Annotated in this window: 236 protein-coding genes, 2 pseudogenes and 1 riboswitch (1 of these 239 only partly in view); of the genes and pseudogenes, 23 read left to right on the top strand and 215 right to left on the bottom strand. The window is 44.4% G+C overall.

Translation table 11 applies throughout. The features are described from left to right. From yfmF to BEP19_RS08870, 64 genes are all read right to left on the bottom strand, one after another. Positions 1 to 221, bottom strand: partial view of an EF-P 5-aminopentanol modification-associated protein YfmF gene (yfmF, locus tag BEP19_RS09180; RefSeq protein ID WP_245983442.1) — the start only. 1,063 nt of this gene lie to the left of the window's left edge; 221 of the gene's 1,284 nt are visible here — the first part of the coding sequence; its start codon is at positions 219 to 221; the stop codon falls past the left edge of the window. Positions 222 to 332: 111 nt separating this feature from the next. Further along, positions 333 to 500 (bottom strand): hypothetical protein, encoded by a 168-nt coding sequence (locus tag BEP19_RS17635; protein WP_170145317.1) that lies wholly within the window; start codon positions 498 to 500, stop codon positions 333 to 335. A 63-nt stretch (positions 501 to 563) separates the two neighbouring features. Further along, entirely contained in the window at positions 564 to 2,957 is a 2,394-nt protein-coding gene (locus BEP19_RS09175) for a DNA translocase FtsK (protein WP_245983440.1), read from the bottom strand. 111 nt (positions 2,958 to 3,068) lie between these two features. Further along, entirely contained in the window at positions 3,069 to 3,290 is a 222-nt protein-coding gene (locus BEP19_RS09170; protein ID WP_120189571.1) for a YlzJ-like family protein, read from the bottom strand. Positions 3,291 to 3,319: 29 nt separating this feature from the next. Further along, positions 3,320 to 4,117: a ClpP family protease gene (locus BEP19_RS09165; protein WP_120189569.1), complete on the bottom strand. Its 798-nt coding sequence runs from the start codon at positions 4,115 to 4,117 to the stop codon at positions 3,320 to 3,322. A gap of 120 nt (positions 4,118 to 4,237) precedes the next feature. Then, positions 4,238 to 5,902 carry a ribonuclease J gene (locus BEP19_RS09160; RefSeq protein WP_120189567.1) on the bottom strand — a complete coding sequence of 555 codons (1,665 nt, stop codon included), beginning with the start codon at positions 5,900 to 5,902 and terminating at the stop codon, positions 4,238 to 4,240. 209 nt (positions 5,903 to 6,111) lie between these two features. Beyond that, the gene (dapA, locus tag BEP19_RS09155; RefSeq protein WP_120189565.1) at positions 6,112 to 6,978 is read right to left on the bottom strand and encodes a 4-hydroxy-tetrahydrodipicolinate synthase; all 867 of its coding nucleotides are present in this window, start codon (positions 6,976 to 6,978) and stop codon (positions 6,112 to 6,114) included. A gap of 21 nt (positions 6,979 to 6,999) precedes the next feature. Then, positions 7,000 to 8,223, bottom strand: a complete 1,224-nt coding sequence (gene dapG / locus BEP19_RS09150; RefSeq protein WP_120189563.1) for an aspartate kinase — start codon at positions 8,221 to 8,223, stop codon at positions 7,000 to 7,002. 62 nt (positions 8,224 to 8,285) lie between these two features. Next, positions 8,286 to 9,323, bottom strand: coding sequence for an aspartate-semialdehyde dehydrogenase (locus BEP19_RS09145; protein WP_120189561.1), 1,038 nt, complete (start codon positions 9,321 to 9,323; stop codon positions 8,286 to 8,288). A gap of 27 nt (positions 9,324 to 9,350) precedes the next feature. After that, positions 9,351 to 9,950 carry a dipicolinate synthase subunit B gene (locus tag BEP19_RS09140; RefSeq protein WP_120189559.1) on the bottom strand — a complete coding sequence of 200 codons (600 nt, stop codon included), beginning with the start codon at positions 9,948 to 9,950 and terminating at the stop codon, positions 9,351 to 9,353. Next, the gene (gene dpaA / locus BEP19_RS09135) at positions 9,947 to 10,846 is read right to left on the bottom strand and encodes a dipicolinic acid synthetase subunit A (RefSeq protein ID WP_120189558.1); all 900 of its coding nucleotides are present in this window, start codon (positions 10,844 to 10,846) and stop codon (positions 9,947 to 9,949) included. The genes BEP19_RS09140 and dpaA overlap by 4 nt, the downstream gene beginning before the upstream one ends. Positions 10,847 to 11,000: 154 nt before the next feature. Continuing rightward, positions 11,001 to 11,255 (bottom strand): YlmC/YmxH family sporulation protein, encoded by a 255-nt coding sequence (locus BEP19_RS09130; protein ID WP_120189556.1) that lies wholly within the window; start codon positions 11,253 to 11,255, stop codon positions 11,001 to 11,003. 183 nt (positions 11,256 to 11,438) lie between these two features. Beyond that, the gene (gene dut / locus BEP19_RS09125) at positions 11,439 to 11,891 is read right to left on the bottom strand and encodes a dUTP diphosphatase (RefSeq protein ID WP_120189555.1); all 453 of its coding nucleotides are present in this window, start codon (positions 11,889 to 11,891) and stop codon (positions 11,439 to 11,441) included. A 22-nt stretch (positions 11,892 to 11,913) separates the two neighbouring features. Continuing rightward, entirely contained in the window at positions 11,914 to 13,176 is a 1,263-nt protein-coding gene (locus BEP19_RS09120) for a M16 family metallopeptidase (RefSeq protein WP_120189553.1), read from the bottom strand. An 84-nt stretch (positions 13,177 to 13,260) separates the two neighbouring features. Beyond that, on the bottom strand, positions 13,261 to 14,232 hold the full coding sequence (locus BEP19_RS09115) for a polysaccharide deacetylase family protein (RefSeq protein WP_120189551.1): 972 nt from the start codon (positions 14,230 to 14,232) through the stop codon (positions 13,261 to 13,263). A gap of 209 nt (positions 14,233 to 14,441) precedes the next feature. Continuing rightward, positions 14,442 to 16,571 (bottom strand): polyribonucleotide nucleotidyltransferase, encoded by a 2,130-nt coding sequence (pnp, locus tag BEP19_RS09110; RefSeq protein WP_120189550.1) that lies wholly within the window; start codon positions 16,569 to 16,571, stop codon positions 14,442 to 14,444. 185 nt (positions 16,572 to 16,756) lie between these two features. Next, the gene (gene rpsO / locus BEP19_RS09105; protein ID WP_120189548.1) at positions 16,757 to 17,026 is read right to left on the bottom strand and encodes a 30S ribosomal protein S15; all 270 of its coding nucleotides are present in this window, start codon (positions 17,024 to 17,026) and stop codon (positions 16,757 to 16,759) included. A 73-nt stretch (positions 17,027 to 17,099) separates the two neighbouring features. After that, positions 17,100 to 17,297, bottom strand: coding sequence for a hypothetical protein (locus BEP19_RS09100; protein ID WP_245983439.1), 198 nt, complete (start codon positions 17,295 to 17,297; stop codon positions 17,100 to 17,102). Positions 17,298 to 17,324: 27 nt separating this feature from the next. Further along, the gene (locus BEP19_RS09095; RefSeq protein WP_120189544.1) at positions 17,325 to 17,555 is read right to left on the bottom strand and encodes a hypothetical protein; all 231 of its coding nucleotides are present in this window, start codon (positions 17,553 to 17,555) and stop codon (positions 17,325 to 17,327) included. A 188-nt stretch (positions 17,556 to 17,743) separates the two neighbouring features. Further along, the gene (locus BEP19_RS09090) at positions 17,744 to 18,676 is read right to left on the bottom strand and encodes a bifunctional riboflavin kinase/FAD synthetase (protein ID WP_120189543.1); all 933 of its coding nucleotides are present in this window, start codon (positions 18,674 to 18,676) and stop codon (positions 17,744 to 17,746) included. Between the two features lie 38 nt (positions 18,677 to 18,714). Continuing rightward, positions 18,715 to 19,629 (bottom strand): tRNA pseudouridine(55) synthase TruB, encoded by a 915-nt coding sequence (gene truB, locus BEP19_RS09085; RefSeq protein ID WP_120189542.1) that lies wholly within the window; start codon positions 19,627 to 19,629, stop codon positions 18,715 to 18,717. Continuing rightward, entirely contained in the window at positions 19,626 to 20,615 is a 990-nt protein-coding gene (locus BEP19_RS09080; protein ID WP_120189540.1) for a DHH family phosphoesterase, read from the bottom strand. Before BEP19_RS09080 ends, truB begins: the two co-directional genes overlap by 4 nt. After that, complete coding sequence (rbfA, locus tag BEP19_RS09075; protein WP_120189538.1) at positions 20,602 to 20,961, bottom strand: 30S ribosome-binding factor RbfA; 360 nt, start codon at positions 20,959 to 20,961, stop codon at positions 20,602 to 20,604. Before rbfA ends, BEP19_RS09080 begins: the two co-directional genes overlap by 14 nt. A 99-nt stretch (positions 20,962 to 21,060) precedes the next feature. Further along, positions 21,061 to 23,298, bottom strand: a complete 2,238-nt coding sequence (gene infB, locus BEP19_RS09070; RefSeq protein ID WP_120189536.1) for a translation initiation factor IF-2 — start codon at positions 23,296 to 23,298, stop codon at positions 21,061 to 21,063. Continuing rightward, positions 23,295 to 23,612 (bottom strand): L7Ae/L30e/S12e/Gadd45 family ribosomal protein, encoded by a 318-nt coding sequence (locus tag BEP19_RS09065; protein WP_120189535.1) that lies wholly within the window; start codon positions 23,610 to 23,612, stop codon positions 23,295 to 23,297. Before BEP19_RS09065 ends, infB begins: the two co-directional genes overlap by 4 nt. Then, positions 23,605 to 23,883, bottom strand: a complete 279-nt coding sequence (gene rnpM, locus BEP19_RS09060) for an RNase P modulator RnpM (RefSeq protein ID WP_120189534.1) — start codon at positions 23,881 to 23,883, stop codon at positions 23,605 to 23,607. Before rnpM ends, BEP19_RS09065 begins: the two co-directional genes overlap by 8 nt. 12 nt (positions 23,884 to 23,895) lie before the next feature. After that, on the bottom strand, positions 23,896 to 25,014 hold the full coding sequence (gene nusA, locus BEP19_RS09055) for a transcription termination factor NusA (protein WP_120189533.1): 1,119 nt from the start codon (positions 25,012 to 25,014) through the stop codon (positions 23,896 to 23,898). A 168-nt stretch (positions 25,015 to 25,182) separates the two neighbouring features. After that, on the bottom strand, positions 25,183 to 25,641 hold the full coding sequence (rimP, locus tag BEP19_RS09050; protein ID WP_120189532.1) for a ribosome maturation factor RimP: 459 nt from the start codon (positions 25,639 to 25,641) through the stop codon (positions 25,183 to 25,185). A 342-nt stretch (positions 25,642 to 25,983) separates the two neighbouring features. Beyond that, the gene (locus BEP19_RS09045; RefSeq protein ID WP_120189531.1) at positions 25,984 to 30,291 is read right to left on the bottom strand and encodes a PolC-type DNA polymerase III; all 4,308 of its coding nucleotides are present in this window, start codon (positions 30,289 to 30,291) and stop codon (positions 25,984 to 25,986) included. Positions 30,292 to 30,374: 83 nt separating this feature from the next. After that, entirely contained in the window at positions 30,375 to 32,087 is a 1,713-nt protein-coding gene (locus tag BEP19_RS09040; protein ID WP_147393781.1) for a proline--tRNA ligase, read from the bottom strand. 155 nt (positions 32,088 to 32,242) lie between these two features. Then, entirely contained in the window at positions 32,243 to 33,478 is a 1,236-nt protein-coding gene (gene rseP / locus BEP19_RS09035; protein ID WP_120189529.1) for an RIP metalloprotease RseP, read from the bottom strand. Positions 33,479 to 33,511: 33 nt separating this feature from the next. Next, positions 33,512 to 34,651, bottom strand: coding sequence for a 1-deoxy-D-xylulose-5-phosphate reductoisomerase (locus tag BEP19_RS09030; protein ID WP_120189528.1), 1,140 nt, complete (start codon positions 34,649 to 34,651; stop codon positions 33,512 to 33,514). Positions 34,652 to 34,739: 88 nt separating this feature from the next. Further along, a complete protein-coding gene (locus BEP19_RS09025) occupies positions 34,740 to 35,513 on the bottom strand; it encodes a phosphatidate cytidylyltransferase (protein WP_120189527.1) in 774 nt (257 codons plus the stop codon). Between the two features lie 16 nt (positions 35,514 to 35,529). After that, positions 35,530 to 36,291 (bottom strand): undecaprenyl pyrophosphate synthase, encoded by a 762-nt coding sequence (locus BEP19_RS09020; RefSeq protein WP_120189977.1) that lies wholly within the window; start codon positions 36,289 to 36,291, stop codon positions 35,530 to 35,532. Between the two features lie 65 nt (positions 36,292 to 36,356). Then, positions 36,357 to 36,914 (bottom strand): ribosome recycling factor, encoded by a 558-nt coding sequence (gene frr, locus BEP19_RS09015; RefSeq protein WP_120189526.1) that lies wholly within the window; start codon positions 36,912 to 36,914, stop codon positions 36,357 to 36,359. Between the two features lie 5 nt (positions 36,915 to 36,919). After that, complete coding sequence (pyrH, locus tag BEP19_RS09010) at positions 36,920 to 37,639, bottom strand: UMP kinase (protein ID WP_120189525.1); 720 nt, start codon at positions 37,637 to 37,639, stop codon at positions 36,920 to 36,922. A gap of 132 nt (positions 37,640 to 37,771) precedes the next feature. Then, positions 37,772 to 38,656 (bottom strand): translation elongation factor Ts, encoded by an 885-nt coding sequence (gene tsf, locus BEP19_RS09005; protein ID WP_120189524.1) that lies wholly within the window; start codon positions 38,654 to 38,656, stop codon positions 37,772 to 37,774. 131 nt (positions 38,657 to 38,787) lie between these two features. Further along, positions 38,788 to 39,486 carry a 30S ribosomal protein S2 gene (gene rpsB / locus BEP19_RS09000; protein ID WP_120189523.1) on the bottom strand — a complete coding sequence of 233 codons (699 nt, stop codon included), beginning with the start codon at positions 39,484 to 39,486 and terminating at the stop codon, positions 38,788 to 38,790. 164 nt (positions 39,487 to 39,650) lie between these two features. Continuing rightward, positions 39,651 to 40,133: a chemotaxis protein CheD gene (locus tag BEP19_RS08995; RefSeq protein ID WP_120189522.1), complete on the bottom strand. Its 483-nt coding sequence runs from the start codon at positions 40,131 to 40,133 to the stop codon at positions 39,651 to 39,653. After that, a complete protein-coding gene (locus BEP19_RS08990) occupies positions 40,120 to 40,749 on the bottom strand; it encodes a chemotaxis protein CheC (RefSeq protein ID WP_120189521.1) in 630 nt (209 codons plus the stop codon). The genes BEP19_RS08995 and BEP19_RS08990 overlap by 14 nt, the downstream gene beginning before the upstream one ends. Then, on the bottom strand, positions 40,746 to 41,234 hold the full coding sequence (locus BEP19_RS08985) for a chemotaxis protein CheW (RefSeq protein WP_120189976.1): 489 nt from the start codon (positions 41,232 to 41,234) through the stop codon (positions 40,746 to 40,748). The genes BEP19_RS08990 and BEP19_RS08985 overlap by 4 nt, the downstream gene beginning before the upstream one ends. Before the next feature lie 32 nt (positions 41,235 to 41,266). Continuing rightward, entirely contained in the window at positions 41,267 to 43,330 is a 2,064-nt protein-coding gene (locus BEP19_RS08980) for a chemotaxis protein CheA (RefSeq protein WP_120189520.1), read from the bottom strand. 31 nt (positions 43,331 to 43,361) lie between these two features. Next, positions 43,362 to 44,450: a protein-glutamate methylesterase/protein-glutamine glutaminase gene (locus tag BEP19_RS08975; protein WP_120189519.1), complete on the bottom strand. Its 1,089-nt coding sequence runs from the start codon at positions 44,448 to 44,450 to the stop codon at positions 43,362 to 43,364. Positions 44,451 to 44,474: 24 nt separating this feature from the next. Continuing rightward, entirely contained in the window at positions 44,475 to 44,837 is a 363-nt protein-coding gene (locus BEP19_RS08970) for a response regulator (RefSeq protein WP_120189518.1), read from the bottom strand. 246 nt (positions 44,838 to 45,083) lie between these two features. Then, positions 45,084 to 45,467, bottom strand: a complete 384-nt coding sequence (fliS, locus tag BEP19_RS08965) for a flagellar export chaperone FliS (protein ID WP_120189517.1) — start codon at positions 45,465 to 45,467, stop codon at positions 45,084 to 45,086. Between the two features lie 17 nt (positions 45,468 to 45,484). Then, entirely contained in the window at positions 45,485 to 45,832 is a 348-nt protein-coding gene (gene fliT / locus BEP19_RS08960) for a flagellar protein FliT (RefSeq protein WP_120189516.1), read from the bottom strand. Positions 45,833 to 45,849: 17 nt separating this feature from the next. Continuing rightward, on the bottom strand, positions 45,850 to 47,463 hold the full coding sequence (locus BEP19_RS08955; protein WP_120189515.1) for a flagellar hook-associated protein 2: 1,614 nt from the start codon (positions 47,461 to 47,463) through the stop codon (positions 45,850 to 45,852). Positions 47,464 to 47,481: 18 nt separating this feature from the next. Continuing rightward, positions 47,482 to 47,832: a flagellar protein FlaG gene (locus BEP19_RS08950; protein ID WP_120189514.1), complete on the bottom strand. Its 351-nt coding sequence runs from the start codon at positions 47,830 to 47,832 to the stop codon at positions 47,482 to 47,484. A 152-nt stretch (positions 47,833 to 47,984) separates the two neighbouring features. Further along, entirely contained in the window at positions 47,985 to 49,118 is a 1,134-nt protein-coding gene (gene fliY / locus BEP19_RS08945) for a flagellar motor switch phosphatase FliY (RefSeq protein WP_120189513.1), read from the bottom strand. Continuing rightward, positions 49,111 to 50,103: a flagellar motor switch protein FliM gene (gene fliM / locus BEP19_RS08940; protein ID WP_120189512.1), complete on the bottom strand. Its 993-nt coding sequence runs from the start codon at positions 50,101 to 50,103 to the stop codon at positions 49,111 to 49,113. Before fliM ends, fliY begins: the two co-directional genes overlap by 8 nt. 24 nt (positions 50,104 to 50,127) lie before the next feature. Next, positions 50,128 to 50,553 carry a flagellar basal body-associated FliL family protein gene (locus BEP19_RS08935; protein WP_120189511.1) on the bottom strand — a complete coding sequence of 142 codons (426 nt, stop codon included), beginning with the start codon at positions 50,551 to 50,553 and terminating at the stop codon, positions 50,128 to 50,130. A 49-nt stretch (positions 50,554 to 50,602) separates the two neighbouring features. Beyond that, entirely contained in the window at positions 50,603 to 51,448 is an 846-nt protein-coding gene (locus BEP19_RS08930; RefSeq protein WP_120189510.1) for a flagellar hook-basal body complex protein, read from the bottom strand. An 18-nt stretch (positions 51,449 to 51,466) separates the two neighbouring features. Further along, positions 51,467 to 51,880 (bottom strand): flagellar hook assembly protein FlgD, encoded by a 414-nt coding sequence (flgD, locus tag BEP19_RS08925; RefSeq protein ID WP_245983438.1) that lies wholly within the window; start codon positions 51,878 to 51,880, stop codon positions 51,467 to 51,469. 16 nt (positions 51,881 to 51,896) lie between these two features. Continuing rightward, complete coding sequence (locus BEP19_RS08920) at positions 51,897 to 53,231, bottom strand: flagellar hook-length control protein FliK (RefSeq protein ID WP_120189509.1); 1,335 nt, start codon at positions 53,229 to 53,231, stop codon at positions 51,897 to 51,899. A 45-nt stretch (positions 53,232 to 53,276) separates the two neighbouring features. Next, a complete protein-coding gene (gene flgL / locus BEP19_RS08915; protein WP_120189508.1) occupies positions 53,277 to 54,158 on the bottom strand; it encodes a flagellar hook-associated protein FlgL in 882 nt (293 codons plus the stop codon). Between the two features lie 27 nt (positions 54,159 to 54,185). Further along, positions 54,186 to 55,547, bottom strand: a complete 1,362-nt coding sequence (gene flgK, locus BEP19_RS08910; protein ID WP_245983437.1) for a flagellar hook-associated protein FlgK — start codon at positions 55,545 to 55,547, stop codon at positions 54,186 to 54,188. Between the two features lie 29 nt (positions 55,548 to 55,576). Continuing rightward, positions 55,577 to 56,104: a flagellar protein FlgN gene (locus BEP19_RS08905; protein ID WP_120189506.1), complete on the bottom strand. Its 528-nt coding sequence runs from the start codon at positions 56,102 to 56,104 to the stop codon at positions 55,577 to 55,579. Continuing rightward, complete coding sequence (gene flgM / locus BEP19_RS08900; RefSeq protein ID WP_170145316.1) at positions 56,101 to 56,382, bottom strand: flagellar biosynthesis anti-sigma factor FlgM; 282 nt, start codon at positions 56,380 to 56,382, stop codon at positions 56,101 to 56,103. Before flgM ends, BEP19_RS08905 begins: the two co-directional genes overlap by 4 nt. A 94-nt stretch (positions 56,383 to 56,476) precedes the next feature. Beyond that, positions 56,477 to 56,902, bottom strand: a complete 426-nt coding sequence (locus BEP19_RS08895; protein ID WP_120189504.1) for a TIGR03826 family flagellar region protein — start codon at positions 56,900 to 56,902, stop codon at positions 56,477 to 56,479. A gap of 20 nt (positions 56,903 to 56,922) precedes the next feature. Beyond that, positions 56,923 to 57,498: a DUF6470 family protein gene (locus tag BEP19_RS08890; protein ID WP_147393780.1), complete on the bottom strand. Its 576-nt coding sequence runs from the start codon at positions 57,496 to 57,498 to the stop codon at positions 56,923 to 56,925. A gap of 26 nt (positions 57,499 to 57,524) precedes the next feature. After that, the gene (locus BEP19_RS08885; protein ID WP_120189502.1) at positions 57,525 to 58,619 is read right to left on the bottom strand and encodes an HD-GYP domain-containing protein; all 1,095 of its coding nucleotides are present in this window, start codon (positions 58,617 to 58,619) and stop codon (positions 57,525 to 57,527) included. 88 nt (positions 58,620 to 58,707) lie between these two features. Further along, complete coding sequence (locus BEP19_RS08880; RefSeq protein ID WP_120189501.1) at positions 58,708 to 58,917, bottom strand: hypothetical protein; 210 nt, start codon at positions 58,915 to 58,917, stop codon at positions 58,708 to 58,710. 31 nt (positions 58,918 to 58,948) lie between these two features. Continuing rightward, positions 58,949 to 59,581 carry a lytic transglycosylase domain-containing protein gene (locus BEP19_RS18155; RefSeq protein WP_281269287.1) on the bottom strand — a complete coding sequence of 211 codons (633 nt, stop codon included), beginning with the start codon at positions 59,579 to 59,581 and terminating at the stop codon, positions 58,949 to 58,951. Between the two features lie 136 nt (positions 59,582 to 59,717). Further along, positions 59,718 to 60,419 (bottom strand): flagellar brake protein, encoded by a 702-nt coding sequence (locus tag BEP19_RS08870; protein ID WP_120189500.1) that lies wholly within the window; start codon positions 60,417 to 60,419, stop codon positions 59,718 to 59,720. Positions 60,420 to 60,752: 333 nt separating this feature from the next. Here BEP19_RS08870 and BEP19_RS08865 point away from each other — a divergent pair, with 333 nt between their 5' ends. From BEP19_RS08865 to BEP19_RS08855, 3 genes are all read left to right on the top strand, one after another. Beyond that, the gene (locus BEP19_RS08865; protein WP_120189499.1) at positions 60,753 to 61,535 is read left to right on the top strand and encodes an arylamine N-acetyltransferase family protein; all 783 of its coding nucleotides are present in this window, start codon (positions 60,753 to 60,755) and stop codon (positions 61,533 to 61,535) included. Positions 61,536 to 61,735: 200 nt separating this feature from the next. After that, entirely contained in the window at positions 61,736 to 63,832 is a 2,097-nt protein-coding gene (locus BEP19_RS08860; protein WP_120189498.1) for a methyl-accepting chemotaxis protein, read from the top strand. Between the two features lie 22 nt (positions 63,833 to 63,854). Further along, the gene (locus BEP19_RS08855; RefSeq protein ID WP_120189497.1) at positions 63,855 to 64,763 is read left to right on the top strand and encodes a chemotaxis protein; all 909 of its coding nucleotides are present in this window, start codon (positions 63,855 to 63,857) and stop codon (positions 64,761 to 64,763) included. 72 nt (positions 64,764 to 64,835) lie between these two features. On the opposite strand, the gene BEP19_RS08850 is transcribed toward BEP19_RS08855, so the two are convergent. Both BEP19_RS08850 and BEP19_RS08845 read right to left on the bottom strand, forming a co-directional pair. Next, positions 64,836 to 66,533: a methyl-accepting chemotaxis protein gene (locus tag BEP19_RS08850; RefSeq protein ID WP_120189496.1), complete on the bottom strand. Its 1,698-nt coding sequence runs from the start codon at positions 66,531 to 66,533 to the stop codon at positions 64,836 to 64,838. Positions 66,534 to 66,700: 167 nt separating this feature from the next. Then, positions 66,701 to 68,269: an S-layer homology domain-containing protein gene (locus tag BEP19_RS08845; RefSeq protein ID WP_120189495.1), complete on the bottom strand. Its 1,569-nt coding sequence runs from the start codon at positions 68,267 to 68,269 to the stop codon at positions 66,701 to 66,703. Positions 68,270 to 68,419: 150 nt separating this feature from the next. On the opposite strand from BEP19_RS08845, the gene BEP19_RS08840 reads away from it, so the two are divergent. After that, positions 68,420 to 69,670 carry a copper amine oxidase N-terminal domain-containing protein gene (locus BEP19_RS08840; protein ID WP_120189494.1) on the top strand — a complete coding sequence of 417 codons (1,251 nt, stop codon included), beginning with the start codon at positions 68,420 to 68,422 and terminating at the stop codon, positions 69,668 to 69,670. A gap of 98 nt (positions 69,671 to 69,768) precedes the next feature. Here the strand turns inward: BEP19_RS08840 and BEP19_RS08835 are convergent, their stop codons facing one another. The 3 genes from BEP19_RS08835 to BEP19_RS08825 form a co-directional block, all read right to left on the bottom strand. Then, on the bottom strand, positions 69,769 to 69,969 hold the full coding sequence (locus BEP19_RS08835) for a cold-shock protein (protein WP_120189493.1): 201 nt from the start codon (positions 69,967 to 69,969) through the stop codon (positions 69,769 to 69,771). A 577-nt stretch (positions 69,970 to 70,546) separates the two neighbouring features. Continuing rightward, entirely contained in the window at positions 70,547 to 70,786 is a 240-nt protein-coding gene (locus tag BEP19_RS08830) for a hypothetical protein (protein ID WP_120189492.1), read from the bottom strand. Between the two features lie 224 nt (positions 70,787 to 71,010). Beyond that, on the bottom strand, positions 71,011 to 71,547 hold the full coding sequence (locus BEP19_RS08825; RefSeq protein WP_120189491.1) for a hypothetical protein: 537 nt from the start codon (positions 71,545 to 71,547) through the stop codon (positions 71,011 to 71,013). A gap of 513 nt (positions 71,548 to 72,060) precedes the next feature. Here BEP19_RS08825 and BEP19_RS08820 point away from each other — a divergent pair. After that, on the top strand, positions 72,061 to 72,420 hold the full coding sequence (locus tag BEP19_RS08820) for a hypothetical protein (RefSeq protein WP_120189490.1): 360 nt from the start codon (positions 72,061 to 72,063) through the stop codon (positions 72,418 to 72,420). Continuing rightward, positions 72,420 to 73,100: pseudogene (locus BEP19_RS17835) on the top strand (hypothetical protein); the annotation flags it as partial. The gene BEP19_RS08820 and the pseudogene BEP19_RS17835, both read left to right, overlap by 1 nt. Positions 73,101 to 73,502: 402 nt before the next feature. Here the strand turns inward: BEP19_RS17835 and BEP19_RS08810 are convergent. From BEP19_RS08810 to BEP19_RS08760, 11 genes are all read right to left on the bottom strand, one after another. After that, entirely contained in the window at positions 73,503 to 73,784 is a 282-nt protein-coding gene (locus BEP19_RS08810) for a hypothetical protein (RefSeq protein WP_120189489.1), read from the bottom strand. Positions 73,785 to 74,209: 425 nt separating this feature from the next. Then, positions 74,210 to 74,287 (bottom strand): hypothetical protein, encoded by a 78-nt coding sequence (locus BEP19_RS08805; protein WP_281269294.1) that lies wholly within the window; start codon positions 74,285 to 74,287, stop codon positions 74,210 to 74,212. 369 nt (positions 74,288 to 74,656) lie between these two features. Then, on the bottom strand, positions 74,657 to 75,703 hold the full coding sequence (locus tag BEP19_RS08800) for a flagellin N-terminal helical domain-containing protein (RefSeq protein WP_120189487.1): 1,047 nt from the start codon (positions 75,701 to 75,703) through the stop codon (positions 74,657 to 74,659). Between the two features lie 139 nt (positions 75,704 to 75,842). Then, the gene (gene csrA / locus BEP19_RS08795) at positions 75,843 to 76,088 is read right to left on the bottom strand and encodes a carbon storage regulator CsrA (RefSeq protein WP_120189486.1); all 246 of its coding nucleotides are present in this window, start codon (positions 76,086 to 76,088) and stop codon (positions 75,843 to 75,845) included. A gap of 15 nt (positions 76,089 to 76,103) precedes the next feature. After that, positions 76,104 to 76,538 (bottom strand): flagellar assembly protein FliW, encoded by a 435-nt coding sequence (fliW, locus tag BEP19_RS08790; protein WP_120189485.1) that lies wholly within the window; start codon positions 76,536 to 76,538, stop codon positions 76,104 to 76,106. 31 nt (positions 76,539 to 76,569) lie between these two features. Then, a complete protein-coding gene (locus tag BEP19_RS08785) occupies positions 76,570 to 77,403 on the bottom strand; it encodes a flagellar hook-basal body protein (protein ID WP_120189484.1) in 834 nt (277 codons plus the stop codon). 10 nt (positions 77,404 to 77,413) lie between these two features. Then, entirely contained in the window at positions 77,414 to 78,214 is an 801-nt protein-coding gene (locus BEP19_RS08780; RefSeq protein ID WP_120189483.1) for a flagellar hook-basal body protein, read from the bottom strand. 21 nt (positions 78,215 to 78,235) lie between these two features. Then, entirely contained in the window at positions 78,236 to 78,700 is a 465-nt protein-coding gene (locus tag BEP19_RS08775) for a hypothetical protein (protein ID WP_120189482.1), read from the bottom strand. Beyond that, positions 78,697 to 79,155, bottom strand: coding sequence for a DUF6115 domain-containing protein (locus BEP19_RS08770; RefSeq protein ID WP_120189481.1), 459 nt, complete (start codon positions 79,153 to 79,155; stop codon positions 78,697 to 78,699). Before BEP19_RS08770 ends, BEP19_RS08775 begins: the two co-directional genes overlap by 4 nt. Positions 79,156 to 79,200: 45 nt before the next feature. Continuing rightward, positions 79,201 to 79,629 (bottom strand): flagellar basal body-associated FliL family protein, encoded by a 429-nt coding sequence (locus tag BEP19_RS08765; protein ID WP_120189480.1) that lies wholly within the window; start codon positions 79,627 to 79,629, stop codon positions 79,201 to 79,203. A 39-nt stretch (positions 79,630 to 79,668) separates the two neighbouring features. After that, positions 79,669 to 80,115: a YaaR family protein gene (locus tag BEP19_RS08760; protein ID WP_120189479.1), complete on the bottom strand. Its 447-nt coding sequence runs from the start codon at positions 80,113 to 80,115 to the stop codon at positions 79,669 to 79,671. A 380-nt stretch (positions 80,116 to 80,495) separates the two neighbouring features. Between BEP19_RS08760 and motA the strand changes: the two genes are divergently transcribed. Next, positions 80,496 to 81,308 carry a flagellar motor stator protein MotA gene (motA, locus tag BEP19_RS08755; RefSeq protein ID WP_120189478.1) on the top strand — a complete coding sequence of 271 codons (813 nt, stop codon included), beginning with the start codon at positions 80,496 to 80,498 and terminating at the stop codon, positions 81,306 to 81,308. Continuing rightward, complete coding sequence (locus BEP19_RS08750; RefSeq protein WP_120189477.1) at positions 81,286 to 82,017, top strand: OmpA family protein; 732 nt, start codon at positions 81,286 to 81,288, stop codon at positions 82,015 to 82,017. Before motA ends, BEP19_RS08750 begins: the two co-directional genes overlap by 23 nt. A gap of 69 nt (positions 82,018 to 82,086) precedes the next feature. Here the strand turns inward: BEP19_RS08750 and BEP19_RS08745 are convergent, their stop codons facing one another. From BEP19_RS08745 to sucC, 28 genes are all read right to left on the bottom strand, one after another. Beyond that, a complete protein-coding gene (locus BEP19_RS08745) occupies positions 82,087 to 82,866 on the bottom strand; it encodes a sigma-70 family RNA polymerase sigma factor (RefSeq protein WP_120189476.1) in 780 nt (259 codons plus the stop codon). 21 nt (positions 82,867 to 82,887) lie between these two features. Next, entirely contained in the window at positions 82,888 to 83,766 is an 879-nt protein-coding gene (locus tag BEP19_RS08740) for a MinD/ParA family protein (RefSeq protein WP_120189475.1), read from the bottom strand. Further along, positions 83,738 to 84,910, bottom strand: coding sequence for a flagellar biosynthesis GTPase FlhF (gene flhF, locus BEP19_RS08735; RefSeq protein WP_120189474.1), 1,173 nt, complete (start codon positions 84,908 to 84,910; stop codon positions 83,738 to 83,740). Before flhF ends, BEP19_RS08740 begins: the two co-directional genes overlap by 29 nt. Next, on the bottom strand, positions 84,907 to 86,940 hold the full coding sequence (gene flhA, locus BEP19_RS08730) for a flagellar biosynthesis protein FlhA (protein ID WP_120189473.1): 2,034 nt from the start codon (positions 86,938 to 86,940) through the stop codon (positions 84,907 to 84,909). Before flhA ends, flhF begins: the two co-directional genes overlap by 4 nt. Positions 86,941 to 86,967: 27 nt before the next feature. After that, positions 86,968 to 88,056, bottom strand: coding sequence for a flagellar biosynthesis protein FlhB (flhB, locus tag BEP19_RS08725; protein WP_120189472.1), 1,089 nt, complete (start codon positions 88,054 to 88,056; stop codon positions 86,968 to 86,970). Between the two features lie 7 nt (positions 88,057 to 88,063). Next, positions 88,064 to 88,837 (bottom strand): flagellar biosynthetic protein FliR, encoded by a 774-nt coding sequence (gene fliR, locus BEP19_RS08720; RefSeq protein ID WP_120189471.1) that lies wholly within the window; start codon positions 88,835 to 88,837, stop codon positions 88,064 to 88,066. A 5-nt stretch (positions 88,838 to 88,842) separates the two neighbouring features. Beyond that, on the bottom strand, positions 88,843 to 89,112 hold the full coding sequence (fliQ, locus tag BEP19_RS08715) for a flagellar biosynthesis protein FliQ (RefSeq protein WP_120189470.1): 270 nt from the start codon (positions 89,110 to 89,112) through the stop codon (positions 88,843 to 88,845). 16 nt (positions 89,113 to 89,128) lie between these two features. Further along, entirely contained in the window at positions 89,129 to 89,866 is a 738-nt protein-coding gene (gene fliP, locus BEP19_RS08710) for a flagellar type III secretion system pore protein FliP (protein ID WP_245983436.1), read from the bottom strand. Beyond that, entirely contained in the window at positions 89,863 to 90,507 is a 645-nt protein-coding gene (locus BEP19_RS08705) for a flagellar biosynthetic protein FliO (protein ID WP_120189469.1), read from the bottom strand. The genes fliP and BEP19_RS08705 overlap by 4 nt, the downstream gene beginning before the upstream one ends. A gap of 16 nt (positions 90,508 to 90,523) precedes the next feature. Further along, positions 90,524 to 90,859: a flagellar motor switch protein FliN gene (gene fliN / locus BEP19_RS08700; RefSeq protein WP_120189468.1), complete on the bottom strand. Its 336-nt coding sequence runs from the start codon at positions 90,857 to 90,859 to the stop codon at positions 90,524 to 90,526. A 19-nt stretch (positions 90,860 to 90,878) separates the two neighbouring features. Beyond that, positions 90,879 to 91,070 carry a flagellar FlbD family protein gene (locus tag BEP19_RS08695; protein WP_120189467.1) on the bottom strand — a complete coding sequence of 64 codons (192 nt, stop codon included), beginning with the start codon at positions 91,068 to 91,070 and terminating at the stop codon, positions 90,879 to 90,881. Between the two features lie 9 nt (positions 91,071 to 91,079). Then, a complete protein-coding gene (locus BEP19_RS08690) occupies positions 91,080 to 91,655 on the bottom strand; it encodes a MotE family protein (protein ID WP_120189466.1) in 576 nt (191 codons plus the stop codon). Between the two features lie 19 nt (positions 91,656 to 91,674). After that, a complete protein-coding gene (gene fliJ / locus BEP19_RS08685; RefSeq protein ID WP_120189465.1) occupies positions 91,675 to 92,121 on the bottom strand; it encodes a flagellar export protein FliJ in 447 nt (148 codons plus the stop codon). Then, entirely contained in the window at positions 92,118 to 93,443 is a 1,326-nt protein-coding gene (fliI, locus tag BEP19_RS08680; RefSeq protein ID WP_120189464.1) for a flagellar protein export ATPase FliI, read from the bottom strand. The genes fliJ and fliI overlap by 4 nt, the downstream gene beginning before the upstream one ends. After that, positions 93,436 to 94,254, bottom strand: a complete 819-nt coding sequence (fliH, locus tag BEP19_RS08675) for a flagellar assembly protein FliH (protein ID WP_170145315.1) — start codon at positions 94,252 to 94,254, stop codon at positions 93,436 to 93,438. The genes fliI and fliH overlap by 8 nt, the downstream gene beginning before the upstream one ends. Beyond that, positions 94,247 to 95,245 (bottom strand): flagellar motor switch protein FliG, encoded by a 999-nt coding sequence (gene fliG / locus BEP19_RS08670; protein ID WP_120189462.1) that lies wholly within the window; start codon positions 95,243 to 95,245, stop codon positions 94,247 to 94,249. Before fliG ends, fliH begins: the two co-directional genes overlap by 8 nt. A 4-nt stretch (positions 95,246 to 95,249) precedes the next feature. Further along, positions 95,250 to 96,860, bottom strand: coding sequence for a flagellar basal-body MS-ring/collar protein FliF (gene fliF, locus BEP19_RS08665; protein ID WP_120189461.1), 1,611 nt, complete (start codon positions 96,858 to 96,860; stop codon positions 95,250 to 95,252). Between the two features lie 169 nt (positions 96,861 to 97,029). Then, complete coding sequence (gene fliE / locus BEP19_RS08660) at positions 97,030 to 97,332, bottom strand: flagellar hook-basal body complex protein FliE (RefSeq protein ID WP_120189460.1); 303 nt, start codon at positions 97,330 to 97,332, stop codon at positions 97,030 to 97,032. 14 nt (positions 97,333 to 97,346) lie between these two features. Then, on the bottom strand, positions 97,347 to 97,805 hold the full coding sequence (gene flgC / locus BEP19_RS08655) for a flagellar basal body rod protein FlgC (protein WP_120189459.1): 459 nt from the start codon (positions 97,803 to 97,805) through the stop codon (positions 97,347 to 97,349). A gap of 3 nt (positions 97,806 to 97,808) precedes the next feature. Then, positions 97,809 to 98,210: a flagellar basal body rod protein FlgB gene (gene flgB / locus BEP19_RS08650; RefSeq protein WP_170145314.1), complete on the bottom strand. Its 402-nt coding sequence runs from the start codon at positions 98,208 to 98,210 to the stop codon at positions 97,809 to 97,811. Between the two features lie 103 nt (positions 98,211 to 98,313). Continuing rightward, positions 98,314 to 98,396: riboswitch (cyclic di-GMP riboswitch) on the bottom strand. Between the two features lie 248 nt (positions 98,397 to 98,644). Continuing rightward, a complete protein-coding gene (gene codY / locus BEP19_RS08645) occupies positions 98,645 to 99,424 on the bottom strand; it encodes a GTP-sensing pleiotropic transcriptional regulator CodY (protein ID WP_120189457.1) in 780 nt (259 codons plus the stop codon). A 38-nt stretch (positions 99,425 to 99,462) separates the two neighbouring features. After that, on the bottom strand, positions 99,463 to 100,866 hold the full coding sequence (hslU, locus tag BEP19_RS08640; RefSeq protein WP_120189456.1) for an ATP-dependent protease ATPase subunit HslU: 1,404 nt from the start codon (positions 100,864 to 100,866) through the stop codon (positions 99,463 to 99,465). 14 nt (positions 100,867 to 100,880) lie between these two features. Next, a complete protein-coding gene (gene hslV / locus BEP19_RS08635) occupies positions 100,881 to 101,423 on the bottom strand; it encodes an ATP-dependent protease subunit HslV (RefSeq protein WP_211329341.1) in 543 nt (180 codons plus the stop codon). A gap of 219 nt (positions 101,424 to 101,642) precedes the next feature. Further along, on the bottom strand, positions 101,643 to 102,950 hold the full coding sequence (gene trmFO, locus BEP19_RS08630; protein ID WP_120189454.1) for an FADH(2)-oxidizing methylenetetrahydrofolate--tRNA-(uracil(54)-C(5))-methyltransferase TrmFO: 1,308 nt from the start codon (positions 102,948 to 102,950) through the stop codon (positions 101,643 to 101,645). Positions 102,951 to 103,086: 136 nt separating this feature from the next. Next, entirely contained in the window at positions 103,087 to 105,168 is a 2,082-nt protein-coding gene (topA, locus tag BEP19_RS08625; protein ID WP_120189453.1) for a type I DNA topoisomerase, read from the bottom strand. A 157-nt stretch (positions 105,169 to 105,325) separates the two neighbouring features. Next, positions 105,326 to 106,420 (bottom strand): DNA-processing protein DprA, encoded by a 1,095-nt coding sequence (dprA, locus tag BEP19_RS08620; protein WP_120189452.1) that lies wholly within the window; start codon positions 106,418 to 106,420, stop codon positions 105,326 to 105,328. A gap of 70 nt (positions 106,421 to 106,490) precedes the next feature. Beyond that, positions 106,491 to 107,396 carry a succinate--CoA ligase subunit alpha gene (sucD, locus tag BEP19_RS08615; protein ID WP_120189451.1) on the bottom strand — a complete coding sequence of 302 codons (906 nt, stop codon included), beginning with the start codon at positions 107,394 to 107,396 and terminating at the stop codon, positions 106,491 to 106,493. A 17-nt stretch (positions 107,397 to 107,413) separates the two neighbouring features. Beyond that, complete coding sequence (gene sucC / locus BEP19_RS08610; protein WP_120189450.1) at positions 107,414 to 108,574, bottom strand: ADP-forming succinate--CoA ligase subunit beta; 1,161 nt, start codon at positions 108,572 to 108,574, stop codon at positions 107,414 to 107,416. 133 nt (positions 108,575 to 108,707) lie between these two features. Between sucC and BEP19_RS08605 the strand changes: the two genes are divergently transcribed. Both BEP19_RS08605 and sda read left to right on the top strand, forming a co-directional pair. Beyond that, entirely contained in the window at positions 108,708 to 110,219 is a 1,512-nt protein-coding gene (locus BEP19_RS08605; protein ID WP_211329330.1) for a YifB family Mg chelatase-like AAA ATPase, read from the top strand. Positions 110,220 to 110,400: 181 nt separating this feature from the next. Further along, the gene (gene sda, locus BEP19_RS08600; protein ID WP_120189448.1) at positions 110,401 to 110,538 is read left to right on the top strand and encodes a sporulation histidine kinase inhibitor Sda; all 138 of its coding nucleotides are present in this window, start codon (positions 110,401 to 110,403) and stop codon (positions 110,536 to 110,538) included. 198 nt (positions 110,539 to 110,736) lie between these two features. Here the strand turns inward: sda and BEP19_RS08595 are convergent, their stop codons facing one another. From BEP19_RS08595 to BEP19_RS08475, 25 genes are all read right to left on the bottom strand, one after another. Then, positions 110,737 to 111,099, bottom strand: a complete 363-nt coding sequence (locus BEP19_RS08595) for a YraN family protein (RefSeq protein ID WP_211329329.1) — start codon at positions 111,097 to 111,099, stop codon at positions 110,737 to 110,739. Next, positions 111,099 to 111,875, bottom strand: a complete 777-nt coding sequence (locus BEP19_RS08590; protein WP_120189447.1) for a ribonuclease HII — start codon at positions 111,873 to 111,875, stop codon at positions 111,099 to 111,101. The genes BEP19_RS08595 and BEP19_RS08590 overlap by 1 nt, the downstream gene beginning before the upstream one ends. Positions 111,876 to 112,002: 127 nt before the next feature. Beyond that, a complete protein-coding gene (gene ylqF / locus BEP19_RS08585) occupies positions 112,003 to 112,893 on the bottom strand; it encodes a ribosome biogenesis GTPase YlqF (protein WP_120189446.1) in 891 nt (296 codons plus the stop codon). 28 nt (positions 112,894 to 112,921) lie between these two features. Beyond that, positions 112,922 to 113,506 carry a signal peptidase I gene (lepB, locus tag BEP19_RS08580; protein ID WP_245983433.1) on the bottom strand — a complete coding sequence of 195 codons (585 nt, stop codon included), beginning with the start codon at positions 113,504 to 113,506 and terminating at the stop codon, positions 112,922 to 112,924. A 106-nt stretch (positions 113,507 to 113,612) separates the two neighbouring features. Next, complete coding sequence (rplS, locus tag BEP19_RS08575; RefSeq protein WP_120189445.1) at positions 113,613 to 113,960, bottom strand: 50S ribosomal protein L19; 348 nt, start codon at positions 113,958 to 113,960, stop codon at positions 113,613 to 113,615. A gap of 174 nt (positions 113,961 to 114,134) precedes the next feature. Further along, complete coding sequence (trmD, locus tag BEP19_RS08570; protein ID WP_120189444.1) at positions 114,135 to 114,881, bottom strand: tRNA (guanosine(37)-N1)-methyltransferase TrmD; 747 nt, start codon at positions 114,879 to 114,881, stop codon at positions 114,135 to 114,137. Beyond that, positions 114,878 to 115,399, bottom strand: coding sequence for a ribosome maturation factor RimM (rimM, locus tag BEP19_RS08565; protein ID WP_120189443.1), 522 nt, complete (start codon positions 115,397 to 115,399; stop codon positions 114,878 to 114,880). Before rimM ends, trmD begins: the two co-directional genes overlap by 4 nt. Positions 115,400 to 115,411: 12 nt before the next feature. Next, positions 115,412 to 115,813: a YlqD family protein gene (locus BEP19_RS08560; protein ID WP_120189442.1), complete on the bottom strand. Its 402-nt coding sequence runs from the start codon at positions 115,811 to 115,813 to the stop codon at positions 115,412 to 115,414. Between the two features lie 111 nt (positions 115,814 to 115,924). Continuing rightward, complete coding sequence (locus BEP19_RS08555) at positions 115,925 to 116,152, bottom strand: KH domain-containing protein (protein WP_120189441.1); 228 nt, start codon at positions 116,150 to 116,152, stop codon at positions 115,925 to 115,927. Between the two features lie 54 nt (positions 116,153 to 116,206). Next, a complete protein-coding gene (rpsP, locus tag BEP19_RS08550; RefSeq protein WP_120189440.1) occupies positions 116,207 to 116,482 on the bottom strand; it encodes a 30S ribosomal protein S16 in 276 nt (91 codons plus the stop codon). 105 nt (positions 116,483 to 116,587) lie between these two features. Further along, entirely contained in the window at positions 116,588 to 117,949 is a 1,362-nt protein-coding gene (ffh, locus tag BEP19_RS08545; RefSeq protein WP_120189439.1) for a signal recognition particle protein, read from the bottom strand. A 14-nt stretch (positions 117,950 to 117,963) separates the two neighbouring features. After that, positions 117,964 to 118,302 carry a YlxM family DNA-binding protein gene (ylxM, locus tag BEP19_RS08540; protein ID WP_170145313.1) on the bottom strand — a complete coding sequence of 113 codons (339 nt, stop codon included), beginning with the start codon at positions 118,300 to 118,302 and terminating at the stop codon, positions 117,964 to 117,966. 106 nt (positions 118,303 to 118,408) lie between these two features. After that, positions 118,409 to 119,419, bottom strand: a complete 1,011-nt coding sequence (ftsY, locus tag BEP19_RS08535) for a signal recognition particle-docking protein FtsY (RefSeq protein ID WP_120189437.1) — start codon at positions 119,417 to 119,419, stop codon at positions 118,409 to 118,411. Between the two features lie 36 nt (positions 119,420 to 119,455). Continuing rightward, positions 119,456 to 123,019 carry a chromosome segregation protein SMC gene (smc, locus tag BEP19_RS08530; protein ID WP_120189436.1) on the bottom strand — a complete coding sequence of 1,188 codons (3,564 nt, stop codon included), beginning with the start codon at positions 123,017 to 123,019 and terminating at the stop codon, positions 119,456 to 119,458. A gap of 92 nt (positions 123,020 to 123,111) precedes the next feature. Further along, complete coding sequence (locus BEP19_RS08525) at positions 123,112 to 124,170, bottom strand: elongator complex protein 3 (RefSeq protein ID WP_120189435.1); 1,059 nt, start codon at positions 124,168 to 124,170, stop codon at positions 123,112 to 123,114. 37 nt (positions 124,171 to 124,207) lie between these two features. Then, complete coding sequence (rnc, locus tag BEP19_RS08520) at positions 124,208 to 124,903, bottom strand: ribonuclease III (RefSeq protein ID WP_120189434.1); 696 nt, start codon at positions 124,901 to 124,903, stop codon at positions 124,208 to 124,210. Positions 124,904 to 124,923: 20 nt separating this feature from the next. Next, positions 124,924 to 126,165, bottom strand: coding sequence for a beta-ketoacyl-ACP synthase II (gene fabF / locus BEP19_RS08515; protein ID WP_120189433.1), 1,242 nt, complete (start codon positions 126,163 to 126,165; stop codon positions 124,924 to 124,926). A gap of 153 nt (positions 126,166 to 126,318) precedes the next feature. After that, positions 126,319 to 126,555 carry an acyl carrier protein gene (gene acpP, locus BEP19_RS08510; RefSeq protein ID WP_120189432.1) on the bottom strand — a complete coding sequence of 79 codons (237 nt, stop codon included), beginning with the start codon at positions 126,553 to 126,555 and terminating at the stop codon, positions 126,319 to 126,321. Between the two features lie 69 nt (positions 126,556 to 126,624). Next, a complete protein-coding gene (gene fabG, locus BEP19_RS08505) occupies positions 126,625 to 127,368 on the bottom strand; it encodes a 3-oxoacyl-[acyl-carrier-protein] reductase (RefSeq protein ID WP_120189431.1) in 744 nt (247 codons plus the stop codon). Between the two features lie 12 nt (positions 127,369 to 127,380). Continuing rightward, positions 127,381 to 128,310: an ACP S-malonyltransferase gene (gene fabD / locus BEP19_RS08500; protein WP_120189430.1), complete on the bottom strand. Its 930-nt coding sequence runs from the start codon at positions 128,308 to 128,310 to the stop codon at positions 127,381 to 127,383. 29 nt (positions 128,311 to 128,339) lie between these two features. Further along, positions 128,340 to 129,347: a beta-ketoacyl-ACP synthase III gene (locus BEP19_RS08495; RefSeq protein ID WP_120189429.1), complete on the bottom strand. Its 1,008-nt coding sequence runs from the start codon at positions 129,345 to 129,347 to the stop codon at positions 128,340 to 128,342. After that, positions 129,295 to 130,353 carry a phosphate acyltransferase PlsX gene (gene plsX, locus BEP19_RS08490; protein WP_120189428.1) on the bottom strand — a complete coding sequence of 353 codons (1,059 nt, stop codon included), beginning with the start codon at positions 130,351 to 130,353 and terminating at the stop codon, positions 129,295 to 129,297. The genes BEP19_RS08495 and plsX overlap by 53 nt, the downstream gene beginning before the upstream one ends. Positions 130,354 to 130,364: 11 nt before the next feature. After that, the gene (gene fapR / locus BEP19_RS08485) at positions 130,365 to 130,943 is read right to left on the bottom strand and encodes a transcription factor FapR (RefSeq protein ID WP_120189970.1); all 579 of its coding nucleotides are present in this window, start codon (positions 130,941 to 130,943) and stop codon (positions 130,365 to 130,367) included. A 243-nt stretch (positions 130,944 to 131,186) separates the two neighbouring features. Continuing rightward, on the bottom strand, positions 131,187 to 131,363 hold the full coding sequence (gene rpmF / locus BEP19_RS08480) for a 50S ribosomal protein L32 (RefSeq protein WP_120189427.1): 177 nt from the start codon (positions 131,361 to 131,363) through the stop codon (positions 131,187 to 131,189). A 151-nt stretch (positions 131,364 to 131,514) separates the two neighbouring features. Then, complete coding sequence (locus BEP19_RS08475) at positions 131,515 to 132,033, bottom strand: YceD family protein (RefSeq protein ID WP_170145312.1); 519 nt, start codon at positions 132,031 to 132,033, stop codon at positions 131,515 to 131,517. Positions 132,034 to 132,148: 115 nt separating this feature from the next. Between BEP19_RS08475 and BEP19_RS08470 the strand changes: the two genes are divergently transcribed. Continuing rightward, entirely contained in the window at positions 132,149 to 133,351 is a 1,203-nt protein-coding gene (locus tag BEP19_RS08470) for a nucleotidyltransferase (RefSeq protein WP_120189425.1), read from the top strand. A 20-nt stretch (positions 133,352 to 133,371) separates the two neighbouring features. On the opposite strand, the gene BEP19_RS08465 is transcribed toward BEP19_RS08470, so the two are convergent. Next, positions 133,372 to 134,406, bottom strand: coding sequence for a SepM family pheromone-processing serine protease (locus tag BEP19_RS08465; RefSeq protein ID WP_120189424.1), 1,035 nt, complete (start codon positions 134,404 to 134,406; stop codon positions 133,372 to 133,374). Next, positions 134,396 to 135,184, bottom strand: a complete 789-nt coding sequence (locus BEP19_RS08460) for a patatin-like phospholipase family protein (protein WP_120189423.1) — start codon at positions 135,182 to 135,184, stop codon at positions 134,396 to 134,398. Before BEP19_RS08460 ends, BEP19_RS08465 begins: the two co-directional genes overlap by 11 nt. Positions 135,185 to 135,354: 170 nt before the next feature. On the opposite strand from BEP19_RS08460, the gene ylbJ reads away from it, so the two are divergent. Continuing rightward, on the top strand, positions 135,355 to 136,584 hold the full coding sequence (gene ylbJ, locus BEP19_RS08455) for a sporulation integral membrane protein YlbJ (RefSeq protein ID WP_120189422.1): 1,230 nt from the start codon (positions 135,355 to 135,357) through the stop codon (positions 136,582 to 136,584). A 69-nt stretch (positions 136,585 to 136,653) separates the two neighbouring features. Here the strand turns inward: ylbJ and coaD are convergent, their stop codons facing one another. From coaD to BEP19_RS08415, 8 genes are all read right to left on the bottom strand, one after another. Continuing rightward, positions 136,654 to 137,154: a pantetheine-phosphate adenylyltransferase gene (gene coaD, locus BEP19_RS08450; protein ID WP_120189421.1), complete on the bottom strand. Its 501-nt coding sequence runs from the start codon at positions 137,152 to 137,154 to the stop codon at positions 136,654 to 136,656. A gap of 26 nt (positions 137,155 to 137,180) precedes the next feature. Continuing rightward, positions 137,181 to 137,735, bottom strand: a complete 555-nt coding sequence (gene rsmD, locus BEP19_RS08445) for a 16S rRNA (guanine(966)-N(2))-methyltransferase RsmD (protein ID WP_120189420.1) — start codon at positions 137,733 to 137,735, stop codon at positions 137,181 to 137,183. Between the two features lie 352 nt (positions 137,736 to 138,087). Further along, entirely contained in the window at positions 138,088 to 140,151 is a 2,064-nt protein-coding gene (gene recG, locus BEP19_RS08440; protein WP_120189419.1) for an ATP-dependent DNA helicase RecG, read from the bottom strand. Continuing rightward, a complete protein-coding gene (gene sdaAA, locus BEP19_RS08435; RefSeq protein WP_120189418.1) occupies positions 140,151 to 141,035 on the bottom strand; it encodes an L-serine ammonia-lyase, iron-sulfur-dependent, subunit alpha in 885 nt (294 codons plus the stop codon). The genes recG and sdaAA overlap by 1 nt, the downstream gene beginning before the upstream one ends. A 26-nt stretch (positions 141,036 to 141,061) precedes the next feature. Further along, a complete protein-coding gene (sdaAB, locus tag BEP19_RS08430) occupies positions 141,062 to 141,727 on the bottom strand; it encodes an L-serine ammonia-lyase, iron-sulfur-dependent subunit beta (RefSeq protein WP_120189417.1) in 666 nt (221 codons plus the stop codon). A 79-nt stretch (positions 141,728 to 141,806) separates the two neighbouring features. Then, complete coding sequence (locus BEP19_RS08425; protein ID WP_120189416.1) at positions 141,807 to 142,664, bottom strand: DegV family protein; 858 nt, start codon at positions 142,662 to 142,664, stop codon at positions 141,807 to 141,809. Between the two features lie 14 nt (positions 142,665 to 142,678). After that, entirely contained in the window at positions 142,679 to 144,382 is a 1,704-nt protein-coding gene (locus BEP19_RS08420; RefSeq protein ID WP_425452743.1) for a DAK2 domain-containing protein, read from the bottom strand. Positions 144,383 to 144,399: 17 nt separating this feature from the next. Next, complete coding sequence (locus BEP19_RS08415; protein ID WP_120189415.1) at positions 144,400 to 144,762, bottom strand: Asp23/Gls24 family envelope stress response protein; 363 nt, start codon at positions 144,760 to 144,762, stop codon at positions 144,400 to 144,402. Positions 144,763 to 145,033: 271 nt separating this feature from the next. Here BEP19_RS08415 and rpmB point away from each other — a divergent pair, with 271 nt between their 5' ends. Further along, the gene (rpmB, locus tag BEP19_RS08410; RefSeq protein ID WP_120189414.1) at positions 145,034 to 145,222 is read left to right on the top strand and encodes a 50S ribosomal protein L28; all 189 of its coding nucleotides are present in this window, start codon (positions 145,034 to 145,036) and stop codon (positions 145,220 to 145,222) included. Between the two features lie 156 nt (positions 145,223 to 145,378). Here rpmB and spoVM read toward each other — a convergent pair whose 3' ends face one another. After that, on the bottom strand, positions 145,379 to 145,459 hold the full coding sequence (spoVM, locus tag BEP19_RS08405) for a stage V sporulation protein SpoVM (protein WP_120189413.1): 81 nt from the start codon (positions 145,457 to 145,459) through the stop codon (positions 145,379 to 145,381). A 275-nt stretch (positions 145,460 to 145,734) separates the two neighbouring features. Here spoVM and BEP19_RS08400 point away from each other — a divergent pair, with 275 nt between their 5' ends. Next, on the top strand, positions 145,735 to 146,157 hold the full coding sequence (locus BEP19_RS08400) for a hypothetical protein (RefSeq protein ID WP_120189412.1): 423 nt from the start codon (positions 145,735 to 145,737) through the stop codon (positions 146,155 to 146,157). Between the two features lie 172 nt (positions 146,158 to 146,329). Here the strand turns inward: BEP19_RS08400 and rpe are convergent, their stop codons facing one another. The 16 genes and pseudogenes from rpe to BEP19_RS08320 all read right to left on the bottom strand — a co-directional run bounded on the left by rpe (position 146,330) and on the right by BEP19_RS08320 (position 164,400). After that, positions 146,330 to 146,989 carry a ribulose-phosphate 3-epimerase gene (rpe, locus tag BEP19_RS08395; RefSeq protein ID WP_120189411.1) on the bottom strand — a complete coding sequence of 220 codons (660 nt, stop codon included), beginning with the start codon at positions 146,987 to 146,989 and terminating at the stop codon, positions 146,330 to 146,332. A 3-nt stretch (positions 146,990 to 146,992) separates the two neighbouring features. Then, positions 146,993 to 147,865: a ribosome small subunit-dependent GTPase A gene (rsgA, locus tag BEP19_RS08390; RefSeq protein ID WP_120189410.1), complete on the bottom strand. Its 873-nt coding sequence runs from the start codon at positions 147,863 to 147,865 to the stop codon at positions 146,993 to 146,995. Positions 147,866 to 148,025: 160 nt separating this feature from the next. Beyond that, positions 148,026 to 148,835, bottom strand: a pseudogene (locus tag BEP19_RS08385) (RNA-guided endonuclease InsQ/TnpB family protein); the annotation flags it as partial. A 99-nt stretch (positions 148,836 to 148,934) separates the two neighbouring features. After that, positions 148,935 to 150,878: a Stk1 family PASTA domain-containing Ser/Thr kinase gene (gene pknB, locus BEP19_RS08380; RefSeq protein WP_120189409.1), complete on the bottom strand. Its 1,944-nt coding sequence runs from the start codon at positions 150,876 to 150,878 to the stop codon at positions 148,935 to 148,937. Beyond that, the gene (locus BEP19_RS08375) at positions 150,875 to 151,645 is read right to left on the bottom strand and encodes a Stp1/IreP family PP2C-type Ser/Thr phosphatase (RefSeq protein WP_120189408.1); all 771 of its coding nucleotides are present in this window, start codon (positions 151,643 to 151,645) and stop codon (positions 150,875 to 150,877) included. The genes pknB and BEP19_RS08375 overlap by 4 nt, the downstream gene beginning before the upstream one ends. Positions 151,646 to 151,660: 15 nt before the next feature. Further along, the gene (gene rlmN, locus BEP19_RS08370) at positions 151,661 to 152,755 is read right to left on the bottom strand and encodes a dual-specificity RNA methyltransferase RlmN (protein WP_120189407.1); all 1,095 of its coding nucleotides are present in this window, start codon (positions 152,753 to 152,755) and stop codon (positions 151,661 to 151,663) included. A gap of 100 nt (positions 152,756 to 152,855) precedes the next feature. Then, on the bottom strand, positions 152,856 to 154,229 hold the full coding sequence (gene rsmB / locus BEP19_RS08365; RefSeq protein WP_120189406.1) for a 16S rRNA (cytosine(967)-C(5))-methyltransferase RsmB: 1,374 nt from the start codon (positions 154,227 to 154,229) through the stop codon (positions 152,856 to 152,858). Positions 154,230 to 154,246: 17 nt separating this feature from the next. Further along, positions 154,247 to 155,188 (bottom strand): methionyl-tRNA formyltransferase, encoded by a 942-nt coding sequence (gene fmt, locus BEP19_RS08360; RefSeq protein ID WP_120189405.1) that lies wholly within the window; start codon positions 155,186 to 155,188, stop codon positions 154,247 to 154,249. Positions 155,189 to 155,349: 161 nt separating this feature from the next. After that, on the bottom strand, positions 155,350 to 155,820 hold the full coding sequence (def, locus tag BEP19_RS08355) for a peptide deformylase (protein ID WP_120189404.1): 471 nt from the start codon (positions 155,818 to 155,820) through the stop codon (positions 155,350 to 155,352). A 40-nt stretch (positions 155,821 to 155,860) separates the two neighbouring features. After that, complete coding sequence (gene priA / locus BEP19_RS08350; protein WP_120189403.1) at positions 155,861 to 158,290, bottom strand: primosomal protein N'; 2,430 nt, start codon at positions 158,288 to 158,290, stop codon at positions 155,861 to 155,863. Then, a complete protein-coding gene (coaBC, locus tag BEP19_RS08345; protein ID WP_120189402.1) occupies positions 158,275 to 159,495 on the bottom strand; it encodes a bifunctional phosphopantothenoylcysteine decarboxylase/phosphopantothenate--cysteine ligase CoaBC in 1,221 nt (406 codons plus the stop codon). Before coaBC ends, priA begins: the two co-directional genes overlap by 16 nt. A 74-nt stretch (positions 159,496 to 159,569) precedes the next feature. Then, complete coding sequence (rpoZ, locus tag BEP19_RS08340) at positions 159,570 to 159,788, bottom strand: DNA-directed RNA polymerase subunit omega (RefSeq protein WP_425452742.1); 219 nt, start codon at positions 159,786 to 159,788, stop codon at positions 159,570 to 159,572. After that, entirely contained in the window at positions 159,788 to 160,417 is a 630-nt protein-coding gene (gmk, locus tag BEP19_RS08335; RefSeq protein WP_120189400.1) for a guanylate kinase, read from the bottom strand. The genes rpoZ and gmk overlap by 1 nt, the downstream gene beginning before the upstream one ends. After that, positions 160,410 to 160,670 carry an extracellular matrix/biofilm regulator RemA gene (remA, locus tag BEP19_RS08330; protein WP_120189399.1) on the bottom strand — a complete coding sequence of 87 codons (261 nt, stop codon included), beginning with the start codon at positions 160,668 to 160,670 and terminating at the stop codon, positions 160,410 to 160,412. Before remA ends, gmk begins: the two co-directional genes overlap by 8 nt. Positions 160,671 to 160,681: 11 nt before the next feature. Next, positions 160,682 to 161,566 (bottom strand): YicC/YloC family endoribonuclease, encoded by an 885-nt coding sequence (locus BEP19_RS08325; RefSeq protein ID WP_120189398.1) that lies wholly within the window; start codon positions 161,564 to 161,566, stop codon positions 160,682 to 160,684. A gap of 98 nt (positions 161,567 to 161,664) precedes the next feature. Next, a complete protein-coding gene (locus tag BEP19_RS08320; RefSeq protein ID WP_120189397.1) occupies positions 161,665 to 164,400 on the bottom strand; it encodes a calcium-translocating P-type ATPase, SERCA-type in 2,736 nt (911 codons plus the stop codon). Positions 164,401 to 164,541: 141 nt separating this feature from the next. Here BEP19_RS08320 and BEP19_RS08315 point away from each other — a divergent pair, with 141 nt between their 5' ends. The 5 genes from BEP19_RS08315 to BEP19_RS08295 all read left to right on the top strand — a co-directional run bounded on the left by BEP19_RS08315 (position 164,542) and on the right by BEP19_RS08295 (position 169,499). Further along, the gene (locus tag BEP19_RS08315) at positions 164,542 to 166,257 is read left to right on the top strand and encodes an Rqc2 family fibronectin-binding protein (protein ID WP_120189396.1); all 1,716 of its coding nucleotides are present in this window, start codon (positions 164,542 to 164,544) and stop codon (positions 166,255 to 166,257) included. Positions 166,258 to 166,281: 24 nt separating this feature from the next. Next, on the top strand, positions 166,282 to 166,752 hold the full coding sequence (locus tag BEP19_RS08310; protein WP_120189395.1) for a hypothetical protein: 471 nt from the start codon (positions 166,282 to 166,284) through the stop codon (positions 166,750 to 166,752). A 174-nt stretch (positions 166,753 to 166,926) separates the two neighbouring features. Then, a complete protein-coding gene (locus BEP19_RS08305; RefSeq protein ID WP_120189394.1) occupies positions 166,927 to 167,712 on the top strand; it encodes an ABC transporter ATP-binding protein in 786 nt (261 codons plus the stop codon). Continuing rightward, positions 167,696 to 168,457 (top strand): ABC transporter permease, encoded by a 762-nt coding sequence (locus tag BEP19_RS08300; protein ID WP_120189393.1) that lies wholly within the window; start codon positions 167,696 to 167,698, stop codon positions 168,455 to 168,457. Before BEP19_RS08305 ends, BEP19_RS08300 begins: the two co-directional genes overlap by 17 nt. Positions 168,458 to 168,476: 19 nt before the next feature. Then, positions 168,477 to 169,499 carry an aliphatic sulfonate ABC transporter substrate-binding protein gene (locus BEP19_RS08295; protein WP_120189392.1) on the top strand — a complete coding sequence of 341 codons (1,023 nt, stop codon included), beginning with the start codon at positions 168,477 to 168,479 and terminating at the stop codon, positions 169,497 to 169,499. A gap of 216 nt (positions 169,500 to 169,715) precedes the next feature. On the opposite strand, the gene BEP19_RS08290 is transcribed toward BEP19_RS08295, so the two are convergent. The 3 genes from BEP19_RS08290 to BEP19_RS08280 are packed head-to-tail and all read right to left on the bottom strand — an operon-like array spanning position 169,716 to position 172,405. Beyond that, positions 169,716 to 170,696: an ABC transporter permease gene (locus BEP19_RS08290; RefSeq protein WP_120189391.1), complete on the bottom strand. Its 981-nt coding sequence runs from the start codon at positions 170,694 to 170,696 to the stop codon at positions 169,716 to 169,718. Beyond that, positions 170,689 to 171,603, bottom strand: coding sequence for an ABC transporter ATP-binding protein (locus BEP19_RS08285; RefSeq protein WP_120189390.1), 915 nt, complete (start codon positions 171,601 to 171,603; stop codon positions 170,689 to 170,691). Before BEP19_RS08285 ends, BEP19_RS08290 begins: the two co-directional genes overlap by 8 nt. Then, on the bottom strand, positions 171,596 to 172,405 hold the full coding sequence (locus tag BEP19_RS08280) for an SGNH/GDSL hydrolase family protein (protein ID WP_120189389.1): 810 nt from the start codon (positions 172,403 to 172,405) through the stop codon (positions 171,596 to 171,598). The genes BEP19_RS08285 and BEP19_RS08280 overlap by 8 nt, the downstream gene beginning before the upstream one ends. 92 nt (positions 172,406 to 172,497) lie before the next feature. Here BEP19_RS08280 and BEP19_RS08275 point away from each other — a divergent pair, with 92 nt between their 5' ends. Then, a complete protein-coding gene (locus BEP19_RS08275) occupies positions 172,498 to 173,151 on the top strand; it encodes a TVP38/TMEM64 family protein (protein ID WP_120189388.1) in 654 nt (217 codons plus the stop codon). A 69-nt stretch (positions 173,152 to 173,220) separates the two neighbouring features. Here BEP19_RS08275 and BEP19_RS17625 read toward each other — a convergent pair whose 3' ends face one another. The 50 genes from BEP19_RS17625 to BEP19_RS08030 form a co-directional block, all read right to left on the bottom strand. Further along, the gene (locus tag BEP19_RS17625; protein ID WP_170145311.1) at positions 173,221 to 173,367 is read right to left on the bottom strand and encodes a hypothetical protein; all 147 of its coding nucleotides are present in this window, start codon (positions 173,365 to 173,367) and stop codon (positions 173,221 to 173,223) included. A 173-nt stretch (positions 173,368 to 173,540) separates the two neighbouring features. After that, positions 173,541 to 174,194 carry an orotate phosphoribosyltransferase gene (gene pyrE / locus BEP19_RS08270; protein WP_120189387.1) on the bottom strand — a complete coding sequence of 218 codons (654 nt, stop codon included), beginning with the start codon at positions 174,192 to 174,194 and terminating at the stop codon, positions 173,541 to 173,543. 3 nt (positions 174,195 to 174,197) lie between these two features. Further along, positions 174,198 to 174,908 (bottom strand): orotidine-5'-phosphate decarboxylase, encoded by a 711-nt coding sequence (gene pyrF, locus BEP19_RS08265; RefSeq protein WP_425452741.1) that lies wholly within the window; start codon positions 174,906 to 174,908, stop codon positions 174,198 to 174,200. Continuing rightward, positions 174,905 to 175,810, bottom strand: a complete 906-nt coding sequence (locus BEP19_RS08260; RefSeq protein ID WP_281269293.1) for a dihydroorotate dehydrogenase — start codon at positions 175,808 to 175,810, stop codon at positions 174,905 to 174,907. The genes pyrF and BEP19_RS08260 overlap by 4 nt, the downstream gene beginning before the upstream one ends. 11 nt (positions 175,811 to 175,821) lie before the next feature. Further along, complete coding sequence (locus BEP19_RS08255) at positions 175,822 to 176,616, bottom strand: dihydroorotate dehydrogenase electron transfer subunit (protein ID WP_120189384.1); 795 nt, start codon at positions 176,614 to 176,616, stop codon at positions 175,822 to 175,824. Continuing rightward, positions 176,609 to 179,827 (bottom strand): carbamoyl-phosphate synthase large subunit, encoded by a 3,219-nt coding sequence (gene carB, locus BEP19_RS08250; protein ID WP_120189383.1) that lies wholly within the window; start codon positions 179,825 to 179,827, stop codon positions 176,609 to 176,611. The genes BEP19_RS08255 and carB overlap by 8 nt, the downstream gene beginning before the upstream one ends. Then, a complete protein-coding gene (locus BEP19_RS08245; RefSeq protein WP_120189382.1) occupies positions 179,811 to 180,911 on the bottom strand; it encodes a carbamoyl phosphate synthase small subunit in 1,101 nt (366 codons plus the stop codon). The genes carB and BEP19_RS08245 overlap by 17 nt, the downstream gene beginning before the upstream one ends. 293 nt (positions 180,912 to 181,204) lie before the next feature. Then, on the bottom strand, positions 181,205 to 182,128 hold the full coding sequence (locus BEP19_RS08240; protein WP_120189381.1) for an RluA family pseudouridine synthase: 924 nt from the start codon (positions 182,126 to 182,128) through the stop codon (positions 181,205 to 181,207). Between the two features lie 3 nt (positions 182,129 to 182,131). Beyond that, positions 182,132 to 182,587 (bottom strand): signal peptidase II, encoded by a 456-nt coding sequence (gene lspA / locus BEP19_RS08235; RefSeq protein WP_120189380.1) that lies wholly within the window; start codon positions 182,585 to 182,587, stop codon positions 182,132 to 182,134. 112 nt (positions 182,588 to 182,699) lie between these two features. Beyond that, positions 182,700 to 184,679, bottom strand: coding sequence for a glycoside hydrolase family 15 protein (locus BEP19_RS08230; RefSeq protein ID WP_120189379.1), 1,980 nt, complete (start codon positions 184,677 to 184,679; stop codon positions 182,700 to 182,702). 257 nt (positions 184,680 to 184,936) lie between these two features. Beyond that, positions 184,937 to 187,708 carry an isoleucine--tRNA ligase gene (ileS, locus tag BEP19_RS08225; protein WP_120189378.1) on the bottom strand — a complete coding sequence of 924 codons (2,772 nt, stop codon included), beginning with the start codon at positions 187,706 to 187,708 and terminating at the stop codon, positions 184,937 to 184,939. Positions 187,709 to 187,864: 156 nt separating this feature from the next. Beyond that, positions 187,865 to 188,371, bottom strand: a complete 507-nt coding sequence (locus BEP19_RS08220) for a DivIVA domain-containing protein (RefSeq protein WP_120189377.1) — start codon at positions 188,369 to 188,371, stop codon at positions 187,865 to 187,867. A gap of 66 nt (positions 188,372 to 188,437) precedes the next feature. Further along, positions 188,438 to 189,217 carry a YlmH family RNA-binding protein gene (locus BEP19_RS08215; protein ID WP_120189376.1) on the bottom strand — a complete coding sequence of 260 codons (780 nt, stop codon included), beginning with the start codon at positions 189,215 to 189,217 and terminating at the stop codon, positions 188,438 to 188,440. Between the two features lie 12 nt (positions 189,218 to 189,229). Continuing rightward, positions 189,230 to 189,496, bottom strand: a complete 267-nt coding sequence (locus tag BEP19_RS08210; protein ID WP_120189375.1) for a YggT family protein — start codon at positions 189,494 to 189,496, stop codon at positions 189,230 to 189,232. A 75-nt stretch (positions 189,497 to 189,571) separates the two neighbouring features. Continuing rightward, positions 189,572 to 190,015 carry a cell division protein SepF gene (locus BEP19_RS08205; RefSeq protein ID WP_120189374.1) on the bottom strand — a complete coding sequence of 148 codons (444 nt, stop codon included), beginning with the start codon at positions 190,013 to 190,015 and terminating at the stop codon, positions 189,572 to 189,574. 16 nt (positions 190,016 to 190,031) lie between these two features. Next, a complete protein-coding gene (locus tag BEP19_RS08200) occupies positions 190,032 to 190,718 on the bottom strand; it encodes a YggS family pyridoxal phosphate-dependent enzyme (protein WP_120189373.1) in 687 nt (228 codons plus the stop codon). A 24-nt stretch (positions 190,719 to 190,742) separates the two neighbouring features. After that, positions 190,743 to 191,558 carry a peptidoglycan editing factor PgeF gene (pgeF, locus tag BEP19_RS08195; RefSeq protein WP_120189372.1) on the bottom strand — a complete coding sequence of 272 codons (816 nt, stop codon included), beginning with the start codon at positions 191,556 to 191,558 and terminating at the stop codon, positions 190,743 to 190,745. Positions 191,559 to 191,697: 139 nt separating this feature from the next. Beyond that, positions 191,698 to 191,982 (bottom strand): YlmC/YmxH family sporulation protein, encoded by a 285-nt coding sequence (locus BEP19_RS08190; RefSeq protein ID WP_120189371.1) that lies wholly within the window; start codon positions 191,980 to 191,982, stop codon positions 191,698 to 191,700. A gap of 137 nt (positions 191,983 to 192,119) precedes the next feature. Beyond that, positions 192,120 to 192,896, bottom strand: coding sequence for an RNA polymerase sporulation sigma factor SigG (gene sigG / locus BEP19_RS08185; protein WP_120189370.1), 777 nt, complete (start codon positions 192,894 to 192,896; stop codon positions 192,120 to 192,122). A 145-nt stretch (positions 192,897 to 193,041) separates the two neighbouring features. Then, entirely contained in the window at positions 193,042 to 193,764 is a 723-nt protein-coding gene (gene sigE / locus BEP19_RS08180) for an RNA polymerase sporulation sigma factor SigE (RefSeq protein WP_120189369.1), read from the bottom strand. A gap of 16 nt (positions 193,765 to 193,780) precedes the next feature. Next, complete coding sequence (gene spoIIGA / locus BEP19_RS08175) at positions 193,781 to 194,743, bottom strand: sigma-E processing peptidase SpoIIGA (RefSeq protein WP_245983494.1); 963 nt, start codon at positions 194,741 to 194,743, stop codon at positions 193,781 to 193,783. Positions 194,744 to 195,009: 266 nt separating this feature from the next. Then, positions 195,010 to 196,170, bottom strand: coding sequence for a cell division protein FtsZ (gene ftsZ / locus BEP19_RS08170; protein WP_120189367.1), 1,161 nt, complete (start codon positions 196,168 to 196,170; stop codon positions 195,010 to 195,012). A gap of 61 nt (positions 196,171 to 196,231) precedes the next feature. Then, a complete protein-coding gene (ftsA, locus tag BEP19_RS08165; protein ID WP_120189366.1) occupies positions 196,232 to 197,500 on the bottom strand; it encodes a cell division protein FtsA in 1,269 nt (422 codons plus the stop codon). 318 nt (positions 197,501 to 197,818) lie between these two features. Next, positions 197,819 to 198,175, bottom strand: a complete 357-nt coding sequence (locus BEP19_RS08160) for a small basic family protein (protein WP_120189365.1) — start codon at positions 198,173 to 198,175, stop codon at positions 197,819 to 197,821. Between the two features lie 3 nt (positions 198,176 to 198,178). After that, positions 198,179 to 198,892, bottom strand: a complete 714-nt coding sequence (locus tag BEP19_RS08155; RefSeq protein ID WP_120189364.1) for a DUF881 domain-containing protein — start codon at positions 198,890 to 198,892, stop codon at positions 198,179 to 198,181. Continuing rightward, positions 198,893 to 199,636, bottom strand: a complete 744-nt coding sequence (locus BEP19_RS08150) for a DUF881 domain-containing protein (RefSeq protein ID WP_120189363.1) — start codon at positions 199,634 to 199,636, stop codon at positions 198,893 to 198,895. Beyond that, positions 199,633 to 200,403 carry a cell division protein FtsQ/DivIB gene (locus tag BEP19_RS08145; protein WP_120189362.1) on the bottom strand — a complete coding sequence of 257 codons (771 nt, stop codon included), beginning with the start codon at positions 200,401 to 200,403 and terminating at the stop codon, positions 199,633 to 199,635. Before BEP19_RS08145 ends, BEP19_RS08150 begins: the two co-directional genes overlap by 4 nt. Before the next feature lie 108 nt (positions 200,404 to 200,511). Beyond that, on the bottom strand, positions 200,512 to 201,774 hold the full coding sequence (murA, locus tag BEP19_RS08140; RefSeq protein ID WP_120189361.1) for a UDP-N-acetylglucosamine 1-carboxyvinyltransferase: 1,263 nt from the start codon (positions 201,772 to 201,774) through the stop codon (positions 200,512 to 200,514). Between the two features lie 17 nt (positions 201,775 to 201,791). Continuing rightward, positions 201,792 to 202,697 carry a UDP-N-acetylmuramate dehydrogenase gene (gene murB / locus BEP19_RS08135; RefSeq protein ID WP_120189360.1) on the bottom strand — a complete coding sequence of 302 codons (906 nt, stop codon included), beginning with the start codon at positions 202,695 to 202,697 and terminating at the stop codon, positions 201,792 to 201,794. A 93-nt stretch (positions 202,698 to 202,790) separates the two neighbouring features. After that, positions 202,791 to 203,891 carry an undecaprenyldiphospho-muramoylpentapeptide beta-N-acetylglucosaminyltransferase gene (murG, locus tag BEP19_RS08130; RefSeq protein WP_120189359.1) on the bottom strand — a complete coding sequence of 367 codons (1,101 nt, stop codon included), beginning with the start codon at positions 203,889 to 203,891 and terminating at the stop codon, positions 202,791 to 202,793. A gap of 37 nt (positions 203,892 to 203,928) precedes the next feature. Beyond that, entirely contained in the window at positions 203,929 to 205,017 is a 1,089-nt protein-coding gene (gene spoVE / locus BEP19_RS08125; RefSeq protein WP_120189358.1) for a stage V sporulation protein E, read from the bottom strand. Positions 205,018 to 205,108: 91 nt separating this feature from the next. Then, a complete protein-coding gene (gene murD / locus BEP19_RS08120; RefSeq protein WP_120189357.1) occupies positions 205,109 to 206,500 on the bottom strand; it encodes a UDP-N-acetylmuramoyl-L-alanine--D-glutamate ligase in 1,392 nt (463 codons plus the stop codon). Beyond that, positions 206,500 to 207,462, bottom strand: a complete 963-nt coding sequence (gene mraY / locus BEP19_RS08115; RefSeq protein WP_120189356.1) for a phospho-N-acetylmuramoyl-pentapeptide-transferase — start codon at positions 207,460 to 207,462, stop codon at positions 206,500 to 206,502. The genes murD and mraY overlap by 1 nt, the downstream gene beginning before the upstream one ends. A gap of 104 nt (positions 207,463 to 207,566) precedes the next feature. Next, positions 207,567 to 209,048 carry a UDP-N-acetylmuramoyl-L-alanyl-D-glutamate--2,6-diaminopimelate ligase gene (locus BEP19_RS08110; protein WP_120189355.1) on the bottom strand — a complete coding sequence of 494 codons (1,482 nt, stop codon included), beginning with the start codon at positions 209,046 to 209,048 and terminating at the stop codon, positions 207,567 to 207,569. A 174-nt stretch (positions 209,049 to 209,222) separates the two neighbouring features. Continuing rightward, positions 209,223 to 211,154 (bottom strand): stage V sporulation protein D, encoded by a 1,932-nt coding sequence (locus tag BEP19_RS08105; RefSeq protein WP_120189354.1) that lies wholly within the window; start codon positions 211,152 to 211,154, stop codon positions 209,223 to 209,225. Positions 211,155 to 211,260: 106 nt separating this feature from the next. Next, positions 211,261 to 213,510 (bottom strand): PASTA domain-containing penicillin-binding protein, encoded by a 2,250-nt coding sequence (locus BEP19_RS08100; RefSeq protein ID WP_120189353.1) that lies wholly within the window; start codon positions 213,508 to 213,510, stop codon positions 211,261 to 211,263. A gap of 25 nt (positions 213,511 to 213,535) precedes the next feature. Next, entirely contained in the window at positions 213,536 to 213,910 is a 375-nt protein-coding gene (ftsL, locus tag BEP19_RS08095; RefSeq protein ID WP_170145310.1) for a cell division protein FtsL, read from the bottom strand. Positions 213,911 to 213,937: 27 nt separating this feature from the next. Continuing rightward, the gene (rsmH, locus tag BEP19_RS08090; RefSeq protein ID WP_120189351.1) at positions 213,938 to 214,870 is read right to left on the bottom strand and encodes a 16S rRNA (cytosine(1402)-N(4))-methyltransferase RsmH; all 933 of its coding nucleotides are present in this window, start codon (positions 214,868 to 214,870) and stop codon (positions 213,938 to 213,940) included. A gap of 21 nt (positions 214,871 to 214,891) precedes the next feature. Continuing rightward, positions 214,892 to 215,320 (bottom strand): division/cell wall cluster transcriptional repressor MraZ, encoded by a 429-nt coding sequence (mraZ, locus tag BEP19_RS08085; protein WP_120189350.1) that lies wholly within the window; start codon positions 215,318 to 215,320, stop codon positions 214,892 to 214,894. Between the two features lie 114 nt (positions 215,321 to 215,434). Beyond that, the gene (locus BEP19_RS08080) at positions 215,435 to 216,694 is read right to left on the bottom strand and encodes an adenosylhomocysteinase (RefSeq protein ID WP_120189349.1); all 1,260 of its coding nucleotides are present in this window, start codon (positions 216,692 to 216,694) and stop codon (positions 215,435 to 215,437) included. 23 nt (positions 216,695 to 216,717) lie between these two features. Beyond that, positions 216,718 to 218,340 carry a bacillithiol biosynthesis cysteine-adding enzyme BshC gene (gene bshC, locus BEP19_RS08075; RefSeq protein ID WP_120189348.1) on the bottom strand — a complete coding sequence of 541 codons (1,623 nt, stop codon included), beginning with the start codon at positions 218,338 to 218,340 and terminating at the stop codon, positions 216,718 to 216,720. Between the two features lie 155 nt (positions 218,341 to 218,495). Continuing rightward, positions 218,496 to 219,056, bottom strand: a complete 561-nt coding sequence (locus BEP19_RS08070) for a helix-turn-helix domain-containing protein (protein WP_120189347.1) — start codon at positions 219,054 to 219,056, stop codon at positions 218,496 to 218,498. 137 nt (positions 219,057 to 219,193) lie between these two features. Further along, on the bottom strand, positions 219,194 to 219,595 hold the full coding sequence (locus BEP19_RS08065) for a DUF3397 domain-containing protein (protein WP_170145309.1): 402 nt from the start codon (positions 219,593 to 219,595) through the stop codon (positions 219,194 to 219,196). Between the two features lie 27 nt (positions 219,596 to 219,622). Beyond that, positions 219,623 to 220,549: a ketopantoate reductase family protein gene (locus BEP19_RS08060; protein WP_120189345.1), complete on the bottom strand. Its 927-nt coding sequence runs from the start codon at positions 220,547 to 220,549 to the stop codon at positions 219,623 to 219,625. Between the two features lie 60 nt (positions 220,550 to 220,609). After that, entirely contained in the window at positions 220,610 to 222,160 is a 1,551-nt protein-coding gene (locus BEP19_RS08055; protein ID WP_120189344.1) for an acyl-CoA carboxylase subunit beta, read from the bottom strand. A 24-nt stretch (positions 222,161 to 222,184) separates the two neighbouring features. Continuing rightward, positions 222,185 to 222,958, bottom strand: a complete 774-nt coding sequence (locus tag BEP19_RS08050) for an enoyl-CoA hydratase-related protein (RefSeq protein WP_120189343.1) — start codon at positions 222,956 to 222,958, stop codon at positions 222,185 to 222,187. Between the two features lie 3 nt (positions 222,959 to 222,961). Beyond that, entirely contained in the window at positions 222,962 to 223,858 is an 897-nt protein-coding gene (locus tag BEP19_RS08045; RefSeq protein ID WP_120189342.1) for a hydroxymethylglutaryl-CoA lyase, read from the bottom strand. Between the two features lie 27 nt (positions 223,859 to 223,885). Further along, entirely contained in the window at positions 223,886 to 224,098 is a 213-nt protein-coding gene (locus tag BEP19_RS08040; RefSeq protein WP_120189341.1) for an acetyl-CoA carboxylase biotin carboxyl carrier protein subunit, read from the bottom strand. A 15-nt stretch (positions 224,099 to 224,113) separates the two neighbouring features. Further along, complete coding sequence (locus tag BEP19_RS08035) at positions 224,114 to 225,454, bottom strand: acetyl-CoA carboxylase biotin carboxylase subunit (protein ID WP_120189968.1); 1,341 nt, start codon at positions 225,452 to 225,454, stop codon at positions 224,114 to 224,116. A 134-nt stretch (positions 225,455 to 225,588) separates the two neighbouring features. Continuing rightward, a complete protein-coding gene (locus BEP19_RS08030) occupies positions 225,589 to 226,263 on the bottom strand; it encodes an RsfA family transcriptional regulator (protein ID WP_120189340.1) in 675 nt (224 codons plus the stop codon). Positions 226,264 to 226,557: 294 nt separating this feature from the next. Between BEP19_RS08030 and BEP19_RS08025 the strand changes: the two genes are divergently transcribed. Then, entirely contained in the window at positions 226,558 to 227,394 is an 837-nt protein-coding gene (locus BEP19_RS08025; protein WP_120189967.1) for a 5'-3' exonuclease, read from the top strand. A 77-nt stretch (positions 227,395 to 227,471) separates the two neighbouring features. Here BEP19_RS08025 and BEP19_RS08020 read toward each other — a convergent pair whose 3' ends face one another. Then, a complete protein-coding gene (locus tag BEP19_RS08020; protein ID WP_120189339.1) occupies positions 227,472 to 227,828 on the bottom strand; it encodes a Spx/MgsR family RNA polymerase-binding regulatory protein in 357 nt (118 codons plus the stop codon). Positions 227,829 to 228,124: 296 nt separating this feature from the next. Between BEP19_RS08020 and BEP19_RS08015 the strand changes: the two genes are divergently transcribed. Then, positions 228,125 to 228,826, top strand: a complete 702-nt coding sequence (locus tag BEP19_RS08015; protein ID WP_120189338.1) for a helix-turn-helix transcriptional regulator — start codon at positions 228,125 to 228,127, stop codon at positions 228,824 to 228,826. Positions 228,827 to 228,954: 128 nt separating this feature from the next. After that, complete coding sequence (locus BEP19_RS08010) at positions 228,955 to 229,224, top strand: DUF2626 domain-containing protein (protein ID WP_120189336.1); 270 nt, start codon at positions 228,955 to 228,957, stop codon at positions 229,222 to 229,224. An 80-nt stretch (positions 229,225 to 229,304) separates the two neighbouring features. On the opposite strand, the gene BEP19_RS08005 is transcribed toward BEP19_RS08010, so the two are convergent. Continuing rightward, complete coding sequence (locus BEP19_RS08005; protein WP_120189335.1) at positions 229,305 to 230,453, bottom strand: class I SAM-dependent methyltransferase; 1,149 nt, start codon at positions 230,451 to 230,453, stop codon at positions 229,305 to 229,307. Between the last annotated feature and the right edge of the window lie 233 nt (positions 230,454 to 230,686).

Below are 230,686 nucleotides of genomic sequence, written 5' to 3'. Positions count from 1 at the left end.
CCAAATAATTCATCCATGTATTGACGAAGTTGCTGCGCCGTTGGATACTTAACGCAACCCCGCTTTAACACGAACGGCAGCAGCGCTGTCTGAGTTACTGTTTCTTCCTTTAAATCCTGTTCAATATGTACGACCATTGTCGTTGTTTTAAATTTATCAGTCGGTAAAATATGGACGTTCATTTGATTTACCGTCACGGTTTGAAACACGGGTTCACTCAATGAGTTTCCACTCCTTCTTAAAGTAAAGGTATATTATTTCCATTATACGCTGATCCTTGCATAGTTTAACCTATTTTATAGCGATTACGCCAAAAAAAGTCTTGTCTTCATTTAGACAAGACTTTGTTCATATAAATCCGACCGCATCAACAGTTCGATCCTACCCTCTGTCATTTCATCGAACCTGCCGCAATTCGGGTGCATGCATAACATTCCTTTCAGGTTAGGATCAACAAATCCGACCCCGCCGCTATTTCCACAATAAGGACATGTCCACATCCTAAATCATCCTTTCCATGTTTGTACACAGTTAGTTTCTGACATAGGATTCTTTTCTATCCGTTAAGAAATATTTGTTTCTGTGTTTTGTATTAAAACTTCCCGCGGTTTACTGCCTTCAAATGGACCGACGATCTGATTTTCCTCCATCATATCGATCAAACGCGCGGCTCGCGTATAACCAATTCGAAAGCGTCTTTGCAAAAATGAGGCCGATGCTGTTTGAGCATCAATCACAAGTTTCACTGCATCTTCATATAAGTCGTCTTGAGGAATCGTCTCTTTTTGCATTGATGGTTCCGTCGGGATCATCTCTTCGTGGTAGCGGGCCGTTTGCTGTTCTTTCACAAAATCAACAACCGCCTCCACTTCTTGGTCAGACACAAAGGCGCCTTGAACCCGCACTGGCTTTGACGCGCCAACAGGAAGATAAAGCATGTCTCCTCTGCCTAGCAGTTTCTCCGCTCCACCCATATCGAGAATCGTTCTTGAATCTGTTACTGAAGAAACCCCGAAAGCGATTCTTGACGGAATGTTTGCTTTGATTACCCCAGTGATCACGTCAACGGATGGTCGCTGGGTGGCAATGATTAAATGAATTCCCGCAGCTCTAGCCATCTGGGCCAGGCGACAAATCGCATCTTCCACATCACTTGGGGCAACCATCATCAAGTCAGCCAACTCGTCAATAATGACGACAATGTGAGGTAGTGGATGGCCAGCTCCAGCTTGAACAACCATCTGATTATACAAATCAATGTTTCTCGTTCCGCTTTTTGCGAATAATTCATATCGCTTCTCCATCTCCACGACGACTTTCTTCAAAGCCATCGAGGCCCGACGCGGGTCGGTTACGACAGGGGAGAGTAAATGTGGAATTCCATTATACATATTCAATTCGACCATCTTCGGGTCGATCATCATTAACTTCACCTGATGCGGCTCTGCTTTAAAAATAATACTTGTAATAATCCCATTGATACAGACGCTTTTTCCACTGCCTGTCGCCCCTGCAACGAGTAAATGAGGCATTTTAGTTAAATCAGCGACAATCGGCTCCCCCGATATATCCCGTCCTAAAGCAACATGCAGTTTACCATCCGATTCTTGATAATTTGAACTTTCCAATACTTCGCGGAGTGTAACAATTGAAACTTCCCCATTTGGCACCTCGATCCCAATCGCTGATTTCCCTGGAATTGGCGCCTCCATCCGGATATCCTTCGCCGCTAAAGCAAGGGCGATATCATCTGACAGATTTACAATTCTGCTCACTTTCACGCCAACCGCAGGCTGCACTTCATAGCGTGTCACGGTGGGTCCCCGATGGATTTGCATGACGCGGGCCTGCACGCCGAAACTATTTAATGTCTGTTCCAATTTGCGGGCGTTTGATTGCATGTCCCGATATTCTTTCCCTTGTTGTTTCGTTTGACGCGGTTTCGTTAATAGCTGCAGCGTTGGCAATTCATAATTTTCAACAGGTTCCTCGGCTATAACTCCATTTTCATTGTTGCTGATTAACTCGACATCTTGAAGGCCTAAATCCTCATTCTTGTCCACAGGCGCTAATCGCTTTGACGGAGCAGGCGTTTTATCATTTATCTCCACCTGAAAATCCATTTCCTCTTGTTGATATGCTGTTTCCGCAAAATCATGAATAACAGGCCCGCTCTCTTCAACAGGAGGCGTGACAGTCTGTACTTCTTCTTTTTCGAAAACCTGAAGATCAACAGCCTGATAATCCGCGGTATCTGAGGCAGGCAGCGGAGCAGTCGTCTGTTCCCTTGCTTGATTCTTTTCGATGATTAACTGCCAAATTTCTTGCATTTTTTCGACGAATGCATTCTTTAGCGCCACTAAAGCTTGTTTTACCTTCGAAAATAGATTAACGTATGAAATCTGCAACAAAAGCATCAGACCGATTAAAAATGTAAAAATAGCAATGATAAATGTGCCTGTTCTTGCAAATAAGTAATAGCTTACGGCGAGACCAATGGCTCCGATCATGCCTCCGCCAATATCTGTTGTAGACGCTTGTCCTCTCTCAAGTTGCAACTTCTCTTGTAAAATTGCATCCCAAGAAATTCGAACGATATGTTGATCTGTAAATTTTCCTTGCGCTGTTAATTGATCAAATAAAAACAGATGATCTAATAACAATATGGAAAAAAACATAATGAACAGCCCAATCCATCTAGGCGCAAATAAGGCCGGCCATTGTCTTTTTATCATCATATAGAGGGCGTAAAACATTCCGATTAATGGAATTGTAAAATCCCATGTACCTGTAAAAAAACGGAATATCCACGAAAAAGTCTCTCCAAACCATCCATATCGAGATAGTGTAATTAGAAAGACAGCTAATAGGACAAGTCCATACAATTCAAAGACGATTGAACTCTTTAATTTATGCCCTGACGACTGTTTTCTTCTTCTCTTCTTTTTCGATGCCACTGACTTCTTCACCTCTCTATATAACACCGAAGGCAGCCTAATAGGCTGCCTCTTATTTACTATATTATACCACATGTCCCGTTGCCTTCATAGGAAGATTTAGGGATGCCCCTAGTTCGGTCGAAAATAGATCGTTTGTCCAGGTGAAAACTTCGGATTTAGGTAGTCCTGTGGATTTGGACTTAACAGACGAACGATCTTCGCTTCCGCTGATTGCGGATAATGTTCGACCACCATTTGCACACCGTCCACTTCTGTTTCGGTATATTGATAATCCACATTATCCATGTTCTTCATGATTGCTTCCATCGGCATCACAGAATAAATAATCATGCAAACGCTCCTTTAAAACGGAATCCCGCTTATTGCAGCATTCCATTTTCTTTATTTTCTTGAATCATTTCATTTAGTTTCTTCATCGCTTGAGCGATGCCTCCGACTTCATCAATCAATCCGGCTTCGACTGCCTTGCTTCCAACAATGTTTGTGCCCACATCCCGAGTCAATTCGCCTACTTTAAGCATCATTTGCCTAAATTCTTCTTCTTGAATTTTAGAATGTTCCACGACGAATTTAACGACCCGATCTTGCATCTTTTCCAAATATTCAAATGATTCAACGACGTTAATAACTAATCCAGTTAAGCGAACAGGATGAACGATCATCGTCGCTGAGGGAGCGATAAACGAATAGTCCGTAGAAACCGCGATCGGAACACCGATACTGTGTCCACCGCCAAGCACGAGTGATACTTTTGGCTTCGATAACGAAGAAATCATCTCTGCAATCGCTAATCCCGCTTCTACATCACCGCCAACTGTATTGAGCACGATTAACAACCCTTCAATTTTCGGGTTTTGTTCAATTGCCACTAATTGTGGAATTAAATGCTCATATTTAGTCGTTTTGTTTTGCGGCGGAAGCTGCAAATGACCTTCTATTTGTCCGATAATCGTCAAACATTGAATATTACTATCCGGACTTTGGGCCACACTCGTTTGCCCTAGTTGCTGGATCGTGTCCAAAACGCCTGGCTTTTTCCCTTCCTCGGCAGCGGGTAGTTCCGGTTGCGGTTCCTCTGATGCTTTAGGGGAATGATTTAACAATGGATTTCTCTGATCTGTATATTGCTTATTAAATTGACTCCAATCAAAAGTCATCTGATTCCCTCCAACTTAACGAATACTTTCCTTTGATTAGTATGTTCGTATTTTTGTTTATCATGTATGATAGGAATCCACGCAGCAAAAAGAGGTGTCCATTTGGACACCTCTCATTTTTTAAGCCTCCATAATTATAGGAAGGATCATCGGTCTGCGTCTTGTTTGATCATAGAGGAATCTACTAAGCGCATCTCGTACATTTGATTTCAAAGAAGACCATTCCTTCACTTGATCAGCATGACACTGAGCTAAAGTCTGGGAAACAAGTTGGTTCGCTTCATCCAACAATTCCTCGGATTCACGAACATAAACAAAACCTCGCGAGATGATGTTAGGTCCAGATAGGATCTTCCCTGTTCTTCTGCATAAAGTCACAACAATCACTAAAATGCCATCTTCGGAGAGCAACTTCCGATCACGCAACACAATATTGCCGACATCACCGACCCCCAAACCGTCGATCAACACTTGTCCGGCATGCACAGCGCCGCCCTGTCTCGCGTCTTGATCAACGATCTCAACCGTATCCCCATTATTAAGCAAGAAGATATTTCCTGGTAACACTCCGACTTGTTCAGCAATGCGGGCGTGGGCGCGCATCATCCTAAATTCGCCATGGACGGGAATAAAATATTTTGGTTTCATTAAATTTAACATTAACTTTAACTCTTCTTGTGAACCATGCCCCGAAACATGGATGTCTGGTCCATAGATAACGTCGGCGCCGATACGGAACAATTGATCAATCACCCGTCCGACATGCCGCTCGTTGCCTGGGATCGGCGTCGATGCAATCACGACCGTATCCCCTGGCATAACATCCGCTTTCCGATGCGCCGATCTTGCCATCCGATTAAGGGCGGACATCGGTTCCCCTTGACTTCCTGTCGCTAAAATAACGATCTGATCAACCGGGAGCCTTTGGATTTCCTCCGGTTCAAGTAGAATATCATTTTCGAATTGCAGGTAGCCAAGCTCATGAGCGATTTTCGTTACGTTTTTCATACTTTTACCAACGATCGCTACCTTTCTGCCAAAACGAGCCGCCGCATCGAACACTTGCTGAATCCGATGAATATTAGAAGCGAACGTTGCAAAAATAATTCTGCCCGTGGCATGACTAAACACCCGCCCAATCGCTTGTCCAACCTCCCACTCCGAACCGGTAAAGCCTGGTTTATCCGCGTTTGTGCTGTCGGATAGTAGCGCAAGCACACCTTCATCTCCCAACCGACTCATCGCCGCAAAATCCGAACTATTTCGATCAACAGGCGTTTGGTCAAACTTAAAGTCTCCTGTATAAACAACTTTCCCCTCAGGTGTATCGATGCACACCCCCAAGGAATCAGGAATACTGTGCGTTGTTCGGAAGAAACTGGCCTTCAAATATTGAAAGCTCACTTTTGAATGAGAGTCCACCACATGTAGTGTCGTGTTTCTTAAAATACCCGCTTCCCGTAACTTTCCTTTTATCAAACCGACCGTGAGTTTACTGGCATACACAGGAACATTTATATTTTTAAGAAAGTAGGATAGCCCGCCAATATGGTCTTCGTGACCATGGGTGATTAGCACCCCTTTCACCTTCTCCTTATGCTCCATTAAATAACTAATATCGGGGATCACTAAATCAATGCCGAGCATTCCCGCATCAGGAAATTTAAGTCCCGCGTCAATCACGAGAATTTCATTGTCATATTGAACCACGTACATGTTCTTGCCTATTTCGCCAACGCCGCCCAATGCGAATATAGACAAAACTTTGTTGTCATGTTTTAACAACTTGATACCTCCTTTCCTTCTTGACTCCTTATTTAGTTGTCAGTAGTTCCAACTTAACCGAACGAGTCACTTAGAATTAATTATACATGAATGGACTTTTAATGAAAAGCAGATTTGTTAGTGGTGACGAATCCAACACAGATCAGCCTGCTCGTCATGTTTAAGACACAAAAAACAGCAGCGTCATCGATGCGCGCTGCTGTTTTTCCTTAGGTAAATAATGAATCGATAAATTTGGCTTCTTCTTCTGTCACGGACACGAGTGGAAGTCGCACAGATCCAACGGAAACACCCTGTTTTTCTAATGCATATTTTACTGGAACTGGATTCGCTGTAATAAATAGTCCTTCAAAGACTGGCATATATTTACGATGCAATGTCGCCGCTTTTTCAACTTGACCGGCAACATACGCTTCGATCATTTCTTTTAATTGATTACCAACAACGTGGCTTGAAACACTCACAACACCGTAACCGCCGACGCTAAGTGTAGGCAACGCCAATTTATCGTCTCCCGAATACACTTTAAATCCTGCGGGTGACTTCTCAACCAGTTCAGAAACTGCGGATAAATCACCGCTCGCTTCTTTCACAGAGGTAATATTATCAACTTCCGCTAAACGCAAAATCGTCTCAACCTCAATATTAATAGCCGACCTGCCAGGAATATTGTAAATCATCACAGGCAGCGCGGTCGATTTCGCAATCGTTTTAAAGTGCTGATAAAGTCCCTCTTGCGAAGGTTTATTATAGTAAGGCGCGACAAGCATCAACCCGTCTACTCCCGCCGCCTCGGCTTGTTGAGATAATTCGATGGAAGCCTTCGTATTGTTGCTGCCAGTGCCCGCGATGACTTTTGCCCTGCCAGCGGCGCGCTCTGCGACTCGCTTAAAAAGCGCTACCTTTTCCGCTCCGCTTAGCGTCGGAGACTCTCCCGTTGTCCCCGCGACAACAATCGTATCCGTACCTGTTTCTATTAGATGGTCCACAAGTTTATCTACTTGATCATAATCAATTTCTAATTCATCGTTAAATGGTGTAACCATAGCTGTTAATAATCGTCCAAAATCAACCAACTATTAGCCCCTCCTTCATCTCTAGTTTGATACCTTGTGCAGATTGAATTTATGATGCAAAGCTCGAAGAGCTCGATTCGTGTCATCATTTTTCACAAGTACCCATATCGTTGTGTGAGAATCAGCGCACTGCAAAATTTGAATATCTTTCTCATTCAGCGCTTCCGTAATCTGAGCCATCACACCAGGCACTCCCGCCATACCTGCCCCAATTAACGAAACTTTGGCGCAGCGCGGGATCACTTTCGGCTCATAACCCATCTCTCTTAAAATATGGACGGCCTTTTCAGTGTACGCGTCTCTAACCGTGTAAGCAACGCCAATCGGATTTACATTGATGAAATCTACACTAATTTCATGTTCAGCCATCGCTTTAAACACGCTCAACTGTAAGTCGTACTGTCCCTCTTTGGCATACACTTTGATTTGCGTAATGTTTGAGATATGGGCAATGCCCGTAATCAAACGCTCGGCTACTCCTTTGCCCCGTTCTAATTCAGATCGATGGGTGACAAGGGTGCCCAACCCATTCGTAAACGTCGAACGAATCCGAATCGGAATATTCCCCTGCATCGCCAGCTCTACAGCCCGAGGATGAATCACCTTGGCGCCTTGATAAGCCATATTCGCTATTTCAGTATATGTTACCATCTCAAGCTGTTGGGCTTCTTCAACAATCTGCGGATCGGCTGTCATGACTCCGCTAACATCTGTAAAAATATCTACTCTTTCTGCTTGCAAAGCGACACCCAGCGCCGTTGCGGTCGTGTCGCTTCCGCCTCGCCCGAGTGTCGTGATTTCCCACTCCAGCGTTCTACCTTGGAAGCCAGTTACAACGACGACCTTATAATCTTGCAATGCTTGCCGCAAACGGTCTGGCTCTACTTTTTGAATTTGGGCATTGCCAAACTCGCGATTGGTTATAATCCCAGCTTGCCCTCCCGTAAACACCGTTGTTGGTATCTGCTTCTGGTTGAGCATACTTGCCAAAGTCGTCGCTGAGATCACCTCGCCGCAGTGAAGCAATAAATCTAGATCCTTCGCTTCTAAAGCTGATCCGTGCTCATTCATCCATGTCAGCAACGTATCTGTTGCGTAAGGCTGTCCTTGTCTGCCCATGGCTGATACGACCACACAAACAGCATACCCTTCTTCAATAGCCGAACGGATTTGACCAATGGCTTCCTCTCTTCCTTCCAATGAAGAAAGAGAGGAACCGCCAAATTTTTGCACAAGAGTTTTCATTATTCTTCATACTCCCTTGCCAGATTCATTGTAGGGAACATGCTTAGATTCGATCGTTTATTTTATTTTTCGGCGACTAAATTTTCAGCGATTTGCACAGCGTTCCAAGCAGCGCCTTTAATTAGGTTATCACATACAACCCACATGTGCAGGCCATTCGAATAAGATAGATCCTTTCTAATTCGACCGACAAATACCTCTTTCTTACCTGCCGCGTCCGTCGCTAATGGGTAGGCTTGCTCCGCTGGCTGATCCACTACAGTAATCCCTTCAAAATTCGTTAACAACTCTTTCACATCTTCTACTTCAAATGGCTTTTTCGTTTCGATGTATACAGATTCAGAGTGTCCAAAAAGAACCGGTACTCTGACGCAGGTCGCCGCGACTTTGATCTGATCATCACCGAATATTTTCTTTGTTTCATTGATCATTTTCATTTCTTCCGCTGTGAAGCCGTTGTCTTCAAACACGTCAATTTGCGGAATCGCATTGAATGCCATTGGATGTTTTTTAGGCAATGAACCGACCGGTAAGATCTCGCCCTTCACTTCTTTTCCAGCTAATGCCGCCTCGGTTTGATTTTTCAAATCATCGATTGCTCGGCTGCCTGCCCCAGATACAGCTTGATAGGTAGAAACAACGATTCGGTCCAGTCCATATTCATCCAGCAACGGCTTTAAAGCCACAACCATTTGAATTGTGGAACAATTCGGATTAGCGATGATCCCTTTGTGTTCTTTCGCGTGATCCATGTTCACTTCTGGCACAACCAGCGGCACCTCTGGATCCATCCGATAAGCGCTTGTATTGTCGATCACAACAGCCCCGCGTTTTACGGCTTCATTCGCTAACGCTTTACTGACGCTGCCGCCCGCGCTGAAGAGGGCGATATCAACTCCTTCAAAACTTTCTGGAGTCGCCTCTTCAATCGTGACGGTTTCCCCTTTAAACGTGAGCGTGGCCCCTGCGGATCTTGCTGAGGAGAGACATTTTAATTTTCCAATCGGAAAATTACGTTCTTCAAGTAAACCCAAAATTTGAGTTCCTACTGCGCCTGTTGCTCCCACTAATGCTACATTATAAGTCTTTGAATTCGACATGATCTTCTCTCCTTTATAGACTCTTTTCTAATTCATATATTTGAATTTTTCTACGACGACAGGTTGCAGCTGTTTCCCTTCTAGCGCCATCTCACAAGTTTCCTTGATCAATTCCATACGCGCAACTAATGATTTCGGCTTTTTCTCGGGCGAATCCTGCCCAAATGGAACAAAGTAAATATCTTTTGAAGCCATTAGCTTTGCAATATTTGCAAGGTTCAGCCCCAATCCATCATTTGTGGAAATCGCAACAACGACTGGACGGTGTGTCCGCATCGTTGCTTTCGCCGCCATTAAGACAGGGCTATCAGTCAACGCATTAGCAAGTTTGCTCGTTGAACCTCCCGTCATCGGCGCAATCACCATAATATCTAACGGATTTTTTGGCCCTAGGGGCTCTGCGTCCACAATCGTAGAAATTATTTGATGACCTGTAATATCTCGAAGTTGTTGTAACCAGTCTTTCGCATTTCCGAAATACGTATCGGTCGTAGCGACTGTATGGCTAATAATCGGAATCACTTCCGCCCCCGCATCAACCAATGTTTGAACCTGCGGCATGATTTCTTCTAATGTGCAATGTGATCCCGTGACACCAAATCCAATTCTTTTTCCTGTTAATTTCATGATGTTCCCTCCCGATTTGCCAAATGCTTAGTGACCAGCCTACACAATGTGTTTGCTATGATCTGGCCTGCTGTTTTAGGCGCAACTATTCCAGGCAAACCAGGCGCTAGCAAGGCTTTAATCCCTCTTTTTTCGGCATATCGAAAGTCTGTTCCTCCAGGTTTGGAAGCAAGATCAATAATTAGCGTATCATGCGGCATGCGGGCGATAACTTGCTCGGTAAGCATCATTTTCGGAATCGTATTGTAAACAATATCAGCGTCAACGACTTGGTCCGCTAGACCCCCCAGCTCAAAAGGAGTTAATCCCATTTCGAAAATTCTAGCTAAATCTTTAGGGTTTCTAGCGCCTACCTTCACTCGAGCTCCTAATGCATGGAGAGCTCGAGCCATAGACATTCCGACGCGGCCAAGGCCGAGCACGATGCTAGTAGATCCATGAATCGTAATGTCCGTATTCTGAATGGCCATCATCAAGGCCCCTTCAACGGTAGGTATCGAATTATAAATGGCGACGTCATCTCGATCAAGGATTTCAGTTAATCTTAATTGATTGGCCGCGCATTGCTCTTTTAAAAAGGGTTTCGCGATTCCGGTATAAATTGAAACGTTCGGATTCATCGCCTCAAAATGATCGGCAGTTAAAGTGATGGAATTTGAACAGAAAATACTTTCCACATTTCCTTTTTCGTCTGTTCCGACGATCGGTAAAATGAGCGTATCTGTATCCCTAAGCACGTCGAGAGATAACTCTTTTTTAACTGCGCCAGTGAAATTGCTTTCCAGATTATCAAACCCTATCAACGTGACCGATGCATCCAATTCAATAAACTTTTTAATCACTTCGAGTTGGCGAGCATCTCCTCCGATGAAGGTAGCCTGAATTCCTGTAAACATGTAGCAGTTAACCCCTTTCAACAGTTTACTACAGGGAAGCGCTCTTTGAAAGTAGCAAACTCATGGTTTATATTGAAATTGGTTTGCTGGAATTCGTTGCGTTCTACCCCCATCCTATGTAGAGGCCTATGAATCCGTTACAGCGTTTCAAACACTAAGAACCCGCCCGACCTCTTTCCTTTAATTCTACAATGATCATATCTGGTCCAACTTTTTTTATCGAGCGCCAAGGAATCACAACATCATTTCTTCGACGACGGAAACCCAAAATTGATCCGCCTGGTAAAATGATGGACTCAATTTGCCCTGTTTCGGGGTCGATCACAAGATCTGAATGCCCCAGAGCTCCCATTCGTTCCCCATTATCTAAATCGATGACTTCTTTCCCGCTAAACTTGCTAAATCGCATTCCGATCCGTCCTTTCTAGCATTGTGAGCGCAAACCCTCGCACTGGAAGATATGCTTGTAAGATGAAAAAAAGTACCTTCTATACAGAAAGTACCTTTAGACAGAGGGCTGACGCCGCAACAAAACCGTGTAGACTTCAAGGAGCTTACAGCTTCGGCTTAGATCCTCCCAATTGATGATAAATTAAACCCCAGTGTGTCCAAACCCGCCGGCGCCGCGCTCAGTAGGCGGCAGCGCATCGCTCTCATTTAAGGTAACGATGGGCAACCACTGGATTACCATTTGAGCGATCCGATCACCGCGTTCAATGACAAACGGATTCTCTCCATGATTGATTAAGATTACGCCAACTTCCCCGCGGTAATCAGCGTCAATCGTGCCTGGAGCATTGAGGCAAGTTACCCCTTGCTTCAATGCCAATCCGCTGCGTGGTCGGATTTGGGCTTCCATACTCGACGGCAGCGCAAGGGCAAAGCCGGTTGGGATTAACACCCGTTCACCCGGCATTAACTGAACCGCTTTCCGAACAGCCGCATACAGATCAAAACCCGCAGCGGTCTCCGACATTTTTTTTGGAAGTGAGATGTCCTCGTTTCCAGGCAACTTCATAATCTGAATATTCACTTGCTGTTGCAAAACATGTCACCTATCTTTCTAACTAACTTAACAGATCCTTTTGATTAAAGGTTGCTGGCAGTTGCTCAAACGGACTTACCAAGGCGATTGACATCTTATTGTCCAACACTTTAAAGATTGTGCTTCGGACATGTTCTAAGCTGACCTGATCAACCCGCTCCAAAATTTCATCGAGCGTAAGATGTTTGCCAAGCAACAATTCGTTTTTACCCAATCGGCTCATTCGACTATTGGTACTCTCCAAACTTAACATTAAACTTCCTTTTAATTGTTCTTTGCCTTTTTTCAATTCGTCCGCGCTCATCCCATCCCGCTTCAATTGCTGTAACGTGGAGGTAATTACCTTGTACATTTCCTCCAACTGGTGAGGCGCCGTACCCGCATAGACGGTAAACATCCCATTGTCTTTAAACGATGAATGATAGGAAAATACAGAATAGGCGAGTCCTCGTTGTTCGCGCACTTCTTGAAACAGGCGTGAACTCATGCTTCCTCCTAAAATGTTGTTCGTCAAAATAAGCGAATAAATATCTTCATTCCCAATTTCTAACCCAGGGAAAGCAAGGCATAGATGCGCTTGTTCCGTTTCCTTCTGTCTAATGCGGACCGTCGAATCAAAATCGCGCGCATCTAGCGCTCCACTCGACGGCTTTAGTTCCCTTGAAAAGGTTGAAAAGTAACTTTGGATCGAATCTAACAATTGATCGCTTACATTTCCAGCGGCGGTAATGACCAAGTTTGAGGGTGTATAACGTTGCTCTACATAGTCAATAAGCGTATCCCGCGTAAACGTGTTCAACACATCTTCCGTCCCAAGAATGCTATACCCAAGCGGATTATTTTGAAAACTCGCCTTTGCAATCAAATCATGAACAAGATCATCTGGCGTATCATCATACATCTTTATTTCTTCAATCACGACTTTTCGTTCTTTCGTAATTTCTTCCTCATCAAAAGTTGAATGGAAAAACATATCCGCTAATATATCGAGCGCCAGCGGAGCGTGTTCGTCCAAGATACGAGCATAATAACATGTATATTCTTTAGAGGTGAACGCATTCACATGTCCCCCGATATGATCGAACGATTCGGCTATCTCTTTCGCAGATCGCGATTTCGTTCCCTTGAAAAGCATGTGTTCAGTAAAATGTGATATTCCATTGTTTCCTGCTTCTTCATGGCGGGAACCTGTACCTACCCATATCCCTAAAGCAACAGATCGAACTGTTGGGATCTTCTCAACAATGACGCGAACCCCATTATCAAGGGTGTATTTTTCGATCACGAGTGAAAGCCTCCTTAAAAAACCTATACGATTAAAAAGCATCTAATTTTTGACAATATATCTACTATATCAGAATGTTGAACCCTACTCAATAGTGTAAATTCGTTTTGAAGAGAGCAGTTCACTCACCGTTCCGACTTTTAATTTTTTTGCTTTGGCCGCCTCAATCATCTTCGGTAAAGCAATCGCGGATTCCTTCGTGGGATGCATCAGGATTAAGCTGCCGTTAGCCAACTGCGGGTTAATTCGATCAAGAATGACACTTGGGGCGGGTTTGCGCCAGTCGATTGTATCGAGCGTCCACAAGATCGTGTACATTCCCTCTTGCGCGGCCATCTGCACCGTTCGATCATCAAACGATCCTGAGGGGGGCGCGAACAATGTCGGTTTCACACCAAGTTCTTTTTGCAATACTTCATTTGTTTTCGTAATTTCCAGGCGAATTCTGTTTAATGAAATATCGGCCATTTTCGGATGCGAATAGGCATGGCTGCCGATTTCATGGCCCGCCTCTTTGATTTTCCTCGCCTCGTCCGGATATTTGTTTACCCATGACCCATCCAAGAAAAAGGTTGACTTCACTTTATAGCGGTCCAACGTTTCCAAAATGGAAGGCAGATGCTCATTACCCCATGCGACATTAATCATAAAACTGATAATCGGTTTCTCCGCATTTCCGCGATAAATGGGCGATGGTTTTAAATCAGATAAGACGACAGTTGGTTTTACTTCTTCAAAAACAACGGCCTCATCATCCCATTTACCCCGTTTACCTAGATTCTCGATCGATGCCTCTATATCTAATTTTAGTCCGTCATACCCAGGAATGGCCTTCCAAACGGGATCAATGCGGGCGTCAATTGGCTTAAGATCATGTTTGCTTTTCAACTCCTCCAACTTTTCAATCCACTCCGCTTGCTGGATCGGAGCGACAACGGGTTGTCCTTTCACACTCGCGATATATTGATCAATCGTAGGGGAATTAAATAAATATAAAAATAGCAAAAGAAATAGGCCGCCCATTAAAACTTGGGACTGCGCTCTTCTCTTGTTCATCCCAACCGCCTCCAATGCCCATTTTTTCCATTGGTACAAGGTATGACAGTCTTGTTTCAAGTATGTATAAGAATGCGGCTCAACTAAAAAAACCTCCATGAACATTTTTCATCGAGGTTTTTACAAGCAAAAAAAGCTTCTAATCTCGAAGCTTTTTCAATTCCTATGTTGTTTTTAGAGAGGTTTCGGACAAGTCCGAAAGGAAAACTTTACTTCGAAACTTTCGTTTCCGTTCGTTTTCCTTCCGCGTCCTCTTTGCTTTCACGCTCTTCTTTTAATAATGCCTTACGCGATAAATTCACGCGACCTTGGTTATCTATTTCAACAACCTTAACCATGATCTGATCGCCAACCTCAACGATGTCTTCTACTTTATTAACACGCTCTTCCGCTAGTTGAGAAATGTGAACGAGCCCTTCCTTGCCGCTAAACACTTCGACAAAGGCGCCAAACTTTTCGACTCTCTTGACGGTGCCTAAGTAGACTTGTCCAACAGCTACTTCGCGCACAAGATCCTCAATGATTTGTGTTGCTTTATTGTTCATTGTTTCATCTACTGATGCGATAAAAATTCTGCCATCCTGTTCAATATCAATTTTAACGCCCGTTTCTTCAATGATCTTGTTGATGATCTTTCCGCCTGGGCCAATTACATCGCGAATTTTATCGGGATCGATTTTCATCGTTGTAATTTTAGGCGCGAACGGGGATAACTGTTCCCTTGGGGCTGTGATCGCTTCTTGCATCTTGTCTAAAATGTGCATACGGCCTTCTTTTGCTTGTTGCAACGCTTGTTCCAAAATAGCGCGATCGATTCCTTCAATTTTGATATCCATCTGTAAGGCTGTAATCCCTTGACGCGTACCCGCAACTTTAAAGTCCATATCGCCAAGGTGATCTTCCAGACCAAGGATATCAGATAAGATCGCAACGTTCCCGCCTTCTTTAACAAGTCCCATTGCTATCCCAGCGACAGGCGCTTTAATCGGAACACCAGCATCCATCATCGCCAAGACGCTAGCGCAGATACTTGCTTGCGAACTTGAACCATTTGACTCTAGGACTTCAGAGACAAGGCGAATCGTATATGGGAATTCTTCTTCCGAAGGGATAACGGGTTCTAACGCTCTTTCACCTAGCGCCCCATGTCCAATCTCACGTCTTCCAGGCGCCCGCAAAGGTCTTGCTTCACCGACACTAAATGGCGGGAAGTTATAATGGTGCATAAAACGCTTCGTCTCTTCGATACCAAGACCATCTAGGATCTGCACATCGCCTAACGCTCCAAGCGTACAAATGCTCATCGCTTGTGTTTGACCCCGTGTAAACAATCCAGATCCATGCGTTCTCGGCAACAAGTTAACCTCAGAGCAAATCGAACGAATCTCTTCTATTGAACGACCATCTGGGCGAACCTTCTCCTCCGTAATCAGACGACGAACCTCTTCCTTCACAATCGTCTGGATCACTTCTGAAATGGCCTTTTCTTGTTCTGGGAACTGTTCCGCAAAATGCTCCTTTGCTTCCTCATCAATCGCATCGATCGCCTCTTGACGGGCATGCTTCTCTTCAATCTTAATGGCTTCAATTAGACGATCTTTTGCAAACGTATGAACGGCCTGATCAATCTCCTCATCCACACCGTGTAAAACAACATTCATTTTCGGTTTACCAATCTTCGCCTGGATGTCTTCAACAAAGCTAACAATCGAACGAATGTGATCATGACCGAACATAATTGCCTCCAACATGACCTCCTCAGAGACTTCTTCAGCCCCCGCTTCCACCATGTTGATTGCTTCTTTCGTTCCAGCTACGACAAGATGAATATCACTTTGCGTAAGCTGTTCAATCGTCGGATTCAGCACGAATTCGCCGTCAATCCGTCCAACAATCACTCCACCGATCGGCCCGCTAAACGGAACATCAGAAATAGATAACGCCGCGGACGTTCCAATCATTGCCGCAATCTCGGAGGAACAATCTTGATCAACTGACATTACAACATTCACAACTTGCACTTCATTACGGAAACCTTCTGGGAAAAGCGGGCGAATCGGGCGATCGATCAAACGACTTGCTAAAATTGCTTTTTCGCTGGGTCTGCCCTCTCTCTTAATGAACCCCCCTGGAATTTTCCCGACAGCATACAGACGTTCTTCATAGTTAACCGTTAATGGGAAAAAGTCTAAATGGGATGGATCGTTTGATGCGGTCACAGTCGACAACACAACCGTATCACCATAACGCACTAATACCGACGCATTCGCTTGTTTGGCCACTTTTCCATATTCGATGGTCAATTTACGACCACCTAACTCGTATTCAAAAATCTCCATGATAGTGCCTCCCTTCATTTCTATTATCATATAAGCACTTCTTCATTAAGCTAGTATTTCCTGCTAACCCAAAAATTAAAGAGGAAATCGTTCATTTCACTTTATTAGCTAAAAAACTGGCTGATTAGCCATTTTCCTCCAGTCACTGCAACAACAGAAAAAGCGGGGATTTCCCCGCTTTTGTTCTATCGACGCAAACCAAGCTTATTGATTAAATCACGGTAACGAGTCACATCGGAATTTCTTAAGTAGTTCAACAAATTACGGCGTTGTCCTACCATTTTAAGAAGCCCGCGGCGAGAATGGTGATCCTTCTTATGCTCGCGCAAGTGCTCATTCAGATAGTTAATCTTTTCCGTGAGGATAGCAACTTGTACTTCAGGAGAACCTGTATCGGACTCGTGAGTACGAAATTCTTCAATCAACTGTAACTTTCGTTCTTGTGTCAATGCCATCCTTCTTCACCTCCTTTAAATAATCCCCATAGCCTAGATCCATCGTCGGTGCGCTCGATCATCCAAGCTAAGGTTACTTGCCAATCACGGTAATGACCAGACGTCCTTTCGCAATGTCCTTAACCACCATATCATATGTCCTGCCAGCGTGAGACGAAAACCCGCGAAATCGGGTAGCGACTGGAATCGTTCCTGGAATGGATTTAGCTTGGCGGATGATGTCTTGTACCGAAATACGTTGTTGTCGCTGTTCGCGCAGTCTTTGTTTCACATGCGATGTTATGATCACATGCATGGACTACGGAGATAATAACTCTTCCCCAGCTTCAGGTTGAACCTGTTCTAAGTATATCGAAAACAAACTATCCTGAAATGCAATGCGGGTTGCATCTCTTAATCCATTCCTCCGATAGATTCTAGACATTTCTTTATGGAGTTTCTTAAATTCATTGCTACAACAAATCGTAGCTACGTGTTGGCATAACAGACTAAGACGCCGATCATAATCATCGGCCTTCGGTAATTCCAAACCGATCGCTCCCTTTCAGGTTGATGTTCAAATGAACTCTCATTCAACAAGGTTGCTAACTATGAAATTACCACGAATAGTGTAACATAATAACATGAGCAAGTAAATGTTTGCTACTGAGATTTTCAATAACATTCCTATGAGGTTCACAGGAATGTTATGACACCCTGTAAAAAGTTGTTTCCCTCTCAACATTCCGTTCGTTTTTGCTTTGCATAGGCTACATCGAGCTGAATCTGGGCGACCAATTGGTCCACACCCGCAAATTTTTGCTCCTCCCGAATAAAAAAGAGAAAATCAACTTTAATCTCCCGTTCATAGAGATCTCCGTTGAAGTCGAACAGATGAGCTTCAAGACTTTTTTCTATTTTTTCATGCTCGAAAGTCGGTTTAATTCCAATATTCATGACGCCAAAATAGTTCTGATCGTCAACAGAAACATTGACGCCATAAACGCCCGTTTTTGGAATGAGATAAGGATCATCAAGCTGCAGATTGGCGGTTGGAAAACCAATTTGCCTGCCTCTCTTTTCCCCGTGGATGACTCGGCCTTGAACACGATAAGGACGCCCTAAAAAATCATTTGCTTCCTCCACGCGTCCACCATACAGATATTCTCGGATCATCGTGCTGCTTACTTTTTCCCCTAACAGCGCGATCGGAGAAATGACATCTACTTCATACCGTCCTTCGCTCAATTCTTTCAACGTGTACGCCGTCCCTTTGCCCTTATAACCAAACGTATAATCGAATCCGACAACAAGCTGACGGGCTTGAAGCGGAATTAAAAATTCATTCACGAATTCTTCAGGATAAATAGAGGAGAAAGGGATATCAAAATGAACAACATAGGCTCGCTGTACGCCAAGCTGTTTAAACAAAGCTAGCTTCGCTTCCAGCGGTGTTAAATAGCGCGTGTATCCGCTCTGTCCTAATATTTCTCGCGGATGGGGATGAAACGTCATAACCGCGGACATGACTTCCTTTTGCTTGGCTTTGTCAATTGCCATTTGAATGACACGACGGTGCCCTTGGTGCACACCATCAAAATAGCCAATCGCCATCACATTCGGTTCGAATTGTCCCTCTTTCAGCGGATATTGTAAATGTTCAATGATCATATCAATCCCCCCTGACTGCTCTTCTTTGTTTCTAATTTTTAGTCATGAAATACTTTTTCCGCTTTCCCCCACACTTGATCCCTCTCATAAAAACTACGATATAAGCCGAGGAACTGTTGATTCGGTCCATATATGCGAACCAGTTGCCCCGCCTCAACAGCTAAATCTAATTTTATCTGTTGCCCATTTAACACACGCTCAGCTTGCTCCTTCTCAACGGACCAGGCCGGAAAGCGCATTAAAGCAAGATCGAGCGGCTTCAATAGTTCATGAAAACGTTTTTGCGCAATAGCTTCCTCTACCTGTTCAAACGTATAACAGTCTTGCAACTTAAATGGCTCGCTCGCCGTTCTCTGCAATACATTCATATGAGCAGGGTACCCTAACTTTTTTCCGATATCAACAAATAACGTTCTTATGTAGGTTCCTTTTGAACACTTCACCCGCATCGTCACCTCAGGATAAGGCGGCTGCAAGGACATCGATAATGATTCTAGTTCGTAAATTTCCACTTCCCGCGGCGGTCGTTCCACCTCTTTGCCCTCACGAGCCAGCTTATGCAAACGAACACCGTCAATTTTTACGGCGGAATACATTGGGGGCACTTGTTGAATTACCCCAACAAAAGACGCTAACGCTTCATGGATCTGTTCTCCCGTAATAGCGGTATCGAGCGGCTGATCAACGATAATTTCGCCGTCAGCGTCTTCCGTGTCCGTTGCTTGTCCAAACACGACTGTCCCCACGTACTCTTTTGGCAGCTCCTGCAAATACTCGACAATCCTTGTCGCTTGACCGATACAGAGCGGCAACACCCCTGTTACAGAGGGATCGAGTGTGCCCGTATGTCCAATTCGTTTTATCTTCAACAACCTTCTTAATTTCCCCACACAGTCATGGGAGGTAAATCCAGGCGGCTTGAGTAACGGGATAATGCCTCTAATTTGACTCATTTTTCCCCCCACAGATTTTCAATCTTCTGTAAAGCGAGACGTTGGACCTCCTCTAGACTTCCCTGCGCGGTACAACCAGCTGCTCTGGCATGTCCTCCTCCGCCTAGTTGTTTGGCGATTAACGACACATCGACATCTTGTCTGGAACGGAAGCTAATTTTTACCGTTTGTTGATCCATTTGCTTGAATAGAACGCCGACCTCTACTCCTTCAATATTTCGGGCATAATTAACGATTTGTTCCATGTCCTCATCAACCGCCTGACTCTGTTCTCGCGCCTGCAGTGAGATGGACAAAAAAGCAATTTGGTCCTGTCGGTGCAATGACAAAGTTGGCAAGACGAGTTGTAGTAAGTCCAAATGGGAACGACGAATTGTTTCTAAACAACGATCGGCAATCGCTCCTGGGTCTACCCCAATCCGCAACAATTCAGCGACCTTCTCCATCACGTCTGCCGTCGTATTCGCATATCGAAACCCGCCTGTATCCGTTAAAATCCCCATGTAAAGAAACGAAGCTAATTCAACGCTCATTGGAAATTGATTATGCGCGGATAAATCAAGCAAAATTTCAGCTGTTGCGCAAGCAAGCGGACGTACAACATTAACCGCGCCAAAATGATCATTTGTCGCATGGTGATCAATGTTCAAAATTTGAACATCATCCGCAAAATATTGCTCCACAGCGCCAACGCGAGCTAAATCCCCGCAATCTAACGTAATGACATATTTATATTTCTGTTGCAACGGAGATTCACTTACGTTTTGAACCGTCAAGCTACTTGGCGTCGCCGCAAAAAATTTAGCGGGAGTTGCTCCTTCATTCGCTAGCGTAAATTGCTTACCTAATAATCGAAGCAAATACCCCATTGCCAAAATGGATCCCGTCGCGTCACCATCCGGATTAACATGATTGACAACAAGAAAATGGTCGTTTTCATTTAGAAAACGACTCGCTGCCGCTAATTGATCGCTATATTCCATCATCCGAGTCCTTTTTGATATCTTTTAACAACGTTTCAATTTTATTTCCATACTCAATCGACTCGTCCATTCGAAACAGCAAGTCAGGTGTATGGCGCAACTGAATACGTTTGCCTAGCTCAGATCGAATAAATCCTTTTGCTTTTTGTAAGGCCTGAACAGATTCTTCTTTTTGTTCGTCGCTGCCCATCACACTAATATACACTTTCGCTTCTTGCAAATCACCCGTTACGTCAACGGCGGTCACCGTCACAAAACCAACGCGCGGGTCCTTTAGTTCAAGCTGAATGATTTGGCTTAACTCTTTTTTCATCTGTTCGCCGATTCGACTATTGCGTACTCTACTCAATTTTCTCACCTCTAAACAGTCTTGATCTGCCGCAAACGCGACAGATCAATTTATTGACTTAGTATCTATTAAAATGGTCAGCATTACTCAAAAAACACGCTAGACTTTAATTTCTTCCATAACAAAGGCTTCAATGACATCGCCTTCCCTGATATCGTTGTACCTTTCAATCGTAATCCCGCACTCATACCCTTGCGCAACTTCTCGCGCATCATCCTTAAAGCGCTTCAGCGTATCCAACTTACCTTCAAAAATAACGATGCTATCACGGATCACACGCACACCCGCATCTCGCGAAATTTTCCCTTCGGTTACATAGCAACCTGCAATATTACCAATTCTGGACACTTTAAATACTTGTCTAATCTCTGCTTGACCAATAATTTTCTCTTCATATTCGGGATCGAGCATTCCTTTCATCGCCGCTTCGATTTCTTCCATCGCTTTATAAATAACACGATGCAGTCGAATATCAACCTTCTCTTGTTCCGCAACAAGTCTCGCATTTGCCTCAGGGCGCACGTTAAAACCAATGATGATTGCGTTCGATGCATTAGCCAAGATGACATCCGATTCTGTAATTGCGCCAACGCCAGCGTGAATCGTTTGTACGCGAACACCCTGCACTTCAATCTTTTCGAGTGAATCACGCAACGCTTCAACGGAACCTTGCACGTCAGCTTTTACAATGACGCCGACCTCTTTCACTTCGCCTTCTTGGATTTGACTGAATAGATCATCCAACGTAACGCGAGCGGACGCTCTTAATTCGCTTTCCCGCTTAACAGACGCTCGTTTTTCACCGATTGATCTTGCTTTCTTCTCGTCTTCAAACACCATGAATTGATCTCCGGCTTGCGGAACATCGTTCAGTCCTGTAATTTCAATTGGAGTTGAAGGCGGCGCTTCTTTAATTCGACGACCTTGGTCATTAACCATCGCCCGCACGCGTCCATAAGCGCTGCCGACAACGATTGGATCGCCAACTTTCAATGTGCCGTGTTGAACTAAGATTGTCGCCACAGAACCGCGACCACGGTCTAGCTCCGCTTCAATTACGGTACCGCGCGCTCGTTTGTTTGGATTCGCCTTATACTCTTGAACTTCCGACACAAGCAGAATCATTTCTAACAGGTCATCTAATCCTTCTTTTTGTAAAGCCGAAAGTTTAACAAAGATCGTGTCTCCGCCCCATTCCTCGGAAACAAGACCGTGCTCTGTTAATTCTTGCATCACACGTTCTGGATTCGCTGTCGGTTTATCCATCTTGTTCACAGCAACGATAATCGGCACACCCGCTGCTTTAGCGTGACTAATCGCCTCCACAGTCTGAGGCATGACTCCATCATCAGCCGCTACAACAAGCACTGTAATATCTGTTACTTCGGCTCCGCGCGCCCGCATTGTCGTAAAGGCGGCGTGACCTGGTGTGTCCAAAAACGTAATTCTTTTACCGTTTACTTCAACTTGATACGCTCCAATGTGTTGCGTAATCCCGCCGGCTTCCGATGTAACAACATTCGCTTCTCGGATTGTATCCAATAATGTTGTTTTTCCATGGTCAACGTGTCCCATAATCGTCACAACAGGCGGACGTTCTTGTAGATCCGCGGGATCATCGACTTCCTCGATCGTTTCAAATTCCAGCTCATTTATTAAAATGATTTCTTCTGTTTCAACACCGTAATCTGTCGCAAGCAACATGATTGTTTCGCTGTCTAATTCTTGATTAATCGTGGACGGCACCCCTAACAGAAGTAACTTCTTAATGATTTCTGATGCGTCACGACCTAATTTTTTGCCTAGTTCGCCAACCGTCATTCCTTCACTAAACGTAATCTTTTCCGGTAATGGCTTTAGCATTCTCGGTTGTTGTTGTGTTTGAGGCCTTCTGCCTTTTTGTCTATTCGCATTGCGGTTGTCTGAACGTCTTTGATTGCCGCCTCTGCCTCTCGTGTTCGATTTCCCGCGTCCTTGATTGCTTCCGCCGCCGCTTGGCGATTGACTTTTTTGCTGATTCGTTCCCTTTTTCTCCACCAAATTACCACTCTTTTCTGTCTCGCCTTGTCTAGGCTTGTTGTTACTGCCTTGCTGCTTGTTCTGTTGACCTTGAGGACTTTGCTTTTGCTGCGTTGCCTCCGATTTTTGATCCAACTGACCATCCACCTTCTGGGTTCGACCCTGCTTTAGATGCTGCTCAACCTGATTGATTTGATCGCGGTCTAAAGCGCTCATATGATTCGAAACCTGAATATTAAGCTGCTTTAAAATGGTGATCAGTTCTTTACTCGCTAAATTTGTTTGTTTCGCTAATTCGTACACTCTCATTTTACTCATATGTTTCCCCCTTCTTCGTTATCCATATGCTTCATCAGTTCACGGGCAAATCCATCATTTTTAACACCGACAACTACTCTTTGTTCTTTTCCAATACAATGCCCTAAGCGATACCTGTCTGCATAGAAACGTAAAGGGATGCTGTAGCTTCTACACTTGTCTTGAAATTTCTTCCTTGTATTCTCAGATGCATCCGCCGCCAAGATTACCAGGTATACTTGCTTACTCGTGATAGCTTTAACGACTATTTGTTCGCCAGTGATGAGCCCACCAGCTTTTGTGGCTAGACCTAAAAATTGTTCAACTTTATTCAGGGTCCTTCAACTCGATCCATTCCAATTCTAAGCGTTCATAGACTTCTTCAGGAATCGCAGTATTCAACGCTCGATCTAATGCCTTACGACTTTTTGCTAGGGAAAAGCAGTCCTTGTTCCCGCAAAGATAAGCGCCCCTGCCAGCCGCTTTCCCAGTTGGATCCATCGACACTTCCCCTTGCGGACTGCGAGCGACACGAATCAATTGTTGCTTAGGGATCATTTCCTGGCAGGCTACGCATTTACGCAGCGGTATTTTTCTTCGTTTCAAATGATTCCCCCCTTACTCAGTGACCTGTTCATCCTCAGCGCGCGTGTCTTTTGACTCTAGTATATCATAGGCTGACTCAGGGATTTCATATCCTTCTTTAACTGCCTGAGACTCGCTTTTAATATCGATTTTCCAACTCGTAAGTTTCGCCGCCAATCGGGCGTTTTGACCGCGTTTTCCAATTGCTAAAGACAGCTGATAATCAGGCACAACCACGCTTGTTACCTTCTGATCCTCCTCGACTTCAACCGCGAGCACTTTGGATGGGCTCAATGCGTTGGCAACAAACTCTTTCGGGTCTTCCGACCAGCGCACGATGTCTATCTTTTCCCCATTCAATTCGCCCACAATCGTCTGTACGCGGACACCTTTAGGGCCTACACAGGCTCCTACGGGGTCTACATTTGGATCAATCGAATGAACAGCAATTTTAGAACGATCACCCGCTTCGCGAGCGACCGATTTAAGCTCAACAACGCCATCAAAAATTTCAGGCACTTCCAGTTCAAACAATCGCTTTAACAACCCCGGATGCGTGCGCGACACAAAAATTTGAGGGCCTTTTGTCGTCTTTTCGACTTTTGTAATATACGCTTTAATCCGATCACCCTGTTTAAAATCATCGTCTGGCATCTTTTCATTGATCGGCATAATCGCTTCAACTTTCCCTAGATCGATGTAGTAATTCCGGGCATCTTGACGTTGTACAATTCCTGTAATAATATCATCTTCGCGATCGATGAATTCACTAAAAATAATGCCTCGCTCCGCTTCGCGGATCCGTTGCGTCACGACCTGTTTCGCTGTCTGGGCGGCAATCCTACCGAAATCGCGCGGTGTTACCTCTATTTCAACAATATCTTCCAACTGATAATTCGGATCAATTTCTTGGGCTGCCTCCAACGAGATTTCAAGTCGAGCATCTTCGACTTCTTCGACAACCGTTTTTCTTGCGTAAACACGAACTGCGCCTGTCATGCGATTAACATCGACCCGCACATTTTGCGCTGAATTAAAATTTCGTTTATACCCCGAAATTAAAGCCGCTTCAATCGCCTCAATTAGGATTTCCTTATCAATCCCTTTTTCTTTCTGTATGTCATTTAAGGCTTCTATAAAATCTGGATTCACCTATATACCTCCGTCCTATATTTCTGGTGAACTACGTCGAGTTAACTTTCTTTCACCAGAGATCCGTTGTCCTCGAAGGGGACGTCCTATATTTCCGACGCGCTACATCAAGTAAGCTTACTTTCGTCGGAGTTCCGTTGTCCTTGAAGACGAGCCCCTGCGGACATTTTAAAAAACAACCGCGATCCTCGCTTTGGCCACTTTGTCGTAAGGGATTTGATAGGTCTTCTTCCCTTCCAAAACCGATAACGCCGTCCCGTCAAATTCCGTTAATGTGCCTTCAAAGATCTTCATATTTTCAATCGGCTCATATGTGCTCAGATTCACGCGTTTACCGACAGCCCAATGGATATCCTTTTCATTTTTTAACGGACGCTCAATGCCAGGCGACGACACTTCGAGGAAATAAGCTTGTTGAATCGGATCAACCTCGTCTAACCGTTTGCTTAATTTCTCACTGACAATCCCGCAATCATCGATATCCACTCCGCCCTCTTTATCGATAAAAACGCGCAAGAACCAGTTGCTTCCTTCTTTTTGAAACTCAATATCAATTAAATCTAAATTCATCTCTTCTAAAATCGGTTCGGCTAACTCCCCGACTCTGGATGTAACCCTTTTACTCAAATCAATAAGCCCTCCTTTAATCATTGAGCTTGGTCCTAGCTAATGATTTCATCTATATGTAGCCCGACATCCAAATGTTGGCCTGATTAATTGGCATTTAAGGCGAAAGGAAAGTCAGTTCTCCTCCTTGCGCTTGAGAACGTCAACTTTCCTTTACAGTAGAAATTTTCATAGCTGTGTAATCATTTCAGTAACAACGAAAGAGTGGGTTGCCCCACTCTTGATCACTCGTGTATCTATCAGTATTTCCAAAAAAATTATACCATAATCCAACCTTACTAGCAATAACAGGCTTAACAGCCCATTTAGAACGAATTACAACACATAAAATGAAACTTGCGTCTAAAACAAGGATAGCTGGTTCGTCGCGGGTAATCCTTCTAAGCAACCTTGTTCCTCAAGAAACTCCAAAACTGTTTTGGAGACTTTTGAACGCTGCTGTAAATCCTCTATCGAAAGGAATTCTCCCGCTTCCCGCGATTTCGCAATATTGATCGCCGCATTCGTTCCAACCCCTGGCAAAGAATTAAACGGCGGCAGTAATCCGTCGCCATCGACGAGAAATTGGGTCGCGTCTGAACGATAAAGATCAATGTTCTTGAAATGAAAGCCGCGTTCGCACATTTCTAAAGCCAATTCTAACACCGTTTGCGTGTTTCGTTCCTTCGGAGAAGCATCGTGTCCTTTCCTTTCAACCTCTTCAATTTTACTGCGTATCGCCGCGCTGCCTCGAATCATGGTCGGAATATCAAAATCAGCCGCCCGAACCGTAAAATAAGCGGCATAATATTCGATCGGATGATGCACTTTAAAGTAAGCAATGCGAACCGCCATCAGTACATAGGCTGTCGCGTGCGCCTTCGGGAACATATATTTAATTTGTTTACATGACCAAATATACCAATCCGGCACATTATTTTGTTTCATCGCTTCTTCCATTTCAGGCGTCAACCCTCGTCCACGACGCACACTCTCCATAATTCTAAAGGCCATACTTGGCTCCACTTCACGGTACATTAAATAAACCATAATATCGTCACGACAACCGATTACATCTTTAAGCGTACATGTCCCGTTTTGAATTAATTCTTGGGCGTTGTTCAGCCAAACGTCTGTTCCATGGGATAGTCCCGAAATCTGAACCAATTCCGCAAATGTCGACGGACCCGTTGCCTCTAACATTTGCCGCACAAACCGAGTTCCAAATTCAGGGATTCCCAATGAACCGATTTTAGATTTGATTTGTTCCGGAGTAACCCCTAGCGGTTCGGTTCCGCTAAAGATTCCCATCACTTTCGAATCATCGATCGGAATATCGAGCGGATCAATGCCTGTCAAATCTTGCAACATCCGAATCATCGTCGGATCATCGTGACCGAGAATATCCAATTTCAATAAATTTTCGTCAATCGAATGGAAATCAAAATGAGTTGTTTTCCATTCCGACTCGCGGTCATCCGCCGGGTATTGAATCGGCGAGAAATCATATATGTCCATATCGTTCGGAACAACGATGATTCCGCCTGGATGCTGACCTGTTGTCCGTTTGACGCCTGTGCAACCAGACGCTAATCGTAGAATTTCCGTATTTTTTAGTTGAAGTTCTTTTTCCTCTTCAAATTTTTTCACAAAGCCATATGCTGTTTTATCAGCAACCGTACCAATTGTGCCCGCGCGATACACATATTTCTCGCCAAATAACTCACGGGTATAATTATGAGCAATCGATTGATAATCACCGGAAAAATTGAGATCAATATCCGGCACCTTATCTCCATCAAAACCGAGGAACGTTTCAAACGGGATATCATGTCCATCCTTCATATAGGGTGTTGCGCATGCGACACAATCTTTGTCCGCTAAATCGTATCCCGAAGCGACGGATCCGTCAGAAATAAATTCAGAATATTGACAGTTTGGACAAACGTAATGCGGCGGCAGCGGATTCACCTCGGTAATTTCCATCATTGTCGCCACAAATGAGGAACCAACCGAACCCCTGGAACCAACAAGATATCCGTCATCAAGCGATTTCTTCACAAGTTTATGAGAAATCAGGTAAATAACCGCAAAACCATGCCCAATAATACTGCCTAATTCTCGCTTCAATCGTTTTTCAACAAGATCCGGCAAATCTTCGCCATAAATTTTACGGGCCTGCTCATAACTCATTCTCTCTACATCTTCATTGGCCCCTTCAATCACAGGCGTATATAACTTATCAGGAACCGGATGCACTTCTTCGATCCACTCGTTGACCTGATGCGGTCCTTGCACAACGACTTGATGGGCTAACTCCTCCCCTAAATAAGAGAACTCATCTAAAAACTCATTGGTCGTTGGGAAATAAGCGTCCGGCAACTTATCGGCGTTTAACATGCTGGCTCCGCCCATCCCTTTGACCAATATTTGGCGATAGATCTTTTCATGTGGCTCTAAGTAATGGACGTTACCCGTAGCGACAACAGGCTTGTTCAGCTTTTGACCGAGTTGCGTAATCTTCCTATTTATTTCTTGCAACGCTTGTTCGTCTTTGACAAACTCTCTTTCTATTAAATGACGATTATAGTAAGTAGGTTGAATCTCTAAATAATCGTAAAATTTAGCGACTTCCTCCGCTTCATCCAACGGTTTTTGCATCACGGTTTCAAACAACTCGCCTCGCTCGCACGCGGAACCGATCACCAATCCCTCGCGGTGTTTGACCAATTCGCTGCGCGGAATACGAGGCACCCGGTGGAAGTATTCAGTATGCGCCTTTGAGATTAAAATATAAAGATTACGTAATCCTACTTGATTTTTGACAAGCAAGATCGCATGCAATGGACGCTGACGCTTCCATTCTTCACTTGGTCTGCAATCATTCAATTCGATTAAATTATGAACGTTACGCTCCTCTAACCCTTGGATCAGTTTCCAGAGCACATTTGCTGTCGCTTCCGCATCATAAACCGCGCGGTGATGACTAACCAATTCGACATCGAGATGCCTACATAACGTATTCAAACGGTGATTACGTAATTCTGGGAGAATGAAGCGCGACAATTCCAACGTGTCAACAACCGGATTTGTTAGTTCCGCTTCATTCATTTTTCGCAACCCCGCATTTAAAAAGCCCATATCGAAACGAGCATTGTGAGCAACGAGCACAGAATCCCCAATAAACTCCTTGAATTCACGCAAGACTTGATCGACTTCCGGGGCGTCAACGAGCATATCATCCGTAATCCCTGTTAATTCAATGATCGTATTCGTTAACGGTTCATGGGGATTTGCAAATCGTTCAAAGCGGTCGATCACTTCCCCGTCTTTGACCTTAACAGCCGCTAATTCGATGATCGTATTATAGACGGCGGAAAGCCCAGTTGTTTCCACGTCAAACACTACATAGGTAGCATCTTTGAGCGGCAGGTCGATTGGAGAATAAGCAAGTGGCACCCCGTCGTTCACGAGATTTATTTCTACTCCAAAAATAATTTTAATTCCCGCCTGCTTTCCCGCGCGATAAGCCTCTGGATAACTTTGCGCGACGGCGTGATCTGTGATCGCAACCGCTTTGTGTCCCCAATCAGCCGCTTGCTGCACTAATTTTTTGACAGGAGTGATTGCGTCCATACTACTCATTGGCGTATGTAAATGCAACTCAATCCGTTTTTGTTCCGCTGTATCTTCCCGTTGTTTTGGTCTAATCAAGTTTACGTCGTTTGCTTCAAGCGCCAACTCACGGATATACTGATCATATTGGATCCGCCCGCGGACCTTGACCCACATCCCCTCTTTGACTGCTTGCATCATCGACAAGTCTTCTTTATCTCTTGAGAATATTTTAACGGTGATCGAATCCGTATAATCTGTCATTTTAAATGTGAGCAAAGATCGTCCACTTCTTAACTCTCGGATTTCGGAAATGAAAACTTGGCCTTGCACTGTCATTCTTCGTTCTTCCTCGGTGATCTGCTGAATCGGAACAGGTTCATCTTGAATTCTTTGTCCGATTAAAAATTCCTGATTTGACTCTGACAATACAGGCGACTGGGCTTTTTGTTTCTCTTGTTCTAACATCGCATCCAGCATATCCATCGCCCGCGTCCGATCTTCTTCCATTGTTTCTTCAAAGAAAGACTGGTATTGTTCTTCCGATTCTTCTACCTTGATTTCAATCGCCAAGCTAATGCCTATTAATTTTTCTACTATATGCGAAATCTCACGATCAATTTCTTTCTTTTTCATCATTTTTCCCGCAATTTCATTGTTAACGGTAATGATGATACGATCCCCTTCAATAATCGGTACAGCGGCCCTCAGCGTACTAGCCAATGAGTTTAGGCTTTCAGCCAATTCGTCAACGATAAACTCCCAATACTCTTCGAAAAAATGGGTTAAATCAGGTTGTTCTATATAAGAGACACAACAATCGACAACTGCGATGTGGGAAAAAGTCATTTGTAGCTTTTGCAGAAAAGCCCGATAAACCGGACAAGGAAGCAAACTTTCTAGACAAAAATGAAAAGTCCATTGCTTGTTTTGCCTGCTTAACTCTAAGCGGTCGATAATCCCATCAGCAAAATAGCGCGTTTGATATTCTTCCGGTATTTCTGCTTGCTTTAAAAGAAGTTGAAACCTCTCCCTTTGTTCCAACCGTTGCTGCATCCTCCTACCACCCCTGCTTTATCTTTTAACGTAAAATGAGTCCCGATATAGAAACGGAACTCATCAACGATGGTTCAATATTATTATAGCGAAGGTAACGTTTCTTTGATATAAGAAACAACTTCATCTTGCGCAATTTCGACAACTTCACCGGACTTGCGAAGTTTACATTCAACGATTCCGTCTTTCGCCTTTCCACCAACGGTAATCCGCAACGGAATGCCTATCAGATCGGCATCGTTAAATTTCACGCCCGCTCGTTCCGAACGATCATCCAGCAACGTCTCGAATCCAGCGGCTAAACATTGCTCATAAAGTGATTCCGCAACTTGTTCTTGATCCGCATTTTTCACATTCACAGCGATAATATGAACGTGGAACGGCGCAATCGCAACAGGCCAAATAATGCCATGCTCGTCATGATTTTGTTCTACAGCGGCAGCTACCGTCCGAGAAATTCCAATGCCATAACAGCCCATGATCATTGGCTTAGCTTTCCCTTGCTCATCTAAAAAGGTCGCTTTCATCTGCTCACTGTACGTGGTCCCTAGCTTGAACACATGTCCGACTTCAATGCCGCGCGCGAAATGAATCGTCCCGCCGCATTGCGGACACGGATCTCCTTCTTCTATATCACGCAAATCGGCATATTGTTCCACTTCAAAATCTTTACCTGGTGTTACATTTTTAAAGTGATAGTCGATCTCGTTTGCCCCGACAATTCCATTCACAATATGTTGGACCGCTACGTCAGCGACAACCTTTACATTCCGCCCTTGCGAGACTTGCGGTCCAACAAAACCAGTCGGAACGCCAAGCGTCTCTTCAACATCTTGTTCTGAAGCGAGTTCAACTACGTTGGCATCTAACATGTTTTTCAGCTTAATATCATTCAATTCATGATCACCGCGAACAAGGGTGAGCACAAATTGATCATCCGCTTTAAATAATAACGATTTAATCGTTTGCGTCGCGGGAACGTCTAAAAACTCTGCCAACTGATCGATCGTTCGAATCGCTGGGGTATGAATTTTCTCAGCCTTGGCTACTTCTTCTGTTGCGGGAGCTTGTCCACGATACACAACTTCCGCTTTCTCTATGTTGGCTGCGTAGTTACAACTTTCGCAATAAGCAATCGTATCTTCTCCGATTTCCGATAAAGCCATAAACTCATGCGATCCTTTTCCGCCGATTGCGCCAGCATCCGCTTCTACCGCTCGAAAATCCAAACCGCATCGCGTAAAAATACGTTGATACGCATTATACATAGCTTCATAACTGCGGTCCAATCCCTCTTGATCTAAGTCAAACGAATAAGCGTCCTTCATAATGAATTCACGGGCGCGAATGACACCGAATCGCGGACGTACTTCATCCCGATACTTCGTTTGAATCTGATACAAATTCATTGGCAACCTTTTATATGAACGGATACCGTCTCTGGCAAGGCTGGTTACGACTTCTTCATGTGTTGGACCTAGCACAAATTCCCGATCATGCCGATCTCTCAATCTCATTAACTCTGGTCCGTACGCTTCCCATCTGCCTGTCTCCCTCCACAGTTCGGAGGGTTGAATCGCAGGCATGGAGATTTCCTGTCCCCCTGCCGCATCCATTTCCTCACGCGTAATTTGTTTCACCTTACGCAATACGCGATGACCTAACGGGAGATAGGAATAAACGCCAGAAACCAACTGTCGAATAAACCCAGCCCTGGCCATTAATTGATGACTTGCAATTTCCGCTTCCGATGGCACTTCTCTTAACGTCGGAAGAAACAAGCTTGATTGACGCACAAAAAATCCTCCTTCAATCCATTCACTTAACATGGTTGTTATTTTTTAAGTATACAATGTTTATGTAACCGCATAAAGTCCCTGGTAAAAGCAACGAGGCGCCAGGGACTTTATGCAAATCAAAGACGCGCATTGAATCGCGTCAATTATTTTGTTTAAAAGAAAAATCTTTGAATGTCGTTCCAGGTGATGACTAAAATTAATAACATTAAAAAGGCAAAGCCAAGGAAGTGAACCATTCCTTCTTTTTGCGGATCGATCGGACGACCGCGCAATCCTTCTAACAATAGAAAAACCAATCTGCCTCCATCTAGCGCAGGTAGTGGCAGCAGGTTCACAATTCCTAAGTTAATACTGAGCAAGGCAGCCCATTGCAACAAGAATCCAACCCCTTGTTCCGCGGCTTCATACGTAAACTTGGAGATTCCGACCGGTCCAGAAAGCTCATCTAACGACACTTTACCCGTGAACAGCATACCAAGCCCTTTAAATAACATTGTAGAAAACTCCCACGTCGTGTCTCCAGCAAATTTCACAGATTTTGTTGGATCCTTACTAATCGGTTGGTAAACTCCTATCTTCCCGACATTCTCCATGTTATCTGTCGTTAAGGTAAGCGTTGCTTGTTCATGTTCACGTTCAATGATTAGCTCAAGCTCTTGATCTGGCGCTTGACTGACAATCGCCACGATCTCTTCCCACGAATGCATTTCTTTCCCATCAATGCTCAAAATACGATCACCTTGGGCAAGTCCAGCCGCCTGAGCAGGCCCATCTTCACTTAACTTTCCTAAGATCGGTTCGTTCGTTGGTGTCCCATAGGAAAGGCCCATAATTAACAGCAACACAAACGCTAAAATAAAGTTGGCCGCTGGACCGGCGAAAATCGCCGCTGCTCGTTGGCCAAGCGTTTTACTGCCAAATTGTCGATTCCAAGGGGCAATTTGAAATTCTTGTCCTTGATTAATTAAGTAAGCGGCTGGGTCAATCTTCCAGGTCTTATATTCGCCAGCCAAGTTTCCTTCTAAAATGAGTTCTTGCTCCAAATCAATCTTTTCAACCGTTACCACTTCAGCCTGTGGGTAAGACTGTAATTGATCAACGATGATTTTGCTGACTTTATCGCCTTCCACTATAATCCCGACTTCTTGTCCAGGGTTGATTTTTACAACTTCCGGATCTTCACCCGCCATTCTGACGAACCCGCCGATCGGTAACAAGCGAAGGGTGTAGGTGGTTTCACCCTTTTTTATCGAAAATAATTTAGGGCCCATCCCGATTGCGAATTCGCGGCATAAAATTCCTGCGCGTTTCGCTAATAATAAGTGTCCAAGCTCATGGAAGAAAACAAGGACGCCAAAAACAATAATAATCGCGATAACTTTGAACATAATAAACCACCTTTCCAATTGGAGATCAAAACATTAGACGCCGCTTGCTTCGTTTCGAGCCCATTGATCCACAGTTAAAATTTCTTCTAAAGACGGTTGCGCGCTTTTCACGTGTTTGGCTAGCACCGCTTCAATTCGACTTTCTATATCCAGAAAGGGAATTTCTCCATTTAAAAATCGCTCGACCATAATTTCATTCGCGGCATTCAAAACAGTCGGCATCGTTCCTCCTGCTCGCCCGCATTCGTAAGCAAGTTTCAACGCGGGATAGCGTTCGAAATCAACGGGTTCAAACTGCAACGAAAGTAGCTTGGAAAAATCTAATGGCGGCGTTTGTAACGTAACCCGCTTTGGAAAAGTTAATGCATATTGAATCGGAACGCGCATATCAGGCGTGCCTAATTGAGCGATCAGCGCGGAATCATGATATTCCACTAAAGAATGAATAATGCTTTCACGATGCAGCGCGCAATCAATTTGTTCGAACGTAAGCCCAAATAACCAATGCGCCTCGATCACTTCGAGTCCTTTGTTCATCATTGTAGCGGAATCAATCGTAATTTTCTCGCCCATTTTCCAATTGGGATGATTTAACGCTTGCTCAACCGTCACCTGCTTTAGATCATCTCTGGATAGGTCTCGGAAAGAACCGCCGGACGCAGTTAGGATGACACGCTTGACAGATGTTACATCTTCACCTTGTAAACATTGAAAAATAGCTGAATGTTCACTATCTACAGGAATAATCGTTACATTGTGCTCCTTGGCCTTGTCCATGACAATATGACCCGCTGTCACCAGCGTTTCTTTGTTCGCTAAACCAATTGTTTTACCCGCTTCAATGGCTTGTAGTGTCGGAAATAGACCTGCGCTGCCAACAATTGCTGAGAGTACAAAGTTACATTCAGGGTGTATAGCCACTTCACAAGCCCCTTCTTGGCCGTATAGCACTGTCACGTCCGATGGGCAGTTGAGCTTTATCCGATCCGCTAACTCCTTCGTTGCTACGGAAACAATCAGCGGCTTGTGCTCCCGAATCTGCTCTAATAACTCTTCCCAATTATTACTCGCCGCTAAACCTACAACACGAAATAAATCTGGATGTTCCCGAACAACGTCAAGCGTCTGTTTCCCGATAGATCCAGTTGATCCGAGGATCGAAATATGCTTCAACTTTTGTAAACTCCCTTCTATCTATAGCATCCCAGCGTTTGCAATCGACAAAACAATACCTAACAATTACATCGTAGGCTTTGATTTATTAGATTAACGTGAAAAGATAGAGCACCGGGAAAACAAAGATTAGACTATCGAAACGGTCCAAGATCCCCCCATGCCCCGGTAAGATTCTTCCAGAATCTTTTACATCCAATGCCCGTTTCACAGCCGATTCAACCAAATCTCCCAACTGTCCGCTTATCGCCACAGTTAACGCAATTAAGATGGCATGGAAAAAAGTTGCTCCGCCAACGAACAAATTGACCACCGCCACAAAAACAATCGCAAAAACAATACCGCCTAACGAACCTTCAATCGTTTTATTCGGACTAATCGCTGGCCAAAGCTTATGTTTTCCAATTGCTTTACCAACAAAATATGCGGCAGAATCGGTTGTCCAAACGGCAATTAAGATCGTTAATGTAATAGCGAATCCTTCCGTTAGCAACCTGGTCTCCATCATTAAATGAAAAGATGTTCCTAAATAAAGGGAGCCCAACAAGATGTAAGCCACTTCATGAATGGAGCTCTTGTTTTTTGTCATGACGGGAACGAGTAGAAGGAGCAGCACCTCCAACAGGACCGCTTCGATTGTCGGTCCACCGTAGAAACGGGTTGGTAAAAAATAATAGATCGTAAATATAAAACCTATGATAGAAGATATGTCCCAAATATGTATGCTATTCATACGTAACCATTCATAAAAGCCTAAAAAAACGATGAAAAAAAGGAGGACTCCGTAAGCCGTTCCTCCAAGATAAAGGAGGGAAAGGAATCCAATTCCCCCTATCGCCCCCGTTATAATTCTTTTTGTCAATGCGCTTCACTCACCCTTAGAGAGCACCGTAACGGCGGTTTCGGTGTTGATATTCGGATATTGCTTTATAAAATTCCTCTTTGGAGAAATCAGGCCATAACACCTCACAGAAAAACATTTCGGCATAGGCTAACTGCCATAACATGAAGTTGCTTAACCGCAACTCGCCGCTTGTTCGGATCAACAAATCAGGATCAGGCATACCAGCTGTATACAGAAAACGGTTTAGAGCTTGTGCTGTGATGTCCTCAGGATTCAAATTCCCTGATTGCGCTTCACTGGCAATTTGTTGAATTGCATGCAATAATTCATCGCGACTACCGTAATTTAGCGCAAAATTTAAAATAAGCCCTGTATTTTCCTTTGTTCTTTCTTGCGCCTGATAAACAGCGTCTAATGTGTCATTCGGCAATTGCTCTTGTTTTCCCAACATTCGCACCTGCACGTTTTGTTCAATCAATTCTTCCAATTCAGTTAACAGGTATTCTTGCGGAAGACGCATTAAAAATTCCACTTCATCCTTGGGTCTTTTCCAATTTTCCGTTGAGAAAGCGTACAACGTTAAATATTTGACTCCGAGATCACTCGCGGCTCTTGTGATTTCCCGCACGGTTCGCATGCCCGCCCGATGTCCAGCGACCCGCGGCAGGCCTCGTTTTCTTGCCCAACGTCCATTCCCATCCATAATAATCGCAATATGGCTCGGAATCTTATCAAGATCAAGCGGAAACGACTCGCTTTCTTGACCTTGGATCCATTTGCTAAACCTGTTTAACATAAGTTTTCCCCCAAAAAAAGGCAATATACATATGCCCCCAAACGGGGGCATATTGCGCTTCTAAGCTATACTTCCATAATCTCTTTTTCTTTATCTTGGACAATTTGATCCACCTGGGAAATAAACGAATCGGTCGTCTTTTGTACTTGTTCTTGCGTGCGTTTCAGATCATCTTCAGAGAGTTCTCCGTCTCTTTCCAGCTTTTTAAAGGAATCGTTAACGTCGCGACGCACATTTCGCACCGCAACCTTCGCTTCTTCGCCTTCTTTTTTCACCAATCTTACTAAATCCGTTCTTCTCTCCTCTGTTAACGCTGGGATGCTCAAACGAATGATATTTCCATCGTTGGAAGGCGTCAAACCAAGATCGGATTTTTGAATCGCCCTTTCGATCTCGCTCAACTGGGTTTTATCCCATGGTTGGATCGTAATCATACGTGGCTCAGGAACGGACACATTCGCCATTTGCGTCACAGGTGTAGGTGTCCCATAATAGTCGACTTGCACTTTATCCAATAGAGCTGGAGTTGCTCTGCCGGCGCGTAAGGAAGCTAAGTCTCTTCTTAACGTATCGATTGATTTACTCATACGATCTTCTGCGTCTTTTATTATATTTTGCGGCATATCCATTACCCCTTTACTATCGTACCTATTTTTTCACCCATAATTGCCCTCTTAATATTGCCTTCTTCCATTATCGAGAATACAACGAGTGGAATATGATTGTCCATACATAAAGACGATGCGGTTGAATCCATTACGCCTAATCCTTGGTTCAGAACATCCAAAAAGGACAGATTATCGTATTTTATAGCATCTGGGTTTATAGAAGGATCTGAATTATAGACGCCATCAACTTTGTTTTTTGCCATCAAAATGACTTCCGCCTCGATTTCAGCGGCTCGTAACGCGGCAGTTGTATCCGTGGAGAAATATGGATTGCCCGTGCCCGCGGCAAAGATGACGACGCGGTCTTTCTCCAAGTGGCGAATCGCTTTCCTGCGGATATACGGTTCAGCTACTTGTCGCATTTCAATGGAGGTTTGAACACGAGTCGGCACACCCGTTTTTTCCAACCCATCTTGTAAAGCCATACTATTCATTACAGTTGCTAGCATCCCCATGTAGTCAGCTGTTGCTCGATCAATCCCTTTGGCGCTGCCGGCAATGCCCCGCCATATATTTCCGCCGCCTACAACGATTGCAACCTGTACCCCTAATTTTACAATTTCCTTGATCTGTTCCGCAATAGAAGAAATAACGGATGCTTCAATTCCATACCCCATATCTCCTGCTAAAGCTTCGCCGCTTAATTTTAAAACAACCCTTTTATAGGCCGGTTGAGGCATTCTTCACCCTCCGTTTCTAATGTTCTATATGTATGCAAGCTTAGGTCTCAATACATCTATTTTAACTGATTCATCCATTAGCCAAAGCGTAATTGATAAAAAGGGGAACACTTTGTGTTCCCCTCTTCTCCTTTAGTCTTTCTTCGTTTGGGCCAATACTTCTTCAGCGAAGTTTTCTTCACGTTTTTCTAGCCCTTCTCCTACTTCATAACGGACAAAGGAAACGATTGACGCGCCTTGCTCGCTTAATAATTTCCCAACCTTTTTATCAGGGTCCTTAATAAAGGCTTGATCGTTTACACAAATATCTTCAAAGAACTTTCCGAGTCGTCCTTCTACCATCTTTTCAACGATGTTAGCTGATTTCCCTTCGTTTAACGCCTGTGTTTTCAGGAATTCTCTTTCCTTCTCAACCTCTTCCGCGCTTACTTGATCGCGAGAAACGTAACGAGGTTTTGCAGCGGCAATATGCATAGCCATATCTCTAGCTAGCCCTTCGTCTGTCGAACCATCTACAGCGACAATAACTGCGATACTTCCGCCCATATGTACGTAGCTTCCACAAACACCAGATTCAGGCTTTTCTAAGATTGCAAAACGTCGTAGGTCAATTCTTTCACCGATTTGCGCTACTTTTGCATTTAAGTATTCTTGTAACGTTGCGCTATCCCCAATTGGAGCGGCTAATGCAGCCTCAACATCAGCAGGACGCGTTTCAACTAAATGAGTCGCAATTTCCTTTGTTAAAGCTTGGAAACCTTCATTTTTCGCAACGAAATCGGTTTCGGAGTTAATTTCAACTGCAATGGCGTAGTCCCCGCTCACTTCAACAACAGCAAGTCCTTCCGCAGCAATTCGATCCGATTTCTTTGCAGCTTGAGCCATTCCTTTTTCACGAAGAATCTCTGCTGCGCGATCCATATCCCCCTCAGCATCTTGTAATGCCCTCTTACAATCCATCATTCCAGCGCCTGTTTTTTCACGTAACTCTTTTACCATACTGGCAGTTATAGACATAAAGATCCTCCTTCATCATATGTATTATTTTAAAGTGTAAAATCGATTGTACGCCTCGCTAAAGGCATGTGCTGAAATTCAGTTAAAAAAGGGTGGCAAGGGTTTTATCACCCTTAGGCCACCCTTAGAGATTACGCGGTTGTTTGTTCACCTTGATTTCCTTCGATAATGGCATCCGCAACTTTCGCCGTCAATAGTTTGACCGCTCGAATCGCGTCATCATTACCTGGAATTACATAATCAATTTCGTCTGGATCACAGTTTGTATCTACAATCGCGATGATCGGAATACCTAATTTCCGAGCTTCTGCAACAGCGATCCGCTCTTTGCGAGGGTCGATGATAAATACAGCGTCAGGAAGCGCGCGCATATGCTTGATTCCGCCTAAGAATTTTTCAAGGCGATCTTGCTCTTTGTTAAGTAGAACAACTTCTTTCTTAGGAAGAACATCGAATGTTCCGTCTGTACCCCAAGATTCCAATTCATGTAAACGATTGATACGCTTTTGAATCGTCGAGAAGTTCGTTAACGTTCCGCCCAACCAACGTTGGTTAATGTAAAACATATCGCAGCGTTCCGCTTCGTCCTTTACTGATTCTTGCGCTTGTTTCTTCGTTCCAACAAACAGAATCTTACCGCCGTTTGCCGCTGTTTCGCGAATGAAGTTATAAGCCTCTTCCACTTTCTTAACTGTCTTCTGTAAATCAATAATGTAAATACCGTTTCGCTCAGTGAAGATATATTTAGCCATCTTTGGATTCCAACGTCGAGTTTGGTGTCCAAAATGAACCCCAGCCTCAAGCAATTGTTTCATCGAGATTACTGCCATCTTCACAACACCTCCTTCATGGTTTTATGTTCCTCCGCTAAACATCCACTTCAACTAAGACTATTTCAGTTCAAAATAGCACCCTTACTTGAATCTGTTTAGCGTGTGTATTTTCACACTGTTGTTAAATATACCATATGTATTTTAGGATTGCAACTAAGCGGTTAAATCAGCTTTACGCCACGATTAAAGGATTTAACCTCTAATTTCCCTGTCATACAATCCATTTCCAAGGTGCGCCCCCAATTGCCCCCAGTATCTTCCGCATGCAATGGAATTCCAGCATTTTTTAACGCTTGTTTACAGGCCTCGACATTACGCGGACCAATTCGCATAATATCACTCGCTCCAGCAAATGGAAACATCTGGGCTCCGCCCGCAATTTTAGCAATTAAGCGTCGCCGATCTACACCCATCCTAACCAAACGGTCAATCAAAACGGGAATAGCCGTATCCGCAAACTTGGCGGGGTTCAATCCTTCTTTGACTAAACTGGCGGATGGCAACATAATGTGGGCCATCCCGCCGATTTTTGCAACATGATCATATAACGTGATCCCAACACACGATCCGAGACCGATCGTTCTAATTTTATCCGGCGAGCGAGCGACGTTCAAATCAGCCATGCCGACTTTAACTACATTCATCAAAAGGTACTCCTAGAGAGGTAAAAACTTTTTCGATTGAATGAGGGTCAGGCATAAAAAAGAAATGTCCCTCCAAAGCTTTTTGACCATCAAGAAATGACGTATCGATCGCAATCGCAAAGTCACTCGTTTGACTTAATTCAATCAAACCAATACTTAAGATTGCCCCAGCCATATCAACGGCTAAAGACGGAACTGACGGTTGCGCGTTCAATTGGGTCAAATCAACCAAGGCGCTCAAATAGGAACCGATTAAAATATTACCGATTTCATTCAGCGCTGAAATTTCCATTTCAGAAAACTTATTTTCGACTGGAGATGAAGCTAATAACGTTTCTAACAACTGTTTTGCTAGGTCATCGCTTAAGGTGAAAAACATACTCCCTTTCAAATCGCCAATCACCCGCAAATATACGGTTACAACGACGGCCTCAGGACCCCCAGCCAAATTTGCCACTTCATTAAAATCCAAGATTCGCGCCGTCGGCGCCATCATTTCAATCGGCTTGCCCGTCAACTGGGCAAGGGCCGTCGTCGCGTGCCCCGAACCAATGTTTCCAATTTCCCTTAACACATCTAACTGCAATTCCCCAAATATATTTTTTGTCCTTTTCATGTGCCCAGACCTTCTCCTTCGAAAATCTGTTCGATCTCTTCCGTATTCAATACCCGATCCAAATCAAGCAAAACCAATAATTGATCTGACAATTTGGCGATACCGCGAAGAAACTTCATATCGACTCCCGCGGCCATCATTTGGGGCGGGGGCTCAATTGCTTCCAACGGAATATCAACGACATCGCTTGCAGCATCAACGATCGCCCCAACTTCATACCCATTTACAATTAGTAAGATGATACGCGAATCATCTGTCAATGGTTGCTCGTCAAGCATCAAACGCTCCTTAAGATCAATGACTGGAATGACGGCTCCCCGCAAATGAATGACTCCTTTTACAAAACTTGGAACGCGCGGCACTTTTGTAATCTCTACGACACGTTCAATTGACCTGACCTGACTTACATCCACTCCAAATTGATTTTCAAACAATTGAAAAACGATGACTTTCATTTGTTGCGTTGCCTGTTCCTCCTGTCCTATCACGTTTTTTCCCCCTTCACTAAATCAATCGATTATCGAATCAATTGATTACAATCAATGATCAGAGCCACTTGTCCGTTGCCAAGTATCGTTGCTCCAGAAATAGCAAACACATTTGGCAAGTATTTTCCGAGCGATTTTAAAACAATATCCTGCTGACCAATGAACGAATCAATGATCAAACCCGCCATTTTTTCCCCTTTACGAATAATGAGCACAGACACCTCTTCTTGAAGAGAGACGTCTTGATTCGGGAGTTGGAAAATCTCTTTCAAATTAATGAGTGGAACGATTTTCCCGCGGAAATCAATAACTTCGCGTTGTTGAACACTCATAATTTGATCCCGACTAAACACGGCTGTTTCCATAATTGAACTCAACGGCACAGCATATACTTCATGCTCAACTTGGACCAGCATCGATGAAATGATCGACAACGTTAATGGGAGTTGAATGAGGAAACGTGTCCCTACACCAGGTGTTGAATCAACGGAAATAGTCCCGCCTAACGCTTCAATTCCCGTTTTAACAACATCAAGGCCAACGCCGCGTCCCGACACGCCAGAAATTTGTTCTGCTGTGCTAAAACCAGAATTAAACAACAGTTCATGTACTTGCTTGTCAGTTAATGATCCAACTTGCTGCTCGGTAATCAAATTTTGCTCGAGCGCCTTTTTAAGAACGCCTTCTCGTCCGATTCCTTTCCCATTGTCCTCTACTTCAATCATCACGTGATTGCCGCTGTAATAGGCGCGCAGAAAAATAGTTCCCGTTTCTGATTTGCCCGCTTCAAGTCGCTGCTTAGGATTCTCAATGCCATGATCGGCCGAATTTCTCAACAGGTGAACAAGCGGATCGCCAATTTCATCAATCAACGTGCGGTCTAATTCCGTATCGGCACCTTCGATCACAAGTTCAATCTTTTTGTCTAGTTCCCGCGTTAAATCACGGATCATGCGCGGAAACCGATTAAAGACAGAATCCAACGGAATCATGCGAATCGTTAAGATCGTGTTTTGTAAGTCGCCTGAAATACGATTCATATGCTCGACTGTTTCGAGTAAACCGTTGTGACGTAATTCTCGGGCGATTTGCTCCAGGCGGCCACGATCAATGACAAGTTCACTAAATAAGTTCATCAAAATATCCAGTTTTTCAATATCAACTCGAATCGTCTGATGAAAACTTGATGTTTTAGTTCTCGTTTCTTTTTTAGGGACCTGCGCCGTTTCCTTCGTCGCTTGTACAGCTTCTTCCAATGGATTTACATCAGGCGTCGCAACATCTATTTCATTAGAAGTGGAATACAAAAATTGGTGAGGGTCGAGCTGCTTGATTGTTACTGAGTCGACTTCAGCAACTTCAAGCACAACTTTTTCTAAATCTTCGTTTTGTTTATCCGTAATGAGCACAATGTCGAATAGCCGATCCATCTTCTCTTGTTCAAGTTCTTCCACAGGGGGAACACATTTGATGATTTCTCCGTGCGCTTCTAAGCCACTATAAACAATGTAAGCACGCGCTGCCTTCATGACACAATCAATTGAAATGGCGGTGCGAACCCAAAATACAGTAAAGCCACTTTCCATTGATTGTCTAATAACCGTTAATTCAAATTCATCAAAGGTCCAATCAAGCTCTTCATCTTGCAATAGATTTACTTCGGAGACATCAGTAGAACCTACAGGAGGAAGTGCGGATGAGGCAGCAACCTCCTTCCCAGACAAAATTCTTTTTAACCCGCTTACAACGGAACTGACGTCTAAACGACCATCACCCTGATTTGAAATCGAGTGGACCATTTCTTCCAAGTAATCGACACATTGAAAAAGAATGTCCATCATTTCTGGACTAACCGACATTTTCCCATTGCGCACTTCGTCCAAAACATTTTCCATCTCATGGGTCAAGCTTGCCATATCCTCATAACCCATCGTTGCGGACATTCCTTTTAATGTATGCGCCGAACGAAAGATCTCCCGAACCATGCCTTCATTTTTAGGTTCTGTTTCAAGAGAAAGCAAGTGTTCATTTAGCGCCTGTAAATGCTCCCTCGATTCTTCAATAAACAGATTCAGGTACTGATTCATTTCCATACCCCGTTTCCTCCCCATTGATACGCAGTCATCATTCAGTTCTGTTTATCAATTTTTTCGTTAAATACGGTCCTATCTCATGAATCGGCAAAATGCGGTCAATATTGCCTGAATGGATCGCGGCCCGCGGCATTCCAAAAATAACACAAGAACTTTCAGCCTCGGCAATCGCTTCCCGACATCCGCTTTGTTTCATCAATTCCAGGCCTTTCGTGCCATCACTACCCATACCGGTTAAAATGATCGCGATTTTACTTGGATGATTCAGTTTTGAAACCGATTCAAAGAGCTTATCGACGGATGGTCGATGACTACCAACTGGATCATCTTGATTCAACTCAATTTGCCATCCCCCTCGATGGCGAGCGCGTATCTCCATATGGTAATCCCCCGGCGCAATATAAGCATAGCCAGCCTGCGCAACGACTCCTTGCTCAGCTTCCCGCACTTGGAGTTCACAAACGTCATTAAGACGACGAGCCAGTGACTTTGTAAATCTAGCCGGCATGTGCTGAACGATAAAAAGAGCTGCTGGAAAATCTTCCGGCAGCTCCTCAAGTAAACATTTCAACGCATTCGGTCCGCCGGTGGAAACTCCAATCACGATCAAGTGCGGCGCGCTCGTTGTAGCCGTTTGCAACAAACCGCGCGGTTCCCGCTGGTTCAAAACGTTGATCTTCGTTTGATCCCTTTTTAAAACAGCCATTATCCGTTTGGGGTTTGCTTGCGCAGCCGATTTAACTTTTTCAATGATCTGTTCTTTTACCTTATGTATATCTAGCGAGATAGCTCCGCTTGGTTTAGAAATAAAGTCAATCGCGCCTAACTCCAACGCTTGAACTGTCGCATCGGCGCCTTGTTGCGTTAAACTACTAATCATGACAATTGGCAATGGATTGTTTTCCATCAAAAAGCGCAACGCTTCGATTCCGTCCATTTTTGGCATTTCTATATCCATTGTCACAACATCAGGCTTTATTTCCGCTACCTTCGCGATCGCATCCTGACCGTTTCTTGCTGTCCCAACAACTTCGATCCCTGCATCTGTTGATAGAATCTCGGATAACACTTTTCTCATAAAGGCGGAATCATCGACGACCAATACTTTTGTCTTCCTCATTCTATCAACATCTCCAATCTAGATTTAAGTTAGTATTTTACGAATGGCCTCCAGCACGCGGTCCGCTTGAAATGGTTTTACAATGAAATCTTTGGCCCCCGCCTGAATCGCGTCAATGACCATCGCTTGCTGTCCCATTGCGGAACACATAATAATTTTTGCATCTGGATTGATCTTGCGTATTTCTTTCACAGCCGTAATTCCATCCATCTCCGGCATCGTAATGTCCATTGTTACTAGATCGGGAGTGTATTCCTTATATTTCTCAATGGCTTGAATGCCGTCTCCCGCCTCGGCAACAACAGTAAAACCATTTTTAGTTAAAATTTCCTTGATCATCATTCTCATAAAAGCAGCATCGTCGACGACTAAAACCTTGTGTGACATACCTTCCCTCCATCATGCTATTAATATATTTTGAATCATCTATAAATGAATCTAGATCAATTAGGAGAGCCAATTCATTTTATGTGTGTATAAAGTCTCTAATTATATAAATAATAGAGCAATATGTACGAAAAGACAATGAACTTCTATTAATTCCTATTTCTTTTTAAAAGCGAAAAGGCCAGCACAACGGTGTTGGCCTTAAATGGTCAACTATTTCCAGTAACTTGATGAAGGTTCAAGATTTTATGGTTGCTTGGCTAATTTAATTGCTTGCGCCCAAGTTTCTCTCAATTCCGCAGCCATTCCCTCTACTTCAGCTAGTTTATCCAGATCTTTCTTTAGATTCACTTCGATGAGTGACTGCTTCATATAATCATAGAGAGGCATCAGTTGCTTCGAGATATCATACTCCATGTTTAACGTAATCATCAGTTCCGTAATAATGTCCTGAGCGCGTATTATAAAAGAATGAGAGGCCTCAATTTGCTTCGCCTCGATTGACTGCTTAGCCTGTTTTATATTCCTGACAAGTCCATTATAAAGCATGAGGGTTAATTCACCGGGCGACGCTGTCTGAACCTGGTTTCTCTGGTATGTTTCGCGCGCCTTTGTTGATGATGATAACATCTGCCTAACACCTCTCCTTATCCCCGTTTATCATAAAAAGCTCCATCTGTCATTGTATACATTTGTTCGTATTGACTTCGTAACTTTTTCGCGCCATTCAGCGAGCTAATTTGTTCCTGGGCATCTTGCTTTAACTTCTCCATCTTGCTGATCAAATCCGCTTCCAGCACGAGTATATTGTGAATAATTTGCTTTGTTTTCTCATTAAATTCCGTCGTCCCTGTGGCATTGATCTCCTGTATTTTCTCAATCAACTCTTCTCGTTTATTGACGAACGTGACAATTTCCTCAGGGTCAGATGAAGAAACGGCTAAAAAGGTTGTCTTATAATATTGTTGAAAAAGCTCTTCTTTCTCTTGTAACATAGTTATTCACCAACCCTTTACATTCCACCGAATTGCTGCATTAACCAACCACTTTGTGAATTGGCCTGTTGAATGGCCTTCTCCATCGCGGTAAACTGTTTCCAGTATCGACTCTCAACTAAAGATAATCGCCGTTCAAAATCACTAATTTGATCATTGATCCGTCCAATGCTTTTGCCCAAGACGCTATTATCTACCTTCGAGGTTGAACCTGCCTTTGCGGTCAACTCTTTCATTGACTCGTTCAGTTGATTATAAATTCTGTAGCCGATTCCACTTTCCTCATGTTTTTTTCGATTGTTTAGCGTTGTGCCGTCCTCTTTAGAAGATTGAGCGAAGAATGCTTTCACATCGTCTAAATTATTGGTGATCGCTTCCTTCAACTTATTTTCATCCAGCACCAGCTTGCCATTTTCGAAATAATCATCGCTCGTCGTGATTCCAAATTGACTTAACGACAACTTTTTCTCAACTTCTCCATCCTCTCCCATCACAGAAACGGATGTATATAGGCTTGTTCGCATACTTGTAAGCACATTAGAAATAAGGGGATCGCTGCGGAGTAAGCCGCTTTTTGCTTTTTCTTCCCACAATTCGATTTCTTTTTCTTTCATATCTTCTTTTTGCTCTGCTAACAAGGGCGGGAAATCTCTATATTTTTTTTCGCTTAATTTGCCATTTAAGCTCTCAATCACTTCATTATATTTATCGACAAAACCTTTGATGTCATTGAAAATAGCGTCGGTATCGGTTTGTTTGTTGATCGTGATCGGACCGTCACTCGCGCTTTTTAAATTAATTCGCATTCCATCGTAGGTAAAGGTGTTAGTTTTTGTTTCAATCGTCATCCCGTTGATAGTGATGATCCCAGCAGATCCAGCGTTTCCACTGTTTACGGAACCACCTAAACCTTCCTCCAGGTTAAAATTATGCGAAGGTTCACCCTCAAAAGGTATCGTCATCTTTCCGTCCACTATTCCTAGCGGATTCTCCCCTTGTTCACCAGTATAATCAATGTCACTTACAATAATGTTAGAATCCTTTCCGGATTCAGTTGAAGTCAAAACAATTCTTTTTCCTTCGTCCCCTTCAGAAAGAAAAGCGGTAACACCCGTCTTATTGGATTGGGCGTTAATTTTAGAGATGACTGTATTAATCGTATCCGTTTTCAATACTTTAATTGTATCTTCCTTGATCGAACCATCTTTATTTTTTTCGCCATTGCTCAACTTGAAGCTAAATTCCTCTTTTAATTCCATATTTGAATTTTCTATATTAATTTTATTAAACTTCACCGATGCGGGTTGGGCGGGTTCTGCAAGCTTATTAACCGTTATCGTATAATTTTCCAAACTTGGATTTCCCACTCTACTAACATCAACTGCAGATGTATTCGATGAACTTACTTTCGATTGATTAAACGAGCCGCTTAATCGCAATTTCTCCATTGAGCTGCGCAAATCTAGCAACTTATTATTCGCTTCCCGATACGCTTCTTGCTGCCATTCCTGCCATTGTTTTTGTTGTAACATTTTATTTAACGGCATGCGTTCAGCGGACATTAAATTTTTAATAATATTCTCTGTGTCTAATCCGGAGGCGAGTCCACTAAAACGGACTTGACTGATCACTGTTTAGCACCGCCCTTTCTATACTTTTCTATCGAAAATGAGGCCCAACGCTTTACCCATTTCCGTAACCATATCGAGTATTTTTTTGGAGGGGATCTCTTTGATGACTTCATCATTTTCATCAATAATTTGTACATAATACTTGCCAAGTTCTTCGTGATAAGTAAATTGAATATGCGTATGCGCCGATTCAAACATTTTATTTAATCCTTCAACTGCCCTAGCCATGTCTTTCTCTGTCGCAGGCTGTTTTGCAACCATATCTTGCTCGCGATCAGCTTGCTTTTCTTCTTTCGATCGCTCTTTTGAATCAGGTTGATCCAACGGTAATTGTCTATTCGTCACAGGGGAAACACGATTGATTTCCATCAGCGAAACCTCCTATTCGTTACCAACTATTCTACTGTGTTTTATCGGCAACTTATCGGATTTTGTTTAACTGAATGAGCGCGCAGCAGCAAGATAATTTATTTTAGCAGAGATTAAAAAACGCCCTTCTAAAAATAAAGGGCAAATGATTATTAATCTTTTAGACGATCGGCGGAATTTAAGATTTCGGTTAGGCGCACAGCAAAATTTTCACCTAGTACAACCACTTCACCTTTTGCAATCAATTTATTATTAACGAGAACGTCGACAGGCTCTCCAGCCAATCGCTCTAATTCAACTATGGATCCATTATGCAGTCCTAAAATATCGTTGATCTTCTTTTTCGATCTGCCTAATTCTACTGATACTTGTAATTTAATATCCATCAGCAGATTTAAGTTTCCCTCATGAACGGCGGATAGATCAAGTTCCGTAAACGAGGGAAAAGAAACAGGGGTCACCTGCTTTTGAGCTGCTTCACTCGCTGGAGCGCTAGGTTCGTCTGTTTCGATAGGAAATTCAACAGGTTCAGATGCTTCCGTTTCAACTTCCGCGACGGAAGACGCCGTGTCAACAACAGGTTCCTCAGTCATTTGCGTTTGTGGCTCACCTAGTAAACTTCCGACCATTTCTTTTGCAAAAGAAAGAGGGATTAATTGAATCATATTTGAGTCAACAAGCTCGCCTATTTTTAAGCGAAACGAAACCCCGATAATGATATCCTCCGAAAAATACGGCAGCTCCCCTTCTGCTGCATCCAAAACACGGATCGCGGGCGGCGTAATATTGACAAGCCGATCAAATAGCGTTGACATGGATGTTGCTGCAGATCCCATCATTTGGTTCATCGCTTCTTGCACAGCGCTAAGATGCAACTCGGATAATTCCTCTTCCTGCGGTCGACCCGTCCCGCCCATCATCAAATCCGCAATAATTTTAGCATCCTGATCCTGCAACACAAACAGATTCATCCCTAAAAAACCATCTGTATAATCGACATGAATACCGACGTGTGGAGTCGGAAACAAATCCTTAAATTCACTTTGGTGAACTGTATGTACTTTTGGGGTAGTTATATCAACATCTTGTCCAAGCAAAATCGACAGACTTGTCGCCGCGTTACCTAGTGAGATATTCCCGATCTCACCTAGAGCGTCCTGCTCCATTAGAGTTAGCCACTGATCAATCTCGTCCGTCTGACTTTCTTGTTCCGTCTCCTCGTTGTCAAGTCCCCCACTCAACAACGCATTTATTTCATCTTGCGACAAAATATGATTGTCACTCATCCTTATCCACCCCTTCACTGAATGCCCGCTCAATCCGAATGGCCAATCGACCTTTTCTCTCGCCAGGGTACCCTTGAAATTTCACCTCGGGGCCCACCTTGAGATTTAACATACTGTCAACTGGCTGATCCAATTGAATCACATCACCTGCCTCCAGATTTAAAAAGTCCTGAATGCTAATCCGAGTGGCGCCTAACTCAGCAACAAGCGGTAATTCAACCCGTTGCATTGAGTCTTTTAGACCTTCGCCTTCCTGCTCCGTTTTTTCTCGTCGATTCATCGAAAATAACTGTTGAGTTGTCAACTTCGGTATAATCGGTTCCAGCACGACATATGGTAAACAGAAGTTTAATAATCCTGAAGTCTCACCGATTTCCACACTGAATGAGATGACGATGACCGTCTCATTTGGCGGAACAATTTGCACAAATTGCGGGTTCGTTTCTAATTCTAGTAATTGAGGATCAACTTCCATCAAGTCCTGCCAAGATTCGTGAAACAGGTCCAAAATTCGGCTATTCATTCGTTCTAATACAGACACTTCGATTTCAGTCAATCCATTGCTCAATTCCATATCGGTAGGTGATCCCGATCCGCCGAATAGTCGATCTAAGATCGCATAAGTAATGTAGGGACTCATCTCCATTAACATCAGACCCTGGATCCCTTTGCCTTCAAACGTTGACAGAACCGTCTTCTCAGGAATAGACCGCATAAATTCTTCATATGAAAGTTGATCAACGGATGCGACGCTCACCCTAGCAAATGTCCGCAATTGCGCAGAAAAAAAACTCGTTAATAAGCGCGCGTAACCTTCATGAAGTCGGACCAAATTTCGAATTTGGTCCTTCGAAAAGCGAACGGCCCGCTTGAAGTCATATATTTTTATCTTTTTTGGCTCCTCGAGCTCGGGTTCCTTTAAATCGCCCGTCGATATGGCTGTCAACAAAGCATCTATTTCATGTTGCGACAAAACATCAGCCATCTATCCTCACCTACCCATACATCATTAATCGCGCGCTATGATCTTTGTCGTATAAACTTTTATCACCTGACCCGTATTGACTAATTCGTTTAGCTCTGCCCGAAGGGTTTCCTCTAAATTTTCAATCCCCTGCTCCCCCTTCAACTCAACCAATGTTTTGACAGAAGCAATCCGAATAATATGATGTCGAATTTGAGGCATACGAAGTTCCAGTTCTCGTTTCGTTTTAACGGAGTCAGCCTGCAATTGAAATTTCAAAAGAATATAGCCGTGTTCCGCCAAGTTCACTGTTAATTCATCTGTTTCCATTGAATTTTCTTCCAACTTATCTGCGTTCAAATTTGCGGACATAGCTGGGTCGTTCGGTTGCTTAAACACTTGCCAGATCGTCACACCAGACACGGTGAGCAGTAGGATTAAGCTGATGATCATTAACAAAAATCTTCGCATCGTTTACCGTACCATCCTCATCTGCTACTAAAGTCTAACCCACATCAACTTATCGTTTCAAGTTCACAACTTCTTCTAAAATCGAGTCGGAAGTCGTAATCGTTCTCGCGTTCGCTTGGAATCCGCGTTGCGCTACGATCATTTCCGCAAACTCCTCTGTTAATTCTACATTAGACATCTCAAGTTGGCCGGAGATAATTTGAACGGAACTGGTTTCAGGAGTGCCAATTACAGGTACACCACCTGGGTGAGCATTTGTCGTAACCTCGTAAAGCGAACCGCCTAACTTCTGCAATCCACCAGGATTATTTACGGTCGCTATTCCAATTGTATCCCCTGCGCCTCCATCAACACTTACTAATTCTGTCGTACCATCATCTCCACGTGTCCCCCACACCTGTCCATTCATATCAATTGAAAAGGACGTGTAACCGATTGAAGCTGACTCATCATACCGAGGAATATTGATTACGTTACCATCTTCATCAAGTACGTGGTAACCTTGAGCAGTTACAAGATCCCCATTTGCATCGCGGGTAAAATTCCCAGCTCTTGTTAAATATTGGGCATTTCCCCCATCAGGTGATACAATGAAAAAACCATCCCCATCGATACTCAAATCTGTCGACAAGTTCGTAGTCATCGGGCTGCCAGGTGAATGCACCACATCAATTGCCGCAGCATTAACCCCTAACCCAATCTGTTTTGGATTGACTCCTCCCGCGACACCAGGCGCAGTCGCTCCAGCGACCGTTTGACTTAAAATATCTTGAAACATAACTCTACTTTTCTTATAACCCACAGTATTAACGTTGGCAACATTATTCCCGATCACATCTAATTTTGTTTGGAATCCTTGCATCCCAGAAATTCCTGAATATAATGAACGAAGCATTGAATATCCCCCTTTATATTATGGTTGTCGAATCGAACTCACTTGCTCAATGGGTACTTTCCATCCGTCTCCTATGTAAAAAACACTGCCCTCTTTGGTCGTTACGCCTGTTACCAAGCCGCTCTTCAGATCATTGATTTCAGGATCAAACCAACTGATTTCTTTGCCGATCGTTGATGCATGAGCATTCAACCCGTTCTGTGAATCAGCAAACTTCAAAAATGCTTCGTTTAAATTCATCATTTGTTCAAGGGAGCTAAATTGAGTCATTTGCCCGATAAATTCCTTGTCCTCCATCGGTTGTAGCGGATCCTGATGCCTTAATTGAGCAATCAGAATTTTAAGGAAATCTTCCTTGCCCATGATTTCTTTTTGTTCATGTGTTCTTACATTTTGATAATATGAACCTTGGACATTGTTTACAGTTGGCACTTGCTTACCTCCTACCTTAGGCAGTTAGATCAATGCTCGTATCCGAATGCTGAGCCCTATTGCCTGAATTCGTCAACGTTTGATCATAAACACCGCTTACTTCTCCCTGATTTAGTTGTCCAACCCTCGAAACTGATGATTGACGCTGTTTCGCTTGGTGCTGTTGTTGATACGTTCCAGAGCGAGTCTGAGATTGTTGCTGTTGGTTTTGCAAACCAGTTTCTGCAGCCGTTTGCACATCAATTTTTGTTACTTGTATCCCGTTTTGTTGCAATGATTGTCGTAAACCAGCAAGTTGAGCTTCCAAGAGATCTTTACCAAGCGTTGTTTCCGCGATAAACTGCGCAACCATTTGACCCTCTTGCAGAACAACCCTGACATCCAAATGACCAAGATGTTCTGGATATAGGGAAACCCTTGCTTCGGTCCCGTTAAGCAAATTTGAAATCTGCAACTTGGAAACGAGGAATTCGGTCATTTCTGGCACCAAACGTTCCTGATGAATTTTAGCGCTATCCACATTTTGCTCTTGTGATTGAATACTATGGTTGAATGATAAGTTAAAAGCAGGGAAGGTCGTTCCCATGTTTGAACGTTGAGTATTCACGTTAACGTCAAGAAACTCTTCACCGATTATCACCATTTCTTCGGGTGATTGTTGAACGATTTCTTCTATTGATGCCTCTTGATGTTCGACTTGAATGGTCAATTCATCTGACGCAGTTATATTCAGCGGCACTTCATTAAATGTTCGTCCCTGTACTCCGACTTGTGCAGAGAAAGGCATCCACCTCTGAGACTCTATTGAAGTTTCTTTATTTATTGATCTCATTATTTGATCGATGAGATTTTCCGGATTGTTGCTATTTTCTTCACCAGAAGCCGATTGGTTCATTCCTAGATATTCGAAAACACTTGACGAGATGCTTTCTAGTATTGCATTCTGGTTCGAAGAACCTTCAATTCTATCCGCTATTCCCTTGAACTGTTGAATAAGATCATCAGGCGTATCTACTTGTTGTCCTAATGCTTGTAGGAGCGATTGAATCCCTTCTTTAGACAAAGGCGTCTCCCTTGCGGACCGTATACTTTCCTTAATCTGTTCATCGGCTATATGATCAAAATTAGATAGCCACACGGCTAGCAACGCTACGATTTCATCTTTCATCTCTTCTAGTTGTTCTTGTTCTATCGTCTTAGGCGAATCTAGTTCTCTTAACTCTGTTAGACTCTGAAACTCTCCGAAGAGTACTGAAAAAGCATTCGTTGCCGTTGAATCTGGCGCGCCCGCTTTACCTACCTGTAGCGACGTGTTTTGAACGGGAGTTTGTAACGATTCCGAAATGAGCATATTTATTCACCACCCTTCTGTAATTGAGGATAATAAACTAGTTAATTAACGTAAGAAATCAACCAGGCTCGGTTGAATAATTCTAGCGCCCGCGGATAGTGCGGCTCGATGCACATTTTCTTGCGTGATTAATTCCGTAATCGTCTCAGCGATATCAGCATCTTCTGTCTTTGACAACAACTTCTTCGTTGTAATTTCAACTTGATCAAGCCTGGACAACACCAATTCCATCCGATTCATATTCGCGCCGACGCTTGCCCGTTCAGTTAGAACTGTATCTAGTTGCTCATCTATTTCTCCTAACCAGTTCCCAGGGTTGCCATTTTCTAAATCATTGAGAATTTCATCAAACATACCTTCTCCGGATCCACCCAAGAGGCCCGAAAAGATGTTTGAGCCATTTACACTCACTTTAATCATGCTCTGCTGTCCTACTTCCCATTCTATCTCACCAGCATCGTCGTCAATTGAGAATCCATTCTCGCCGTATGGCCTTTCTTTCGTATCAGTGCCTGAAAAAATATACTTGTCACCAATGGTCGTATTCGCGATCTCACCAACATGATCCCTCAGCTGTTCTATCTCTGCTTTGATCGCACCCATAGAAGTATCTTCATTGGTTCCATTGCTTGCCAATACGACTAACTCCCTAACTCGATGCAACACATTTGTCACCTGATCAAGCGCCTCATCTGTAACTTCAATCCAGCTTAAACCATCTTTCGCATTTCGTTTGTACTGTTCGATCTCCACCACGTTTGAGCGGTGAGCCATCGCTTGATAAACGCTAACCGGATCATCTGATGGTTTGTTTAACTTCTTTCCAGTTGACAGCTGGTTTTGATATTTATCAAGGACTTGATAGCTTCGGTTTAAATTACTTAACATGTTTCGATTCAACATTGTTTGCGTTACGCGCACAGACATTCTTCATCCACCTCCTCATCCATCACTTTATAATCCGACGCGACCCATTCCGTTAACAACTCGATCCAAAACCTCATCGATCGTTGTTACAAATCGAGCAGCCGCATTGTATGCCTGTTGGTAGCGAATCATGTTTACCATCTCTTCATCTAAAGAAACACCTGAAACAGATTGCCTTTGAAGGTCGATTTGATTCAGCAAAACATCACTGTTGTTCGCCATTCGCGAAGCTTGTTGTGAGCGAATGCCAAGTCCCGAGATGATTTGGCGATAATCATCATCAAAGGTGGTCCCGAGTTCATCTATATCCTCAAACTTCAAATCTGCTATGCGTTGGGCAAGATTTGGATTTCCTTCATCAAAATTAATACCATCTAGTGAGTCACGCTTGACTTCAATACTTATGGCATCTCCCCCACTAAAAAAATCTGGACCATTACCGATTTTAGTATTAACAGCATTAGCAATACCAGTGGCTAAACTGTTTATATCTTTGAGCGTGGAGTTAACCGCGTCTTTGCCTTCGACGATCCCCATTAATTCACCAGAAATTAACGCAGGAATCCCCCCATCAAGGGTAAAGCCACTTGTCTCCGAATATACCAACTCATTAAATTTAGGATTATCGCTCGGATCCACTAGTGTTTGTCCACCAAGCGATACCGTAATCATTCCGTGCTTATCCGGAGGGATACCTGGTATACTAGCCGGTTTCACTTCCACATCCACTAACTTCGACAACTGATCAATAAGCAGATCGCGTTTATCATATAAATCGTTTGGAATATGCCCATGTGGAACCAAGCGACCGATTTGATCATTTAACTCACTGATTTGTTCAGCCAGTGAATTTACCTCTTTCACTTTCGTCTTCATCACATTTTCCAAATCTGTTTCCAGACGTGTTAATGATTTGGCAATGTGATTAAACGTGTCGGCAACGGTGACTCCTCTTTCCTCAACGACTTTTCTAGCAGCCGAACTATTGGGATCCTTAGCTAACTCTTGCCAACCTTGCCAAAATTGGTCCATCACCGCTTGCAGACCTGTGTTCGACGGTTCAGCCAAAATTCCTTCCATTTTCATATACACATCACTCATTGTTTCCCAATATCCTGACGCTGTGTTTTCATTACGAAATTGGAGATCAAGGTAATCTTCGCGAATCCGAACAATTTGAGCGGGGCTTACACCTGTCCCCATTTGTTGCGGGGAACGATCAGAGTTCATACCCGGATAGTGAATCGAGCGAGCCGCCTCCAATTCAACGCGCTGTCTTGTATATCCGAGCGTATTCGAGTTAGCGATGTTGTGTCCCGTCGTACTGAGAGCTGCTTGTTGGGCGAATAGCGATCTTTTTCCTATTTCTAATCCATGAAATGTGCTCATGTTCATCCTCCTCTCTATGTTTAAAAACTCTAAGCCTTTGAATCGAAAAAGCCACGTTGAGCGGAACCGGTTCTTTCCGGCTGTTTAGAACGTCCATATGTTAAATGATCGTTTGGATCATTCATGGCTAACCGTAGTGTAAAATTAATATACGACAATGATTGTTCGATCAGTTGTTGATTAGATTGATTCAGGTTGCGTAGCTCATCCATTCGCGTTTGCAATTGCTCGCCCAAGCGGCTCAATTCTTGTTTAGCTTCATGATGTGGAATCATCTTAATTAGATCGACCAGCGACAGGTGTTGATAGACTAGGTTGTTTGCCGCTAACCATTTCTCCACAAACTGTTGTCGTTTCTGTTCCAATGTATCTACGTTGCGGGCTAATTTGGTCTGCTGATGAATATATTCTACGAGCTCACTTGTGTTGTTTTGAATCAATGCTTCTGTTTTCAACTGCTCCATATCTATAAGTTTCTGATGAACGTAATTCAATTCTTCCATGACACCAACTACATCTTGGATCAGTTCCATCTCACTTACCCCTGTCCCCATCATCGATTCTCCTTATTCCAGAGGGAGAGAAGCTTGCTCGCGATTAGGTCACTATTTGGTTTATACGCTCCCGTTTCAATCTGCGCTTTTAACACACTGACTCTTTCAGCCGCATCAGGCGCTTGATCGTTACGTTTTTGTTCTAGTTTTTGTTGGGCTTGTGGTGAAATTTCCAATTGATCGGTTTCCTGTTTTTTTACTAATCTTTTATCCTTCGGGTTGGCTGAGGTTTGTTGGTATTTGTTCATTGCCGAAATCCGACTCAAATCATTAATTTTCATGATGGTCCCTCCCTTCCCATGAATCCCGCGCGCCATCATCTATATCTTATCAGTAGTATCGGCATGGACCGAAATACTGTTTAGCCTTTTAGCTTTAGCTATGCCGATCCCATCTATAATCCTTAATGTGGTAAGTTGATCTTCTTTCTTTCTCTTCTGTTTCGCTTCGCTTGTTCGCCAATGCATCCACTTCTTCTTGCCAATCTCGCTTACAGTCACTACAAAAACGGCTCTTTTGAACCAATTTCCCACAACCCTCGCATGGGTACTCTATATTCGTATAAGAGTCGACAATCAGCCTTTGTTGTCGGATAAATTCTGTAATTTGATAGACTGAAACCCCGGTCTGCTCACTCATTTCCTGTAACGTGCTCATTCGATTTTCCTTTTTTCGCAAAAAGGCGGCGCAAACTTGAAATTCTTCTTCAATTTGTTTTAAGCAACTCGAACAAATTCGACTCCCCACCACCACAAACAACGCATCGCAGCGAACACAATGATCCAAATGATTTAAAGACATATTTGAGCCCTCCCTCTTTTTTATACCTTTACATCCAGCCCTTGGTCCATCACTTCGATTGTCAGGCTTTCTTGTTGTTTTAAATATATGTTTACATGACCTGGCTTATATTCGTGGAGTGGTTGATGCGACTTAGCATCGATCTTAACCCCGCCTTGAGTCCAATTCATGTCTAGTTTCGTTGGGGTAAAGCGGAACTGTACGGAGCCATAACTGGGTATAAACGTAATATTGAAAAGCGCAGGAGGGGGGTGGCTCTTTGTTTGAGCTACATCTGCAAGCGCATTTCCACCTCGTTCGATCGCAGCTAGTTGTCCACCTTCCTCGGCTCGACGAGCGATTCCTTCAAGACCTTGCTGCCGACTCGCGCTAGCCCAATCCCGCGCCAACGTAGCAGGGCCTTTTAAATTCGCTTCCTCCCATGCTCGCGTTTGATCAATCTCTAATATAGACGGGGAGCGTTCAATTTTTAATTCGGTCGGTTGCTGTTGTATCGCCATTTCCGCTTTTGGTTGTTGAATCGTTTGCTGCGGCTTTTCAGTTTCAATGCCAAGTTGAGCAAACGTTTGTGACATGCGTATCTGGGGTATTCTCATAAGCATATCCCTCACTAACTTCTCTGCTAAATTAAGGAATGGGTTTCCACAATTTCCAATTCCGGATATTGATTCAAATCTATCTCGCGCCACTGGATTAATGTTTCACCATTAGGCTCTTTAATAATTCGAACGACGGGACGATCAGGCGCATCAGGGTGGGGTTCGCTTACGATCGCTGTCTCACCCGTGTTTAAACGAACAGTCAGTCCGATTGGAAAAGGGGCAATCGTCTGTCGGAACGCATCGACCATTTTTTCCTCAAATAAAATCGATGATTGTGATTGGATCCAATTCATCGATTCATTCGGTAAAAGCGCCTTGCGATAGACGCGTTGTGTCGTCATGGCGTCATAAACATCACACACAGCCATTAAGCGGGCATAGGGATGGATCTCCTTCCCCTTTAATCCCCTTGGATAACCTGTACCATCCCACCGCTCGTGGTGCTGAAAAGCGCAATGGGCCGATAAATACGAAATTTCATATTGTTTTTTCAGGAGATCAAATCCAAACGCGGGGTGTTTCTGTATTTCGAAAAATTCATCGTTCGTTAATCTTCCAGGTTTATGTAAAATGGTGCTTGGTATTTGCATTTTTCCAATATCGTGCAATAGGGCGCCGATGCCGATCTCTTTGATCTGTCCATCATTAAAACCGAGACGTATACCAAGCGCGATTGAATAAATTGTAACATTAATTGAATGAGAGAAAACATGACTCTCTTTATCGTGAATCTCTGATAAAAGACTCATTGTTTGGTTACTGTCTTTGATGACTGTTATCAGGTTTTCAAAAACACGCGTCAGATCATTCACCTTTACTTGCGATGAAAATCGCTTGCTGCCTTGTCGGCTACTCTCCTGAATCGATGAAAAAACAGAACGAATCACTTGCATCGCTTCAATCCGTGTTTTTAGCGGTACCGCATCCACCACCTCGATCCCCTCTGATAACTCATCTCGCGCGTAAATAATAGAAATACCTAAAAGCTTTAAACGTTCTATCATCGCCTTTGTTAATTCCGTTCCTGCTCCGATGAGTTTAATGCCGTCTGAGTTATAAATCGGTTTGGCCAGGATCGTTCCTGGCAAGCATTGATCCGTTGCGACAATTCTCATGAACTTCCTCCCTCACCTCCTACTTTTGAAAAGAGAGCCTGTGGAAAACAGGCTCTCCAGCTGTAACCTACTGGCGGCGCGAGTAACACTAAGCGCGCAAATCGACATGTTGTCCACTATACGGATGTGGAGACGGGTTAATCGTCCGCTGGCCAACTTCCCTTTGCAGCTGCTGAAAATCTTCAAGCATGGTGATTGCCTGGGCGCTTGCCGTGGCATGCGCTGATTTCAACAAGTTCATCGACAACGTCTGTTTCATGTCCGTTAATTGAACTGCCGCTAGGTCTGACACTTTCATTTCATTTATCCCCCCTTTCGAACTTGCCGTATTACGCGTACCCTTTTTGAGCATCCTTTAAAATTTTATTGACATAGTTTTGCGTCTCTTTAAACGGTGGAATTCCGCCATATTTTTGAACGTTGCCTGGTCCCGCATTGTAAGCGGCTAAAGCTAATGGAACTTCCTTGAACCGTGTTAACATTTGTTTCAGGTATCGTACCCCGCCATCGATATTTTGCTGCGCGTCAAATGGGTCTTGAACCCCTAACGATCGCGCCGTGGCTGGCATTAATTGCATCAAACCAGCCGCTCCCGCGGGGGAAACCGCCTGTGGATTATAATTACTCTCCGCCTTTACAACCGCTTTAATTAATGCAACCGAGACTCCGTGTTTTTTTGCGGCCTCGGCGATCGCATGTTCAATTGTCATACGAGAAGCGTGTTGGTCAGTTGGCGCCAGAGTCACCGTTGGGGTTTGCAAAATTGCGCGCGGAACCATTTGATCCTCGATGATGCCCCGATCAACTTCTTGATCAACTGATTCTAGAAGGGATTGTAATAACTCAGGAAATGTATCTTTTCCTTCTAGTAATGCTTGACCTACTGTATCTCTCAATTTTGGATTTTTTTCTAACGCATCTATTAGTAAATGATTGTTCATCCAACGTGTCGACAGTTCCATATGATGGATCAACCTCTTTCTATTACCTATTATCTTATAATATCGGGTGATTCGCTGAATTTCTTTAGAGTAACTTTGCATATTCTAGCAAGAAAATAAAAAGAGGACCCCTTACCGATTGGGTCCCAGATGACTACTATTTTAATCTTTTATGTAATTCCATTTGACGCTGTAAGCAAATGCGAATGATATGATCCCGATCGCGTTCATCAATTTCGATAAATTGAATGGCGTATAACGGATAAGGCCGTTCTGAATTGGCTTCCAACTTTCGAAGAACGACGCCTGAAAAGTGGATATCTCTTAGAGCGTCTTTCCCGTTAGGCGCGTTAAGCACGCCTGCTACCATTTGTCCAGTTGCAAGTGAAATCGTTTCGGTCACCCTAAATGCTAATCCACCCCCGCTTAGATCGATCGTCTTTAGATCCAACATTTTTACAGGGTTTTGGATAATAATTGAAATGTCTAATTCAAACGGGACACGTAAATAATTTCGACGTTGGATCCGAGAAATAATTCTATCCGTCGGCTTTTCGATCCGTAGTAATGGAATATTATCAGATGCTTTTCCTTTTACCTTACTTGGAAAGCTATACATAACCCCATCTTCGCCTATGAAAACAACATAGATTTCATCGCCCTGCAACAAGTGCCGCATACGACCGGAACCTTCTTCAATCGGTATTTCAATCGCGAATTCCTGTCCGAAATCCTCAGCAACCCTTGATTTAAGTGTCACATCTTTTTCTTCCATGGAATCCTGAGCGTACGTGGTAATCTGCAGAGGAAGACCGACCACTAACATTTCTTTTGGACTTTTATTCCTTCTTTTAGGCACAACGCTTCAAACTCCTTACATATATAGTGTATATCAGCGCGTTTCATTTTTGGATTTTTATTCCTCCAATTATAGCGCAAAGTGAATCTTTATGACTATAAATCTACCTCTACCCTAACAACTTAACGATTCCCCAGACAAAATCAAGGTTCTTTTAGTCTACTTAAGTTGAATTTCCCTAAAGTGGTTGTTACTAAACACCTACTCTTGTTGGTTGTCATTCAACCTTGACAACGTTTGCTATGACTTCTACTGTATAAGGAATACGATATAAATATGATATAAAGTCTACTTACAATTAAATTAACTTTTAAATTATGGAGGGAGTTAACGATGAGTCAATTGAATCGTTTATTTAGAAAAAGGTTAGCGCTTTCGGAAAACGAGGCGATTACTTTTGAAACATTGGATCTAATCCTTGAAAGATTTGCAACGACGATTCCCTTTGAAAATTTAAGAATTCTAAACGATCAAGTAGAACCCGTCAGCAGAGACAGTTTGCTAACCAAAATTTTGATCAATCAAGAAGGCGGACTCTGTTACGAGCTAAATCCTCTATTTTATTTCTTTCTATTAGAAAATGGATTTGACGTGACGCTGATCCGAGCCAACGTGCTCAATGCCGAGACAAACCGTTTTTCGCCACTCGGGAAGACGCATGTGACGATCCTATTACGTTATGAGGGACAAAAGTATTTACTAGAGACAGGCTTTGGCGGGAACCTGCCGTTAAAACCCGTCCCATTTAGCGGTGAAACGGTCACTTCTGCAAATGGTTCTTTTCGCATCATACCAATGCAAGACGAAGCAGAATATGACTACGCTCTCGAACTTAAATTGAAACATAAAGATTCCGCTTGGAGGGTGGGACACGCCTTTCATAGTGAACGCCCTGTAACTAATTTGGCTGAGCTGAGCGAAATTCAAACGATTGTCGCTGAGCATGAAATCTCTCACTTTAATAAAGCCCCGCTTGTAACACAGCTCACGGAGAGTGGAAATGTAACGCTAACAGACACAACGTTCACCGAATGGAAAAACGGGGAAATGAAAAAACAAACAATCGATGATGCCCAATTTCAACAACTAGCCAAACAAATTTTCGGCCTATCCTAAAAGATCAATCAAGCCCACTGCTTAACGAGTGGGCTTTTTTTCTTGAAAACCAACCATACCAGCAAGTTTTTTTGAAAATTTATTAGAAATAGTTGGAATGTTATTTAAATTGTCTATAATGAAGGTGTAAGTCTAACAACCCAGGTCTTTGGTTACACTCTACGTTTTGTAGAACTTGATAGGAAGGGAGAGTCGATCCGTTGAATTTGTTTGCAAGGTTTCTCATACCGATTTTAGGCGCTTGTTTTATTACTTTTGGCTCTGTTTTCTTGTATAACTTGAGCAAGACAAACGACCTTGTCGTAGATAGCGCAAACGAAATCGCTGCGGCAGAAGGAGAAAAATACGCGCTCCAAATTCAAGCCGAGTTAAATGACGCAATGGACGTTTCTAGAACGTTGGCTGCTATGTTTGCTTCCATGCTAGAGGAAGATCAGGCAGACCGCGGCTTGGCCAATGCATTTTTAAAAAAATCACTGCTGGAAAATGAACAATTTTTATCCGTTTGGACCGCTTGGGAACCAAATACTTTTGATCAACAAGACGCTGCATTTGTTTTTCAGGAAGGGCACGATGAAACGGGCCGATTTGTTCCAAATTGGAGCCGAGTCAATGACAACATCCAACTGAGCGCCCTTGAAAAATATGATCAACCCGGATTAGGCGACTATTATTTGTTATCAAAAGAAAACGGCCAAGAATTCATCTTAGAACCGTATACATATCCTTTACAGGGCCAAGACGTATGGCTGACATCAATTACAGCGCCAATTACTATGAACGGGAACACCATCGGGGTCGTCGGAGTTAATCTTGGTCTCGACTTTTTACAAGAGATTGCTAATACGATTCAACTGTACGACAGCGGATTTGGAGCGATTGTGACCCATCAGGGCACTTTTGCCGCCCATAAAGGGACGAACTTGATTGGCGCGAGCAACTATGCGGTCGAAGGACTAACAGACGCGGCGGCTATTCAAAACGCGATTGAGTCTGGGCAAGGGCTGACGATGATCGATTATTCTCCCGTGACGGACAGTAAGGTGTTTAAAACATACACCCCGATTCATGTTGGAGAAGCAAGTACCCCGTGGTCGCTGATGGTTTCAATCCCTGTCAACGAAGTAAAACAAGAATCTACGAAAATGCTCGTTTTCTCCATTTGCTTAGGCGCGGTTGGAACAATTATTCTTACGTTGATCATCTTTGTCGTCGTCAAAAGGTTAATTCAACCGATTAAATCCGTTGTTGTTCAGATGACAGAGATCGCTGGCGGGAACCTGATAGTCGAACCGCTTGAACTGAAGACAAAGGATGAGATTGGGCAATTAGCCCAGGCAATGAATGAAATGACTTCTAACATTCGATCGTTAATCCGTGATGCCGCTGATATTTCACATCAAGTTGCCGCAGCCGGGCAAGAACTTCTCGCCTCCACGAATGAAATGAAAGATGGAATTGAGCAAGTTTCCGCTACGTCGGAAGAACTAGCTGCTGGATCGACAGATCAAGCGATGCGCGCCTCCGATACACTGGGCAAAATTCAACTGATCGACCAAGAAGTGAAACAGATCAACGAATACGCAGTTGAAATGAATGACCGATCACAAATCACGGAAGATTCTTCACAAAGCGGCGTAGATAACGCGGAGCAATCGATTAATCAAATGGAAATGATTGCTGAAAAAGTCACTTCGACCGCGCGGATTGTAGATGAATTAGGCGTCAAATCAAAGGAGATTGATCAAATTCTCCATGTCATTAATGATATTGCCGCGGAGACAAATCTACTGGCCCTCAATGCCGCAATTGAAGCCGCGCGGGCGGGAGAACAGGGCAAAGGCTTTGCCGTTGTTGCCGAGGAAGTTAGAAAGCTGGCCGAGCAATCGACCCAAGCAACCAATCAAATTGCGGGTATCATCAACAATGTGCTTCACGAAGTGCAGGAAGCTGAAACGGCGATGAATGAAGTGGTTGTTGAGGTGCAGTCTGGAGCTAATGTGATTGGACAAAACCGCCAAGCTTTCAATGAAATCGCCCAACATATTACGGAGATGATCGAACAAATCAGAAAAGTGACCGACGCATCAAAACGAATTGAACAAGATACGAACGAATCGGTGCAAGATGTAGAAAACATTGCGGCGATTAGTCAACAATCCTCTGCCGGCGCGGAAGAATTATCCGCTACGATGGAGCAACAAGCGCAGGCGATGCAAGAAGTGGACGGAATGGCAAGAACACTGGCTGAAATGGCTGAATCTTTAAACCAGTCATTAGCGAAATTCAGTTATTAATCCAAAAGGTAGGTTGATGTACATGCAGAACAATCAAGGAATCTTGCTCGAAAGCGGAACCAATGAACTCGAAATTATTGAATTTGGGATTGGTCATAATCGATTTGGTATTAATGTGATGAAAGTAAGGGAAATCATTCAACCCGTTCCGATTACGAAAGTGCCTCAATCACACCAACAGATAAGTGGGATTATTGAATTGCGCGGTGAAGTGTTGCCTGTCATTGATTTAGCTGATTCGTTGGGATTTCCTCCATCCTCGAATCCTGAACAGGATAAATTTATGGTAACTGAATTCAATCAACAGAAAATTGTCTTCCATGTTCACTCTGTTGCTCAAATTCATCGTATTTCATGGGAACAAATCGAGAAACCTTCTGAAATGTATCAAGGCGCAAACGGACAAGTCATCGGTGTCATCAAATTGAACAACGAAATGGTCCTGTTGTTAGATTTCGAAAAAATCGCGGTCGACATTAATCCCAAAACGGGGATACACCTTCAACAGATTCAGAAACTTGGCATGGTGAGCGACCGCGCCAATAAACGTCTGGTGATCGCCGAGGACTCGCCGTTGTTACGTAGCCTACTTCATGAAACATTAACAGAAGCCGGTTTTCAAGAGCTTGAGTTTTTTGAAAATGGAAAGGATGCCATCCAGTATTTAGAGAGCATTGTTAGTCAAGGTAAGGCAATTGAAGATGAAGTCCAACTCATGATCACCGATATTGAAATGCCGCAAATGGATGGTCATCATTTAACAAAAAGGGTGAAAGACGACCCAACGTTAGCGAAACTTCCCGTTGTCATCTTCTCATCGCTCATCACCGATAGTTTACTGCATAAAGGTGAACTCGTTGGGGCTGACGCGCAAGTCAGTAAACCGCAAATTAATGAACTCATTTTACTGATCGATCAACTCGCTTTATAAATAAAGACCTCAAAGAAATCGGCTCTCCGCGTTTGCAGGAGAGCCGATTTTTTATTCACATAAGGTTCTTTTCTAAATTTTAAATCGGCGAGCCAATTCGTTCAATTCTTCAGATAAACGAGCTAACTGACTGGAACTAGACGTTACCTCTTCCATGGAACTGCTTGTCTGTTGCGATGATGCGGATGTTTGTTCGATCCCTGCCGCTGATTCTTCTGAAATTGCCGCAATCTCTTGAATCGAACGATTCATCTCCTGACTGTCTTTTGTAATGTCTGATAAATTTGTGGTTACAACGTCTATGTTTTGAACAACATGCTCAACCGCCTCCGTTATTTCACCAAACGTTTTTCCAGTCGACATCATATGCCTTGCGCCTTGTTCAACTTGTTCATAGCCCGTTTGCAGTGATTCTGTCACACTATGCGTTTCTTGTTGAATACTCTGCACAATCTCCGTAATATCCGTGACTGAGACTGATACGCCTTCGGCAAGTTTACGCACTTCATCAGCAACAACGGCAAACCCCCGACCCTGCTCTCCCGCCCGCGCCGCCTCAATTGCCGCGTTTAACGCTAACAAGTTCGTCTGATTGGCAATTTGATGAATAACGGAAACAAGTTCTGATATTCTTTCAGATTGCTTATCTAAGCTCCGTACTTTCTCCACCGCGTCACGCACAATTTCATCGACCAGGTTCATTTGTTTCGTCGATGCTTCCATCAATTGATAACCTTCATGCGTCATCTTTAACACATCATTGGATGATTGTTGCACATCAAGACCATTTGCATTCGCCTCTTCCACCTTTGCGGTGAAAACATCCGTTAGCTCAGAAAGCTCGCTTGAGTGATCCGCCTGTGTCTCAGAGCCAGAAGCCAACTCCTGCATCGTTACCGCAATTTGTTCTGAGGCCGCCATCACTTCGCTTGCCGCCTGCGTCAACTCGACACTTTGATTACTGACTGTTTCGGATACGCGATTGATCTCGCTTAATAAGTCCCTCATGCGGTAATTCATATCATTTGTCGTCTGATAGAGTTGGCCTATTTCATCAATTGCTTTTGTCTCTAGCGGTTCCTTGCTTAAGTCGCCCTCAGCGATGACTTGCATCCGTTCAATAAGGGTTTGAATCGGATTAGATATCGAATGAGAGGTCACAAACGCAGCCCCGATTCCAATGATCACTACTAAGATCGAGACGACAACGCCTAAAACTAATGTTTCTTCCCCGTTGTCAACAATCAGATCCGCTCGCTCTATTAATCGCGCGCCCTGTTCGATTGATATATCTTTGAAGCCGTTTTTGATCTCTCTCGAGAAAACTGTCATTTCCGCTAAATTTTCAATCGCCATTTCCGTGTTACCTTTTTGGTATTCATCAATGACACGTTCAACCAAAGACGATTCCCATTCACTTTTTCGATCTACAAGTTGTAAAATTTCTACCGAATCTGTTAACGTTTGCATTGTTTCCCGATACTGCTTACTTTCCTCTATATACCCATTAAATAAATTAGTGTAACTACTGTCGCCGCCACTCAGCACATAACCTCTGACATTAGCAAGCATTTCTGCCGTATTAAAAGCCAAATCATCCGCTGTCGACAGGATCGGCATATCCACTTGCACGATTGTTTTCGTTTGCTTATTCCCGTTGCTCGTCGCTAAAAAATTGAAAACACCTAAGAAAGTAGTTAGCAACAACACCAACGAAAAACCAAACAACATTTTGGTTCTTATCGATTTAAACTGAAAAATCCTTCCCATCTACTCCCCACCCTTTAAATGTATAAAATAAATCCCCATACTGTAAGTATCGGCAGAGAAGTAGAAGAGATTAGCATATTATCGGAATATTTTTTAGATTAAAAACCTTACAAAAAAAACAAACCATTCCCGTGAAAGGAGTGGTTTGTTTTAGCTCTCTGAACCATTTAATTCAACATTTTCTTTTGCATCAGGTTATAAATAAGAGATGACGCCTCGGCAAACGTCAAATTGCTTCTTGGATTAAAATGGGTGCCGTTCCCTTTCATTAGTCCTTGCGTAGTTACGGCTAACACCGAAGGCTTCGCCCACTCATCAATCCGATTAGCGTCCCTATAATGCTTTCTCAATTCACTGTTCGGATCGGCTGCTACATTCTGCTGATTTCTGTTGCGTGTATTACGTGTTCTTGCTTGTCTGCTCTGGTTTTGATCAGTTTCGACTTGAACCGCGCGCGCTAAGAAGGCGGCTGCTTCTTGACGGGTTAACGGTTGCTCGGGGGCCATAATGTTATATCCCGCGAGATCGGCTTCTTTTCCAAATACAACCCCATTCATAACAGCTGCCATCAGATAACCTGTATCGTCTTTCCCGTACTTCAATTCGGATACATCAGCAAAATAACCTTGGTAATCTAACGGCTGAAACCCTAACGCTTTAGACAGTAAAACGATATAAGATAGACGGTCAATCGGACGGTCCAATTGGGAAATAAGAAATTGATCCTTTGCATTTATCTCCGGTTGTAAGATCCCTTTGTAGGCAAGCCCGAGGACATCTTTGCGGGCCCAATGCGGCTTGATTCCATAATCTTTATAGACTAAACCAATCGCATAAGTGCCAAACTCATCAAATTCGGCCGTCACCGTTTGTTTGGCGCTGTCAACAACACCGCCGATCGGAACCCACTTTTCATGATGCGCTTTTAACATCGTTAAATTGTAGCCTTCCATTTGTTTCGGCACAACGCCTTCATATGTAATCGTAATATCCCCCGATGCGCTCGGCTCCGCAAATAAACGTCTCATCCCATCGCGGATCGAATACTGTCGGCTCAAAAAAACATACTCATCCGATTGCGGTGGGGCTTCAAATACATTCACTGACAATCTTTGCTCCGGTACTAATGACTGAACGAGAGTTGGGTCAGCAATATAGCTGTCTTTAGGAAAACGAAGTCTCAATTTATTGCCAAACGTCGTGATGTCCTTGTTATCCTGAAAATCAAGCAGCACATTTGCATGCGGATGATCGACATTATAATAATTCAGTTCAATATCAATTTTTCCGCTTTCCCCTAAAAAGTTTTGCAACGATTTATCCTTTGGATCCAAGTTCTTGATTTGAATCGGAACTTTGTACCCTGTTGTTGTTTTCTCTAACTTCGTATCTAGATCATGCAGTGTATACTGATGATGGGTCGTTCCCGTAATTCGAGAATAAGAGGCCCTTCCATTGTAATCGACATCGACTACACCTAACGCAATCCCATTGTAGCCATAATTCGGCTTACTATTTTGACGGTTATACCACAACAGTGTAAATTTCAGCTCTTTCAAATAGTTTGTACTAATGTTGGTATCCTTCGGGTTATCGAGACGAATATAAAAGCCGCTGCTCTTATCAAAAAAATAATGCCGACCATCGCTCGGATTATAGGTCGCTTGAGCAGCGCCGCCCCAGATTGGGGTAAGTAATACGCAAAAACAAATACATAGTAAGATTCTCTTCCACATCGTTGTCTCTCCTTTTTCTACAAAACTAGCTATATAGTACCTTCTATACTATGCATAAAATCTCCTGCGTCTGATCCAAAAGTTATAGAGATGTTTCTAGTTTTTAGATACAATAGGTAGAACGAGAAAAAATAGGAAAGGAATCATACGATGCGAATAGTAACGAAGTCCTTGCTCTGTCTCAGTCTTTTACTAACCCCTTATCTATCTGACTCAACCGATGCCGCGGGGGCAACACTGCCCGTTATTACGCTAAATGGAGATGTAAAAGCCTTTCAGCATCCCCCGCGAATCATCAATGGGCGAACTTTTTTACCGATGCGTGAAACATTAGAATCACTGGGTGCAACCGTTAGTTGGGATCCCAAAACAAGGACCGTAACCGCGATTAAACAGGGACAAACGGCTCAATTAAAATTAGGATCAAACGAAGCTTATGTGAACAATCGACTCGCTTACCTAGAGGAACCTGCTCGGCTGATTAACGATATAACCTTTGTTCCGCTCCGCTTTATTGGACAAGCGTTAGGGGCCAGCGTAACGTGGGATGAACAAACTCGGACCGTTTCAATTGTGACAGAATCAGAAGAAAAAGAACTTGAGTCGGATCAGGCCGTCACCATCTGGAATGACGAACACCGCTATCAAATGAAATGGCTCCATGAGCAATTACTCGATTTAAAAGATCAGATGGACCGTTTCTTTGATCCGACAAGCGACCTATATAAAATAGATCGCCATACACTGGGGTTGGAAATCCGTGAACAAGTCCGCAGCTACAAAACGATTTTTAACCGCGCCGAATCCAACAGCCAAGCGGACGCCCGATTGCAATCGTATTTGCGGGAATACGCGACCACTGTCGATTTGATCGAAGATGCAGTTAGATGGAGCAGCTCATACAGAACCAAAGCCAATCAACACATAGAAAACGCTCAGGCGCTCTACAATCATATGGTTGAGCAGTGGAGTTCTGATAAAGAAGCAACCACCATAATGGAAGCGATCAAAACATCGAAGGAGTTTGATCCCTTTTTATCCGATCAACACAAGGTTTCTTATCAATTGATAAAAAGAGAGGAAAGCAAAGCAACCGTTCACTTTATTATTCCTCCATCCGCAGACAGCGAGGGTTATTCGGTTACCTATCAACTGGTGTCAAATGAAAAGGAGTGGATCGTTGATCGAAAAACAAATCATCGCGAACGAGTAAAAGAAGATGAATTGATTACAGCAATTGAAAGAAGATACCGAACTCAGAATTTTAAAGACGTCAGCGTGAAGCGCTTATTTTATGATTCAAAAACCGGCGTCTATCATGCCACCGTATTTTCCTCAAGCAGAAAAGGCGGTTGGACCGTCTTTGCAGATCCGTTTAGTAAGGAGTTATGGGAGAAGTAGTTCATTATGGGGATAGAGAGGGTATTGTACCCTCTCCATTTTTCTTGCATATACGCAAAAAAAGACCCTATAAATAGGGTCCTTTTTATCAATTTAAATTAAACTTTTTGAACGTTAGTAGCTTGAGGACCACGTTGTCCTTGTTCTACTTCAAAAGTTACACTTTGACCTTCGTCTAAAGATTTGAAACCGTCGCCTTGAATTGCTGAGAAGTGTACGAATACGTCTTCCCCTTCTTCACGCTCGATGAATCCAAACCCTTTTTCTGCATTAAACCACTTAACTGTACCTTGTTCCATAATTGTTTCCTCCTAGTGTGATGATCCACACGATATGTTACTATCCTTGCTCAAATACCTTAGACGAACACCAATTGATATTCACAATCTAAACAGAACAAAAATAATTCTTCTTTATAATAACATAGGCGTAAAGAAATAGCAAATATTAGATTGATCTTTTTTAAAAGTGAAGGGGACTGTATAGAAATCCATGGAGATTTCCGCCTGCCCCCCATATCGGGCATTAAACGGACGAGGTACACATACAAAGATACAATAGTAAAAGACAATTAGGGCAAAAACTGATGTCAGATACACTTGAATTGTTGTTGAATGAAATTCAAACGATTACAATGAACATCGCGACAAAAGAAGACGTTGAAGATTAAAAAAACGATGTGAGGACTGTTAGCGCGCGATTAGAAAGGATCGATCGGCAAAGTGATACGAGTGAGTTTAAGTTCGAGACCATAAACAAGCGTTTTTTAAAGTTGAGTCGGAGATTGAGTGTTTAGCTAAATCCTAGTAAGAATTAGCATTATTTCTGACCACTGAAAGGTTGAAGTGGAACCCCATTCATTTTGCAGGCGCTCTTTCAATGAAGGTCAGAGCGCAACTGCCGTTCCAAAAATTGAACTTCTCTTCGTAAAGTGTTCAGTTGAGTATTTAACTGGCTAACCTCCAATGGTGTTAATTCCTGATCGAGAGCGGACTCTGCTATTACTCTCATTTTATAAAGCTTTTCCTCTATCTTTTTTAAAACAGCATCTTGCTTCTTACACCATTCAACCTGCTCCTTCAAAAATCTTTTTTGTTCTAGCTGATCCTTATCCATTCATTCATCCCCAATAACTATTTTAAATCTATTCCTGGATTCGGCAAATTCTGACAGGGGCCCATTCTCTATGATAAGGCGATTCACTGTGGGCGAGTACATGTGCTCGAAAACTCGTTACTGGTGAAGTGGCTAACACCTTACCAGATGGGGTGTCTACCCATTAAATCACGAACCCTTCCCCAGACGCACCACGGACTGACCCTTTTGATATGGGCAACTATTTATTCCCTCTCTTGTTCCCGTTGCTGCCTTCTTATTGCGTTTAGTGATTCAACCCTGTCCCTTCTTCTCTTACGATTACTTTGAAAAATTCTAAACCTTTCATTTAACGAAAAATAAGCATAGTCATAAGGAAGATTTAGTTGCTTCCTTAACAAATTGTAATTATAAACTACGTGATCGAGTACTCTCCTATCCTTGTCCACAAAACACAACATTCTTTCATCGCTGTAATACAATTCTTCTTTAAGATCCCAGCACAGCTCTTCTAGAATAGGATCAGTCAATTCAATATTTTGCTCAACAATGTTAACAAGAGAATATGCATTCCATTTGTCTAAACCATCATAACCACCGCCCGGAAAGACAGATGTGAATATAACCCTATAGATAGGAGTATATAATTTTTGTAAAATCTCTAATCTATGTTTGTTTACCTGTTGACTTCTTTCCCTCTTAACAGTTGTAAAGTATGTTAATAAAATAGATAAAATCGCCACTGATATTGTTGGAGTAGCACTCTTTAATATCTCTTTCAATAAGTTCGCCCCCTTTTAAGCGAATCTCAAATTTAACTAATTGCGCTCCCTATTGCGAAGACAGTCTCAACAAGACGGGCAAGAACTTATCCATCACAAACTTTTCTATTTTCCCGATTTTAACTATATGGTCATTAGCCTGCTGTTCATATTTGTTTTACATCCATTATATTTTTCACTTGTTAAACCGTCTCTGACTTGTCTTACATGAACTAATTCATGAAGCAATAAACTATTATGTCGGATATAGCTTTGTATTCCTTTTGACTGTAATTTTCATAACTAAACGAATCATCAATTTTTTCTGCATTAATCCTTTAATATCTTTAAATATTCCCGAATCCAAGTGCCTTTCACATAATTCATGAAAATAAACTTCCCATTATCCCGCCTCTTCTAACCTAAATACGGTGAAAAGATCATTATAAACTATGACACACATACAAATTACCTACCTCAACAACCTATGCTGTGATACAATAGAGTGAGAACAGGTGTTCTTTGGAGGGTTGTATGAAAAATAAAATAGAGTATATTATAAATCATTATCCAACTAATTCAACTGACTACGTTGCAAGAAAACTTAATTTAACACCCAGCAAGGTTCGTAGTATCGCTAAAGGACTTGATCTAAAGAAATGTGAAGATTATAAGAAGAGTTTAATGAACCGTCTAGTCGAAGATCGGAGAAAGTGGTATGAAGCAAACATACCGCCCTTTTCACCTACTCACTTACAGGAACAAATTATTTTAGGTAGCCTACTTGGTGATGGCTATATAAGTAAGGGGCGCAAAGAAGTCTTAACTATTATTATCAAGAACATTTTGGGGAAAGTCAAAGAAATTACAGACAGTGGAAACAATCTAAATTAGGAAACCTTAATTTCTCCATAAACGGCAACCACCTTCGATCTAAAAGCCATCCTTTTTTCACAAAATTGCATAAAGTTCTATACCCGAATGGAATAAAAACAATAACTGCTTGCTATCTTGCCAAATGCACTCATCCTATCTTCTTAGCGACTCTGTACTTAGATGACGGTAGTTTAACTATCACTTACCATTACAATAAGAGCAAACAAACGGTTTATTGTCATCCGAGCATTATTTTATATACTTTGAATTTTACTGAATCTGAAAACCACTCTCTTGCAACTCATCTTAATCTAACATTTGGCACAGATTTTGTCGTTTCAAGACATCCTGATGGTCACAAAACTTTATTAAAAATAAACAAAGAGCAAGAAGTTTTACACTTTCTAAAGATTATTTATCCTTTTGTGAAAGAAATACCATCTATGGAATACAAGACCTGCCTACGTAAGAATATACAGCTAAAAACCCACGATATCAAGGGGAAATTCGGAGATAATATTTGCATAAAGTTAAGCTCTTCTGGACGTAGAAAAGTCAACTCAAATACAGAAATAAAAACTCTAATAAAATTGAAAAAGTCAGGGTCAACAGATAAAGCCATTGCCCAGCAATTAAATCAGACATACTGGTCAGTAGTCTATAAATTAAGGGAACTAAGAAAAACAGAATTCCTATAGCATAACTCCGAAAAAAAGCAGAAACTTCAGCATATTAGGCGTTTTAAGACATCTTACTTTGGTTCCCGATGTGGAAAGTAGCTTCCTTCTTATTACTAATGAACATTAGAATGCCTTAGATTCTCTAAATGTTAAAACTTCAAACGTTAATCTATTCAATTTGGCCCAGACCCTTTTGGCGAGCAACGATAAAGGGTGCCACACCTCTATCGAATCTCTATTTGAAATGGATGGAAATTCGGCAGAGGAATGGCACCCCGGAAGAGTTGTGTGTTCGACAAAATTCGCTAGGGATGCGATCCCTACCCGAGGGGTATCCCCCGAGGCGAGCACATTTCTATTGTGATTCATAAAATCTCAGCAATATTTAACTATTCACTCAACCATAATTTAGATTCAAGGTTACATCAACTTTCCAGATTTAAAATATACTTTGAGTAATTTCTCAACAAAATCCTTAGCTTCCATCCTGTCATTATCGTTAAAATCGTCTGGTGCATTATCTAGGCAAGATTTGAATTTTTCTAACTCCATAATAAACTCCTCTTTTATATCGTCAGATCGGAAGTTATATCCACACATTTCTTCTATAACAACTTTTATACTTCCATCAACAACAAAAGAAAAGATTTCATAATCCCCCGATTCTTTTACTGCTTTGACGATTGGTTGAAAATTTCTCAAAAGATACCCCTCCTTAAAATACAAGAAGTCAGTTTATAAACTGACTTCTTGATTGGGCTAAAATATTAACGTAGTAACTGTAGTACCCCTTGTGGTGTTTGGTTGGCTTGCTTTGCCGCTATGTCTTTCGATCATAGAATAGACTATATCTTCATCTCTGTGAGATGCTGGGCGCTTCGAATGTCTATTGACACCCTATGGATTTCATCGTCATAGCGATTGCCTTAGACGGTATATCCTAGTCGTTGAACGTTCTCCAAGATTTCTCTAAAGGAGCTTCGCTGCTGATTGTCCAATCTTCATGTTTTCAAACCATCACACTCACCGTTTCCAGTCATGTTGTGGTCATGAAGCTCTAAGGATGTTCCAGCAATTCACCCAGTGATAATCCGACAAATCGCTTCATCGGACGCCCTAGGAACAGATTATGCAACCTGTTCAAATTGAGCTAACATTGCTTGTGCCGCTTGTGTTAAGATGTTGTTCTTAGTGAAGTCCATCATCTCTTTCGCCATCGCGCGAACACTTGTTTTCACAAATGACTAGACTATATCTTCACCCTCTAGCATGCTAGTAGGGGTCGGGCGCTTCGGATTCCAAGGATAAGCGGAAAAGAAGGTACCTTGGTCACCTACGGATTTCATCATCATGAGCTAATAGCTTTTAGATGGTTTATCCTAGTCGTTGAACCTTCGCCAGGCTTTTGCCACAGGCGCTTGGCTGCTGATTGCCCAATCTCGTCTTTTTTCAAACCTTTACGTTTGCCGTTTCCGACTGCGTTGTGGTAAGACAAGCTCTAAGGATTTTCCAGCAATTCACCCGATTATACTCACTAACCGTTACCAGTTAGGACGACTATACCTTATGCTGCATTAAGCAGCTTCGGTATGATCAACGTCTCTAATACGTGATTCTGCAGCTGTTAAGTTCTCAGCTGAAGCACCTAAGTTATTGATTGTGTGCTCTAAACGGTTTTGCCATGCTCCAAGTTGTGAGCGCTGTGCTGAAACCTCTTTTATAGCTTGATCAATTACTTTAATATTTTCATCAAATCCTGCACCTGCATTTGTTAGATTAACAGCAGATAAATCGGTTACACCTCCACTTATCCCTTTTCCAAGAGCATCAGCACGCATATCACTTATTGATATGTCAAGGGTTGTACCCTCATTTGCTCCAATTTGGAATGATATTTCATCTCCAGTAGTTGTAATGGTTCCATCAATTGAACTCCCATCGATCCCACTGGATAGGTCCACATCCGCTGTGAAGCTCATTTTTAATCCAATCTTATCAAAGTTCAACGTTTGACCAGCTTTAATCGCTTCTGGATCAATGTTAATTTGCTGAGTAGTAGTGCCATCTGATACAGAAATTGAATCATTACCATCCAATTCAAAAGTTAAAGTTGCACCCTTAGCTACTCCAGATACATCTAAGGAAATTCCAGCTGCTGTTAAATCGGCAATGTCAACCGATCCATCAGCCGCCTGAACACCCAAGGATCCGTTCAGAAGGGTTTTAGTATTAAATTCTGTTTTGTTTCCGATACGTGTTATTTCATCAGAAAGTTCTTCAAATTCTTTTTGTAATTCCCCTAGATCATCGTTAGTGTTAGTACCGTTGTTAGCTTGTACTGCTAGTTCACGCATACGTTGTAAAATCGCGTGTGTTTCATTTAATGCACCTTCAGCAGTCTGAATAAGTGAGACTCCATCTTGAGCATTCTTAGATGCCATCTCTAGCCCACGAATCTGCCCTCTCATTTTCTCAGAGATTGCTAGCCCAGCAGCATCATCTCCTGCACGGTTAATCTTTAGTCCTGAAGAAAGTTTCTCCAAAGATGCAGATACCGCATTGTTGTTTGCGCCTAACTGACGATGTGTGTTCAATGCTGAGATGTTGTGATTAATAATCATAATGTGTTACCTCCATGTTTTTGGTTTTTTCGAGTTCACATCCATTTGAACTCATTATTGTTATCGGCTGATGGTTGGAATTGTTTAGCGCTTTTTGCGCTTTTTTCTATGGAATAAAAAATAGAGCCAATTTCAGACTCTATTCTTTCTCTCGTTTACCGCTAAGTTGCCCTAAAAGGCTGGCCAGGTCCACTTGATTGACCGCTGTGGCTGCTTCTTGGTTGGCTTGTTGGATGGCGAGGTGGATTTCTTTTCTATGTATATCTACGTGTTTGGGTGCATTGATACCAAGTTTGACTTGGTCCCCTTCAATGGCTATGACGGTAATTTCGATATCATCGCCGATCATGATCGACTCGTTTGTTTTACGGCTGAGCACTAACATGGTGTCCGGGGCCCCCTATCCGAGTAACGCCAGCGGCGGCATGGTGAAGATCGGCTGGCGCATTTGGTAGTGCTCCAAGACAAGCTGCTTGCCGATTCGCGTCTGGCTGTTGACGATGATCGGGGCTTGCATGTTCGCGGTTGAATTGGCAAGTTCATCTTTTAATGTTAGGATCACCCATGTCGCAACGGATTCAGGTTCGCTCAATTGTAATAATTCGATCGAAGAACCCGGTATTTTGAATTCGTAATCTTTGAATAGCTCGAACGGGTTCATTACGAAAAATTGCAGCTCGCTTGTGACCGATTGCATGCTGAAAAACGGCGAATCGGGAATTGGTAGGAACACAAAGCGTTGTTCGTCAGCGAAGCCGGGCAACCCTAACGGAAACTCAACGATTTGCTTCTGCTCGATTTCTAGTTCGCCGAATAAGGTGGTTGCTAATTTCATGCCTTCTCAGCTCCTTCTTCCCATTTTACGATTAGCGATTGATGATTCCATTGGCGACACCAAGCATTTGATCAGCAAAGGAAACAGCTCTGGCATTCATCTGGAAGCCGCGTTGCGAGATGAGCAGCTCGCTCATTTCCTTGGCAATATTGACGTTCGACGTTTCTAAAAAGCCTTGTCGCAATTTCGGGGCATCAGCGTCATCTAAGTCTAATGGTTCAACTGCGCCCGCAGAAATCGCTTCCTCATCTAAAGCATATTGGTTATCACCAACCGAACGTAACAATTGCGGATTGTTGACCTGGACCAAGCCAATTCGTTGCCAATGAATCCAAGCATCGGTTGGATCGGCTTGGTTCGTCAGTTGAATGTCTCCGTTTTCCAACAGCTTTACATCGTAACCCGTGTCAATTTCAAGCGGTTCTCCGAAATCATCAAGCAGATAGTCGCCCTGAGCGGTGACCAAATAATAAAAGTCTTCTTCCTCTGCTGGGCTTTGTTTAAAGGCTCCGTCGCGTGTGTAACGTAAGGCGCCGGTTTCGTCGCTGACGACAAACAAACCATCACCCTCGACCATGATGTCAAACGGTTGCCCTGTTTCTTTGGCCCCGCCTTGTTTCATATTGATCGAGGTTTGTCCAAGTCTTGCTCCATAACCGACACGGATTTCATGCGGTGACCGCCGACCGATTTCTTCGTCGCGGTTCGGCTGATTGTCCACTTCGGTCGCTAAATTTTCCGCAAAGCTCGCTTCGCGTTGTTTATACCCGACTGTATTCACATTAGCGATATTATACGAAACGGTATCCAAGCGCTGTTGATACGCTTGTAACGCCCCATTTGATATATATAACGATGTATTCATCTTTTTCCTCCTAGCCTAAACGTCCGATCGAATTTAACAATTCCATCGTTCGATCATACGACTGGATTACTTTTTGATTCGATTCATAAGCCCGCATCGTGACCATCATATCCGTGATCGTTTGACCTGGGTCGACATTCGCCCGCTCAATGAACCCATTCCGAACCGAAAAGCCGTCCGCGACGCCAGGCGGTAATAAACCAGGTGGATTGTCACCTTCATATCGATACCGATCGCTGCCGCTGCGGATTAAGTCGTGAGGATTTTCAATGCGTACCAGCCCGAGTTCAGTCGCTTGGACACGCCCGTCCTCGCCAATAAACAACGGGTTTCCTTGTGTGTCTAACACGCGGGAACCGTCTGATGTAACCAATTGTCCGAGGGCATCAACGGTAAAGTTTCCATTACGCGTATATTCAAGCTCCCCTGCCCTCGTTTGCACGGCGAAAAAGATGGCGGGTTTCACCGCGCGACCGTCAATTTGGTTCGGCGCTAACGCATAGTCTGCAATTGCAAAATCGTGTGGTTTTTCCGTTTCAATGATGTCTCCCGTGTCAAATAGCGGGATATGTTCTTGCGCATAAACACCTGTCGCCAAGCTACCGATTTGTGAAGCTTGCCTTGGCGCTCCGGGTAACCCTTGTTGCCCGTTTTCAATCCGATGTGTAAGCATCTCTGGAAAAGAACGCAGCATTGCTTGGTCCTTTTTAAATCCTGGCGTGTTCATATTCGCTAAATTATGCGATAGCGCATCTTGGCGTCGTTGTTGGGCGATCATCCCTGATGTGGCTGTATTTAAACCTTTAAACATGCTACATTCCTCCTTCCTTCTCTATTGCTTTGTAATTTGCTGAATAATCGATTGTTCGGTTTGTGGTCCTTCAAATGTAAAAAAACCGGTCCGCACTTTTTTCGTTAAGCCTTGTTCGGCGATTAAACTACGAAACTGGTTTTGTTCAGGCAGTACCTCCATCGTGACCAACATGTGTTCAATTCCCGACACACTTAATCCGGGGTTAATATAGATCGTCGTCCGTATCGGAGCAGGAGCGCCATTTTCCAGTTCTGCTACGCGTTTCGTTTGCGCTTCCCAGTCACTTTGCTTAACAAAGGCATACCCGTTTTCTTGCAACCATTGTTCCACTTGCGGTTGTTCAAGCAGGGCTGGTTCATCCGCAACGACTGGCGATGCTGCCGCAGGCTGGGACTGAGCGGGTGATGAGGTGCCTAGTTTCATCATTGAAGCGCCGATGATGATCCCGATTCCGATTCCAAGTAACACGGCTCGTCTGTTCATCCTCTCCGCCTCCGTTCCCCACGAACCACTTTCTCAGTTGACTGCGCAGAATCGGTCAATTGATTCAATTGCATGATTAATTCGACTTCACCTGTACCCATTTCTAACTGTTTGGCGATCTCTTCTTTTGGCAAACCCTGCTTCGCTAGCTGAAATACGTCCGCATAGCGTCGCTCTAACCCCAATTGTTGACCGTTCGTTGTCTCGTCTTCATTGTCGGTGTTTACCGCTTGTGAACGAAGTTGCTCCAGTTCCACTTGCAACTCCACGATCTGAGCGGACAACGCGCGAAACTGCTGCTCCATTTTTAAATTCGTCTCGGAAACCAGCCGCAATGTGTTGGCGTTATCCTGCTCTTCCTCTACCGCTTTTTGTTTTGGCTTGTAGATCATCGCCAACCCGACAAAGATTAAGCCAAGCATCATCACATAAAAGTACACTTCACCACCTTGCATCTCCGTACCACCTACTTTACTTATGTAGAAATAACGAAAAGCGCTCTATTGAATCAAGCGATCCGTCGTATAGACCCGCAGGACCCGTTGCCCGCCTAACGTTTCATTTAATTTATCTCGGACTGCCTCTTCAACGAGCTGTAATCCCGCTTGACCACCCAATTGTTCTCTCTTCAACTGAGCAACGATTTTTAAGATGATGCTTTGGGTTTGAAAGGAAGTGTTCTCTAATGTTTGTTTTATTTTCGGTGAATCCGTTTCAATCGCAAATTGGACTTTAATCCAACCCCCTTCTAACAGGTTGGTTGTAATCGGTTCCGTCTCAACTGTTCGCTCCACCCAATTTTCTGCGGTTTGCGCTTTGACTTCGTTTCGACTTCCGGTGTTTTTTAAATAGTTCCAAGCGCTCAATGAAATAACGGCAATCGCCGCGATCGCAACCATAATCAGGATGGATCTTCTAAAAAGATTCATGCTTTTTGTAGCCCCCTTTACGCAGGTTCCTCTGACTAGCTAGGTGATCAAATTTAGTAACAATCCTTTAATTTCTCCGATTCGATCCAACAGATCGATCGTTGTTTCTTGCTCTTCTAATAATTGATCCGTCAAAGCAAGTAACTTTTCATCCAATTGTTGCACTATTTTCAAACGACGTTCATCGCCGCGAAAGGAAAAACCGCGCGTTTCTTTCAAACCAACCCCATGGTCCACCGCTTCTTTCACAAATTTACGAACAGACGCTTGATAGGCGCGCAGTTGTTCGATCGTCTGTCGCTGCCTCAATTGTTCGCCGCGTTGTTCCACCTCTTGGAGCAATTGTTGCAATCTTTCGCTGCTCAATTGATGCTGCTGTTCGACCATCAGTTTCCGAAATGAAGCCGATTGAGTTGCCGCTCGTTCGTTCGGTTGAAGACGCGCTTCACTATTTAATCTTAAACCTTCGCTGACTTTCATCGCCATTTTCACCTCTTTTAATAGAATCGACACATTGCGCTGTTTTGTTTAACCGAATTCAGCAATAGTCCTCAACTTTTATATATAAAGGATACATGTATAGTCGTCCTGATAGCTTTATTCTAAATCCATTCGACACAATTTGCCAGCGCTCTTCTTGATTAGTCTAAACACATGGCGCTTGTTGCCGATATATATTATAAAGCAAGTATAAACTTAAATAGAACGAGTCGATCCAAGCGAGTCTATCACTACGAAATAGCGCCAACAATCCATTTATACATATTAGTCCATATCCAATTGATTGAGAGAATCACAGATAGGATGACCGCTTAGCGCAAGAAGCTTTATACATCATAAATAGAAATAGAGGAGGAACCCAGAGCATGTCGACAATCATCGGTATCTTGTTGGGAGTCATTGCAGTAGGCTTGGGAATGGTCATGAAAGGTGCGAGTTTAGGGGCGTTATTCAATCCAGCCGCAATCTTAATTATCTTTGTAGGAACAGGCGCATCCTTGGCCGTCGCTTTTCCCGGAAACGAGTTAAAAAGATTCCCCATTTTATTGAAAATGGTGCTTACACCGAAAAAGAGAATCTCTAAAGAGGAAATCGTCCGATTTTTTGCGGATGTGTCTGTGTTAGTTAGAAGAGAAGGGCTGTTGGCCCTCGAACCTGAAATAGAGAAAGCGGATCATCCTTTTCTAAAACTTGGACTTGGCTTGATCTTAGATGGAAGCGACCAGGAACTGACAAGGGATATCCTGGCCCAAGAAATAGAGGCGATGCAGCTAAGACATCGGGCCAACGCGGCGCTCTTCTCACAAGCGGGCACTTATGCCCCTACGCTCGGTGTGCTGGGCGCGGTCGTCGGGTTGATCTCCGCAATGGGCAATATGACGGATATGGACGTGCTTGGCGCTTCGATCTCTGCCGCTTTTATGGCTACGTTATTCGGAATTTTCTCTGGTTACGTACTCTGGCACCCGATTGCCAACAAACTTAAAAGGCTTTCACAACAAGAAGCGGAACTAAAAGTAATGATGACTGAGGGAATACTTGGCTTAGCGGAAGTTCAAAATCCGAGGATCTTAGAAGCGAAACTTCTTATATTTCTTTCAATGGAAGAGAGAGAGAAGTATAACAATAGTTCGACTCAGGAAAGGAGTGTCATGAATGAGAAGGAGATCAATGCTTAACGAGCTCGACGAAGAAAAAGTTGACGATAGTTGGCTGTTACCATACGCTGACCTTTTGACCTTACTTCTCGCCACGTTTATTGCTATGCTCTCCATTTCAACGATCGATGCTGTGAAATTTGATTTAATGAAAAATGCATTTCTTACGCAATTTCAAGGTTCTGATGGAATTCTAGATGGAAGTATCGAGCCTGTGCCTGCGGAAGTTCAAACCGAGCCTTTAGCTGATGATTTTCCAGTCGACTTTGAAACCGTGAAAAGGAACGATCTACATAGTTTAAAAACTTCAATTGATAGATATATTGAACAGAACGGTTTACAGGCCAAAGTTTACACGGGGTTGGATGAAGAAGAACTAAAAATTACGATTCGTGACCATGCCTTATTTGATTCAGGAAGCGCCGCCGTAAAGGAAAGTTCAATCGGCTTGGCCCGCGAAATCTCTCTCATGTTAGCCGAGTATCCGCAGTATCGGGTAGAAGTATCGGGGCATACGGATAACGTTCCGATTTATAATCACGAATTCGCTGATAATTGGGAATTAAGCGCGCAGCGAGCTGTTAATTTTATGAAACTTGTCTTAGATGAAGAGGGTTTGAATCCGAGTCACTTTCGAGCCGTTGGTTATGGGGAATATAATTCGATTGGCGATAACACTACCATCGAGGGAAGAAGTAAAAACAGAAGAGTCGAGATGTCTATCTACTAGGCTAGTTAATAACAAAGAGGAGGTTCTCTTCGCTAGAGACCTCCTCCTGCTTTAATAACATCTATCTTGTTATTCAAATCTCTTAAATTGTTCGCGTAGGCGAGCGATCACTTTCGAATGAATTTGCGAGATCCGTCCCGTCGTCACGCCAAGCACTTCCGCTGTATGTGAAAAGGTAAGCTCTTCTACATAGATCAAAGAAAGCACAAGCTGTTCGCGTTCTGGCAATTTCTCAATTAATTGCCCCAATAGTTGCCGCGTTTCCTGTTGCTCGACTTGATCGACCTGAGTCGGCTCCCACTCATCAACAAGCTGTTGCATCAAAGTCGTATCCTCATCTCCATGTTGGCGCGGTTCGTCCAAGGAGACGACATGGCTATTGGAAACTTGCCTGGAAACCTTTTGCAGTTCCGTCTTGCTCATTTCTAAATGTTCACACAGCTCCGCTTCGGTTGGGGCTCGAAAATAGGCCTGTTCCAACGATCGTTGCGCCTCCTCTAGCTTTCTAGCTTTGCTGCGAATCGAACGAGGCACCCAATCTGTTCCGCGTAGTCCATCGATAATCGCCCCACGAATGCGCGGCACCGCGTACGTTTCAAACGTCCAGCCCAGCTGATAATCAAACTTTTGCAAAGCGTCGAGCAGACCAAGATACCCCCAACTGATTAAATCATCTTTATCGACCATTTGCGGCAGTGTCAGCTTGATTCGCGTCGCGATGCGATGCACGACAGGCATGTACCGATGCGTCAAATGTTCTCTTGCTGTTAGATCGCGCTTTTCCGTCCAAGCCTCCCACCACCGCTCATCTGCCGCGAGCTCCTTTTGTCTGTTTAGATTCATCGCCATCCCAACCTCCCCCCTTTCAAGCTACCGTCTTCCAAATTGAGTCAATCTGTGAATAAATGCTTTCATGCCCCCCGCTGCTTGCAATTGAGGACTATGTCCGCTCATAAAGCCTTTTGCCATCTCTCGCAAGCCTTTGCTCACTTTGCTATTCGGATATTCCAAACAAAATGGACGTTGTTTTTTCACTGCCTGCAACACATGACGATCTTCTTCTATATAACCTAAAGTTTCTAACTGATAATTTAAAAATTGATTGGCGACCATTTCAATTTTTTTCGCTACTTGTTCGCCTTCACGGTACGATTGAACACGATTCACGATCAGCTTCGTCACAACTGCGGCATGATGCCCATGGGCAATTTTTAATAGGGAGTAAGCATCTGTAATCGCAGTTGGCTCAGGTGTGCTAATTAAGATAACTTCATCGGCGGCGAGAATAAAGCGCAGCGATTCGCCCGAAATGCCCGCTCCTAAATCGAGCAAAATGACGTCCGCATAGCCGTGTAGCTTCTCCATTTCCGCTAAAAGCGTATTCAACTTCTGCTCGTCCAAGCGCAATACATCATGAAATCCTGAACCGCCTGAAATGAATTCAATCCCCCGTGGACCCTGCTCCATGATTTCCCAAATGGTTAAGTCTCGATCTATTAGATCCATCATCGAGTAACGCGGCGTTAACCCGAGTAAAATATTAATGTTTGCCATGCCAAGATCTAAATCGATGATCACTACTTTTTGTCCAAGCTCGACCAACGAGAGACCAAAGTTAATTGTAAAATTAGATTTTCCAACGCCACCCTTGCCGCTCGTTACAGCCAACACGCGCGTCGGTTTCCGTTGTTGATCGTTTTGTCTTCGTTTCATAAACTCTCTAAGATGCTGGGCTTGGTCCGAGATCATGCTGTTCAACTCCTAGCATCAATTTCGCGATTTTCGCAGGCGCTATTCGGCTGATGTCTTCAGGCACGCTCTGTCCCGTTGTTACGTAGGCAACTGGATAAGGATAGTGATACATCAAGTTGACAAGGGCCCCATATGTTGTTGTCTCATCAAATTTAGTTAAGATCAGCTTATCGATGGGCACGGTTTGAAAATTATCGACAATCTGCTTCAGATCACCATATTTTGCGGTCAAACTTAACACCAAATAGTTTTCTTGCGTGATCGCGCCTTGCAAATAATTGCTAATTTCATCAATATACTGTTGATCTTGATAGTTTCTCCCCGCGGTATCCATCAAGATCAAGTCACAGTCTTGCAAATTTTTGATTGCCTTCTTTAAACCTTCTGGAGAGAACACGGTTTCGATTGGAATGTTTAAAATATTGGCGTACGTTTTCAACTGTTCAACTGCCGCAATTCGGTATGTATCCGTCGTAACGAGCCCGACACGCCGGTTATGGTTTAGCACTTGTTCCGATGCGACTTTAGCAATCGTCGTCGTTTTACCGACGCCAGTTGGCCCCACAAAGCTAACCAAATTAACGGAAGGATCAAGCCTCGGTTGCTCCAAACTGCCTTCCGCGATGAGTTTCTGCAGTTGAGTGAACAGCGTTTGCTTTACTTCCGCCTCAACAAGTGAGGGGCTTTGGCGCGTAATTTGCTCTACGAAAAATTGGATGACTTGCCCGTCGACTTCTTGTTCTTTAAGTCTCTGGATCCACGGTTGCAGCGGTAGCGGCGCCTTCGTTCCAGTCTGATTAGCGGAAAGAACTCCAGCCAACATTTCTTTCATCCCTTTTAACTCACGCATCACTTGAGAGTCTGCCTGTTGCGACGCGGGCTTGCCGACGGTGTTGGAGAGAGGCGCCCCCTCCCCCCGTTGCTTTGCTGGTGGTGGCATCGTTGCGACGGTAGCGGATGGTTTTTCGGTTGATTTGCGGACGGCAGCGACCACTTCTAACTGACGCTTCGCAAACAAACCGAAAAGGCCCCCCGTACGTATTTCTTTCGTGTTTAAAATAACAGCTTGATCGCCTAATTCCACTCGAATCTTTTGCAGGGCAGCAGGCATCGAATCAACGACATATTTTTTTACCTTCATAGATTGACCACCCCAATATTTTGTACTTCGATATCCGGCAACAACTCGTTATAAGAAAGCACAGGCACGTCAGGCATAATTCGTTCGACCAGTTGACGGATATACATCCGCGTTGTCGGTCCAGTCACTAAAATCGGCTGATTGCCCATGTTCAACGAACGCTGAATCTGTTCTTCCAACACTTCGTAGCAGCGCTGGGTCGTTTCCGGATCCATCGCCAAGTACTGTCCTTGCTCCGTCTGTTGGATACTATCCGCAATCTTTTTCTCTAAATCGGCTCCCGCCGTCAACACTTGCAACGGCTCTCCCGCCCGAGAAAACTGCTGCGTAATTTGTCTTGCTAATGCCTGGCGGGCATATTCAGTGAGCACTTGCGGGTTTTTCGTATACTGGGCATAATCGGCCAGTGTTTCGACAATCGTTGTCAGGTCACGAATCGATACTTTTTCACGCAGCAAGTTTTGCAACACTTTCTGCACTTCCCCTACTGACATTTGATTCGGCACCAACTCTTCCACGAGTGAGGCATGCGTTTCTTGTAAATGGTCGAGTAACTGCTTCGTCGCTTGACGAGTCAAAATCTCATGAGCGTGCTTTTTGATCACTTCCGTTAGATGTGTGGCAACAACCGACGGCGGGTCAACAATCGTATACCCGAGCATTTCCGCCCGCTCCTTCATTTCTTCATTGACCCACAAGGCAGGCATCCCAAAAGCAGGTTCAACGGTATCGATCCCGACTATTTCATCGTCTTCGAGTCCGTGACTCATCGCTAAATAGTGATCGAGCATAATTTCTCCTGCAGCAATTTCATTTCCTTTTAACTTAATCACATATTGATTCGGCTGCAGTTGAATGTTATCCCGAATCCGAATCACGGGAACAACGAACCCGAGGTCTAACGCAAATTGCCGTCTGATCATGACGATTCGATCAAGTAAGTCTCCCCCTTGATTCGCGTCCGCGAGCGGAATCAATCCGTAGCCAAACTCAAATTCAAGCGGATCGACCTGCAGCAAGTTGACGACGTTTTCGGGTCGACGCACATCGTCGATTTCCCCTTCCTCCTGTTCAACAACCGCTTCTTCATCCATTTTTTGTTTCGTTCGCGTCATTTGGAAAGCAAGAAAAGCGATCAGGCCTGCAATTGACCACGTCGTCACTTTTCCAATTGGCGTGAAAATGCCGAGTAAGCACAACGCCGCGGCAACAACATAAAGCAATTTTGGAAAAGCAAAAATTTGCTCCGTAATGTCTTCCCCTAAATTTCCTTCTGAAGCGGCCCGTGTTACGACGATCCCTGTCGCGGTTGAAATCAAGAGCGCCGGAATCTGACTGACTAATCCATCCCCGATTGAAAGCAAAGTAAATGTGCTTGCGGCTTCTGCAAAGCCCATGTCATGGATGGTCATGCCAATCACAAATCCGCCAAGGACGTTAATAATGAAAATGATAATACCAGCAATCGCGTCCCCTTTGACGAATTTGCTCGCTCCATCCATCGCGCCATAAAAATCGGCTTCACGTTCAACCGTCCGTCTTCTATTGCGCGCTTCGTGTTCATTGATGATCCCAGTATTCAGGTCCGCATCGATACTCATTTGTTTACCTGGCATTGCGTCAAGCGTAAACCGAGCCGCTACTTCCGCTACCCGTTCCGATCCTTTTGTAATAACGATAAATTGAATAATGATCAGGATCAAAAAGATAACGAAACCAACAACGTAATTCCCTCCGACAACAAAGGAGCCGAACGTTTCAATTACCCGTCCGCCATCCGCGTTTTTTAGGATCGAACGCGTTGTCGAAACGTTTAACGCTAAACGGAACAAAGTGGTCAACAACAACATCGAAGGAAAGACGGAGAACTCCAAAGGCTCTCTCGTATTCATCCCGACGAGTAAAATCGTTAACGAGACGGAAATGTTAATAATTAACAAAAAGTCCAAGAGAAAGGTTGGCAGCGGGATGACCATCATCACGACGATCATTATAACGACGGCCAATATCGATAAATCTTTTGCTTTCATACACTCCTCACCTTCTCCCCTGTTTCACTACACTTTACCTTGTAGACGGTAAACATAAGCGAGCACTTCCGCCACTGCCTTATATAAATCTTCTGGCACTTGATCCCCAATTTCCGCGTGGGCATACAACGCTCGGGCTAGCGGTTTGTTTTCCATCGTTATAATCCCATTTTCACGGGCTGTTTCCTTTAATTTCAAGGCGACGAATCCTTTTCCTTTGGCGACAATCGTCGGGGCGCTCATTTCATCCGCCTTGTACGCAATCGCCACCGCATAATGGGTTGGATTCGTAATCACAACATCCGCCTTTAACACTTCATTCATCATCCGACTCATCGACATCTGGCGCTGTTTTTCTTTAATCTTTGACTTGATCAGCGGATCGCCTTCCGCCTTTTTATACTCATCCTTAATTTCTTGCTTCGACATCCGCAATCGTTTCGCATGGTCATAACGCTGATACATGAAATCTAAAATCGCTAACACAAACAGCAACAGCGCAATCGTGACGCCCAACTTAATAATCGTCATACCGAGGAATTGAGCTGAGTGACCGACTCCTTTTTGCGGTAAGGCGAGAAATTGATCGCGGGCCCCCCACAAAATATAGATTGCCACCGAAGATGTTATTAAGATCTTAAAAATGGACTTAAAAAGTTCCACGATGGAACGCAAAGATAAAATACGCTTAGCCCCTTCGATCGGGTTTAATTTCTCGATTTTTAATTGCAATGGTTCCGTTGTAAATAAAAAACCGATCTGAGCTAAGTTCGAGGCAAGTCCCGCAATGACTGTGATTAGGAAAATCGGCAGCAGCAGCTTAAACGCTTCCCAGACCAATTGTTTAAACAGCATATCGGTCGTTTGAATTGTGAGTTGCCATAGCGCATATTCCGAAAAGCTGCGCTGAATCATCTCAGACAAGTGGCGCGTAAAAAAACCGCCAAACAGCCACAAAGCAAGCACAACAAACAACAAAATGATCGAGGATGGCAGCTCTTGACTCCTCGCTACCTGTCCCTTTTCACGCGCATCCTGTAACTTACGCGGTGTTGCCTGTTCTGTTTTCTCTTGGGCAAAAAATTGGAGATTCAGCGGATACCGTATGGCTTTCATCTAACCGCTACCCCCCCATGATCCTGATCATTGCAAGCATCGACTCGAATAGATCGGCGAACAATTTTCGAAACGCAAAAAACAATGCGGGCAATGCGAATAACAGCAGCATAAAGTTAACTAACATTTTCAAAGGTAAGCCGACTACAAACACGTTCATTTGCGGCACCGTTTTAGCGACAATTCCAAGAGCAACGTCGACGAGAAACAAGGTTCCCGCAATCGGAATTGAGATTAAAAAGGCAGCTTGAAACATGTGACTAAGCGCTTCCGCCAACAAGGCAGATACGTGTCCGTTGCCTAACGCTGGAATCCAAGCATCAACTGCAATCCATTCGAAACTCGTGAAAATGCCTCTGATCAACAAATGATGACCGTTTAAGGAGAGTAACAACAAAATCGCGAACACGTATTTCAGACGTCCAGTGATTGGAGTCTGCACCCCTGTTTGCGGATCCATCACATTGGCGATCGTGAAGCCGATTTGCATATCGATGAAAATTCCTGCCACTTGGACTGCATACAAAATTAAAGATGCTGTAAAGCCGAGACAGAGCCCGACGATCACTTCCTTTAAAAGCAACAACCAAAAAAGCGGTTCCAACGGTAACACCTCTTGCCCACTATGAATCGACAACGTGATCAAGGCAAGAAAAAAGGCAAGACCGACTTTAAATGGAACGGGTATATCGCGCATCATTAAAATCGGAGCCGCTACAAAAAAAGCGGTGATGCGGACGAACACGAGCAAGAAAAACGGAAGTAGATTTAACCAATCCATCGTAATCACCCGATATACCGGTACAATTCACTCAACAGCCCGGCTGAAAAATCAACGAGCTGTCTTAACATCCAGGAGCCGAAAAATAAGATGGCTAAAAATACAGCGATAATTTTTGGCACGAATGCTAACGTTTGCTCTTGAATTTGCGTTGTCGCTTGAAAAATGCTGACCAACAAGCCGACCGCTAACGCGATTCCACAGATCGGCAACACAAGCATTAAAATAAGCTGAACCGTATTTTCCGCAATACGAAGCACGACATCCGAACCCATCCCGGGGCCCCCCCTCCTAGAAACTGATCAACAATGAACGCACGACTAAGTACCAGCCATCGACTAGCACAAACAGTAATACTTTAAACGGTAGCGAGATCATGACCGGCGGCAACATCATCATCCCCATCGCCATCAAAATACTGGCGACGACCATATCGATCACTAAAAAAGGGACGAAGATGATAAAACCCATTTGAAAAGCGGTTTTCAGCTCACTAATCGCAAAAGCTGGCACGAGTGTTGTCAACGGAATTTCTTCGATACTCGCGTACGGCCCTGTCTGATTGTACTCGGAGAATAAAGCAAGATCTTTCGTCCGCGTATGTTTCGCCATAAATTCTTTCAAAGGAGCTGAAGCCTGATCAAAAGCTTCTTCTTGAGTTAACGTTCCACTTATATAAGGTTGCAGAGCTGTTTCATTGATCTGTGTAAAAGTCGGCGCCATAATAAAAAAGGTAAGGAAAAAAGCGAGCCCGACCATCACCTGATTTGGCGGCATTTGCTGAACCCCAAGCGCATTCCGTGTAAATGAAAGCACGATCACGATCCGCGTAAAACTCGTCATCAGCACCATGATCGCGGGCGCGATCGACAACACTGTGAGTAACAACAAGATCCGCAATGTTAAGGCGACACCCTGCGGGTCGTCGGTTGCTCCCATATTCACATTCAATCCGGGCAATGGCTGAGCATGGGCGACATTGGTCCCAATCACCACCAACAACGGGAATAACAACCACTGTTTTTTCACGATTGGCGACGCTCCCCTTTTTGCAACTGAGCCATCCACGCGTTGGCCTCCGCTGACTGATCTTCTTCCATCGCGTTTAATTGGGCTTGTAATTGATCTTCCCAATGATTGTTGTTTTCCGACGGGTTCGTTCTTTTTTTGAGCCAATTGTTTGCATCCCACAAACTCCCGCTCTGCATCTGACTGCTCTCAAAGCTACTCATAATCAGCTCATATTCGTCCCCCTCGGATATTTGCCGAATAAGTTGCACATTTTCCCCGACACCTAACAAATAAATCGTTTTCCCGATCATCACGGCTTGCAGTGAACGATTCGCTCCAAGAGCGCAACCGCCTAACACGAGAAACGGTCCCTTCGCTTGCATCCCGCGCATCCGATCCGCCCAAAATTTAAGGACAAGATAGATCAATAAAACAATGAAAATAAGCGAAACGATTAATTTGACCAAGAATGGATAAAAAGAGACATTTGCTTCCGCGGAAACGAGCGGTTGTTCCTCGTTCATTTGTGGATTGGCCTCTCCATTTTGATTTTCAATGGCATCGTATACGGAATTCGGTTGTCCAGCGCTCGCTGCTGTTGATCCGAATTGGATTAATAAAAAAATGGCTAGCAGTGCGATCCATTTGTTTTGTTTCATTTCGGTGTCCTGTCTTTCATTTTAATCGGTTCAGTCTTTCCCGTTCACTAACAACTTCCGTAATCCGAACCCCGAAGTTATCATCGAGCACGAGGACTTCCCCTTTCGCGATTTGCTGGTTATTTACCTTTAAGTCAACCGCTTCGCCAGCCAATTTATTCAACGCAAAAATAGAGCCTGGTTCCCATTCCAAAATTTCTTTGACCGGTAGACTCGCGCGTCCCAACTCCACCGCAACCTCCAGCGGAATATCTAGCAGCATACTTAATGGACGCGTTCCCGCGGCTAACTCCTCATCTTCTGAAAACGGTGAAAATTGAACTAGTCTCACATTCTTCTCTACGTTACTCATTCGCTACTCCCGCTCCTTTCTATCTTGGACGGCTTTGGATCTCTTTGAAAAACTGATTCGCCCGAGCCGTGACCTCTTCCGCCGATTCTTTCACAATCAACCTTTTCCCATTGATGAGCACGATTAGCGTATCAGGTGATTCCTCGATTTGCTCAATGTGCCACACATTTAACATAAACTTAGCCCCGCTCCATTTTGTCAGTTCGATCATACGTATCCGTTACTCGCCTTCCAAAAGTTTTGTCGTTAAATTTGCGGCCAGTTCAGGGTTCAACCGAGCCAAAATCGAGCTTCGTTCTTCCTTTTTCAACAAACTTAATATTTTTACCGTTTGCTCGATTGGTAACTTTTCCATAATCGGCGCGGCTTTACTCGCTGACATCGACGCATACAGTTGAGCGACCTCTTGCTGCTTAAGGTGTATTGCTTGCGCGGCTTGTAACTGCTCTCTTAATTGCTCATTCTCTGCTAGTAATGACTCTAGTTGCTCTGTCTTTTCCGTCAGATCCGCTTCGTAAGTTCGCAGTTCGACAGCTTGGTCCGCTCGTAATCTTTCAAGTTGTTCCGTGAGCAGTCGCTCTGTTTGCTCGTTCAAATCTTTTGCCGTTTGGTTGGAACTAGACAACTTTTCCGTAAACGGAACAGCCTGTCCCCATTTCATTAACTGACCAGCGACGTTGTAGCCCAATACTTGCAATAGAATGACCGTTAAAATAACCGTAAACAAGAGCGGTAAAAAGATCATATAGAGAAACCATTCCCGCCTTCTTCTACTCCGTTCCGCCCTATGTTCCATCCTTTTTCACCTTCCTCAATCACCAGACCCGCTGCTCTCTAAAAAAGCGGATCGTCGCAATTTCATCGAGTTCATCCTGCTCTTGTTTGCGAACAGCTTGTTGATGACGTTCGCGCAACTCCTGTTTCCAATTTTGCCAAACCTTCTCGTCCACGGATTTTTCGCTTAATACCGTTTGTTTTATCTCTACTTCTTTCACGGTTTGCCGCAAATTGTTTTGCAACCGATCCATTTTTTCGTCTAAAAAAGTGAGATAACGTTGCTGGTCTAGTAATTCGCAAGCTCGGAAGCCCTGATTCACTTGCAACATACGAGATTCAAGGGAAGCGCGTCGTTGCGCCAGCGCGTTCATGTTCTCCTCGATATCCAATTGTTTCTTTAAAGAAAAACCGAGTTCTTGCTGCGCTTGTTGCTTTTCCTTTTCCTTTACATCCAACACTTTTTGCAATGGAAAAATAAACGTCATGCTAGATTCACCCCAAATTGTTCAATTAAAGAATGGATCGTTTGTTCATATGCCGCGGGTTCGCTAATCCCCTGTTTTCTAAACTGATCGATTAACGGTTTAAATTGAATCGAGCGGTCAATCTCACGATTGGCCCCTCTTTTATATGCGCCGATATGAATCAAGTCTTCCGCTTCTTCATAGACAGCAAGTAGTCTTTTAAGATTTTCAGCGGCAAGCTGGTGCGATTCCGGTGTAATATCCTTCATCAACCTACTGACACTGCTCAAAATATTGATCGCGGGAAACATGCCCTGTGTGGCAATTTTTCGGTCCAACACAATGTGCCCGTCCAATATTCCGCGCGCGGCGTCCGCAATCGGTTCATTCATGTCATCCCCATCGACAAGCACTGTATAAAAAGCGGTAATCGAGCCGCGTGGACCCATCCCTGATCTTTCAAGCAGTCGCGGTAACATCGCAAAGACAGAAGGTGTGTAACCGCGTGTTGTTGGCGGTTCGCCAATCGCCAGTCCGACTTCTCGCTGGGCCATCGCAAAACGAGTGACAGAATCCATCATTAAATTGACATGTAGTCCTTGGTCGCGAAAATATTCAGCAATTGCCGTCGCTACCATCGCTCCTTTAATTCGAATCAAAGCAGGTTGATCAGAGGTCGCCGCGATGACCACCGATTTCGCTAATCCTTCATCTCCCAAGTCGCGTTCAATAAAATCAACGACTTCTCGTCCCCGCTCCCCAATCAGCGCAATCACATTTACATCCGCCTCCGCGTTGCGAGCGATCATGCCAAGTAATGTACTCTTACCGACACCGCTTCCCGCAAAGATGCCGACGCGCTGTCCCTTGCCAATTGTTAACAAAGAATCGATTGCTCGCACGCCAACTCCCATTGGATCTTTAATTCTCGGCCGCGTTAACGGATTTGGAGGGGAATTATTAGCTGGCGTATCGCTTAAACCGGGCGGTAACTCCGAGCCATCAAGCGGATTTCCAAGACCATCCAACACTTTCCCTAACAATCCCATCCCCGCTTTTACGGTCAACGGTCGCCCTGTTGAAATAACATCGCAGCCAGGTCCGATCGCTCCCACTTCACCCAATGGCATCAGCAACACATTATTACCGCGAAACCCGACCACTTCCGCATGGATTGTATGCTCTGAGCCACCCGGCGCTAGTTTACAAAGATCACCGATCTTCACTTCCGGACCGCGCGATTCAATCGTCAGTCCTATCACCTGTGTGACTTTGCCGTTATATTTGAGTGGATCAAGCATTGCCAAATGACGTAAATATCGATCAAGCGACTCGCTATTCATCTTGCTGTTCCTTGACGAGACTCATCAGGCAGTTTTTAATTTCATTTAATTGGGTATCGATCGTTGCGTCAACACTGCCTTCCGATGTACGGATGATACAACCGCCGCGTCCGACGCTTTTGTCTGGACACACTTTGACCTCAACCTGCTCATCGACCCAAGACAAGATTTGTTTGCGTTCCGCTTGCAACAACGAATAATCGCTAGGATGGACATGAATCGAAACAGATTCTCGTTCCTTTACTCGCCGCAGCGTTTCTTTAACAAGTCCTAACACTAAATCAGGTTGAATCTCGATCGTTTCCATCACGATTTTATGAGCGATTTCCGTACTGAGACGAACAAGAAAAGTTTCCGCTTCGCCTAACGTTCGTTGCTTCTCCTGACCCGCTTCCATTAACACTTCTTGAGCTTCTTGGAGCAACGTTTCATACTCCCGCATAGCCGTCTGTTCCCCTTCCAGCTGCCCACTCTCAAACCCTGCTTGATAACCTTCGGTTCGGGCTTGCTCAAGCGCTTGCTCGGAGTCCGATTCAAGTTGCTGCCAGCGCTCAAATTGTTGTTGTTCCGCCTGTTCTTGCAGCGTGGCTATTTCTTGTTTCGTTTGCTCAATTAACTGCTCAGCCATTTCTTCCGCATCCGAAATTATCTTTTGCGCCGCCTCTTCCGCTTTCTGAAGCTGATAACTTTCACTAGTGGCTAGCCGATCGTTGTCCAAACATGGAGAAGTATCAAGATAGGTTGGGATTTGCAACACCTTTACTTCAAGTCGACTACGTTCTAACAAGACCTGCTTGTATACACTAGACAACGAGCTCATCTCCTCCAGCGCGGGAAATAATGATCTCTCCCATTTCTTCTAATCTACGGATAATCCCAACAATCCGCCCCTGGGCCTCCTCAACATCGCGTAACCGAACAGGACCCATGTACTCAATTTCTTCGCGGAATGTTTCCGCCATGCGAGAGGACATATTCCGATAAATAACTTCTTTGACCGAATCGCTAGATGCCTTCAAAGCCAATTGCAAATCATTGTTTTCAACATCGCGAATCACACGTTGAATCGTGCGATTATCGAGATTAACAATGTCTTCAAAAATAAACATTTTTTGCTTAATTTCTTCGGCCAGCTTTCCATCCGCAATGGCGAGTGAATCGAGGATTGTTTTTTCCGTGCCGCGGTCAACCCCATTTAAAATGGCGACAATACTATCTACACCGCCGGTCGCGCTATAGTCATGGTTTGCCGTCGTTGTTAACTTTTGTTCTAACACTTGTTCCACTTGACTGATTACTTCTGGCGAAGTGCGATCCATCTGGGCAATTCTTTTCGCCACATCAATCTGCTTCGCTTCGGGTAATGCGGACAAGATAAAAGCGGCTTTTTCAGATTCTAGGTAAGAAAGAACGAGCGCAATCATCTGCGGGTTTTCATTCTGAATGAAACTCAAAATTTGACTTGGGTCCGCTTTACGAGCAAAATCAAATGGTCGCAAATGTAAAGTAGAGGTTAAGCGATTGATTACATCCACTGCCTTTTGCGGACCTAACGCTTTCTCTAAAATTTCGCGCGCGTAATGAATCCCGCCTTGCGAAATATATTCATTGGCCATCATCATCTGATAAAACTCTTCTAACACAACATCTTTTGATTCTGGATCTACTTGACGCAGCCGAGCGATTTCCAACGTTAATTGTTCAACTTCGTCCTCACGCAATTTTTTAAAAATTTGCGCAGAAACTTCAGGACCGAGCGCAATCAATAAAATTGCCGCTTTTTGTCTTCCGCTCAATCTCATTTCCTCATCCCTTTCGTTCCTCCGAAATCCACGTTCTTAACATTTGCACAAACTCATCTGGATGTCGATTCGCCATCTCATCCAATTGTTTTTGGATCGTTTCCTCGTCCGTAGCCATTTGCTCTGGCGCGATGCCTTGTTCAAATATGAACTCGTCGAGTAAAGGCTCTTCGTCGGCTTGCTTCTCCCTGCGGCGACGCAACCAAACCATCCCGCCAAGTAGCGCGATAATCACACCTGCTGCGATAGCGACATAAGTCAACCATGGCATTTCGTTTTGCGTCGGTTCGCCCACAGTCTGTTCTTTTCCGGCAAACACTCTCGGGAAAACAGAAATGCTATTTCTAATGTCTTCATCCGTGATTCCTTGACGGTCCCCCAGCGCTGTGCGCACGACATTTTCTAAAATATTCGTAATGTTTTGTTGTGTCTCGAAAGTCAACGAAGCAGGATTATCTGGATCTGGAGGTTCTACACCGACGTTTACCGTAATTTTTTCAATTTTATAAGGACTCTGGGTAATTTCCGTAGAAATTCGGTTCACTTCGTAATTGACTCGATCTTGTAATTCTTCGTATTCGCTCTCGCCGTTGGCCTGGATGTTTGTGTAGCCAGGCACATCTGTTTCACCTACGCCAATCGGATTTGGAACCGCTCCTTCGCCTCTGAATGTTCGCGACAACCTTTCCGCGCTAACCGCAATCCCCTCGTTGTCTTCTTCGTCCGCTGCCTCGACTCTATTTTCCTGTGTTTTCACTTGGTCGAAATTTAAAGTGACTAATGTATGTACAAGCACTTTGTCATGACCCATTATCGTTCCGAGCATTTGTTGTAGATCTGTTTGAATATCTTGTTCGATTTCCCGTTTAATTTTCCTTTGCCGTTCATAGACTTCAAGTTGAAACTCATCCTCCTGTTGCTCTCGCAAGACGAGCATTTCACTGTATTGATCTATAATGACAATGTTTTCAAGCGGTAAATTAGGCACACTGCGCGAGATCAAATAATAGAGAGCTTTGATCTGTGATTGACTCAGGCGTTGTCCCGGTTCGACCTCGACCATCACGGATGCTGTTGCCTGTTCAGCTTCGTCTGCACGGATAAAGACACTATCTTTTGGTAAACTAATTGTCACTTCGGCGTGCTTGATACCAGAAATACGTTTAATCATTTCTGCCAATTCCGTCTGCATTGCGGCCTGTTCAACCACATCCAATTGACGATCAGTCGCTCCAAACGTCATGTTTTGACTGAACAGTTCATAACTAATTCGACCGTTATTCGGCAACCCTTCAGAAGCTAATTGCACAATCAAATCAGGCGCGTCTTTTTTCGGCACGAGAATCGACGTCCCCGTTTCCGATAATTGATACTGACTAAACCCTCTACTATCGAGCGCCGCTTTAATGTCCCCAATTTCTCTTTGACTTAACTCATTTGCATAGAGCGGCACATATTCCGTCCGAGTCGAAACATAAGTGACGACCGATAAGGCGACATTGAGCAATAAGATCGCGCTAACAATGAAGATTTTCTTTTGCGCACTTAAACTTTTCCAATACTCTACAAACCGATCTTTTGAATTTTTAATATTAATTAACCATGCTTGATTCATACTCCACCACGCTGCTTCCGCCCTTTACTCATCAATCTCCAACCTCCCCATCGCAATCCCTTAAAAACTATCCCGATCGCCGCGGTTGAAGTCCTCTCTATCTCTAGGGTAATTTTATATTCCACCCTCTACTCTGGTAGAAAAGTTTAATCTGTACTATGTACTTTTACTATAATTGCATTCTCATCATTTCCTGATAAGCTTCGACCGCTTTATCCCTCACTTGCGTTGTTAACTGCAGCGCAATCATCGCTTTTTCCGAAGCAATCGTCACTTCATGTAAATGGTTGACTTGCCCTGTGACGAGCTGCGCATTTAATTTTTCAGATTCGAGCACCTGATGATTGACATCATTTAAATAGGTAGAAAAGACTTGCGAAAAGGAACGTTGTCCTTGTTGCTCATTGCCAACCCCGTTTTGTTTTTGCCATTTTGGCCCAACAGACTCACTTGTGACCTTACTGATATCCATTTTTACCGCCCCTTTTATCTACCAATTTCTAGCGCTTTCATCTCCATATTTTTACCTGCGTTAAACGCCGTCACATTTGCCTCGTACGCCCTTGTGGCGCTCAACATGTCAACCATCTCTTTAGCCAAATCAACGTTTGGCAACTGCACATATCCTTCGGTATTGGCATCGGGATGAGCAGGGTCATACACCAATTTGAATGGCGTTTGATCTTCGATGATCTCCGTGACGCGCACCCCCTGTGTGACCGTCGATTGCTTACCTTGTGTCGCAGCATTTAAAAAAGTGTCAAATGATGGACCGCCTCGCGGGGCGACAACCGCCATTTTTCTTTGATATGGCGTCCATTGTCCATCTACTAATCGTCCTCTTGTTGTTGTCGCATTCGCTATATTTGCGGAAATAATATCCATTCGCAATCGTTGCGCGGTCAAAGCTGAACCGCTAATTCCAAACTGCCCAAATAAAGCCACCTATTAACCCCTCCCTTTGATCACTGTTTTTAATTGATTAAATTCATGATTCATTTGCTGCGCTATCGCATTGTACCAGACCGAATTGCGCGCTAATGAGGTCATCTCGTAATCTAAATCTACGCCATTTTCATTGTTGTTTTGGATCGTTTTTACCTCTCGTATCGTTGGCGTCGGTAACTGGGTAGTCATACCTATTTCGATATGCCGCGGATCGGTCCGTTTACCTTGAAATGAACCCACACCGCTACTGTTCAACGCAGCTTGCAGTGTCTCTTCAAAGACAACACGCTGCGATTGGTAATGGGGGGTTTCCGCATTGGCAATGTTGTTTGAAATCGTCTGTTGCCGAAGCGCCGAAGCATCAAGCCCCCGCCCAAGTAAGTTTAATACAGTTAAACTCATAACTCTCCGCACCTCCATTTTACTAAATCAACTTATCTGAATAATTAAAAAATAAATATAAAAAAATCCCTAGAAAGGTGGGATTCGCATGATCAATACACCTCCCCGTAGCCCAGCCATCCTATTAACAACGTAGATCTGTGACTTTGCGCCCTCGCCTTTCGTTCGAGTTTGCCCTAGAAGGTTTATTATCGTATTAAGTTATATAAGGATTATAGCATGAATTAATTTTTTTTCGACATGAAACCGCAAATTCTTTTGAAATTATTGATCTTTTATGTCATATTTATTAAACACTTTACAACCACTGTGAAAAAAGACCTACTAGATTTATTTTTAAAGATTCATATTGAAATCGGGATGATTATACTATAAAATAAATAGGAAAAGCCCCATCTCATTGCGATAGGGCTTTTTACATATAATCATATTGTTTAAGATGTTTTTAATTTTTCAAGTTCCGGAAGCAATTTATCATTTAATACTTTAATAAAGGTCCCTTTCATGCCAAGTGAACGTGATTCGATTACACCCGCGCTCTCTAATTTCCGTAATGCGTTGACAATGACGGAACGGGTAATGCCGACACGATCGGCGATCTTGCTGGCGACAAGCAAACCTTCTTTAGCATCCAACTCTTGGAAAATATGATCAACCGCTTCCAGTTCGCTATAGGACAAGGAACCAACCGCCATTTGCACGACAGCTTTGCTTCTTGCCTCTTGTTCAATCTCTTCCGCCCGTTCTCGTAAGATCTCCATTCCGACCACGGTCGCTCCCACTTCCGCCAAGATCAGATCGTCATCAATGAACTCCTCGGTTACTCTAGCAAGAATAAGGGTCCCTAGACGATCCCCACCTCCAATGATAGGAACGATCGTCGTCAATGAATCTTCGAAAATCTCTTCCATCTCTACGGGAAAAGCGGTGTAAGGACTTTTAATATCAATGTTCGCTGTCGTTTGTTCAACATTTAACAATTGATTGCTGTAATCACCTGGAAACCTTTTCTCTTGAAGCATCGTGTCGATTCGATCACTATTCACTCGTTGCGCCATCGCATGACCGAGGATCTTGCCTCTACGACTTAAAATAAACGTGTTTGCTCCGATTACCGCGCTTAATACTTGAGCCATCTCTAAGAAGTTTACAGGATGGCCTGCCGTTTTTTGCAGCAGGCGATTAATTCTTCTAATCTTTGATAGTAGATCCAATTTCTCTTCCTCCTACGATTGTATATGTTTTTTATCTATTACAAAATGTATTGCGAGAGATCTTTGTCCTTTACGATTCCCGTTAAGCGCTCCTCTACGTATTCGGGCGTGATTACGATTTTTTCCATTGTGATATCAGGCGCATTAAAAGAGAGATCTTCGAGAAGCTTCTCTAAGATGGTATGCAGGCGTCTTGCCCCGATGTTGTCTGTTGTATCATTAACATCTCTTGCCATCGTAGCGATCTCTTTAATAGCTTCGTCAGAAAATTCAATTTTAATACCTTCTGTTTCCAATAGCGCCGTATATTGCTTTAAGAGCGCGTTTTTCGGTTCGGTTAAAATACGGATAAAGTCTTCCGCGCTCAAACTTGTTAATTCTACACGGATCGGAAATCTCCCTTGCAACTCAGGGATAAGATCAGACGGTTTGGATATATGAAACGCGCCCGCCGCAATAAATAAAATATAATCGGTCTTGACGATGCCGTATTTAGTCGTGACCGTCGAGCCTTCCACGATCGGCAAAATGTCGCGTTGCACACCCTCGCGCGAAACATCAGGTGATCCTTCGCTGCCGCGACCCGCAATCTTATCAATCTCATCGATGAAGATGATCCCGCTCTGTTCAGCCCGCTCAATCGATTCTTGGTATACTTCATCCATATCGATCAGCTTCTGGGCTTCCTCTTGGGTCAATATTTTGCGCGCTTCTTTCACTGTAAGGCGACGCTTACGCATCTTTTTAGGCAAAATATTACCGATCATCTCCTGCATGTTCATCCCCATCTGGTCCATTCCACTTCCAGCGAACATATCAAACATGCCAGGCGTCGTATCTTCCACCTCGATCTCAACCATCCGATCTTCCAATTCACCCATTGCCAGTTGATGAGCTATTTGTCTTCTTTTTTGAGCAAGCTCAGCGTCTTCCTGTTCGGTCGATGTTTGATTTTGCTGCTGTCCCTGTCCAGAAAATAGCATTTCCAACGGGTTTTTAAATGAGCGATTGTCTTTCGGAGAAGGAACTAACAGATGGGCCAATCTATCTTCCGCCTGTTTCTCAGCGCGATCTTTGACAGCTTCCATCTTAGCCGCCTTCACGATCCGAATCGATGTTTCAACGAGGTCGCGAACCATCGATTCCACATCGCGACCAACGTAGCCGACCTCTGTAAACTTGGTAGCCTCTACTTTAATAAAAGGGGCGCCGACGAGTTTAGCCAATCTTCTTGCAATTTCAGTCTTACCAACCCCTGTCGGACCAATCATCAAGATGTTTTTCGGGGCGATTTCATCCCTTATTTCTTCTGTTAAAAGACTGCGACGATATCGATTTCGAAGGGCAATCGCCACTGATCTCTTTGCTTCTGTCTGACCGACAATATATTTATCCAATAACTCTACAACTTGCTTGGGAGTATGGCTTTCTGTTTTATACATTTCTCTGCACCCCACTATTCAAGTTCTTCAAGAACGAGGTTATGATTCGTATACACACAAATATCAGCGGCGACGTTAAGAGCCGCTTCCGCAATTTGCTTGGCAGTCATTTGATCTCCAACATGTTGTTTTAAGGCTCGACCTGCCGCTAAAGCAAAATTCCCTCCTGAACCGATCGCCAAAATCCCGTCGTCAGGTTCAATAATTTCACCGTTTCCTGAAATTAAAAGGAGGTCCTGTTTATTCATTACGATCATTAACGCTTCCAACCTGCGCAAAACGCGATCAGATCGCCATTCCTTCGCCAATTCAACGGCCGCGCGCGGAAGGTTGCCATGAAACTCTTCTAACTTTGCTTCAAACTTCTCAAACAACGTCACGGCATCTGCAACAGATCCGGCAAAGCCCGCAACTACTTCCCCTCGATATAATCTTCTTACCTTTTTAGCTTTTTGCTTCATAACGACACTCTCGCCAAACGTAACTTGACCGTCCCCAGCCATTGCCGCTCGACCGTTGTGCTGAATCGCAAAAATGGTAGTTGCGCGAAAAGTCATTTCCAAAATAGAATGCTCCTCTCTTTGCATTTCGGGTATTTGACGTTTGTTGTGTCTTTCATTTCCAAATGACTGCAGTGACCTAAATCAATAAAAAAACCTCGAGATATCGATCTACAGCTAGAAAAAAGACGGACAACCCAACAAATGGGAGCTGTGTGTTACAGCTCCCTCTCTTAACGTAATAAATTTTATCATATTTCGGGCTACATTGGCAACTTAGTTGTCTTCCTTTACGACAAAATTCTGAATTGTTTCAAGCGCTCTGTTCGCGATTTGTTCATATCTCGCTTGCTTATTTCGGATTCGTTTTTCTAACGGGGGGAATAAACCAAAGTTTACATTCATCGGTTGAAAGTTATCTGGATTAGCTGTTGTAATATAGTTAGCAAGACTTCCTAAAGCTGTTTCATTCGGAAAGATAAGCGGTTCCTGACCTTGCGCCAGACGCGCGGCGTTCAATCCAGCGACAAGCCCTGAGGCCGCTGACTCCACGTAACCTTCGACGCCCGTCATTTGCCCCGCAAAAAGGAGCGTCTGTTTGCGACGGTATTGGTAAGTAGGCTCTAACAAGCGCGGACTATTGATAAAAGTGTTCCGATGCATGACTCCGTAGCGAATAATTTCCGCTTGTTCTAAACCTGGAATCATTTGAATCACCCTTTTCTGGTCGCCCCACTTTAGGTGTGTTTGAAAACCAACGATATTAAACAGTGTTCCCGCGCTATTATCTTGTCGCAATTGTACGACAGCATAAGGTTGTTTACCAGTTCGCGGGTCCGTTAGTCCAACAGGTTTCATCGGTCCAAATGTTAACGTTTGCGGGCCGCGGCGGGCGATTTCTTCAACTGGCATACACCCCTCGAAGTACAGTTCCTTCTCAAACTCTTTCAAAGGGACAACCTCTGCCGTAATCAACGCGTCATAAAAAGCGTCGAATTCTTCCTTTGTCATTGGACAGTTTAAATAAGCGGCTTCACCTTTATCATAGCGTGACGCCCTAAACACCTTGTCCATATCAATCGTTTCTTTCTCAATGATGGGGGCCGCAGCGTCATAAAAATAAAAGTACTCTTCCCCTGTCATCTCCTTTAATTTCTGGGAGAGAGTCGGCGAGGTGAGCGGTCCCGTCGCGATAATACAAATCCCATCGGGAATTTCGTCTATTTCCTCGTTGATCACCGTGATTAGCGGGTGATTGCGAACAGCCGTTGTAACCGCGGCCGCAAATTCGTGACGGTCCACAGCTAGCGCCCCGCCCGCTGGCACAGAACAAGAGTCTGCTGAACGAATAATAACTGAATCCAAATGGCGCATCTCTTCCTTCAAAATACCTACCGCATTCGCCAATGAATCGGCCCGCAACGAATTACTGCAAACTAATTCGGCAAATTGATCGGTATGGTGCGCGGGTGTCTGCTTAATCGGTCTCATTTCATATAATGTAACTTCCACTCCGCTATTAGCAATCTGCCATGCGGCCTCACTACCGGCCAAGCCAGCGCCGACAACTGTAACCTTTTCCATTGCATTACTCCTTCATTCACTACGTGTCAATTATACTGCCCGAAACTTGATGCGACAGTTGTCCTTTAGGCCTTCATCAAACAACGGTTGTCCCCATTTATTCGGGTTCAACCGCTGTTAATCAATTTTTTATAATTTAATTCGCTTCTTCCTCATAGTCACAAGCCGAACACTTTACGTTGACCGACTTTTTCTTACCTTTCTTCTCAACGAGCATTGACGCGCATTTCGGGCATTTTCGCTCGATTGGTTTATCCCAAGAGACAAATTCACATCCCGGATATTGATTGCATCCGTAGAAAGTGCGTCGTTTCTTCGTCTTTCGCTCAACGATCATGCCTTCGCACTTTGGACAAGCAACCCCTGTTTCTTTTAAAATCGCCTTTGTATTTCTACAATCCGGAAATCCTGAGCAAGCGAGAAACTTCCCAAAGCGACCCAGTTTATAAACCATATGCTTGCCGCACTTTTCACAGTTTTCATCGGCAATTTCGTCCTCAATCTCGACTTCTTTCATATGCTTTTCGGCGACTTCAAGACGTGTTTCAAAGCCTTTGTAAAAGTCATCAAGCACGTTCACCCAATCTGCTTTTCCTTCTTCAATAAAATCCAACTCATCTTCCATTTTCGCGGTAAATGTCGGATCCAATATTTCAGGGAAAAACTCGGACATGAGTTCGATCACGATTTCACCCAGTTCCGTCGGGATAAAACGACGTTCATCCAAAGCCACATACCCTCTACGCTGGATCGTTTCCAGTGTCGGAGCGAATGTGCTCGGTCGACCAATGCCCAGTTCCTCAAGCGTCCGAACCAATCTGGCTTCAGAATAGCGCGGCGGCGGTTGCGTGAAGTGCTGTTTCGGATCCAGATTGTCCACAGCCACTGTTTCACCCTCATTGAGCGTCGGCAAAATGTTGTCCCTCTCTTCAGAGGCGCCGTCATCGCTGCCTTCAACGTACACTTTCATAAATCCTAAAAATTTCACTTTTGAGCCATTTGCTCTAAATGTCGCCTCCCCGGCTTGAATCGTCACACGCATCGTATCCATGATCGCCGAGGCCATTTGACTAGCGACAAACCGCTCCCAAATTAATCGATACAGACGCAACTGATCACGGCTTAATACACTTTTCAACGAATCCGGCGAATGCAAGATAGATGTCGGACGCACAGCCTCGTGGGCATCTTGCGTGTTCCCCCGTTTGGCATGTGTTCTACCTTGGGCCAAGGCAAATTCCTGGCCATACGTTTCGGTAATATACGCTTTCGCTTCATCCACCGCGGTTTGACTAACGCGCGTGGAGTCCGTTCTCATGTATGTGATTAAGCCAACCGTGCCCTGTCTGCCGCCAAGATCAATCCCTTCATACAACTGTTGGGCGACCATCATCGTCTTCGATGCGCGGAAATTCAGTTTTCGAGCCGCTTCCTGTTGCAACGAGCTCGTTGTAAATGGAGGAGCTGGATTTCTTCTTCGCTCTCTCTTTTTGATGTCTTTGATCACAAATGGCGCGTCGCCAATCTGTTCGAGTATCGCCTTGACTTCATCTTCAGAGTGAATGTCTGTCTTCGTTCCCTCAATGCCGTAAAACCTCGATTCAAAAACCTCACCAGTGCTCGCTTTTAAAAAGGCGGTTAACGACCAGTATTCTTCAGGGATGAAACTTTTGATCTCATTCTCCCGATCGATAATCATTTTGACTGCAACAGATTGCACACGTCCCGCGCTTAACCCTTTTTTAACCTTTTTCCATAATAACGGGCTAATATTGTAACCAACAAGCCGATCGAGTATTCTACGAGCTTGCTGAGCATTCACTAAATCCATATTGATTTTGCGCGGATTTTTAAAGGCGTCTTTAACGGCCTGCTTCGTAATTTCATTAAACACAACTCGACAGGCTTCATCTTGATCCATTTTTAAGCTGTGTGATAAATGCCAGGCAATTGCTTCCCCTTCGCGATCGGGGTCAGCCGCGAGATAGATCTTTTTCACTTTTTTTGCGGCGCTGCGCAGTTCCTTCAGCACATCCCCTTTACCTCGAATCGTAATGTATTTAGGCTCAAAACCTTCTTCCACCTGAACACCCATTTGACTCTTTGGCAAATCGCGCACGTGTCCCATCGACGCTTTCACAATATATTTTTTTCCTAAATATTTCCCAATTGTCTTTGCTTTTGCGGGAGACTCTACAATTACTAGGGCTTCTGCCATCATGTCCTCCCCCTTTCCCAACTTTTAACCACACCTTGTGTATGTTGTGGCTAATTCTTCCCTATTATTGAATATGCGGACTCCATTTGTCAATTCTATCACTTGGACGTTACCGAGATGCTGCCAGAACTTACGAGAATCGAAGCTCCGCAAACAGCTATCGGACCTTCCCATACATACAACCTGGCAGTTGACGGATCTTTCCTTGCAACTGCAGATTCAACAAGCTTTGCGTAACTTCTTGAACGCCTAATGAGGTGCAGCGGACGATTTGATCAACGGTTGCCTGTGTATTCTCTATCATCTCCAAAATCTTCTTTTCATTGCGAGTCAGTTGTTCGTCAACGGAGATTTCTTGCGCGCCTAGCGGCAAAGCAAGGTGTTCGTATTGCAGTAACACATCGTCTACTTTTGTTAATGGAATGGCCCCATCTCTTATCAGGTTATTGGCTCCTTGGCTAACTGGTGATGAAATCGGTCCTGGCACCGCAAACACATCTCTGTTTTGTTCAGAGGCGTGTTTAGCCGTGTTTAATGAACCGCTGCTTAGCGCCGCTTCGACAACGGTGATTCCGAGCGAAAGCCCGCTGATCATTCGATTGCGCAATGGAAATAATCTAGGATGAGGTTGACGATCTGGAAGATACTCGGAGAGGATTAAACCATTCTTAGTTATAGCATGATACAATGCTTTATTTTGTGAAGGATAGATGACATCAACTCCGCAACCGAGCACCGCGATTGTTTTCCCGCCGCGATGCAACGCGCCTTTATGAGCTTCCGCATCGATTCCTCTGGCCAAGCCAGAGACGATCGTAAACCCGATGTTCGCCAAATCAGAGCCGAGGTGAAAAGCGACTTGTCTTCCGTAATTACTCGGTCTGCGGGCTCCAACAATAGCTAGCGTCGGTCCGCTAAGTGCTTGGCGCGAGCCTTTCGCGTACAAAATGAGCGGAGGATCATCGATCTCGCGCAACAATGGCGGATAATCTTCGTCAAAAATCGTGATCGTGTCGATTTGTCGTTCGGAGAGCGATTGTTTCACTTGATAGACTTGAGGCGCTTCTAGTGTGAGGATTGTCCGCATTCTATGGGGAGAGATCGTTGGAATCGCGGGTAAAACAGAGCGAAGAGAGACAACATCTGGGGGCAACTCAAGGATGTGAGGCAATAAATAGAGTAGTGTTTGATAGCCGATGCCTGGCATTTGTCGAAGGGCGACAAACCAATCTTTCGGACGCAGAGGTTGCAAGAAGGATCACTTCCTTATAGTTTATTTGAGGAAAGAAGGGGAAATGAAACAAGTCCCCTTCCCCATTAGACTACTCAATTGTTCGACAAATATCAAGCAATCCTTTTTCCCGCAACATATCAATTAACGTTTGCCCAATGACAGCCGGATTTTTTGCGACTGGAATCCCGTTCGCTTCCAGCGCCCGCATTTTTTCCCCTGCTGTTCCTTTTCCGCCTGAAATAATCGCTCCCGCGTGACCCATCCGTTTGCCAGGCGGCGCCGTCTGGCCGCCGATAAAGCCAACAACGGGCTTGGTCATATTTTCCTTGACCCATTCTGCCGCTTCTTCCTCTGCCATACCGCCAATTTCCCCAATCATGATCACCGCTTTTGTATCCGGATCATCATTAAAAAGACGCAACACATCGATAAAATTCATGCCATGCACAGGGTCGCCGCCGATCCCAACCGCTGTAGATTGACCGATCCCGCGTGTCGTCAGCTGGTGCACCGCTTCATAGGTCAATGTTCCACTGCGTGAAACGATGCCAACTTTGCCTGGGGCGTGAATGTACCCGGGCATGATTCCAATTTTCGATTGCCCAGGCGTAATCACGCCTGGGCAATTCGGCCCAATCAACCGCGTACGCTTCCCTTCCATATATTTCTTTACTTTGACCATATCGTGGGCAGGAATCCCTTCGGTGATGCAGACAACCAGCTCCAGTTCCGCGTCCACTGCTTCCATGATCGCATCTGCGGCAAACGGAGGAGCGACATATACAACGGAAGCAGTGGCCCCTGTCGCAACGACCGCTTCCCCAACCGTATTCCAAACAGGAAAACCATCGATGATTGTACCGCCTTTGCGCGGACTCGTGCCTCCGACCATTTTCGCCCCATATTCTAAACAACCTTTTGCATGAAACAGCCCTGTCGCGCCCGTAATCCCTTGCGTTATAATTTTTGTATCTCGATCAATTAAAATCGCCATATATCCCATCCATCCCTTCAGTTTACTAACGATACGATTTGCTTCGCTCCGTCCGCCATCGAATCCGCCGCGACAATGTTTAAACCTGATTCTCCTAAAATCCGCTTACCGAGTTCGACATTTGTTCCTTCTAAACGAACGACCAGCGGTCGGTTGAGTTTGGTTTGTTCGACAGCATTAACGATTCCTGTCGCGATCACATCGCACTGCATAATTCCTCCAAAAATATTGACAAAAATCCCCTTGACCTTTGGGTCCGACAGTATCAATTTAAACGCCTCTGTCACCCGCTCCGCGCTCGCCCCGCCGCCAACATCAAGAAAGTTAGCCGGTTGTCCGCCATAAAATTGAATGATATCCATTGTTGCCATCGCCAAGCCCGCTCCGTTGACCATACAGCCGATATTTCCGTCCAAAGCAATATAATTCAAATCAAATTGCGACGCTTCAATCTCTTTCGGATCTTCTTCATCTAAATCACGCAATGCGACGATCTCCCGTTGTCGAAAAAGGGCGTTATCGTCTATATTCAGTTTGACATCCAAGGCAATGATGTCTCCCTGCCGCGTAAGAACGAGCGGATTAATTTCCGCGATTAAACAATCTTTATCGATAAAGAGCTCATATAAACGAGTCATCGCAGCGGCCGCTTGTTGAATCGACGGCAACGGAATGTTTAACTTGTAGGCAAGTCTACGCGCTTGAAATGGCAGTAACCCGACGGTTGGGTCAATTATTTCTTTTAAAATTTTTTCTGGCGCCCGAGCCGCTACTTCTTCTATGTCCATCCCGCCTTCCTCAGAGGCCATCATCGTCACTCGGCCTGAGCCGCGGTCAATCACTAATCCGAGGTAGTATTCCTTTTGAATCTGACAGCCCTCTTCAATAAGCAGCCGATTCACTTGCTTCCCTTGCGGATCCGTTTGGGGGGTTATCAACTTTTTTCCTAACAATTGCGCGGCGTATTCCCGAACCTGATCTAGATTGTCAGCGATTTTGATGCCGCCTCCCTTCCCACGCCCCCCCGCATGTATTTGAGCTTTTACGACATATTTTTCAACGTCCAACATTCGGGCCACTTCCACTGCCTCTTCAACCGTAAAAGCCGCTTTTCCCCGCGGCGTCGCCACACCATATTCATGAAGCAGCGCTTTTGCTTGATATTCATGGATATTCATAGTCCATCCTCCCCCTTCACTTATAAAAAAGATAAATTCTTAATTTAGTTAAAAGTCTATGCAGGAAATAGCTTGTTTTTGCCGAAATCTTCTATATATAAGCGCGTTTAATCTATTTGGAGGTGGTTCTTCCGTGTTCTTTCAAACGTATAGCGCTGGTGTTTCTGGAATTGAAGGATTTATGGTCGAAGTTCAGGCCGATTTGTCGAAAGGTTTACCCCAATATTCGCTTGTTGGCCTGCCTGATTCCGCCGTGCGAGAATCTAAAGAGCGTGTCCGAGCAGCGATTAAAAATAGTGGTTTTTCGTTTCCTTTAGGCCGCATCACAATTAACCTCGCCCCCGCTAATCTTCGCAAACAAGGTCCCTCATTCGATCTCGCCGTCGCTGTCAGTATTTTGATCGTATCTGGCCAATGGCCCAATACGTTATTGAAAAAAACAATGCTAATTGGAGAGCTGTCGCTGGATGGTCAGCTCAAACCGACCCAAGGGGTTCTACCGATGGCCCTTTCAGCTAAAGAACAAGGCTTTAAACGAGTCGTCGTTCCTCCCGAAAATGCATTTGAAGCCTCGTTGAGCGGTCTCGCCGTTTACCCTCTTTCCCATCTGAAAAAATTCCCGCTCGTTTTCCGCCACAAATCTTTTCAAACTTCTCATTCCTTTCAACCCATTGATTATCCCTATCTTTTTGAACATATTACTGGTCATTATCAGGCTAAAAGAAGTCTTGAAGTCGCCGCGGCCGGAGCCCACAACGCCCTATTGATTGGGCCACCTGGCACGGGTAAAACAATGCTGGCCACCGCTTTGCCCTCCATATTGCCGCCGTTAAGCGACGATGAATGGATCAATGTCATCAAAATTTACAGTGCAGCGGGAAAAGAAATCAATTACGATACGCCAGCTCGTCCTTTCCGCGCGCCCCATCACTTTATTACACCCGCTGGAATGATTGGCGGAGGGCAATATATTCGTCCAGGCGAATTGACGTTAGCGCATCATGGTGTCTTATTTTTAGATGAATTTTGTGAGTTTTCAAGACGTACCCTTGATCTGCTGCGCCAACCTCTCGAAGAACGACGTATCGAACTGCATCGCCATCGTTCTAACATCACACTACCCGCCTCGTTCATCTTAATTGCGAGCATGAACCCCTGTCCTTGCGGCTACTTTGGATTTGAAGACGAACTGCACCCGTGCCATTGTACACCTGCGATGGTCGCCCGTTATCAACGCAAAATTTCAGGACCGTTACTCGATCGATTCGATATTCAACTTGAAGTCGCCCGCTTAGAACCAAAAGAGTTCCTCGACACCACGCCTCAAATAACAGAAAGCTCACAAACGATTCAGCAACGCGTAGTGGAGGCTGCGCAACGGCAAGAAGCGCGCTTCAAAGATTTACCGATTCGAAGAAACGCCGATATGTCTCCGCTTGAACTGAAACAATTTTGCCCGCTTACTCCCGATGCCCAAAAATTACTCCATGCGGTCTATCAACAATTTCACCTAAGTCATCGTTCCCATCACCGTATTTTAAAACTAGCGCGCACAATCGCAGATTTAGCGGCCCGTGAACAGATTTCAGCCGCGGATATCGCCGAAGCAGTCCAATTTAAAACATTAGAAAAAAAATTTTCTTGACGTTTTTAACGCCTGTGGATAACGTTAACCACACGGTCCCCTTAATGAAATCGACACGTTTCCACATGTTCCCACAGACTATCCCCAGTTTATGCACAGCTATTTGTGGATAATCGAACGGTTGTTCTGTTTTTTATTCGATGCTATAATATGGGAAACTATCAAAACGAGGGGTAATACTATGAAACTATTAAGTGATGATGCCTTAATCGATGCTTATCGTAAGTCAGTCAACCTCGGTTTAGATAAAGATTTTATCGACCTCCTGTTAAGTGAAATCAAGCATCGCGAACTCGATTTGCAATTAGCCCATCCGTAAGGGTGGGTTTTATTTTTACATCGAATATATATTCATAAAAAAAAGCCCTCATCGTAATGATGAGGGCCAGATGGAGGAGTCTTTCGCGTCGAGTACACTATTAATATACGCGGCAAGATTGCCGAATGAAGTAAGGCAAATCCCCATTTTTCCGCCTAATTTAACGTCATATCATTGAAATCTAAACTTTCTTCTCATTTAACAAGTAAAAGCGTTTCGAATATGGCGAATCTGACGAGCCTGTTTACTCGCAGGATCCATCAAAATGGAAATTACATCAAAGCGAATTGTATCTCCTTGCCCAAGATAAGCTTTAGCCGCTTGGATCAATCGATTTTGTTTACGTCGATCAACCGCTTCTAAACCACTACCGTAACGTAGGCTTGCGCGCGTCTTCACTTCCACAAATACGATCGTCCCCGATTGTTTCGCAATAATATCGACCTCGCGACGCAGTAAGCGGGCATTCCGTTGTATAATTTCATAACCTCTTTGTTCTAAAAATCGGGTAGCGACTTCTTCACCCCACTGCCCTAATTCATAGCTCGACAAACTTTCCATTACGCATACTCCTTCACAACGCCGAACGTTTTACGGTGCAACGGACATGGGCCGTACTTTTCTAAGGCATTCAGATGCTCTGCAGTACCATAACCCATGTTTTGAGCAAATCCATATACGGGATATGTTTCGTGCGCTTGGATCATCCAGCGGTCTCTCGTCACCTTGGCAATGATTGAAGCGGCGGAAATGGAAATACTTTTGCTATCTCCACCAACAATCGGTCGCTGTTCAACGCCAAGCTGGCTGACAGGACGACCATCAACAAGACAGATCTCTGGACGAGGTTCTAATTGCGCGATACAGTCTCTCATCGTTTGTTGCGTGGCTTGATGAATATTCATTTGATCGATCGTCTGGGCATCAGCGAAGCAAACCGTATAGGCAATCGCCTGTTCCACAATCACATCATAAAAATTTTCTCTTACTTGCGGAGCAAGCTGCTTCGAGTCATTCAATCCTATCAAATAAAAATTATCGGGTAGGATCACCGCCGCGGCGACAACGGGGCCCGCCAATGGCCCACGACCGACCTCATCCATCCCCGCGATATATGCGTATCCTCGTTGCTTAAGCTCCAATTCATGAATGCGCATTTGCTCCCATTGTTCCTGGAGTTGCCGCTCCCGCCGCCTGCGTCTCTGATATTGTTCTAATAAACGTCGAACACCAACGCGCGAATCGGTAGCCAATGCTTGTTCTGTTTGCTGCTCGAGCTGCTGATTATCGATAAATTCTTTTATTTCCTTGATCGTCATCGTATGTATCGAGTTCATTCGTTCTCGTTCCTTCCTATAGGGCGCTCAATCTATGTATTTGACAGAGGTGTGGCGCCGAACATAGAGATGATCCCGGCAAAAACAAAAAACGCGCAGGGGATTGGCTCCTGTACGTTTTATTGTATCATTCCATATGCTGAATTTGCATCATCTCTATCGAAAATTGATCGTCTGGTCGTTCTAACGAAACGGTTCCTAATTTTCCGGAGCGCAGTTCTCGCAGCAAAATATCAGCGGTCTTATCATAATCGATTAAGCCTCTTCCTGCGATGCAGCCGCGTTTTCGTCCAATTTCCTCCATCAATTCAATCCAATCCTGCGGAAGTTGATCGAGCTTGAACCGTTCTTGCAACCGTTCCGGGTAATACAAGGATAAGTAAGCTAACACGAATAGCGCAATTTCTCCAAGATCCAACACTTCGTCACGAATCGCGCCGCTCGCTGCCAAACGAAAGCCGACGAGTTGATCCTCGAATTTCGGCCACAAAATGCCGGGTGTATCTAATAAATCTAGCCCCTCGCTCATTTTCACCCATTGTTGGGCTTTTGTAACGGCTGGACGATCCCCTGTTGAAGCAACTCTTCTACCAGCTAGGCGGTTGATCAATGAAGATTTGCCGACATTCGGAATGCCGAGGATCATTACGCGAACGGATCGATCGTTCATCCCTTTCGCTCGTCTTTTTTCCATAACTGGTTCGACCAATTCGCGACACAGCTCAGGAACCCGACGAACTCCTTTGCCAGATTGGGCATCAATCGGTAGCGCCAGTAAATCGTGTTGACGGAAATAATCTATCCATTGGTCAGTTATCGCTTGATCAGCTAGATCTGTCTTGTTTAATAAGATCAATCTCGGTTTATCCTGGATAATCTCATCGATCATCGGATTTCGACTGGACAGCGGCAGACGCGCATCAAGCAATTCAATTACGACGTCAATTAATTTTAATCGCTCACTGACTTGTCGGCGCGCCTTTGCCATATGCCCTGGAAACCACTGAATGGTCGTCATCTAAGTCACCTTTCCTTACTTAAATCTATTATTTTGGAAAACGAAATTGATTAAGCGGCCAGAAAATTACATCAGCCCGTCCGACGACACTTTTTAACGAGACGGTTCCGATCATCCGACTGTCTTTGCTATTCAATCGGTTATCGCCCATCACGAACAGTTCACCTTCTGGAATTTCAATCGGTCCGAAATCCCCAGTCAGGAAGTAGCCTTCTTGTTCCGCCTGCTGCTTATATTCATGGAGGTAAGGTTCATCGACTGGCTCCTGATTGATATAGAGCTGATCGCCTCTCACTTCTACTATGTCCCCTCCGACACCAATTACGCGCTTAATGTAATCCCGGTCAGCCGTCGCATGGAAAACAATGATATCCCCAGGAGAAGGTTCCTTTACAAAGTAGATCAATTTTGTGACGATGACTCGTTCGCGATCATGCAAAGTCGGCATCATCGAAGCGCCGTCGACGACGAACGGGGCGAATAGCAAAGAGCGGATTACAAACGCAAGTAAGATTGCAATCGCCAACGCCTTGATCCATTCCCACCATTCATTCTTCGCTTTGGTTGCTCCCTCTATTTCCTTCATACCATGGCTGGATTCATGGTTTTCCATTTCTTTAGCTCCTTCCTAGAAAAACAAGTTGCTTATGAATGTATCCTTTTTTTTCCTCGTTATAAGTAGAAAAAAAGGAGCTTGACTAGCAAGCTCCTTTTCCCCTTTAGCGGCGAATTTCTCTGATTCGAGCTGCTCTACCCACGCGATCACGCAGATAGTATAGCTTCGCGCGTCGAACTCTTCCGCGACGAACCACTTCGATTCGGTCGATTTTAGGAGAGTGTACAGGGAGGGTACGTTCCACCCCTACACCGTAAGACATTTTACGGGCAGTGAATGTTTCACTTACACCAGAACCGCGACGTCTAATCACAACGCCTTCAAACACCTGAATACGTTCGCGTTGTCCCTCAACGACTTTAAGGTGAATACGAACCGTATCCCCTGCGCGGAACTCAGGCATGTCCTTTTTTAAATGATCTTCGGTAATTTCACGAATAATTTGTTTCATGTATAAATCCTCCTTTCCAACGAGTGTTCATATCGTCCGGATCGAGTTAGAGATTAGGAGGTTAATTCTAACATCTAGACTTCTTCCAGCACGAAAGCGGACCACCGTAATCGAGGCATTTCGCCCAACAGGAAATAGTTTACCATACTGCATAATGAAGATCAAGATTGATCTTTACGGTTTTTCACTCGCATCACGTTCAACCGCTTCCACAATCTTTTTCCAGGCGGGATCGCGCTCAATTCCCTTCAACAATTCGGGCCTTCGTTCCATCGTCCGCTTCACGGATTGTTTCTTTCGCCACGCTTCAATATTCGCATGATGACCAGACAGCAACACATCAGGCACGCCCCATCCTCTGAACTCAGCCGGCCGCGTATAATGAGGGTGTTCTAGCAAGCCTGTGCTAAATGAATCGCTCACAGCGGAGTTCTCGTTGCCTAGCGCTCCCGGCAACAAACGAATCACACTATCAATAACAGTCATCGCCGGAAGCTCTCCACCCGTTAGCACAAAGTCGCCAATCGAAATTTCATCTGTGATTAAATGTTCGCGGATTCTTTCATCATAGCCCTCATAATGACCGCAAATAATGACCAGATGTTCTTCCGCCGCTAATTCCTCCGCTTTTTGTTGCGTGTAACGCTCGCCTTGCGGGCACATTAACAACACTCGCGGCGGTTTTTCACTATCTACTGCCAAGTTTTCTACTGCGGCAAATATAGGCTCAGGCCGTAACACCATCCCGGCCCCGCCGCCGTACGGATAATCATCCACTTGGCCGTGTTTGTTAACGGCATATTCCCGAAAGTTTCGAACGCGGAACTGGACAAGACCTTTGTCCGATGCTTTACCGACGATACTGCTCGATAACACACCCGTAAACATTTCCGGGAATAGCGTTAAGATGTCGATTCTCATTCCATTAATCCTTCCATCACGTGGACTTTTACTCTCTTTTCCGCAACGTCCACTTCGAGTATGCAGTCATCAATATAAGGAAGTAACAGATCTTTCTGACCCTCCCGTTTCACAACCCATACATCGTTTGCCCCCGTTTCCAAAATGTCTGAAATGACGCCAAGATTCACGCCTTCATCTGACCAAGCTTCACAGCCGACAATATCGTCGTAATAAAATTCGCCTTCCTCTAAATCAATCCGATCCTCTTCGCTAACTCTAAAGACGCCGCCCTTATATTTTTCCACCTGATTAATGTTATCGAACTCTTTCAATTTTACAATGTATAGATTTTTTTGCTTTCGAACGGATTGGATCGTGATCGGTAACGGTTCTTGCAAGGAGTCATGGGCAAGAAAAAGTTCACTTCCCTTCTGAAAACGCTCCTCCGGGAAATCGGTTACGGAGAAGATTCTTAGTTCACCGCGGATCCCATGCGTGTTTACAATTTTACCGACATCATACATTTGTCTTTCCATATTCTCACTCCTCTAACGGCGGATCTCAACCACAATACCATCTTTTATAATGATCTCCGTCTGATTGATTAGTTTATCCCAGTCATCGCCAATTTTCACTTCAACTTCAGACTCCACTTGCGAATGAACGATTTCACGACCGTCCGGAAGCAAATCAAGTTGGTTTTGCAGGTCATAGGCGCGCTTCAGCTTATCGCGTCTTCCCTGTTCTTCCTTTTGCAATCTTTCTTGTACAATTCGATAAGCCTCTGGCCCTTGCTTCGCTGAATCTTGCAACAGCTTTTTACTTCTAAATTGAAGTTGTTCTAGTTCAATCTGGACTTGTTTGATCGTTTGTTCATATTCTCCTTTTAAACGAGTTCTGAGTTGATCTGTTAGAATCATCTTGACAACGACAGGTCGCTTAATTTTCATATTTCCCCCACCTTGAGCAAACGTACGCAACTTCTCACCGAAAGCCGCCCGTTCATTTGGATAAAGATAGAGAAAAAGCCGGGAATCCCCTTGAGGTTCTCCCAGCTTCTTCTACACAATATCGATGGCGATGCGCTTATTTTCTTTTACAGCAGCTGCGGTAACAACTGTGCGTAACGCTCGCGCAATACGTCCTTGCTTACCGATTACTTTCCCCATATCTTCTGGGTGAACAGAAAGTTCATAAACTGTAAGCCGTTCTTTTTGCACTTCTTGAACTGCTACCTGTTCCGGATGATCGACAAGCGCTTTAGCAATAATTTCAATCATTGGTTTCACTTTGCTGACCCGCCTTCCGTTATCCTCTCATGTTCAGGTCCAAGGTGACGCGTCTTATTTCTTTTCGTTCTTTGTTTCGTGTAACTGTTTCATTAGACCCGCTTTGCTAAATAGGTTGCGAACTGTATCTGTCGGCTTAGCGCCTTTTAACATCCAGTCTAATGCTTTTTCTTCATCGATGTTGACAACAGCAGGTTGCGCAACAGGATTGTACGTTCCAATTTCTTCGATAAAACGTCCATCACGAGGTGAACGCGAATCAGCTACTACTAAACGATAGAATGGATTTTTCTTTGCGCCGATGCGCTTTAAACGAATTTTTACTGCCATTTTAAACTTCCTCCTAATATATCCATAGATTCATTTTATATTTTTCAACGTCAGCCCAGATTAGGGGAAGACGTGATCGAAAAACCGCTAGTTGGTTGTTGCTTGTTACATGAATGGAAACTTATTGAATAAGCCGCCTTTTCCTTTTTTCTTCTTGGATTGATCGGCCATTCGCGTAAATTGTTTCATCATTTTCCGCATATCTTCAAATTGCTTAATGAAACGGTTGACCTCTTGCAACGTCACGCCGCTTCCTTTCGCAATGCGTCGCTTACGACTTGTGTTTTTGAGCATTTCAGGATTTTGCTTTTCATCGACGGTCATCGATTTTACAATCGCTTCCACACGGTCGATTTGCTTTTCATCCACCTTGAGATCTTGCATCCCTTTCATTTTACCCATTCCAGGGATCATTCCTAACAGATCTTCCAACGGACCCATCTTCTTAACTTGAGCCATCTGATCGAGGAAATCTTCAAAGGTGAATTCCGCTTTCCTAAATTTACGCTCCATTTCCTTCGCTTTGTCTTCATCGACGGCAGCTTGCGCTTTTTCAATGAGGGACAAGACATCCCCCATACCAAGAATTCGCGAAGCCATCCGATCCGGGTGAAACGGCTCAAGAGCATCCATTTTTTCACCCATCCCCGCAAACTTGATCGGCTTGCCGGTGACCGCTTTAACGGACAACGCGGCTCCGCCGCGCGTATCTCCATCCAGTTTAGTCAGGACCACGCCGCTTAGCTCAAGTTGCTCATTAAAACTTTCCGCGACATTGACTGCATCCTGCCCTGTCATCGCGTCAACGACCAATAAGATTTCATGCGGCTGCGTCGTATCGCGAATGCCTTTCAGCTCGCCCATCAACGTCTCATCGATATGCAAACGTCCCGCTGTATCAATCAAGACGTAGTCCAACCGATTTTCTTTCGCATGGGCAATCGCTTGTTCAGCAATTTCAATCGGACTCACTTGGTCGCCAAGCGTGAACACAGGAACATTCAATTGCTCGCCTAACACTTGCAGCTGTTTAATCGCCGCTGGTCGGTAAATATCTCCCGCGACCATAAGTGGTCGTCGATTCTGCTTTTGCAAGTACTTCGCCAACTTTCCAGTTGTCGTCGTCTTACCCGCTCCTTGCAATCCGACCATCATAATGACAGTGGGGGCTTGTTTCGCGTGTTCGATCTTGCTCTGTGTTCCGCCCATTAAAGCTGTCAATTCTTCGTTGACAACTTTAATGACTTGTTGACCGGGACTTAAAGATTTCATCACTTCTTGGCCAATCGCTCTTTCCTTAACCTTTGCGACAAATTCCCTGACCACTTTAAAGTTAACATCCGCTTCCAGCAACGCGAGGCGCACTTCACGCATCATTTCATTTACATCGGCTTCCGTCACTTTCCCTTTACCGCGCCAACGACTCAATGTGTCCTGTAAACGGTTAGCTAAACCTTCAAAGGCCATAGTATGCCTCCTTATTATTCCATATCAAACTGAGCTAGCGCCTTTACTTGTGAACGAATCTTGTCCCGCTCCCAATCTTCTCGCTCCATCATTTGCATGAGTTGAGTGAGTCGCTGTTGCCGTTCCTCGTAATGGGCTACTAGGCGCAACTTTTCTTCATACGTTTTGAGCACTTGCTCCATTCTTTTCAATTGATCAAAAACAGCCTGTCTGCTGACTTTCACCAGCGCGGCTATTTCGCTTAGCGATAGATCCTCTTCATAGTACATCTCAAAAAATTGCTGCTGACGATCATTAAATAACGGACCATAGAAATCAAATAATAAATTAACCCGATTTGTTTTCTCTAGCATCATTTCCACCTAAAAGATGAATTAATCGTACCGAACAACCACATTACCTTTACTGGAAATTATAATACGCATTTCAAAAAGGAATGTCAAGTAAAATTCTTTACAGTCATATTTGGTCCGTTTGCGGAGATTCATCCGCTGGTTCTTCCATAAAGCCTGTAAACAAGGCATGTACGAATTGCTCAGCGTCAAATGGCTGTAAATCGTCCATCTGCTCGCCTAGTCCAACATATTTGACCGGTGTTTTCAGTTCATTGCTAATCGCGACCACAATCCCGCCTTTCGCCGTTCCATCGAGTTTCGTCAGCACAATCCCTGAGACATCTGTCGCTTCTCCAAACGCCTTCGCCTGATTCATCGCATTTTGGCCTGTTGTCGCGTCCAAGACGAGCATGGTTTCATGCGGCGCATCAGGGATCTCACGTTGGATGACACGGTACACTTTGTTTAATTCATCCATCAAATTAACCTTGTTCTGTAAGCGACCCGCGGTGTCGCAAAGTAAAATATCAGCCTTACGGCTTTTGGCGGCGTGAATTGCGTCAAAAATAACAGCGGCGGGATCGGACCCTTCTTGATGTTTGATCACGTCGGCTCCAACACGCTCGCCCCACACTTCTAATTGTTCAATTGCCCCCGCCCGAAACGTATCACCCGCCGCAAGCACTACTTTTTTTCCTTGTTGCTTATACATGTGGGCAATTTTACCAATCGTCGTCGTTTTTCCTACCCCATTCACGCCAACGAACATAATTACATTCAGGCGTCCATCTTCTACATTGAGGGAATAATCGTGTTCCGTCGGTTGCAACAAACCAACTAACTTTTCAGAAATCAACGGTTTTAAATCAGCCGCGTCCGTGATTCGCTGGGCTTTCGCTTCCTCCCTCAGCTCATCGACCAGCTCGAGCACAGTTGTTACCCCGACATCAGCCGAAATTAAAATTTCTTCAAGTTCTTCAAAGAAATCATCATCGAGTTTTTTATAGCGTTTTACGAGGTCTTCTACTTTGCCAACGAACGCATCCCTCGTTTTGCTTAGCCCATCTTTAAACTTACCAGTAACCGCTTCTGTTTTTTGTGAGATCTTCTCTTTTAACTTTTGAAAAAAACTCATCGTATAGACTCCTTCCATCGATATCTCTTTTATAGATTATGCTGTGACAGTTGATTGGTCTTCGAGTTTAACGGAAACGAGTTTAGAAACGCCTCGCTCTTCCATGGTGACTCCGTACAACACATCGGCGCCTTCCATCGTCCCTTTGCGATGGGTGATACAAATAAATTGTGTCTGTCCCGCAAACTCGCGCAAATATTCCGAGAAACGCGCCACATTCGCTTCATCCAACGCAGCTTCCACTTCATCCAGCACACAGAAAGGAACAGGTTGAATCCGTAAAATTGAAAACAACAGAGCGATGGCGGTCAGCGCCTTTTCTCCGCCGGATAGTAACGCCATATACTGCAACTTCTTACCTGGCGGTTGAGCGACAATTTCGATTCCCGAAGTTAAAAGGCGCTCTGGTTCCGATAATTGAAGATCGGCCTGTCCCCCGCCAAACAAGTGTCGAAACACACTCTGGAATTCACCGCGAATTTGCTCAAACGTTTCTGTGAACCTGCGCGTCATCTCTCGCTCAATCTCCGCAATGACTTCGTACAATGTTTGCTTCGCCTGCTCTAAATCATCAAACTGAACATTGAGGAATTCAAAGCGCTCAAATTGACGGGCATATTCGTCGACCGCTCCCAGATTAACGATCCCTAAATCATCCAATCTTCGCTTGATTTCCCGCGCTTGCTGTTTCATCTCGGCAGGGTCTTGCGGTGGAGGGTAGGATTCTTTCGCTAGATCATAAGACAACCCGTATTCTTCAAATAAGTGATCTAATTGATTGTCCAGTTCTACATCCAATCGCTCGACTTTTAACTCCGCTTGATGCAGCTTCTCCTCTAGTTCCCTGCTCTGCTTTCGAATCAATCGAACGTCGCTGTCCAATTGGTCAATTTGATCTTCACTGTCTTTTCGCGCCCGCTCTCTCAGTTGAATTTGTTCGTCTAGATTTCTTCTCTTTTCTTGCAAATGAATCACGCGCTGTTCGAGCTGCAGTCTGCGGGCTTCGTCTTCAAGTTTCGTCTGGACTTGTTTTTCCTGTGAATCCTCAGCAGCCGCTAATGCCGTTTTCGTTTCCGCTTCCAAAGCGTCTAATCTACTAAGCTCCGTCTGAAACACAGCCTGCTGCTGTTGAAGTTGCGCAGCTTGAATTTTAAGTTGCGTTATTTGATCGTTGTATTCATCCTTGGCCTGTAACAACACGCTCCTGCGCTTGTCTAGCTGATCCATCGTTTGTTTCAACTGACGCCCTTGGTTAGTCCGCTCTCCTAACTCGGCTTGTAGCGTCAAGCCTCGCTGCTGATTGGCTCGTTCCTCTTCTTGCAACGCCGATAACTCTGTCTGCCACCTACGGCTCAATTGCTGCGTATTGTTTCTTTCAACTTGCAGACGGCCTAACTTGTTTTTCGTTTCATGTTCATTTGCTTGATGTTGTTCAATCAGTTGCCGTGTATCTTCTTGGGCAGCTGTTAGTTGTTGCAACTTCATGTCCATCAACACTAATTCATCAGCCTGTTCTTGTTGTTCTTGTTCTCTTTGTTTTAACGATAGCTTAAGTTCCTCGAGTTGCCTCGTCCTGCCTAACAAATGAGCGTTCTTTTGCTGAATCGCGCCGCCTGTCATCGCCCCGCCTGGGCTAATCACCTCGCCATCGATGGTGACCCAGCGATAGCGGTAACCAAATTGACGGGCAGCAGCATTAGCCGTAGCTAAATCTTTCATGATCATCGTTGAACCTAATAGATTCTCATAAATCGCCTTATAGCGGGAATCACATGCAATCAAATCACAAGCAACCCCAATAAAACCCGCGATGCCTTGCAACATTGCTTCATCTTTTGACGAAATGCGGCGCGGGCGGATCACATTCATCGGCAGAAAGGTGGCGCGTCCTAGGCGATGGTCCTTCAACCACTGAATCGCTTTTCTCGCGACCGTCTCATCTTCCGTGACAACTTGTTGCAGCGAACCGCCGAGCGCAATCTCTAACGCTGTTTCGTACGCTGCGGACGTTGTCATTAATTCTGCGACAGCGCCATGTATGCCCAGTAAGACTGTCCCTTTAGCCTTCAAGACCTCTTTTACGCCCTGTCTAAACCCGCTTAAGGAAGCCTCCATTTCTTTAAGTAGGTCGCGTCGCGAGCTTAGCGCCTGCATTTTTTGTTCCATATCTCTCAATCGTTTAAAACACGATTCACGTTTTCGGCGCGCCTGCTCATACTCCGTTGCCAATTGGCGTAGTAAAAGCTGCGCCTGTTCTCGCTTTGTCACTCTCTGTTCTAATTCAAGACGGAGATTTTCATCTGCTAGATTGACCTGCTTCGCTTGCGCTTTCGTCGCAAGCGCCTGCTCTGTTAATTGTGTCCGCTTTTGATGGAGCGATTGTCCCGTTTGCTCGCAATGCCGCAGGTCATTTTTTAGCGCGGCGATCTCATTTAGCGCTGCAATATAATCAGCTTTAAGCTGATCAACGTCCACCGCCAACCCTACCCCTGTTTCACCTAATCGCGTTTGTTGCTCGATTAATTGCTGTTCGATCCGCTCTGCTTCTATAAACGAATCAGCTAACCGTTGTTCCTGTTCAGCCCGTTGCCCGGCAATCTGGGTTAATTTTTGCTCGAGACTAGATTTGGTTTGAGCTATTTGCCGCTCATTTTCTGCGATGTGCTTTGCCCGTTCGAGCAGTACCTGACGTTGGCCTTCTGTTTGTTCGGTCTCTTCTATGACACCTAACAACTCCCGTTGTTGCTGTTGCTGGAGCTGAGCTTGCTCCGCATTTGCCCACTTCCGCTCAGCAAGTTGCGCTTCAATCGCATTAAGCTCCGCGGAACGGGCAACAAGTTGGTCACGATAACCAACGACCGATTCTTTTGCGGTTTGCCAGGTTTCGCTCAACGATTCAATTCGATGCGCTGTAAGGCTTATATCCCGCTGCTTTAGTTCACGCTGCAAATCCAAATAAATTTCTGCCTGCTCAGCCTGCTGCTGAAGGGGAGGAAGTTGCGTCGATAACTCTGATAAGATGTCCTCAATTCTCGTTAAATTTGCAGCTGTTTCGTTTAGTTTTTTCTCGGCTTCTCTTTTTCTCGTTTTATATTTTACAATGCCAGCCGCTTCTTCAAATATTCCACGGCGGTCTTCCGATCTTGCGCTTATAATTTCTTCGATCTTTCCTTGGCCGATAATCGAATAAGCCTCTCTGCCAACACCCGTATCCATAAATAATTCAACGATATCTCTAAGCCGACACGGTTGCTTATTAATAAAGTATTCACTTTCGCCTGAGCGGTAAACACGGCGGCTAATCGTCACTTCACTGTAATCGATCTTCAACGTTTGCTTGCTGTTATCCAAGGTCAATGAGACTTCACCATAATTCACGGCTTGTCTTGCCGCGCTGCCGGCAAAGATAATATCTTCCATCTTGGCTCCGCGCAGCGAGCGAGCGCTCTGTTCTCCAAGTACCCAACGAATCGCATCCGCAATATTACTTTTGCCGCTGCCGTTTGGACCTACTACAGCCGTTACCCCTGAGCCAAACGCCAATTCAGTCCGCTTTGCAAATGATTTGAATCCAACTAATTCAAGTCGTTTTAAAAACATGATCTCCCCCTAAAAAGCAACCGCAGACCCTTTTCTAACAATCTTTATTTTACCATATTTGATCCCCGCAAACAGAAAAAATCCAGCCCTGATTAAGAACTGGATTCCAGATCACGTAAACGATATGAAATAATTTTTCCGCTTTTCATAGCGAGTTGACATTGGTGCCGTTCCACATTTGAATTCAAAGCAAGATCCACAGAGGATTGAGCGAAAGAAGCCCAATTCGCGCCCCTCGGACCGCGGACAGCCGTTTCATCTGCCGGATGAATCATAAATGTATCGATTTCCTCGCTTGAATAGTCCTTAACAATTGTATCTAACAACCGTCTGTATAATTTTGCTTCCACTAACTGACGAAACGAAGGATGAAAAGGACCAGCGATTAGTGACCCTTCGGCGCGCAAATCTTCAGATGCATGTAAACCAAGCCGAATAACTTGAATCTGATGTTTCATAAATAGCAGCCATATCTGCGCGCACCAATCTACCGCTTCTTCTAAAGACAACGGTTTGTACTGCTTTGTCGCATACATCCACTCTAGTTCAGTCCCCGCAATGACCAACGCGGGGTAGATCCGAACAAAATCCGGTCGCATGTTAACAACTTGTTGGGCCGTATTCATCGCGATTTCCTTTGTATCGCCGGGTAAGCCAGGTAAAAGCTGTAAGCCAAGCTGAATACTCGGATAGTTTCGAATGATTTCAACCGCTGTTGCGACCTGTTCAGCTGTATGGCCGCGTTGTGATAAGGCAAGCACATGATCATCGAGTGACTGAACGCCTAATTCAATCGCTGTTACCCCATACGGCAATAAAAACTCCATGATCGCTTCATTGATATAATCGGGACGAGTTGAGAATCGAATACCCTGAACTTGTCCGTTATCAATGTACTCTTTCGCCACGCCCAACATCATTTTTTGATAGCCGCGAGGCAGGCCTGTGAAACTCCCGCCAAAAAAAGCAATCTCAACGTGGACCTTTTCATCCATCGTCCTTAGATGCTGATCAACAATAGCCCGTATTTGTTCCTCGGTTAATTGCTCTTCGCGCTTTTGCCCCGTAATCCGCGCTTGGTTACAGAACACACAGTCTTTTGGACAACCTTGGTGGGGAACAAAAATGGCAATTCTACGTTGCTTGATCATGATCTCAGGTATCCTTTCTATCTGTTAACAAAATGATTTAACGAACTTTAAGTTTTGAAAGGGCAGCAGATGCCGCGTGTTGTTCCGCTTCCTTCTTTGAGCGTCCCATTCCGCTTCCCATCGAATTGCCATTTAACAACACTTCTGAAACGAACTCGCGATTGTGGGCGGGACCCTTTTCTTCAACAATTTGATAGATGATCTCACCTAAGTTTACGCGCTGCACAAATTCTTGCAGTTGACTTTTGTAGTCGGTTACTTTGGTAAATTCGCCGCGATCAATCGATGGAAACACAAATTTATCAAGAAACGTGTTGACTGTTTTTAAACCCTGATCTAAATATAGAGCCCCAATAAACGCTTCGAAAACGTCCGCTAATAGAGCGGGCCGACGTCTGCCGCCTGTCATTTCCTCTCCTTTACCAAGTAGAACAAGCGAGCCAAATTGCAAAGATTCCGCGAATCGAACGAGCGACGGCTCACAAACGATCGCCGCCCGCAACTTCGTCATTTCTCCTTCAGACATCTTAGGGAAGTGAGTAAATAAAAACTGAGAAACAGTCAACTCTAGTACCGCATCCCCTAAAAATTCGAGACGCTCATTGTCTTGGAATGGTCTACCCCGATGTTCATTGACATAAGAAGAGTGTGTAAAAGCTTGTTTTAATAGTCGTTCATTTCTAAACTGGACACCGATTGTGTTCTGTAACTGTTTAAAATCCACTGCGCTCATCTCCAAGATATCGCTTTAGTTTAATCTTGAAACTTACGGATAATAATCGTTGCGTTGTGTCCGCCGAATCCTAACGAATTGGATAAGGTCACATTGACCTCCGCTTTGCGCGCTTCGTTAGGCACATAATCTAAATCGCAGTCTGGATCTGGCGTTTCGTAATTAATCGTAGGCGGAACCGTTTGATCTTGAATCGCCATTACACAGGCAATCGCTTCTACCGCTCCTGCCGCTCCCAGTAGATGCCCGGTCATCGACTTCGTGGAACTGATCAATGTCTTATAGGCATGTTCCCCTAGCGCCGCTTTGATCGCCATCGTTTCAAATTTGTCATTATATTCGGTTGACGTGCCGTGAGCATTAATATAATCAATCGCTTCAGGCGCTACACCGGCATCTTGGATCGCCAGCGCCATACAGCGCGCCGCTCCTTCACCTTCTGGGGCTGGCATCGTTAAATGGTGCGCGTCACCGCTCATCCCATAACCGACCAATTCAGCGTAAATCGTCGCCCCTCTTTTTTGGGCGTGTTCCAACGATTCAAGCACCAATACACCCGATCCTTCCCCCATTACAAATCCATCTCGATCGAGATCGAACGGACGACTTGCTTTTGTAGGATCATCATTTCTCGTTGACATCGCTCTCGCAGAACAAAACCCAGCTAACCCCATCGGATAAATTGTTGCTTCCGCGCCGCCCGCAAACATGACATCCGCTTCGCCGCGTTGAATAATTTTAAACGCGTCCCCGATTGAATTCGTTCCCGTCGCGCACGCAGTAATCGCGGAGCTGTTTGGACCTTTCGCTCCAAGAGCAATGGATACTTGTCCAGATCCCATATTTGCAATCATCATCGGGATAAAGAACGGACTCACCCGACTCGGCCCTCTGTTTAACAGGGTTGAATGCTGTTCTTCAAATGTGCCCAAACCGCCGATCCCTGAACCGATATAAACGCCGATACGGTCCCGATTGCATTCATCCATATTCAACTTCGCGTGTTCTTTCGCCATCTTCGCGGCCGCGATCGCAAATTGAACAAATCGATCAGTCCTTCTCACTTCTTTTCGATCCATCCAATCTTCCGGGACAAAATTCTTTACTTCCGCGGCTATTTTAGTCGGATATTCGGAAACATCAAAAGCAGTAATATGGTCAATTCCAGACTTTCCCGCTAGTAGGTTGCTCCATAATTCGTCAACCGAATTTCCACTAGGAGAGACAACACCCATTCCAGTAATGACAACTCGATTCTTCATCGTTTCACCTCAACGCTATCCCATTATATTTATCCAGTTCACTCATTTGTCCTTTGCAAATAGCCCGTCTATACTTCTAGAAAAAGCGGGGTTCTGCTAAAAAAGTTAAATTGACAGGAAAGTCCCGTCAAAAACGGGACCTTCTTGTCAATTTTATTTGTGGGATCCTATGTACTCTACTACATCACCCACTGTAGCAATTTTCTCCGCGTCTTCATCAGAGATTTCCATATCAAACTCATCTTCAAGTTCCATTACAAGTTCAACTACATCTAAGGAATCTGCTCCTAAATCTTCTTTAAAAGAAGCTGTCGTTACGATAGCTGATTCATCCACACCAAGTCGATCAATCACGATCTTTTTCACTCTTTCCAGAATATCGTCTGCCATAACCTTCACCTCCTCTTAGGGTATTATACGAAAACTTGCTTTGGAAAACTAGTCCATCCTATAAATTTCCTAACTCATGTACATCCCGCCATCCACATGGATCGTTTGCCCAGTGATGTAGGATGCTTGATCTGTCGCTAAAAAACAGACCATCGCAGCGATATCTTCTGGCTTTCCTAATCGTTGCAACGGAATCTGCGTTTTCAGCCCCGTTTGAATTTCTTCGCTAAGTTGCGCGGTCATATCGGTTTCAATAAAACCAGGGGCAACTGCATTGACCGTGATTCCTCTTGTGGCCACTTCACGGGCAACCGCTTTCGTTAAGCCGATTACGCCCGCCTTAGCCGCAACGTAATTCGCTTGTCCAGCATTACCGAGCGAGGCGACGACCGAGGCGATATTAATAATCCTGCCCGCCCGCTTGCGCATCATCGGCCGCGTCACAGCTTTTGTACAATGATAGACTCCTTTTAGGTTCGTCGAGATCACTTCATCCCACTCTTCGTCTTTCATTCTCATTAACAGATTGTCTCTCGTTACGCCCGCGTTATTAACGAGAATATCGATCTTTTCAAATGCGTCCAACGTCTGCTGGACCATCTGATCGACTTGCTGCGCATCCGCTACATCCGCCTGAATGACGAGAGCTCGACGACCTAACTTTTCCACTTCAGCGGCAACCTCGCGCGCCGCTTGCTCGCTTCCCGCGTAATTAACAACAATGTCTGCTCCGGCTTTTGCTAACGATAAGGCAATCGCTCGCCCGATGCCGCGTGATGCTCCTGTAACAACCGCTACTTTATCTTTTAACATAGATCCTCCCTTTTACACTAACACCGCTTTAAAGTTATTTAATGTTTCCATATCTTCAATTGCATACGTCTTGACTGATCGGTCTATTTTTCGAATCAACCCGCTAATCACCGTGCCTGGACCAATTTCAATGAATGTGTCCACGCCATGATCAATCATATATCGAATCGAATCGGACCAGAGCACAGGTGAAGCGACTTGATCGACTAACGCCTTAAAAATGTCTGCTGGTTCCGTGATCGGCTTCGCTGTCGTATTCGCAATGATCGGAATCGAAGCGCTTGAAATTTGTATGTCTGATTCCAACTTCCTCTTTAGCTTTTCAGCCGCTGGCCTCATAAAACTAGAATGAAACGGCCCGCTAACATTTAGTGGGATCACTCGTTTCGCGCCCGCCGCATCCGCTTTTTCCCCGGCAATCCGAACCCCTTCATGCGAACCTGAAATGACAATTTGACCCGGGCTATTTTGGTTAGCTAAGTCAACAACGTACCCACTCTTTGTAACTTCCTCACAAATTGCGCCCAGTGGCTCAAGATCCATCCCAATCACTGCGGCCATTGTACCTTCCGCGTCACACATATACGTGCCTCGGGCGTGCGTGATTTTCACCGCGTCTTCAAAACTAAGCGCCCCTGCGTGAACAAGAGCGGCATACTCTCCTAAACTATGACCCGCTAAAAACAAAGGTTCCAGGTCAGTCTCCGCCTTGACCCATTCTAGCGTAGCGCAAGTTACGGTTAAAATGGCGGGTTGTGTGTTACTCGTCAAGCGTAATTTTTCTTCGGGACCTTCAAAACAAATCTTGGAAATAGAAAAACCTAATGCTTCATCTGCTCGTTCAAAAATTTGCTTCGCGCTTTGATTTTGTTCGTAAGCTTCTTTTCCCATGCCGATATACTGCGCCGCTTGACCAGGAAATACAAAAGCAATGTTTTTCATTTTCAATTTCTCCCCCTATTAGTAATTGGCTAGCGCTTTTCCGTTGTGTCCCATTTTAAGACGGATGCTCCCCAGGTTAATCCGCCGCCAAACCCTACTAACACCAAGTGGTCCCCTTGTTTAATCTTTCCATTTTTTGCGGCTTCATCCAGCGCCACGGGAATCGACGCGGCTGACATATTTCCATAGCGATCAAGATTTACGACGACCTTCTCTATCGGCAGTCCCAATCGTTTTACAGCGGCATCAATAATTCGCATATTCGCTTGGTGTGGAACAAGAAGACTGATGTCCTCTTTTGTAAGTCCGGCTTTCTCAATCGCCGCCTCAGCAGAACTGCCCATCACACGCACAGCAAACTTAAATACGTCTGACCCGGCCATTTGCAAAAAGTGTTGTTTATTGGCGATCGTTTCTTCGCTTGCTGGCATTCTAGAACCACCAGCAGGTAGTTTTAGTAACTCTCCGCCCGCCCCATCTGAACCTAAATCGAACGACAAGAAACCGCTTCCATCTTCAACAGGGCCAAGCACAGCAGCCCCCGCCCCGTCTCCAAAGAGGACACATGTGTTCCGATCGGTCCAATCGACGATGCGCGACAAGCATTCAACCCCAATCACAAGCGCATAGCGGTACAATCCATTTTGAATAAATTGACTTGCGGTCGCTACCCCATATAAGAAGCCGGAACAGGCAGCCGCCAAATCAAACGCAGCCGCTTTTTTCGCCCCTAGTCGTTCTTGAATTAGGTTCGCTGTAGATGGAAATGTCGTATCCGGGGTGATCGTTGCCACGATAATCAGGTCAATCTGCTCCGCGTCCAGCCCCGCCGTTTCCAGCGCTTGTTGAGCCGCTTTATAAGCTAAATCTGAAGCGGCCTCGCCTTCTGCGCTAATGCGTCTTTCACGGATCCCTGTTCTAGATACGATCCAATCATCGCTCGTATCTACCATTTCTTCCAGGTCTTGATTCGTTAAGATTTTCTCAGGCAAATAGGCTCCCGTCCCCAGGATTCCCGCTGCTCTCATTTTCTGCATCCAATTCCCTTCTTTCTTGCTGAACTTCCTTTTGGATAAGACCGATAATATCCTTTTCCACAAATTGAGCGGCTTGAAAAATGGCATGTTTAATGGCGTTTGCATTAGATGAACCGTGGGCTTTAATGCATGTGCCTTGCAATCCCATTAACGGCGCTCCGCCATACTCGGTATAGTCCATTTTCTTCTTAATTCTTCTTAAGCTCGGCTTTAAAAGGGCCGCGCCCGCTTTACTTATGATAGATGAAGTAAGCTCGTCTTTTAAAACTTGAAAAACAGCTCCAGCCATTCCTTCAAGAGATTTCAATAAAATGTTTCCCGAAAAACCGTCGCAAATTAAAACATCACACGCGCCAAAAGGCACGTCCCTAGCCTCAATATTTCCGATGAAGTGTAGATTACTATTGTTCAGAAGGCCAAAAGTTTCCCTCATTAATTCGTTCCCTTTCAGCTCTTCGGCGCCTATGTTTAGTAGGCCAACTCTTGGAGTAGGCACGCCCATCACACCCTGCGCATAAATATTCCCCATCATAGCATATTGCAGCAGGTGCTCAGGCTTGGCGTCAATATTTGCCCCTACATCCAAAACAAGCGTTCCCTTACCCTGTTCAAGAGAAGGTAAAATGGGCGCCAACGCGGGACGCTCAATCCCATCGATCCGTTTCGTAATAAACACGCCTCCAGACATGAACGCGCCCGTATTTCCAGCGGAAATAACGGCGTCTGCTTTCCCTTCACGGACCATCTCCAACGCGATAACCATCGATGCGTTTTTCTTACGGCGAACAGCCTTAACCGGCTCTTTTTCGTCTGATTCAATCACTTCGGTCGTATGGACAATTTCAATATTGGGAGGACAGGAATCGTCCATGTAGGATCTAATCTTACTTTCGTCGCCAACTAAGACAATATGTATATCGGTTAAGTCTCGCGCAGCTATCATTGCTCCTTCAACGATAGCTTGGGGAGCGTGATCGCCACCCATTGCATCTACAGCGATCCTCAAGCGGTTCCCTCCTATGCTTTATGCGTATCCATTACTTTATACACGTGAAAACTACCGCTAAAAACGAGCTCATCTTGGACCCGGGTTTCAATACGGACAATCGTTTTATCTTTCTGTTGACTACGCGCGATCGCGCGCGCAATCAGTCTCTCCTTTAACTTAACCGGGCGGATGAATCGTATGCGAGCAGCCCCCGTCTGCGCCACTTGCGCATTGACAACGGCCACAGCTAATGAATTTGCCTGGGCAAAAACATAGTGATCTTTCGCGAATAAAGTGTGTGAGACGAGATGCTCTTCACTAATTTCTAAAATGGATACAGCACTTTGATCCAACTTTAAATCTACTAACTCACCGGTAATATCATACCGTTGAAGCGGTTTCACCTGTTCCAACTTTTGTTCAGCTACGTTTTTTATTCTTTCCCGCAGCTCTGGAATACCCAACTCAAGTCTGTCTAGGCGTATAGTTTGAACACTTACAGAATATCGCTCCGCTAACTCTTCATCTGTAAGGAAGGGGTTCTCATGCAAACGTTCAGATAATTTGATTTGCCTTTCCCTTTTTTTCAAACGATATATTTTCCTCACCACCAGACGGGTCTCAATTACGCCCCCGACGTATGCGCATGCTGACAGAGTTCCCCGAGCTTGCCCGAATTTTTCTGTGGCATACATCGCAGGGCCTATAACTGGATTTAAGTTAAATTTATTACCAGGTACTAAAAGTATATGGGATAAACCAAAAAATCGCAACAGGTTGATTATGTCGAATAATAGCCCTTTCTAAAGAAGAAAAGGGCAAGGTACCGAAGTACCTTGCCCTAGCAAAGCTTAGAATTTATTTACAACTTCTTGACCTTTATATGTTCCGCAAGATTTGCAAACACGGTGAGACAATTTATAATCTCCGCAAGTTAAGCATTTCACCATGCCAGGCACTTCTAATTTAAAGTGTGTGCGGCGAAGTCTTTTGCGAGTTTTGGAAGTTCTTCTTTTTGGTACTGCCATTTCTTCCACCCCCTTCAACGGAAGTTCATAACGCCCTACAAAGCGTTATTACCATCTTAAAAATAATGCGTATTTATAGCGCGCTGTCATCTGACAGAGTTATATTATAACCGATGCTTCCAAGCGGAATCAACATCAGCGATAATCAGTTTTATTCCTTATCTTTTTTAAAGAATAAGGCTAAATCCGCTAACCTCGGATCAATCCGTTCATTGTTGCACGAACAGGTTTGCTCATTCCAGTTTGTCCCGCATGTCGGACATAATCCTTTGCACGTGTCGGAGCAAAGATATATCTGCGGCATGTCTAATAAGATCGTTTGCCGAAAATAAGGCGTTAAGTCAATCTCTACCCCTTGATAAGGAATGATCTCACTCTCAGCTTCGTCTTCATCATCATCAACTTGCTCTATCTGATCCGAAAATTGTTCCGAAAAAGAAGTTGAAAAATCATATGTAGTTGGAGTCGCGCATCTTGAACACCCGGTCTTGATCGCGCCCGATAAATCCCCCGCTACATCAACTAATTCAGCGATTTTCTGAGCTTGTCCCATGAATGTAAAATTCTCAAACTGAAGATGCGGATACTTGATTCCCTTTGTAATAACGGGACCTTCCAATTGCTGCCTCTGCCCTTGAACTTTTTCAAGCTCATTCACCAATATTTTCATCAACATCACTCCTAAGACAACAGAAATCATTATAAAGCTGTTGCGTAATGTTTGTCAACAAAATTAAAGATACATTATAATAATAACAAAGCAAATGTAGAAAGGAAGACGCGCAATGAAAGTTGTCGGACTCATCGTGGAGTATAATCCACTGCACAACGGGCATCTCTATCACTACCAAGAAGCGATCAAAGCAACACAAGCTGACGCGTGCGTCGCAGTTATGAGCGGAAATTTTCTGCAAAGAGGGGAACCCGCGATCGTCTCCAAATGGGCGCGGACGAAAATGGCGTTAGCGATTGGCGTTGATCTCGTGATTGAGCTTCCTACCGCTTATTGTACCCAAAATGCGGAAGTATTTGCCTTCGGCGCTGTTTCCGCTCTGCATTCCCTCGGCGTGGTCGACTCCATTTGTTTTGGAAGCGAAAGCGGGTCAACCGATTGGCTTGAAGAGTTAGCCCAAAAACTTGCCAACGAACCCGCTAGTTTTAAGCAAGAGTTAAAGCAAGGTCTTAGCGAGGGCTTGCCCTATCCGAGCGCATACGCCAATGCTGCGGCAAACCTAGCGAATGTGTCGATAGATGACTTAAATAAGCCGAACAACATTCTCGGATTAAATTATATCCTTGCCTTAAAGAGATTGAACAGTTCAATTAAGCCTTACACGATTACGCGCGTAAAAGCTGGTTACAATGAAACAGCAATTACGGATCAGACAATTGCCAGCGCGACAGCATTACGCAAATTAATTGCCGAAAGCAATCTGGACACGATTCAAAATTTTACACCTTTGTCGACGTATCAGATTTTACGAGAAGAACAACAAGCGGCGCGATTCCCGATCGATTGGGATTTGTTCTTTTCATTTGTCCGCCAGCAACTACTCGCCCAGGGAACCGAACAATTGGCGCTTATTCATGAAATGGATGAGGGAATCGAACACCGCCTGAAGCGATTAAGCCTTCAAACAACTGATTTTCAAAGTTTCATGGAAGCAATCAAGACGAAACGCTATACGTGGAACCGCCTGCAGCGCTTATTACTCTATCTTTTGTTAAATGTAACAAAACGAGAAATAAACAATCTCCAGCTACAACGGGGCGTTCCGTACATTCGAGCGCTCGGATTCAATCAGCGTGGACAAGCCTTGCTTCGTCGGGCGGGCGAGCAAAGCCTAGTACCCGTTATCGGGCGGATCCAAAAAGAAAAACACCCGATGCTCGACCTAGATGTGAGGGCCTCCAACCTTTACCAGCTCGCTTATCAGCCCGCTTCTTTTCGACCTGAGCACACCTTCACACCGATAAAATGGAAATAGGGAGGCGTTGCCTCCTTATTCTAACGCGGCGGGAGTTTCTTCAGATAGTCCAATACATCGTCAATTTCCCGCACAGCGATGATTTTCATCTTTAAATTTTGAGACTTCGCCTTTTTAATTGCTTGATCATAATTAGAAACGCCTTTCTCATCCTTTTCCGCAGGGGCGAAAAAGATCTCTGTTTGTTCACGAGCGGCGGCGACAACCTTATATTCTATTCCCCCAATTCGGCCGATTGAACCGTCTTCATTGATCGTTCCCGTGCCCGCTATATCATACCCTTTCGTCAAATCGCCTGGGAGCAATTGATTCATCATTTCTAGCGTAAACATCAACCCGGCTGACGGCCCACCGATTTCCGCTGATTTAATTTCAACGTTTTTTGGCAATTCAAACACCCGCTTTGTAATCGGGGAAGCGATCCCGATCCCTGGTTTGCTCTCTTCGCCAGGTAGGGCCGGTAATGATGTCAGCGTTAGTTTAGCTGCCTGTGGTTTCCCGTCTCGGGCAAAATGTATCAGCGTTTCTTCGTTCACCTGACGTCCTTTCAAGGCGTCCATCAAATCCTCCGCCGTTTCGATTTGAACATCATCGACACGGAAGATGACATCTCCGACCTGTAACACCTTCTCCGCGGGATAACCCGGAATAATCTGCATGATAATCGCCCCGCTATTTTTCAATTTAATATCGAATCCAGCTTTTTGAAAAGCAACGATTTTAGCAGTATCCTGCGAGGCTTTCATAACAGCAAGCTGTCTTTGTAAATATTGCTCGTTACTCTCATGCGGACTATGAACGTGTTCCGCCTTCACCAACTCAGCGTTAGCGTCAAGCGACGCCCAAAGCGCGCCCGCGACATTGGTTGGTCCGGTGCGAATCGTTGTCAAACGAAATGTTCCTTGTTCTTCCGCATAGCCGTCTTCCACTTGAATAATCGGCGCCAACGGAAGAGCCGAACCTGGTTGATATATATAGTAAGGGACTTTCGTATTCATCCCAATAAAGATAAATAAGAAGAAGGCAAACAGCCCCCATATTCTTCTATTCCTCATGGATTCCTCTACTTTCTATAACTTTCCGAATCTGATCTAATGACTTAAACGCTGCTTCTTTTCCAGCTTCAATCAGCTCTTCTACCTGCGTAAAATTAGTGGCGCTAAACCCACCAACAATAGGACGAATTAAAACGTCGGCGTCTACGATTCGATAACGGAAAATCTCTTTTTCCATGATTTGAATCGTCTGGGCGATCACGTCAAAAATAGAACTGAGGTGAACTTCCTCTGAAACAATCCCGACGTCAACCCCAATGACACACTCCGCTCCAATCGCCTGCGCAGCTGTAATCGGCACGCGATCGATCACCCCGCCATCGATCAATAACTTTCCATCAACCTCTTCCGGTATGAAGATACCAGGGATTGAAATACTCGCGCGAACAGCTGGGGCAATCGGGCCTTTCGTAAAAACAACACGCTCCCCATTTCTTAAATCTGTCGCTACGACCGCAAGCGGTTTATGTAGCTGCTCGATATCCTTCCCTTGTGTCAGCAGCCGAACCATTTCCTTAACCTTCTCGCCAGCGATAAACCCCATTTTAGGCACAGTAAAATCAAGCCAGTATTTTCGTTTCAAATTAATCGCCAATTTTTCCATCATATCTGGTGTAATGCCTGCAGCGTAACAAGCGCCGATCAGACTGCCCATACTGCTGCCAGATATATAATCAATTGGGATTCCCGCTTCTTCTAACACTTGAATCACACCGATATGAGCGATGCCGCGAGCTCCGCCTGACCCTAACGCTAATCCAACCTTCGGTCTCATCATGTATGATTTCCTCCCCCAACCTCTCACATCATAAATAGATTCCATTTTCTCTCTATTATATGAGCCAACATGAAGATTGATCAACATTGAGCTGGTCTAAATGGTCTTGTCCTCGCGTAAAGTGTAGTGGTATGTCCATTATGCAACGACAACATGGAGGCAGCTTTTACATGCGTTATAAACCTTATATTCAGACTCTTTTGTTTGCGGCGCTATCGGTCTTACTCGTTTTCTGTATGATACGATTCCCACAAGATTCCTTCCACGCCGCGTTGCGCGGGTTAAAAATTTGGTGGGACGTTGTGTTCCCAGCATTACTTCCTTTTATGATTTTATCAGAGATCATGATGGGCTTCGGGGTCGTTCATTTTATTGGCGTTTTATTAGAACCTCTGATGCGGCCGTTATTTAAAGTGCCAGGCACAGGCGGATTCGTAATGGCGATGGGTTTTTCTTCTGGTTATCCTGTAGGCCCTAAGTTAGCCACCCAATTGAGGCAACAAAAGTTAGTGACACGGGCAGAAGGTGAGCGACTTGTTTGTTTTACAAGCACAACGGATCCCTTGTTTATTTTCGGCGCGGTTGCTGTCGGCTTCTTCCATGATGCGACGCTTGGGATTACGATTGCAATCGCTAACTACGTCGGAGCCTTATTGGTCGGAATCATGCTTCGGTTTCACGATCGCAGGGGACAGATCACTTCTTATACGACAGATCAAAACCAACCCTTACTGTTACGCGCGTTGCAGGCAATGCATCGAGCTCGACTGAAAGAACGGCGACCGTTCGGACAACTGATGGGCGACGCGGTAATGAGCAGTTTTCAAACATTGTTCGTCATCGGCGGATTTATCATTATTTTTTCCGTGATCATTGAATTTATCTCGATGGGGGCTATCTCCATTGTATTAGCCAGTATTTTGACCACGGTATTATCGCTGTTTCAACTGCCGGAAGACTTATCTCAAGTGTTTGTAATCGGTTTTTTTGAAGTGACGCAAAGCATGCAATACATGAGTGAATTAAACACTCCGATTGGGATGGAAATTAAGTTAGCGGTAGCTTCCGCGCTCGTTGCTTGGGGCGGAATTTCTGTGCACGCTCAGGTCGCGAGTATTATTAGCTCAACGGACATGCGCTACAAACCGTATTTTATTTGGAAAGGAATTCATGCTTTCATTGCAGGCGCGCTCGCCTTTCTTTTCTGGAAACCTTTTCAAAGCTTGGCCTTATTCCAATTTACACTTCCCGCTTTTGCCGAACAGACCCCGACAGGGGGGCTTATCCTTACGTGGAACAACTTTCAACACATCGGGTTATTCGCGTCCCTTTTCTTACTAGGATTAGCGCTCATTTCTTATATGATTCATTTGATTTCAAAGCGGCGCCTCAACAATTAGAAAACGACAACGCTTTATAGCCAAAGGAAGCCTTTTGCGCGCCACTCAGTTAAAAGGAAATAATCCCGGTTAGATCCCGGGATTATTTCCATACTGGATAAATTTATCCATCAACGCCTGCTCCACCGGAGGTGGCACGATCGCGCTTACATCTGCTTTATACTTGGCAATTTCCTTCACAATACTGGAGCTTAGGTACGAATATTTCGTGTTCGTCATCATAAAGAACGTTTCGATTTCTTCCTCCATCAAGCGATTGATTGACGCCATTTGCAATTCGTACTCAAAATCGGATACGGCTCGCAATCCTTTAATAATCACTTTCGCTTGTTTTGACTTCATATAATCGATCAACAATCCTTGGAAAGACTCCACATGAACATTCGGCAAATCTTTCGTTACCTCTTTTAATAAAGCGACTCGTTCTTCAATTGAAAACAAGGGTTGCTTATTCTCGTTCACTAATACTGAAACGATGACCTTGTCAAAAATCTTCGAACCCCTCACAATAATATCTAGATGTCCATTTGTCACAGGATCGAAACTCCCGGGACATACCGCAATCGTCATCTTCTGATTCTCCCTTCGTTATGTAGTCAGTCCGGCGCGCGATAAACAGTAATCCGCGCGCTGCCATATTCCGCTTCCTTCTGTTTTTGGATCGGTCCGATTAAGTCCGGCAAACTTAGTTGCGCGTCTGTTTCGGCAACAATAATGGCGCCAAGGTTAAGCAAACCAAATTGTTCGAGAAGCGCGATTTCGTCAGCGATGTTACGATGCGTATAGGGAGGATCAAGTAAAACTAAATCGAATGGAAGTTGCCTCTTTTTTAACGCCTTCAAAGCCCGACGCGATTCATTCTTGTAAACTTCAGCCTGATCGAGCAAGTCTGTTTTAGCTAGGTTTTGTTTTATGACCTCTATCGCTTTCTTATCAATGTCGACAAAGACGATCTTTTCCATTCCTCTGCTTAACGCCTCTATGCCAAGACCACCTGTGCCTGCGTACAGATCAAGCCCAATCCCTCCTTCAAAATAAGGTCCGATCATACTGAAGATCGACTCTTTCACCTTATCAACGGTAGGGCGGGTGCTTTTCCCTGGTAACGCTTGCAACGGTCTTCCTTTTTTCGAACCGGAAATAACTCTCATGACTCCCTCCTCGATTGACCGTCACTTAAAGAGTACTACTTTTTGATAAGTGTAACACAACATTGTAGTCTGGTAAATCATCCCTACATTGTTTCAAATTAAATTCACTTTATATGTATATCTTTCCTTAATCGTGCCCATAATATGACTAGTAACATGATTTGTGTTACTGACAACCGCGGAGAAGACTTACGTTTCCCCATAAGCTCTTCCTCCGGTTTCTCCTCTCCCATTGGCTGGATGTTCAGGAAAATGCGTTGGCGCATTCAATGACATCCGGCTTTTTTTTTGACGCAATATAATAAAAAAAGAGACTGCCGCAAGGATTAACCTCTCTACAGTCTCTTCATCATTAATCTAACATGTACTGTTCCAATATCCCTTGTTGTTCCAAATAGGCGCGCAAAAATGCGTAATTGTCATCCGTCCAAAAATCTTCTGTTCGAAGGATCGCTGCGGCATCCGCTCGCGCCAACTCCAATTGTTCAAAATCCTGGGTAAGATCAGCCAGGCGGAATTCGGGTAAACCGCTCTGTTTGGTGCCAAAGAAATCGCCGGGTCCCCTTAACGCTAAATCCCTGCGGGCGACTTCAAACCCGTCACACGTCTCTTTCATAATTCTCATCCGTTCCCGCCCAACTTCTGTTTTCGGATCCGCAATTAAAATACAGGTTGATTGCTCCGAACCCCTGCCAACCCGACCGCGTAACTGATGCAATTGGGCCAAACCGAATCGTTCAGCGTCATAAACGACCATAACAGTCGCATTGGGCACATCAACCCCGACCTCAATGACTGTCGTTGAAACTAACACTTGGATCTGATTGGCGCTAAACTCCCGCATGACCTGTTCCTTTTCTTTTGAAGTCATTCTGCCGTGCAGTAGACCTACTTGAGATTGCTCTCCGAAATAATGGACCAACTGGGCATGAACATCGAGCGCATTTTGCACATCTATCTTTTCAGACTCTTCAATTAAGGGACAGATCACATAAGCTTGTCTACCGTTATTCACTTCTTTTGCAATAAAGGCAAGCACGCGCTCGAACATATTTTCTTTCACCCAGTACGTTTCAATCGGTTTTCGACCAGCGGGCAACTCATCGAGCGTGGACACATCCATATCCGCAAAAACGGAGATCGCCAATGTTCTTGGGATCGGTGTGGCCGTCATGCAAAGCACATTTGGCTGCAGTCCTTTTTCTCTCAGTACGCGCCGTTGTTCCACCCCAAACCGATGTTGTTCATCTGTGATGACTAGACCTAGCTTACTAAAATGGACATCATCTTGAATAAGCGCATGCGTACCTACGACGATGTCAATCAAGCCCATTTGCAAGCCGCCTAACAATTCACGACGAATCGGCGCCGACATCCCGCCCGTTAACAAACCGACTTGCAGACCGTATGGAGCAAGTAATTTCGTTAAAGTGGCTGCATGTTGTTCCGCTAAGATTTCCGTCGGAGCCATCAGCGCCCCTTGACAGCCCGCTTGCGTGGCCGCATACAAGGCAACCGCCGCAACGATCGTTTTACCCGAACCAACATCCCCCTGCAACAATCGGTTCATCCCAAAATCGGCTTGCAGATCATCCAGAATCTCCTTCAATGCCCTTTTTTGAGCATTAGTTAACCGAAAAGGCAATGCCCGAACGAACGCTCGCACAGGCTCCAATGGAATCGGCATCGCTAAACCTTGGTTGTTCCTTTTTTGGACAAGTTGCAGCGCTTGCATCTTTAATTGGTAAAAAAATAACTCTTCATAAGCAAGTCTTTTCCTCGCTTCAATTCCGAGCGCGGTCGATGTTGGAAAATGGATCGCTGTAATCGCTTCTCGCCTCGAAATAAAAAGGCGTCGTTCTCGGATTTCAGCAGGTAGGATCTCTTCGATGTCGGACGCGTATTGTTGCAAAGCTTGCTGCAGATAACGCTGGATTTGTTTTACTGTAACCGCTGCGGAGGCGGGGTAAATCGGTTTAATTTTCACTTCTTCCGATTGTTGTTGCGTTGTCTTCGGAATGGTTGTTTTTGTTTCGGAAACAGTGACTTGCATCCGATTTTTTTCCCACTTTCCACTTACTTGGATTTCTTGACCAATCTTGATCCGATTTTTTAAATAATGCTGATTAAACCAAATTGCGGTGACAACCGCTCGATCAACGACAAGGCGGACCATCATCCGCGACCTTCTTTTTCCGAAAAAGCGGACAGCCGGTTCAGCGTACACCTCCCCGCGAATCGTAATCCGTTCCCCATTCGCGACTTCGCTTAACTCCCGAATCGAATAGTCTTCATAACGCGACGGAAAGTAGAACAACAAGTCATGGACCGTTTCAATCCCCAACTCCGCTAACGCTTGCGCTTTTACCTCTCCAATTCCCGTTACCGTTGTAACAGGTAACAGCATCTGATTCATTAGTCTTTGAGCGAACCAAATATCCGACGTTCATGTTCTTTCCCTGTCGGTGTCGCCGCCAACCCTCCCAATGCAGTTTCTCGCAAACTACTCGGCATAGAGCATCCAATCTGATACATCGTCTCGATCACCTCATCAGCGGGAATAATGCTTTTAATACCAGCCAGAGCCATGTCCGCGGCGGTCATCGCCAATGCTGCGCCCATCGCGTTTCGTTTAACGCAAGGAGCCTCAACTAATCCCGCTACGGGGTCACACACTAAACCAAGTAAATTTTTCATTGCGATTGAAAGCGCCTCAGCGGATTGTTGAGGACTACCCCCCGCCATTTCCACCATGGACGCGGCCGCCATCGCCGTAGCTGACCCAACTTCAGCTTGGCAACCACCCGCCGCCCCGGATATAAATGCGTTGTTTGCGATTACGAGCCCAATAGCTCCTGATGTAAACAAATATCGAATCATCTGCTCGCGCGTCGCCTGTAATTTTGGAGCGACCGCAAATAGGGTGCCTGGCACGATACCGGCAGATCCCGCAGTCGGTGTGGCGCAAATGGTTCCCATTTTCGCGTTGACTTCGTTCGTCGCCACCGATTTACTTACCGCGTCTAACAAAATTCGTCCAGAAAGCGGCTCTTTCTCTTTTAAATAACGTTGTAAAAGAACAGCGTCTCCGCCTGTTAAACCCGAACGAGAACGTTCTTCCTCTACGATTCCGCGTTTAACCGCTTGTTCCATAATAGTTAAATTATCATCCATCAGCTTCCAAACTTCTTCACGATTTCTTCCGGATTGATAGATCTCTGTCTCAATCATCACCTCAGAGATCTTCTTGTTTTCAGCAACGCATCTTTCCACCAATTCAGCAATGGTTCGAAAAACCACACGTATCACATCCTTCTGAAAGCTAATTAGATTGTTTCAAGCCTCACTACTTTTTCAATAAAAGGGAGCGACTCGATTTGTTTGCAAAGCGCTTTATCCATCGGATAATCGGTCTCAATGATCATTAAAGCTTGGCCGCCTTTTGACTTTCTGGCCAATTCTAAATAAGCGATATTTAAGTCCCGTTCGGCAAATACTTCGGTAATGGAGGCAACGACCCCCGAACGATCCTGGTGCTTAACTAGGATCGTCGGAACTTCTCCTGAGATCCGCGAGGTAAAACCATTGATTGAAGTAATCACAATTTTTCCGCCGCCGATCGAGATACCTTCCACCGTAGTCTCGCCCTGTTCATCACTCAATGTAATGATTGCCGTATTCGGATGGTTAGGCTCATCATCAGAGACGGACATCTTAATTTCGACCCCTAACTCTTTAGCGAGCTGATGCGCTTCAACCATTCGCTCATCATATGTGTTTAAACCAAGGATCCCGCCGATGATCGCAATATCTGTGCCGTGACCTTTATACGTTTGAGCGAACGAACCAAGGAACGTGATTTCCGCCTTCTTTGGTTGTCTGCCAAATACATTTCTGCTCATCAAGCCAATCCGAGCCGCCCCCGCTGTATGCGAACTGGATGGTCCGATCATAATCGGTCCAATAATATCAAAAACAGAACGATATTTCATTTGATGCGTTCCCCCTGTCTTTTGCCATTGCAAAATCAAATAAAACAAGAAGGAAGAACTACGTTCATCCTTCCTTTATTCAGGGTTTATACATGACGACCGCCAATGCCTGTGGGCCAACGTGGGCGCCAATCACAGGGCCTATTTGCGCAAATGTAACTTCCTGAATATTAAATTCACTCATCAACGTTTCTTTCAGCTGCTCCGCCTCCGCTCGATTTAGCCCATATAAGATGGAGACGATCACTTTTTCATCGTGAGCATAGCTTTTACACTCATCAATGATGGTGGCCAACGCTTTCCGCTTCCCTCTCACCTTTTCAAACGGATACACTTCGCCGCTCTCATTTAGCGCCAGAATCGGTTTGACATTCAATAACGTTCCAACGACCGCTTGAGCCCGACCAATCCTTCCGCCTTTTTGCAAATACGTCAACGTATCCACAAGGAAGAACTCCTTTTGCTCACGAATCATTTTCTCAATGAGGGCCAAACACTCTTCTTTCGTATTCCCTTGTTCCGCTGCTTTCGCCGCTTCGACGACAATCATTCCTAACATGTATGACGCCTTTTTTGAATCGATTACATCGATATCCACTTCGTCACCCATCATATTTTTGGCCAGGTTCGCTGACTGATAGGTCCCGCTTAAGGCGCTAGAAAGGTGTATAGAGATAATTTGCGTATCGGCGCCCTCACTTTCCAAAATCTCGCGATACATGGTCTCAAATTGTATAGGAGGCGGTTGAGAAGTCGATGGAAACTGATTGGTGTTTTCCAATTTTTCAAAAAAAGTCGACGGGGTAATCTCAATCCCATCTAGATAAGTCTTAGTATCAACATGCACTTTAAGCGGAACAACATGGATGCCCCATCGCTCGGCTATTTCTTTTGAAATATCAGCTGTACTGTCTGTTACAATTTTGATCGTAGCCATCACTACCCCCTACATTACTCCACTGAGAATATGAATGAATAGAGCGGTTGTCCGCCAGTATAAAGTTCAACTTCTAGTTGCGGGTAGGCGGATTGAATTTCATCCGCAAAAGCTTCCGCTTCATTCGTTTCTACCTCTTGTCCATAGAAAATAGAGACAACTTCGCTTTCTTCATCAATCATCTCCGTTAGGAGGTCTTTGCTAACTTGATTAAGCGTCGTTGCTGCGGTCACAATTTCATCTTCAAGCAAACCGATAAAATCGCCTTCTTTAATTTGAAGCTGGTCAACCTTTGAATCCCGCACAGCGTAGGTCACTAGTCCCGTTTTCACGTGTGATATCGCATCGATCATTTGTTGCTTATTGACGCCAGGGGATTCCTCTATTTTCAACGATAGCAACGCGGCAATCCCTTGCGGCATCGATCGACTGGGGACTACCGTAGCGGGCAATTCAATCATGCGCGCCGCTTGTTCAGCAGCCATAATAATATTTTTATTGTTGGGCAGAAAGATGATATGTTCCGCTTGGAGTTGAGACGCGGCTTGCAACAAATCCTCTGTGCTGGGATTCATCGTTTGACCGCCTTCCACGACCTCGTCAACACCTAAGCTTTTTAAAATTTCAACAATCCCCTCACCGCTGGCTGCGGCCACAATCCCATACGCTTGCATTGCTTGTCGCTCTTCTTGCTGCGGGTCTAAATTGTTCGTTCGTTCATGATTTTCAATAGAAACAATTTGGGCATGTTGCTCACGCATATTTTCAATTTTAATCCCGACAAGTTCCCCAAACTGTTGACCATATTCTAAAACTTTTCCTGGGTGTTCACTATGAATATGAACTTTCACCCATTCCTCATCAGCCACAACGAGTAATGAATCGCCAAAATGACTAACCCGCTCACGAAAAGGAGCCAATTGGAAGCGCGGGGAAGGAGCTCGCTTGATCAAAAACTCTGTGCAATATCCATATTCAATGCTTTCCGTCTGCAAATGAATCTGAGCCCGTTCTTCCTGAAAACGAAGCGATGTCATTTCTTCCCGTGGTTGTTGCGCAACGAGCTCATTCAACTGGTCAAGTAGTTGCTCGTCCCCAACTTCGCCAAGCAACGCTTGGTAAAATCCGATATAAATGTAAACGAGGCCTTGCCCGCCGGAATCTACAACCCCAACTTCTTTTAATACAGGAAGCAGTTGCGGAGTACGCGCTAAAGATTCTTGGGCGGCTTGCAATGTCACGCGCATCACTTGCGTGATGTCATCGGTTCTTTGAGCGGCTTGCTGAGCTCCTGCCGCCGCATCTTTAGCGACAGTTAAAATAGTTCCTTCCACAGGCTTCATCACAGCATCATAAGCCATCGTAACTCCTTGAGAGAAGGCTAGGGCCAATGTTTTTGCGGTGACAGTTTCATCATCAGCGATCGCTTTGCTAAAACCTCGAAATAATTGCGATAAAATGACGCCTGAATTTCCCCTTGCCCCCATCAACAGTCCTTTTGATAACACTTGCGATACCATCCCTGCATGATGACTCGGGTTTTTTTTCAGTTCTGAAACGCCAGAACTCATACTCAAGTTCATATTCGTTCCGGTATCCCCATCTGGCACGGGAAAAACATTTAAAGCATCCACTTCTGAGGCATGGTTCGCCAAAGCTTTCGCCCCCGCAAAAAACATGCTGGTTAATTCTTCTCCACTTACTTCTTTCTTACTCACAACGAGTACCTCCTGACTTACGGCTCCGATACCCTAACTCCTTGCACAAAAACGTTAACCCCATTTATATCGAGGCCAAGCATTTGCTTTAATGTATACTTCACTTTTGTCTGCACATTGTGAGCCACTTCGGAAATTTTAACGCCATAGCTAACAATAATGTGCAAATCGATCTCAATCATCCCTTCTTCATTTGAAACAACGATCCCGCGACTTAAGTTATCTTTACCCAATAACTCCGAAAAACCGTCTTTCAATCCCTGAAGCGAAGCCATTCCAACTAGACCGTAGCAATTTACAGCCGCGCCGCCCGCAATCGTGGCAATGACTTCATTAGAGACATCAATTTTTCCTAACGTACTGTCGATCTCCATTGACATAGTTGATCTTCTCCTACCTCGCTTGATTCATGCTTTTTAGCATGGTCGGTTTATACTTGTTCCGCCTTATTAATTCAGAGCCTATTCCATTAAGCTATATTTAACAAAAATATGATTTCCTCCAATTCTACTATAAAAAATACCGAATTAAAAGGCTGGACGCCCATCACTCGAAAGAGTTGTCCACGGATGTATTGCGAAAATAAATTCCTTATGCTATCATGTTAAAGTGTTTTGTATACTGATGGTGTTCAATCAGGGGGGTGGAAAAATGGCACGCGTATGTTATATCACTGGAAAGAGAGCCAGCACGGGTAACAAAAGAAGTCACTCTAACCGCGCGAAAAAGCGCACTTGGGGAGTGAACGTTCAAAAAGTACGTATTTTAGTTGATGGAAAGCCGAAGCGCGTTTATGTAAGCGCCAAAGCGCTTAAATCTGGAAAAGTAACACGGGCTTAGTCCGTTATATAGAACAAAAACTCTTTTCCGAGTTTAAAACACGTATAACCGTATTTATGCGGTGAAAAAGCGCCCAAGTTTATCGAGGGCGCTTTTTTAACTAAAAAATTTAAAATATAAGTGAAACGAAAAAAAAGATACGGATCCGTATCTTTTTTATTTCTTTTTGAAGGCTCCCAACATGGCCTTCACCATTCCCCCTATAAATCTCGGCAATTTAATCGTATAGAACCTCATGACTGGCCCCTCCTTACTTCCAAAAGATTCAAGCTAAACATTAGCCCTGTCCTCAACCTACCGCAGCGCTTCTATGGATAGATGACCAAATTAGATCTAATAAAGTATATTCAATTACTTCCTAGAAATGTTCCTAATTTACGTTGGGGACAAAAATCAGTTTCGCCCAAGCTAGAAATCGCCACCATTAAACTGCAACAATTACAAACTCTCGTTCTTTTAAATGCGACTTACGCATAACGTATAGTAAATTGCGATTTTAAAGGAGGATTTCCATGGGACAAGCGGCTCTATTTACCCCGCCACCAATTCATAAAACTAATCTCGTTATCTTTCCCAATTATTTGTTGAAGAACAGGTTAAAGCAATTTTGTAAGCTCATCGACGGAGAGTTTACTAAAAACGAAGCTGGACTCATTACGATCATGAACAATTCCCTCGAATTTCATTTTAAAACTTACAATAAGCATCTTGAATTAGAGGAAATGACCTATACACCTCGATCTATGCTAGATTCGATTCGTTGTCTTGAGTTTATTAAGTATGAATCTTATTTATACCAAAAGCCAATTTACGTTACCGACTTATCGCCAACATTAGCAGCGTTCTTGAAAGAACATGGCTTTAGGATGCTAGATGAAGAGGAGAAACAAGAAGTGTTCGAAGGCTTCTGGGAAAAGGAAGCGCAAAAGGTGTAAACAGACGCCAAGTCAGGACGGATAAAACGAGCATAAAAAAGCGTAGGAAAATGATCATTCCTACGCTTCTTATTTTTGGAAGACGACCGAAGAGAAATAATCAGGAGTTCTCCGACATAAAAGAACGGACATTCCAGAAGGCCCGCTCATCCTCGACTTTCTGAATCGTCCGTTATCCTCTGATCGCCGCAATTGCTTGCTTACGATCTTGTTGATTGTAAATCGCATTACCGGCAACGAGTACGTTCGCCCCAGCTTCGATCACCAATTTTGCTGTTTCAGGATTGATGCCACCGTCCACTTCAATTTCGACTTGCGTCAACCCTCGTTCATCCAATTGCTTTCTTAACTCCCGAATTTTTGGAACGACATTGTGAATAAATGCTTGACCGCCAAACCCAGGGTTTACAGTCATTAATAAAACCATATCAATATCTTCTATGATATGTTGAATCGCGCTAATCGGCGTCGCGGGATTCAAAACAACACCCGCTTTTGCTCCATGTTCTTTAATCAGATAAATCGTTCGGTGTAAGTGCGGGCAAACTTCCTGATGGACCGTAACGATATCCGCCCCTTGTTTTACAAATTCAGGGATGTATACATCCGGATTCTCAATCATCAGATGCACATCCAATGGCAACTCCGTCATTGGACGAATCGCCCCGACAATCAGCGGTCCAATCGTAATGTTTGGCACGAAATGTCCATCCATCACATCGACATGAATATAATCTGCGCCGCCTACTTCTACGTCTTTGATCTCTTCGCCTAATTTTGCAAAATCCGCTGATAAAATGGATGGCGCAATTTTAATTGGCAGCTTACCCATTATTTAATACCTCCGCCTCTTATCTTCTTTTATTTCTTCTAAAAAGACCGCATAGTTGTCATACCGTTGTTGATTAATTTGACCATCCGCCAACGCAGCTCTCACAGCGCAACCCGGTTCACTAATGTGCAAGCAACCGCGAAACTTGCAATCCGCAATATACGGTTTAAAGTCTATAAAGTGATAACCTAGTTGCTCGGGGTCAACATCAAAAAAATCAAGTTGGCTAAATCCTGGCGTATCCGCGACAAAACCGCCTTCAACGGGGATCAACTCAACGTGTCTCGTTGTATGTTTTCCGCGTCGCAACCGCTCGCTCACTTGACCGATCTGTAAATTTACACCTGGCAATATTTCGTTAAGTAGGCTTGATTTCCCCACCCCGGACTGACCTGAAAAAACAGAAATGTGGTTTCGAAGCAACGCTTTTAGTTCTTGAATCCCTTCACCCGTCTTTTTGCTCGTGGCCAACACAGGATAACCAATTTGCTCATACGTCTCTTTGATCGCCTGATAACCGTCCCGTAACAAATCGACCTTCGATAAACAAATGATGGAACGTAGCCCTGCGCCTTCCGTATGCACTAAAAATCGGTCCAACAGCAATGGGTTGAAAACAGGTTCCGCGAGTGAAAACACGAGGAACGCTTGCTCAACATTGGCAATCGGCGGACGAACGAGTTCTGTTTTACGATCGGCAACCGTTTGAATAAAACCTTCTTGATTTTCGCCCTGATCGTACGTAACCCAATCGCCGACTAACGGCGAGATCCCTCTTTTTTTAAAAACACCGCGGGCTCGGCACTGCCACGTTTTCTCTTCGTCAAGCACGTAATAATAACCACTCAATGCTTTAATAATCCTACCTTCGGGCATAAAACCCCGTTGCCAAAGACTTATAAAAATCTATAAATCTCCGTTTGCTTTCCTATTCTGTGTGTCCGATTTTGCCGAAGCTACTTTCGTTTGATGTGACACTTCAAGGGCGTAAATTCGGATACAACGAATCCTACACATTAGCGGTAACTTTTCAGTGTTATCCTGCTAATTTCGATAAATTGATAGCAGCGTTTAAATCTCTATCTATTTTCAAACCACACCCACATTGGTAAACACGATCAGATAGCTTCAGGTCCTTTTTAATGTCTCCACAACCCGAACACATTTTAGAAGATGGAAACCACTTATCGGCTTCAATGAATCGAATCCCATACCTCTCACATTTGTACTGTATTTTTGTTTTAAAGTCATACAGACATTGTTTAGCGATTGCTTTTGATAAGTGCTTATTCTTCATCATACCTTGAATGTTTAGTGTCTCCATAACTACTGAGCTAGGCTTGGTTTTCACGATAGCGGTAGTCGTTTGGTGTATGTGGTTGTTGCGAATATTCGTCAATTTACGGTGTAGCAAACGAATCGTTCTTTCGATTTTTATAAGGTTGCGCGTTTTGACAAAACGGCCTCCCTCCTTATTCATCTCGTATTTTCGAGAAGCGTTGCGTTGCAACCTCCGTAAACGCTTTTCAATCTTTCTTTCGTTCGCTGTCTTGTTCATGTTTTTAAAAGTCATGCCATTGGAACAGACAGCAAGTTTTTCGATGCCTACATCAATCCCAATAACTTCATCAGTTAAAATAGGCTTTTCAAGTTCCTGTTCGATTCCAACGGATAGGTACCAGTACTTTCCATCAAAAGATACTCTGGGATTCGTATACTTTACATCCATAGGAACCTGTTCGGATGTTTTAATCCATCCAGCTTTCTCAACGAGGACCTCACCAGGTCTTACTTTCAACTTTATATTGTCGTTGTAAAAAGAAGGTTTTGACCTCTTTCTGCTCTTCGTAAACATGACAGTTTAGTCAGGGAAGTGGTCAAAAAACTAATGAAGTTTTTATACATTCTTATAAATTTAAGATAACTGTCCTATCGCTCCCCTTAATTAAGAAACATCTTCATAAGGAACTGGCCTTCTCTCAATAAACTCGCCATTTTTATAGATCATGATCGTCCCGTCTTGCGTCGGGGATACAACGACCTCTACATCAAACGTATCGGACTGCTGAATCGTTTTTTTAATTAGCTCTCGGTTTTTTCCGCGGGCATCCGTCACAACGATCCGAATATCCGTCGGTTCATCATCGACAAGCACGAGCACGGGTTCTGTCACTGTTTTGGCTTCAGAAGGATAACCGCTGCTCACGCCCAGTTCTATTTCCGTTCCTGGTGATGCTTGAGAGCCGGGCTGAAAAGGATATTGCCGAAATACGGTCCCTTTCTCCATGTAACTCGGTTCTTCCTTGATCTTCCCTCTTTTTAGCCCGTTTTCACGCAATAAATTTTCCGCTTCCCTCACCTTCAAGCCAATCAGCGTTGGCATTCTCACGGTTTCCTTACCGCGACTAACCGTAATAATAATATCTGTTCCTGAAGGAAGAAACATCTCTCCTTCTGGCGGTTGTTGCGCCATAATAATTCCCGCCGCATACTCATCGCTCGATTTTCGTTCAATCGTTGGGTTGTATCTTCCTAGTAGTTCCTCAATTAATTCTTCAGACTCCGCAATCATCTTTGGCATCATAACCTCTTTTTCGCCTTGGCTAACAATTAGAATCACTTCGCTGTTTTTCTTGACTCTCATGTCCGCAGGCGGGGACTGACGTATGACCTCGTTTTCAGGGATCTCATCACTTGGTCGGGTGTGCACAACCGGTTTCAGTCCCTTAGCTATTAGCTCGTTTTGCGCTTCCTCTAAAGGCATCCCTTCCACTGACGGCATCACTAGCTCCGGCACGTAAATCATGCCAATTAAAAGATTGAAACTGTAAATTAGCGCAATAATTAATAAAGTAATAAAACCAGTCCAACTAGCGGGTTTGACCCATTTCGGTCTTTGCTTTGTCGAAATGCTAGAATCGCCATCCTCGACAACCTGTTCTTCCTGCTCCGCCTCGTCTTCTTTCATCGACATTTCATGCTCTCTTAGCATGGCTGGCGTTATCGCGGGAACCATCCGCGTCGCTTCTTCATCGTCATGTTCGACAACGAATTTCGGTTCGTTCAGCCGCTCTAGATTAAGACATGTTTTTAGATCTAGTTGCATCTCTCGAGCGGATTGGTAGCGATACAACGGGTCTTTCACGAGCGCGCGCAAGACGACATTTTCTAAACTTTGCGGCAAAGATGGGTTGATCTCGCGCGGCGCAATAATTTCTTCTTGCAAATGTTTCAGAGCAACACTGATCGGCGAATCTCCTGAAAAAGGAACACTGCCCGTGATCATTTCATACAAGACAATCCCAAGCGAATAGATGTCCGATTTTTCTCCGCTTATCCCGCCGCGGGCTTGTTCCGGTGAAAAGTAGTGAACAGAACCGATTACCGAACCTGTATGGGTAATCGTAGCGGAGCTGACTGCGCGGGCAATTCCAAAATCGGTTACTTTCACCCGTCCGTTTTTCCCCATTAAAATGTTATGCGGTTTAATATCACGATGAATAATATGGTTATGGTGGGCATGCTCCAACGCGTCGCAGATTTGCATCGCGATCTCCACCGCTTGTTCAACGGGAAGCGCGCCTTGATCAATAATCAGTTCTTTTAAAGTTTGTCCTTCAACATATTCCATGACGATATATTGAATATCGTCTTCCACTCCTACATCATAAACATTAACGACATTCGCATGAGAAAGACTTGCGGCTGCTTGCGCTTCACGGCGAAAGCGTGTGATGAAATCATCATCATGGCCAAATTGAGAACGCAAAATTTTTAAAGCAACTGTCCGATTTAACAAGTTATCATGAGCTTTATAAACGACGGCCATTCCACCGCCGCCAACACGCTGCTTCACTTCGTAGCGACCGCCCAGTCGTCTTCCAATCATTCAGACACCCCATTTCGCTCCTGTGACGCTTTGGAGTTTGCAATTACGATCGCCGTCGCATTGTCTTCCCCGCCAGCTTGTAAAGCGAGATGGATTAGGTGTTCTACTGCGGAATCAGGAGTGGTTGATTGTTGAATCGTCTGCAGCATGGCTTGCGGCGGAACTTTATTGGATAGTCCGTCAGAACATAGCAACAATTTGTCCTCTGGATCCCAAGCCAAAGCTTTTAATTCTACATCGACACTTCGATCAGTGCCTAACGCTTTAACGAGCACATTGCGCTGTGGGTGATGAATGGCCTCTTCTCTCGTAATTTGACCATTTTTTAAAAGTTCATTGACAAGTGAATGATCTTCTGTCAATTGCTTAATCTCTTCGCCCGCGATTCGATAAATGCGACTATCCCCAATATGCCCGATGACAAGCCACTCTGGATTAAGCAAGGATACAACGACCGTTGTCCCCATCCCGTGACAATCGTCATTACTGTTCGCATATTCAAAAATAGCGTCGTTAGCCTTAAGGATCGCTCGATCCAACAGATCGATTCCAGCTTCGGGAGTCAGTGAACTTGTCAGTTCTGTTCCCTGCAGCTCCATTTTAATAATATCGACCGCCATCAGACTAGCGACATCGCCAGCCTTATGACCACCCATCCCATCGGCGACGATTGCCATCAAATGACCTTCCGACAGATGCACAACCGCTCCCGTGTCCTCATTCAAGGCTCTTACACAGCCGATATGTGTTTTGTAGGCTGCATCCATTCCCGTTTCACCTCATCACTTAGAAACTTTCTCTTTCTTGCCCTCTTTTGTTAATTTTTGATCCTTTTGCGCATGTTGGGCTCGCAATTGACCGCAGGCCGCGGCGATATCACTGCCGTGTTCGCGACGGATCGTAGCGTTAATTCCTTTATTCTGCAACGTCTTTAAAAAGGCAAAAATATCATCTCGCGATGTTCGCGTATACTCTCGTTCTGGGACATAGTTCACAGGAATGAGATTGACATGACAGTTCAGATCGCCAATCAATTCCGCTAATTCTTCCGCATGAGCGGGCTTGTCGTTAACCCCGCCAAATAATCCATACTCAAAGGTGATGCGGCGGCCTGTTTTGTCTACATAATAACGACACGCTTTCATCAATTCTATTAACGGGAAACCGCGATTAATTGGCATCAGGCGCGAGCGGATCTCATTGTTTGGGGCATGCAACGAAACCGCTAAGTTAAATTGATTCATATCATCCGCCCACGCGTAAATCTTCGGAACGATTCCGCTCGTTGATACCGTGATATGGCGCTGACCGATATTAAGTCCCCGTTCGTGATTTATCACATATAGGAAATCAAGCAACGCTGTAAAATTTTCAAACGGCTCGCCAATCCCCATGACGACGACGTGGCTTGCTCGTTGTTCTTGCTGATCTAGCATCTTTTGAGCCATTAACACTTGCGAGACGATTTCTCCCGCTGTCAGATCACGCTTTAGGCCGCCGATTGTCGAGGCGCAAAAGGTGCACCCGATTCTACAACCGACTTGAGTCGTCACACAAACACTGTTGCCGTAATTGTGTCGCATGATCACCGTTTCAATCGCGTGACCGTCATGCAAAGAGAATAGGAACTTAATCGTTCCGTCCGCTGACTCTTGGTGTGTAATTTCACGCAATCCCGCCAACGTAAAATGATCTTGCAACAAATCTCTCAACGACTTCGATAAGTTTGTCATCTGCTCGAATTGATCAACCCTTTTTACATATAACCAATCAAAGATTTGTCCGGCCCGAAACTTTTTTTCACCCTTACTCTCCAGCCATTGTTGCAGAGCCTCAAATCTCATATCATAAATCAACGGTTTCAAATCTATCACCATTTCTTTCTCTTTTAATTGTATTGTAACCGTTCATGCGATGATTCAAATCCCTATTTTACCACATGATTTCGGAAAAAAACAAAGTCCACAGACCTTGTTTTTACACTCGCTTCCGCAAACGGGAAATAAAGAATCCATCGCTGCTAAAATAATGAGGCAAAATCTGAATATACGCTCCCGATTGGTGAAAGCGCTCACGAAGAAGCGGCGGCATATCGTCAACTAGGCTAGGATCTAATTCAAATTCGGTATGGCTATCCAAAAAACGATGAATCAACCGCCCATTTTCTTCAGGATCAACGGTGCACGTACTGTAAACGAGCTTGCCTCCAGGTTTTAAACAGCGGACAGCCTGCTCTAACAACTCCATTTGCATTGCGGCGATCGCCGTAATATCCTCGACTTGTTTTTGCCATTTCAAATCAGGTTTACGTCGAATCACACCAAATCCAGAACACGGCGCGTCGACTAAAATTCGATCAAATTGAGCCTGCTGAAAGCTTTCTGGTAATGCCCGAGCATCCGCCTCCATTGTGTCAACAATGGTTATCCCAAGCCGTTCGACCGTCTCATCGATCAACTGCAGCTTGTGAGGGTGAATGTCTAAAGCCAGAATCGAACCTCGGTTGCCCATTCGTTCCGCTAAATGCGCTGTTTTCCCGCCCGGCGCAGCGCAAGTATCTAACACCGCCATTTCGGGTTGGACATCCATCGCCTGCCCAACTAACATCGAGCTTTCATCCTGGATGGCGCAAAGTCCTTCGTTAAACAGGGGCGAATTTGCGATATTTCCCGCATGGGAAACGAGCAAACCGACATCTGACAAGAGTGATTCTTCAATCACCGCGTCTGGAATTTCTTGTTGAAGACGCGCTATAAATGCTTGCTTAGAAATGCGCAATGTATTGACGCGAACACTAAGCGTCGGCGGTAAATTATTCGTTTTACACATCGCAATCGTTTCTTTTTCACCAAACGCCGAAAGCCATCTTTTCACTAACCATTCAGGATGAGAATGTTCGAGCGCAATTTTTTTGAATTTTGGCCATTGTGTTGGCGGATTTAATTGTTCTTTTTCGCGCAGGTAATTTCTTAACACACCATTCACTAAACTGACTGTTCCTTTATGACCATGTTTTTTCGCTTCTTCAACCGCTTCATGTACGATCGCTCGATCAGGGATCCGATCTAAATAATGGAGTTGATAGAGCGCCAGACGCAGTAAATTTCGCAACCATGGTTCCAAGCGATGGGTTGGTTTCTTCACAAATTGAGTCGCGATCCAGTCAAGTGTATTCAGTCTGGACAATGTCCCATAGACAAGTTCAGTTGCAAGCCCGGCTTCTCTACGCGTTAAATTTGCTTTGTTCAAGGCAGCATTCAATTCTAAATTACTAAACGCGTCCTTGCGTTCAATTTCCGTCAATACATCGAGCGCAAGCGAACGCGCAGACTGTGTTCCTTGTTCAATCATCACGCAACCCCCCTTTCTTAGTCTAGCTTCATCCCCGGTTCAAGGCTTTGCCCAACACCTCTTACAAAATCGGATACGCTCATTTTTTTCCTGCCAGAAGGGTGCACTTCCAACAAACGCAATAAACCCGCGCCGCAAGCCACATCAATTCCTTCGTCTGCTACGTTTACGATCGTCCCCGGCTCGTCACCTTGACGCTGTGGATCGACCACTTTTGCCCGCCAAATCTTCAACACTTTCCCTTCTAACTTAGCATAAGCTACCGGCCATGGATTTAATCCCCGTATCTGATCATAGATTTCTTGCGCGGAACGAGTCCAATCTATTTTTTCATCTTCTCTTTGAATGTTCCATGCGTACGTTACTTCGGATTCCTCCTGTGGCCTTGGTTCAATCATCCCTTCAATCAACAAGGGAATAGTCTCAAGAAGTAGCTGTGAACCCGCTCTTGCTAATTTATCATGCAATAGGCCTACTGTATCGTCCGCTTCAATCGAAACTTTCACTTGAGTCAAAATATCACCCGCATCCAGTTTTTCAACCATATACATAATTGTAACGCCAGTTTCATCATTTCCATCAATGATTGCTTGATGGATAGGAGCGCCGCCACGATATCGCGGCAATAAAGAAGCGTGGACATTAATACATCCGTATGTAGGGAGGTCAATCAGCCTTTTTGGGAGGATTTGGCCGTATGCAGCCGTAATAATCAGATCGGGCTGAAGGGAACAAATATGATCGACAGCCGCCTCATCTTGCAACTGCTCCGGTTGAAACACGCGCAAGCCGTGTTGAAGGGCAGCCTCCTTTACCGGGGGAGGGGTCAACTCTCTTCTTCTTCCTTTGGGGCGATCGGGTTGGGTTACTACTGCGATCACATTATAATTCTCCGCTACTATTTTTTCTAAACACGGAACGGCAAAGTCAGGCGTTCCCATAAAAATAACATTCATCATGCCAACTCCTTTGATTCTATTCATCCATTAGGCTTCAGCTCTGGAGTCTTTTAAAAAAGGCTGACAGCAAACGAAAACGCAAGACCCGCATCCTTCATTCAACCCGAACGTTGATCATTATGCTAGGTTCGTTTCGTATTGTGTCAGCCATCTTACGTCAATTAATCAGCATCTTCTGGGTCTTTTTCATATACTTTTTCAGCTAAATCGATAAACAACACTCCGTTTAAATGATCGATTTCATGCTGGATACAACGAGCCAAGAGGTCCTCTCCAACGACTTCGATTGGGTTTCCGTGTCGGTCAAGCCCACGCGCTTTCACTTTGAGGGCTCGCCGTACGTCCCCTAGTAAGCCAGGAATACTCAAGCAACCTTCTGGACCGACTTCCTCTCCATCTCGTTCAACAATTTCTGGATTAATCATTTCAATGATACCGTCCCCGCAATCCATCACGATGACGCGCTTTAAAATGCCCACTTGCGGAGCGGCCAAACCGACGCCATGCGCTTCGTACATCGTTTCAGCCATGTCGTCCAACAACCTGTGCAGATTGGCGTTAAACCTTTTGACCTGTACACACTTCTGTCTTAAAACTGGATCTGGATGCTTGACTATCACTCTAGTTCCCATCATATCCTCCTTTTTGGCGCTCTATCCAACTCGCGCTTTATTACATCAACATATGCGGATCGACATCAATGGTAAGACCAATGTCTTCATTTCTATTCGCATAAATGAATGAATCTGACAGCAATTTAATCTGAGACAAAATGTCCGCTTCATCTCTATATTTTATCATGCATTGAAATCGATATCTATCTTTGATCCGAGGAATTGGCGATGCGACAGGGCCAAGCAAATAAACACTTGAAGGTAACTTCCTTTTTAACTGTTTGACCCATTCATCCGCTTTCTTTACAACCAGTGGAACATCAGGCGAAGAAAAGGTGAACAAGACCAAACGGTAAAAAGGCGGATAATTTTGTTCGTAACGGTGTTTCATCTCCATCGCGAAAAACTTCTCAAAGTCATGGTTTTTGGCCAGTTGAATACTATAATGGTCGGGATTGTACGACTGAATAATCACTTCGCCTGGTAGCTCATGTCGACCTGCTCTTCCCCCCACTTGGGTAAGCAATTGGAACGTTCTTTCCGCGGCTCGAAAATCTGGCATGCCTAAAATCGTGTCAGCGGCGATCACCCCAACGAGCGTTACTTTTGGAAAGTCGAGACCTTTAGCGATCATCTGCGTGCCTAACAACACTTCCCCTTTTCCTTCCCTAAACTGCGTCAACCATTTTTCATGCGAGCCTTTGCGACCTGTCGTATCCACATCCATCCGAATCACACGAATCCCTGGAAAATGTCGACTTAATTCTTCTTCAACTTTTTGCGTTCCCGTTCCAAAATAACGAATATGTTTACTTCCGCAGTCTGGACATTCTGAGGCATCTCGCTCCGTATGACCGCAATAATGACAACGGACGGTCTGGTTGGAGCGATGGTATGTTAGTGAGATATCACAATGTGGACATTGCAAGGAGTGTCCGCAAGAACGACACATCACGAAAGTGGAGAAACCGCGGCGATTTAAAAAGAGAACCATCTGCTCCCCCCGGCTTAGTCTCGTTTCAATCCCTTGAGCTAACAACCGACTGAACATCGAACGATTCCCTTGTTTGAGTTCATCCCTCATGTCGACAACGGATACGCTTGGCATCGGTCTTCGGTTGACCCGATACGGCATCTCCAACAGCCCTGTTTCCGTTTTTGTCGCTTCATAATACGATTCCAAGGCAGGTGTGGCGCTGCCAAACACAGTTACCGCGCCATGTAGTTCCGCTCTTTTTTTAGCGACTTCTCTGGCATGATAGCGCGGATTCTCTTCTTGCTTATAGGATCCCTCATGTTCTTCATCAATAATAATTAAACCTAGCTTTGTGAACGGAGCAAAAATCGCTGAGCGAGCGCCTACCGCCACGTTCACTTTTCCTTCTCGGATCATTCTCCACTCATCATACCGCTCACCGCGTGATAGACCGCTATGTAAGACGGCTACTTGATCGCCAAACTTTGCTTTAAATCGATTAACCATCTGCGGGGTCAACGAGATTTCAGGCACTAACACAATCGCTTGACGATCCATTTGGAGACAATGTTCAATTGTTTCCAAGTAAACTTCTGTTTTCCCGCTGCCTGTCACCCCACGCAATAAATAGGAAAATGGTTGTGGCCGATTAAGAGCAAAGACGATTTCGTCGATCACTTCCCTTTGTTCAGGTGTGAACACAACTTTCGCTTCTTGTTCAAACGCGCGTCCCGCATACGGATCTCTTCGTTCCTCGACTTCTTCCATTTTAAGCAGCCCTTTGGAAACGAGCGCTTGAGCGGAAGATTGACTTGCCGATAATTGGGCTAGTAAATCGCGTAAGGCGATTGGATGTTGTAGATCTAGCATAAACTGTAAAATTTCACGCTGTTTCGACGCCTGTTTCGGCAACGCTTCAGCTGCTTGCTGAAGCGTTTGATCCGATTCAGCTTTAATCACATACAACAATGTTTTTCGCGTCACTTTGTCTTTGACAACCTGTTCAGCCTGAAGCCAACCTTCCCGTAACGCTTTTAGCAGAAAAGATTTTTCTCCTGGGAAATTCTTTAATAGCTGGTCGTAATCGATCGGCTGCTTTTCCTCGATAAAGCGCATCAACTGCCGTTCTTGCGGTATAAGCAAGGTGATCTGTTTCCCATCCTCTGTCAGCGACAGACTCTTCTTGTAACTTGAACGAAGGGCAGCCGGCAACATCGCTTGAAAGGAGACGTAACGGCGACATAGATAGCGCTCACTCATCCATTCTCCTAATTCGATCAGTTCAGGTGTTAAAGGTGGGACAACATCGAGAACATCTTCAAGGTCACGCGCCTTTTTCACACTTGTTGTTTCTGACAAACCAACCACATACCCTTGGATTTTACGATTGCCGAAAGGCGCGGAAACGCGACTTCCAATCGTCAGATGCGGACGTAATTCAGACGGAATGTGGTAGTCGAATGGCTTGTCCGTCTCAACATGCGGCACATCAACGATTACTTGGGCATACACGTATTTTTCCCCTTCGAACGGGCGACGACTTCATCGAGAATCCGTTCCGCAACTTCGCGTTTGCTAAGTTGCGGAAGTGAAAAGACTAAACCCGCTTGATCATATAAACTAACAATATTTGTATCAGTCCCAAACCCTGCTCCTTCCATCGCCACGTTGTTAGCAACGATAAAATCAAGGTTTTTACTCATAATTTTTTCCATCGCGTACTCTTCCACTCGTTCCGTTTCCGCTGCGAATCCAATCAAAATCTGGTTTGCCTGTTTGTGTTCGCCTAGATGCTTTAAGATGTCTTTGGTGCGAGCAAATTCGATCACCAAATTGCCATCCTTTTTCTTCACCTTCTGGTCATGAACCTCGATAGGACGGTAATCGGATACTGCCGCCGATTTGATAATCACATCCGCTTCATCGGCATAACGGCAAACGGTTTGATACATATCCTCAGCAGATTCAACCACGCGCGTCTGTACACCGCTCGGTTGCGCTATATGGGTAATCCCGCTCACTAAGATGACTTTAGCGCCTCTCGCTCTGGCGCCTTCAGCAATCGCGTAACCCATCTTCCCCGTCGATCGATTGGTTATGAACCGAATCGGATCAAATGCTTCTCGCGTCGCTCCCGCAGTAACCAACACGGTTTTACCATGAAGATCTTGTTTTTTCGTGAAAAATTGAACAACCTTATCCGCAATTACATCCGGTTCAGCCATCCTACCCTTGCCAACATAACCGCACGCAAGGAACCCTTCTGCAGGTTCAACAAACAAAACCCCTCGCTCCCGAAGGGTATCCATATTTTGCTGAACGGCTACATGCTCATACATATGTACATTCATCGCCGGACAAATCATCACCGGGGCGCGTGTCGCTAACAACATCGTCGTTAACATATCATCCGCAATCCCATGGGTTGCCTTCGCGATCACATTCGCCGTCGTCGGCGCGATGACGACGAGATCGGCGCGATCCGCTAAATCAATATGGGAAATAATGGTTGGGTCTTGCTCCACGAACATATCAACAATCACGTGTCGCCTAGAAAGCGCTTGAAAAGTGAGCGGTTGGATAAACTCGGCCGCGGATGCTGTTAAAATCACGTGGACTTCCGCCCCTTTTTGAACTAAAGCGCTGCATAACGCAGCCGCCTTATAGGCGGCGATTCCCCCAGTAACACCTAACACAATCGTTTTCCCATGCAGCATACACAATCCCCTCCTTTTTCTACGTTTCCATGGTTTAACCCGTTGTGACTAGAAACGAACGCAGGATCCGTTCATTATTCGTCCGTCGCTGATACCGGTTTTTCATATTTCAAATCATCTTCCATGATTTCGTTCAAGGCGATGCCTACAAATTTCTTTGATTCAGGCTCGTCCGCTTTTGCGTCCTTTTCTACTTCTCGTAGTCCGCGAGCTCGTTTAGCCGCTAGCGTAACGAGTGTATATTTGCTCTCTACTTTCTCGACAAGTTTATCAATCGACGGAAAAATCATCATTAAACCTCCTTAATCCATTTACGATATTTCGCTATTTGACGGTCTTTTTGCAAATGTTCTGCTGTAATAATGCTTTCGATTCGGGCGCAAGCGAGATCGACTTGGTCATTGACGACAACATAATTATAGTTGTCCATCAACTCAATCTCTTCTTTGGCAACCGCCATCCGACTATTAACGGTGTCTTCCGTTTCTGTGCCTCTGCCGACAATTCGACTACGCAATTCTTTTAGGTCAGGAGGAGCTAAGAAAATAAAAACTCCCTCTGGGAATTTTTGTTTGACTTGCAATGCCCCCTGCACTTCAATTTCCAAAATAACGTCTTTTCCAGTAGCTAATGTCTTTTTCACAAATTCCCGCGGCGTGCCGTAATAGTTCCCCACATATTCTGCCCATTCTAACAGCTGATCATTTTCGATCATCTTTAAAAAGTCTTCTTTTTGTTTAAAGAAATAATTTACGCCATCTTGTTCTCCCGCTCGGATCTGCCTTGTTGTCGCAGAAACGGAATAAACCAATTCAGGCATACGTTCCCTTAAAGCGGCGCACACGGTCCCTTTACCAACACCGGAAGGGCCTGATAGAACAACCAGCAGGCCCTGATCCAGTTCCGAAACTTGCTTATTCATCCGTGTCCTCCTCTTTGGTTGACAAACGTTGCGCGACCGTTTCAGGTTGGACAGCCGATAAAATGACATGATCACTATCGGTGATGATCACCGCTCTCGTCCTTCTTCCATATGTAGCATCAATTAACATCCCGCGATCTCTAGCTTCTTGTACGATTCGTTTAATCGGAGCCGATTCTGGGCTGACGATGGAGACGATTCGATTCGCGGAAACAATGTTACCAAACCCTATATTGATCAGTTTAATAGCCAACTCCGCACCCCCTACTCAATGTTTTGAACTTGTTCTCTCATCTTTTCCAATTCTGCTTTCAGTTCTACAACTTTCTGGCTAATCTGGAGATCATGCGCCTTCGACCCAATCGTATTGACTTCCCGATTCATTTCCTGAACAAGAAAATCTAATTTTCTCCCGACGGAATCAGTTGCTTCAAGCGCGGATAAAAATTGTTTGCAATGACTATGGAGACGGGTAATTTCTTCATCAACATCGGCCCTTTCCGCAAAACTGGCAACTTCTGTCAAGATCTTACCTTCATCCGCTTCCCATCTGCCCGCGAGCAACTCCTCCATACGGCGCCCTAAACGCTCTTGATAGGACGCTGCGACAAGCGGACCTCGTTCCTTTATATTATCCACAAACCGCATAACGAGGCGGATTCGTTTCGTAAGTTCCTCACGCAAATAGTTTCCTTCAGATTGTCTCATATGTAGGAATGACTGACAAGCGTAATCGACGGCTTCAATCAGCATTTTTTGGACCAATTCCGCCTCATCTTTTGACTCCTCCACAGAGATTACTTCTGGTAAGTTCATCATTTCAAGAGCAGTAAGCTGACACTCCGCCAACTGGTAACGTTCAACAAAAAGCTGATGAACGCGCGCGTATTCATCCGCTAACGTCCAATCGACTGAAACTTGATTTCCTCGCGAAACTGTTGTCTCAAAACTGACGAATAAATCCACCTTGCCCCGCTTCACATAACGCCCGACTTGTTTCTTAACTAGTTCTTCCATCGCAGTCCAGTCTCGCGGCATCCGCGCGGAAATATCTAAGAAACGGTGGTTCACACTCCTCATTTCAACCATTAGCCGCGCCTCATCTGTTTCAACGACAGCTTGTCCATAACCAGTCATACTCTTTATCATTAGCTCACCGACCTATTTTTAAAGTATCATATATGTCTCCACGTAATTTAGTTAAAAGATGAGCAACGGCGCTTACGCCGTTGCTCAATTTTTCATCATTATATTTTTTTCGCTTGCTTGCCCCATGCGTCGATCATTAAACGAGCCGTTCCAAACACAATTGTCGGCACTGCCGCCAAGCTAAGTAAGGTAATCCACTCCGCTGAGTTTAGAGGGACTGTTTTAAAAATCGGTTGCAGTGGTTCTAGATAAATAACGCCGACTAACAAAATCGTTGAAACGATCACGGCAACCACTAAGTACATATTTTGAAACGGATTGCGCCGAAAAACAGAGTGCTCACTGCGACAATCAAACACGTGGATCAATTGCGCCATGACGAGCGTCGAGAAAGCCATCGTTTGCGCTTTACGCAAGTTATCAGGATCAGCCTGCAGTGTCAGCCAAAATGCGGCTAACGTACACAACCCAATCAATGCGCCCCGACTAATAATTTTCCACCCTAATCCTCTTGCAAAGATACTTTCCTTACTCGGTCTCGGCGGTCTTCTCATCGTGTCACCTTCTGGTTGATCAACGCCAAGCGCCATGGCAGGCAGCCCGTCCGTCACCAAGTTCACCCACAAAATTTGAATCGGCACGAGCGGCAAAGGCATTCCCATCAACATCGCCAGCAACATCACCAAAATTTCTCCGACGTTGGACGCTAATAAATAACGAATAAATTTCCGCACGTTATCGTAGATGGTCCGACCTTCCTCAATCGCATCGCCAATCGTTTTAAAGTTATCATCCGCTAAAACAATCGAAGAGGCCTCTTTCGTGACGTCTGTTCCTGTAATTCCCATTGCAATTCCAATATTTGCGGCTTTAATCGCTGGCGCATCATTCACACCGTCGCCTGTCATCGCCACGATATGTCCCTTCGCTTGCAACGTTCGCACGATTCTTAGTTTGTGCTCCGGGGAAACTCGCGCATAAACGTAGATATCCTCTACTTTCCTCGCGAATTCTCCGTCGGACATATTATATAGATCCTGTCCATTTATTGTCAACCCGTCTTTTGGCAAGATTCCTAATTGGTTAGCAATCGCTTCAGCTGTCGTTTGATGGTCCCCCGTGATCATGACCGTCTTAATCCCAGCCTCCCGACAACGCTTAATCGCCTCTTTCGCTTCTTCTCGCGGAGGATCAATCATCCCGCACAGGCCGACAAATACTAGGTTGGATTCCGCCTGATTGTGGTCGTAGATGGAGTCGTTCGCAGGAACTTCACGGTAGGCAATCGCTAACACTCGCAATGCCTGCTCCGCCATCTTTTGATTGTTATCAAGCGCTTGTTGACGGAGTTCATCGGTTAGCGTAATTGTCTTGCCATTCCAAACGATTTGACTGCAACGAGACAACAACACATCCGGCGCTCCTTTGACAGCCACCATCCGTCTTCCTTGATGTTCAACCAAAACAGACATCATCTTTCGTTCAGAATCAAACGGAAATTCCTTTAATCGTGTCCAACCACGCACCGTTGCGGGTGTTTTTCCAGCCTTAGCGGCAACGACGAGCAAAGCGCCTTCCGTCGGATCGCCAACAACTTTCCATTCTTTTTTGGCAGCGGACAAGCGCGATTTCCGCTCACTCATCTCCTCATTCAATTGGGCATTATTACAGAGCACATTTAGTTCAAACAGTTTCTCGAGACCTTTCGAGCGATTCGGCTCTATTATCCTTCCGTCACAACTGAATTCCCCTTCGGGAACGTATCCACCGCCGCTCACCGCAATGCTTTTTCCCTCAAACCAAATCTCTCTCACCGTCATTTTGTTTTGCGTTAACGTTCCCGTCTTGTCCGAGCAAACAACCGAGGCGCATCCGAGCGTTTCTACAGATGGCAACTTGCGCACGATCGCCTTTTTTCTTATCATGCGTTGCACTCCAAGCGCTAAGGCAATCGTCACAATTGCGGGAAGCCCTTCTGGAATGGCCGCGACAGCCAAACTGACACCCGCTAAAAACATTTGATAAGGATTATGATCATGCATAATACCCGCAACAACAACCATCGCTGTCAGGACTAAAGCGACCGCGACTAAGATCTTGCCTAATTGTTCAAGTCTTCGTTGCAATGGAGTTTGCATCGATTCTGTCGTCTGGATTAGATCGGCAATTTTCCCCATTTCCGTTTTCATGCCTGTTCCAATCACGATACCTTGTCCGGTCCCTCCCGTTACAAGTGTGCCCATAAACGCCATGTTCCGTTGATCGCCAAGCGATACTTTCTGATCATGGATCGCCCGTTCCTCTTTTAAAACAGGAACAGATTCCCCAGTCAATGCCGATTCTTCGACGTATAAACCTTGGCTAGCGATAATTCTTACATCAGCTGGGATCCGATCTCCGCCTTCAAAATAAACGAGATCGCCTGGAGCAACATCTTTTGCTGGAATCTGGCTCAAGTTCCCATCACGGATCACGTGGGCAGATGGAGCTGTCAGTTCTTTCAATGCGTTCAATGATTTTTCAGCTCTAAATTCCTGTATAAAACCAAGAATCCCATTTATAACGATAATAGCAATAATTGTAATGGCATCCGTGTATTCACCAAGCAAACCAGAAATCAAGGTGGCCGCAAGCAAGACTAGCACCATGAAATCTTTGAACTGGTTCAACAAAATCATCCAGGAGGAAACTTTTTTCTTTTCCTGCAATATGTTTTCCCCAACTTGCTCTATACGTTTCCCTGCCTCTTTCCAAGTTAACCCCTTTTCGGGGTTCGTCTGCAACCGATCGATACATTCTTGCGCGCTTAGGTTGTACCACTGCTTATTGTCCACTACTATATCCTCCTCTCCCTCCCAACAGGATTTCCTTGATAAGATATTCAGACAAGCGTCAAAAAATGATTTATTTTCTCGTTTAGTTTATACTTTGAAAGTACGAATAGAAGCTTTTGATATATAGAAAGGATGGAAATTATGGCTTTTGACGGACTCGTTACTCGGGCTGTTGTAGAGGAATGTCATGCTGCATTAGCATCAGGAAGGATCTCAAGGATCTACCAGCCATCGGATACAGACATTGTCTTGCAAATACGAGCCAATGGAAAAAATAAACGTCTACTTCTTTCCGCTAATCTCACTTTTCCGCGGATCCACCTCACAACGGAGGAATTCACCAATCCTTTAGAGCCACCGATGTTTTGCATGTTATTGCGCAAGCATTGTGATGGAGCGATCATCGAAAGCTTCGAACAGCCTGGCCTTGAAAGAGTTATTCACATGAACCTGCGAGCGCGGGATGAACTCGGGGATTGGAAACAACGCAAAATCATTATCGAAATCATGGGCAGGCACAGCAATATTATTTTATTGGATGTAGAAAGAAATATGATCCTTGACGGAATCCATCATGTTACGCCTGGGATGAGTTCACATCGCGTTGTACTGCCAGGTCGTCCTTATATCGAGCCGCCCGAACAAGGAAAATTAAATCCTTTAACCAGTTCAAAGGAAGATTTTATCCGATCCTTTGACTATAACGCTGGCCGATTGGACAGACAAATTGTTGATCGATTTTCAGGGATCAGCCCGCTCGTTTCCCGTGAAATTATTCATCGGGCCGGGGTTTCTAGTCGAGATTCGCTTTGGAAAGCATTTGAACAGCTCATCAATCAAGCAAAACACCATGAATATCACCCGGAAATTGTTTTGACAAAAAATCGAACCTCTTTTTCCATCACCCGTCTGTCACACCTTGGAGAAAGTGACATTCAATCATTCGAATCCATCTCGGAATGTTTAGAAGCCTTTTTCGCTGGTCGAGCTGAACGGGATTCCGTTCGCCAAAAAGCCGCGGATTTATTCCGTTTTGTAAGTAATGAATTAGATAAAAATCGGAAAAAGATGGTGAAATTAGAAGATACGAGGAAGCAGGCGGATGAAGCGGATCGCTACCGACTATACGGAGAGCTGCTAACCGCCCATATGCATGAGTTGAAGCCAGGCGACAAAACAGCAAACGTCATCAATTATTATGAAGAGGATACTCCTCCACTTACGATTCCGCTGGACTCGTTACAAACGCCAGCTGAAAATGCGCAAGCTTACTTCAAACGTTACAATAAGGCAAAAAATAGTATTCAAGCGGTTGAACACCAAATGAACTTAGCTGAACAAGAAATTGAATACTTTGACAGTATTGCTCAACAATTAGAGAATGCGTCTCTGGATGATATTGAGGAAATTCGGGAGGAATTGATGGAGGGCGGTTACTTACGCTCACGCGGAAGAAAACAGTCCCGCCGAAAAAAACCAGCAAAACCTACTTTAGAAAAATATATTTCCTCAGACGGCATTGAAATTCTCGTCGGTAAAAACAATCGACAAAACGACTACTTAACGAATCGATTGGCCCGCTCAACAGATACGTGGCTACATACGAAAGATCTACCGGGTTCTCACGTGGTCATTCGAGCGGACGAATTTTCTGAACAAACGTTGTTGGAAGCCGCTACGCTTGCCGCCTACTTTAGTAAGGCCCGTGGTTCTACCCAAATCCCAGTTGATTATACTTTCGTTAGGCATGTGCGAAAACCGAGCGGCGCCAAACCCGGTTATGTCATCTATGACAATCAAAAAACAATTTATGTCACGGGAGAGGCGACACTAACGCCTGAACGAAATTCAAAATAACGATAGATGTAAGGATGTGAGCCCATGAAAAAATGGATAGCGATCCTCATTGTCGTTGCCGCAATGGGTGTCGGCGGTTATAAGTTTGGAATAAACTACCTGTCCGATAAAATGATCGATCAAGTTTTATCGCAAAGTGAAGTAGACAAATTATTGCAAGATAACGACATTCAGCAGGCAATTAGAGAACAAATTGGCGAGCATGGATCGGAGCAATCGACTGGGCAAGGGCTAGCAAATGATTCCCCCGCCACTCAGGATCATTCGGCTAACGACTCTGCTGCCAAACTTTCTTTTTCTTCAAAAGAAGAAGCTCTCTCGTTTCTACTGACGAAATTTTCAATGAGTGAGTTAGCAAGATTCGCGTCCAAAGCGCAAAATGGAACAGCGGAAGAAAAGAAAGCAATCCAAGCTGAAATGATGTCTCGCTTGACACCTGAAGAACTTCAAGCTCTAAAAATAATAGGCCTTACGGAGCTATCAAATCGACAATAATAATAAAAATAGCGCCGATGAGAACCCCAACCTTTCTCATCGGCTTTTTTTACTTTTAGGCGATAATCCCCTATCGCATACATAAATTTTATAAAAAGCATTGACAATCTTTCAAACCCATTCTATACTAAACTCATTAATTCCTAGTTGTTTAATATGAATTGGGGGATAACGATGTTTTTATCTGTTGATGGAGTAACCAAGTCTTTTCCGCAAAAGGGAAAAGATGCTTATACTGTATTTGAAAATTTACAATTTGAAGTAAACGAGGGGGAATTCGTTTCTATCCTAGGACCATCTGGATGCGGGAAATCGACCCTCCTACACATTATCGGCGGACTCGACGCTCCGACACATGGTCACGCGCGAATGAATGGGCAGCCGATCACCGAACCAGGTCCTGATCGCGGCTTTGTTTTTCAAGAAGCCGCCCTAATGCCATGGTTGACCGTCCTCGAAAATGTCATGTTTGGCTTAAAAAGCTTAAACAAAGCGGAAGCCCGCCAGATTGCGATAGACCACTTGAAGTTGGTTCACTTAAGTCGCTTTGCTAACGCTTATCCGCATGAACTTTCGGGCGGAATGAGACAACGTGTCTCGATTGCGAGGGCATTGGCCATTGATCCCAAAGTATTGCTAATGGATGAACCATTCGGCGCGCTAGACGAGCAAACGCGAATGATGATGCATAAAGAATTGCAAGATATTTGGATGAAGACGAAAAAAACGATCTTATTTATTACTCATAATATTCGCGAATCCATTTTACTGTCAGACCGTATCTTGCTAATGGGCACAAGACCTGGTCGCATCATAAAACAATTTGACGTTCGAATCGCCCGCCCTAGGCCTGCAAATCATCCTGAATTTATCCAATTGGAGGCCGACATCATGCAACATCTAGAAGGGGAAATCACAAAAGTGATGAAAGAGGAGTTGGGCTATGAATACAGCGCTTAAACGATTTATCTTCTTTGGCTCACTGCTTGTTTTATGGGAGGTCATCTTTCAATTAAATATTTGGCCAAAAACGATGTTCCCCGGTCCTGTCGGCGTAGCAAACGCGCTTGTCATCGGGTTTACGGAAGGAACATTAATCTTTGCGACACTAAACAGTTTAAAAAGATTGTTTATCGGTTTGCTGTTCGCCGTCATTTTAGGAACATTGATTGGAGTCTTGCTTGCAAAATATAAAACGGCAGACGAGACGCTTGGTTCATTAGTTACAGCCTTACAGACAATCCCAAGTATCGTCTGGCTTCCGTTAGCGTTAACTTGGTTTAAATTTTCAGAAGGGGCAATTATCTTTGTTGTCATTCTAGGTGGCATGTGGCCAATGATTATGAACATGCGAATGGGCTTTAAAAACGTGGAGCCTATTCTCATTAAGGCCGCAAAAACGATGGGCTCTTCCGGGTTCGATTTGTTTCGTAGGGTGATGATTCCCGCTTCGATCCCGTATGCGATCACAGGGTTACGCTTATCTTGGGCGTTTTCCTGGCGGGCGTTAATGGCGGGAGAATTGATCGGTCCCGGACCAGGACTCGGCTACACGCTGATGTTTAGTCGTGACCTAGGCAATATGAATCTGGTTGTGGCCTTGATGGTCGTCATTGCTGTCATCGGCTCGATTATAGACAATCTTGTTTTTCAACCAACCGAGAAAAAAGTGCTCACCCGTTGGGGTTTAGAAAAAGCGGCATAAAATTAAAGGAGAGAAATCAATGAAGAGATGGAAATTAGGATTATTGGCAGGAGTTTTATTTAGCGGGCTTGCCTTGGCCGGTTGCGGAAGCGACGGCGGCGGACAACCTTCAGAAGACGGAGATGCTGAGACGAAAAAAATTACAATGGGGTATTTCCCTAACCTTGACCACGCCCCCGCGATTGTAGGTTTAAAGAAAGATATCTTTGCTAAACATTTAGATGGAGTCGAGATTAAAACAGAACCATTTCCAGACGGAAATAACTTTATGGACGCTTTAAACAGTGGAAATCTAGACATTGGATATGTCGGTCCTGGTCCCGCTATTAGTCGTTTCATGGCAGGTAATGACGTTGTCATCCTTGCCTCCGCGGCTAATGGGGCAACACTGATCGTCGCTCGCGAGGGATCAGGAATCGAACAAGTAGCGGACCTTAGCGGCAAATCGTTCTGCACACCTGGAATTGGTTGCACACACGACGTCCAATTAGAAAAAATGATGCTTGATATCGGCCTAACAACCAATCGAATTGGCGGCGATGTTATCCACCAAAAACAACCACCCGCTACCGTCGAAGCTCTATTTGAATCGGAGCAAATGGACGCCGCTGCTTTGCCTGAACCATGGGGAACATATCTTGTAGAAACTGCAAACGCATCGATCATCGTTGAGTGGGATGAGGTTGCCTGGGGCGAAACACTGCCGAGCGTTGTATTAGTTAGTTCCAAGGCGTTTGTCGAGAAAAACCCTGAACTAGTGAAAAACTTTTTAAAAGCCCATACGGAGGCAATCAAATTTGTTAACGAAAATAGAGATGATTCAATTACCGCGATTAACGACACACTCTACGAATTAACGCAAAAAAGATTGCCAGAGTCAGTATTAACGAAATCATGGGAGCGCATGAAGTTTACTTCCGAAGTTCACAGCGAAGCTTTACAAGAATGGGCAGACGCGTCCTATGATCTTAAATTTATCCAAGAGCCGCCAAAGTTGGACGGACTCGTAGACACGACACTCATCGAGGAAATTTCTAAATAAGGTAAAAAGGGGTTGTCCAGAAGGACACCCCTTTTTTTCTGTCCGTTTGTAAAAGAGAAGCGTGGGAGCGGAAATTATCGTGGTCGAGGTCGTAGTCGTAATCGTGGAAGCGTAATGCTGGAGAACAGGCGATGCGAAGGCCGTCAGGACACGCGAAACTGATTTTTCGAGGATGACACGTCATGATGAGGGGCCTCACAACCGGTTCAAACCTTTTTAATAAACATCTCGTTGCGTAAACACCCAAAACGAAACAAAGGTTGCGAGGGTTCCCCATGCCGCTAACACGGATAACGAAAAGCCGAGTGTCATGCCCTGTATCGGTGGCGGCGAACCGCTCAAATAGCCGGTCAACTCCAAGTTAACCATAAACAAGTATTTGGCTGATTCCCAAGATGAAACCATGTTCCGTAAAATCACCCCCGAGATCAACGCGGCGAGCATGATACCCATTCCTGTCGCCGCGCTTTTTACTAGCACAGACAGCATAAACGACAGAGAGCCTACGACGAGGCAAACAAACCAAGCTAAACCGAGAACCATGAGAATGTAGCGCCACTGCGGAATCAGATGTACTTGACTCGTATTCAAATCTGCTCCTTCCGCAACAAAGCCAGTCAACAACGGCATGTTCCATCCCCCATAACCAAACACCAGCCCAGAGATTACGTAGGCTAAACAGACAATCGCCAACAAGATTAATGAGATCGAGAGGATCATAACGAAAACTTTGCTCAATAGCACTTTCCAACGTTGAACAGGTCTCGTCAGTAAAAGTTTGATCGTCCCACCGCTATATTCAGAGGAGATTAGATCTACCGTAACGACCATAACGAACAAAGGAAGCATCAAACTAATCGAGTTTTCTAGAAATAGACGAATGAAAGTCGGCGCCCCCGGGGTTGACGGGTTAATATTGTGTTCTAAGTAATATTGTTGTTGGGCAAGCCGAATTTGCAGCGCTTCTCTCCATTCATCGGATAGCCTGCTACTGCTTAATCGATTTTGAGCATCAATAATTTGTTGTTGCAGCGAGGCCCGCCAATCGGTTGTCCCTAGTTTTTCCTCAATCGTTTGCGCCGTTTTAAACTGGGCATAGGTGAACAAAGGAATTAAAATAGCGATCATCAATAGAACGGCCAACAATCGCTTTTTACCTAACAATTTGACCATTTCGTTATAAACCAAGTTATTCAATCGCGGTTCCCCCTTCTTCCGTCAACTCTAAAAATAAATCTTCGAGAGAAGGGAGTTTTCTGCTCATTTCCAGCACCTCTACCCCAGCAGCGACAAGTCGTTGATTCCAAAGTGAGACGTGTTGTTCCTCATAAGCCGTGACCACGAATTCTCCATCTCGCTTTGCCTCTGTCCACTCGCTTAACATCGCAAATCCTGTTTCTATCGGCTGCAAACGCCAGACTATTTTTTGTTGTTCGGCTAACAACGAATCGGCGGTCCCGACATGAATGAGTTCGCCCTTAGCCATAATCGCAATACGGTCACACAACGCCTGCGCCTCAGATAAAAGATGGGTAGAGACAAGCACGGTCAAGCCTTCCCGTTTCGCAAGATCTTGAATAAATTGTCTCATTTCTCGGATCCCGGCAGGATCGAGCCCATTTGTCGGTTCATCTAAAATTAAAACACTTGGTCGACCAAGTAATGCTTGAGCAATGCCTAATCGTTGCTTCATGCCGAGCGAGTATGTCTTAACTAAATCATCGCTGCGATTTTGCAATCCGACTAATTCGATCATTTCTTCTGGACGTGAACGTGGCAAACCAGGAATCATGCGCGCGAAATGACGTAGATTTTCGATTCCTGAAATATATGGATAAAGTTCAGGATTTTCTACGATGCAGCCAATCCGACCCATCGCCTTGACAAAATCGCGCTTCAGATCGAAACCGCAAATTTGAATCTGACCTGAAGTGGGTCGAATTAGACCAACAAGCATTCGGATGGTTGTTGTCTTTCCTGCTCCATTCGGTCCAAGAAAACCAAACACTTCTCCCTTCATTAACTCAAAACTAATACCTCTAATAATTTCCTTTTTACCAATCGATTTGCGCAAATTATTTACAGACAACGTGATTTCACTCATCTCGTTCACCCCCGCCTCCGTCACGCTGAATTAAAGAAACAAGCCGTTCCGCAATTAACTGGTAGCCGAGATCGTTGGGATGAAATTGATCCGAGTACAAATAATCGGTGACTCCTAATTCAAACAAATCGTAAGTCGGAACTGCGACTATCTTTGGGAATTTGGCTGCGATTTCAGCGCTTTGATAATTCCAGTCCCGCACAAATTTTGAGGTGATTGGTCCGCTTTCAAGTTCAAAAAAAGGATCATATAAACCGATATGGTAAACAGTTGCTGTCTGATTGAACTCGCGAAGGAGCGCAAATATTTCCTCAAGATTTTTTAAATAAACTTTCTGAATTTCTCCAATTCGACGCGGATCAAGCTCAACTAACGATTGTCCACCTTGAAACAAATCATTGCCGCCAATCGTCAACAAAATGAGATCAGCCGTTTTGAGCTGCCTTTGCATCTCTGTTTCTTTTAATTGCGCAATCAGCTGCCCGCTTGTTTGTCCTCTGATCGACCAATTGAATAGTGAGATTTTTTCTCCCGACAGTTCTTGTTCCTCCAAAGCTTCAACGACTAACCCGACATAGCCTTTACCTTGCGGATCGCCAGTGCCGCGGGTTAGTGAATCTCCTAAGGCCAACAAACTTTTTGGGGTATCCATCTGCTCGACACTCTCTCGCTTCGGAAGACCCGCTTCGCTTGCCTGCGCGGGAAAAAACTGTTCCTGAACAACGACAACAAATCCCCACCCGAGCAAACACGTAAACAACAAAGCCATTGTGATTATCAAACGAATCACGACAGAATTCAAATAACTTTCACCTTCTTTGTCACATACTACTTTTTAACTACCCTTTCTCAGTTTACAATTACAGTACTATTTCAAAACGGGACGTGACCTACATGAAAAAGCTCATCTTGCCACTCATCGCCATCATCGCGATCGGCCTTTTTCTTAAGCAAACGTTTATCGGACAGTTATTACTGCAAGGAAAAGTAGATGACATCGCTGATTATGTAAAAACGTTTGGTTCAGCATCGATTATCATAACAACTGTGTTCATTATGATCCAAACCTTTTTCCCTTACATTCCTTTTATCGCCTTAGCGGGGGTTAGCGTCTTACTGTTTGGACTGTGGGGCGGTTTTTTAGTTAGTTGGCTCGCGACCTGCTCTGGGGCTACGCTCACTTTTTTGACTTCGCGCTATCTTGCCCGTGAGTGGGCAGAAAGAAAAGTACTGCATCTAGCATGGTTTAAAAGATTTAATGACCTAGCTTCGACCGACGGTTTTCTAACCATTTTTCTCGCTCGGATTAGCAGCGTGATTCCGTCAAGCGTAATTAACTTAACTGCCGGTATCTCTCAAATTAGCCGAAGAAATTTTATTCTCGCTACTTTCCTTGGAAATCTGCCCATTACATTTGCTGAATGTTGGATCGGCCATTTTTTTATTCATCTGAGACAACATCATACTAAACTATTGTTTATCCTCATCACGTTTTTGCTCGGCATTGTCCTGATTACAGGAAGGCTAAAACGCGGGTTCAAAACGTAACTAGATCATTAAAGAGAGGGTATCTCAGCTTGAACGAGATACCCTCTTCGCATGGAATAACAACGTCGACTATTGCTTTTCTTTCGGAATCTCAACATCCAGATTAGCCGCATTTTCAACGGTTTGAATCGCCTCTTGGATCGTTTGTTCGTCCACTTTCGCAAACTGGGCCATTTCCTTTAATGTGCCTTTTGTTTTTACTTGCTTCTTCTCCATGGTTGATTCCTCCTTCATTCATGTACATTCCTATTTTTCCCTGCTAAAAGCCATTTCATGTACATGCGATTGTAAAAGTTACGCGGGGAAGGCGCCTTTTTTTAAAAAAGGGTTGCCCAAGAAAGTGAACTACCCGTTCTTCTTTCCGCGCAACCCTGTTACTTTATCCATCTTTAGCTCGTTTGTTGATTCCATTTCTCTGTATAAGCATTTGGATCGACTTTCCATGAAGTTAGTTCCTCCATTTGTTCCTCTTGGAGAATCCCTTGTTCTTTTGCTTCAGCTAATAAAGCAGTGTAATGACTTAACGTATGTAAAGGATAACCTGCCTCTCTAAAGGCTTGTTCCGCTCGCGCAAACTGGTACGAAAAAATGGCCATGACTGACAACACCTGGCCGCCTGCCGCTTCAACAGCCTTCGCCGCATTTAGCGAACTCATCCCCGTTGAAATCAAATCTTCAATGACAATGACTTGCTGCCCCACTTGCAGAACACCTTCAATTTGATTGTTACGACCGTGTCCTTTCGCTTTGTCCCGCGCGTAAATCATTGGCAGACCAAGTTCTTCCGCAACCCAAGCCGCATGCGGGATACCAGCCGTAGCCGTGCCAGCGATTACTTCCGCTTCAGGATACTGCTCGCTAATGATTTGGGCAAATGAACTGGCAATTAATCGGCGAACAAGCGGAAATGACATCGTCATCCGATTATCACAATAGATCGGCGATCTCAAGCCCGAGGTCCACGTGAATGGTTGATCGGGACGAAGGTGCACCGCCTTAATTTCTAACAACTGTTTTGCTATCTCTCTTTCTCGACTAAGCATATTCTATCCTCCAATCGATTCTACCATGGCCCGCATCGCCTTCAACGGGTCGCTCGCTTGCGTAATCGGTCGACCAACGACAATATAGTCCGTCCCGAAAGCAAAGGCCTCAGCCGGGGTCACTACCCGCTTTTGATCGCCTAATTCCGCTCCGCGCGGACGCACGCCCGGCGTTACCGTCTTGAATGTCGGACCGCAACTGCGTTTAATAGCCTCCACTTCCAACGGCGAGGCAACAACACCATCTAAACCAGCCGCTTTTGCCAGCTGGGCATATCGTTGCGCGCAGTCAACGATTGTCCCCTCAATTCCAATTTCATCATTCATCATTTGTTGAGATGAACTTGTCAGCTGGGTCACACCGATTAACAACGGTTTGGTTTGACCTGCCGCGCCGCTTTCTAATCCCTCTTTCGCCGCGGTCATCATGTCCTTCCCCCCCGCGACATGGACATTAACCATATCCGCGCCAAGCGAAGCCAAACTTTGCATCGCCCCTTTTGCCGTATTCGGGATGTCATGCACCTTTAAATCAACGAATACATTGAACCCTCGTTCTTTAAGAGCGTAGACGATTTGTGGTCCAGCCGCATAATACAGTTGCATACCCACTTTCATGTAGGTCGCAATACCTTGTAAACGATCTGCGCAGGCAAGCGCCTCTTGTTCGCTTGAAAAATCAAGGGCTACGATAATTCGATCCCGCTCGCTCAATTTTTCCACCCCGCTCCAATTAACTCTGTAATCGAGTTGACGCCCATTCGATCGAGCCATTCTTCTAGTTCATCAATAATCGTTGGACATGCGTAAGGATCGACAAAATTGGCTGTTCCTACCGCAACGGCCGACGCCCCGGCCAAGAAAAATTCAATCACATCCTCGGCCGATTGAATGCCACCCATTCCAATGATCGGGATATCGACCTGTTGACTCACCTGCCAAATCATCCGAATAGCAACCGGTTTAATCGCTGGTCCAGATAAACCGCCAACTTGATTGGCTAAAATCGGCTTGCGCGTTCGCAGGTCAATTCGCATTCCCAATAGCGTATTAATCATGCTCAATCCATCCGCTCCCGCCGCTTCAACCGCCTTCGCAATCGTAACAACATCCGTAACATTTGGAGATAGCTTAACAAATACAGGCTTCTTGCTTACTTTTTTAATTTCTTTCGTCAGGTCCGCGGCAATCACTGGATCCGTTCCAAAGGTGATCCCGCCGCAACTAACATTCGGGCACGAGATATTTAGCTCTAGCGCCGTCACATTTTGAACTTGCGAAATCCGCTCGGCGACAGCAACATAATCTTCAGTTGTCGTCCCCGCAATATTGGCAATAATCGGCGTATCAAAACGTTCCAACCAAGGTAATTCATGTTCGAGCACATGATCCAACCCTGGGTTTTGCAAGCCAATTGCGTTAAGCATTCCGCCAGGAGTTTCGGCGACACGCGGCGTTGGATTCCCAGCGCGCTCCTCAACCGTGGTCGCTTTTACCGCGATCGCGCCTAACTTTTCCAAATCATAAAATTGCGCATATTCTTTTCCGAATCCGAAACAACCAGAAGCCGGCATAATCGGGTTTCTAAGCTTCATCCCGGCCAATTCCACTTGCAAACGCGCAGCGGTCATCCTAACACCACCTTCCTAAGTTCAAACACAGGTCCATCAGAACACGTTTTGTAATAAGAGTGATCGGAACCTTCAGCTGCTGGATACACACAAGCAAGACAGGCTCCAACACCGCAACCCATTCTTTGTTCTAAGGACAAATACGCTTCCTTATCTGTGGCCTGGTAACGGTCCTGCAACGCTCTCAACATTGGAAGTGGACCGCAAGCATACAACACATCCCAAGCGTTGTTATCCAGCCCATATTGTTCATTAAGCAAATCTGTAACTAAACCATTGTGTCCTTTGGAACCATCTATCGTCGTAACATAAACTTCCCCGTAAGAACCCAATTCTTCTTCCAAAAACACTTGATTCGCTTCGCCAAAACCAATCACGCTTGTTACCCGTACCCCTTTTTGCGCCAACTCTCTGGCTAAGTAGAGCAACGGGGGTACACCAACTCCCCCACCGATAAGCAGGGCCCGCTCCCCTTTTTGACGCTGATCGATCGGAAAACCGATCCCCAGCGGTCCAAGCAAATCAATTTGATTCCCAGCGATCGCTTCGCTTAAAATTTTCGTGCCTGATCCTTCTACACGATAAATCATATCGAGTGTATGTTCAGTTTGGTCGACGTCGCTTATGCTAATCGGACGTCTAAGCAAAGGATCAATCCCGGGGCCGCACTTGACATGCAAAAACTGACCCGGTACAATTTTGCGGTTCACCCACTCGCCTTGAAGGCGGATGCGATACACGCGATCCGCCACAAGTTCATTACTTACCACTTGCAACAATCCTTTATCCATGGATGGCAGCCTCCTGTTTTGGCTTTAGAAAAGCCGGCATCGCTTCCGTTCCAAATGTAATCGTCTCAATAACACGCAGTAAAGCGGTTGCTGTATCTAATGACGTTAAGCAAACAACCCCATTTTCCACCGCTTCCCTTCGAATACGGAATCCGTCACGTTCAGGCGTTTTTCCTTTCGTGAGTGTATTAATAATGATGCTCGCATCGCCGTTACGAATCATATCGAGCAGATTCGGATTGCCTTCCCTTACCTTATTAACCGTCATTACTTCTAAACCCGCCTCATTTAAGAATGCCGCTGTGCCCGCCGTCGCTAACAGCTTAAAGCCCAAATCGTAAAATCCGCGAATAATGTTTAACGATTCCTCTTTATCTTTATCAGCCACCGTCACTAAGACAGAACCGTGTGTTGGAATTGTCATGCCTGAACCAACCAGCCCTTTGTACAATGCTTTTGACAGGTTTTTATCGCGGCCCATCACTTCACCCGTCGATTTCATCTCCGGGCCTAACGTAATATCAACGCGACGCAATTTAGCAAAAGAGAAAACAGGTACTTTGACAGAGATATGCTCCGCTTCCGGGTAATAACCAGGTTCAAAACCTTCAGCTCGCAGCGTTGAACCTAAGATAACTTTTGTCGCCAGATTGGCCATTGGTATGCCTGTTACTTTACTTAAAAACGGCGCCGTGCGCGATGCCCGCGGATTGACTTCAATCACATAAACGCGTTCATCGTGAATCACAAACTGGATATTAATGAGTCCCTTTACTTTGAGGGCAATCGCAATATCGGTCGTAATTCGAATGATCTGCTCTTTGCATTCAGGACTAATACTTTGCGGCGGATATACGGCAATCGAATCGCCTGAATGCACACCTGCTCGTTCGATGTGTTCCATAATCCCAGGAATTAATACATCTGTTCCGTCACAAATCGCATCCACTTCGACCTCGCGTCCAAGCATATAGCGGTCAATGAGCACAGGATGCTGAGGATTGATGTTAACAGCTTGCTCCATATAATTCAGCAATTCCCGCTCGTAGTAGACAATCTCCATCGCCCGACCCCCTAACACATAGGATGGACGGACAAGCACAGGGTACCCCAGTTCATTCGCCGTATCGACAGCGTCTGGAACATTGGTGACTGTTTTCCCTAATGGCTGATCAATTTTTAAACTACGCATTAATTTTTCAAATTTCTTGCGGTCTTCCGCCGTATCAATACTCTCTAAGTCCGATCCTAAAATTCGCACGCCATTTTTAACGAGATCTTCCGCTAAATTAATCGCCGTCTGCCCACCGAATTGGACGATCACACCTTCCGGTTTTTCCGCCTCAATCACATGCATGACATCCTCAAGATATAACGGTTCAAAATAAAGGCGATCGGATGTGCTAAAGTCGGTTGAAACGGTCTCTGGATTGTTATTAATAATAACCGCTTCATAGCCCGCTTCTTGGATCGCCCATACCGCGTGAACCGTCGCGTAATCAAACTCAATCCCTTGCCCGATCCGAATAGGCCCTGAACCGAGCACAATCACACATTTTTTATCCGTTTGCTCCCGCTCATCCTCTTGCTCATATGTTGAATAATAATAAGGCGTATCCGCTTCAAATTCAGCCGCGCACGTGTCGACCATCTTAAAGACCGGGGTCAAGCCATGCTGCTTTCGCTTATTTCGAACATCAGCCTCACTCTGTTCTGTCAATTCCGCAATTTTAAGGTCTGTAAAACCTAATCGCTTCGCCTCATAGAGCAACTCATCATGCAAGCCTTCCTTCTTCAACCGATTCTCATAACGAACGATCCGCCCTAATTTAACGAGGAAGAACGGGTCAATTTTAGTGAGCTTATGAAGCTCATTGATCGACATACCGCGTCGAATCGCTTCCATCACAAGAAAAATCCGTTCATCATCGGCGACGATTAACCTTTTTTCCAACTCCTCTTGCGTGAGTTGATCCGCGCCCTCTAATTCCAGGTGATGCGTATCAACTTCAAGCGAACGCGCCGCCTTGAGCATCGACTCTTCAAACGTGCGACCGATTGCCATAATCTCGCCTGTCGCTTTCATCTGGGTTCCCAGCTCACGGTTCGCGGAGACAAATTTATCAAATGGCCATCTCGGGATTTTGCTCACAACATAATCAATCGTCGGTTCAAATGAAGCGTATGTTTGCTTTGTGACCGGGTTTTTCAACTCATCCAACGAATAGCCGATTGCGATTTTAGTCGCCATTTTAGCAATTGGATAACCTGTCGCTTTCGACGCAAGAGCCGATGAACGACTGACCCGCGGATTCACTTCAATAATAAAATAATCGTAACTATGCGGATCAAGCGCCAATTGAACGTTACAACCGCCTTTAATATTCAATGCGTCAACAATCTTTAAAGATGCGGTTCTGAGCATTTGATATTCGCGGTTCGTTAGCGTTTGACTCGGGGCAACAACGATGCTATCGCCTGTATGAATGCCAACGGGGTCTACATTTTCCATATTACAAATAACGATCCCATTTCCTTTTCCATCACGCAGTACTTCATACTCTATTTCCTTAAAACCAGCGATACTTCTCTCGACGAGACACTGTGAAATCGGACTATATTTCAGTCCGCTAGCAACGACTTCGCGTAAGGCCTGCTCATTATCGACGATGCCCCCGCCTGTTCCGCCGAGCGTGTAGGCTGGTCTCACTATAATCGGGTAGCCGATCCGATTCGCAAATTCGATCGCTTCATCCACGGTGTGAATGATTTCGCTATCTGGCACTGGTTCATTAATTTCAAACATTAATTCTCGAAATAAATCGCGATCTTCCGCTTTCGTAATGGCCTCTAAGTCGGTGCCGAGTAGTTGAACGCCTTCTTCATCCAAAATACCCGTTTCATTTAGTTCTTTCGCTAAATTTAGCCCGGTCTGACCGCCAAGCGTAGCCAACAGGCCATCTGGTTTTTCTTGACGAATAATGCGCGACACAAATTCAACTGTTAACGGCTCAATATACACTTGATCGGCGATGTTCGTATCGGTCATGATTGTCGCTGGATTACTATTGATGAGGACAACCTCTAACCCTTCTTCTTTTAAAGCTTGGCAAGCTTGCGTGCCCGCGTAATCAAATTCCGCAGCCTGTCCAATCACAATTGGACCCGAACCAATTACGAGCACTTTTTTTAAATTAGCGAGTAGTGGCATTTGGATGAACCCCCTTTATATATTCCACGACAATATTTAAGAAGTGATCAAATAAATAACTTGAATCTTCTGGACCAGGCGAGGCTTCAGGATGATATTGAACCGAAAATGCGGGTAACGTTTTATGTTTTAAACCCTCGATCGTTCCATCATTCACCGCGAGATGAGTGACAATCAGATCTGTGTTTTCAATTGATGCTGGCGTAACCGTGTAGCCATGACTTTGCGCCGTGATCATCACGCGATCTTGCTCCACGTCTTTTACCGCATGATTTGCGCCATGATGACCAAACTTCATCTTTTCCGTATCCGCTCCGTTCGCTAAAGCAAACAATTGATGACCAAGTCCAATACCAAATACCGGAAAAGTCTGCATCAGCTGCTGAACCGTCTCAACCGCTTGCGTCACATCTTTTGGATTGCCAGGTCCGTTCGATAGAACGATCCCGTCAGGACGCAATTGTTCGATTGTTTTGGCAGGCGTATTATAAGGAACAACCGTAATATCACAGTGTCGATTTGACAGTTCGCGTAAGATGCCATGCTTTACCCCATAATCAATCAACGCAATCCGCGCTCCGCGACCTGGTGAACAGTAGATGCGATTTGTGGAGACAATCGAGACCTGATCCGTTTGCGCTGGCCTTAATCGCAACGTTTCTAATATCTCTTCAACAGGCGTGTTTTTCGTCGTGATTACGCCCCTCATCGTCCCTTTATCACGGATTCTACGCGTTAACATGCGAGTGTCAATCTCGCTAATGCCTGGAATATCGTATTCTTTTAACAGCGAGTCTAACGTTTGTTGACTTCGAAAATTGGACGGATATTCACAATGTTCACGCGCGACGATTCCATGAAGATAGGGACGAACCGCTTCGAAATCATCCCGGTTTATTCCATAATTTCCTTGTAAAGGATAAGTCATTGTGACGATTTGACCGCACCCCGTTGGATCTGACAACATCTCTTGATAGCCTGTCATTGCGGTGTTAAAAATGACTTCACCATAAGATTCACGGACCGCTCCAAATGACTTTCCTGTTAGCTCCGTTCCATCTTCGAGTATTAACCTAGCCTTCATCACTTTCACCCTCCTAATTAATTACGCTCTCATTCGGCCCAGCTTATTCACGCTCTATTATACCCAGCATTGGCATATTGTCTGATATTGAACAAAAAAGCTCCCTGTCAGCGACAGGGAGCCTATTGAGCAGCTTGAAAGAAAGGCGTAGGAGTCCTCAGTCCTAACCTTATCAAAAAATAGCTACTTAGATATTCCGACAACCTTGTCAGCCTCACAGGACTGATATTAAAGGTTCAACTATTCAATTTGCTAATGTTGAGTATGCCACTTGGACACGATTCTGTCAATGATTATTGTAATTGGCGGAATTGTTCTAAAATTTTTTCCATATCGTTTGGCAACGGCGCTGAAAAGGTTAACCGTTCACTCGTCCGCGGATGAGTAAAACCGAGTCCAGCCGCGTGCAAAGCTTGTCCGTCAATACTTAGCTTATTGCTCGGACCATACTTTGGGTCCCCGACTAACGGATGACCAATATAATTCATATGTACGCGAATCTGATGGGTTCTCCCTGTCTCTAACATCAGTTCAACAAGCGTATATTGATTGAATCGTTCAATCGTTGCAAAATGACTAATCGCATGTTTCCCATGATCAAAATTAACAGCCATTCGTTGCCTATTTTTTGGATCTCTGCCAATGGGAGCGTCGATTGTCCCCCGCTCATGAACAACGACACCATGAACAATCGCCAAATATTTACGGTCCACCGTATGTTGCTTAAGCTGTTGCGCGAGCGCGAGATGAGCTTCATCGTTTTTAGCGACCATTAGTAACCCTGATGTGTCCTTATCGATGCGGTGAACGATGCCAGGCCTCATTTTACCGTTGATCGTCGATAACTGCGAACAATGATCAAGCAATCCATTCACTAACGTGGCCGAGTCATGCCCAGGGGCTGGATGGACGACCACCCCTCTTGGCTTATTAATCACAATCACATCATCGTCTTCGTAAACAATTTCGAGTTCCATCCGCTCCGGCCGCGCTTCTAATTCCAGTTGCGGAGGAACGGTCAATGAAACCTCGTCGTCCTCAATCAATCGATAATTGCCTTTCACCTGTCTCCCATTGACAAAAACGAGACCTTCTTTTACCCATTTTTGAATTTTTGAGCGCGACAAAGTAGGGTTCACTTCCGCTAAAAATTTATCCACTCGCTGACCATCATCTTCCAGTTCAATCGTCCAGTCGTATCGTTCAATCGCAGTCATCAACTATCTTCCCTTCTCTCGCTTCATTTCCCTAATCGTATCTAACATCATCAACCCGACACCAATCACGATTGCCGAGTCAGCAATATTAAAAATAGGGAAATTAATCAAGGCAAAATCTAAGAAATCGACCACTTCGCCATGTAACAATCTATCTACAAAATTACCAACCGCCCCGCCAAGAATGAGCGCCAAAGCACTAGAAACGAGGACGTTATCTCTCTTTAACTTTTGTAAATAATAGATAATTGCGGCGATAACAAGCAGCGTGATCACAATAAAAAATATACGTTGATCTTGTAAAATCCCAAAGGCGGCCCCTCGATTACGATGGGAAGTAAGATGAAACACGCCATTTATTAAAGGGATTGACTGTCCGATTTCCATTCCATTAACAATAAGTCGCTTACTTAATTGATCTAATCCAAATACGACCAATGCCACCACATAATAATACACTCATTCCCCTCCAAACATTCTTATGGGTCTTCTTTACATGAATGAATTTTAGCACAGCGTAAAACTAGGAACAAGCAAACCTGCCCTTAAAACTAAGCGGAAAAAGAGCGCCTTAGGACAAAGGCGCTCTGTTCGTAAGTTCCCCATATTTCTCTAAATATTTTAAAACGGTTAATACAAAAGTGGAATGAGACCAGGTTAACGGCGCCACAGATAATGGGCTGCCTGTATACGGATCGAGTTGTTCAGGGAGAACCCCGCTTTCTAAAGCATTTTTCACAACCCACTCCAGCGTTTGTCGCGGTACAGCCAGGTCTGCAACTGTTCTCGCGCGGGCAATCCGCCATTCAGCCATCCACAGTGTGCAAATAATCCACGGATTTCCCGGTATGTTTTCGATGTCTTGCGATTTTTGAAAGTAGTAATCATTCTGGTAGCGACTAACTCCACCCACATCAGAGTTTACGCTCAATCCCGTTTCAACCGCTTCCATCGTGCGAATGACGCGCGGATCATCGATGTCAAATACGTAAAAAGCGAAGAGCGCAAACAAGCTGCTTTCCAACGTCAAATCTTTCGTAATCGAACCGTCGCGATCAATGTATATCCCGCGAATAAATCGTCCAACCTGTTCGTCATATAGATATTGTTCAATTCCCCGCTTGATTCTTTCCGCCGTTTCTTCATAGCGACGCCGACGCCGATCATCTCCAAACAAGGACGCGAAATTGGCCGCAGCAATCAAGCCACCGTACACTGTACAGGAAGTGAAGGTGAAAATTCCTCTTCTTTCCTCCCATAGGTCATAGCTGGCATGAGGCAGATTTACCTTTTCATCAACATACTGCGTCAAAAAGTTAGCTGCTGGACGAATTAAGGTGGCATATAAATTTTGAGACGACTCAATTTGTTTATGCTCTTTATAATGTTCCCATAGAGCAAACAACACGAGCGCCGTTTCATCTTCCTGGATCGGCAATTGGTACTTACCATCGTGAATAAAAGGGTGCCAACTCGATCCGACCGAACCGTCTGGATTGTACTTATGATGGAGATAACCCTCTTCTGTTAACGCATTTGAACAGAAATCAAAAAAAGGGCTGACGACACCATCATATCCCGCTTTTGTCATCGCATAAGCGATAAAGGCGCCATCGCGCGGCCACATGTAACTGTAGTGATCGCGGTTAAATTGTAATATATCAGAATCATTGGCAGCAATGATCGCTCCATTCTGATCCGTTTGAGTACGCACAATCAACAAGCTTTGTTTAAATAAGGAAATAACGTCGTCTCCTAAATCAGCAAAGTCGCGGTCCGTTTTATTAACCCATCGCTCCCAAAAGACTTGTACCCTGCGCAACAACAAATCGGGGTTATTTTCTAACACATACTCATTCAATGTTTTCGCTTCCGTTAAGTTTTCACCCATCGCAATCCAATACCAAAGCGGCTTTTCCTGATGGGCAGGCACATTCAACCGAAAACTTACTGTACTATCTACGGATCCTTGGGCGATTGGATTTCCGCCCAGCCGTCCATCCTCCGCATCGCGCCACGTGCCCTCAGCATGATTAAACCGCTTTACGCCGATGCTGTACTCATACATTCCCGCATCTTCAGTTTTACCGTTGATCATAATGTACACGTTTCGCTTATAGTGGTAAACCGCATTGAGTAACGGATCATAAACAGCTGTATCTCCGACCTCTGTTTCATTAATGCTGTAATCGTGATTGAAAAAGAGACGAACTTCTCGATCTTCATCCCATACATTTTTTACGATAATTTTCTTTAAGTATATTGTTTCTCGTTGGTGAACAGCATCATGAATTGTAAGCTGAATCCCTAGTTTTGCATTGGTTGCGACAACATTCGTTACCAACGTCTCCGGTAAATAAGCGAGTTGAATCGTCCAATTTGCTTCATGACACCAACTAAACAACCCATCCACCCACACACCGATTCGAGAAAAGTAGCCTCCGATATGATTGAGCTGACCAACATATGGGTAATACAAATCACGCATGTTCAACGAAGCGTCGAAGTTAATCAACATTTTCCCATTTCCAATGACCAACGGTCGCGGCATCCAATCACTTCCTATATAAATTAATATTTTGAACCGTTTCTCCAACTTGAACGATGCTTGAATTGAGCCTTAATAGGAATTTTTCCCTGATTTGTGTGAAGTAAACAATGATTTGTCGCTTTCTCCACCTTCCAATTATAGGTATATTCAACTAGAAAGTCTGTCATTTCATGCCACCTTTTCTCCACTACTTTTGTCGATGGCTATGCGCCCATAAAAAAAAGCTGACTTTTAAACAAAAAGTCAGCTTCATTTTATTATTCATTTACATGGCTGTAGTACTTTTCAACAACAGACGCGCAACGCGGGCAAATGGAAGGATGTTTTTCATCTTCGCCAACCGCTGGTGTCACAATCCAACAACGGTCACATTTTGTCCCTGCTGCTTGACCGACTTTAACCGCTACTTTCTCTAAATGTGTAGCGTCTTGTGGGGCTTGTTCCTCATGAATATTCACTTTGGATACAATGAAGAACTCATCTAAACGGCCGAATTGACGCAATAGCGGCGCCGCTTCTTCTGTCGGATACAAATCAACCGAAGCTCCGAGCGAGTGACCGATTACTTTTTGACTACGAGCTTCCTCAAGCGCCTTCAGCACTTCATCACGCAATTCTAACATCAGATCCCATTTTTGTTCTAATTCATCATTGAGCAAAGCAGGGTTTGATTGCGGCATATCTGTTAACTGAACACTAATCTCCTTAGCTCCTGGAACGTATTTCCACACCTCATCGGCTGTGTGCGGCGTAATCGGAGCGACCAACTTAACAAGCGCGACCAATACCTCATACATTACAGTTTGCCCCGCTAAGCGAGCGAGCGAATCTGCCCCTTCCGTATATAACCGATCCTTTGATACATCTAAGTAGAACGAGCTCAGATCAATCGCGCAGAAATTATGGATCGTTTGGAAAACAGAGTGGAAATGATATTGATCATATGCTTTAAGAGCAGTGTCTGTGACATGTTGCAACTTAATCAATACATACTGATCTAATTCAGTCATGTCTTTAAAGTCGACACGATCTGTCGCAGGATCAAATCCTTCAAGATTACCAAGTAAAAAACGGAATGTGTTACGAATTTTACGATACGCTTCCGCAATTTGAGACATGATTTTATCGGAGATGCGCACATCCGCTGTATAATCCACAGACGCAACCCACAATCTCAAAATATCCGCGCCCATCTTTTCCATGACTTCCGCGGGAATAACAACGTTTCCGAGTGACTTAGACATTTTTCGACCATTTCCATCTAAAGCAAAACCGTGGCTAAGCACACCCTTATACGGAGCTTTTCCATAAACGGCTACGGAAGTCGACAGCGAGGAGTTAAACCAACCGCGATATTGGTCCGAACCTTCCAGATAGAGATCAGCTGGCCAGCTTAACTCTTCTCGTTCCTTGAGCACAGCTTGGTGACTAGACCCAGAGTCAAACCAAACGTCCATAATATCCGTTTCCTTGCGGAATTCCTTCCCTTCGCATGAAGGACAAGTTAGACCCGCCGGAGTCAATTCAGAAATGTCCTTCGTAAACCAAGCTTGTGAACCTTCCTTGCGGAACAAAGCGGCAACGTGGTCAATCGTTTCGTCATTAATAATTTCTTCATTACAATGAACGCAATAAAAAATTGGAATCGGCACGCCCCACACGCGTTGACGAGAAATACACCAATCACCGCGGTCAGCAACCATATTGTGCAGACGCTGCTCTCCCCAACTCGGAACCCACTTCACATCTTTGATCGCTTGTAACAATTGGTCACGGAAACCATCGATTGAAGCAAACCATTGCTCCGTCGCCCGATAAATAACAGGTTTTTTACTTCTCCAGTCGTGTGGATATTGGTGCGTAATAAATCCAAGATGCAATAATGCATTGGCCTCTTTCAACTTATCAGTGACCGCTTTATTGCCATCATCATAAAACATACCTTCAAAGCCTGGCGCTTCTTTTGTAAATTTCCCCTGACCATCGACTGGACATAAAACAGATAAACCATACTTTTGTCCAAGTTCAAAGTCTTCTTCCCCGTGACCTGGCGCTGTGTGAACACACCCTGTCCCCGCATCTAACGTAACATGTTCTCCCAGCAAAATTGGGGATGGGCGATCATAAAACGGATGGCGACAAACTACGCCTTCTAATTCCGCGCCTGTTAGTGTTTGAAGCGTATTTACCTCTCCCCATCCAACCTCACTCGACACGGATTCAACGAGACCAGTGGCTAGTAGATACTTTTCACCTTGCGCCTCAATAACGGAATACTCTAATTCAGGGTGAATCGCAATCGCTAAGTTTGCGGGAATCGTCCATGGCGTCGTCGTCCAAATCACAACATGAACATCTTCCGCAAGCTTTCCCTTCCCTTCTACTACAGGGAATTTCACATAAATAGAGGGGGAGCGTTTGTCTTGGTATTCAATTTCAGCTTCCGCTAGCGCTGTTTCTGATGAAGGCGACCAATAAACAGCCTTTAACCCTTTATATATATATCCTTTTTTGGCCATTTCCCCAAATACTTTAATCTGTTGCGCCTCATATTCTGGTTTTAATGTAATATATGGATTCTCCCAATCTCCGCGGACGCCAAGTCTTTTAAATTGTTCGCGTTGTCGATCGATGAAAGAATGGGCGTATTTGGCGCATTGCTCTCTAAATTCGGCAATTCCAACTTGATGGCGGTCGATTTTCTCATTATTGATAACCGCATGCTCAATCGGTAAACCGTGCGTGTCCCAACCAGGCACATAAGGCGCGTCAAAACCGCTCATCGATTTATAGCGGACGATTATATCTTTCAACACTTTATTCAAGGCATGTCCGATATGAATATCGCCGTTCGCGTATGGAGGACCATCATGCAAAATAAATTTAGGTCGTCCTGCCGTTCTTTCTTGCACTTTTTTATAAATGTTGATTTCATCCCACCAACGCTGCATGTCTGGCTCTCTTTTAGGAAGATTGCCCCGCATTGGAAAGTCTGTCTTTGGTAAATTCAACGTTTTACCATAGTCCATAACCGAATCACTCCTACTATTATCAATTACACCTCTAGAAACGTTCCGAAAAACGATAAAAGCCTTCTGCATTCCTGCCGAATGAGAAGGCTCCTGCTCGTCTACAGGAGAATTTTATTCAAAAAATTATACCATTTAAAATAAGCTCAAATCAAGCTATCGCGTTTCAATTTGCTCTTTCTCGTTTTTCAAATCTTCTTCCAACTTTTCAAATTGATCCCAGTTTCCACTATCTAGCATTTCCATTTGCGCTTCTAACAGACTACGAAAGCGAATCCGATAGACGGCAGCCGTTTTCTTCAGTTCCTCAATCTCCATCGCGATATTTTTAGACTTGATCAACGATTCATTAATGATCCGATCCGCATTTTTCTCGGCTTCTTTAATAATTAGTTGCGCCTCTTTTCTCGCGTTGGCCTTGACCTCTTCGCCTGTTTCCTGCGCAACTAGGATCGATTTGCTTAACGTTTCCTCAATATTTGTAAAGTGGGTCAGGCGCTCAGAAAGAACGGCGACCTTCTCTTCCATCTCACGTTTATCTTTAAGCAGCAATTCCATATCTTTAATAATCTGATCTAAAAACTCATTTACTTCATCTTCATCATACCCGCGGAACGCTTTACTAAACTCTTTATTATGAATATCAAGCGGGGTTAATGCCATGAGGGAACACCTCCACCATTGTTTATTAATACAACTACGCCTTGCTTCGGCGTTCTGCTATGATCGTTACAGCAACGCGCCTATCTCTAAACGCGTATTCCCTTTCCTTGTGTTCCCTTCATTCTTCTGAATTTTAAATCGTCCAAAACCACGAAGTGAAACAATATCTCCCTCTTGAACAATGAAAGAGGGGGAATCGACGACCATCCAATTCACTCTCAACGATCCGCCCCGAATTGGACTTAAGATTTTCGATCGAGAAAGTCGGAACACCTCACCAGCTACGACATCCACTCTCGAGGATGAAACCGTAATATTCATCGTTTTCCACTCATTGACGACAGGAATTAATTGCGAAAACTCAATCGATTCAAGCAGAACCGACACACGATTCGCTTGGGTAAACTGCAGTCTCAAGTAATCCGCTATTTCTTCAGCTACAACGATTTGCGCCTGATCGGGATGTATATGAATGTCACCAAATTTATCTCTCTTTAATCCAGCCGCCATTAAGGCGCCGAGAATATCCCTATGTGTTAATTTTTGAAAGGATGCTTGCGACGATGCTGTCAGTTGAAATGCGGCGAGTCCTGATTCATCTTCCTTAGGCTCATAGTAATGTTGATGCAGCAACACACGACATCTTTCCGCCCCATTAAATCCACCGAAAGGTGTCAATTTAACCTCGTCAAACCTAGCCAACAATGTTTGCAAAATGTAAACTTGTCTGGGGTCTAAAAAATCGGTTAATTTTGTTTCATGTCGCTCCTCTACGAACGCTAGCCAATCAAGGGCCTGCTCAATAAAAGGATGTTCTTCCTTTCTAAAGTGCTCAAACAAGTTCATACTTTCATATCCTTAGAAGAAATAATATAATAAAAAGATCAAACCTTTTTCGGCAAAAAACAATGTGAATAAGGCTACAATCGCTGAAATATCCATAACCCCAACGGGGCGGATCAACTGCCGAAAAGGACTTAAAAAAGGCTCTGCCATTTTACCGAGAAAGTAACCAAGAGCAGAGTCTCTTAACCGCGGAAACCAAGATGAAAGAATATAGCCAAAAATAATAAACGTATAGACTTGGACGATGGTTCTTATAACTGTTTCAATCGTTGGCGACAAATCGATTCATCCCCTCACCGCATGACGGCTCTAACATTGGGGCCGAAATGCTTTTAATTGAGTATATTCGCTCGGCTACCTCATATATGTATCTTCATCAGCTAGCCAGTCTGTGATCTCGCCTTGCACAGACACATTATCCGGGGCGCACATAAAGATATTCGATCCTACTTTTTGTATATCACCGTTGATCGCATAAATCGTTCCACTTAAAAAATCAATAATTCTTTTTGCTTGCTCACTGCTTACTCGTTGCAAATTAATAATGACAGGTCGACGGGAACGGAGATGATCCGCAATATCCTGCACTTCTTCGTACGCCTTTGGCTCTACTAATACCATCTTCACTTGTTCCTTGGCGTGTTGCAGGCTAACTACGTTGTTTTTGTGCTTCTTTTGATGAACGTTCTGTTCCTCGTCCATTTCATTTCGTTGTTGTCGTTGGTCCTCATATTCCTCCTCATAGACCTCATCACTCGACAACCCCAAATATCCCATAATCCTTGCCATTACCCCCATTACGTCCGCCTCCTTCTTAGTCTTTGCCAACTAATGAAGAGCCCAGCCGAATAAATGTCGCTCCCTCTTCAATTGCCACTTCAAAATCATTCGACATCCCCATCGATAAATGTTCAATTTGAACGTTTGGAAGCCCCAACTGATTGCATTCATCTCTCAATTGTCGCAGCTTCCTGAAAATGGGACGCGTTTGTTCGCTGTCAAGTTCATAAGGCGCCATGGTCATCAGACCACATATCTTTATATACTTCATCTTACTTGTTTTTTTGACAAATTCCAACACTTGATTTGGCTCTAGGCCTGATTTTGTTTCTTCTCCTGAGATATTTACTTGCACAAAACAATTCGTTACGACATTATTCTGCCTGCCGCGCCTTTCAATTTCTTTAGCAAGCGATTCTCGATCAAGGGAATGGATATACGAAAATTTACCGACTACATCTTTTACTTTGTTCGTCTGCAAATTACCAATAAAGTGCCAAGTTGCTTGTCCACCTTGCAACGCCTCCCACTTGGGAAGGGCGTCCTGAACTCTGCTTTCCCCGATATGTTGAATCCCTTCTTGTAAAACGGCTTTTGCCCGATCCATCCCCACATATTTCGTAACTGCTACGAGATTAATTTCATTAGGATCACGATTTGCTCGTTTACAAGCCGCTTCAATTCGCTGTTTCACTTGATCTACCGACTCTTTCATATTCATCTAGCTTCATACATCCTTTCTGAATTAGTTAAATCCGATAAAAGCGGTCATTCGTCCCGTCCTTCCCGCCTCTTTGCGATAAGAATAAAATAAATCATTACGACAACTCGAGCACAAACGACTCATCAAAATGGAGTGGATACCCGCTCGCTCCAATAACACCCGATTTGCTTCCTTTAAATCAAGCTGAATCTTTCCGTTCTCCTTCATTTTAGTGTACGTAGGTTCAGTCTCTTTTGGCAATTGAACTCCAATCGCCTCAACAACCTTTCCGTCCACTTCATAACAACAGCCCCCAATCGACGGTCCGATCGCCACCCGAATCTCCTTCGGTTCAATCTGAAACGACTGAGCAAAATGTTCAACCATTCGCGCCCCAATATTTCCCGCTGTTCCTTTCCAGCCCGCATGGGCAATGCCTACGACTCGTTGCGAAGGGGCGATAAAGAACAAAGGAACACAGTCCGCGTAAAAGGAGGCAAGCAACACATCCGAATCTCCCGTAATTAACCCGTCGGCGCTGGGAATCGCGTCTGCAAGCGCTTTGTTCCCTTTGCCGCGCTGAGTGCTCGTTACAACGACCACATCATTTCCGTGAACTTGTTCGGCGCAAGTCCATTGCTCGATTGAAAACTGGAGCTTTTGGGTCAACAACTCGCGATTTGCGATCACAGCTTGATCGCGATCACCAACGTGCATGGCGCAGTTCATGGAATCAAATGGAGCTGCGCTCAATCCTCCTAAACGAGTTGTAAAACCGCAAACAAGTCCTGGAACAGCGCGCTCCCATTCTGAAATGCGGAGCGTTAAACGATCTCGATCCCATTCAAAAGGTTCCAAGTTGCTTCCCTCCCACGAATCAAATTATTACTCATATTTTAACACAAAACCCTTTTATCTGCCGTGGCGTCGTTGAACCGCTCCAACTTATCCAAAAAGAAAACGCACTTCCGGGATATATGTTCGCTCCCTTCGTACGTTAATAAGGTCGGTATTCATCTGCTTGCCCCATTTCTGGCTCTTTAAAAAGGACATCTTCTAAACGAACTAAAACAACGTCTTTTCCTATTTTAACGATGTTTCTCCAGGGAATGACGAAATCATTGCCGCCCCCGAAAAGTCCCAAAAACTTCCCCTGACCAGGCACGACGATCGCATCGATCTGTCCTAACTTTAAATTGATCTCTAAATCTGTTATTTGACCTAACCGCCGTCCATCAAGCACGTTGACAACATCTTTTGTTTGAAATTCCGAGATCCTCATTCTTTTTGCCACCCTTAACGCATCAAATTTCTCTCTTTCCCCATTTATATGTCAACTTTAGCTGAAAATGTGCATCGCCCAATGGTTTATTCAAAAATAAAAAGCATCCGTTAGCAGATGCTTTTCAAAGAACTATTCTATTGTACGTGTTTTTGCATTTGTGAAATGGCCGCCTTCTCCAGTCGGGAAACTTGAGCCTGAGATATCCCAATTTCTTCGGCCACTTCCATCTGTGTCTTACCTTCAAAGAAACGCATCGATAAGATCATTTTCTCGCGATCATTTAACCGTCGCATCGCCTCTTTGAGCGCGATTTCTTCAACCCATTGAATATCTTTGTGCCGCTCATCACTAATTTGATCCATGACATAAATCGGATCGCCGCCATCTTGGTAAATCGGTTCAAATAGGGAGACGGGATCTTGGATCGCGTCAAGCGCAAACACAATGTCTTCTTTCGGCAAATTGAGCGCCTCTGAAATTTCAAAAATCGTTGGTTCCCGCGAGTTTTTATTTGTTAGAGAATCGCGTATCTGTAGGGCTTTGTAAGCAATGTCCCGTAAAGAGCGGGAGACTCGAATTGGATTGTTGTCCCTTAGATAACGTCTGATTTCCCCAATGATCATCGGAACCGCATATGTGGAGAATTTAACATTCTGTCCAAGGTCAAAATTGTCGATGGCTTTCATTAACCCGATACAACCGACTTGGAATAAATCGTCAACGTATTCTCCACGATTGTTAAAACGCTGAATGACGCTGAGAACGAGACGCAAATTACCGTTCACTAACTTTTCCCTGGCCGAATAACCACCGCTTTGCAACTCTACAAAAAGTTCTCGCATCTCCTTATTGGTCAGTACAGGTAGCTTTGACGTATCTACGCCACATATTTCAACTTTGTTTCTTGTCACCTTTTTTCCCTCCTAGGAGCAGCGTTAAAAGTAAGTATCTCCTCGAAGGGAAAATTTATGCATAAAGTAAATTCCAGGAAATATCCCGAAATTGGCGCAAAGAACCCAAGTTTTGCTTAAACAACAAAACTTAGGTTCCATTGCCTTAAACCATCTTATTAAATTCTTTTCTTAGCCTTTTGATAATTCTTTTTTCCAGTCTAGAAATATAGGATTGGGAAATTCCCAACATATCCGCCACATCTTTTTGCGTTCTTTCTTGCTTGCCATTAAGACCAAAACGTAGTTCCATAATCACCTTTTCTCTATCTGACAACTTTTCCAACGCTTTGTACAGCAATTTTCGATCGACTTGTTCCTCAAGATCGCGGGTAATTGTGTCGTTCTCTGTTCCTAATACATCAGAAAGTAACAGTTCATTTCCATCCCAATCAATATTTAACGGTTCATCGAAGGATACTTCTGATTTAACTTTATTGTTCCTTCTTAAAAACATTAAGATTTCATTCTCAATACAGCGCGAAGCATAAGTCGCTAGTTTAATTTTTTTCTCAACATCGAATGTATTGACTGCTTTGATAAGTCCAATGGTTCCAATACTAACAAGGTCTTCAATATTGATGCCTGTATTTTCAAACTTGCGTGAAATGTAAACGACTAATCTTAAATTTCTTTCGATTAACATCGCCTTAACAGCCGAATCGCCTTTTGGTAATTTACCGAGTAAAATTTCTTCTTCTTCCCTTGTTAGAGGCGGGGGCAACGCCTCACTGCCACCGATATAATAAATTTCTTCCGCTTTTAAACCTACTATCATTAATAATCGATACCAGAACAGTTGAGTCATCAATTTCCATTTTGTCATCATATTGTCCTCCTTCAATTCATATTGACATCGCTTCCTGCGGTAATGAATTTTGATTGTGCTTACCATGCTCATCCGTAACCAAAGCGGGATGAATAATCGCCTGATAGCTACCGTCAGAAGAAAGCGATGTCGGATTCAATCCAATCAGAACGCGGCTCGTTTCATAGTAACCTTCCGTTGTTTCAATCCGAATTGAATCGGGACGAATCGCAAGTAACAAATCCATTCCTCTGGAAACACTTCGAAATGGAATCATCCGAATCCTTTGTAACCAAACATCTTCCAACTGCATAAATGAAGAGGAAGAACTTAAATCCTCCCGTTGCTTGATCGATTCAAATAATGGGCTTGGAAGATGATCCTGAAAACATATCAGGTCAATAATCGTAACGGGAATTCTTGTAATCGGCTCATACAATTGATTACCCGTATCGATAAGCCCTTTACAACGTATCGCTGCGCCGTCAATCATCACCTCCACATCGCCATAATAAACGGCTTTCCGATTGCTCTCTCTCATCTGCTTAATGCCCCTGCCTGATAACCACCAAACGAGTGGAAAACAAAGCGCAATAAATCCCCATGTAATCGGTGTCCCTACACCGCTTGATTGTGTAACCACAATGCCCGAAATTACTTCACTTTCTGATTGTAGAAAAAAATGAATAGCTAATAACCCACCGCCTAAAACAAAAGCGACTAAATAAAAGACCAACCATCTTTGAAAGAAAACATAAAGTCGGTGGAATCCAAACACCGTTAGAATCATACACATAGAGAGTAGTAATTTTGATAGAAACGTGTAGAATCCTGACATTACCGGGAAGAATAGAACCATCGTGTAACTTGCTCCTAAACAGGCGCCTAACACGAGACGATAAACTTTCGGCTTCAACTTTAAGATATAAGCGGTACTCCAGAGAAGCAGCCAATCAATAAGAAAGTTATAGATTAAAATGATATCTAAATAGACGGTCACTTCATTCAAAAGCCCCCCTCACCGTTGAGATAATCCACGTTTGTAACATGAATTTGTCCTTTGCTCCCACTTCACTTACCAGATACTTACAGTTGTTTGTTCTAAGTATATAATATTGAAATTCCAAAGTCTGTCTAACCGCGCCGATAATGTACTACTAATTTCGTCGAATTTCCGGAATCAAACAGATAACAGCGTTCATGCGCCTCAGCATAAAAAAGAGCGTAAGGGAATGACTCCCTTACGCTCTTTTAAAGTAATAATTATTATTTTTTGGGATTTTGATTGCGGTTACGTCGGTTTCGCAAGAATGTTGGAACATCTAAACTGTTATTGTTAAAGTTTTGGAATGGACGCACTTCAACACGTTCTTCTTCCTCTTTAGCGCTAGCTACCTGATTCCTAGCTGTGTTCATAAACGATGACTGTTGTTGTTGTGGTGGACGCTTGTCCATTTGTCCAGGTTGACTAGACGCTTCTTCGAAACCCGTAGCGATGACGGTAACAATAATTTCGTCTTTTAAGCTCTCATTAATGACAGCTCCGAAAATCATATTTACTTCTTGATCGGATGCGGAAGCAACAATATCCGCAGCTTCATTTACTTCATAAAGGCTTAGATTATTGCCACCCGTAATATTCAAGAGAACCCCGCGAGCTCCATCGATTGAAGTTTCTAATAAAGGACTCATGATCGCCTTCTTAGCTGCTTCCGTTGCTCGATTTTCCCCCGTCGCTACGCCGATTCCCATTAATGCGGAGCCTCGCTCAGTCATAATTGTTTTTACGTCAGCAAAGTCTAAATTAATCAATCCAGGAACAGCGATCAGATCTGAAATCCCCTGCACCCCTTGACGCAACACATTATCCGCTTCACGGAAAGCTTCTAGCATCGGGGTATTTTTATCGACGATTTCAAGCAGTCGATCGTTTGGAATCACAATCAATGTATCTACTTTTTCTTTTAACGCGTTGACACCGTTATTCGCCTGTTGCGCCCTCTTTCTTCCTTCAAAAGAGAATGGCTTTGTTACCACACCAACCGTAAGCGAACCCATTTGTCTCGCAATATCTGCAATGACAGGGGCTGCTCCTGTTCCGGTCCCACCACCCATACCTGCAGTTACAAATACGAGGTCAGCTCCGCGTAACGCATTTTCAATTTGCTCGCGGCTCTCTTCGGCTGCTTTTCTTCCTACTTCAGGATTAGCTCCCGCTCCTAATCCTCTTGTCAATTTCTCACCGATCTTTAACTTCTGATCAGCGCGCGATAGATGTAATGCTTGGGCGTCTGTATTTACAGCAATAAACTCTACACCTTGCACACCCATTTCGATCATTCTGTTGACCGCATTACTTCCACCGCCACCAACGCCAATAACTTTTATCTGGGCAAGCGATTCAATATCTAGATCAAATTCCAACATTCTTGCTAGTCCTCCTCACATGTCTCGAAGCTTCTTCCATAAACAATTGAAGTGAGCTCAATTAAATAAATTCACTAAACCAATTTTTCACCCTATCGATCATACCCTCGCTCTTATTCCTAGACTTTGTTTGGCTTTTAACGGCAGGTTTGCTAGAAACAAGAACGGCTTCCTTCTCAATTACCATCGGTTCACGGGGCGCTGTATGTCTAGACGCGTACTTGATCAAGCCGACACCTGTCGTGAAAGCAGGATCTCGCACACCGATATAATCAGGCATCGCAACACGCGCGGGGGCTTGAAGTTCTTCTCTTGCTAACTCTACGACACCCGGCATCGCCGCGACTCCGCCTGTTAGTACATAGCCAGCGGGAATTTCTCCATGGTAACCAAGATCGATCACCTCAGCTTGAATCATTTCAAAAATTTCCGCTACCCTCGGCTCAATAACATGCGCAAGATCGATTTGGCTGCATTCTAAATCAGAATTACTCCCGATTCTTTTTACTTTGAAGGACTCAGATGGAGAAGCTTGTTCGATCATGCCACAGCCGTACTTCATCTGCAAACGCCTTGCCTCTTCGGTAGACGTCCGTAAGGCATAAGCAATATCACTCGTTATGTAGTCTCCGCCGATTGGAATCGAACGAATCCCAGCGAGTGTTCCTTGTTCAAATATGGAAACAGTTGTAGAACCCGCGCCCATATCAATCAGCACAACGCCTAAATTCTTCTCATCCTTTGAAAGGGCGATGTCGCTTGCCGCCAATGATTGCAGATAAAACCCCGCAATCTTGAGCCCTGCCCTTTCTACACAACGATACAGATTATGAATAATCGTCTTCGAACCTGTGATGATCGTCCCTTCCATCTCTAAGCGAATGCCGATCATTCCGCGCGGATCGCTAACGCCTGACAATCCGTCAATAATATACTCAATTGGGACAACATCAATAATCTCTTTCTCAGGCGGTATCGAAATAACTTTTGCGGCCTCTGTCACACGATAGATATCTTCTTCCCCGATTTCTTTATTTTCGCTTGACACAGCGACGACTCCTTGGCTCATCACAAGTTCAATATGGTTTCCCGATATTCCAACAAAAACATCCTGAATGGTTACATCCACCATTCTCTCCGCTTGATCCACCGCCTCGCGAATAGCGAGAACCGTCTGGTCGATGTCTACGATGGCTCCTTTATTAATTCCTTGGGACTCAGCAGTGCCTACTCCTATAATATTAATGGATCCATTATGGACTTCCCCAATGATGACTCTCACTTTGGATGTACCGATGTCTAAGCTAACAAGTAGATCATGGTTGTTCAACCCTTGGCACCTCCCCTACACAAACTCCAACTCTCAATCTATAAATACCCAAATCCATTTAATTAAGACATCCTTAAATGTTTAGAATATCCATGTTTATTAGCTTTACCGAATAAATAATTGCTCCTTATTCGTTTCCTATTAATAGATAATTCAACAAAGCTAGTTAATTCCCTTTTTTTTTCTGTGTTTTTCCTTAAAAAACAATGCGGCAATTTCTTACAAATTTGTTAATACTAAGTGGCATTTAGACATTCAAGTTGCAAATAACGTCATAATTCAACGAATCATTCGCTTCTTTTATATAGATCTTCCGGTTTACTCATTGAAAGAATTGTCTTTGAACCAACGCCCCATCATGATTCGGCGAATGACAGCAATATTATTAAATAGTCTGACACCGAAAGCAAAAATGGCCGCTAAATAGAGATCTACACCCATATATACGCCTAGGAACGCAAGAGCCGCGGCTAAAAGCGTATTAAAGAAAAACCCGGACATGAATACTTTAATATCGAAGATGTTCTCTAGATAAGAGCGGATCCCGCCGAATACCGTATCCAGCGCGGCTAAAACAGCGATTGATAAATAGCTGCGATATTCAACCGGAACTGTAAATTCAGATGACAAACCCAAAACGACGCCAATGATCAATCCAATAATAGGCAGCCACATAGATTATGACCCTTCTTTCAATGGTTTCATATAACGGATCGACCCTTTTCCATCATAGGCAGGAACATTGATTTTGTCTAGTTTTTTCATAGAAAAACTATAGTTAAAAACTTTAAAGAATTCCTCAAACCCTTTTAACTTCATAGCTGATTCAAGCACCTCCGGATCTCCTATTACTTTGATTTCAAACGGCGGTCGAACCACTTTGGTATTGACTTGAATCTCTTCGCCGACATCCCGAATTGAACTTTGCGGCGTCATTCGATTATCATTGATGGCAATCGCCAAAGCGCCCGCCCCAAATAATTCATTAACAACCAGGCGAAGGTCACCATCATAGATCATGATTAAACTACTAAACGCATCGTCGAGCGGATCTTCAATTTCAGCTATCGTAATCAGTAATCCCTTCCCCTCAATTGGAGCAAGCCCTCCGAACGCTTTAACCCGCTCTAGTTCTTCTATCATAAGATTAAGGGAATTTTCTTGATTGGCAGGATTCTTATACTCAAACAACAACTGATCATATTTAACGATATCCGCTAAGATTCGTTGGTGTTGTTCCATCACTTTTTGTAAGTCCTGGCGCAGCAAAGACATGTCCTTCGATTCAGCGCCCGTGCTCTTATTGTTTGTATTGAACTGAATCGCCAGCATGAAGCCGATAATGATACTGATGACTGTGATCGTAAACGGAATTCTGCTGGTTGTCCGCATCTATGACCCGCCCTCCCTAATGTCTAGCAATTTCAAGTGTTCCTGGCTATCTCCCGCGTAAGCTGGAATTTCAACGTTTTCCTTTTTATCTACTTTCATTTCAATATTCGACCCCTCTTTTATCTCCTGAGCGACTCCGCCAGGCATGTTTAAAGCGGAATATAATGTCTCGGGTTGCCCAATCGCAAAAATCTCAAAAGGCGGCGCCATTTTCACTTCATTTACCAACACGGTCGGTCCAACGCAATAAATCGCGGAGTTCGCTGTCAATCGCTGACCGTTGACGCTAATCGCCTCTGCCCCCGCGGCAAAAAGTTCATTGACTACTTTCCGAATATCATCATCGTGGACGATAAAGTCATTCGCATTTCCCGAACTAGGAACATTTGAACTGTCAGTCAATGTGGCAATGAGCCCAGGACCCTTCGCAGGCATCAACCCTACCCACATCCTGACCTCTTCTAACTCTTGCATAACCCCCTTTGTCTGCTCTTGACTATCACCCATTTTGCTTTCAAACTCAGACACACTCTCTTTAATCTGCTGCAGTTGTTCTTCTAGTTGCTGAACTTGAAGTTGTTCGGCAATAATCTTTTCCTGTAGTTGTTGTTTTTTCTCCCATTGTGATGCGGTAATCGGAGAATGTGGTGTTTTCTTTGTAAATTGGATTGAATAAGATATCATAAAGCCAAAAGTCAACAATACGAGGGTTAAATAAATGTGTATCTTTTTAATCTTCATCATGTTGCTCCTTCTTCCACCCCTGAATCTGGATAAGGCACAAACCACTTTCCATCCAGCATTTTAATGATCCCTTGCGGGCTCCCTTCTTGCTTCAAATTTGCGATAAAAGGAGGATACCATGCCATGTTTTTAGCAAAGTGACGAAGTGAAGTATGAACTTCGAAGCCATCTTTCATATATAAAATGACTCTTTGGGGATCTTTTTCTACTTGGTCTGGTTCCATTTCCGAAATTTCATTTCGGATACTCGGTTCTAATTTCTTTAATTCTTCTCCTAAATGTTTGAATTGTGACGTATCTGGCCAACTCCTTAGAATCGGCCTATCTATCACTCTATCATTCCAAACCCTATTTTCCAACCTCGTTCCATTTTCCAAAACTGGAATCAACTCGTTTTGTTCCCCCCACTGAAAGGCAACATATTCAAATTCTGAAATCGCTATAATTACTTTCCCTGGAAATGATCGGCTAACATTTACTTCCTTCACCTCGGGAAGGGCTTTAATCGCCCTTTTAATCGCGGATGCTTTAACCGTAAAAAAGGACTGACCTGGTTGGATTTGAGAGAGTTGGATGATTTCCGATTGATTCAGTAAGTTCGCGCCATCTACGGTTACCTCATCGACCTTACTTAATGGCGATTGAAAGAATACTATCGCAGATAAGCTCAAAAAGAAGATCCATCCGAAAATCAAAAGAATACGATTTGTTTTTTTCTTCTTTTTATGTTCTTTTTTTAAGGTCGGCATCCGCTCCATATCTTGCATCCTCTGTTCCCCCTGCTTGTCCCATTTTAAATCTTAAACGTACGTAGTATCGGCAACCCGCCTTGGGCTAAATTTCAGTTAAAAAGCGGCATATCCAGAATATGCCGCTTAGCTTTTCTCTCGTATTCGTTTAATCGATGCGCCGACCGATTGCAGTTGTTCTTCAATTCTCTGATACCCTCGATCTATATGGTGGATCTGTGAAATCAACGTCACGCCTTGAGCGGCAAGCCCCGCTAAAATGAGGGCAGCTCCCGCTCGTAAATCGGTCGCCTCTACTTCTGCGCCTTGATAGACAGAATCCCCGTAGATCACAGCTGAATTGTCTTGAATATCGATCCGCGCCCCCATCTTTTGCAGTTGTTCGACATGTCTAAATCTACCATTAAAAACAGTTTCTCGAATGACACTGCGTCCTGAAGATAAGGAGAGGTAGGCCATCAACTGGGCCTGCATATCCGTTGGAAAGTGAGGGTATGGTCCCGTTTCTAAAAATGAGATAGAACGAGCGCAATTTTGAGAAGCTATGTTTATTATATCATGCGAATAATTGATTTCAACACCGCGTCCCTCTATAACTTTCACCAGTGGAGCAAGGTGATCCATATTGATGTTTTCTAATAATAATTCTCCTTTAGTCATAGATACTGCCAGCATCATCGTCCCCGCTACGATCCGATCTGGGATAACGCGATAGTCCGTCGATTTAAGCCGCTTCACTCCCTCAATTTCAATGACCGAGGTTCCAGCCCCTTGAACTTTAGCCCCCATTTGGTTCAGGAAGTCTTGTAAATCAATAATCTCCGGTTCTCTCGCCGCATTCCGAATCAAGGTTCTGCCATTCGCTAACGTCGCCGCCATCATAATGTTTTCCGTAGCCCCAACACTTGGGTATGCCAACTTGATGTCAGCTCCAACGAGTTGATCCGCGGCGCAGTGAATGTAATCTTTCTCAACTTCAACTTTCGCGCCAAGCGCGGCTAGCCCTTGTAAGTGGAGATCAATCTTTCGATCTCCAATCGCGCATCCGCCTGGCGGATAAACAGTAACCTGACCGAGTTTCGCCAATAATGGACCCATCAGGAAAATGGAAGAACGCATTTTTCCCATCAAATGCTGGGGAATATGTGAGGATGATAAGGATGATGTGTCAAGCTGAAGGGATGAATTTTGATGCGTAACTTCCGCCCCAAGGGCATTCAATATTTCAAGCATCACGTTAATATCAATTAGGTGAGGAACATCCTGAATGGAGGATTGACCTTCCGCTAATGTTGCTGCTGCAAGGATCGGCAGCGCCGCATTTTTCGAACCGTGGATTCGAAGGCTGCCGTTTAACGGCTTACCTCCTTGCACTGCAAATTTCTCCATCGTTTCACACCTCCGGGTTATCCTTCACCCGCCACTTCAACTTCCGGCGCTAATTGCACCTCATACTTTTCAGCTACTACTTTTTGTATATGTCTAATTAAATCAAGCACATTTTGGGCGGTCGCATCCCCTACATTTACGATAAAGTTTGCATGTTTTTCAGAGACTTGAGCTCCCCCCAATTTAAAACCTTTTAAACCTGCTTCTTCAATCAATTGTCCCGCATGTTCAGGTAACGGATTGCGAAACACGCTTCCCGCGCATGGCTGTTGCAGCGGTTGGGTGACTCTGCGCCTACTTTTATGTTTCGCCATCGCTTCCGCAATCTTTTTTCTATCGCCGCGGGCCAACTGCAACGTTATTCCCACGACCAAACCTGGCTGCTCCTGCAACAAAGAATGTCGATACCTAAATCTCATATCTTCAAGGCCATACTCAACCAATTGCCCTGTTTCCAGCACAACTTCAGCTGACTTAAACACGCGTGATATATCAGATCCATGGGCACCGGCATTCATATAGACAGCTCCTCCAACAGTACCAGGTATTCCGCCAGCAAACTCCAATCCCGTGAGTCCCTGCTTTCCCGCCATCACCGACAATTTAATAAACGAATATCCTGCTCCGACATGCGCCACATCATCTTCAAACCGAAGATAATCCAATCCATCAGCCAATTTAATTACGACACCGCGGATTCCCTTGTCCCGTACCAATAAATTGGAACCTCTCCCAATGACTCGCCAAGGTAACTGATGTTGGTAAATCAATCGCATTGTTTTGACCAACCCTGCTTTATCTTTTGGTTGAATCAATGCATCTGCCGGGCCGCCAATTTTCCATGTGGTATGGTTGGCAAGGGGTTCTTTCTCTAGAATAATCCCTACGTCTTCTGCTCTTACTTGTTTTAAAAATTCCCTCATAGCTACTTACCCCTTCCAAAGCATTGCCTTTGAGATCTTGATATCACGTGATACTTTAACCTATGCGGGGTCTGATTTCAGTGTGACAAACGCCTAGCGACGCATCAGCTTCTGAATCTCTTCATAAATTTTATCAGCCGCTTGCGGTTCGCCTAATTTCTTGGCGGCTTGCTTCATCAATTGTAGACGCTGCGGTACATGAACAATTTGTTCAATCTCGGTCACTAGCGAATTAGCGGTTAGGTCGCGTTCAAGCAACACAGCCGCTGCCCCATGCCCCTCTAACCAGCGCGCGTTTTTTTCTTGGTGATTATTCGTCACATACGGTGATGGGATTAAAATCGAAGGAATCCCAAGCGATGTTATTTCGGCGAGAAAAGAAGCCCCTGCTCGATTAATTATCAATTCGGTTGTCGCTAGCACTTCCGGCATATTATAGATATAAGGAAACACGCTGATGTTCCCCATGGTTTGGCCGCTCTGTTCCAACATTTGCTTCACTTGTTCATAATGGACTTCACCCGTGACATACACAAAATGCGTGTTGCGCTGTTTCTCCAATTGTGGAATTGCTTCAATAAACGCTTCATTAATTGCCCGCGCGCCCCTACTGCCGCCGACAACTAACACGAGACGTTTTGACCCGCTTAAAGCAAGCGAAGACCGACCTCGAGTTGGGTCAGCCTTTGCCACTTCGGTTGCTCTTGGATTCCCAGTAACGACGACTTTGTCCGTTGGAAAATACTGCGCAGATCCCGTAAAAGAAACCGCAATCCGCGAGACATACTTGGCGAGAAATTTGTTGGTCAAACCAGGAATGACATTCTGCTCATGAATGAGCGTCGGAATCCCCTGTTTCGCGGCGGCATAAACAACAGGGCCGCAGACATAGCCACCTGTACCGATCACTGCATCAGCTGAAAACGATCGAATCAACGAACGCGAACGTCGAACCCCTTTTAGAAAACGATAAACCGTCTTCACATTTTCGAACGATAAACTTCTTCTAAAACCGCTAATCTCAATCGATTCAAATGGAATTCCCGACTTTGGAACAAGGCGCGCTTCTAGCCCTGTTTCGCTGCCGATGTACAAAATTTCTACATCTGGATGGCGTTCCCTCAGCTCCTTGGCTATGGCTAGAGCCGGATAAATATGACCGCCTGTCCCGCCGCCTGTAAGTATAATCCTCATTATCTATCACCACTTATTTAAGTCTAAAATCATGTTGCTATCGAGCAAATCTGGAAATGTTCAACAGAATACCCATTCCCGTTAAAATTAAAGTCAGAGAAGAACCCCCGTAACTTAAAAAAGGAAGCGTAATTCCCGTAACAGGAAATGCGCCTGTTACAACCCCAACATTAATAATGACTTGGATTGCGATCATCCCTACAATGCCGACAGCAAGCAAGCTGCCAAATTGGTCAGGGGCCGTAATTGCCACGCGCATCCCTCTCCACAAAATAAGCAAAAATAAAAACAAGACAAGCGCGCCGCCAATAAAGCCTAGTTCCTCGGCAATGATCGAGAAAATAAAGTCATTATACGGTTCGGGGAGATAGTAATACTTCTGTCGGCTCATCCCTAAACCTAACCCCAAAATCCCGCCGGGTCCAATCGCATACAACGATTGAATAATTTGATAACCAGAGCCAAGTGGATCTTGCCAGGGATCCATGAAAGAAGTAATTCTTTTAATCCGATAAGGCGCAGCCATAATTAAGCCCGCAAAACCAATCAGGCCGACCATCCCGAGACCGAATAAGTGTTGAATTCGACAGCCTGCCACGAAGATCATCAACACAGCGGTGCCCATTAACACTGTACCTGTTCCCAAATCAGGTTGCAGCATAATCAATGCGAAGGCAAGACCTGAGATCCCTAACGTAGGGGCTAAGCCTTTGCTAAAAGAGGTGATCTTCCTTTGATTTTCTGACAGCCATTTCGCCAAAAAAACGGTGAGTCCCAATTTGGTAAACTCGGCCGGTTGAATACCAAACGCTCCCACGCCGAGCCAACTTTTCGCTCCGTTTACCTCTTTACCGATAATCAGAACGATCACGAGCATTCCAAAGCAGGTCAACAACCCTACCTTCGCCCATCGTTTCCAAACCCAATAATCCACATTCATCGTACAGAACATCGCAATTACGCCTAAGATGGCAAAGATGAGTTGGCGCTTCGTAAAAAACAGCGCATCTCCTTTGTTCAACGCTACGATTGAACTTGAACTGTAAACCATCACCACTCCGATGACCAATAAAATCAATGTGGAAAAAATAATAATAAAATCGGGCGTAGATCTTGCTTTTGCCACTGCAGCCACCTCAACATCGCCTAAAATTTACCGACATTGACAGTGAGAGGCGCTGGTGTCCTAAGTCTTTACTGCAGAAGCCTAGCCTCCGTCAATGTAGGCTTGTTTTAAGCTTATGCACGGAGTTTTTAAAAATGCTTCCCCTTTCTTCAAAGGAGCCGTACATATCCCAGCTGGCGCAGGAAGGGGATAGTAGCACGACATCCCCGGAAACAGCGAATCGGTTTGCTTCAGCTACAGCGTCACCGACGTTATCAACGACCGATAGTTGACTAAGGCCCGCCTTTTTTCCGACGGTCACAAAATGCTGTTTCGTTTGCCCGTAACTTACGATCGCTTTCACATTTTGCTTTATAAATGGAACCAATTCCATAAAATCGACGCCGCGATCCAATCCACCCGCAATTAAAACAATCGGCTCGCGAAAAGCCTCCAAAGCTTTTACAGTTGCTTCTGAGTTCGTAGCCTTCGAATTATTATAAAACTTAATCCCGCTAATTTCGGTCACAAACTCTAAACGATGTTCTACCCCCTGAAATGTAGCAAGTGTTTGGCGCATCGATTCGGATGAAGCCCCTAATAGACCGCAGATCGCTACCGCGGCTAAGGCATTTTCTAAATTATGAGCGCCGGGCATTGCGACCTCTCCTGTAGCAATCACTGACTGCGCGCGTCCACTCTGATCTTGAAAATAGACGACTTCTTCTTTTACATAGGCTCCCAAGCTCATCGCTTGAGTTTTACTAAACCACACGATCTCGCACGTAATTCGCTTAGCGATTTCAATGCATTCCTTACTGTCAGCATTCAGGACGGCAAAATCACTTGGGCCTAGGTTAGCGAACACTTTTGCTTTCGATTGGAGATAATCCTCCCAGCTGCCGTGGTAATCCAAATGGGCCGGTGTAACGTTTAGTAAACAAGCAATCCGCGGGCGAAAATGAATCGTTCCTTTCAATTGAAAACTGCTTAATTCCGCTACGAGTATATTGTCTGTTTCCGCCGCTACCGCCTGTTCGCAAAGCACGGTCCCAATATTGCCCGCCACAATCGGCCGTTTGTTGGCCGCTTGTAATATTTCTCCGACTAACGTCGTTGTCGTTGTCTTGCCATTCGAACCCGTAATCGCAACGAGCGGCGCTTTGCTCCAAGCATAAGCAAGTTCAATTTCCGTTACAACAGGAATTCCGAGCTGTTGCGCTTGTTGAATCGGCAAGCTCGTGTAAGGAATCCCAGGGTTTTTGACCACGAGATCTACGTTGACATCGATAAGATCCTCAGGATGCCCTCCTGTAATAACAGCGATTCCTAACTGTTTTAATTCATCAACCCCCGCTAATTCTTGTTCCGCCTTTTGATCATTTACGGTTACTTTTGCTCCAAAACGAAGAAGCAGCTTGGACACGGCCAAACCACTTCTCGCTAACCCTAACACAACGATTTTTTTCCCCTGAAACCAATCGGTTTGAAATTGCTTCCCCATTATTGCAACACCTCAATATACACGGCAATCCCCGCAAATATCAATCCAGTCAACCAGAATGTAACGACGACCCGCCACTCAGACCAACCGCCCAATTCAAAATGGTGATGGAGCGGGCTCATTCTAAATATTCGCTTGCCTCTCGTCTTAAAAGAGATGACTTGGATAAGCACGGATAGCGTTTCTAATACAAACACCCCGCCAATGATCGCTAACAACAGCTCTGTCTTCGTTAAGATGGCAACAGCGGCAAGGGCGCCACCTAAGGCTAGCGATCCAGTATCCCCCATAAAAACTTTTGCGGGATGGGCGTTAAAGACAAGGAAACCAAGCACAGCCCCAACGACTGCCGCGCAAAAAATAGCGACGTTCATCTGACTTGACATCCAGGCGATGATCGCATATGCGCTAAAGGCGATCGCGCTTGTGCCAGCCAACAGGCCATCGAGCCCATCGGTTAAGTTAACACCATTGGTTGAACCCAATGTAATAAACATCAAAAATGGTAAGTATGCCCAACCAAGTTCAATGCCCCACGAAGTTCCCGGCACATAAATTTTAGTGTCAAAGTGATATTGCAGCAAAACGTAGTAAAGAATGACCGCAATTAAAAGCTGACCGAAAAGCTTCTGTTTGGCCGTCAAACCTAAATTTCTCTTAAAAGAAATTTTTATAAAATCATCAAGAAAACCGATTAAACCGTACCCAAGCGTTAAGAACATAAGCAAAAATAGTTCCGGGGAGGAATTGGCAAATTTAAACACCGTTACCGTCAAAGCTAACATGATAATAATTCCGCCCATGGTTGGCGTACCGGCTTTCTTGTGATGCGATTTCGGCCCTTCCTCTCGGATGCTCTGACCAAACTTGAGCTTTCTTAAGAAAGGGATGAATAGGGGGCCTAGTAGTACAGCAATTAAAAATGCTACAGCTATGGCAAATAGTAAAACTCGAATTGGCATCCCCCAAACCTCCTTCCTCTTTATACATTCCAACCACTCGAAGGATTTCCTTGCAGCGTGTTTCCGCCCTCCAAAGAATGCCTCCGTTACATATCTTTTCTATGTTACTCCATTCTTTTTCTGATGGCAACAGCAACAACTTGTTTATCGTCGAACGGCAGGACTTGATCTTTAATTATTTGATAAGTTTCATGCCCTTTGCCCGCAATCAGCACGGCGTCTCCCGATTTCGCTTTCGAAACCGCGAATTCAATCGCCTCTTTTCGATCTAAAATACAATGATAGGTCGCTGATTGATACGTTTCGTCCGTCAATCCCTGAACCATATCTTCCAAAATTCGCTTCGGATCTTCTGATCTTGGGTTGTCTGATGTATAAATCGCTGTATCCGCATAAGTTGCCGCGATTTGAGCCATTAATGGACGTTTGCCGCGATCTCGATCGCCGCCGCAGCCAACAATACAATAGACTTTTCCCGCCGTAATTTCACGGACGGTCTTCAATACGTTTTCTAAACTATCGGGAGTGTGAGCATAGTCGACGATCGCGGCAAACGCTTGCCCTTCGAGCACGGGTTCAAATCGGCCAGGCACCCCGCTAATCGCCTCGATGCTTACTTTAATCGATGACAAAGATACGCCTTCAACCAAACAGGCTGCAGTCGCCGCCAATACGTTATACACGCTGAACATACCGACTAATTTCATAGATATTGAAACAGCGCCTTTGAACGTATTAAGCGTGAAACGAGTGCCTGTCGCCCCAATTTCAATGTTTGTAGCCCGCACATCCGCCTCATTTTCAATACCGTACGTGATCACTTCCGCTGCGGTCACTTTATACAGCGCATCATATTTTTGATCATCTTTATTTAAAATTGCAATTTTTCGATTGTCCCGTTGATAACCACTTCCTAATTGAGCGAAAAGGAGCGCCTTTGCCTGCAGATAATTTTCCATTGTTTCATGGTAATCGAGATGATCTTGCGACAAGTTCGTAAAGATCGCCGTCTTAAAATCGCATCCCCAGACCCGCCCCATTTGTAAGGCGTGCGAAGACACTTCAATACAAGCATGCGATGCCTCATGCTCTAACATGAGCGAAAACAATCTTTGTAATTGCAACGATTCTGGCGTCGTATTTTTAACTTCTTCTCGATATTGCCCCACCCGCATTTCAATTGTGCCGATAATCCCTGTCAATTTCCCAGCGTCATTCATGATCTTTTCCACGAGATGCGTAATCGTTGTCTTTCCATTCGTTCCTGTAATGCCAATTAGATTTAGCCGACTTGTTGGACGAAGGTAAATGGCATCTGCCAAAACAGCGAGCGCTTTTTTGGTATCCGGAACGATAATAAAAGACGCCTGACCTTCAATCTTCCGTTCCGTAACAAAGGCAACGGCTCCATTCATCCGCGCCTGTTGTATGTAATCATGACCGTCCACCGTAAACCCTCGCAAAGCGACAAAGAGATAGCCCGGCTTTACTTTCCTCGAATCGGTCTCAATCCCTGTAATCTCAAGATCAAGATCTGCTTCTGTTTGATAATTTATAAGCGAACTCAGAAGTTCCCTCAACTTCATAATAGATACCCCCATTGATCTATTACGCCTTCGGCGTAAGTTTTCCGATTTTTTCCGAATGAACTCGAAAAAAGGGCTCCTAAAACAGGATAAAATCCGCCGTGGGCTTTAGCCGAACTCAGCCAACTGGCGCATCCCCGCTGAATTCAGCTTAACAGCTTAACCTTTACCATTTTAATCGGTCTGAATCTTTTTGTCACCCAAATAAATCCGAATCGTTTTACCTTCCTCGATATTTACGCCAGGTTTTGGCGATTGGTACGTGACAACATCGCCATTTCCTTCTACTTCTAATGGGATAGAGTAATACTGGGATTGCAAGCGCTCTTTTTCCATTCCGATCAAGTTGGGTACCTCTACTAGCTTTTTATCAGGATACACATACTCTTTTGGCATCTGATCTTCTCTTTTGTCAATTTTCAAATGGTGAAGAGATGAATCCATTACATTACGCACAATCGGGGCCGCGATCGTTCCGCCGAACTGACGCACTCCCTTCGGATTATCAACGGCTGCATAGACAACGAGTTGCGGATCATCCGCTGGCGCGACGCCAATGAAGGACACGATATGCTTACTTTTCGAATAAACACCGTTTTCGACTTTTTGCGCCGTCCCTGTTTTTCCGCCCACTCTGTAACCATCGATGTAGGCGTTACGCCCTGTTCCATTCGCTACAACAGCTTCCAAAGCGTAACGGACCTGATTAGACGTTTCCTCGCTAATCACTTGTCTGACCGTCTTTGGCTCCACTTTATCGACCACTTCATCTGTTAACGGATGACGCCATTCTTTTGCCAAATGAGGTTTAATTAATTTACCGCCATTGACTGCGGCAGAAACGGCCGCAACTTGCTGAATCGGTGTGACCGATACACCCTGCCCAAAGGAAGTTGTCGCCAATTCAACAGGACCGACCCGCTCCATTTTGAACATGACCCCATTTTCCTCCCCGATTAAATCGATCCCCGTTCGTTCCCCAAAGCCGAATTTATGTATATAAGAAAACAAGGTGTCCTTGCCTAGTCGTTGTCCTAAAGCCACAAATCCGGGGTTACACGAATTTTCTACCACCTCTAAAAAGGTTTGTTGACCATGCCCGCCTGGCTTCCAGCAGCGAAGCCTCGCTCCCGCAACATTAACAAAGCCCGGATCGCTAAAGTTTTCCTTATCTAAATTGACTTTCCCTTCCTCTATTGCCGCCGCTAACGTAATTATTTTAAAAGTTGAACCAGGCTCATACGTTTTCCAGATCGGTAAATTCCGATTATAAATTTCGGTTGGATAATCACGAAATGATTCCGGGTCATAATTAGGTCGACTCGCCATCCCAAGAATTTCGCCTGTTTTAGGATCCATCGCAATGACAAGCGCATCGTCCGGATCGTACACCGCGAACGCTTGATCCAACTCGCGTTCAATGATGGCTTGCACATTTGCGTCAATTGTTAAAAAAAGATTAAGCCCGTCCTGGGGAGATGTGAATTTTTCTGTCTCGCCTGGCATCAAGTTTCCTTTTGCGTCCGTATACATATTAACCGATCCTTTACGACCTTTAAGACGCTCATCATACACTTTTTCAACACCGGTTAGCCCTTGATTGTCAATTGTTGTAAACCCTAAGATATGTGAAGCAAACGCGCCCCGCGGATAAAATCTCTTACTGTCATCCGCAATTCGAATTCCAGGAATTTTTAAATCTATCACCTGCTTCGCCTTTTCTTCACTAATTTTCCAACCGCCAGGGACGCGAACCATGGATTGTCGCTCGCTAATTTTTCTAAATATTTCCTGCTCGCTCACGCCTAAAACTTTCGCTAATTGTTTTGCCGCGGCTGGTTTATCTTTAATTTGCACCGGTATCGCCATCACGGTCGGAACACTAATGTTATAAGCCATCTCTTCCCCATTGCGATCGTAAATAATGCCGCGCTTCGCTTCAACGGGAATTTCTCGATTCCATAAATCATCGGCTTTGCTCATCAACCAAGGTCCTTTGATAACTTGTACATAACCTAATCTCAAAATAAGTAAGCAATATAGAACAATCCCGATCATAAGCGCGATAAAAATTCGGCGACGAACGGTTACATTAGATACCCTCACCCTTTACCCTCCATTCCCAACATGATCTTCTTTTAAAAATTCAGTTAAACTTGTCTCCTTTAAATCACTATGAAAAAAAGAAGAGAGATAGAACGTCTTAGACGCTCTACCTCTCTTGATTGTCAACATCACCTGAAACTTCTTCTTCCGCTTCATCGGACTCTTCTAGTTCCGTTTCCTGCTGCTCTTCCTCTTCTGTTATCCGTTCATCTTCCAGCTGGTTAGAACGCGGTTTCAATTCCACCGCCAACTGTCCTCCTCTCTTCACTCGAGTTCCTTCTTCAATATTTTGCGAAACGACATACCCTTTTCCATGAACATCTAGCGATAAGCCCATCATCGAACTATATTCCATCACTTCGCGCAAAGTTTGGCCCGTAAAATCAGGAAGATAGTCCTCGTCTACTTTATCCGTGATGACATAAAGAACACTGCCAGCAATCACTTCTTCACCTGGTCGCGGATACTGACCGACAATTTTAGAGCCGGTTCCCACGACTTTCAGCCTTAATTTTACTTGTTTTAACATTTCTTCAGCGATCACTGGTGTTTTACCGCTTAAATCCGGGATAGCAATAGCATCCGTTTCTTCTACATCTATCGTTTCCGCCTCAAGATCTGGCGATACCTTTTTATATTGCAAGCTGTTTTCCATAATATGTTTAAAGATCGGCGCAACAATATCCCGACCACCGAAATTCGAAACATTCGGTTGGTCAACCATCACATAAACAACGAATTTCGGATCGTCTTTCGGGGCAAAACCAATAAAAGAGTAGATATGTTTGTTCGCCAGATAACGACCATTTGCCCCGACAACTTGAGCCGTTCCTGTTTTCCCCGCAACATGATAACCCTCTATTCTATAAAAAGAACCTGTCCCCTCATCTACAACAGACTCCAGAATATCGCGCGTCTGCTTGGCCGTTTCTTCAGAAATGACACGTCGCTTAACAGTTCTTTCGGTTCGCTCAATGACTTCACCCGTCTGCGCGTCACGTATTTCCTTCACCACATATGGCTTAACGAGTTCCCCGCCATTGGCCACAGCTGAAACGGCCGCGACTTGTTGAATCGCTGTAACGACAACCCCTTGACCAAATGTCATCGAGGCGACGTCCCGCGGATAAAGACGTTCCTTATCTCTAAGTTCTGCGGACGCCTCGCCCGGCAATCCGATTCCCGTCTGCTGACCGAAACCGAATTTTTGTAAATACTCGTATAATTTGTCTTTCCCTAAGTTTTCATAACCGAGAATCGTAAACAGCACGTTACTCGATTCTTGCACCCCTCTTAAATAACTAATTGTTCCCCAACCCTTACCTTGGTTATGGTCCCGAATCGGCGGACCCAACGCATCTCGACGATACGTCCCTGACATGTACGTCAGATCGTTTCGATAAGCGCCCTCTTCAATCGCGGCCGCCAACGTTACGATCTTGAACGTCGAACCCGGTTCAAATGTGTTGCTAATGGCAAAATTGGTCCAATTCGTAATATCTTGGTACTTATTCGGACTAAAATGAGGTCGGTTAGCCATCGCTAAAATCTCACCCGAATGTGGATCCGCGACAATCACTGAAATTCCGTTAGCCTTATACTTCTTTGTGATGTTATTCAAGGCGTCTTCCACATAGTTTTGAATTTGGTAATCAATCGTAAGGTAAATATTATCGCCATCGCGCGCAGGAATAAAATCGTCCTCGCTCCCTGCAGCTGGAAGTTTAAATCCTCTTTGATCCTTTAGCACACGCAACTTTCCATCGGTTCCTTGCAAGCGTTCATCAAATACTTTTTCGATCCCCATTACCGCTTTATCGTCTAAATCCGTGTAGCCGAGCACATGCGCGGCAAAGGCATCATTCGGATAATAGCGTTTTGTCTCGGGATAAAGAATGATTCCCGGTATCGCAAGCTTTGCAATTTCTTCCGCTTTATCTTCATCAATTTTCCAGCCGCCTGGTCGCAATTCGACTTGACCGCGCTTGGCCGCCTTTCCGTCCTCGATCAATTTTGTAATGCGATCAGTCGACATCCCTAAAATCGGAGCCAGTTTCTGAGCCGCTTCAAAGGCGCGGTCCACGTAATCCTCGTCCTTTTTACTTAACGGTCTCAGTTTAGCAATGACCGTGTACGCTTTTGAAGTATAAGCGAGCAATTCCCCATTTCGATCAAAAATCGTGCCTCGCTTTGGTTGCAACGTATCGTTACGTTCCCATTGCAATTGAGCTTTTTCCAGTAACCATTGGGCATTCACTGTTTGAATCCAAAAAACACGCAGTAACAATAAAAAAAAGAGGAAGGTGAAAGCTCCCCCTAAAAACACCGTGCGCATTCTTATCCTTTTTTCGGTCATCGTTTCCCTCTCTCCCTCTAAACCTCTATGGTTTTAAAACGCGGACCGTACTGTTATTCGAAGTCATTCCCAGCTCTTCTTGAGCAATCTTTAAAATACGCTCCCGTTTGCTAAGTTCATCGACTTTTAATTTTAAACTTGAATTTTGCTCTTGTGTCTCATTGATCGCTACCTTCATCCCTTCCACCTCATAATTCATTTGTGAAATTAAGGCATAACGGGATAAAATAAAGCCGGAAATACAAACGATCACGATTACACTTAATAAATATAGCAGCTTTTCATCGATCGGGATTCCATAAGGGGAAACTGGTTCTTTTCGGTTCGGTTGTTCCACCCTTGGCTGAACTTGCTGCTGGTTCAATTGAACCGCGAGATTACCATACTGATGTCTATTCACTTTCCGACTCTCCTCCATTTGTTCTGTTTATAATTTTTCAGCGACTCTTAATTTAGCGGACCGAGCCCGATTGTTTTCCTTTACTTCCCGATCGCTTGGTAAAATTGGCTTCCTTCGCTCTACTTTAATGACGGGCTTAATCCCGCAAGCGCACTGCGGAAAATCCCGCGGGCACACACACCCTTTGCTATATTGCTGAAAGATTTGCTTGCAAATCCGATCTTCTAGAGAATGAAACGTGATCACGCTAACGCGACCGCCGGGCTTTAGTATTTGGATTGCCGCCTCAAGCGCTTCGCGGAAAGCTTCTAACTCGTCATTGACCGCAATCCGAATCGCTTGGAACGTCCGTTTCGCGGGATGACCGCCCGTCCTGCGCGCAGGGGCAGGAATCCCTTTTTTAATTAATTCAACTAATTCTTCCGTTGTCTCAATCGGTCCGTTTTCGCGCGCCTTTAAAATTTCGCGCGTAATTTGCCGCGAAAATTTTTCCTCTCCATATTGAAAGATGATCCGAGCTAAGTCACTGCCATCCCACTCATTAACAATTTCATAAGCTGACAGAGATTGATCCGTATCCATTCTCATATCCAATGGGGCATCCGCCCGATAGCTAAAGCCCCGTTCTCCTTCGTCCAATTGTGGAGATGAAACACCGAGATCAAACAGAACCCCGTCTACTTGCCCACATCCTTGCTCCTGCGCAATGTCACGCAACGAACGAAAATTCCCTTTGACTAATATAACTTTATGTAAGTGATCAGCGAGTTTTTTTTGAGCATGTTGCAAAGCCCAATCGTCCTGATCAATCGCAATCAATCGCCCTTGCGCGGATAACGCGGATGCGATCACCTGACTATGACCAGCCCCGCCAAGTGTGCAGTCAACATATACGCCATCCGCTTTAAGATTAAGGGCGGTCACCGCTTCTTCTTTCAATACTGTGACATGGTGGAACAAAACATCACCCCATCTATAAATCTATAAGTCAAAATCAATTTTTTCAGCAATCTCACTAAACGATTCAGCGGAATCAGTGGCATAGTCTTCCCATAGGGCGCGACTCCATATTTCTACGCGACTGGAAACGCCAATCACAACACAGTCCTTTTCTAAACGGGCGTGTTGGCGCAAGGCCGCGGGTATATTTACCCTTCCCTGCTTGTCCAATTCACATTCAGTAGCGCCTGAGAAGAAAAATCGTGTGAATGCGCGCGCGTCCGCTCGGGTGAATGGGAGCGCTTTTAACTTTCCTTCTAATGCTTTCCACTCTTCCATTGGGTATACGAATAGACAGTTGTCCAATCCACGGGTAATTAAAAAATCGGCGCCTAACGATTCACGGAACTTGGCAGGGATCGTTAATCGACCCTTGTCATCGATGCTATGCTGATATTCCCCCATGAACACAGTCTATTCACCCCACTTCCCACCACCATTCTCCCCTTACGCCCCACAATTCCCCACTCTGCTTAACTATTCGTGAATAAAAAAAAAATTCCTGCTAAGTAGCAGGAATTTTTTTTATTCTGTCCAACTATCCAAATAACTCTTTTGTTCGGCGCTCAATGTGTCGATTCCAATCCCTAAAGCTTCAAGTTTTAGACGGGCCACATTTTCGTCTAGTTCATACGGCACATCCACCACCTTAGCTCCTAGCTGTTCATAGTTCTCATTCACATGCGCCAAGGAAACGGCCTGCAAAGCGAATGTCATGTCCATAATTTCAGCTGGATGACCATCTCCCGCCGCTAAATTGACTAAACGGCCTTCTGCTAACAAATAAATCTTCCGTCCATCTTTCAACTGGTATTCTTCAATATCTTGCCGCACTGTTCGCTTAGAATCAGCAAGGGCTTCAAGCTCTACTTTATTAATTTCCACATCAAAGTGGCCCGCATTGGATAAAATCGCCCCATCTTTCATTTGCTCCATATGTTCGCCGCGGATCACATCTTTATTACCTGTGACGGTTACGAAATAGTCGCCATGTTTAGCCGCTTCGCTCATGGACATCACCTCAAAACCATCCATATACGCTTCTACCGCTTTAATCGCATCAATCTCGGTAACAATCACTTTGGCCCCAAGTCCTTTGGCCCGCATCGCAACACCTTTGCCACACCATCCATAGCCAACGACAACCACTGTCTTCCCAGCGACGACTAGGTTTGTCGTTCTGTTAATGCCATCCCAAACTGATTGGCCTGTCCCATACCGATTATCAAATAAATATTTACAAAACGCGTCGTTCACAGCAATCATTGGAAACTTTAAATTTCCAGACTTCTCGAGCGCCTTCAAGCGAAGAATGCCTGTTGTTGTTTCTTCCGCTCCGCCGCGAACTTGTCCAGCGAGATCCTCCCTTTCACTGTGCAAAATCGTCACAAGATCGCCGCCATCGTCAATAATTAAGTCTGGCTTCGTTTCCAACGTGTAAATTAAATGGCTTTTGTATTCTTCTGGGGATGGATTATATTTGGCAAATACCCGTATTCCATCCTCAACAAGGGCCGCGCATACGTCATCTTGCGTTGACAACGGATTACTGCCCGTAATCGTTACGTCAGCCCCACCGGCTTGGACCACTTTTGCTAAGTAGGCTGTTTTCGCCTCAAGGTGAAGCGATATCGCTACTTTTAATCCCGCAAAAGGTTTGTTTTGTTCAAATTGCTCCCGAATTCGATTTAAAACAGGCATATGCTCCTGAACCCAGTCTATTTTTAAATGTCCGTTTGGAGCAAGGGACATATCGCTGACTATACTATCTTTTACTATCGTCATGAATTGTTCTCCCTTCAATCAGGTTATATGTAAATCAGTTTATGACTCCCATCTATTGTATACGGATGCCGAATGAGCTCAGTTAACCATTCAGGTCCATACCTATTTAGATAGCCAAACACATTATAGACTCTCTCCTGTGGCTTGTCTAACGGCATTAACGCCAATCGTGTCTCTTCCCATTGTTTTAAGGATGCTTGTTCGCGTTGTTCAATTGCGGCAACTGCGCGTTTTTCCATAAATCGAATCGAAGACATCATCTTTTCTAAGGCGCTGTCGCCTACGTTTTTAATGCCTGGGGCCACTGCCATCATCCGTTGAAGGAACACTTCAATCACACGCCTTACATCTTCGCTAAGTTGATTAAATTCAAGAGGTAAATCGAGGTTAACTTGTTCATTAAGCCACGCTTGACGCGCTTCGTTCCACCGTCCCGCAACATCTGAATAGGACAACTGAAAGCCCGCCATATATTTTTCAATGGACCGATCAATCAATGTAAAACCCATTCTCGGCGTAACAATTGGCATCTGCAAGCCAAACGAGGTGAAAATTGACTTTAATTGAGCCCAATAGGCAATTTCCCCAGGACCGCCAACAAATGCCAACACAGGTAAAATCGTTTCTTGCATCACAGGTCGGCTTACAACATTACTGCTGAATTTCGTTGGCTCCTGTTCGAGCATCGTTAGCAGTTCTTCAACCGAAAAAGTGAGTTGTCCGTCTTTCACCCGCAAGGAATGTTCATCCTCTCGGACAATCAAGCGCCGTTCACCATCAATGTGAAGAAAGAAGTGAGCTGAATTTTCCTGTATTTCTAACTGCGAGTGGTAACCTGAAGAGATTAATTGATGTTTTGTTTCGAGCAAAGACGGATTCATGTTATCTGTGATTAACTTGGAGAAAACGGGTTTTTCCAGTTCCCTAACAAACCCATCAGCAGAATCAAGCAGGATCAGTCCAAACTTACCAAACAACCAGCCGATTACTCTAGCGAAAAAGTCGCTCAATTTTGTCGAAGCGGCAGCGAGCTCCGTTAATTTACATCTCAAGTCTTGCTGATATATAGAGTCGGGCAAACCAGCAAATAATTCATCTATAAATTGAATAAAAACAGCCGAATCAATCTCAATCTCGCTGATTGAAACGTTTCTCTGTTGCGGTCTTGGCAGCTTGACTTGTTTAAGCTCCCTCTCCCAATGATAGATATAAGTATGATCGACTTCATCCCAATCATGATCCTCGCTCGCAATCCAAAAAATTGGAACGATCTTTTTTCCCGTTTGCTCCTGAAGTTGCTCGGCTAACTGAATTAACGTAATCGCTTTATGTATCACATAAAGGGGCCCTGTTAAAATCCCCGCTTGCTGCCCTCCGACCACAACGTAAGTTTCTTCGTCTAACAAAGCTTCTATATTATGAATCGCTTGGGAATGGTTTCCCATCTGCTTGTTATAACGCAACAACCCTTCGACTAATGCCTTACGATGAGAAATAGGCCGTTCCTTTAACCATTGCAATCGGGCCTCTGTAGATGAATGCAGAAATGGATGGAAAGAAAAAAAATGTTGAAGTTTATGGTATTGATATAAATAATGATCCGCCAAGAGGTTGCTTCCCCTCAGATTTTTTTCCTCCACACGCATCTCATTCCCTCCTCTCTTTAAGTATCTCCAATTTAGATACGTTTCATTTTACCATATTTTTTAGTTGTACACTGTCAATTCGTATATGTAGGCATCCTTTGCGCTCCATCAAAAAAGGTCAATGTTCCGAAGCGGGAAAATTGACCTTTGTAAACCTAATAAGCTTTGAATGGAGTGATTGACCACAGATAAGTTACCGTTTCGTCCGTGTTATTCATGACAGAATGAGCAAGATTGTTATTGAAAAAAGCGCTATCCCCTTCCCGCAGTTCGAACTCTTCCGTTCCGATCTGAGCGGTTAGGTTTCCTTTAGTGACAACAAGACCTTGTTCGCCTTCGCCCCCCGTAAACGGATCACGCATTGTTTCACCGGGCTTTAAAATAATTTCCAGCATTCGTAACCTGGTGTAATCGTTGTACCCCAAAACGTAACATGCCCCTGTTGAGTCAGCAAATGTGACCTTATCCCTCTCTTCTCTTCTTGTCACATAGACGTGTGTATGTGACTCTTCTTCAAATAAATGAACGATTGAAGTGTCTAAAGCCCTTGTAATTTTCCATAGTGTTTCTAGCGATGGCTGTGAAATACCTCTTTCAACCTGACTTAATAACCCCTTGGATAAACCAGTGCTCTGAGAAAGATCTTCTAAAGTAAGCGCTTGCTTTTTCCGCAAGGCTCGAATCCTTCCCCCTATTCTTTCAATTGGTGGCTTCATGCTCCCCACTCCCCATAAAAGCAGTTAATTTTTACTCATACTTTAATTTTCTCCAATTATGGAGGCGCTTCCTGCTTTTATATTGTGAACAATCTTAGAACATATTCACAAAAATAAGTTTGCGGGTAAATAAATCATTATGTATTCGATAGGAAATGTTGGATGCTGAAGAAAAATAAAATGATATAAGCAAAAGTAAAACAGACAAACGCTAGCCTCCAAACGGCGCGAATCATTTTGAGCAGTTCGACCTGCCCTTTTATTTTATATTGCAGCCAAGCAATTGCGCCTCCTGTGGTCACAAAAAACAAAAGCACCCACCAACTGGCGCCAATCGTTCCGTCTTGTTTAGTCAAATTATAAAACATTGTAACAGCGACAATTAAAAAGAAAGTCGTGACATTCACCGCGAGGCCTATCGCAACTTTACGACTTTTATTTTTCCACTGAAAGAGAAGGAATACGGTTGCAAACACGACGAAAGGGGTAAATACAGGGATCGTCAATACCCCAGCAAGCAAGTTTGCAATAGCCTCCATTGTGTCCCCCCTCTCTTTCATCAACCTTCAACGTTGCGCGCTGTATTGTTGCTTCGCTTGTATGAGCTGCGTCAATGCGGCGTGGATCGGGACCTCAATCCCAACATGCCGCGCAGCGCGGACAATCGCCCCATTAATGAACTTAATTTCTGTTTCCTTGCCAGATTCGATATCTTGAAGCATGGAAGACTTGTTACCGTAAGTATTTCTACAAACTTGGACAATTTCCTGCAAAAAATTTGAATCGATTTCCACTCCCTGAAGGCGAGCGACAGCGACAGCTTCTTGATAGAGCTGTTCCATCATTTGCAACGCATGTTTATTTTCTAGTAGTTCTCCATTCTGAACTTGAAACAAAGCTGTCAACGGATTAATGCAACTATTCATAATTAACTTTTTCCAGACGCGGTCACGCATGTCACGTTCAATTTGCGCCGAAACAGCGGCGCCATCCAATTTTTCAACTAAATTCCGCAACACAGACGGGGTCTCAGAATTGTTCGCCAGTGATCCAACATACGTTACACCTTGCCCTGTATGTTGAACAGAACAGGGATCGCGACGATAAGCCCCTACAGTCGTAATCGCCTGGTAAATGGACGCATATGGCAAATGACTTCGCAATACTTCCTCGTGGCCCATCCCATTTTGAAAACATAAAATAGGGATATCCGCGCGTTGTTTCTTCAAGTAGGGAATCGTCGAAAGGATCTGTGGTTGCTTCACCGTTAAAAAGATCCAATCAGCATCTAGTGGCCTATCCTCAATCCACTGCGTTCGTGGCCAAACTTGTTGGACCGAGTCGGTTAGATCTATATAACGGATGCCCTTACGCGCGATTTCACCGGCCTGTCGTTCACTGCGGCAAACAACGGTAAGTTGATGGCTCGCTAACGCTAATTGCGCGGTAAAATAGAGCCCAATCGAACCTCCTCCAATCACGGAAATGTTCATTAAACCACCCCTAATTTAAAACCAACCCAATAGCTCTGGGTTGGTTTTAAGATACCTTCATTATACAGGATAGACCGGACGCTTACGATCAGTGAAATGGACCTGTTTATCTTCATACACTTTAAAACGTTGAATTAATTCACCGCGCAATTGTTCTCCGCTTACAATCCCATCAATAATTAATTCCGAAGCTAACCGATAAATATCAATATCCTCTTGATACTCTATCCGCTTTTTTTCAATAAATTCTTGACGTTGCTCCTGGTCCTCAAATTCATTTATTTTATTGCGATAAACCGCGTTGACCGCCGCTTCAGGACCCATCACAGCAATTTGAGCCGTCGGTAGAGCCAAACAACAATCGGGTTCAAAGGCCGGTCCGGCCATCGCGTATAATCCAGCCCCATATGCTTTGCGCACGATCACAGAAATTTTTGGAGTCGTCGCTTGAGCCATCGCCGCAATCATTTTCGCGCCATGTCTAATGATCCCCGCCCGTTCCACTTTGCTGCCGATCATAAACCCGGGGACATCCGTTAGAAATAAGAGGGGAATTGAATACGCGTCGCATAACTGTATAAATTTAGCCGCTTTGTCCGCCGAATCAACGAACAAAACCCCACCTTTGACGCGTGGTTGGTTTGCGACAATCCCAACCGCCTTCCCATCAATGCGCGCTAAACCGGTAATGATCTCAGCAGCGAATAACTTCTTAATCTCATAGAAAGTATCCTCATCAATGATGGAATCGATAAACTCGTACATATCAAAGGGAGTATGTTGATTTGTCGGCACAATTTCCTGCGGGCTTCTAACCCCCGCTTTAACTGGTTTCGCTTGAGCTACAGGTGGCTTATCGGAAAACCGCGCAGGCAAAAACTGTAAGTATTGTCGAGCCGAAGCAATCGCCTCTTCTTCGTTTGCAGCGAGCATATCTCCACAACCGCTTACCGTACAATGCATTCGCGCCCCGCCCATCTCCTCCAATGAAACCTTTTCTCCGATCACCATCTCCGCCATACGCGGCGATCCTAAGTACATGCTCGCCGCATGTTCAACCATGATCACAAGATCGCAAAATGCGGGAATGTAAGCCCCGCCCGCGGCAGATGGGCCAAATAAGATACAGATTTGCGGAATCACCCCTGATAATTTTACTTGATTATAAAAAATTCTACCCGCGCCCCGTCTTCCCGGAAACATCTCGATTTGATCGGTAATACGAGCTCCAGCTGAATCAACGAGGTAAATAAGCGGAATTTTTAGCTTTTCAGCCGTTTCTTGAATTCGGATAATTTTCTCAACCGTCCTCGCTCCCCACGAACCCGCTTTCACCGTTGCATCATTCGCCATCACACAAACTTTTTGCCCATTAACTTTGCCGATCGCGGTGACGACACCGTCAGCCGGTAAATCGCCAGCTAAAAAATTTGCCATTAAACCATCTTCAATAAAAAAATCGTCATTATCAAAAAGAAGACGGAGACGGTCACGAGCGAACCGTTTCTTTTGCTCTGTTAATCTTTGGTGATACTTCTCAGAGCCCCCTTTTCGAATCTGGTCCACTCTTTGCCGCAACGTTTCGCCAAACCCACGCCCATTTTCCTTCATTCCCCGAACCCCCTCTAACTCGTTTTATACACCCTTATAAAGCGGCTTTCTCTTTTCCGCAAAAGCGCGTAAACCTTCCAATCGATCCCGCGTCGGAATAAGCGATCGATAAGCTTCGGACTCGATCGCTAGACCAGTAACCAGATCCACTTCGGCGCCGCGATCGATCGCATGTTTCGCTTGCGCGATGGCAAGCGGCGCATTTGCCGTGATCTGAGCAGCAAGCTCCCAAGCCGCGGTAAGAACACATCGGTCTTCTGCGATTTCATTAACTAACCCGATCGCCAACGCTTCATCCGCTTCTATTGTTCTTGCCGTAAAAATCAGTTCTTTCGCCTTGGCTAACCCGACTATACGCGGCAATCGCTGCGTGCCGCCCGCGCCAGGAATAATTCCTAACGATGTTTCTGTTAGGCCCATCCGCGCCCTTTTTGCAATAATTCTCAAATCACAGGCGAGCGCCAACTCTGTCCCACCGCCAAGCGCCAAGCCGTTAATTGCGGCAATAGTCGGCTTCGGCATATTTTCTAACGCGGTAAATGTATCCCGAATCAAAAGAATGTAGCGTTCTACCTCCGCTTCTGTCATCGCTTTTCGTTCTTTTAGATCTGCTCCTGAACAAAAAGCTTTTTCCCCCGCGCCTGTAATAATGACCACTCGTATCTCTTGTCGCCCCGCGAGCTCATCGATCAAACGTCGTAACTGGTGTAAAGCGGAAAAATCGAGACAGTTATACACGTCGGGACGTTGAATCGTAATCACCGCCACATCGACATTATGATTGATTTCAATCGCCATTGATTAATACCCCCCTCTCTGTTTGAACGATAACATTTTGGACGGTAAGGCGCGGCCCAATTTTGTTTGCATAAACGATGACGCCGCTAACAAACGGTGAAGATCTACACCTGTCGCAATCCCCATCCCTTCTAACATGTTCACTAAATCTTCCGTCGCGACATTCCCTGTCGCCCCAGGGGCGTAAGGACAGCCGCCTAACCCTCCAATCGAGCTATCAAAGACACGGATTCCTTTTGTTAATGCCGCATACACGTTGGCAAGCGCCGTTCCTCTTGTGTCATGAAAATGGCAGGCCAGTTTTTCAACCGGAAAGTAGCGCAATAACACGGTTAATCTTTCTTCCACTTGTTTAGGTGTCGCGATGCCGATTGTGTCACCTAATGAGACCTCATAAACGCCCATCTTAAACAGTTGTTCCATAACGCGGGTCACGTCATCAATTGACACATCGCCTGCAAACGGACACCCAAACACAGTCGACACGTAGCCGCGAACCCGAATTCCCGCCACGACTGCTTGATTAATCACTTCGCTGAGAATTGAATATGTTTCTCTAATTGATTTATTAATGTTTTGTTTGTTATGAGCTTCGCTAGCGGACATAAAGACAGCGATTTCCTTTAATCCTGCCACAATCGCCCGCTCTAAGCCTTTTTTATTCGGAACAAGCGCGCTATATTCAACACCGACGCGATTCGATATATGTCTAGCGACCGTGTCAGCATCAGCTAATTGGGGGATCCATCTTGGGTGGACAAAGGAAGTCGCCTCAATTCGCTTCAAGCCAGCATCTGCTAACAGAGCAATCAGTTGAAGCTTATCGCTCGTTTCAATCACGTTTCGCTCATTTTGTAGACCGTCTCGTGGCCCGACTTCAACAATCTGAACGGTTTGCATGCAATCACTCCTGTCCCGTCATTGGTTTTAGACGAGAATTAGAGCAAGATCACCTTCATTAATGAAATCGCCGACATTTACTTTGATCTCCTCTACTTTTCCCGCGGACTCCGCCTGAATTGGCACTTCCATCTTCATTGATTCCAAAACGATCAGATCTTGTCCCGCGCTCACTTGCTCTCCTGTTTGAACACATATACGCAAAACAATGCCAGCCATATTCGCCCTTACCTGCTTCACCTTAAGCGCCCCCCTTTAATCTTTCAATAAAACCCGCTCTATGAAGGTCGTATCGTAGCTGCCCTGTTGAAATTGCGAATGATTTATCACCTTCTCTAGCAGTGGAATATTCGTCTTGATCCCTTCTATCTTAAATGCGCGCAGGGCAAGCAACGCTTCACGCAATGACTCCGCGCGCGTCTTCCCGCTGACGATCAATTTCGCAATCATCGGATCATAAAACGGTGTGACTTGCGACCCCTGTTCCACCCCGTCGTCTATTCTAATATTATTTCCGCGCGGCTTTTTATAGACGCTGATTTTACCAGGCGATGGAAAAAAGGTTTGTGGATCTTCCGCGTAAATACGCATTTCTATGGCATGACCTTGAACTTGGAGATCATGTTGTTTAACAGGCAATCGCTTTCCTTCAGCAAGATCGAGCTGCATCCCAACGAGATCAACGCCTGTAATCTCCTCTGTCACCGTGTGCTCTACTTGCAGACGCGTATTCATTTCCAAAAAATAAAACGAACAATCCGCTCCAACGATAAACTCTACCGTACCGACCCCTGTATATTGGGTAAAACGCGCTGCTCGCACCGCCGCTTCACAAATTTGTTCCCTTAACTTGGTATCTAAAAAAGGAGAGGGACTCTCTTCTATCACCTTTTGATGGCGACGTTGAACAGAACATTCTCTCTCAAATAAATGGATGACCGAACCATATTCATCGGCGGCAATTTGCGCTTCAATATGACGAGGGTGATCAATATATTTCTCTATGAATAAAGCCCCATTCCCAAAATAGACTTGCGCTCTCGTTTGAATGGATTGGAACGTATCGATCAATTGTTGCTCGTCATAACAGAGTTGCATTCCGATTCCGCCGCCACCCGCGCTTGCTTTCAGCATCAACGGATACCCGATTCGAGCGGCGATGGGAAGGGCTTGTTCAACGCTCTGAATTTCCTCATTCGAACCAGGTATCACAGGCAAACCTGCTTGTTCCATCCATTTTCGAGCCTTTAATTTATCTCCCATCGCCTCAATTACTTTCGGTTTAGGACCAATGAACAAGATACCTTCTTGCCTGCACCTTTGCGCTAAAAGGGGATTTTCAGCGAGTAAACCGTACCCAGGATGAATCCCCTGCGCGCCTGTCTGTTTAGCGGCAGCAATCACTTTTTCAATTTGGAGGTAGCTTTGAGCAACTGGAGCAGGACCAATCAACACTCGCTCATCCGCTTCACGGACAAACGGCATTCCCTGATCTGCTTCCGAATATATGGCTACCGTTTTGATCCCTCTACTCTGACAGGTTCGAATAATTCGACGCGCGATTTCACCGCGATTTGCGATGAGCAGTTTTTGGATGACCATCTATTCACCTCTTGTCCAGCATGGATTGTGGGGCTTTGTTGAATTGTATTGCCAAATCTCGTTCAACATGCCAAGAACACAAAAAAACAAGGCGCTTCTTGCAAGCAAACGCCTTGTTTTTTTACCAACTAATCTACTCTTTCTAAATTTCCGTTGGCATCCATCTTAAATTTTGGTTTAGCGTCCAGATCTTCATCATCCGTTAGCAATGCCATTTTTCTTGCTCGATCCATAATTTGAATCAATGTTCGATAGTCTTCGTTAACAACTTGATAATCGGTAAGCGCGTGATTGAGTTGTTTGTTCATTTGATTATTTTCTTGTCTTAATTGAACTAACTCCTCTTCCTTCTCTTCTAATTCTTTTTCCATTTGCTTGATCCGTTTGGACAAATTCTTTTGATTTTTCAAGAAGCGAATCACAGCATCGAAAGATAGCTCTTCCTCTAGTTCACTATAGACCGGAATGGATACATCGGACATGATTGGTTCGTGGTGGTCAGTTGAGCTGGTCATCGCGCTTTCGTCATAGCTTGTTGGCAACGCTCGGCTAGAGGGCCGATTCCGTTGCGCTTGCTTCCGCTGTTTACGCTGCGCTTTAGCAATTTGAATCGCGGCTTCATATTTTTTTCGAACACAACTATTCCACCTGAACCCGCAAGCCGCTGCTGTCCTTCCTAATTTTTCTCCGACTTCTTCAAAAGCCTCTAGTTGCGTGCCGCCTTCACGAATATGGCGCAGGGTTACCTCGGCCAAGATCAGGTCATCATCAGGAGTCCAGGCATCCTGCCTAACTACTGTCATTATGGATCCCTCCGTTTAATTTTTATCGTAATTAATTCTATGCTGATAATAGAGTTCATAGAATCATTTTCTACTAGAAAAGTATGTCCAACCGACACAACCTTTAAACCTTGCAAAATTTTATTCTGACAAGCTTTCACTTTCAGAAAGCTTGTTTATAAAGCATTTTCCTAAAGAAGGATGAGCCTCTAGCAAACGGAAAGAGATGGTTCCTATCGAATTTAGGCGAAAGCATGCTATAATTTTAGAGGAATTGTATAAGGGGGAAAAACAGTGAGGCAGAATGAACTTGTTATGCTCGTAGATGGAATGTCCTTACTATTTAGGGGATACTACGCTATGCCGTCCAGACGAACAAGCGCAGGCATTCCTATCAATGCCATTTACCAATGGATTCGCTATTTTCATGATGCTTTCCAAGCGTTCCAACCGACCCACGTCGTTTGCTGTTGGGATATGGGGTCCAAAACATTTCGAACGAAACTTTATGATTTATACAAGGCGAACCGTGGCGAACCGCCCGAAGATTTGATTCCGCAATTTGAACTGATTAAAGAGGTCGTACAGGACTCCTTTGAGATTCCTAATGTTGGCGTCGTTGGCTATGAGGCCGATGATGTGATTGGAACATTATCAACAAAATATAGCGAAGTAATGGACGTGCTGATTTTAACAGGTGATCACGATAACCTACAGCTGTTAAATGAGCGCGTCAAAGTAGCGATTATGAAAAGAGGAATGGGGAACTACAAGGTCTATTGCCCTGATGAACTCAACGTAGAAAAAGGGATCTCTCCTACTCAGCTCATCGACGTAAAAGCATTTATGGGCGATTCATCTGACAATATTCCCGGCGTAAAAGGAATTGGGGAGGTTGGCGCCTTAAGACTTATTAAACAGTACCACGACTTACAGGGCGTTCTTGAAAATTTGGATGCGTTGACTCCCGCCATGCGTAAAAAAATCGAAGGCGATTTAGAAATGTTGCATCTATCAAAAGACCTTGTGACGATCCGTTGTGACGTCCCCTTGGAACACCAAATGGAAGATAGTTTTTGGAAGTTAAATCGCGAAAAAATGAAAAATAAGTTCAGAGAACTTGAACTAGGCGGCTTAGAAGACATCTTTTAACCCACCCTCTTCGTTATTGGACGCAAAAAAAGGAGCTCGCCCTACATCTTTCATCGTAGGATAGCTCCTTTTGTTCATTAAGCCATTAACTCTTCCATTGCATTTCGATTGTAGCCAATAATTAATTTTTCTCCATCTACTAAAATCGGTCTGCGTAATAGGCGAGGTTCATCGTGAAGCATTTCTAACAATTGTGAAACAGGCAAATCATCGATTTCTACATCTAACTCTTTATACGTTCTACTTCTCGTAGATAAAATATCATCCAAACCATTGGACGTCATCTTAATAATTTCAAGCAGCTCTTCCTTCGTAGGGGGCTCGCGAAATAAATGTCTTTCCTCATAAGGAATCCCATTCTGCTTTAAAAACGATTTAGCCTTCCGACAAGAAGTACAGCTGGGATATGTATAAAACTTAATTGAATTATTCACAAATGCTCACCTCTCCTGAATTTTTCCTATATTCATTATAACACAACTTTTTAAATACTTTCTATATAAAATTATATTACTTAATTTATTACTATGTCAATAGTGTTTAATCATAAGCGTTTCTGATTCTTCAGTTTTTTTATTTATAATCATAGGAACATTGACAAAGTGTTGACAGTTGGTCAGAAAAAACTATTTGAGTAGTGAGGATATGATAATATAATACTAGAAATAACGACTTACATTTCATTCGAATGATTAATAAATTATCCCAAATCAACCAAGGGGGAATCGAAATGGATACTGAAACATTAAAACTAACAGGTGTGCTAGCAGACCCTACACGTTTTTCCATTTATCAATATGTTGTAAAAAGTCATAGACAAGTGACGGTGCAGGAAATAGCAGAGAATTTTGAAATTCATCCCAACGTCGCTCGCTTACATTTAACAAAGCTGGAAGATGTCAGTTTACTGAATTCTTGTTCTGAAAAAACAGGCAGGGGTGGGCGTCCGAGTCGACTTTATTCTATTTCAGAACAAGTTGTCAATTTACAATTTCCGCCTCGTGATTATCAATTGCTTGCTGAAATTGCGATTGATACACTCGTTTCACTTGGTGATGAGGGACAACGCGCATTAGGTGAAATGGGAAGAAGATTCGGCAATGAAGCCGCCAGACGAGCGATCGAAAATGAACGCGTCAACCTCGACGCCAGCGCGGAAACAAAACTAGGTCACATCGAACGACTTATTTTTGCGCAAGGACTGAACCCGGAACTTGAACTGATCGATGATGGAACAATCAAATTCCGAGTCCACAATTGCACATTTAAAGAAACAGCGCAGAAAATGCCAGACAGCATTTGTCAAATGCACCAAACGTTCCTTAGAGGAATGTTTGAAACATTCTTCGGCGATATTACATTAATAGAAGAAAACTCAATCATGGGTGGATGCAAATCGTGCGACTATACTATTATTAAACTTCCGAGTTAAGGGAACAACTTAAAAGAGGGATGTGAATAAAGTCAAACCTTTATTTACATCCCTTTCATTCTCTATTATAATAATGTTGTTATGATAATAAGTAACTTAATAAGGGTTGTAAAGGAGTTGAAACTAATATGGATCGCATGTTCCGTGTACTGGGGTTCTGGACCCTGATGATAGCGCTCATGGCGATGTGGGGTAATTTAACGGAGATGGCTTTGATTTTCTTTGCTCAAACAGCCGTGTTCATAGCCTTAAGCTATCTGAATCTTTCTGAAAAATCATACATGCTTATTTTCACCGGTTACATGGTCTTTTCCTTCGTTGGCTTTTTCTACTATGCGTTCTTCATGATGCCGTTAGGCGGAGAACAACACGCCCTAGATGCTCTACTGAACTTATAAACCATACATAAAGAAGCTTGTCTTTTTAAAGACAAGCTTCTTTTCCATTTCCAGCAGACCCACTTGTCCCACACATTTGGTTACATCCAGCCTTTTGGTTTCAAACTTTCCAGGTCCCGCTTCACCTCACCTTTTGCCTGAACGAGAGCTTGGAACGTATCACCCATGCCGCCTGGCATGATTAATTGACGAATCGCTCGATTCCGTTTTGCAACCGCGTCGTAATATAAATCCCCTGCTTGGTGATCTTGCAACATGTTGAGGATGCCTCCGTTTATTAAAAACTGTCGTTGTCTAAGGAGACCTAAATTTTCAACGCCAATTTGCGCCCCAAGCTCCATTAACGCTGAGAAATGAATATGGGTTGTAATATCTTTATTCCCAGGGTCCGCTAGCGGGTCTGTTGAAACCTGATGTTGGTAATAGCACATCAGAGTGCCGTCTTTACGTTGTGGTCGATAGAGCTCTTCTCGTTCGTACCCATAATCAATCGTAAGCAAGTACCCTTGTTTTAGCCCTTGTCCAATCTGACGCAACCAGTTTTCGGCGTCTAGATTAACTTCTATTCGATAACCAGCAATTTTCGGGATGTAAGGCTTTTCGCGCTGCAGGTAACTCTTCAGCTGATCGCTGCCGATGTTTACTAACACTTCTACAAATTGATCCTTTTCCCCATCCCACGTGACCCTTACTTCTTGCCAATCGGTTCCATTGTATTCAAGTATGTACACTGGGAACGCGTCCAGCAATTCATTACTGTACACAACTGCGTTCATTTCCCCTAATTGTTTCCTCGCCGCTTCCCAATCATTGAACCAGCGGGCTTTAAATCCCTCTAAACTTTCCTGCTGCAGTTCACGATGATAAGGACTTTTCTCAATCATAATCATTTCCACGCGGCTTAGTAACTGCGGAAACCGCTGCTTCCACTCCCGCAAGATTTGCTGGGCTAAAGCGCCGCTTCCTCCACCGAATTCGATGAGATAACAATTTTCATTTCCCGTTAACTGTTCAGCCATCTCAGCCAAAGTACGAGCTAATACTTCTCCGAAAATCGTTCCGACCGACACACTCGTATAAAAATCACCCTCTTTTCCAATTTTCTGACGAGCTTGGGAGTAATATCCTTGTTGCGGATGGTACAGAGCCAGTTCCATAAAATCATAAAAAGAGATGGTTTGGCCGTTTTGACTTTCAATCTGCTGCTGAATTATTTGTTTTAAAGACACTTTACCCACTCCAAATCGAAACTTTTTACATTAACACTATTGACACTATAATAATATTATTTTATTATAGATAGTGAACTATCCCACATCACAAATGTGATGAACCTGGGGGACTCCCCCACCCTATTTTTTATTTTTCGGAAATTTTTAACCTCCCCCAAACACCACCTTCTACCCCGAGGGTGGTGTTTTACTATTTTATTTCAAAATAAACATAGAAATAGGCGCATCGA

This window comes from Ammoniphilus oxalaticus (assembly GCF_003609605.1).
GTDB classification, from domain to species: domain Bacteria; phylum Bacillota; class Bacilli; order Aneurinibacillales; family RAOX-1; genus Ammoniphilus; species Ammoniphilus oxalaticus.
This window is presented reverse-complemented; position numbering and strand designations above follow the sequence as displayed.

Bases quoted from the DNA above. Each gene is read 5' to 3' on its own strand.
- fliG (WP_120189462.1), bottom strand. From the start codon at position 95,245: ATGAGATTGAGCGGAAGACAAAAAGCGGCAATTTTATTGATTGCGCTC.
- spoVM (WP_120189413.1), bottom strand. From the start codon at position 145,459: ATGAGGTTCTATACGATTAAATTGCCGAGATTTATAGGGGGAATGGTG.
- BEP19_RS08145 (WP_120189362.1), bottom strand. From the start codon at position 200,403: ATGCAAGATATGGAGCGGATGCCGACCTTAAAAAAAGAACATAAAAAG.
- hslV (WP_211329341.1), bottom strand. From the start codon at position 101,423: ATGACTTTTCGCGCAACTACCATTTTTGCGATTCAGCACAACGGTCGA.
- BEP19_RS08475 (WP_170145312.1), bottom strand. From the start codon at position 132,033: ATGAAAATATTGGTGAATGAGCTTGAAAAAGTTCAAGGGCAGAGGCAG.
- BEP19_RS08305 (WP_120189394.1), top strand. From the start codon at position 166,927: ATGTTTTTATCTGTTGATGGAGTAACCAAGTCTTTTCCGCAAAAGGGA.
- rseP (WP_120189529.1), bottom strand. From the start codon at position 33,478: ATGTTCAAAGTTATCGCGATTATTATTGTTTTTGGCGTCCTTGTTTTC.
- mraY (WP_120189356.1), bottom strand. From the start codon at position 207,462: ATGCCAATTCGAGTTTTACTATTTGCCATAGCTGTAGCATTTTTAATT.
- BEP19_RS08065 (WP_170145309.1), bottom strand. From the start codon at position 219,595: ATGGAGGCTATTGCAAACTTGCTTGCTGGGGTATTGACGATCCCTGTA.
- BEP19_RS08905 (WP_120189506.1), bottom strand. From the start codon at position 56,104: ATGATGGGGACAGGGGTAAGTGAGATGGAACTGATCCAAGATGTAGTT.
- flgM (WP_170145316.1), bottom strand. From the start codon at position 56,382: ATGAAAATTAATGATTTGAGTCGGATTTCGGCAATGAACAAATACCAA.
- fliJ (WP_120189465.1), bottom strand. From the start codon at position 92,121: ATGACGTTTATTTTTCCATTGCAAAAAGTGTTGGATGTAAAGGAAAAG.
- BEP19_RS08110 (WP_120189355.1), bottom strand. From the start codon at position 209,048: ATGAAGTTGAGGGAACTTCTGAGTTCGCTTATAAATTATCAAACAGAA.
- BEP19_RS17625 (WP_170145311.1), bottom strand. From the start codon at position 173,367: ATGGAGAAGAAGCAAGTAAAAACAAAAGGCACATTAAAGGAAATGGCC.
- rnc (WP_120189434.1), bottom strand. From the start codon at position 124,903: ATGAGCGCAGTGGATTTTAAACAGTTACAGAACACAATCGGTGTCCAG.
- BEP19_RS18155 (WP_281269287.1), bottom strand. From the start codon at position 59,581: ATGGAACTGTCGACACGTTGGATGAACAATCATTTACTAATAGATGCG.
- BEP19_RS08100 (WP_120189353.1), bottom strand. From the start codon at position 213,510: ATGACCGAAAAAAGGATAAGAATGCGCACGGTGTTTTTAGGGGGAGCT.
- BEP19_RS08890 (WP_147393780.1), bottom strand. From the start codon at position 57,498: ATGAGAATACCCCAGATACGCATGTCACAAACGTTTGCTCAACTTGGC.
- pnp (WP_120189550.1), bottom strand. From the start codon at position 16,571: ATGGAGATTTTTGAATACGAGTTAGGTGGTCGTAAATTGACCATCGAA.
- BEP19_RS08230 (WP_120189379.1), bottom strand. From the start codon at position 184,679: ATGCCGCGACCGTTGGTCATTGGAAATGGGAAAATGTTGATTAACTTC.
- flgK (WP_245983437.1), bottom strand. From the start codon at position 55,547: ATGAGCACATTTCATGGATTAGAAATAGGAAAAAGATCGCTATTCGCC.
- BEP19_RS08800 (WP_120189487.1), bottom strand. From the start codon at position 75,703: ATGATTATTAATCACAACATCTCAGCATTGAACACACATCGTCAGTTA.
- def (WP_120189404.1), bottom strand. From the start codon at position 155,820: ATGGGAACTAGAGTGATAGTCAAGCATCCAGATCCAGTTTTAAGACAG.
- BEP19_RS08745 (WP_120189476.1), bottom strand. From the start codon at position 82,866: ATGGCGATGAATCTAAACAGACAAAAGGAGCTCGCGGCAGATGAGCGG.
- trmD (WP_120189444.1), bottom strand. From the start codon at position 114,881: ATGAGAATCGACATCTTAACGCTATTCCCGGAAATGTTTACGGGTGTG.
- sigE (WP_120189369.1), bottom strand. From the start codon at position 193,764: ATGATGACAAAATGGAAATTGATGACTCAACTGTTCTGGTATCGATTA.
- BEP19_RS08820 (WP_120189490.1), top strand. From the start codon at position 72,061: ATGAAAAATAAAATAGAGTATATTATAAATCATTATCCAACTAATTCA.
- sdaAB (WP_120189417.1), bottom strand. From the start codon at position 141,727: ATGAAATATCGTTCTGTTTTTGATATTATTGGACCGATTATGATCGGA.
- BEP19_RS08285 (WP_120189390.1), bottom strand. From the start codon at position 171,603: ATGAGTGAAATCACGTTGTCTGTAAATAATTTGCGCAAATCGATTGGT.
- BEP19_RS08845 (WP_120189495.1), bottom strand. From the start codon at position 68,269: ATGTGGAAGAGAATCTTACTATGTATTTGTTTTTGCGTATTACTTACC.
- fliW (WP_120189485.1), bottom strand. From the start codon at position 76,538: ATGAAATTAGCAACCACCTTATTCGGCGAACTAGAAATCGAGCAGAAG.
- BEP19_RS08705 (WP_120189469.1), bottom strand. From the start codon at position 90,507: ATGAAACAAAACAAATGGATCGCACTGCTAGCCATTTTTTTATTAATC.
- rsgA (WP_120189410.1), bottom strand. From the start codon at position 147,865: ATGCCCGAAGGTAGGATTATTAAAGCATTGAGTGGTTATTATTACGTG.
- fabD (WP_120189430.1), bottom strand. From the start codon at position 128,310: ATGAAAAACATTGCTTTTGTATTTCCTGGTCAAGCGGCGCAGTATATC.
- murG (WP_120189359.1), bottom strand. From the start codon at position 203,891: ATGAGGATTATACTTACAGGCGGCGGGACAGGCGGTCATATTTATCCG.
- BEP19_RS08775 (WP_120189482.1), bottom strand. From the start codon at position 78,700: ATGAACAGACGAGCCGTGTTACTTGGAATCGGAATCGGGATCATCATC.
- BEP19_RS08325 (WP_120189398.1), bottom strand. From the start codon at position 161,566: ATGATAAAGAGTATGACTGGTTATGGACAAGCTGTCGTTGAAACAGAT.
- rpoZ (WP_425452742.1), bottom strand. From the start codon at position 159,788: ATGATGATTTTTCCGTCGATTGATAAACTTGTCGAGAAAGTAGAGAGC.
- gmk (WP_120189400.1), bottom strand. From the start codon at position 160,417: ATGAATAAGCAAGTTTCGGAACTGGATCAGGGCCTGCTGGTTGTTCTA.
- fabG (WP_120189431.1), bottom strand. From the start codon at position 127,368: ATGTTAAAAGATAAAGTAGCGGTTGTTACAGGAGCATCACGCGGCATC.
- BEP19_RS08275 (WP_120189388.1), top strand. From the start codon at position 172,498: ATGAAAAAGCTCATCTTGCCACTCATCGCCATCATCGCGATCGGCCTT.
- BEP19_RS08785 (WP_120189484.1), bottom strand. From the start codon at position 77,403: ATGAATACATCGTTATATATATCAAATGGGGCGTTACAAGCGTATCAA.
- coaBC (WP_120189402.1), bottom strand. From the start codon at position 159,495: ATGCTGCATGGGAAAACGATTGTGTTAGGTGTTACTGGGGGAATCGCC.
- fliT (WP_120189516.1), bottom strand. From the start codon at position 45,832: ATGTTACAAGAGAAAGAAGAGCTTTTTCAACAATATTATAAGACAACC.
- pyrH (WP_120189525.1), bottom strand. From the start codon at position 37,639: ATGCCTCAACCGGCCTATAAAAGGGTTGTTTTAAAATTAAGCGGCGAA.
- BEP19_RS08760 (WP_120189479.1), bottom strand. From the start codon at position 80,115: ATGGCGATGAAAGTCAGCGAAGGTTTAAGATTAAATAGTGAAGCGCGT.
- infB (WP_120189536.1), bottom strand. From the start codon at position 23,298: ATGAGTAAAATGAGAGTGTACGAATTAGCGAAACAAACAAATTTAGCG.
- rpsO (WP_120189548.1), bottom strand. From the start codon at position 17,026: ATGGCATTGACACAAGAACGAAAGTTACAGTTGATTGAAGAATTTCGT.
- BEP19_RS08740 (WP_120189475.1), bottom strand. From the start codon at position 83,766: ATGATCTCGGACCAAGCCCAGCATCTTAGAGAGTTTATGAAACGAAGA.
- BEP19_RS09115 (WP_120189551.1), bottom strand. From the start codon at position 14,232: ATGAACAAGAGAAGAGCGCAGTCCCAAGTTTTAATGGGCGGCCTATTT.
- BEP19_RS17635 (WP_170145317.1), bottom strand. From the start codon at position 500: ATGTGGACATGTCCTTATTGTGGAAATAGCGGCGGGGTCGGATTTGTT.
- BEP19_RS08770 (WP_120189481.1), bottom strand. From the start codon at position 79,155: ATGCAAGGTGGTGAAGTGTACTTTTATGTGATGATGCTTGGCTTAATC.
- BEP19_RS08015 (WP_120189338.1), top strand. From the start codon at position 228,125: ATGGATACTGAAACATTAAAACTAACAGGTGTGCTAGCAGACCCTACA.
- BEP19_RS08160 (WP_120189365.1), bottom strand. From the start codon at position 198,175: ATGTGGCTGCCTATTATTGGATTGATCATTGGCGTCGTTTTGGGTTTG.
- BEP19_RS08950 (WP_120189514.1), bottom strand. From the start codon at position 47,832: ATGGAAATCAATCGTGTTTCCCCTGTGACGAATAGACAATTACCGTTG.
- BEP19_RS09090 (WP_120189543.1), bottom strand. From the start codon at position 18,676: ATGATCATTGAACATTTACAATATCCGCTGAAAGAGGGACAATTCGAA.
- BEP19_RS08590 (WP_120189447.1), bottom strand. From the start codon at position 111,875: ATGAACTCGATACATACGATGACGATCAAGGAAATAAAAGAATTTATC.
- BEP19_RS08865 (WP_120189499.1), top strand. From the start codon at position 60,753: ATGAGTCAATTGAATCGTTTATTTAGAAAAAGGTTAGCGCTTTCGGAA.
- flgB (WP_170145314.1), bottom strand. From the start codon at position 98,210: ATGAGTTTAACTGTATTAAACTTACTTGGGCGGGGGCTTGATGCTTCG.
- BEP19_RS08255 (WP_120189384.1), bottom strand. From the start codon at position 176,616: ATGGATAAAGGATTGTTGCAAGTGGTAAGTAATGAACTTGTGGCGGAT.
- hslU (WP_120189456.1), bottom strand. From the start codon at position 100,866: ATGTATAAAACAGAAAGCCATACTCCCAAGCAAGTTGTAGAGTTATTG.
- BEP19_RS08375 (WP_120189408.1), bottom strand. From the start codon at position 151,645: ATGGATGCAGCCTACAAAACACATATCGGCTGTGTAAGAGCCTTGAAT.
- smc (WP_120189436.1), bottom strand. From the start codon at position 123,019: ATGTTTTTAAAACGACTTGAATTAGTTGGATTCAAATCATTTGCAAAG.
- BEP19_RS08750 (WP_120189477.1), top strand. From the start codon at position 81,286: ATGAGAAGGAGATCAATGCTTAACGAGCTCGACGAAGAAAAAGTTGAC.
- BEP19_RS08840 (WP_120189494.1), top strand. From the start codon at position 68,420: ATGCGAATAGTAACGAAGTCCTTGCTCTGTCTCAGTCTTTTACTAACC.
- fmt (WP_120189405.1), bottom strand. From the start codon at position 155,188: ATGATGAATGTTATTTTTATGGGAACGCCTGACTTTGCCGTTCCGTGT.
- BEP19_RS08885 (WP_120189502.1), bottom strand. From the start codon at position 58,619: ATGAGAATTGTCGCAACGGATCAATGCTTGCCAGGAACGATCCTGGCC.
- BEP19_RS08805 (WP_281269294.1), bottom strand. From the start codon at position 74,287: ATGATGGACTTCACTAAGAACAACATCTTAACACAAGCGGCACAAGCA.
- BEP19_RS09080 (WP_120189540.1), bottom strand. From the start codon at position 20,615: ATGATGGAATATAGCGATCAATTAGCGGCAGCGAGTCGTTTTCTAAAT.
- carB (WP_120189383.1), bottom strand. From the start codon at position 179,827: ATGCCACTACTCGCTAATTTAAAAAAAGTGCTCGTAATTGGTTCGGGT.
- BEP19_RS08895 (WP_120189504.1), bottom strand. From the start codon at position 56,902: ATGTCTTTAAATCATTTGGATCATTGTGTTCGCTGCGATGCGTTGTTT.
- ffh (WP_120189439.1), bottom strand. From the start codon at position 117,949: ATGGCCTTTGAAGGTTTAGCTAACCGTTTACAGGACACATTGAGTCGT.
- BEP19_RS08315 (WP_120189396.1), top strand. From the start codon at position 164,542: ATGGCTTTTGACGGACTCGTTACTCGGGCTGTTGTAGAGGAATGTCAT.
- rsmB (WP_120189406.1), bottom strand. From the start codon at position 154,229: ATGATTGAACAAGGAACACAGTCTGCGCGTTCGCTTGCGCTCGATGTA.
- fliR (WP_120189471.1), bottom strand. From the start codon at position 88,837: ATGGATTGGTTAAATCTACTTCCGTTTTTCTTGCTCGTGTTCGTCCGC.
- BEP19_RS08495 (WP_120189429.1), bottom strand. From the start codon at position 129,347: ATGCAGAAAATGAGAGCAGCGGGAATCCTGGGGACGGGAGCCTATTTG.
- BEP19_RS08200 (WP_120189373.1), bottom strand. From the start codon at position 190,718: ATGAATATGAAAGAGTCGGTAGATCAAGTGAAACAGCGAATTGAAGCG.
- BEP19_RS09020 (WP_120189977.1), bottom strand. From the start codon at position 36,291: ATGTTAAACAGGTTTAGCAAATGGATCCAAGGTCAAGAAAGCGAGTCG.
- BEP19_RS08930 (WP_120189510.1), bottom strand. From the start codon at position 51,448: ATGCTTCGTTCATTATATTCAGGAATTTCTGGGATGCAAGGATTCCAA.
- BEP19_RS08835 (WP_120189493.1), bottom strand. From the start codon at position 69,969: ATGGAACAAGGTACAGTTAAGTGGTTTAATGCAGAAAAAGGGTTTGGA.
- BEP19_RS08215 (WP_120189376.1), bottom strand. From the start codon at position 189,217: ATGAACTTGTTTGAGCACTTTAGAAAGGAAGAACATCCTTTTATTGAG.
- BEP19_RS09140 (WP_120189559.1), bottom strand. From the start codon at position 9,950: ATGAAATTAACAGGAAAAAGAATTGGATTTGGTGTCACGGGATCACAT.
- rplS (WP_120189445.1), bottom strand. From the start codon at position 113,960: ATGAAACAAATTATTCGTGAAATTACCGAAGATCATTTAAAAAAGGAC.
- rimM (WP_120189443.1), bottom strand. From the start codon at position 115,399: ATGGAAAGACAAATGTATGATGTCGGTAAAATTGTAAACACGCATGGG.
- BEP19_RS08855 (WP_120189497.1), top strand. From the start codon at position 63,855: ATGCAGAACAATCAAGGAATCTTGCTCGAAAGCGGAACCAATGAACTC.
- pyrE (WP_120189387.1), bottom strand. From the start codon at position 174,194: ATGCTTAGTCGAGAAAGAGAGATAGCAAAACAGTTGTTAGAAATTAAG.
- BEP19_RS08245 (WP_120189382.1), bottom strand. From the start codon at position 180,911: ATGAAGGCTAGGTTAATACTCGAAGATGGAACGGAGCTAACAGGAAAG.
- fliY (WP_120189513.1), bottom strand. From the start codon at position 49,118: ATGAGTGACAATCATATTTTGTCGCAAGATGAAATAAATGCGTTGTTG.
- BEP19_RS08045 (WP_120189342.1), bottom strand. From the start codon at position 223,858: ATGCAAACCGTTCAGATTGTTGAAGTCGGGCCACGAGACGGTCTACAA.
- rpsP (WP_120189440.1), bottom strand. From the start codon at position 116,482: ATGGCAGTAAAAATTCGTTTAAAGCGCATCGGCGCAAAGAAAAATCCA.
- BEP19_RS08980 (WP_120189520.1), bottom strand. From the start codon at position 43,330: ATGGAAATGAATCAGTACCTGAATCTGTTTATTGAAGAATCGAGGGAG.
- trmFO (WP_120189454.1), bottom strand. From the start codon at position 102,950: ATGGAAAAGGTTACAGTTGTCGGCGCTGGCTTGGCCGGTAGTGAGGCC.
- BEP19_RS08055 (WP_120189344.1), bottom strand. From the start codon at position 222,160: ATGAAGGAAAATGGGCGTGGGTTTGGCGAAACGTTGCGGCAAAGAGTG.
- recG (WP_120189419.1), bottom strand. From the start codon at position 140,151: ATGAATCAGATGCTGTTACCTGTTACAACGGTAACGGGAATTGGAGAG.
- BEP19_RS08050 (WP_120189343.1), bottom strand. From the start codon at position 222,958: ATGGCGATTGAAATCAATCATAATGTCGATGTGGCGGTGATTACGATT.
- fabF (WP_120189433.1), bottom strand. From the start codon at position 126,165: ATGAAGAATCGAGTTGTCATTACTGGAATGGGTGTTGTCTCTCCTAGT.
- tsf (WP_120189524.1), bottom strand. From the start codon at position 38,656: ATGTCTATAACTGCCAGTATGGTAAAAGAGTTACGTGAAAAAACAGGC.
- fliM (WP_120189512.1), bottom strand. From the start codon at position 50,103: ATGGCTGATGTTTTGTCGCAACATGAAATAGATGCTTTGTTGACAGCC.
- sucD (WP_120189451.1), bottom strand. From the start codon at position 107,396: ATGGCGATTTTAATTGATCGAGATACAAAAATTATAACGCAAGGGATT.
- BEP19_RS08030 (WP_120189340.1), bottom strand. From the start codon at position 226,263: ATGACAGTAGTTAGGCAGGATGCCTGGACTCCTGATGATGACCTGATC.
- BEP19_RS08400 (WP_120189412.1), top strand. From the start codon at position 145,735: ATGGGACAAGCGGCTCTATTTACCCCGCCACCAATTCATAAAACTAAT.
- BEP19_RS08010 (WP_120189336.1), top strand. From the start codon at position 228,955: ATGGATCGCATGTTCCGTGTACTGGGGTTCTGGACCCTGATGATAGCG.
- topA (WP_120189453.1), bottom strand. From the start codon at position 105,168: ATGGCAGAAGCCCTAGTAATTGTAGAGTCTCCCGCAAAAGCAAAGACA.
- BEP19_RS08415 (WP_120189415.1), bottom strand. From the start codon at position 144,762: ATGTCAATGGAGATCGACAGTACGTTAGGAAAAATTGATGTCTCTAAT.
- BEP19_RS08190 (WP_120189371.1), bottom strand. From the start codon at position 191,982: ATGAGGATCTCGGAATTTCAAACAAAAGATGTTGTCAACGTGCTTGAT.
- fliN (WP_120189468.1), bottom strand. From the start codon at position 90,859: ATGAGTAACGTAGAGAAGAATGTGAGACTAGTTCAATTTTCACCGTTT.
- fliI (WP_120189464.1), bottom strand. From the start codon at position 93,443: ATGAATAGCGAGTCGCTTGATCGATATTTACGTCATTTGGCAATGCTT.
- BEP19_RS09045 (WP_120189531.1), bottom strand. From the start codon at position 30,291: ATGCAGCAACGGTTGGAACAAAGGGAGAGGTTTCAACTTCTTTTAAAG.
- BEP19_RS08880 (WP_120189501.1), bottom strand. From the start codon at position 58,917: ATGAAAGTGTCAGACCTAGCGGCAGTTCAATTAACGGACATGAAACAG.
- rpmF (WP_120189427.1), bottom strand. From the start codon at position 131,363: ATGGCAGTACCAAAAAGAAGAACTTCCAAAACTCGCAAAAGACTTCGC.
- BEP19_RS08830 (WP_120189492.1), bottom strand. From the start codon at position 70,786: ATGGATAAGGATCAGCTAGAACAAAAAAGATTTTTGAAGGAGCAGGTT.
- dpaA (WP_120189558.1), bottom strand. From the start codon at position 10,846: ATGTTTACAGGAATTCAGGCTACCTTCATCGGAGGAGATGCTCGCCAA.
- ftsZ (WP_120189367.1), bottom strand. From the start codon at position 196,170: ATGTTGGAATTTGATCTAGATATTGAATCGCTTGCCCAGATAAAAGTT.
- BEP19_RS09145 (WP_120189561.1), bottom strand. From the start codon at position 9,323: ATGTCGAATTCAAAGACTTATAATGTAGCATTAGTGGGAGCAACAGGC.
- sucC (WP_120189450.1), bottom strand. From the start codon at position 108,574: ATGAATATCCATGAATATCAAGCAAAAGCGCTGCTTCATGAATATGGT.
- rpe (WP_120189411.1), bottom strand. From the start codon at position 146,989: ATGGGTAAGCTGCCAATTAAAATTGCGCCATCCATTTTATCAGCGGAT.
- dapG (WP_120189563.1), bottom strand. From the start codon at position 8,223: ATGAAAACTCTTGTGCAAAAATTTGGCGGTTCCTCTCTTTCTTCATTG.
- BEP19_RS08025 (WP_120189967.1), top strand. From the start codon at position 226,558: ATGCTCGTAGATGGAATGTCCTTACTATTTAGGGGATACTACGCTATG.
- fliE (WP_120189460.1), bottom strand. From the start codon at position 97,332: ATGGATATCAGTAAGGTCACAAGTGAGTCTGTTGGGCCAAAATGGCAA.
- BEP19_RS08155 (WP_120189364.1), bottom strand. From the start codon at position 198,892: ATGCGGACAACCAGCAGAATTCCGTTTACGATCACAGTCATCAGTATC.
- murD (WP_120189357.1), bottom strand. From the start codon at position 206,500: ATGGGGAAGCAATTTCAAACCGATTGGTTTCAGGGGAAAAAAATCGTT.
- BEP19_RS08920 (WP_120189509.1), bottom strand. From the start codon at position 53,231: ATGCTCATTTCGGAATCGTTACAAACTCCCGTTCAAAACACGTCGCTA.
- fliQ (WP_120189470.1), bottom strand. From the start codon at position 89,112: ATGGGTTCGGATGTCGTGCTTCGTATTGCGGAAAATACGGTTCAGCTT.
- ylbJ (WP_120189422.1), top strand. From the start codon at position 135,355: ATGCGTTATAAACCTTATATTCAGACTCTTTTGTTTGCGGCGCTATCG.
- flgL (WP_120189508.1), bottom strand. From the start codon at position 54,158: ATGTCTGTGCGCGTAACGCAAACAATGTTGAATCGAAACATGTTAAGT.
- BEP19_RS08205 (WP_120189374.1), bottom strand. From the start codon at position 190,015: ATGGGGGTAATGGCAAGGATTATGGGATATTTGGGGTTGTCGAGTGAT.
- BEP19_RS08525 (WP_120189435.1), bottom strand. From the start codon at position 124,170: ATGATCAAGCAACGTAGAATTGCCATTTTTGTTCCCCACCAAGGTTGT.
- BEP19_RS08240 (WP_120189381.1), bottom strand. From the start codon at position 182,128: ATGACTGCGATTGAACGATACGACTGGACGATTGAACTGGAAGATGAT.
- BEP19_RS08295 (WP_120189392.1), top strand. From the start codon at position 168,477: ATGAAGAGATGGAAATTAGGATTATTGGCAGGAGTTTTATTTAGCGGG.
- BEP19_RS08595 (WP_211329329.1), bottom strand. From the start codon at position 111,099: ATGGAAAGTTTGTCGAGCTATGAATTAGGGCAGTGGGGTGAAGAAGTC.
- BEP19_RS08310 (WP_120189395.1), top strand. From the start codon at position 166,282: ATGAAAAAATGGATAGCGATCCTCATTGTCGTTGCCGCAATGGGTGTC.
- BEP19_RS08990 (WP_120189521.1), bottom strand. From the start codon at position 40,749: ATGAAAAGGACAAAAAATATATTTGGGGAATTGCAGTTAGATGTGTTA.
- BEP19_RS08935 (WP_120189511.1), bottom strand. From the start codon at position 50,553: ATGCGAAGATTTTTGTTAATGATCATCAGCTTAATCCTACTGCTCACC.
- rpsB (WP_120189523.1), bottom strand. From the start codon at position 39,486: ATGGCAGTAATCTCGATGAAACAATTGCTTGAGGCTGGGGTTCATTTT.
- BEP19_RS08470 (WP_120189425.1), top strand. From the start codon at position 132,149: ATGAAAGTTGTCGGACTCATCGTGGAGTATAATCCACTGCACAACGGG.
- BEP19_RS08220 (WP_120189377.1), bottom strand. From the start codon at position 188,371: ATGGCATTAACCCCGCTTGATATTCATAATAAAGAGTTTAGTAAAGCG.
- ileS (WP_120189378.1), bottom strand. From the start codon at position 187,708: ATGGACTATGGTAAAACGTTGAATTTACCAAAGACAGACTTTCCAATG.
- csrA (WP_120189486.1), bottom strand. From the start codon at position 76,088: ATGTTAGTGCTCAGCCGTAAAACAAACGAGTCGATCATGATCGGCGAT.
- murB (WP_120189360.1), bottom strand. From the start codon at position 202,697: ATGAGGGAATTTTTAAAACAAGTAAGAGCAGAAGACGTAGGGATTATT.
- truB (WP_120189542.1), bottom strand. From the start codon at position 19,629: ATGAGTCAAATTAGAGGCATTATCCCGTTACTCAAGCCGCCTGGATTT.
- BEP19_RS09170 (WP_120189571.1), bottom strand. From the start codon at position 3,290: ATGATTATTTATTCTGTGATGCCGATGGAAGCAATCATGAAGAACATG.
- BEP19_RS08690 (WP_120189466.1), bottom strand. From the start codon at position 91,655: ATGGAACATAGGGCGGAACGGAGTAGAAGAAGGCGGGAATGGTTTCTC.
- flhB (WP_120189472.1), bottom strand. From the start codon at position 88,056: ATGAAAGCCATACGGTATCCGCTGAATCTCCAATTTTTTGCCCAAGAG.
- pknB (WP_120189409.1), bottom strand. From the start codon at position 150,878: ATGATTGGAAGACGACTGGGCGGTCGCTACGAAGTGAAGCAGCGTGTT.
- BEP19_RS08780 (WP_120189483.1), bottom strand. From the start codon at position 78,214: ATGTTTAAAGGTTTAAATACAGCCACATCAGGGATGATCGCCCAACAA.
- BEP19_RS08300 (WP_120189393.1), top strand. From the start codon at position 167,696: ATGAATACAGCGCTTAAACGATTTATCTTCTTTGGCTCACTGCTTGTT.
- rsmD (WP_120189420.1), bottom strand. From the start codon at position 137,735: ATGAGAGTTATTTCCGGTTCGAAAAAAGGAAGACCGTTGCAAGCGTTA.
- fliS (WP_120189517.1), bottom strand. From the start codon at position 45,467: ATGTTATCATCATCAACAAAGGCGCGCGAAACATACCAGAGAAACCAG.
- BEP19_RS08080 (WP_120189349.1), bottom strand. From the start codon at position 216,694: ATGACGATAGTAAAAGATAGTATAGTCAGCGATATGTCCCTTGCTCCA.
- BEP19_RS08975 (WP_120189519.1), bottom strand. From the start codon at position 44,450: ATGAGGAAGACAAAAGTATTGGTCGTCGATGATTCCGCCTTTATGAGA.
- flhA (WP_120189473.1), bottom strand. From the start codon at position 86,940: ATGAAAGCAAAAGATTTATCGATATTGGCCGTCGTTATAATGATCGTC.
- fliF (WP_120189461.1), bottom strand. From the start codon at position 96,860: ATGAATCAAGCATGGTTAATTAATATTAAAAATTCAAAAGATCGGTTT.
- ylxM (WP_170145313.1), bottom strand. From the start codon at position 118,302: ATGCTAGAGAAAACAAATCGGGTTAATTTATTATTTGATTTCTATGGT.
- acpP (WP_120189432.1), bottom strand. From the start codon at position 126,555: ATGGCAGACGATATTCTGGAAAGAGTGAAAAAGATCGTGATTGATCGA.
- BEP19_RS08560 (WP_120189442.1), bottom strand. From the start codon at position 115,813: ATGAAAATTAAGCGACCTGTCGTTGTCAAGATGATTCTAACAGATCAA.
- rlmN (WP_120189407.1), bottom strand. From the start codon at position 152,755: ATGGTGATAGATTTGAAACCGTTGATTTATGATATGAGATTTGAGGCT.
- lepB (WP_245983433.1), bottom strand. From the start codon at position 113,506: ATGGAAAACCATGAATCCAGCCATGGTATGAAGGAAATAGAGGGAGCA.
- ylqF (WP_120189446.1), bottom strand. From the start codon at position 112,893: ATGACGACCATTCAGTGGTTTCCAGGGCATATGGCAAAGGCGCGCCGA.
- BEP19_RS08460 (WP_120189423.1), bottom strand. From the start codon at position 135,184: ATGATGAGACCGAAGGTTGGATTAGCGTTAGGGTCAGGCGGAGCTCGC.
- BEP19_RS08425 (WP_120189416.1), bottom strand. From the start codon at position 142,664: ATGGCTACGATCAAAATTGTAACAGACAGTACAGCTGATATTTCAAAA.
- murA (WP_120189361.1), bottom strand. From the start codon at position 201,774: ATGGAGAAATTTGCAGTGCAAGGAGGTAAGCCGTTAAACGGCAGCCTT.
- frr (WP_120189526.1), bottom strand. From the start codon at position 36,914: ATGCCGCAAAATATAATAAAAGACGCAGAAGATCGTATGAGTAAATCA.
- coaD (WP_120189421.1), bottom strand. From the start codon at position 137,154: ATGACGATTGCGGTATGTCCCGGGAGTTTCGATCCTGTGACAAATGGA.
- BEP19_RS08970 (WP_120189518.1), bottom strand. From the start codon at position 44,837: ATGTCACACAAGGTTTTAGTCGTCGACGATGCTGCTTTTATGAGAATG.
- flhF (WP_120189474.1), bottom strand. From the start codon at position 84,910: ATGAAGGTAAAAAAATATGTCGTTGATTCGATGCCTGCTGCCCTGCAA.
- BEP19_RS08070 (WP_120189347.1), bottom strand. From the start codon at position 219,056: ATGAAGCCACCAATTGAAAGAATAGGGGGAAGGATTCGAGCCTTGCGG.
- motA (WP_120189478.1), top strand. From the start codon at position 80,496: ATGTCGACAATCATCGGTATCTTGTTGGGAGTCATTGCAGTAGGCTTG.
- ftsY (WP_120189437.1), bottom strand. From the start codon at position 119,419: ATGAGTTTTTTTCAAAAGTTAAAAGAGAAGATCTCACAAAAAACAGAA.
- BEP19_RS08850 (WP_120189496.1), bottom strand. From the start codon at position 66,533: ATGGGAAGGATTTTTCAGTTTAAATCGATAAGAACCAAAATGTTGTTT.
- sda (WP_120189448.1), top strand. From the start codon at position 110,401: ATGAAACTATTAAGTGATGATGCCTTAATCGATGCTTATCGTAAGTCA.
- BEP19_RS08695 (WP_120189467.1), bottom strand. From the start codon at position 91,070: ATGATCGAACTGACAAAATGGAGCGGGGCTAAGTTTATGTTAAATGTG.
- BEP19_RS09165 (WP_120189569.1), bottom strand. From the start codon at position 4,117: ATGACTTTTGATTGGAGTCAATTTAATAAGCAATATACAGATCAGAGA.
- bshC (WP_120189348.1), bottom strand. From the start codon at position 218,340: ATGCGTGTGGAGGAAAAAAATCTGAGGGGAAGCAACCTCTTGGCGGAT.
- BEP19_RS08150 (WP_120189363.1), bottom strand. From the start codon at position 199,636: ATGATGAAGATTAAAAAGATACACATTTATTTAACCCTCGTATTGTTG.
- BEP19_RS08765 (WP_120189480.1), bottom strand. From the start codon at position 79,629: ATGAATCTTTTTAGAAGATCCATCCTGATTATGGTTGCGATCGCGGCG.
- rpmB (WP_120189414.1), top strand. From the start codon at position 145,034: ATGGCACGCGTATGTTATATCACTGGAAAGAGAGCCAGCACGGGTAAC.
- BEP19_RS08060 (WP_120189345.1), bottom strand. From the start codon at position 220,549: ATGAACATTTCCGTGATTGGAGGAGGTTCGATTGGGCTCTATTTTACC.
- BEP19_RS08995 (WP_120189522.1), bottom strand. From the start codon at position 40,133: ATGAATGTAGTTAAAGTCGGCATGGCTGATTTGAACGTCGCTCGCTCG.
- BEP19_RS08465 (WP_120189424.1), bottom strand. From the start codon at position 134,406: ATGAGGAATAGAAGAATATGGGGGCTGTTTGCCTTCTTCTTATTTATC.
- BEP19_RS09130 (WP_120189556.1), bottom strand. From the start codon at position 11,255: ATGCGATTTAGCAAGTTTAGCGGGAAAGAAGTCATCGATTTAGATAAT.